The organism is Flocculibacter collagenilyticus (genome assembly GCF_016469335.1).
GTDB lineage: Bacteria > Pseudomonadota > Gammaproteobacteria > Enterobacterales > Alteromonadaceae > Flocculibacter > Flocculibacter collagenilyticus.
Genome location: NZ_CP059888.1, coordinates 1,729,929 through 1,960,614, shown reverse-complemented (window position 1 = coordinate 1,960,614; position 230,686 = coordinate 1,729,929). Strand labels below are relative to the sequence as shown.

Here is a 230,686-nt window from a genome sequence, read left to right as displayed (position 1 = left end):
TGGTTTCACCATGAGCCCGAACAGCGGTATCGTTTTTACACCGTTAGAAGACTTTAATAAACGTTCTGATCCAAGTCAGTCAGCAATGGCGATTGCAGGCGAACTAAACAAACGTTTTGCAGCTATTGACGAAGCGTTCGTCGCTGTATTTCCACCTCCACCGATTCAGGGGTTAGGTACAACGGGAGGCTTTAAATTACAACTTGAAGACAGAGCGAATTTAGGATTTGAAACTTTGTTTAATACACTTCAAGGCGTGATTGGCAAAGCGTATCAAGATCCTGCTTTAACGGGTATTTACTCAAGTTTTAGAATTCAAGTACCACAAATGGATATTGATATTGACCGTGAACAAGCGTTAATACAAGGCGTGCCCTTGTCAGAAGTATTTAATGCGTTACAAGTTTACTTAGGTTCGATGTATGTAAATGACTTCAATCTATTTGGCAGAACTTATCAAGTTAATGCGCAAGCAGATGCGGACTACCGTTTAGACCCGGCACAAATCCTTAACCTAAAAGTACGCAATCGCAACGGAGATATGGTGCCGTTAGGTGCAGTGCTTAAAGTAACACCAACTACAGGCCCCGATCGTGTGATGCACTATAACGGTTACCCAAGTGCAGAGCTTAATGGTGCTCCTGCCTTTGGTTATAGTTCAAGCCAAGCGCAAGTGGCTATCGAAAAAATCCTTGCTGATAATTTACCTAAAGGGATTGAGTACGAATGGACTGAAGTAACTTATCAGCAGCAGCTGGCAGGCAACACTATGGTTTATGTATTTCCATTAGTTGTATTGTTGGTTTTTCTAGTGCTTGCAGCGCAATATGAAAGCCTGCGTTTACCATTAGCGATTATTTTGATTGTGCCGATGACTATTTTCTCTGCTTTAGTGGGAGTGTGGCTAGTGGGTGGTGACAATAATATCTTTACGCAAATTGCGTTAATTGTATTAGTGGCCTTGGCGTCGAAAAATGCCATCTTAATGGTCGAATTTGCCAAAGAGCAGCATGAGCATGGCCTATCACAATTAGATGCCATTATTAAAGCATGCAGAATGCGTTTGCGCCCTATATTGATGACTTCAATTGCTTTTACTGCGGGTGTTGTGCCACTCGTATTAGCAAGTGGTGCCGGTGCAGAAACTCGCCATGCAATGGGGACCGCAGTATTTGCAGGCATGGTAGGCGTTACCGTATTTGGTTTGTTATTTACGCCTGTGTTTTACATGGCCGTTACGCGCGATAAACGGACTAAAGACGCTGATGTCGATGCGACGAGTGCAGCCAGTGAAGAGTTAAATAATGAAGCTATCGCTAGTAACATCAATAAGCAGTCAGCATAGGTGGTCGCAATGAAAACATTTTTTAGCTCTAAGACAAAAATTCAGGCAAAAAACTTCACGTTATTAGCTGCCACTATGATGGTTACGCTAACAGGTTGTGCTAGTAATAATGACTATTTAAAACAGTCTGACAATTTAAATACATATATAGCAAGCGCTACCATTGCAGATGAGCTTAAAGGCGTAAGTGAAGTAAATTGGTGGCAGCAATTAAATGACACCACATTAAATGCATTGGTTGAAGAGGCGCTTACTCAAAACAATGCGCTTATAGCCTCGGGCAAGCGCCTTCAAGCGGCATACCGACAATTAGGTTACGAGCAACATCAGTACTTACCACAAGGTGGCGCTTTAGTAGCTAGTACTAAAGAGTCTGTCGACAATGTTCAAACCGAGTCAGCAAAAGCTGGCTTGGGCTTGAGCTGGCAGTTAGACTTATTTGGTCGCATAGATGAGTTAATTAGCGCAGCTAACGCGAATGCATTAGCACAAGCAGAGCTGCAACGTTCGCTGTATGTTGAAATAGTCTCTGGTGTTGTACAAAGCTATTTAAACTGGCATGGCAGTAATGAAAAACATCGAATTATTGCTATGCAAATTAGCGCACTTGAAGAAAGTATTGAGGTATTAAAAATTCGGGTTGAAGAAGGGTATAGCTCTTCGTTAGATTTAAATCGTGCTTATGCTCAACTTAATCAACAACAAGCGTTGTTACCGTTAGTAGAGCAAGCTAGATTTAATAACCAAGCTGCGTTAGCGGTACTAACAGGACGCACAGCTAGCGATATAAATATTCCAGATACTAAAACAGTTGCAGATGAACTACGTACACTCAGCCAGTATGCTAAAAAACAATTTACCATTGATAAATTACGTGTTGAATTAGCAAGCCCTTCACTTGCTATTGCAAAGCGCCCAGACATTAGCCAAGCGCTCTACCAATTAGCTAAAGAGCAGGCGTTAAGTGATTCTGCGCGGGCCGCGCTTTTTCCCTCTATTAACTTAACTGCTTTTGCGGGCGTGCTAAGTGTTGATAGCGCTGGGCTAAGTAATACCGTTAATCATTGGCAAATTAAGCCGCAAGTTGAATGGTCTTTACTTAGCTATCCAGCATTAATGGCGCAATTAGACACGCAATTATTGTTTACTGAAGCGGCATATGCAGATTATAAGCAAGCGGTGTTAGAAGCGATTGCAGATAGTGAGCGATCATTAAATCGTTTACTTACGCAAACTCAACAACATCAATTTGCAACCAAAAGATTTGAATATGCAAATCGTGCATTTGAACAAGCAACAGCAATGTATGAGGAAGGACAAGTACCTTATCTAACGTTGCTTGATGCAAGACAGGATGTTTTAATAGCACAACAAAATGCGGTTGACTCTACGGTTGCGTCTTTAATTTCGCGTGTTGAGGCGTTTAAAGCCTTTAACGGTCAGTGGAGCCATGCGTTAACTCTATTACAATCAAATGGTGCATAAGGCGGTAATATGCAAACATACCTTGTCGATTCTGATATTCCAACCACCATGCGTGCTATTGGTATCACTGAGCCTAGTGCAGATATCGAATTAGTGGATCTTATCTTAGATGTACCTCCACTTAACGAAGGTGAGGTGTTAGTAAAAGTTGAGTCGGTTGGGCTAAGCCCAGTAGATGCAAAATTTGTTAAGTCTGGTTTTTGTCAGTGGCAATATCCACATGTTATTGGATTGGATGCTGTTGGTGTAGTGGTTAAGTCTGGCAAGGGTATGTTTCCAAGTTGCGGTCAGCGCGTGATGTGGCACGCCAATTTAGCAGGGCAAGGGGCGCTGTCGGAATATGCGGTGGTGCCAAATTATGCCGTGTCTCTGGTGCCTGATAATGTTACCTCGGATGCAGCTGCGTCATTACCTTGTGCAGGCATGCCAGCATTGATTGCACTTGAAAAACTGCAATTACAAGAAGGTGAATCAATTTTAATTGAAGCAGGCGCGGGTGCAATAGGGCAGTTAGCCATTCAGTTTGCCAAGCAACGGGGTGCAATTGTTTTTACTACCGCTTCAAAGTCCAATCATAAATATTTAAAACAGCTTGGTGCAGATGCCGTTTTTGATTATAACGATCCAAAGCTTGTAGATAACATTCGCAAAGAAGTTGGGCCACAAGGATTTGATACCATATTAGATTCAATTTGCGGTGAAACCACAAACCGTAACATAGCGCTATTACGATTTTGCGGCCGAATTGCATGTTTAAACCCATTACCTGCGTTGGATAATGATCTACTGTTTTGCAAAGCACCTAATTTAAGCATTGTATCTCTAGGTGGTGCATGGCTTGGTAATAGTTTATGTGCTCAACAAAAAATGAGTTTTATGGGCAACTTGCTTTTAGAAGGTGTGAGTAACGAAACGTTAAAGCTTCCTAAGCTATTTCCAGTTAGCTTTAATGCAGCGGCAGTGTCTAGTGCATTGCGCAACCAATTAGCGGGTGGAATTGTTGGTAAGCAAATAGTGAATGTTACTGCTTCAAGCCAATAAGGGTGTAGTTACCTTTAACGTTTAATGTAATATTTACGGGTTGTCTTGATGTGTTTTTCCAATACCAACCATGGGAGCCCGCGAAAGGTGCTGTAAAACTGCCTTTCATTTGATTTGAAGTAGTAATCGCGTAACTTTCAAAGTAGCCCGTTGTGTCACCTTCAGGCTCACCATGTAGATCAAAGTACAATGGTTCGCCATCCGTCACCCATTCATACTCCATTTTTTGATACTGTTTCATGTAAAACTTGTACTCTATTCCGCGGTCAGCGGGTACTTCTACGGTAATGGAATCGGTTAGCACAGTCGCATTTTCATTAATAGTATGCTCATTGTTATTTTGCACCGTATCACTTTTTGCCGGGGAGTGGGGTGTGTTTGCTAATGCTGTTAAACCCAACAGCTTGCCAATGCCTGTGGGATCAATATTGTATTCTGCTGGAAGAATAATAGTAACTAACGCACAGATGGCTATCACTAATGATATAACTGTAGACTTAATTAATGATGCAGTGGATAGGGTTTCTGGCATTGGTCACTCTCTAAAATAAATAATTAACTGAAAACGGATTAATATTGGCTAACAGTCTGATATTAACTAACAGCGTAACCTGTTAAGTGATAGCCCATTAACATAAACCCCGCGCTCATCAGCAATGTATTAGTGGTGGCAGAAAACTGCTTAAAGCTATGATGTTTTCGCCAAAAACTAATGAAAATTAAGATAAGTGCTAAGGCACTTAGTTGACCTATTTCAACCCCTACATTAAAGGCGATAAGGTTGGTTAGCAGCCCGTTTGAAGATAAGCCAAACTCTTGAATTTTAGTTGCAAGACCAAACCCGTGAAATAAGCCAAAAATAAGTACAGCTGCTTTTGGATTGGGTGAAAAGCCAATAGTGCGCTTAAAGCCACCAAGGTTGTCAAACCCTTTATATACAATTGATAATCCGATGATTGCATCAATTAAGTAAGCGTTTATTTGAATGTCATTTAGCACGCCATATAGTAGCGTTATGCTATGACCAATCGTAAACATGCTCACATAAAGAATAATTTCTCTACTTTTGTACAGGAAGAATATTACGCCTGCTATAAACAATAAATGATCATAACCTGTGATCATGTGTTTAGCGCCAATATATACAAAAGGCATGAATTGTACGCCCTGACTTTGTAGCAAAAAATGCCGTGTAGTTTCGTCTACGCCATGCGCAATTGCCTCAATAGATACCAAAGCAAACAAAAAGAAAATAAGTGGCAGTATAAAAAGGGGAATATACTTATTATTCAAACAGAAACTCAAGCTAATTAGTAAGTTATAACCACACGGTATCATGATGTTGGGTAATGCGGAATATCTTTTAGACAGGTTATTTAATAGCCAATATTAAAATGCGTGATTAAAGTAAACATAAAGCAGTGATTTTGACATGTTAGTGCTATGAGGCAAATGTGTAAGAAGAAGCTATTATTATAGTTTTTATAAGATCAAGGTATTGAACATGAAAATTGTCGCGTTTGCTGCTAGTAACCACACCAAATCTATCAATAAAATGTTGGTTAACTATGCGGCTCAATTGTTGAAAAACGCTGAAGTTGAAGTTTTAGATTTAAATGATTATGAATTGCCATTATTTAGCCAAGACAAAGAAGCTGAAATAGGGCATCCACAATTAGCGAAAGATTTTCTCGAAAAAATACGAAATAGTGACGGAATAATTATTTCTTTTGCTGAACATAATGGCTCATATACCGCGGCATACAAAAATTTATTTGATTGGTGCTCTAGAATAGAAACTAAAGTGTTTAATCATAAGCCAATGGTATTGTTCTCAAGTTCGCCAGGCCCAAGAGGGGGAAGTAGCGTACTCGCAAGTGCAGTTGAATCTGCGCCTTATTTTGATGGGGTAGTTAAGGCAAGTTTAGCAATACCTTGTTTTCATGATAATTTTGATGTTAAAAAGCGTGTAATTACGCATGAAGAGCTGAATGAGCAATTCAAAGACGCAGTAAGCCATTTGAATCATTTACGATGAGCTAAATATCAATAAATAAAATTAAGAAATAAGCGGGATATAAACAATAGAAATTGGTACGACCGAGTGGACTCGAACCACCGACCCCTACCATGTCAAGGTAGTGCTCTAACCAGCTGAGCTACGGTCGTACAAATGACAACAAGTTGTTGTCAGCGACGCGTATACTAATGGGGTTGAATTTCATATGCAAGATATTTTTTAAGTGCTTGCTGCGTTTGATTAATATGTAACCTATCGCAAACAACGTTACGTATAGTTATTGCAAGTTTTACGTAAGTTTACCCACCATTTCACATGGGCTTGTATTTCATTTTTTAGCTGACTTTGTAGGCTGTCTGGCTCACTAGTAAAATAATACTTAAGGTACTTTTCAAACTCAGCGTGTTGACTAGTCGACTGTGCTTTATTCACAGGCATAAACAAAGAAATAATCAGATTATCTATATTAAAGTGATAACGCTGTAATTTTGCTAAATATCCTTGTAGCCCTTCAATAAAATATTTTTGATTAATGTTGAACAGCACTTCAGCGTGCTTAAGTGACGCTTTATTAGCACATATACGGTTGTGACTTATTGTTGATAAATACTGATTAAGAGATTGTAACTTCGGTAATAATAGCAGTTCCGCTTTTAACAAGTTTGGCACGCTATTATTTCCGTAAAGTTCAGATAACAATGGCTCTAGTTGTGTTACGGCTGGCATTGAAGATTGCTCAATCTGCGCTCTTATATCTAATAAGTAATTCAGCACCTCAATTGCTTGGGTCAGTCCGGCATTACCTTCTTCTTCAAGTGCGTTTTTGCCCACACTAATTAAATGCCTTAACTCTTTATCATTTATAATAAAGTTATTAAATACGATAGGTAACGCTTGGCGTTTTTCTACAAGAATGGTTTTCAATTCTTCATCATTTTGTAGTTTCTCTTCAGCCAAGCAGATCTCAGCGATATCAATAAACGTGATCTCATACCTAAGTTTATGACTTGGAGGCATGAGTCTGCCTAAACCACTATTACGTTGCCCGATTAACTCTTGAAGTCCGCATCTGGCGTATTTAAAAGTGTTTACTAAGCCCATACTCATTTCCGGTATTGGCCTTTCAAGTAATTTAAATCGAGGCGCTGTAGGGCGATTGACAGACACTGATTCAAGTGAAGGAAGATTATTGCTGTTACTATTTGCTGACAATGCCTTAGTTAATGTTTTTTCTAGGCGCGCTTCATAGGTATCGAATATTGACAGTGGTGTTGGTGTACAACCTGCTAACGGTAAAAAAGCACAAAGTAAAATAAGCACTTTGTTTTTTTTGTTTTGGTATACATGCTTTGTATATATCACTGTGTGCTTTCCAGTTAGCTAGTAAAACTTAAGTTTGTTCAGTGCTAAGCACAAGAAAATTCTGGTCGCTTAAGCGTACTATGTAATTTAAACGCAAACATGATTGCGCCTACGGTAAGACCAACTACTATCCCTATCCAAAAGCCATGCGGTCCCATCGCAGGCACAATAAGATCGGTTTTACCAAGTATATACCCAATGCCAAACCCTATTGGCCAATAAGCAATAAAGGTAATATAAAAAAGTGGTTTGGTTAATTTGAAGCCTTTTAAGATACCAGCCGACACAACCTGAAAAGAATCAGATATTTGATACATCGCTGCAAGAATTAATAATGAATTTGCGATCAGAATAACTTCCGGGTCATTAGTATAAAATTGTGCAATATAGTTACGCGTAACCAATGTAAAGAGTGCCGTAGTAATACCTATCGCACCGGCCACTATCAAACTGGTTTTTACTGAGTCACGCATTTTGTCTATGGCTCCTCCGCCGTATAAATAGCCTATTCGAATAGTCACTGCCATTGAAAAACTAAGCGGAAGCATAAAGACCAGTGCACTAAAATTATTAGCAACTTGGTGGCTAGCAACATACACACTGCCCATAGATGCAATGAATAATGGAATGAATGCAAATAAACACGTTTCAAATAAGATTGAGAACGCAATTGGTAAGCCTAACCGTACAATGGTAACAATTTCAGCTATATCTGGAAGATGAAAACGGCTGAATATTTGAAACTGGTGCAACTTCTTAGATACGCGTATATAAATTAGCATTGAAAAAAGCATGGCCCAATTCACGATAGATGTTGCTAAACCACAGCCAGCACCACCCAAAGCAGGAGCACCCATCTCGCCATAAATAAAAATATAGTTGGCAGGAATGTTTATTACTATCCCAATAAGGCTAATAATAACAGCGGGTTTGGTATAGGAAACACCTTCAGAAAAATTGCGTAAAACAAAAAACAATAATGCTGGTGGCAAACCGATAACAACAAAATCTAAATAAGCAATGGTGAGGCGATATAGCTCTGCTTCTAAATTGAGCATTTGTAGCGGAACTTCTACAAATTGATATCCCACGAAACCGATAACGCATAATAACAACGCAATATAAACACCTTGGAAAACGGTTGAAGGGATATCACGAGATTGTTTAGCACCAAATTGGTGTGAAATAATAGGTGTTAGCGCTAAAAGAATACCTTGCATAGTAAAAAGCGCAGGATTCCATAAACCTTGCGAAACCGATACAGCTGCCATGTCAGTAGCACTAACACGGCCAGACATAACCGTATCAACAAAAAACATCATGACTTGGGTGACTTGGGCCAAGAATATAGGTACGGCAAGCTTAATTAGCTTATCCGCTTCAAATGCTGAAAAACGCAAGTTTTCCCTCGACTTAGTTATTTGGTATAAAGGCGCATTGTATTCTTTTTTAGTACAGCTTAACAAAGTAAAAATTTAAAAGTATAAAGGTGAAACGTGTTTACCGGAATTGTTCAAACTAAAGGCACAGTTATTTCTATAGCTGAAAAAGATAATTTTCTATCAATTGTAATCTCGGTTCCTGCTGAGCATATGCAACATTTAAATCACGGTGCCAGCATAGCGATTAACGGTGTGTGCCTAACCGTTGTAAAATACGAACTACACAATAGCGATGTTGTAGGCCAAGTGTATTTCGACGTAATCGATGAAACGCTAAAATTAACTAACTTATCGCAAATTAAACAAGGCGATAAAGTTAATGTAGAACGTTCTATGACATTTGGCACGGAATTAGGTGGTCATATTGTGTCTGGCCATATACAAACGCAAGCAAAAATTGTGTTGATAAATAAAACTCAATCTAATTGTGAGTTTATACTTGAAGTGCCTCAACAGTGGATGAAATATATCATCCATAAAGGATTTATTGCCATCGATGGCATTAGCCTAACAGTCGGCAAGGTAGAAAATAATCGATTTTCACTTCACCTAATTCCTGAAACATTAAATATAACGACCTTAGGAACTCGTCAAGAAGGTGACTTAGTTAATATTGAAGTTGACCAGCAAACCATGACGATTGTCACCACAATTGAACGGTATATGGCGCAAGCAAGACCTGCACTAGAAGCTTAATTGCTGTTTAATATTCGCACAGTAGCACTGGTAACGCGTTTAAAAATCAGTATAATGCGCCTTCAAATTTTAAGTGTTTAAGTACAGGGTCAACTGATCTTAAGCTTAAACACTATCTTTTAATTGCGCTAAATTTGCGATTTAGTGCTGCAATCTAAGAGAACAATTCATGAAATATGTTGTTGCTGCGTTATACCAATTTGTATCCCTGCCTGATTTTGAAGACATTCGCGAACCGTTATATCAACAAATGATCAGTAACGATGTTAAAGGTACGTTGTTACTCGCTCAAGAAGGGATTAATGGCACGATTAGTGGCCCACGTGAAGGTATTGACGCGGTTTTAAACTGGCTTAAATCAGACGAACGTTTTGCTAATATTTCTCATAAAGAATCGCTAGCAGACACGCAAACGTTTTACCGCACAAAAGTTAAACTGAAAAAAGAAATAGTAACAATGGGCGTTGAAGGAATCGATCCTAACCTTGTTGTTGGTACTTATGTTAAACCTGATGAATGGAACGACTTAATTTCAGATCCTGATGTAATAACGGTAGACACCCGTAACGACTACGAAATTGGCATTGGTACGTTTGAAGGTGCAATTAACCCTGACACCGAATCGTTCCGAGAATTTCCAGCTTGGGTTAAAGAAAACCTAGATCCTAATAAAAACAAAAAAGTCGCCATGTTTTGTACAGGCGGTATTCGTTGTGAAAAATCCACTGCATACTTGAAAGAGCAAGGCTTTGAAGAGGTTTATCACCTAGAGGGTGGTATTTTGAAGTATTTAGAAGAAGTACCAGAAGAAAACTCAAAGTGGGAAGGCGAATGCTTTGTTTTCGATCAACGTGTTGCCGTTAAGCATGGTTTAGAGCAAGGCAGCTACGACCAATGTTATGGTTGCAGAATGCCTATTACTGAAGAAGAAAAACAGTCTGAGAAATACGAAAAAGGCGTTTCGTGCTCGCATTGCTTCGACAAGTTAACTTCTGACCAACTACAACGCTTTAGAGAACGTGAAAAGCAGATTCAATTAGCAAAAACACGCGGTGAAGAGCATATTCATGATGGAAAAGCGTTAAAAGTTGAGTAAATTCAAGACTAATTTAAATTTATTCTAAGAAGTGCGCCTTTAGGCGCATTTTTTATATCTGTTTTTTGGCGAGTAGCCGACAACTCAACTAGAATTTAATTGTGCATACCGCACATGTAGTAGGTATTTACTAATAACTGATGTACACCAAGTTAGCCATCTCGAAATAAATTTATGTTTATGGAAATGTCTGTCGATATTATTATTACGAGATGATTTCGTTGAGGAGAACGAATCATGGTTACCAGTCGAGAGATCCTCTTTAAATCTGCCTTAGATAAACTCGAAATTGAAGAATTGAGCGTGTTAATCACGCCTTTTGCAGCTGTTGCTTTTGGCTTTAAAGGCGATCCGAGTTTAAGGTCTAGCGGAGTTTATAATGAACTCTATAGAGTCATGGAAAGTTATCGTCGCATTATTGATAACCAAGGCAAGCCGTTTAAATGGTTAGCTGCTGATGGCACAGAATATGATACATGCAGAAATTACCTATTCGCGCAATGGGGTGTAGGGTTACCTTATCCAGAAGGTCCATTTGAAGTGTGATTTTGTTTGTAGAGTAAAATTGTGAAATGAAAGAGTAGTAATGTTGCGGCAGTCTCAAATACAGAAAAATTTGACCCGAGTTAACGGGCCAAATTGTTATTTGCTATTCAATGAATATTAGCTAGTTGCTTTTTGTAACGCTAGCATTTCGTCATGGCATTGCTGCATTGAGTTTAATACGTTTGTCAGCGTTTTTTGGCACTCTAGCGGCTGATCTTTTTCCATCGCTGCTTTTATTTCTGCTAATGTTTTATCTTCAACTTCTTCAAGTTGATTGATAATTGTATGTTCTTCATTTGAAGAGAAGGCAGTTAGCATTTTTGTGTAATACTTACGAGCTTCAACCGCGAATGAAGAACCATCTTCACGCTCGCCTTCTTCAATAATTGCAAATGGTTGTAATTGCTCTTTTGCGATGGTTTTTACATTAACCATACGAGAGAAAACACCCGCTAGTGCGCTATCGTCAACTTTCTTTTGTGCCTCTGTGTAAAATTCAATACCACTGTTAAGAACTTGGATAATATCGGTAATATGCTCAACTTGGTTTGACATAGTGTGCTCCTTTCTTAGTGTTAACAATTTTTGTTGTGTACAGTTTAGATAGTGCAGGCTCTAGGCCAAGTTGTTTTAATAGCAGGAAAAAATCTAGAAAAACAAAAAACACCACATGTAAGTTGTTGATATCTAAAAAGTAAAATATTTTACGTATTTCTATAATTATTGTATAGCTGCGTGAATGGTTACCTAAAAAATGCAGCAGCCTTATGTAAAATGCTGAAAGATTAACAAGCGTAGTGTAATTTTTTCACGGATAGCGATAAACAAACTTACGTGTAGGCTAAATTTGGCTTTTTAAATCAATAAGGTATGTAGGTTTGAATTGGTAAAGTAAGAAAATAAAATGAAGTGGGTTTCATTCGACAATTATTTCAATGTCAGAAGTAGGCTGACTACAACACAGTAAAATTTCACCTTTTCTAACAAATGCCAATGGCTCAAGATTATAAACCACTTCTCCAGATACTAATTTACAACGGCATGCACCACAGAATCCTTCGCGGCAGTGATAATTGACTTCAATATTCTCGTTTTCTAACGCTATAAGCAGGTTAGGGTGGTTATCTGTATATTCAACTACAGCATCACCACCATTTAGTTTAATCTTCGGCACTTGAACCTAAATCTATTAAAGGTCAAAGTCACCAAAATCAGCAGCATCAACTTCTGCATCAATTTGGCCAACTAGGTAAGAACTTATTTCAGACTCTTGTGGGGCTACTTGTACATTGTCAGACACCAAGTATTTATTCATCCACGGCAGTGGGTTACTTTTTACCTCAAACGGTGGTGTATAACCAAGCGCACTCATACGGTGGTTTGCAATGTATTCCACATATTGACAAAGAATGTCTTCGTTAAGACCAATCATTGAGCCGTCTTTAAATAAATACTTAGCCCACGCCTTTTCTTGTTCAACTGCTTTCATAAAAATTTGGAAAGCTTGAGGCCCTAGTTCATCAGAAATTTCTTTCATTTCAGGGTCGTCTTCGCCCGACGCCCACAAGTTAAGAATATGCTGAGTAGATGTAAGATGAAGATTTTCATCACGCGCAATTAGCTTAATAATTTTAGAGTTGCCTTCCATCATTTCACGTTCTGCAAACGCAAATGTACAAGCAAAACTCACGTAGAAGCGAATCGCTTCAAGCGCATTGACGGAGTTTACACATAAAAAGAGTAATTCTTTTAGCTTACGCATAGTAACTTTATACTCTTTACCGCCAACGGTATGAGTACCTTCACCTTGTGTCTGCCAAAGCTGTGTATAGAAAATAAGCTCGTCGTAGAACTGAGAAATATCTGAAGCACGCTTTTGAATTTCTTCGTTTAATACAATGTCTTCAAATATTTCACTAGGATCAGTAAATAAGTTACGCAATATATGTGTGTAAGAACGGCTATGAATCGTTTCGCTAAACGCCCAAGTCTCTATCCATGTTTCAAGTTCTGGTGTAGATACAATAGGAAGTAGGGCAATATTAGGACTACGCCCCTGAATTGAATCAAGCAGTGTTTGATACTTTAAATTTGAAATAAAGATATGACGTTCGCTATTCGTCATCTGCTGAAAGTCGATACGATCTTTACTCACATCTACTTCTTCTGGACGCCAAAAGAACGATAATTGCTTTTCGATTAATTTTTCAAAAATAGCATGTTTTTGCTGATCATAACGCGAAACATTAACAGGGTTGCCGAAAAACATCGGCTCTAATAAAGGATTATTATTTGTTGGATTGAACGTAGTAAACTTCATTAATAAATGCCCTAAAGCCTTAAGTAAATAAGGCTGCCATCAGACAGCCTGTTATTCGTTATATTTTACAAGCACCGCCTGCGCAATCATCGTCTTCTTTTTCGACTTTTAATTCTTCTTGCTCATCAGATGCACCGTCACGGGTATTATGATAGTACAAGGTTTTTAAACCCATCTTGTAAGCGGTTAATAAGTCTTTGATTAACAGCTTCATAGGAACTTTGCCTTGATCAAATTTATTTGGATCATAATTAGTATTTGCTGAAATTGCTTGGTCAACAAACTTTTGCATTAACCCAACTAGTTGAATGTATCCATTATTATTTGGAATATCCCACAATAATTCATACGCATCTTTGAGTTTGTCATATTCCGGTACTACTTGTTTGAGTACACCGTCTTTACTAGATTTAACTGAAATATGACCGCGCGGTGGTTCAATACCGTTTGTAGCATTCGAAATTTGTGACGACGTTTCAGATGGCATTAACGCTGAAAGTGTTGAGTTTCTTAAACCGTGCTCAACAATATCTGTACGTAGTGTATTCCAGTCAAGATGAAGTGGCTCATCACAAATTTGGTCTAAATCTTTTTTATACGTATCAATTGGTAGCAAGCCTTTTGCATACGTTGTTTCATGAAATTTAGGGCAAGCACCTACTTCTTTGGCTAAATTATTAGATGCCTTTAATAGGTAATATTGAATCGCTTCAAAGGTTTTATGCGTTAAACCATTTGCACTGCCGTCAGAATATTTAACGCCATTTTTAGCTAAATAGTAGGCATAGTTGATAACACCAATACCTAATGTACGACGTGCCATCGAACCTTGACGAGCCGCTTCCATCGGATAATCTTGATAGTCCAACAAACTATCTAGCGCTCTGACTGCTAAATCAGCTAATTCTTCTAAATCATCAAGCGAGTTAATCGCGCCTAAGTTAAATGCAGAAAGTGTACAAAGTGCAATTTCACCATTTTCATCGTTAATGTTATTCAGCGGTTTAGTAGGTAAGGCAATTTCCAAACATAAGTTAGATTGTTTAACTGGCGCTACTTTAGAATCAAATGGGCTGTGCGTATTACAGTGGTCAACGTTTTGCAAATAAATGCGGCCAGTGCTGGCACGCTCTTGCATAAACAAAGAAAATAGCTCTAATGCTTTAATTCTTTTCTTGCGTATTGAAGAGTCGTTTTCGTATTTCACATACAACGCTTCAAATTTATCTTGGTCTTCAAAGAAGGCATCGTATAAACCTGGCACATCTGAAGGACTAAATAATGTAATGTAATCATCTTTAATCAAGCGCGAATACATCGTTTTATTAAACTGAACGCCGTAATCCATGTGACGCACACGGTTTTCTTCAACACCGCGGTTGTTTTTAAGTACTAATAACGATTCTACTTCTAAATGCCATAGTGGATAAAACAAAGTTGCAGCACCACCGCGCACACCACCTTGCGAACAGCTTTTAACCGCTGTTTGAAAATACTTATAAAACGGAATACAGCCTGTATGAAATGCTTCACCGTTACGAATAGTGCTACCTAATGCACGGATTCTACCTGCGTTAATGCCAATTCCTGCGCGTTGGCTTACGTATTTGACAATGGAGCTTGCTGTGGCATTAATTGAATCTAGGCTATCGTCGCATTCAATAAGTACACATGAACTAAATTGGCGGGTAGGTGTTCTTACGCCTGCCATAATTGGAGTTGGCAACGATATTTTGAACTGAGATGTTGCATCGTAAAAACGACGAATGTAATCCATACGATTAGACCTATCGTATTTAGAGAACAAACATGCCGCAACTAGGATATATAAGAACTGTGCACTTTCAAAAATATCGCCAGTAACACGATTCTGAACAAGGTATTTACCTTCAAGCTGTTTAACGGCTGCATAGCTAAAATTAAGATCGCGGCTGTGATCTAAAAAGCTATCCATTTCATCTAATTCAGCTTTTGAATAATCTGCAAGAATGTGAGAGTCGTAACGGTTTTTCTCTACCATCCCCACAACATGTTGGTATAGCGTTGGCGGCTCAAAACGCCCATACGCTTTTTTTCTTAGGTGGAAAATAGCTAATCTTGCTGCCAAATATTGGTAGTCAGGCGTTTCTTTAGAGATTAAGTCTGCCGCTGCTTTAATAATGGTTTCATGAATGTCTTCACTTTTAATGCCATCGTAAAACTGTATATGTGATTTTATTTCTACTTGAGAAACAGAAACATTACTTAAACCTTCAGCGGCCCAAGTGATAACACGGTGGATTTTATCAAGATCTAACGGTTCCTTATTACCATCACGTTTAGTAACGGACAAACTTTGATTCATGTTACCTGCCTACAATATCAATATGAGGTTTATTGGTTAATTTTTATTGTGTGATTTACGTACAAATTAGATTAAGTAATTGATTAACAACGACCTCAGCTCGCTAATTCCATGCAAGACAAAATTGCATTACTAAATTAGTGATGTGAGGCGTAAATAAAAACAAATATTAATCTTGATTCGTATTATTACCCTATACGTATTTATTATTTTATTAGCGCACAGCGTGTTGAAGAATTATGGATAGGTTAAAAACCTACCGATAATTGAATATACACTACATATAGGGGTAACTCGGTACGGAATCACAAGATAGAGTGGAAATTGGATTTTTTCAAGTTGCCTTGCTTGATGAAAAATAACCATGTTAGTAGCTACTAACCCATCAAATCAAGCGGACTTTTCTCAGGCGAAAATAGCAAGACCAATTAAAAAAAAACAAACTTTTTTTATGAAAAAAAAAGCTCGAATTTCATGAAAAAATTCAAGCCTTTTTTTTGACTAATTCTGTACTTTATGACCTAAAAAAAGTTGTAACGTAAGTCATCTTAAGATAGGTGAAAATCATTGCACAATAGTTGTAAGCTGAGAAATATCGCTCAATATATAATCTGCAGGCCAGCTATGTACTTCATCTTCACTAACATAGCCCCATAATGCTGCGCATGTATCCATGTTAGCGGCCTTACCGGCTTGCATGTCACGTAATGCGTCACCTACATATAAAGTAGCGTCAGTATTCATACTTAACTGCTGCGTTGCATGTAAAATGGGATCGGGATGAGGTTTTGCAACAGGTAACGTGTCTCCGCAAACCACAACGTTGGCTTTTTGTAAAAAGCTAATTTTTTCAATTAATAATTCTGTCAGATATGCTGGTTTATTAGTCACAATCCCCCAGCTAATATTATTAGCTTCTAAAAATTGAATGCATTGTTCGACGCCGTCATACAACCTTGAATGCGTCGCAATATTCGCTTCATATTCTGCTAGGAAAGTTTGTTTTAAAACATTGAAGTCATATTCTGCCAATTTATCGCCAAAACCTAACTTTAGTAGTCCTGCAGAACCGTTAGAAGCCTCAAGTCTATATTGTTTTGCTGGAACAGCGTTAAAACCATGTTTCGCTAGTACTATATTTAATGCACCACCTAAGTCATCAGCTGTGTCTAGTAATGTGCCGTCTAAATCGAATAACACACATTCATAAGATTTTGTGGTTTGGGTTATGTTGTTGCTTTTGGTCGTCATTATATTAGCTTCTCGCAATGCAAAATGTAGTTAACATCAACATCATTGCCTAATGAGTAAGTTTGATTCAACGGATTATAACTTAAGCCGGTGATCCCTTTGACTTTGAGTCCTGCTTGTTCTGCCCAGTTGATGAGTACTGACGGTTTAATAAACTTCTTATGGTCATGCGTGCCGTCTGGTACAAGCTTTAATACTTTTTCTGCACCGACAATTGCAAATAAATAAGATTTTAAGGTTTTATTTAATGTTGAAAAAAACACCTTTCCACCGGGTTTTACTAAACTTGCACACGACTGAATAATTTGTTCAGGGTAGGGGACGTGCTCAAGCATTTCCATACAGGTCACAACATCAAATTGCTCTGGATGCTCAATAGCAAATTCTTCAGCGGTTGTTTTTTCATAAGACACTTTAACATTAGCTTCTAATCCATGCAGGCGAGCAACCTGTAATGGCTCTTCACCCATATCGATGCCTGTAACATTAGCGCCAAGTTTAGCCATGCTTTCAGCTAAAATTCCGCCTCCACAGCCAACATCCAATATTGTTTTATCAAATAGGCCATTACAGTTGTCAGCGATAAAGTCTAACCTTAACGGGTTAATTTCATGTAGGGGCTTAAACTCACCGTCTAAATCCCACCAACGCGACGCGATACTTTCAAATTTTGCAATTTCGGTTAAATCTACATTTGGGTGGGTAAGTTTTTCTATTTGAGTCATGACATATACTGTAAAAATTAGAATTTTAGCTATCTTACTTTTTTTAGTGAATTAACTCATTAAAATTTTATATTTGCGCTTAAATTTCTAGCGCCTATAAAAGACTAGATCAGTAGTTATATTGTGTTAGAATTGCTGTCTTATTTAAAATAATAATTATCTTCTTATTAAGTGATGAGACTCCTTTTCATCGCTTGTATAGTAGTAAAATTGAGTATCAGGGAATATTCTTTATATGACAGATTTGGCAAAAGAAATTCTTCCGATCAACATTGAAGATGAGTTAAAAAACTCGTATCTAGATTATGCAATGAGCGTAATCGTTGGTCGTGCCTTACCAGACGTTAGAGATGGCTTAAAACCTGTCCATCGCCGCGTTCTATTTGCAATGAACGAATTAAGCAACGACTGGAACAAACCTTACAAAAAATCTGCACGTATTGTTGGTGACGTAATCGGTAAATATCACCCTCATGGTGATAGCGCAGTTTACGACACCATTGTTCGTATGGCTCAACCTTTCTCTCTTCGTTACATGTTAGTTGATGGTCAAGGTAACTTTGGTTCTGTTGATGGCGATGCCGCGGCAGCAATGCGTTATACCGAAATCAGAATGGCTAAAATTGCGCACGAACTATTAGCAGATTTAGGTAAAGAAACTGTCGACTTTGTTCCTAACTATGACGGAACTGAAAATATTCCTGCAGTGTTACCTACTAAGGTGCCAGCGTTATTAGTGAATGGCTCTTCTGGTATTGCTGTTGGTATGGCAACAAACATCCCACCTCATAATTTAAATGAAGTGATTAATGGCTGCCTTGCGTTAATTCAAAATCAAGACATCACAATTGATGAGTTGATGGAATATATTCCAGGTCCAGACTTCCCAACTGCTGCTATTATCAATGGTAAAAAAGGCATTGAAGACGCATATAAAACGGGTCGTGGTAAAGTTTATATGCGCGCCAGCGCTGAAATAGAAGTTAACGAAAAAACTAACCGCGAAACTATTGTTGTTAGTGAAATACCATATCAAGTTAACAAAGCGCGTCTAATCGAAAAAATTGCAGAATTAGTTAAAGATAAAAAGATTGAAGGCATCAGTGCATTACGTGATGAGTCTGATAAAGACGGAATGCGTATTGTTATTGAAGTGAAGCGCGGCGAAGTTGGCGAAGTTATTCTTAACAACTTATATGCGCAAACACAAATGCAAACTGTATTCGGCATGAACTTAGTTGCCTTAGCAGATGGCCAGCCTAAGCTATTCAATCTAAAAGAAATGCTTGAAGCATTTGTTACTCACCGCCGCGAAGTTGTTACACGTAGAACTGTATATGACCTAAGAAAAGCCCGCGACAGAGCACATATCTTAGAAGGTTTAGCGATCGCACTTGCTAATATCGATCCTATTATTGAGCTTATTAAAACATCACCAACACCGGCTGAAGCAAAAATTGCATTAACAGCTAAAGGTTGGGACTTAGGTGCTGTTCAAGCAATGATTGAGCGTGCGGGTGAAGATAATCCTTCACGTCCTGAGTGGTTAGAGCCAGAATTCGGTATTCGTGACGGGTTATATTTCTTAACTGAACAGCAAGCACAAGCCATTTTAGACTTACGTTTACATAAACTTACTGGTCTTGAACACGAAAAAATTATTGGCGAATACAAAGAGCTATTAGATTTAATTGCTGAGTTATTACACATTCTTGCTAGTCCAGACCGTTTAATGGAAGTTATTCGTGACGAACTAGTTGAAGTGAAAACAGTATATGGTGATGAGCGAAGAACAGATATTCAAGCTGCTTCACACGACATTAGTCTTGAAGACTTAATTTCTGAAGAAGATGTTGTCGTAACACTATCACATGAAGGTTACTGTAAGTACCAGCCATTATCTGACTATGAAGCTCAGCGTCGTGGTGGTAAAGGTAAGTCAGCAACTAAGATGAAAGACGAAGATTTCATCGAAAAACTATTGGTAGCTAATACGCATGACACCATCTTATGTTTCTCTAATGCTGGTAAATTATATTGGTTAAAAGTTTACCAATTACCGCTGGCAACGCGTACGGCAAGAGGCAAGCCTATCGTTAATTTATTGCCTTTAGATGAAGGCGAGAAAATTACCACGATTCTTCCTGTTAGAGAGTACGAAGAAAATAAATACATCTTAATGGCAACTGCGCAAGGTACCGTTAAGAAAACACCACTAACTGCATACTCTCGCCCAAGAGCGAACGGTATTATAGCTGTTAACCTTCGTGATGATGATCAACTTATTGGTGCAGATATCACAAATGGTGAAAACGACATCATGCTATTCTCTGCTTTTGGTAAAGTTGTTCGTTTTAACGAAAAAGTAAGAGATTCTGAAACAGGTGAAGTTAAAATCGACCCTGAAACAGGTGAAGAGATGCTTGCTCTGCGTCCAATGGGAAGAACAGCCGCAGGTGTAAGAGGTATTAAACTTAAAGAAGGTGATACGGTTAAGTCACTTATCATTCCAAATGATGAAGGACAAATTCTTACGGTAACTGAAAATGGTTACGGTAAGCGTACACCACTAGAAGAATACCCAGCCAAGAGCCGTGCAACTCAAGGCGTTGTTTCAATAAAAGTATCTGAAAGAAATGGTAACGTTGTAGGTGCTATTCAGGTTACAGATAATGATGAAATGATGTTAATTAGTGACCAAGGTACATTAGTACGTACACGTGTTCATGAAGTGTCAGTAGTAGGCAGAAACACACAAGGTGTGATTCTAATTCGAACTGCTGAAAACGAACATGTAGTTGGCTTACAAAGAATCGATGAGATGCAATGTTCTGATGAACAAATTGATGAAGATGATGAAAACGCAACTGAAGTAGGTAGCGAAGAAACATCAGCTCAGCAACAGCATCCAGAAAATGGACCTGAAGACGCTAATAACGTCGATGGTTCAAACGAAGAGTAGTTTATAAACTATTAAGAAAACGAGCGGCTTATCCCGCTCGTTTTTTGTTTTAATCAACCTAATTTTGAATATGCACGATAATTCAAAACATATCTTCATACATGCAATTCAATTTTGAGTATAAAATTTATTTGAGGAGTATTAATGTCAGTTTACAATTTCTGTGCGGGACCTGCGATGTTACCCGCTGCTGTTATGGAAAAAGCACAAAAAGAGTTTATTAATTGGCAAAACCTTGGCTGCTCAATTATGGAAGTTAGCCACCGTAGTCCTGCGTTTTTATCTGTGGCAGAGCGCGCAGAAGAAAACTTACGCAAATTGATGGGAATTAGTGATGAATACGCGGTGCTATTTATGCACGGTGGTGGTAGAGGTCAGTTCTCTGCCGTTCCGCTAAATTTAACGAGCGCGTCAGACCAAATTGGCAACTACATTGTGAGTGGCACCTGGTCTAAAACCGCAGAAATTGAAGCTCAGAAATTTTGTCAAACTCATGCCTGTAATGTTATTCAGCGAGTAGATGGTAAATTATCTACTACTCCAGTTTCACAGTGGGACCTAAACAATAACGCTAAGTTCATTCATTATTGTACTAATGAAACCGTAGATGGTATTGAGATAAATGAAGTACCTTCATTTAACGATCAACTGATCGTTGCTGACATGTCATCAAATATTTTGTCAAAAGAAATAGACGTGAATCAGTTTGATGTAATTTACGCAGGTGCTCAAAAAAATATAGGTCCTTCTGGCTTATCAATAGTTGTTATACGTAAAAGCATCATCGGCAATAAACAAACGGCTATCCCGTGTATTCAAGATTATCAATTAGCATACGAAAACAATAGCATGTTTAATACGCCCCCAACGTTTTCATGGTATTTAGCAGGCGTCGTGTTCGAATGGTTACTTGAACAAGGTGGCGTATCTGAAGTTGAGCAAGTTAACGCCGAAAAAGCACGTTTACTATACGACTATATTGATAATAGCAAACTGTACCGCAACGCAATTAGTGAACAGAATCGTTCAATAATGAATGTACCGTTTCAGCTTGCCGATGAAAGTTTAAATCAACAATTCCTTGCAGAGTCAGAGCAACAAGGCTTATTGGCATTAGAAGGCCATCGTTCTGTTGGTGGTATGCGTGCCAGTATATACAACGCGATGCCTTTAGAAGGCGTCAAAGCATTGGTTAAGTTTATGCACGAGTTTGAAGGCAAGGTACTATGAACCAACTAACTTTATCTCCCATTGCTCATGTAAGCGGTAACGTGCAATTACCCGGCTCTAAGAGTTTATCAAACCGAGCTCTACTATTGGCAGCGTTAGCGCATGGCACGACGACTATCACTAATTTATTAGACAGTGATGATATTAGCCACATGCTTAATGCGCTTTCTCAGTTAGGTGTTAGCTATCAATTAAGTGAAGATAAAACGCAATGTACGGTAGAGGGAAATGGTGGGCTATTTAACATACCTGAACCTTTGGAGCTGTATTTAGGTAATGCTGGTACCGCTATGCGACCTTTGTGCGCTGTATTAGCAGCCAGTCAAGGCAAGGTATTATTGACTGGCGAAGAAAGGATGAAAGAGCGTCCTATTAAGCATCAAGTTGACGCGTTAAATCAATTAGGCGCCAAAATTAACTATGTTGAAAGTGATGGTTATCCACCATTAGATATTACTGGTACTACATTAACAGGAAATACCATTACAGTTGACGGTTCTATTTCGAGTCAATTTTTAACCGCGTTATTAATGGTAGCGCCGTTACTTCAACATGAAACTAAAATTGAAATTAAAGGTGAGTTAGTTTCTAAGCCATACATTGATATAACAATCGACATTATGGAACGATTTGGTGCAGTTGTTCATAATGAAAATTATCAAGTATTTCGTATTCCAGGAGAGCAGCGTTACCTGTCTCCAAATGAATACATGGTTGAAGGTGATGCCTCTTCAGCGTCGTACTTCCTTGCAGCTGCTGCCATTAAAGGTGGCACAATTACGGTACATGGCGTAGGCAAAAAAAGCGTGCAAGGTGATAAGGCGTTTGCTGATGTGCTGGCTGAAATGGGTGCAAAGGTTGAATGGGATGACAATTCAATTTCGGTCACTGGACAACCACTTAATGCTGTTGATATGGATATGAACCATATTCCTGATGCAGCTATGACGATTGCAACAACGGCACTGTTTGCCAAAGGCACAACAACGATACGTAACATTTATAATTGGCGCGTAAAAGAAACGGATCGGTTAGCTGCTATGGCAACCGAGCTTAAAAAAGTTGGTGCCATTGTGGATGAAGGGCACGATTATATTTCAATAACTCCACCACAAAACTTAGCGCATGCCGAGATTGACACCTATAATGACCACCGTATAGCAATGTGTTTTTCATTGGTCGCGCTAAGTGATACTGCAGTAACAATTAATGAACCTGAATGTACCGCAAAGACATTTCCATCATATTTTGAAAAACTTAGTTCAGTGGCAAAATAAAAACTCGTTACATTAAAGATGTAATTTTATGGCGAAAGTTAAGCTAGTTTCACGTATAATGACCGCCGTTTTTATTTCAGGAGAAAGATGAATATGCAAAGCAGTGCTCCGGTAATCGCAATTGATGGTCCAAGTGGTGCAGGTAAAGGTACCGTATGTCGACTTTTAGCAGACAAATTAGGCTGGTCAATTCTTGATAGCGGCGCTATCTATCGAGTGCTTGCCCTCGCGGCAGTTCATCATAATGTAGAGCCAAGCAATGAAGAGGCACTTGTGCCAATTGCAGCTCATTTAGATGTTCAATTCACAACAGATGAAAAAACGGGTAACGCAAAGATTATACTAGAAGGTGAAGATGTAACTAATAGTATACGCACTGAAGAAGTTGGTGCGGTTGCTTCTAAAGTTGCTTCGTTACCTCGTGTTCGTGAAGCATTACTTAGACGTCAGCGTGCTTTCCAGCAATCGCCTGGATTAGTTGCTGATGGACGCGACATGGCAACCGTCGTTTTTCCTCATGCTGAAGTTAAAATATTCTTAACTGCATCGGCTGAAGAGCGCGCCAATCGTAGATATTTAGAGTTGAAAGAAAAGGGCCATGATGTTACACTCGGGCGCCTTTTAGAAGATATTCAACAAAGGGATGAAAGAGATATGAATCGTGAAGTTGCGCCATTAAAGCCAGCCGAAGATTCACTAGTGCTTGATTCTACTGAGTTAAGTATCGACGAAGTGTTGGATAATCTACTTGATGTAGTACACGAGAAGTTAAATCAAGTAGCTAATTAACCGGTCTCATTAGCAAGGATGTAATGAGTTTTTACTAAACCCACAATTGCTGGAACGCAATGGTGGCTAAATATAGAAATTACGAACAGAATGACTGAAAATTTTGCTCAACTTTTTGAAGAAAGTTTACAAACAATTGAAACTCGCCCTGGTGCTATCGTTAAAGGTACTATCGTTGCGATCGAGAACAGCGTAGTACTAGTAGATGCAGGTCTTAAATCAGAATCTGCAATTCCGGTAGAGCAGTTCAAAAACCACAATGGTGAAATCGAAGTAAACGTTGGCGACGAAATCGACGTTGCACTAGACGCAATCGAAGACGGCTTCGGCGAAACTATTCTTTCACGTGAAAAAGCTAAGCGCCATGAAGCATGGATTCGTTTAGAAAAAGCGTGTGAAGAACAAGAAACGGTTACTGGTATCATCAATGGTAAGGTTAAAGGCGGCTTCACAGTTGAAGTTGACAGCATTCGTGCGTTCCTACCTGGTTCATTGGTTGACGTACGTCCAATCCGTGACACAACTCACCTTGAAGGTAAAGAGTTAGAATTCAAAGTAATCAAACTTGATCAAAAGCGTAACAACGTTGTTGTTTCACGCCGTGCAGTTATCGAGTCTGAAAATAGCCAAGAACGCGAACAGCTTCTTGCTAATCTTGACGAAGGTCAAGAAGTTAAAGGTATCGTTAAGAACCTTACTGATTACGGTGCATTCGTTGATCTTGGCGGTGTTGACGGCCTTCTACATATCACTGATATGGCTTGGAAGCGCGTTAAGCATCCTTCTGAAATTGTTAATGTTGGTGATGAAATCAATGTTAAAGTTCTTAAGTTCGATAAAGAGAAGACTCGTGTTTCTCTTGGTCTTAAGCAACTTGGTCAAGATCCATGGGCTGCAATCGCAGGTCGTTACCCTGAAGGTTCAAAACTTACTGGTCGCGTAACTAACCTAACTGATTACGGTTGTTTCGTTGAAATCCAAGAAGGTGTTGAAGGTCTTGTACACGTTTCTGAAATGGATTGGACTAACAAAAACATCCACCCATCTAAAGTTGTTAACTTGGGTGACAGTGTTGAAGTTATGGTTCTTGAAATTGATGAAGAGCGTCGTCGTATTTCTCTTGGTCTTAAGCAATGTATTGCTAACCCATGGGAAGAGTTCGCTAAAGGCCACAACAAAGGTGACCGTGTTACTGGTAAGATCAAGTCAATCACTGACTTCGGTATCTTCATCGGTCTTGACGGTGGCATCGATGGTCTTGTTCACTTATCTGACATCTCTTGGAATGCTCCAGGTGAAGAAGCAGTACGTGAATACAAGAAAGGCGACGAGATTACTGCTGTAGTACTTCAAGTAGACCCTGAGCGCGAGCGCATTTCACTAGGTGTTAAACAAATTGACGAAGATCCGTTCAATTCTTACCTAGAAGAAAACAAAAAAGGTGCTATTGTTAAAGGTAAGATCACTGAAGTTGACGCTAAAGGCGCAACTGTTGAACTTATCGACGGTGTAGAAGGCTACATTCGTGTTGCAGATATTTCACGTGACCGTGTTGAAGATGCGACTACTGCACTTACTGCAGGCGAAGAAGTTGAAGCTAGACTAATGGGTGTAGATCGTAAGAACCGCACTATTAGCCTATCTATCAAAGCTAAATTCGAAGCTGAAGAGAAAGAAGCATTAGATAACCTTAAGAAAGAAGAGCCAGAGTTCGAAAACGCAATGGCAGCTGCTTTCAAAAACGCTCAAAAATCTTAATGCTTTAAAGGGAAGTTAATGCTTCCCTTACTCTTAGTTTTTTGTATTAGGATTGAAAGGGGGTCTAATGACCAAGTCAGAGTTAATTGAAAAGTTGTCTTTAGAGTATTCACATGTACCTGCTAAAGACGTCGAAGATGCAATTAAAGAAGTACTAGAACAAATGGCCAATACGTTAGCCAGCGGTGACCGTATTGAGATTCGAGGGTTTGGTAGTTTTTCATTACACTATCGGGCACCGAGAACAGGCCGTAACCCCAAAACAGGGGAAAGTGTTCAACTGACCGGTAAGTATGTGCCTCACTTCAAGCCTGGTAAAGAGCTTAGAGAACGCGTCAACGCAAGTTTAAACGCGTAAGCTGGAATTATAGAAACGGCATGCTAAAATAGCGTGCCGTTTTTTTATGGATAATTTTTATTTTAGGAGTCCACGTTGCGTAAGTTTCTTCTCGTTATTCTTTATTTATTCTTAATACTACTTGCCTTATCGTTCGGATTACTCAACAAAGAACAAATTTCAGTTAACTATTTAGTCGGTTCGGCTACATTAACTATATCTGAGTTAGTGAGTATCATTTTTTTCACAGGCCTTTTTGTTGGTTTAATAACTGCTAATTTCATGGTCGCAAAGCTTTCAATTAAGAAAAACAAAATTGAAAAAGAAAACAACAAATTAAAAGTAAAATTAGAAAAACTAGAATCATCAAATGACCATGAGTAATTCATCACATTATTTATCTAGCTACGAGAATTTTTATTAGATGTTAGAGTTATTATTTCTATTACTACCTGTAGCAGCTGGCTATGGGTGGATAATGGGTAGAAATAGTATACGCAATGACGACGTCGCTAATCAGCGAAAATTTTATAAGCAATACACACAAAGTTTAAATTTCTTACTCGACGGTCAAAAAGATGAGGCCATCGAACAACTCATCAACTTTCTAGAAGTTAACTCCTCCACTATAGAAACCCATCTTGTGTTAGCAAATTTGTTTAGACGAAGAGGGGAGTTTGATCGCGCGATTAAAATTCATTCATTTTTACTGCAACAAGTTTTGCCCGACGAACTTATTAATAAAGTTAAATTAGAGTTAGGGCGCGACTATGTAAAAGCTGGCATTTATGGGCATGCTGAATCTACATTTTTAGAAATATTGCCTAATAAAAATGAAGAAGTAGTACAAGAAATACTGAACTTATATCAAATTACAAAAGAGTGGAAAAAAGGCATTGACGTTATTCAAACGATTAAGTCAATTCACTCAACCGATTTAAAAAAATCTGCTGCTCACTTTTATTGTGAATATGCAGATTTGCTCAGCTCACAATATAAAACTGAAGCACAATTGCACACTGCATTAAAAATCGATCCACAGTGCACCAGAGCCTTACTTGCCTTAGCAGATTTCTCTATTAAAAACGCTGATTATAAAAGTGCGAAAAAACACCTGTTACAAATCTTAGAAGTAGATAAAGAGTTTTCAGCTGATATAGCTGATCAACTCGAGCACTGTTATATTAACTTGAATGAAGAATATGTTTTCTATGAGTTTTTAAAAAGCTATTCGCAGCCTAAATTATGCGTGGCCTTTGCAATTAAATACGCCAAGTACATTGAAAAGTTCGAAAGTACAGAAAATGCATTGCAGTACATGACGCAAATGCTGCAAGACACACCAAATATCAGAGCATTCATTAAGTTACTGGAACTTAGTAAAGACGCAGCACGCTCTAAAACCGAATTAGTTGAAACTATACGAGTGCTTGTTTCGAACTACTTAAAAACAAAAGCGCTTTATAATTGTAGAAATTGTGGATTTAATTCCAATCAGCGTTATTGGCAATGCCCTTCTTGTCATAAGTGGGAATGTGTAAAACCAAGCAAAGGCCTTGATGGTCGTTAATTTTTAATAGAGGCGTTTATGACTGCAGATCCAAAAATAATTGTCGCATTAGATTTTGATAATAAAAACAAAGCGATTGAGCTAGTTGAGCAGTTAGACTCATCAATGTGTCGATTAAAAGTTGGCAAAGAAATGTTTACTTTGTTCGGTCCTGAATTTGTAAAACAATTGCACCAACTTGGTTTTGAGGTTTTTCTAGATTTAAAGTTTCATGATATTCCAAATACCGTTGCTAAAGCAGTAAAAGCGGCGGCCGAATTAGGTGTGTGGATGGTGAACGTACATGCTTCTGGCGGTAAAAAGATGATGGAAGCTGCAAAAGATATTTTAAAACCTTACGCTGATAAAGCACCAAAACTTATTGCAGTTACAGTATTAACCAGCATGGATCAAGAACAACTAAATGGAATTGGGATTGATAAAGAACCTAAAGATCATGTAAGCCATCTTGCCAAACTCGCTCTAAATTCAGGCTTAGACGGGGTAGTTTGTTCGGCACAAGAATCAGCGATGTTAAAACAGGAATGTGGCAAAGAATTTCAGTTGATTACGCCCGGTATTAGACCAGCGGATGCCGCAGCTGGTGATCAAATTCGCATAATGACACCTGAAAAAGCGCTAGCAGCTGGCTCAGACTATTTAGTGATTGGAAGGCCAATTACTCAAGCTGATAATCCATTAGCCGCGTTAAAAAACATATATAAAAGTATTGCATAAGTATAGAGTATAGAGTATAGCCATCACCGCATTTATCATTACAGGGCATTCAATTTATGAAATTGATGACTTAATGCTAAATGCGGCATATGAGCTAGCGTATTTCACCTGACGTATAAATCGATAACGTAGATAAATCAGAGTGACCAGCGTTTTTCATTACTGTTTGCAATGGCTCATTATTAGCTATGGCATTTGAAATACCGGTATGTCGAATGGAATGAATACTAAACTTTCTTAACTCTTCCGCTTCGTATGGTTCAACGTTTTGCAAAATATCTGCAGTTACATTAAATATGTCTTTTACAATGCCACTAATAGCCTCGATACCTAATTGTGCATTTAAAATACCAGCCTCACGACCGTGTGTTCCTGCCTTATGCCTTACAAAAAGTGGTGTAGACTCATTTGGTACTGGTAAATCAGGCAACCCTAAAAATCTTCTATAACGTACTAAGCATTGTATTAGCGCTGATGAGCAAGGAATCGATCTGCTTTTACCTCCTTTACTTCTAGGTATTTTAAAAATCCACTTACCAGTTCGATGCTTTATAAAGCTACTCATTAATGGGGTGTAGCCCGGCCGAGCAGATATTTCAGATACTCGTGGATAGAGCATATAGAGTAGGGCAAACAATAATCTTGTACGTTCGTGTTTAGCAGGGTCGGCATCAGCAAGCCTGTTAACTTCTTGCCAAACATATTGCCATTGCATTGTACTTAAACTTTTATCTCCATCCTCAGACAAACTCACTCTAGTATTATTTACATTCAATCGACGTAGCAATACTGCGGCAGGGTTTTTATCACAATATTCTAAATCAGCTAAAAATAGAAAAAAGCTGCTTAACAATGACAGCTGTGCTTTAAGGGTAGTTGTCTTACGAATATATTCGCCATCACCTCGGTGGACAAATGGCTTCCATTTTGGGTTTATTTCAGGCTCTTTAGTTTCTTTGTTTACCACAAAGTAAGGGTAAGAAGTAGGAGCGATAAGTTGGGTAGGGGGCTGATTACAAAAATCGATAAACTTTCTTAGGGTAATACGATTAATGTCTTGCAGGCTAATACCTTCAACAAACCACATCCAATTATACAATAAATTAAGCTCACTTCGGATAGATTTAAAGTTATTGGCATTAAATCTGTTTTCAGCCAGGTATTCAATCGCTAACTCATAGGTATAGCTAGCGTCATGAATCGTTCTATCTAGCTCAGTAACGATCTTATTTATCGCATCATTACCTAACTCAAGCTGATCAGCATGCGGAAATAGAGGAAGAAACTCGCCCAAAAAACTCATAAAATACTTATCCGTATAATTAGCGTTATACGGAACATTTTACCTATGTAAATCATTGAATTGAATATAAATAATATTTATATGGTTCAATTAATTCACTTTACGCTTTTTGCCGCTTTCAGCGCGTAATTTATTATCTGTTTGTACATAAATAGTATCTGTAGTTGCCATACTTGCATGCCCTAAGTCTTCAGATACATCTTTCAACTCGCGTCCGCGCTCAATCTCCATACTGGCTCCAGTATGTCGTAGCCAATGTGTTGTTGCTTCTTTAAGTCTTAATGCCTTATTTTCACCTTCAGCGTTGCGCATTTTTTCGTACGCTTGATCAAAAACAGTTTGGACTAAACGCCTTAAGTGCCGAGAAGACATACCGCCTTGGCCACGTATTTTTTCAACTAACACAGAATTATCATTATGAGATGGTAAGCCTGATAAATCGCGCGAAAAACGATAACGCTGTAAGAAAGGTAAAAAATCTAGTGGCACGGTTACATCTCTTAATTTACGGCCTTTACCAAAGACTTTTAACCACCAGTTTTCATCGTCATCAAGCCAAAAATGTCCCATAACAGGTGACCAATTAGGACGCTCAGATAACTCAGAAATCCTTAAAAACAATGTTTTCAGAGCCGCAATTACAAACAAATTTCGCTCATATATAGGATCTTCATCAGCCATGTTCACAGCAACGTCTAATACATATTCCCATTGTGATGCATTAAGGCGATTCACTTCTTTAACTTGAGCGTCAATGATGAAATGACGGCAATCTTTTTTAGCAATCTGCGCAGGATTACCTAAACAAAGTTCCTCATTCATTAAGTAGTTATAAAAAACGACAATTGCCGTAAACATAGATTTTAAAGTTTGCTGTGACGGCCTGTATTTTTTCTTATTTAGTTCAGTTTGTTCTTTTTGGCCTTTAGGCACTTGAATTTTAAATGGTGCCCAGTGTTCGTTTGCTGTGAAGTAACCAGACAACATTTTAAAACGTTCTTGATTAGATGTACCAATCCAGCTTATTGGTGGTAGCCAACAGAAATCTGCATACTCAAGCAAATCAGATTTTCGGAGTTGATCAATAGGTTTTTGCTTTTCTAGAAATGACCATAGCAAAAAGCGTTCAACTTCATTTCTGAATCGGTCGTAAGTGTGCGGAGATTTATTTCGACCTATATATTCAAGATACTGTTTTCCCCAATTAAAATGTTCAAGCCACCAATCAGGCTGTGATCCGAATAACTGATTTAATTTTGGGTAGTCATCAAAATTAAATTCACATAACTCAGAATAAGTTGGATATAGAGGAAAAGGTTTAGTTAGTGCCATAATTTCAATGATTTAGTATAATTATACAGATGGCGCTAGTTTAAATGCTTTAATACACTATGTCCAATACTTAACTGTATCGGACATAGTAGATGATATTGGGACTACTGTACTGATGTTTAGTTTATTCCTATTTTAGCCAACGCTACGTAATCCCCTAGTAAATTTCCGTAGCGTTTAGGCCACCTGTTTATGTGCTTTGAACTTGCTCAATCAAGAAAATAGAAGTTCTATAATGATAAAACGTGATGATATTAGTTTATAGCACCTACTTCTTGCTTTCTTTCGCTAGTTTATACCGCTTCATCTTCCACTCTACCTTGAGCATTTATTTCTTCTAGCTTATCTGAGTAGACGCCATACCAGCCAAACACCGCACCCAATACGTACAACAGAGGTCCCCAAATGGCTTCAGACAATGGCGATATTTCAGTGATCACCATGCATCCAATAAATGCAATATCAACAATTCCTAAGATCACAAGACTTAATCGATAACTAAGCGATACATAACGTTCTTTCCACATTAAAAAACCTAGCCACATTCCAAGTAAACCAAATGCCATTAAGTTAATTAAAAAGTTTAATCCCAGATACGTAGCATTTGTGAAAGCTGCTTTCATAGCAGCTCCTTCATTTCCGACTGCATTTATCTTAAAAACATCGAGAACAACGTTGGTGCCTTCGAATGGATACAGTAGAGCCGGATAGCCCACAAGAAAATGCAGTAAGCCCCATAAAAAGAAGAAAAATGCACTTAATTTTATCGCTCTATTTTTAGTCATAATACCCTGCCTTATACATAGGTGATTAGAAAACGAATATGTTCTATATATTATGAAGTTAACTATCTCTGGAATTATTTAAAACCGCTTGATAATTTTCTTCACTGCTATAATTGACATATTAAACAACTCTTCATTTGATTTTATAAATCAACAAATGTTGAAATGAATTCAATAGACTCATTATAAGAGCTAAAGTTAGTTTTTTTATATGGCAAGAATAAGAATCAGAATCCCAATATATCGAGTAATTAATAATGGATCTGAATAATATTAAAGTATTCATAAGTGTTATTGAGACAGGTAATTTTTCTTCTGCAGGAGAATTGCTAGAAATGCCCTCTACTTCTGTAAGCCGAAAAGTGCAAAAACTTGAAGAGGCTTTAGGTTTAAGATTACTTAACAGATCGACAAGGAACGTTGCACCGACAGAAGAGGGAAAAGAATACTACTTACGATGCAAGCAACATCTTGCGGGCATAGAAGAAGCTAATCATATAGCGATGCAACTTCGAAATAGACCTAAAGGAAAGGTTAGGATTACGGCTCCTTTTGATTTTTCGATATACTATTTGCAGTCGTGGATTAACCAATTTCTCAACCAAGAACCAGACATTCAGATTGAGCTCTTAGCTGAAGACTCCTATATTGACCTTATTGAGAACAGGATAGACATAGCATTTCGTTCTGGAATACTCTCAGACTCTAATTTAATTGCGCGCTCAATTGGGCCAAAACACAGTGTTTGTTGCGCAAGCCCTGCATACCTTCAAAAGCACAAGACACCACGTCACCCAAATGAATTAATCAACCATCATTGCCTGATTCTAGGGAAAACGTTAGCTAACCAAACCTGGAAGTTTTCACATCAAGATGAAACCGTTAATACAACTATCAAGGGTCGATATGCAGCTAATAGTATGCATTTATTATGTCAAGCGGCAATACAAGATTTGGGGATCTTGTACTTACCGCTACCAATCGTGAAGCAGTTTATTGACTCGGGAGAGCTAGTTTGGATATTAGAAGAATATAAATCCCCTATTTCCAATATGCATATTGTTTATCAGTCAAATAAGCACTTAACTGCTCCGGTAAGAATGTTTATCGATTTCATTATCGAACAAACAAGGCCAACAGCTCCATGGGTTGATTAATCCTTATATTCTTGCAGGCAGATTTTTCATGGTTTCACATAATAGTTTCACATAAAAATCAATCGCTTAATAGGCATCAATGTAGCTTAGCTTATTAGCTTAACCAGTGCTTCTAACGGATGTACTGGCTTAACACCGTTTAAACGCTTAACTTGGCTGCGGCAAGAAAATCCCGTTGCGACCATTTTACTCGTATCAATTTTATCCATTTGTGGCTGCCAACTTAACGCGAATAATCCTTTTGAATTATCTTGGTTTTGAACCTCATGGCCATATGTGCCAGCCATGCCGCAACATCCTGTGCTAATTAAATTGAGCTTAATACCAAACTGCTTAAACACTGTCTGCCAATCATGAGCAGCTAACGGCAAATTGGTTTTTTCAGTACAGTGGCTGAATAAGTAGTACTCATCACCTTCGACTTTATTTTGTGGCGCTATATCAATGTTACTTAGCCATTCATTAACTAACAACACCTCAAACTCGCCACGTAAATCAGCTAATTCTTTTTTGTACTCATCACGGTAGCACAGTACAAGTGATGCATCGACTCCAATCATGGGGATACCTAATGTCGCAACCTTAGATAGTACTTTTGATGACTTTAGAGCGGTTTTTTTAAAGGTTTCTAGAAAGCCTTTTACGTGTTGGGCTTTGCCGTTTGGCGTAAATGGCAGCAAAACAGGCTTATAACCTAAATGATGAATAAGCGAAATACTCGATTGTAATAAGTCAGCTTCATAAAATGAGGTGAATGGATCTTGTACAATAATTACGTGTTTCTTCGCTTCTTCAGCAGACAATTTACTTAATGTTGCAAAGTTATACTCAACAACAGGTAATTGCCTTTTCGATAATGCAGGGCTGCTAAGTGCTGGCGCATCTACATAACCAATGGTTTTTTCGATTAATTTTTTAACCAGCGGGCTCTGTTGAATAGCATTCATCAGTTTCGGAAACTTTGCCATGACGGGAGCTAACGACTCAACATTTGCCACAAAATAATCTTTTAAAGGGCGTTGATAACGTGTGTAATAAGCTTGGTAAAATTTAGCTCTAAAGGTTGGTACATCAACTTCGATTGGGCAAGCTTTAGTACATGCTTTACATGCCAAACACTCTTCCATACTTTCCATTACTTCGTGCGAAAAGTCGGCGTCACCTTTGGCTTTTTTTCGATTGTTTGCAAGGCGTGTGAAAACGTTACTTGGTTGTTTAATCACGCTGTTTAGGTCTGCTGCCGAATCGTTATTAGTGGCTAATCGCAACCATTCACGCATCAGCCCTGCTCTGCCTTTAGGTGAATAACGTCGGTCGCCTGTAATTTTATACGATGGACACATTGGGCTATTTACATCGTAATTAAAGCATAAGCCATTACCGTTACAGTTTACGGTGGTGTTAAAATCCATTTTTACATCAACAGGTATTTGCCTATCGTATGTACCGCGCTTGATATCATCTACTGACACGAGTTGCTCTTTACTGGCTATTGGCGTACAAATTTTACCTGGATTAACACGGTTATTTGGGTCAAAGGCCGTTTTTATGTGTCTTAGCTCTGTAAATAAATGCTCACCGAAAAAGTCTGGTCCGTATTCACTACGATATCCTTTACCGTGCTCACCCCACATTAAACCGCCATACTTCGCTGTTAAGGCAACTACTTGGTCTGAGATTGAACGTAAAGTTTTTTCCTGTTCCGGATCGCACATGTCTAATGCTGGACGCACATGCAATACACCGGCATCAACGTGGCCAAACATGCCATAGTCTAATTTATACGAATCTAACAGCGCTCTAAATTCTAAAATAAAGTCAGCTAAGTTTTCTGGCGGCACAGCCGTATCTTCGGCAAAGGCAATAGGCTTTTTATTACCTTTTACATTACCTAACAAGCCAACCGCTTTTTTACGCATGGCATAAATTTTACCAATGGCAGCGTTGTCTTCTAATACTTGGTAGCCAATTACGCCAGCTTCGTTGTTATCAATTAACGAGTCGAGCATATTTTTTAAGTTAGCGATTTTACTTTCAATGTCTTCAGCTGATTCACTATTAAATTCAACCATATTAAGACCAAGCATTTCTTTATTTGGAACATCTTTAATATAGGTTGAAACGTCGTGCCAAATCACATCTTCTCGCGCTAAATTTAATACTTTGCTGTCTACTGTTTCAACAGATGTGGCATTTGCATTTAATAAAAATGGCGAATTGCGCAAGGCAGATTCAAACGAATCATATTTAACGTTTACCAACACTTTGTGGTTAGCAATAGGCGTTAAATTTAGCTTGGCTTCGGTTACAAACGCTAACGAGCCTTCTGAGCCAGTAATAATTCGAGATAAGTCGAATTCTGTCAGATCATCATTAAATACGTGTTCTAAATCATAGCCTGTCAAAAAGCGATTAAGGCGTGGAAAGGTATCTAAAATTTGCTGTCGATTGTTATAGCAAGTATCAAACACTTGCTTATAAATGCGGCCTTCTGCTGTTGTTTGTTGCGCAACTTGCTGAGCCTGTTCGACAGGCATGGGTGAGGTATCCAGAGTTGAACCGTCTACGAGTACACTTCTTAATCCTAAAACATGATCACTGGTTTTACCGTATACCAATGAGCCCTGACCCGATGCATCGGTATTGATCATACCGCCTACTGTTGCTCGGTTACTGGTTGATAAATCTGGGCTGAAGAAAAAACCGTAAGGACGTAGAAAGTCATTAAGCTGATCTTTTATCACACCAGCCTGCACACGCACCCATTTTTCTTCAACGTTAATCTCAATGATTTCTCGCATATATCGAGACATGTCAATCACAATGCCATGCGTTAATGACTGACCATTTGTGCCCGTTCCGCCACCACGAGGGCTAAATATGATATCTGTAAAAGGGGCTGTATTAGCTATTTTCAGTAATGTAACAATGTCTTGATGATGTTTTGGATAGACGATAGCTTGCGGAATATTTTGATAGATACTGTTGTCGGTAGCCATTACCAACCGGCTAGCGTAGCTACTTTCGATATCGCCAGAAAACGCGCTTGTTTGTACTTTTGCTAAATAATCTTGCGTTAAGGTGGTTTGCGTTTGTTCAGGTGTTATCTTAGGTATCATGTCTAACTTCTGGTTGGGTGGAAACTGCCTTAAATTATATCAGTGCTGCATATTCAAGGGGAACAACCTTACAAAAATAAATCTGGTTACAAACAATTACATAATCAACACAGTAAATGCGGAATGAATGGCGCATACTTAACCTACAAAAGAAGGACTAAAGAGTTAAATTAGATGCTGCACACTGTTAAACGATATTCATTATTGCTGGCCGGCGTTGTATTAGTCGCTATTGGATTGATATTTGTGATAATTCCAGGGCCATCACTGATTTTTATTGTGCTTGGTTTAACTTGCTTGAGTTTATTTTCACCTAAATGTCGAAGCCTTTTAAAATATGCTCAAACGCTTTCAAAAAAGTCTGCCGTGTGGATTGATAGGCAGTTATTACTTCGCCGACTGTCTAAATGAGTGAAGTAGGTTAGATAAGTAATCCACACCCAATTTATTCATTAGTGCGATGTTATTTTCTGGAATTTGTTCTGGGTGTTTGTAGGTTTTTAGTACGCGCTCAATGCCACTTTCTTTAATAATATGTAGCATGGGGTAAGGGGAACGATTAGTATAATTTGAAGCATCTTGCGCATCTTCACCCTCAAAAATATAATTTGGATGGAATGTGGCAAGCTGATAAATGCCTAAATACCCCATTTGCTCTAGTGTGACTTGTGCGGTATCGACTAAAAATAAATAGTCTTCAAAGTCGTCAAATCCATTTGGAAAAATCATTAAAGTAGTTTCAGGTCCCGCTTCTTGGTCTAATTCAGTAAAGCAATCCATCATATCGTTTAGTATGGTTGTACTTACCAGTGTTTGACTATTTTGTGTTTCAGCATCATCAGGTGATGAAATAAAGTAACGAATAGTATTTCGCTCAACTTCTTTTTTAGCGAATGGGCAAATATTAAGTTCAACAATAAATTGCTGAACCCACGCACGTGTGTTTTGAATAATAACGGTATTATTTTGCTTTAGATCTGACACTGATTTAGCTCTACTGCTGTGGATGAGTGTTAGGGCACGCATGCCCTAACCTAAAAATTATAATGCTCTTCTTAATATGCGCTCTGACATGGCTAAATCAACATTGCCATCTTCACCTAGCTCGGTCATGCCATGCTTTTCAAGCTGCTTTAAAATATTCGGAATTTCATCTTCAGAAATGTTTTCTTCACTTAATCGAGTCGACAGTTTCATTTCTTTAAAAAAGCTTTCTGTTTTTTCAATTGCAGCATTCACTTTTTCTTCATCACTGCCTTCTTGTATGTTCCAAACACGCTCAGCATATTGAATAAGTTTATCGTGTTTTTTCTCATGGCGTTCTTTCAACACCGCTGGCAACACAATCGCCAATGTTTGGGCATGATCCATACCAAATAACCCTGTTAATTCATGACCAATCATATGTGTGGCCCAATCTTGCGGTACGCCTTTACCAATTAACGTATTTAGCGCAAGTGTTGCAGACCACATGATGTTGGCGCGCAGGTCATAATCTTCAGGCGTTTTTAATATTTGAGGGCCAACTTCGGTAAGCGTTTGAAGTAAGCCTTCAGCAAATCGGTCTTGTACTCTTGCCTGAACTGGATGCGTTAAATATTGCTCCATTACATGAACAAACGCATCTACGACACCATTCGCTGTTTGTTTTTCTGGCAGGCTATACGTAACGGTAGGATCTAATATCGAAAATTGTGGGAAAACTAGCTGGCTTGAATAACCCATTTTTTCATTGCCACGGGTTACAACAAAATTGCCATTACTCTCGCTGCCTGTCGCAGGCAACGTTAAAATTGTGCCTAGTGGTAAAGCAGACTCGATTTTTTCTTGCTTTTCCATAATGTGCCAAGGCTCGTCACCTTCATAGTGCACAGCTGCTGAGATAAATTTACAACCATCAATCACCGAGCCACCGCCAACAGCTAGAATAAAATCTACATTTTCATTTTTAACTAGCTCGACAGCTTTCATCAGGGTGTCGTAATGCGGGTTTGGCTCTATTCCACTAAACTCTATCACTTTATGATCTTTTAATGCCGTCATTGCTTGATCATAAACACCATTTTTTTTGATACTACCACCGCCATAAGCTAGTAATACTTTCTTATCTTTAGGTATTTCATTAGCTAGCGTTTCGATTTTTCCTTCACCAAAAAGAATTTTGGTGGTGTTGTGAAATTCAAAATTTTGCATAGTAGTTCCTGTTCGATTTTGTGCTGGTAAGCCTCAGATATTGAGGATGTAGCTTAGGGTCAAATGCCCTAATAATTATTTCTTATTCTTCGCAATCAACTTTTTTACAACATGAGCCGCAACAAAAAAACCAAACGTTCCCGTTACCATTGTTGCTGCACCAAAGCCTAAATTACAATCTAGACGCATGGCACCGTCATTATTTGATTTTTGATGACACACCGCGCCGTCGGCAGATGGATAAACAAGCTGTTCGGTTGAATAAACGCAGTCGACACCAAACTTACGTTTCGGGTTTTTTGAAAAGCCATATTCACGTCGCAACGTATTACGTACTTTTTTCATTAGTGGATCTTGAATTGTACGCGCCACATCACCCATAGTAATTTGCGTGGGATCGGTTTGTCCGCCCGCACCACCAGTAGTAATAATTGGGATTTTATTGCGCTTACAATGGGCAATCATCGCAGCTTTTGCTTTCACGCCGTCTATGGCATCAACCATATAGTCAAATTCGGTTGTAATGATGTCTCGCAGATTTTCAACAGTAATAAAATCTTCAATGACGTTTACATCACACTCAGGGTTAATGGCATTTACCCGTTCAGCCATAACGTCTACTTTTGGCTGACCAACCGTCCCCGTCATTGCATGAATTTGGCGGTTTACATTTGTACTGCAAATATCATCTAAATCAATTAGTGTGATTTTGCCAATACCAGAACGTGCTAATGCTTCTACTATCCATGTGCCTACGCCACCAATTCCCGCAACCGCTACATGCGAGTTACGCAATACATCAGAGGCTTGAACACCATACAGCCTTTTTATTCCACCAAAACGAACATCATATTCTGATTGAGACATGAATATAGAACCTAACTAAAAAGTAAATCATAGAAATAATAAATGGGGCGTAATCTGCTAGATTACAACTCGGCCTAGTAATATATGTTTCGCAAACTGCTTAGCTATATTGCGGGCCAAGTAATTTGCCATGGCGATTGCCATTCTTTTATTGCTGATTGGGTAGCATCTAATAAATAATACATGCCTATATTTGGGGACTGCACAAACGCGAAAGTATTATCATTTAATTCAAACTTAACAGCATAAGCATGTAAGTAGCCACGTTTAGCCATTATCTTACTTGCGCTAGCAGAGGCGTACAGTTCATCACCTAAAATTGGCGCGCCTATACTGTTTAATGCTACGCGTATTTGATGTGTTTTTCCTGTATGTGGCTTCACTAGATAAAGTCGTAAACCATTACCAATACTGTGGCTAAAAAATTGGCTTATTGCAGGGTTATTATTCGTTCGCATTAGCTTCCAAGCACTGCGGCGCGACGGTTTCATATCCCCTTTGATTAGGCCTTGCTTCTTTTTTGGTTTTTGCTCAGAAATCGCTAGATAGAATTTCTCTATCTTTTTTGCTTCAAACAATTCACCAAATTTTGCCGCGATGTGTTTTGACTTGGCAAAAATAACTAAGCCCGAAGTCATTTTATCTAAACGGTGTACCGGGTAAAGTAAGTCGAATTGATAGCGTTGCTTCACCGCTTCAAATAAACCCAACTGTTCCTCCTCACAATGAAAAGAAACATCTGGGTGCTTATCTACTACAATAAAGTCGTTATTTTCAAAAACAAAATCAAACATAGTTTAATTTTTTAACCACTCACTAATGCCCTAACACGCTCTAAATCTTGTGGCGTGTCTACCCCAGCTGGCGGTACTTCTTCAGCAACATCAACATGAATTTTTTCACCGTGCCAGAGTACGCGTAACTGCTCTAACGACTCTATTTGTTCTAGTGGCGAAGCATCCCACGAGATATATTTGTTAATAAATCCTGCTCGGTAAGCGTAAATACCGATGTGTCTTAAGTAGTTTGGCAACACATTATGTAACGCGTTACTTTCTTCGCTGGTTATTGAGTCAATATTTTTTGGAAATAATGAACGGTCGTAAGGAATAGCCGCTCGGCTAAAATAAAGCGCATTATTGTGCTTATCTCTAACCAGTTTTACGGCGTTAGGATCAAAAATTTCTGATACGTCTTCAATTGCCACACCCAGTGTTGCCATACCAGCTGTTGAAGAGGCTAAGCCTGAAGCCACTTGCTGAATATTGGCAGGCGGGATTAATGGCTCATCACCTTGCACGTTAACCACAATGGTGTCGTCATCTAATTGATAATGATTAATTACTTCCGCAAGACGTTCAGTACCAGATTCATGATCTTTAGCCGTCATACACACTTCGCCACCAAACTCCCGAACAACAGCTTCAATGCGTTTATCATCGGTAGCAACGATGACTCTGGTTGCACCACTTTTAAGGGCTTGATTATGTACCCACTCGATCATTGGCTTTCCAGCAATGTCGGCAAGCGGTTTACCCGGCAAGCGCGTAGAGTCATAACGAGCAGGTATTACGACTACGAATTCCATGAGTTTTGAGCCTCTTTTTGTTCAATGTCATCTTGTGTTAGCGTAGTTGCTTCGTTTTCAAGCAACACGGGAATATCATCTTTTATCTGATAGGATAGCTTGTCTGCCCGACAAATTAATTCCATGTTTGGCTTATCTAAACGTAAACGCCCTTTGCAAACTGGGCATGCAATAATATCGAGTAGCTTAGTGTCAAAGGCCATATTCTTTTCCTACATTTATCACTTTTTTTAGTATTCTGTTTTTTAAATCTTCTGGCATTTCAACCGCAACTGGCAAATACCACCAATTAGGTTTTGCAAACGCTGCGCATTTAACGGCATCTTTTTCGGTCATTATGACTGGTTCATCACCAAATTTATCAAAGTCAGCCAAAGTATAATGATGATGATCACTAAATGCTGTGAAACTTAACGTATTAATGCGGTTTTGTTTTAACGTATTTGAGAAGCGCTGGGGATTACCGATGCCACAAATGGCATGAGCGTGTGGCATTGCAGCAAAATCCGTAGCCTGATTTGATTGTATGTTTATGGGCTGCTGAGCAATTAATTGATAGCTATCAACATCATGAGATGGGCTTAAGTCAGGCTGCCCGTTATAGATAACAAAGTCTGTACTTTTTAGGCGCGAGACTAACTCACGTAGTGGCCCTACTGGTAGCAACCAACGATTACCAAACATACGTTTAGCGTCCACAATAGCAACCTCAACATCACGTGCCATTGCATAATGCTGCATGCCGTCATCACTAATAATGTAATCTATATTATGTGCTTGATTCAGCATTTGAATGTTAGCGTTTCTATTGGGACCAACGACCACAGGACATTGAGTAATTTGCGAAATTAATTTTGGTTCATCTCCGCACAAACTTGCTGGCGTTTCTGCCGTTACAGAAAGAGGATAATTATCACATTCCCCGCCATATCCGCGTGATATAACGCCAACATTAAACCCCTGCTGCTTTAATTCGTGACATAACCATATAACAAATGGCGTTTTACCGTTACCGCCTACACTTATATTACCAACCACAATTAATGGCTGTGCATTTTTAGGTTGAACCCATTTGGTGTAATAAAATCTGCGACAAGTCGACACAGCATAAAATAGCAACGACAGCGGAGATAAAAGCAATAACACGGTACTTGCAATACGAGACTGCTTATACCATCCCTTTTCAATAAAACTCATTTATAAACTCGTTTCATTAGTTACGAACCAAACTGCATTTTATGAAGGGCGCTATAAATACCATCTTTTGCTAATAATTCGATGTGCGTGCCTTGTTCAGCAACTTGGCCTTGCTCAATCACTAAAATTTGGTCTGCTGACTCAATAGTAGATAAGCGATGTGCAATAACGATACAAGTTCGATCTTTCATTAACTCATTTAGTGCATCTTGAATGATACGCTCAGATTCAGTATCTAGTGCTGATGTTGCTTCATCTAAAATAAGAATAGGAGAATTTCTCAGCAATGCTCTGGCAATGGCTAAGCGCTGGCGTTGACCACCAGAAAGCATAACGCCATTTTCCCCTACTTCAGAGTTTAAACCTTCGGGCAACTGCTCTACAAACTCCATTACATGTGCTTTTGTTGCTGCGTCTACAACTTGCTCTCTACTTACTTCACCTTCCATTCCATAAGCAATGTTGTTCGCGATGGTGTCGTTAAATAACACAACTTGTTGTGATACCACCGCAATGTTTTTGCGCAATGAACTTAGCGTGTAGTGGTCAATAGGTTGATCGTTAATGGTGATCATACCTTGTTGAATGTCGTAGTAACGTGGTAATAAATTTGAAATCGTTGACTTACCTGATCCTGAGCGCCCAACAAGAGCCAATGTTTGCCCTTTTTTCAACGTTAAATTTAAGTTTTTAAGCACCGCAGTTTCACTTGTCGGGTAAGTGAAGCTGACATCTTTAAACTGAATGTCAGACTCAATAACAGCAAGTGCTTTTGTACCTGTGTCTTTTTCAATATCCTGAGACAATACTTCGAAAACACTTGTTGTTGCCGCCATGCCTTTTTGAAATTCACTATTAACGTTAGTGAGCTGCTTTAAAGGGCGCAACAACATCATCATTGCGCCAATGATCACCATAAACTTACCCGGTGTTAATGTATCTAGCATTGATGGAAAACTCGCAATATAAAGCACTGTTGCTAAAGCGAACGAAGCTATTATTTGAATGGCTGACACACTTAACGACGTGGTTGCTGCAAGTTTTATCTTTTGTTGGCGGTTACTGTTATTGATTTCGTAAAAGCGCTTAGATTCGAGTTCTTGCCCGCCAAAACCAAGTATGACCTTATGGCCAACCAGCATTTGTTCAGCGCCCTTGGTGACATTACCCATTGAATTTTGAATATTTCGACTGATTGACCTAAAACGTTTTGAAACGTAAGAAACGATAATGGCAATCAACGGAGTAATAATTAAAAATATTAACGATAGGCGCCAGCTTTCATAAAACATCAGCCCTAATAAGCCAATAACAAAAGCACCTTCACGCACCAATACTAATAAAGACTTACTGGTAGCCTGTTGAATTTGCTCGGTGTCGTAAGTGACTTTTGAAATTAAATCGCCAGTGCTGTTTTGATCGTGAAATGAAACTGGCAGATTGATCAGCTGATTAAATAACCGCTGTCTTATATCGCGCACCACATTAGAGCCAACCCAGCTCAGTGCATACATTGAAATAAAGTTAAATAAACCACGTAAAATAAAGATAGCGACAACAACAATAGGTGCCCACGTTAGAACGGTGGTGTCTTTGTTGGTAATTCCTTTATCGATAAAAGGCTTCAATTGCGAGATAAAAAAGGTGTCGATACCTGCGTAAAATAGCATGCTAATAACTGCAACAATAAATCCCAATTTATAATTTACTATGTACGGAAGTAGCTGTTTGAAAGGAGAGGTATTATTACTCATAGAAAACGCCTAATGAAATTCAGCGCGTATTGTATCCCGTATGTTTATATTCCTTCAACTTAAACATATTGTTACCCTTAGAAAGTTCACGCGATCTCATCTTAATGCTCTGTAGATATCGCTAATTCTTTATCACTAAAATGAGCCTGTATGTGTCCATGTTCAGCAGAGTTGAACTGCTTTACGTTGCGTAAATTATATCGTTTAATAACCTCCTTTGAGGGTAAACCATAATGATTATTGAACTTTACTGCGTGTACAACAAACGAAGGGCTTACCGCTCGAATGAATGGCAAAGAGGATGCTTTTTTACTGCCATGAGAAGGTGATATCAACAAATCTGCTCTCATATCAACACCTTGCTTAATTAGTACTAACTCTTCTGATTTATTGATGTCAGAAGCAAACATAACGCCTTGGTTTTGTTCATCAGTTACTTTAATAACACATACGGATACGTCACTGGTTATTTCATCGCTGTATTTCTGTAACCGATAAATAGGAAATAAAACGACTTTTAACCCTCTCCAATTTATTCGCTGATTTGTACACTTATGCGCATTTATGGTTGAATTTTCTGGAGCAACAATTAATTCTGGCTGGTATTTCTGAATAAAATTGTGATAGTCGCCCAGGTGAAATTGATCGTATTTGGTTAAAAATATACCTTCAATACGTACATCCTGTTGAGAAATAAATGTGTCTATATAAAATTTTGCTCGGTTGTTACCTAAATCTACCATCAAACCATGACCATTCTTGTGAATTAATGCAGCATTGCCATGACCAACATCGAACACCTCAACAAACCAACTTGTTTTATTTGTATTGGAAGTAAACCCAACAACCGCACTTAATAATGGCAATAACAGTAGAAACCTTAAGGGCGTTTGCTTAAGTAAATAAAACCCATAGGACAAGAAGCAAAAAGCGATAACTAACCAAAAACCGTTTGAGTGCGGTAGCGATAGAAAATGTGTAACCGGTTCACCATACTTCAATACTGAAAATACAAATTGCAAAATTGTGTCAGATAATTCAAAACAATATTGCGCGAAGGTATCGCAGTTGATGATTAATGCACCAAGGCCCACAATAATTGCAGGCATAACTAATAAACTTACTATTGGTACCGCAAATAAATTGGTAACTAGTGAAAAAACGCTGTATTTGCCAAAAAACAACACGCTAACAGGTAGCATGACAATCAACAAAATCACCTGCAATTTAAATAATTTAAACAGCGCATTTGTACGATTAACAGTTGGGAATAACCAAAAACTGAACAAGATAGTAAATACAGCAATGAATGACAGCCAAAAACTGTTTGAGTAAATACTAAATGGAAACACAATAATTATGATCAGAAAAATGCTGGTTAATGTGTCCCTAACCCCCAACCTCTTGCCAATTACCACAATTAAGCAATAGAGGCCCAGCGCACATATTGCTCTTATAGTGGGATAAGAAAAGCCTGATAGCCATGCAAATCCCACCGAGCACATGAATCCGCAAAACATAGGGATAAACCTGATTGTAGATTTGTACTTTACTGAAACGGGCAGAAAAAAATAAACAAAAGGAATCACGGTAAATTTTACCGTTAAACTAGCAAATAAAAACACTAAACCAATATGTAGGCCAGAAATAGCTAATAAATGGGCGAGCCCTGAATCGGCGATTAAGTTTTTAGTGTCGTCATTAATAAAATGCTTAACACCTAAACCAAGGGCAAGCAGAATACCTTGATTTTCTAACGCTGAAGTAGTCGCAATCGTTTTTTTCACTATCCGACTTCTAAGATTATCATTGGTGTGGTGGTGTAAAATGTTTTGCGGCTTAACAGTAGAAGTCAATAAAACATTTTGTGACTTAAAGTAAGTCATCCTAGAGTGTGAACGAGAAGACGGATCTGCAGCAAGCGATCGTAATTTTCCCCTGTACACCAATGTGTCGCCTAAATTTATGGCAAATGGTGCATTAAATACAGTAACTTTTACTTTAGGAAGGGTAATGCTAAATTGAGATGTGTTTTTTGGTGACTTTAACCCGCCAATAAAAGTTAACGTGCCCTTGTTATATTTTGGAATGCTCAAAACGCTAACAGTCATATTTTGAGCATGGTTATTTATATAGCTAGTTGCTGAATGTTGAACGAGATTAGTATTGAAAAAACACCATAGCAATCCTATAACTACATTAGTTATTAATGCTGCTGGTAAGCGGCATTTAAAATTTGCTTTAAACAGCACCGCATTAATCCCAAATATACCAATCAATAGCGTGATTAATTCAAAAAAAGGTGGCACATTGTTTAAAAATAGTGACAATATGCAACCTGTTACTAAAGCAGTTTGCCAAAATTTCATTACATACGCTTAATTTAGAAGTGAGTTATGCCAAAGAATTTGATTAAGAAGTACATGCCTGATCATGAAAGCATCAAGAAAAATAAAGCATTAAGCGTTTTTGGTGAATTGTTACATGATGCAAATTTATGGCATTTAAATAGGCGTTCAGCCCGTGGTGCATTTGCGGTAGGTTTGTTTTTTGCGTTCATCCCTGTTCCTTTTCAAATGGTATTAGCCGCTGCACTGGCCATTCCATTACGTGTCAATCTTCCATTATCTGTTGCATTGGTGTGGATCACTAACCCATTAACCATGCCACCTATTTTTTATGTTGCCTATAGAGTAGGCTCTTTTGTGCTAGACGAACCCTATCGACACTTTACCTTTGAACCCACATGGGAATGGGTGGTAAACAGTCTATCAACGATTGGCCCTTCATTTCTACTAGGATGTGTAGTTTGTGGCTTAATTTTTGGTGCCATTGGATTTTTTGGTATTAATTATTTATGGCGCTATTCAGTGGCTCAAGCTTGGAAAAAGCGTAAACAAGCAGCTTAATTGATGGGGCTGCTTTTTAGCAGCTTCTTTGTTTGCTTTAATATCTCTTAGTCAGCTTCATATTATCAACTCTCCATACCAATCTTAAACAAAGCCTAAACAAAGCTACTCCTTTCTTTTATCCCTTTTCTCAACGTAAAAATAAGCCAAGCTGATTATTACTTTGTACTAAGCAGGTTTTGCATTTTGGCACTCTTTTGAATTTCTTCGCACAACTGAGCGATCGCCATTTACACGCTTATTCATTTATAAACTACTGAACAACTTATAAACAAGCACAAAAAAGGAGAGCAATTGCTCTCCTTTAATATGAGGTGTCTGTATTTTTTAAATCGTTATGCAGAGCGACGTTGTAATAGTAACAAGCCTAAGCCAAGCATAATTAGTAACGCACTCATTGGTTCTGGAATGCTATTATTTGGAGAAGTATTAGTTGTAGAAGCCTTAAAGCCACTTAGCTTAAAGCCATCATTACCTGAACTCCAATTGTCGTTTCTGAATACATTATTATATGCGCCTACTAACCAGTATTGAGATTCAATACCAACCGTATCGTTTGCTATAGAATAATAGCTGTTAGTTAATTGATATGAACCAACTGAAGTCCACAGATTTGCTACGTCAGCCCATGTATCAGAGTTTGATGCAGAAAAGTTTGGCGTTCCACTATCTAAATATAGTACTGAAGCGTCTGAATCGTCCCATTTCCAACCAATATCAATATCAGTTAGTGAAACCGCTTCTGAGAAACTAAGTAGAACATAATCCCAGTCATTACAGTCTTTTCCGCCTTGATCACAAGAATACGTAGCGTTATCTACTGCATGGCCTGGATAATCGTTTCGGCCTTCATCGTACAGACCAACAACACCCCAACCATTATTACCCCATTTGTATAACTGGCCTTGTGCAATTCTACCGTCGTTTGGGTTAACAGTATCTGACCAACCAGTCATGGTCATTGTAATGCTATCAGCATTATTAGTGTCTACATATTGAACACTAGAATAGCCAACGCCACTACTTGTAGCATTGCCATTGGAATCACTTCCAAGTAAATCCCATTCCCATGTTTGCGTATCTGCTTGAACAGAAGGAATAGCTAATGCGGCTAACACCGCTAAAATCTTTTTCATAACAACACCCCATATCCTACTTACCACTTGAGAAAAACTATTTCTCAAACAACTAATTATGTACTTTCTATTATGACTTCCTGTCTTCAGCAATTTTTAAGCCAATACAATAAACTTTAAATTTATCATTAAATTAGCTTCAGTTTAAAACACATAAACTAAAACACTGTAAATTTAGCTGACACAGACTCGCTTATTATATTCCAAATTGCTTTATTTTTAAACACTTAATTATCATCAGAAAGACAGCAACTTTATATTGTGAGGTACTTTATTTATAAAGTCGTCGAAATCTTCGGCCAGCCTTTCACTTTCACTCAGAACTGTTCTCCAAAACTTAAGGCGGGTATTAGCATCAAGCGCAGTAAAGTCTTTACGATCAGGGATTTTGCTATACGGTAATGCACGAATAAACCCTTCGCTTGGAGCTAGCATAACTGTGTTGTTATAGTGGGCAATATCTGGTTTTCTTTTTAAATGTTTATCAAACCATCCCGCTTTGGGTTGATTATTAAAATGCGGATAAAGAATTAAGTCATTAGTACGTTTTTCAGCCGCACTATCCGACAATGAAAAATCAAAATGGTAATCAATAATGCCACCATCTCGATACATGCCTATTGGCGCATCTGGAATATTTGGCACGCCTTTCAATACCAAAGGAATCGATCCAGACGCCAGTAATGCCTGTTTTAAATTGGAGTTGGTTAAATTTATGTATGCAGTAGGTATTTGAGTATGGTCAAGCACGTTTACTTGGCTGCTTTGCTGTTTGAACACAACTCGTTCGTACTGCTTTGCTAATTTTCCCCGATTAATAGCGTTGTTGGCAAAGCTTTTAAATAAACCAAGGCTTTGCAATATTTTATTTTCAGAGGCAACAATACCCTTTGTGCGTGCAACAATAAAATGTGCTTTTACTCTGTCATTATTAACAATTTCGCTTACACCATTCGACCCCAACACAGCATCAAGGAGTTCAACAGCCATTCTCGTAATTTCTTCTGCTGTCGGCTTTGCAGAATAAACTGTTTCTGAATATAGTTTTGCTAATGTTTCGATTGCTTGAACAGGGTTATTTTGAGCAAAACAAGCGAAGCGAAAAGCACCGGCAGAAGAACCAATCGCATTAACGGTATGTGTACTACTTTTAAAAAATTCACCAAAAATGTATTTGTCTAGACCAAATAAAGTAAACCACTTTGGCCCGCCGCTTGCGCCTAGTAGATATTTAAACATAGAAGGTGAAAAGCCCTCTTCTTCAATAATTTTTTTAGCGGTTGGGCCTGCATAAATTTCTAAAGACTTCATGTATTTATTTTCATTGTTTTAGTAAAAGGGGAACGTGGCATGAACTGTGTTGGTTGAATATGGCAGTGTTCAAAATAGCGAGTGTCTTTATATGGCAATTTCATATAGCCAGAAACGCCCTCACCCTCTATTTGATGCACGCATTCAATAATTTTCTGTAAACATTGTTTAAACATTTCTTCCTGCTCCACATCAAGCAACTTATAGTAATTATGGATTTTTAAATGTTTAGGTAGCACTTCAAATATAATGCAGCCTGTATGGTGGATTGAGTTTAAGCGCTCAATTTGTTGCATAATAGAATAAGGTAAAATTAGCTTTTCGTCGGGGTCTTGTCCGTCTTCAAAATAGGAGTGAAGCTTTTCTTCTTCCTCAAGCACACTGCTTATAGGAGAAATATCGTACGGTATTTGTACATCTTCGGCAGGATGAAACCGTTCTAAATAGCTATCACGCTCAACGTGAATCGTATCTTTTACGTTAAATAAACAACACTTAAAAATACCAACCCGATGAATTGCCCGAGCAAGCATAATCACATTATTCACTGCATCACAAAACGCAGGTTTAACTGTTTCATCAAATAAATTCAAACTGGAATCAATAAAAACACCTTGTTTCTCCCATCTGACCACTATACCTCCGACTACAGGGTATTTTGCAAGACGGCTAATTGATGCAATAAACGCCTTTTCAGTGTCTCCCATGCCACTAAGGTAGTTTTTATAATAGCGATCAAGTTGGGCATCGTTAACAGATTGCAGGCTATCACCCTGCTCTTCTTCACGGAGAAAAGATTTACGCGAGCTATACACAACAGATTCAATGTCTTTATCAAAACTTGATGTCCAAATAGGAATATCGGCCTTCGTTGTTACCACTTTATTGCTAGGAAAAACATGATGTTTCATAAAGTGAATATTACGAATAAAGTAATCTCCAGCAGCTTTTTTTATCTTCCTGTCGGAACTCAACATACCATCAATCATTAACGCAAATTCTTTTGGTAGGCCCAGCGATGCTGCCGGAATAGCATATACACCGAAACGGCAAGACTGTGCAGAAGCTAATGCATATAGCGTACTCGCCACACCTTGCTCATCAAATCTTGGAGATGATAACTCACCACTTAGTTGTTCTTCGCCAATAAAGTACACATCTCCTAATCGTGCATTGGTTTGCTGTAGGTCGCTCGACATTAAGTCCATCACGTTATTAACAATATAATGCCCATTTTCATCTAGTTGAGCATATACAGAAGAACCCCAATCTATTAACGACAGTTTTCTAGTGTTATCATCATACGTTAAGTTTGAAGGTTTAATATCACCATGAACAATCGGACGTTTTATACCAAGCTCTTTCCTGCTCCTTAACTCCTTTAATATTTCTGCAAGTTGAATCGCAATATCAACTAACATCTTTATCGGCAGCTTACCTAACTTAAGTGACCATTGCTCCAAGTCAGCACCTAGTCCTCGCTCCATCACCAAAATACCCTGTTTTTTTCGCACAGAATATTCAATAAACCCAGGGACATTTGGGTGTTTAACCCGATCTAGCATCATTGCTTCTTCTTCAAGATGCTCACGAATGTGCAGTGGCAAAGTTATGCGTGAAAATTTAAATACAAATTCTTTATCGTCAGCAGTAAAACCAGAAAACGCAAAACCGTACGCCCCTTTTCCAAGCAAAGTAATATTGCTATACCCCAGTTTTTGAAGCTGTTTAATACATAGCTCAATCCACTTTTTATGCTTTTTAGCGTCATTCGCGCTTAGAAGATAAATGGATTGATCTTCTGAAATATAAAAATTTTTAATGCTATTAGTGGGCATAAATGAGTTCGTATTGAGCGTGAGCATGTTGATAAATAAGAAAGTGCTTAGTGTTATGACTTTATTGCAATAACACAAGTGCGAAAGTGATAATTTTAAGCCATTCGTCATAAAAAAGTGGGAATAGTTAAAATGTATAAAGCTCCTTTCGCTAACTTGTGTTCAATAAATATACTGAATATATTTTTAACATTTGATGCGGCCTGAATGTAACATGGAGGCAGAAAAGCAAGTCATGGATTGCATTTAATAGCGCGTTCGTTATACGTTGTTATCACTTACTCATGTAATACTTGCATTCTTAGATATGCGTTTTATTTTGAAGATAAACTCATGACTTTTTCAACTGAAACTTGTTCATCTGCGCCTATTATAAGCCTAAGAGTATTTTACAATTCATGTTCTTTTAGGTGTGCAATTAGAGCCTTTTCAGAAACCAACACCCTTTCAAACTCAATCTTATATATTTAGTTAAAAGCCACCGTATCGTTGGTAATAATATCCCGCACAGGCAGTCAAGATTTAAATTTCACATACTACCGAAAAACTATTCGTCGAAGTTCAAAGCCATAGTTAGAATTATGACCTTCAGCAATAACTTTCTGGTTGTTATAAATGGATGCAAAGTCGTCCTTATTTATTATTTTATGAGTACCCGAGCTGAACTCTTTAAACACAACATGCCCATAATACCTCTTTTATTGCTATTTTGACATTTCCTAATGTACCAGCCGAGTCACTATTTTCCCCAGCAAAAATTTTAAAAATAGTATCTAATTCAGTATTGACACTCTGTTCGTCAAATAACCCTTCACATGGGTCATTCAAATATTTTCTAGTAGAGGCCCAAAAGTAATTCTCAGAGAGTGTTTCTAAATCCCTCTCAAATTCAACAATAGCGAGTTATTAGACGCCCGACTGACCATCTCTTAACCTCTTTTCAAATTGGGCCTGGAGAGCTTTAACTTTCTCTGGTTCTGCCACTCTTGTACGTTCAAATAGAGGATCTATAAGGGGATTATTATTGGAAAACACATATTCACTTTGAATAAGTTTATCCATTTGCTTTATCGCCTCATCGTGCTCATCGCTTAGCGCACATGCAAGCGCGTAGTTGAGCCTGACAACCCCAGCCTCAGGATACCGTTCAAGTAGATCACGTAAAATAGGCAGAGCCTGATTTACTTTCTCGTCCAGCCGAGTGGTTATTAGCGCCAGAGCCTTAAGATTAAGTAATTCAAGATGATCTGGCCTTCTCTCAAGAAGTTCATCATATAACTTGACGGCTTGACTATAACGGCCAGCTCGAAGAAGTAAGTATGCGATATTTCGGAGCATTTCTTCGTTCCACCGTTCCCGCTCCACCTCTTCCGAGTATTTGAAAGCAAATGCAGCAAGCTTTTCAACCTGAGGTGCGGTAATAATGCTGGTAATCGCGTCGATGCGCTCGGTTCGAGAGAGCATATCTATTAGCGTTTCAGCTAACAAAATATATGACTGCAATGTCTCTTTTCTGTCTCTGAATTCGAAGCTTGAACCGGCGACTTTGAAGTTCGCAATTGACGCAATCAAACTCCCAAGTTCTTTGCGAAAAACGCCGACAACGCCAGCGATAACCAAGATCCAAAACACATTGCTTGTTAGTTGCATAAGAACCACGTCGTTCATTTATTCTCCTTTTGTCCGAGAGCGCCAACGCCCCAATAGCGGGCGACTTTTCGCTGGCTAAAATTAGTGACGCAGCCAACGAGTAAGCGTCCAGCGTGTTAATTGGTTTGTTAGCTTTCGATTTCCAAAAGCTTTAACTTGTCTGAGGGCTTTTGCACTTTATTATACCAATTGTGGATACCGAATATTGTAACTACTATTCCGACAAAAAAACCAATGAGTAATAAATAAAATGCTCTTTCCTTTCGTTTATTTAGCAAGTTCAGATATTCAGCTTCAACGACATGAGCAGATATCTTTTTGTGTAAGTCATCCGTTCGGCTGACAAAGTGATTAAACTTTTCTTTAAAAGGGTTTCGACTCTGTGCTTTAAGTAAAAGCTTCAATTTTCTAACAACGTATTCTATCTTTTCGAAGTTACGTTTTTCAGCAATCAACGCTTCATCGTATGCTGACTCCTTTGAGTCGTAGTAAGTCAGACTAGAGGCAATCAGAGACAAACCCAAAAGAGTACAAAATATATAAAAGTTACCTTGTGCAATACTTCCTACATTCAAATTAATCTCCCCAAAATAGCTAACGGCCGCATAAAATGCGGATAATGCTTGGCTATAATTAGCGAAAAATGGGCGTCAGCCAATGTAGCGCAACGAACATGTGGTAAAGTTTGCGCAGCAAACCGCATGCATGTGGAGCGTAATTGGCTCCCGTGAGCCGTTTTCTGATGCCTATATGTCAGCATCAGCTTCTCTCTCTTCTCTTTTGTTGTGCAATTCATTAACAAAAAGAACATTGCTGTATATTACGTAGAATATTGATTCCATCTGAAGAATGCTTAAAACAATGACTAAAGAAATTGCGCCTTGCTTGCAAAGAATGGCGAGATCAATGGGCAAATTAAAGCCGGAAAAAATAACCTTTACTAAAAACAATAGCATTACAGCAAGAACAACTAGTGCAGACCTCATAACGCTTCCAACTAGCCCTTCTAGTCGGCGGGTTTCTGCGAGCGTTTCAGTAAAATCTGCATGCTCGACTTTGTTTGGCTCAGCTATTCTTTGGAGAGCATTAGGATAAATGAACGCTATCCATATTCCCATGAGGGTAAAGACCATACTAGATATGGCTAAAAGGATGTTTAAATAATCTTTAAAATCAGAATATTCAAAATCAAACTTTAATATTTTAAACAAACCAAAGAGTAGGAAAAAGCCAAACACATAAGCTATCAGTCTATATTTCACATCATCCTCCAGTCGAGCTTTTTTCCGCTTCAATTCGATTCGCCCGACAAATAGGAAAAATGTATCGCTCCCTATTCTTTTCAATTTCTTTACAAAGAGATTCTCCGGTAAAAATACCTTCTGGCTTGTTAACTACAGCTATGGTGTCTTTCAATCTGTACCTGTCAACCCAAGTAATCCCACTATCCGTTGCAAAACCAACGTTATCCCAATCACTTGATTTCCTGTTTTCGATCGCATTTTTTTCAATTATATCTTTGATCTGTTTAACGTTTGGCTTCGCTTCGGCCTTGACTTCGACACGTCTTTTCTTTGCTTTTGGTTTAGGAGGAATTAATGGTATAAAATCGGAAAATATTTTGACCCACTCTTCTCGTTCATCTTTTGTGTCAACAAGGATTGTCTCTCGGCGAACAATATGTGTAACACTGTTTGCTAGTTTCTGAAGTTCTGAGTTTGATGTTTCCATGCTCTTGAGGCTCATGTTAAACCTATACATGAACATGTTACCCTTCTCATCCTTATGTGATATTCGTACGTATCCGTTTTCAGTATATTCTTTTTTTCTATCTTTATGTTTTACCCTATTATTTATGCACGCCCTTACATAATCTTCAAAGAGTTGCGCATCACATACCGAATGATCAAATTTTATTGAAATGATTGAATTATGCCTTGGTATTATCCAGTAATAGCATGGCCTACCCCAAACTACTTTCTTGCCCCTGTATTGATTTGTGTACTTAACAACCTCACCTTTTCCTGTGGCACTATCTTCTTGCGCGCCAAGCAATGTGCCTGCACTGTCTGTGTCAGACTTCCATAGAACTAAGAAGAAATCACCAGTATTTGTGTCTTTGTATATATCCTTGCAGTAGCACTTAGGCTTATTCCTGTTCTCTGCAGTCGAGTCCCAGGGAATGGTTAAAGCCAGTGGTCTGCCATCAACCCATTCTTTAATGAGATCGAATGTTTCGTTGAGTCCACATCCATTGATATCTTCTTTTCCCACTTTATAGAGTCCACATTGATCTACGTTAAAAAAATTCATGTGTCCTGTGTCTGGCATTTTTAATCCTTCTACTTTACTAATTTTAGTTTATCCATTACCAAGGGCATAAACATGGGATTACAATCGCGTAGTGACCCCATGTTTTTGTCCCGTTTAAATTTTTGTTATATCGCATTTATAGTGTTGGCCTAGCGAATTCAAGCGATTTACTTTCTTGAACACCCGACAACTGTGACCTTAGTTTTTCAGCAGTTTCTAAGGCATCTGAATAAACGTTTTTATCCACTCATCCAGCTCGTCGTATTTTTTGCAACCATGAAAATACTCATACCAACCTAAAGCTTTTACATCATCTTTATGCTTGTAAGCAGGATCTGAATAAGCAAACCCTAAATGCCTTGTAGCTTCAAAGTCTCTCTTTTTACTGCTTCATTCCAATTTTTCACGGCTAAATCTTTATTCTCCTTTACACCTAATCCTTGGTAATAAAGAAAAGTTAAGGTGCTTAGTGCTATTGCCTTTAACGAATCATCACCTTCAAACTGACTCTGCTTTAGTTGCGTATTCCCAATGCACAGCTGCATCAGAGTAGACCTGATTACGATAAGCTTGAGTTCCCATGTAGAACTGTCATTCAATATCCGTATATTCAAGTTCTTCCCAATACTTAATGTTGCACTTTTCAGCGAAAACAGAACTTGTCATTAGGAGAGTGAGAGATAGGACGATTAATTTACACATCTGAATTTCCATGCGATATGACAATTTATTGGATCCCATTTTAGTGTGTTTAAACACCCAAAAGTGGTAAATAATATTCAAATGCGTTTTTACCACGGCTATAGTCTATATGCAATAAGCGCTCTGGGGTTGTGTGTTTTTCACACGTTGAGAAAAGACATTTTGTCTTATATCTGCTGTTATTGGACAGTGCCTTAACATTGAGTATAAAAACAGATTTTTGATTCTTCAATTTAAAATTATTAAATCGTAGAACAGAATGGATGATAGAACGATTTTCAGCCTATAAACTGAATTATTTGAGATATTACAATCGTGGTGTAATCAGGAATGACGAAGCTGTAGATTGTGTGTATAAAAAAGGCAATGGTACACATTGCCTTTACAGAAGTATCAGTATGATGAGCTGAAAGCTACACCATAGCTACTAACATTGACGCAGGATCTTCTAGGTATGATTTCCATTCATTACAGAATCTTGCGATTGTACCGCCGTCAATAATACGGTGGTCACCAGACCAGCTTACTTGCATTATAAAGCGTGCTTCTACTTCGCCTTTGTCATTAAACCTTGGTAATTTTTGTAACTTACCTAACGCAACAATGGCGGATTCAGGTTTATTAATGATTGGCGTTGCAATTGTGCCGCCTAGTGCTCCAATGTTAGAGATACTAATGGTACCGCTTTTTAAATCATCAGGTGACACTCGGCCTTCACGCGCTGAGTTTGTTAAACGCGTTACGTCGTTAGCGATGTCTAGAATTGATTTATTCTGAACTTCTTTTACGTTTGGTACTAATAAACCTACTTTCGAGTCTACCGCCATACCAATATTATGATCGTCATAATACGTAATTTCTGTACAGTCTTCATTAACTTGGCTATTTACTACAGGATAAGATTTAAGCGCTAAACTCATGGCCTTCATAAAGAATGGCATCATGGTGAGTTTGATATCTTGTTTCGCGTACTTATCTTTAAGCTCACTTCGTAATGCGACTAAGTTGGTCATATCGATTTCATCACAATAAGTAAAGTGAGGAATTGTCGATACTGAAGCCATCATTTGTTTTGCCATGGCCGCTTTTACACCACGAATAGCTTCTGTGCGCACTGTTGAGGCTTTTGCATTTGGCTCTGTTTGCGAAGATGTTTGGCTAGTAGATGTTGAAGCCTGCGAACCGTTAATAAACGCGAGCACGTCTTCTTTATATACGCGACCGTTTTTACCCGTGCCATTTACCTGAGCTAAGTCGATATTGCGCTCGCGAGCTAAACGACGCACAGCAGGTGAAGCAACTGCTTTGCCTGTGCGAGCATTTGCTGAACTATCTACTGAATTATCTACTGAATTATCTACTGAATTATTTACTGAGCTGTTTGCTGCCGTGTTAGCAGCAGGCTTAGCTTCTGTGGTGTTGTTGCTTACTGCATGAGCTGCAGGTGCTTGTGCTGCATTGCCTGTTCCTGCGATTTCTATTGCAAATAGTGGCGAATGCACTTTAGCGATAGCACCTTTTGCATAGTGTAAGGCAACGACTTTACCAGAGTGCTTTGCTGGTATTTGTACTAGCGCTTTGTCGGTCATTACATCACAAACCGGTTGGTCTTCTTCGATGTCGTCACCTTCAGCCACTAACCAGTCAACAATTTCACACTCAACAATACCTTCGCCAATATCAGGCAAAATAAAATCTTCAACATGATTACTAGCCGCATTACTTGGCTGATGAGCAGCACTTGTAGCTGGATTTGGTGCCGATTCTGTTGGTGTATTAGCTGATGAGTTGCTTACTGCTGCGTCACTAGCTTGACCCGCTACTTCCATTTCAAACAGTGGCGCATGAACTTTAGCAATATCGCCTTTTTCGTAATAAAGCTTGGTTACTTTTCCTGAATACATTGCAGGTATTTGTACTAGTGCTTTATCGGTCATTACGTCTGCGACTGGTTGATCTTCTTCAATCACATCACCTTCGGCAATTAGCCATTCGACAACTTCACACTCAACAATGCCTTCACCAATATCTGGCAAAATAAAATCTTTAATCATGGCTGCGCTCCTAGAAATTTACAGAGCGAATAATCGCTTCATAGGTTTTAAGGTGATCAGGCATGTATTCTTTCTCGTGCGCTAATGGGAATGGTGTGTCTAAGCCACATACACGCGCAATAGGAGACTCTAAGTACAAGAAGCATTCTTCTTGAATCGTGGCGGCAATTTCACCACCAAAACCACTGGTTAATGGTGCTTCGTGGTTAATTAATAGTCTTCCTGTTTTAGTAACTGATTTAGCTACCGTTTCTACATCCCACGGTACAATTGAACGCAAATCAATTAGCTCACAGCTGATACCGTCTTTTTCGGCCATTTCAGCGGCTTTTTCAATTGCTTCAAACTGGGCACCCCATGCTAATAAAGTAATATCAGCGCCTTCTTTTACTACTTCTGCTTTTCCTAGCGGGATTTCGTAATCTTCTTCTGGTACTTCGCCAGTAGAGGCGCGGTATAGTTTTTTCGGTTCAAAAAATACAACCGGATCTTTACTACGAATTGACGCAAGTAATAAGCCTTTAGCTTGGTATGGGTTACGCGGAACCGCTATTTTTAAACCCGGCGTATGTGAAAAGTATGCTTCTGGCGATTGTGAATGATATAAACCGCCGGCAATACCACCACCGTATGGCGTACGGAATACTAAGTTACCTACATTAAATTCGTTACCTGAACGGTATCTAAATTTTGCTGTTTCGTTGACGATTTGGTCAAACGCGGGAAAAATATAATCAGCAAATTGAATTTCAGCAATAGGTATTGAACCTTGTGCCGCTAAGCCATTCGCAAAACCGGCAATACCTTGTTCCGTTAATGGCGTATTAAACACACGTTCTTTGCCATATTTTTCCTGAAGGTTACTGGTTGCACGGAAAACGCCACCAAAGAAACCTACATCTTCACCAAAAATACAGGTACTGTCATTTTCTGCCATTGCAATATCAAGCGCATTATTAATCGCTTGTAGCATATTCATGGTCGCCATTACGAAATTCTCCCTGCTGTTACTGGATATGCGTCTGGGTATTTTTTAATGTGCTGCTTTGTGTCTTCAAGCTGCTTAACAAGGTGCGGTGTTGGTTCTTCATATACGTCTGTGATTAACTCATCAATAGCGGGTTTATCAATCACTTCTGCTTTTTTAACCGCATCTAAAATATCACCACGAAGTTGTTCAATGCGTTTTGCATCTTCCTCTTCGTTTAACCATCCTTGCTTAACTAACCATAAACGATAACGTTCAACAGGGTCGTTACTGCGGAATTTTTCTTCTTCTTCTTTTGAGCGATAACCTGAAGGGTCGTCTGAAGTAGAGTGAGCGCCTAAGCGATAAGCGATTGCTTCAATAAGTACTGGTTCATGGTCTTCCACAGCAATTCTGCGTGCTTCTTTGGTTGCTGCGTAAACTGCTAATAGGTCTGCACCATCTACGCGAATCGTTTTCATACCATAACCTACGCCGCGTGTTGCTATACCATCACCTTTGAATTGTTCATCAGCTGGGGTTGAAATAGCATAACCGTTATTGCGGCAGAAAAAGATAACTGGCGCTTTATGTACAGCGGCCATGTTTAAACCTGCATGAAAGTCACCTTCTGATGCAGCACCTTCACCAAAATAACAAATAGTACACTTACCCTCGCCTTTTAGCTTTTGACCATAGGCATAGCCAGTAGCTTGAGGAATTTGTGTTCCTAACGGTGAAGAAATAGTCATATAGTTCAATTCATTTGAGCCATAATGGATAGGCATTTGACGGCCTTTTCCTAAATCTTTTTCGTTTGAAAACATTTGGTTCATGAATTGGTCTAACGTAAATCCACGATAGTGTATCGCTGCATGTTCGCGATACTGACCCATTATCATATCTTCAAAGTCTAGGGCACCTGCACTTCCTGTTACTGCGGCTTCTTCGCCTAAGCATTGCATGTAAAAGCTAATGCGACCTTGGCGTTGTGCAGCAACCATTCTTTCATCTAATACACGGATGAACGACATGGTGTCATACATTTTTAGTGCTGTTTCTTTATCTAAGTCAGGAAGGGATGCACCTTTATGTAGCGTGCCGTCTTCTTTTAAGATACGTAGTGTAGGGATCGCTAACGCATTACCACTTACAAATTCAACAGTATGGTTGTCTGTAAGGGTTACGTTATTTGGATTTGTCATAACGTTCTCTTCTTTTTAAGTATTGTTATTTAACCTGTAGATTTGGCGATTGATACAGCCAAAAATTAATTTTTCTAAATTAGGGTGAAAACCTTTGCAGTATGTTTTCGTAGCCATAAGTTATATTGCCAATGATTCGAGTGCTTACATTATCGTTTGCACAATCAAAGTTGCGTTGCTCAAATGACGTCAATTACATGTATTTTAAGTTGGTTACAGCGTTTTGATGTAGGTATGCAACCCCTTCACCTCTACTCTGGGTCTTTACCTTTAGTAATCCCACTTTAAATACCATTGCATCTAAACAAAACTCATACTGCAAAGGTCAACACGCTCAGTACAAAAAATCGTACAATAAATTTCGCGCAAACTTTACGTTAACGTAAACGGCATTTCAAGTTTTAACGAATAGATATCTAATTGGTTTGACCATTTATTCTTTACAGCTGTACCGTAGATTTTACTATTTCAAGCAAGGTTGTTTGTTTATCAACCAAAAGCAATATTAAAGTGGTAGTTGTGTTGGTTTAGAGTCGTACCACTTTAATCATCAAGCTGACTTGGTTGGTTTAAACAACTTGGCCATCAACGCTAGTAGGTATAACCGTAAGCATTGCACGTTGACCAATGGCAACATTCGCATTTGGAAAAATAATGGCTTCACCTTCTTTTTCTACTGCAATTTCTTTGTCGCCATCTTTCGCCAGTACAAAGCCTACTGGAAAATCAGTAAAGTTTAATACGTCATCGGCGAAATTAAGTTCAAAAGATTCTGTCTCTCTGTTGATAGTTCGATACACTTCAAAAAGGTCGAACTGGCTTTCATCAAAAGCAGGCACATTTAATTCTTGAGCAGTAAGTAAGCAGCGTAACGCATTGTCGATTTGTTCAAATCGTGTCATATCGTTTTGCCCGAACGGCTTTACTTGGCCTAGTTCAATGGTAAACGAGTGTGCATTAAATAAACTTGAAGAAAAGTAACTAAAAGTGGTTGCAGGTGCCTGCATCAGCAATACGGTATTAACACCAGACGCTAATAAGAAATTAAATTGCGATTTATGCCACGGTTTACCATGTAAGAAAGGATATACGGCAAATTTTTCATTCTTTGAGCCACGAATAGCGGTATGTAGATCATAATGACAGCGTGATACAGGGTTAGGATTACGAGTAAAGAAACGCTCTACGTATTGCTCTAGCTTTTTAGCACGCACTCGCTCATCAGATTTGGCAGGCTCAGGTTTAGAATGTTCACCACTGAATAAGCGGTTTAAATTTTCTTCTACGAAGCGCTTTTCAATATTTATTGATGCAGGATTTCCGAAAATGAACATCGCGCGCTGACTTAAAGCAAGTTCACCAGAAATAATGTCCTTTATCATTTGATCGCAAATTTCGATTGGGGCAGTTTCGTTTCCGTGAATTGCACTAGACAGAATAATATCTGTGCCTTCAGGTTTTTTAGGTGTGAATACAATCACGCCTGTGTCCCATACTTCCACTTGCGTTTTATTTTTCAACGTGAAGTCAAAAGGCATCAGAGTCCATTCATTTTCTCTGGTAAGCGAAAGAAAATCACCCGACTCCATCAACTGCTCTATTCTATCCTGACTCATTTCATCCCCAATATTTCTTCAAGTTATTTTTTCTATAACGTCTATGCTGTTAACGTTATGTATTTAATTAAATGTGTATATATTTTAGACATAAAAAAAGGTTCCGTGCTTGGAACCTATTTATTCTTATTTACGTTAATCAGCTGCATCAAATACGTTTTGAATTAGGCGTTTAGCTTCTTGTTCAATTAGGCCAAGATGCGCGTCACTAATAAACGATTCAAGGTATATTTTGTAAACATTTTCAGTGCCAGACGGCCTTGCCGCAAACCAACCATTTTCAGTCACAACTTTTAAGCCACCAATACTGGCACCATTGCCAGAAGCATGTGTTTCAATAGACAAAATAGGCTCGCCAGCAAGTTCTTTGGCAGCAACATGTTCTGTTGATAATTGTTTTAATAAACGACGCTGACTAGTATTACAAGGAACATCAAGCCTGCGATACTTTGGTTGACCAAAATTATCAACTAGGTGCAGATAGTACTGTCCTGGATCTTGATGAGTGACCGCTAATATTTCTGCTGCTAGTAACGCTAAAATAATGCCGTCTTTATCTGTGGTCCAAACCTTGCCATTTTTACGTAAAAAGCTGGCACCGGCACTTTCTTCGCCCCCAAAGCCCAATTCGCTTTTGGCTAATCCATCCACAAACCATTTAAAGCCTACCGGGACTTCAGTGATATTGCGATTTAAAGAAGTTGCCACTTTATCAATCATGGCACTGGATACCAGTGTTTTACCAATGTTTAGGTTTGTTGGCCAGTTTCTATTTCGGTATAAGTAATCAATTGCCACCGCCAAATAGTGATTAGGGTTTAACAAACCAGCTGTGCGAGTAACAATACCATGACGATCAAAGTCAGGATCATTTGCCACCGCAATATCAAAGTCATCTTTTAAAGTAAGTAAATTAGCCATTGCATAAGGTGACGAACAATCCATTCGGATTTTTCCGTCTTTATCTAATGGCATGAATGCAAATGTAGGGTCGACCTTATCATTCACAATCGTAATACTTAGGCTGTATTTTTTTTGAATTGCTTTCCAAACTTCAATACCACTGCCGCCCATTGGATCTACGCCAATTGATATGTTTGCTTGTTTAATGGCATCTATATTAATTATATTTGCAAGGTCATTAACGTAAGCATCTACATAATCAATGGTTTCAACAAAACCAGAACGAATAGCGGCACTAAACGGCATGATTTCTACTGCAACTAAATCTTCTGCTAATAATTGGTTTGCACGATTTTCAATCCAATTTGTGATGTTAGTATCTGCCGGACCACCATTAGTGGCGTTGTATTTAAAGCCCCCATCTTGTGGTGGGTTATGCGAAGGAGTAACCACAATGCCGTCGGCTAAATCACCATTTGTTTGGCATTCATCGCTTTGGTTATAACTCAATATGGCATGAGAGATAAGTGGCGTTGGTGTAAAGCCATTATTTTCCTGAATTTTTACTTCAACCTGATTAGCAACTAATACTTCTAAAGCAGAATTGAATGCAGGCTCTGATAAGGCATGAGTATCTTTGCCTAAAAATAGCGGGCCTGTAATGTTATTCAGTTTTCTGTAATCACAAATGGCTTGAGTGATTGCAAGAATATGCGACTCGTTAAACGACACCGTTAACGAACTACCACGATGCCCTGATGTACCAAACGCAACGCGTTCGTTTTCATTTGCTTCTAGATCAGGCTCTAATAAATAATAAGCAGAAATTAACTGAGGAACGTTAATTAAGGCTTGATGGTCTGATAATTTACCTGCATTTTGATGAACGGACATCTAAAGCATTTCTCTAATTTTTTCAGCTTGTTCTTCAGAATAACCTAAGTGCGTTGCCACTTCGGTTAAAATCATTTTCTTTCTAGTCGTATTTGAATTGGTTAATACCCAAAACGGTGAGTTTGGAATTTGCTTCGGATTGGTACTGCTACCTGATGAGTTTAACTCTTCTTCTGTTTCAGCAAAATACAAACGATTACGGCCTTTAATGTCTAGTACAACATTGAAGCTGTCTTTATGCGCTCTATTCAACAACGACAAAATAAATAGAAAGCGACTAACAACGTTTTTTTGCATGTTTAAGTCTTCTTTATTTAAGAAGTCGAACACGTTGCTGTTAGCTTTCTTTTTCTTTGCTTTATTTGTATTTGACTGAGTGTCATTTGTATTGGTTGTTGCAGGCGTTGTGTCTGCTTGGGCATGCTCAAGCGTAGCAGGATTATTGGAAATTTCGTTTAACTGTACGTTATTTGTTCCCGTTGTGTTGGTTTGAGCTTCTATCAGTAATCTACGTAAAATGTCTGACGCACTCTCACCAATTTGTTCTGTTTTACTTGCTATGTATTGATAAATGTCGTCATCTATTTCTATTGTTTTCATGATTACTCTCTATAACTATCCCCAACGATATTAGATGCTGATTATACTTATAAAAAACTGATAAACTAGATCGCATTAATGTTTTCGATTTACCTGATGTTTTCTTCACCAATAACATTAGCTAATAATTGCTCAGATTTGGATACACCTTCTGAGTAAAGATTAAAAAGAGAGTAATAAATACAATGGTATTAAATTACAAGTTAACTGGCACTGGCGAACCAGTGGTATTAATGCATGGCTTGTTTGGCAGCCTTGAAAATTTAAGCACAATTCAGCGCCACCTAGAAAAGCAATATCAAGTAATTAATATAGATTTAACTAATCACGGCAGTTCTCCTCATAGTGATGAATTTACTTATCAATCTATGGCTAACGACGTGATGGACACCATGAATCACATTGGTATCGATACGTTTAATTTACTAGGCCACTCTATGGGCGGAAAAGTGGCGATGACCCTTGCACTTTCAGCCCCTTCAAGTGTTAAAAAATTAATTTGTGCCGATATTGCTCCAGTGGTTTATAACGACCGCCATACTTACATTATCAATGCATTAAAATCAGTTGATTTGGCAAACTTAGCATCGCGCAATGATGCAGATAAGCAATTGTCTACATCAATTAATGAGCTAGGCGTAAGACAGTTTTTACTTAAAAGTCTGGTAAAAGATGAAGCAACTCAACAATTTCGTTGGCGTTTTAACTTGGCAGGGCTTGCCCAGAACTACTCGCACATTATCGGTTTTGATGAATCTGATGCTTATGAATATCGTCATTTCGACGCACCCGTACTTTTTATAAAGGGCCAGAATTCAGACTATATTACCGCTGAACATCGCGATGTTATCACTTCGCTTTTCCCTAATTCCCAAGCCAAAATTATTAGCAATGCAGGGCACTGGCTACATGCTGAAAAACCAGTAGCATTCAACCAAATTGTTGAACGTTTTTTACAATCTTAATTAAAATTAAATAAGGCAAATCAAACAGTGGCCTGATTGATCTAAATCAAAACTGAAAGAGTAAAGCTTTAGTGCCGCCATAAATTGTGGATAAATTGTGATTATTACTCAATATTCAGAATATTTTGTGCTATATTTCGCGGCCTAATTTTTACGAGGTACATAATGTTCGCTAAATACATCGACCAGATTGAAACCATAGGTCTAAACTTGTTTTTCGTTATCATTTTTTTCTTTATTGGGATGGCGATTCACGATGTATTAAAAAAAGGTGATGTGCCTCTATTTGGTAGAGCAATTGTGTGGTTAGTTCTATTCTTAGGATGTGCAGGTTTTGTTGCTAAAGGCATTATCCAGTTATCTATGGAAGGTTCTGGACTTTAATCTATGGCCAAATATGTTGAAGATCGCACAACTATCGATCTGTTTGAAAATGAAAAACGTCCTGGCAGACCAAAAACAAACCCTCTACCAAGAGAATTGCAGCTAAAGGTAAACAAGCGCAATCAGCTAAAACGAGATAAAGCAAAAGGATTAAAGCGCATCGAATTTAAAGTATCGGCTCATTTGTACGATGTGCTCAGTGAAGAAGCAGATAAGCAAAAAATGAGTAGAAGCGCGCTAATTGAAACAATTTTATTAGACAGATATACAACGTTTAAAGATTAGAAGGTATCAGCAAATGGCAAGTGTAGGCATTTTTTTTGGTAGCGACACAGGCAACACTGAACACGTAGCAAAGCTTATTCAAAAGCAGCTTGGCAAACAAATGGTGGCTGTGCACGACATTGCTAAAAGCAGCAAAGAAGACATTGCAGAATTTGATTTATTATTGTTCGGTATTCCTACTTGGTACTACGGCGAAGCACAATGTGACTGGGATGACTTTTTCCCAGAGTTAGAAGAAATTGACTTTGAAAACAAGCTTGTTGCTATTTTTGGTTGTGGTGATCAAGAAGACTATGCTGAATACTTCCTAGATGCTATGGGCATGGTAAGAGACATTGTAGAAGCCAAAGGTGCAATCTTAGTTGGTCAATGGTCAACTGAAGGCTATAACTTTGAAGCGTCAAAAGGCATGGCAGACGAAAATCACTTCGTAGGTTTAGGTATCGACGAAGACAGGCAGCCAGAGTTAACAGAAAAACGCATTAAACAGTGGTGCGCACAAATTCACGAAGAAATGTGTTTATCTGAACTCGCTTAATCACATAATACAACGCTAAAAAGTTGGTGACTCATTTTCTACTTTAGACTATGACGCCAACTTTTTTTGTGCCTGCAAAACGCTCAATATCTCCCCTATTCAACCTGTACTTACATATTTATAAAACTCTTTTATTTCAGTACTTTAATAAACTGACAAAACGTGTAAAGTAATAAAATGCCAGATTAAATTTTAATTTCTATTCGAATTAAAATTATTTGTGACTATATTCTTCAAATGTACGTATTACTCAAATGATGCAGTTGGGCATTCGTCCATTCATTTCAAAATAAATATAAATAGGATCTGAATATGAGCAACGCAAATAAGTGCCCCGTTATGCATGGAGGGAATACTCTAAATGAAAACTCTGTTACACGTTGGTGGCCAAAAACATTACAGCTAGACATCTTACATCAGCATGACACAAAAACGAGCCCGTATGGTGAAGACTTTAACTACCGTGATGAACTTAGCAAACTTGACATAGCAGCCCTAAAAAATGACATGCTTAACTTAGTAACAGATAGCCAAGAATGGTGGCCAGCAGATTGGGGCAGTTATTCTGGCCTATTTATTCGGATGGCATGGCATTCAGCAGGATCTTATCGCTTAGCTGACGGTCGTGGCGGTGCAGGTTCAGGTAATATTCGCTTCGCGCCTTTAAATTCATGGCCTGATAATGCAAATTTAGATAAAGCACGCCGCCTACTTTGGCCATTAAAACAAAAATACGGTAATAAAGTAAGTTGGGCCGATCTCATCATTTTAGCGGGTAATGCAGCGTACGAAGTGGCTGGATTGAAAACCTTTGGTTTTAGCTTTGGGCGAGAAGACATTTGGCACCCTGAAAAAGATGTATATTGGGGTACGGAAAACGAATGGCTTACCGATGAGCGTTACAAAGAAGAGGATGACCGTAGTTCACTTGAAAATCCGCTAGCTGCGGTAGTAATGGGATTAATTTACGTAAACCCGGAAGGCGTTGACGGCAAGCCAGATCCCAGTCTGACTGCAAAAGATGTGCGTGAAACATTTAAACGCATGGCCATGGATGACGAAGAAACAGCTGCGTTAACTGCTGGTGGCCATACCATTGGTAAATGCCATGGCGTTGGTGATCCTGAAGCACTTGGTGACGCCCCAGAAGGCGCAGATGTTGAACAAATGGGATTCGGTTGGCACAACCCGCATAAATCGGGTAAAGGGCGACATACTCTAACTGGCGGGCCTGAAGGCGCATGGACTAAAGATCCCACTAAGTGGGACGGTGGCTATTTTGAAATGTTACTTGATCATGAATGGGAAGTAACTAAAAGTCCTGCTGGTGCTTATCAATGGAAGCCCGTTGATATCAAAGAAGAAAATATGCCAGTTGACGTAGAAGATCCTTCTATTCCTACTATGCCGATGATGACCGATGCTGACATGGCAATGAAGGTAGACCCTATTTATCGTGAGTACATGGAAAAATTCCGTCATGACCACGAATATTTCTCAAAGGTGTTTGCTCGTGCTTGGTTTAAATTAACCCACCGTGATATGGGGCCTAAATCGAACTACTTTGGGCCAGACGTACCAGAAGAAGATTTGATTTGGCAAGATCCTATCCCTGTTGGAAATAAAAGCTATGACATTGATAGCGCTAAACGCATGATTGAACAAAGCGGACTATCAATTAATGAAATGGTGACTACAGCTTGGGATAGTGCAAGAACCTACCGCGGTTCTGACAAACGTGGTGGTGCCAATGGAGCACGCATTCGTCTCGCCCCACAAAAAGACTGGGAAGGCAATGAGCCACAACGTTTAGCCAAAGTGCTTAACGTGTTAGAAGAAATTGCTAATAACGTAGGTGCAAGTATCGCTGACATGATTGTACTAGCCGGTAATCTTGGCGTTGAGCAAGCTGCCAAAAATGCAGGCTTTGATGTGCAAGTCCCCTTCTCTTCTGGGCGTGGCGACGCTACAAGTGAAATGACGGATGAAGAGTCATTTGAGCCTATGGAACCAATTCATGACGGTTACCGTAACTGGCTGAAGAAAGATTACGCAGTAAGCGCAGAAGAATTGATGCTAGACCATACTCAATTACTTGGGTTAACAGCCCCTGAAATGACAACACTAATTGGCGGCATGCGTGTGATTGGTACAAACCACCATAATACGAGTCATGGCGTTTTTACCGACAATGTTGGCGCACTAACCACAGACTTTTTCGTTAACCTAACAGATATGAAATTCGAGTGGAAACCAGCAGGAAATGGCCTTTTCAACATTGTAGAGCGAAAAAGCGGCGAACAAAAATACACGGCCACACGCGTAGATTTAATATTCGGTTCAAACTCCATACTTCGCGCTTATGCTGAAGTTTACGCCCAAGACGACAACAAAGAAAAGTTTGTTCACGACTTTGTAGCAGCTTGGACTAAAGTAATGAATGCAGATCGTTTTGATATTAACTAATTGCTAGAAAGTTTTAGCTTGGTTAGATTTCAAATCTAGCCAAGCTAAAGGACTAATACCGTACTTATCTACTTTTTCTAGTAAACTGGAAAATCATTAATAGTGACAAGAAAAAAAGGATAACGGTTTGAGGTTCAGAGATACGAGCTATTTTTTCTTCATATACAAAGCCTATGCCCATACCTCCTTGATCTTTGTTAGTTATTGTCACACCTGCTATGCGATCCCCACTTTCAACTTTATACCCAAAAAGCGTGTAGTCAGATGCAGTTTGAGTGAAGCTACCTAATAATTTGGCACTATCATTATAAAAGTTGATAGAAAACTCGCCGAAATTTCCATCAAATAACATAAATTGGAATATATCAGTCGTATCGTTGAAAAGCATTGCAATGCTGCCAGTACCTGGCATATTATCGTTCCCTCCATAAACTCCAGCCTGTCCAGCGTTGTCTGTAAATACTACGGCTATATTATCTTTAGCTATATCATTTGTTTGAAGCTCTAATGAACTTGCATTAAGTGTTGAGAGTGACTCAAAAATACCATCATCACTTATAGTTTGACCTTTAAAACTTTCACCAAACGTTATCGTGTCATAACTTAACTCACCAATGAAATATCCTTCATTATCTTGAGCACTTGTAAGATACCTATCTTGTGGCCCTTCAAAATCATAACCAAACTCAAAAGTTGCTGTGTCATTAATAATAACGCCTGCATTAACATTTAATGAGGCAGTTACAAACAAAATCGTAGCTACGATATTGCAATACATCGTTTTCACTTAAATACTTCCTTAATACAACTTAGAATGCTCGAAAAAAGCTTCGGCAATAAATAAAGCCCGCGATTTTATTATCCATAAGTTAACCGTAGGTTCTCCAAATTTCTTCACTAAATCACGATGAGAATGTAAGAAATCTATGTTGGCTGGTAGATTTCCCTCAAACTGTGAGTAATCATCTACTCCACTGGAATAAATAAAAAGGCCACTAAAATAAAGTTCATTTGAAGCTTTAGCTCCTGTGAAAACTCTGCCATCTGTAAACGTTAATGCAAGACCATAATCTGGTCTCTCAACATAAACTCTGTATTCATTATCAGGAAGAATTAGTTCATTACTTATATCAACCTCTAATACACTTAAAGCATCACTCAACAAAGGGTCACTATAAGACTTCCCCAACGCTGTTATTAATTTATCAATCATTTTTACCTTACAATAATTTTAACAAGTATTGCTCATACTCAGAGTTAGAAATTTTGTTTATGGACTTTGAGGCTTCAGCCAAACTATTTAGATGTGCTGGAGATCGTTTTGATATTGTTTAATTAACTTGGTTATATGGGCTAGTTATTATCTAGCCCTACCACCTAAGTTTTTTACGCAGTATAAAGATCGCTTGGCTATGAGCCTGAGAAATTCGACCCAAACTTAAATTTAGCAATACAGCTATTTCTGTGAAGCTTTTATATTCAAGGTAATGTAATTTAATAACCTTTTTCAAGGTGTCAGGCAGACTATTTACTAACCCATAGATCCTGCTAGTCATTGTTTTTAGCTCTGGTGAAGTGAGATCAACACCACATAGCTCAGAACTATTATTTTCATCAACACTTTCTTCCAACAAAAAACCTACTGCTAGATCGAGTATTGTTTCTACGATCAGGGAAGTCGGCTCATTATGTTGTCTTGTCTGGTTTTCTGAAAGAGTAATACGTTCTTTGACCAACTTATTATAAATGTTATTTGCATACGCCTTTTCACTAAATCTAAGAATATTGTTTAAAATTTCACCTCTGAGACGTTTTATTGCATATAATTTAAACGGAACATTTATTGTCGAGTCATAATTATTGCATGATTCAAGTAAACCAATTAAAGCGTATTGAACGAAGTCTTCACTATCCACACCATCAACTTTATACATGGCAAACATATTATATGCTACAGACTTAGCCCACTGGTAATTCTGATTGAATAGCTCCTGTGGACTAGTTGATATCTGTTCACTGATAAGGATTGGTGACTCTGCTGGAGATTCAGCAGATATTAATACGGCATCCATACTTCAATAACCACTTTTAACTGAGAAAACTTCCCAGCAATGACTGAGTAACTAACGTCCAACCGTCAATCAATATGAATAACATTATTTTAATTGGTAACGCAATTGAGATTGGCGGTACCATTATCATTCCGAGAGCCATTAATGTACTTGCAACAATTAAGTCAATTAGCAGAAAAGGTATAAAAATTACAAAAGCAATTTGAAAAGCTGTTTTTAATTCACTTAATAAAAAAGCGGGAATTAGATGCTGTATTTCTATTTCATCAGCAGAATTTGGAACTGGATGTTTAGCCATATCCAAAACAGCTGCAAAGTCTTCTTCTTTAGTTTGGCTTATCATAAATTGACGAAACGGCTGTATCCCATTATCTAACGCTAATGAGGCAGAGATTTCTTCTTTTAAATAAGGTGTAATTGCATCATCTTTCACCTTATTAAATACTGGTTGCATGGCAAACCAGGTCAAAAAGAATGCTAATGTGATTATCACTACGTTTGGCGGTGTTTGCATTAAGCCTAGTGCTTGACGCAATAGGGATAACACAATGACTATGCGTGTGAATGCAGTCATTGCGATTAGTAATGCAGGAAGAATTGATAATGCTGTCAGAGTAAATAGAATTTTTAACTCTGGAGCTAAATCATTTATCCAAGAGCTATTTTCTAATAAAGTTACTATGCTTTCACTCCCAACTGCACTCGACGAAAACAGCGTCAGAGGCAAAATCAGCATAAGGGCTTGTTTAATCATTAGTTACTACTTTTTTGAATGATTACTTACTACGGTTACACCATCGCTACATCTAAATACTAAATACTCGTGATCTTCATCATCAAGCTTATAAAGAAAAGCATTGTTAGGTAATTTTTGGACCGTTACATTACATATTTGCTCTTTTCGAGAACTATTAAAAAATGATTTAAGTTCTGCCTTTCGTTTTTTAAATAAAAGGCTTAGAGCAAACAAAACACATATGAAAATAAATAAGAAAGCTAATTGTTCAAATGACACAATCGTTTCGCTTTTAAATTCAATATTGTCCACTGCTTTATTCCTGAACCTTTGCTATCTCAATACCAAAAAAACCGTCAATAGCAATAAGATTTCCTGTTGCCACAATTTTGTCGTTGAGTATTAGCTCAATAGGCTCATTCACTTCTTTGTCAAGTTTCAATACTTCACCTGCTCGCAATGAAAATAACTTTTCAATTGGTATCTCAAGCTCTCCAAGTTTTACTTCTACCGAAACAGGCATACTTTTAACTAAACTGAAATCTCTGTGAGTTAACAGTGCATCACCACCAACATGATTTGCATCTGCTTCTGATAACTCTATTCTTTGTGCAACATCTTTTTCTTTCATAACTAATATTCCTACTTACTAAAAAATAATGCTTTCATATTTGCATTCTTAACTAAAAAGGCATTTGTATTTACCGAGCCACTTGGGGCTTGGAGAATGACTGGAGCTTCAAGTGGATGATTTAATTTAATAAAATCACCAGATTTTAAATTTATTAGCTGCTCTAAAGTAATATCAACTGCCTTTAGCTTTGCTAGTAACCTCACTTTATTAAGCATGAGAGCATTTTCAATACTGACAATTTTAACGCTAGGGTCTACATGTGATTTCTTACTCATTAGCCCCATACTTACCAAAGTATTAATATCAAATTTTAATCTAAGCTCTTTTTCACCAACCAATATTGTTGCAGTTAAAGCTATGCTTAATTTTTTCGTATTTACCTTTTCTTTTACTTCACCTTTTAAACAATCATCTACGAAGCTAGTTTCAAAACTTCTTTTTAATTCTTCCCAGAATACAATATCTTTTTGTGCTTCAGCATATCCACTCATATTGAGAAGTGATTCAGAGAGGAAGCTCGAAGAAACATTTGAAAAGGCGATATGTCCATCAGCTACTCGCCATACCGTGTCTGTGTCATTGGCGAACTCAAAAGAAAAAAGTTTATCGTTAAATTCAAAGTTCACTTCAGGAGTTAATAGAAACCATTTCGATGCCCATGCATCTATCTTAGAAACTAAATGATTCTCAATTTCAGCGCGAGATGAACCATTAATTACTGAGAGAGAGTTAGAAGTCATCGATTAACCCCTAGTATTTTCGTACAACTGATCTAATAGCTCGTTTGAGACATTTAGAATTCTTGAACTTGCTTGGTAGCCACGCTGAATTATGATCATATCGGCAAACTCTCTTGATAGATCAACATTTGATAATTCGATACTTTCTGACATGATATTACCCATACCTGATTCACCAGGCTTGCCTAATACTCTACTGCTATCGCTACTCGAGCGGAATACACTACCTTCAACAACTTCAAGAGCCGATAAATTAGAAAAATTAGCAAGTCCTATTGATGGACCATCAATTATCTGCCCATTAGAGTAATTTAGTTTTAGCGTTCCATCTGAAGAAAAGTCGATTGTAGTCAAAGAGGCAATACCATAACCATCATCAACAGTTGCTTGAATTGTTGAACTATTACCTCCAGACACAGAAGTAGCATGAGAAAACTCATTGCTATTACCAAAGTTCATTGCAATTTCAGACTTGCCACCATTAGAATCTGTTGTTTCAAATTTCAATGTGTTATGAGGGGATAATGGAGTTCCGTTTGTATTAAATCTAATTTCACCCGAGTGAAGCTCAACACCATTGCTATCTTTTACTGTTACTAACCAACTACCACTTTCGACAGCTGTATTATTAGTAAATGAAACCGATAGCTCTTGCTCTTCACCTAAAGCATTAAATACTTTAATGCCAGAAACATCATGTGAAGTCATATCAGATGATAAGTTTCCTTTAAAGTTTATAGATGAAGTCGCTTGAGGAGCAAGCACTCTAGCGTTAGAGATATTAATCACTTCAAGCTGTCCACTTTCATTGACAGATGCAACTTCCCCACCAGACACAGAGTCTATAAGGATACCATCATCGTTAAACTTGAATTGACCTGCTCTAGTGTATTGAACTTCACCTTCATTCAATAAAATGAAGAAGCCTTCACCACCTATCGCTATATCGCCAGGGTTGCCTGTTTGTCTAACTTCACCAGTACTAAACCTTTGTGATTCGCCCGAAATTTGAGTTCCGAATGAGTTACTGCCAGAAGTTAAACTACTATAAAAGGTGTCACTACCTTTAAAGCCTGGGGTATTCATATTGGCAATGTTATTACTAACATTATCTAAATTTTTTGAAAATGAAAACATGCCTGAAAGGCCTGTAAAAAATGATTGAAACATTGATTTCCCTTACTCTCTAATCAAACTAATATCTGTTAGAGATACATCTGATAAAAATTGACCGTCACTACCCTTAATTGTCAAACTCACACCTTGTGGATTAAAGTGAACACCATCTACAGTGCCTTCAAAACTACCCACACCATTTCGAACGGATACATTCTTCCCAAGTAAATTCACTCCTTGATTTGAGGAATTCATAGCTAATAAATTAGTCATGTTATCGTTTAGTAAACGTGACTGCTCGAGGCTAGTAAACTGTGCCATTTGGGCTAAAAATTGGCTATTATCCACAGGCTCCATTGGGTCCTGATTTGTTAACTGAGCCAAAAAAAGTTTGATAAAATCTTCTTGGCCTATTGAAGAATTCTCAAGGTTTTGAGATTCGAGGGAAATATTCCCTCCTATTGCTTCAATCATTTCTGATACTCCTTTCTCTGCCACAGAAGTTCACCATTAATAAAAATTCTATTTATATGGTTTTCTTTGACATATTGGCTGTTAATAATATTTTCTTTAATACTTAGTTTTTGCTCAACATTTACACCATAATCTCTAAACCAAATTGTGCGACCAAGCTCATTATCAGTAATTAAAAGATTATTCTTTGTGTATTCTTTAGGTTGTACCGCTGAAATTAATTTCACATTTTCAGTGGTCAGTTGATTTTTTACACCATTCACCCTTAAAGAGGTATGGTTGAGGTTAATGTCGCCTACACTTTTAACGGCATGCCCCCTATCAAAAGAGTTATTTTGTAAATAGTTATTTTGCATTTCTGCAAAAGGAAGTGGCACATTTTTGATTTGCTTATGTGAATTGATAAATGCACTTATAGCCTTACTATTAGAATGAAAATACGACAAGTACCCATTCCCTATGGCTCCAAACTCCATTAAACGTACCGATAAAGAGTCAGTTTTAGAAGTAGATGTATTAATATTAATTGTAGAGATAACAGGTGTTAGGTAAGTGTACCCTTCGCTCAAAACAAAATTAGAATAAATTAAGGTTTGATTTTCTCTAAATTCCGGCGCAGCTGGAGAGTCACTTAATATTAATGTAGTGCTACCCAAAAGTCTGTTATTGATATTTTGACTCAACTCCACATGAGCAAAATAATTGCCTGGTAACTGCGCTAGCGCTTTATTTGAAGCAATTTCCACATCACTTTGATTAATTTCCAAGTTAACATCAACATCTCTATGATTGCTTTGAGAAAATATATCTTCAAAGCTTTGCTTAGTAGGCGTTAACTCAGTAACTCTGTGATCTACAAATGCAATTAGTTTCTCAGGAATTTCATTACTTATATCCATGGTGTCCCCTGTTACTCATAAATAGATCTAGCATGTATTGATCAGACTTTTTTTCTTTCTCAAAGCATAGCTTTTGAGTTTCTAGTAATTCCTTAGATGCCATAGCATTAGTTTGCGAAATTGAATTAAGTAACTTTTTTCTAATTGAGTCACACTCCACAAGTAGGGCCTTTTCTTGTTCGGAGAATACTTCATTTCTAGATTGATTCTGCTCTAATTCCTTGTGAATTCCTTTAATTCGATGAGGGCATACTATGCCCGAATTAAGATAGCGATTAGCTATATTTAGAATACTCTCACGATTACTTTCCAGCATTTTAATTTCAGCCTGAATAGGCTTTAAATCATCTAAAGTTTCAACTAACAATTTTTTTAGCGTTTCTGTTTCGTGTTCACTAAATTTTTTAAAAAAAGAAACCTGTTTAATTTTTTTAACTAATTGTTCTGACATATTACTCTTCCTTAAGCGCTAAGAGTTGTTGGCGAGTATCATTTAAGCTTAAGGATTCGTCGATCTCTTGCTTTAAGAACAACTCAAGTTTTTGCCAACTACTTGATAATTCGTCCCTTTTTGAAGAGTCTCCCGTATCGAATAAGTTTAATTCTAAAATATCCTTATTTTGCTGATAATCTATAAAGATCTTTTTTAATCGAGCTGCACTTGATATAACTTCTTTATTATTAATTTGATGGTAAAGTCGGCTAATACTTTTAGAGATGTCGATTGCTGGATAATGACTCTTTTCTGCTAACTCTCTAGTTAAAACTATATGCCCATCGAGAATAGCCCGCACACAGTCAACTACAGGATCATTAAAGTCATCTGATTCTACCAAAACTGTAAAAATTGCTGTTATTGAGCCAATATTTTTGAAGTTTCCACATCTTTCGATAAGGTCAGGTAAAATAGAAAACACGGATGGTGTATAACCTTTAACTGTTGGTGGTTCGCCTGCAGCTAACCCAACCTCACGCAAAGCTGTTGCTAATCGAGTAATAGAGTCCATCGTCAAAAAAACATTTTTACCTTTGGCGGCAAAATACTCTGATATTGCAATGGCACTATAGGCTGCCTGAATCCGGACTAAGGGTGAATCTTGAGCTGTTGCTGCGATAACTATAGAATTCTTCAGCCCTTCCTCACCAAGCGTTGTAGATACAAACTCTTCTACCTCTCTTCCTCGTTCGCCAATCAAAGCCACTACATTTATATCTGCATCAACTTGTTTACAGATAGAAGAAAGCAGAACACTTTTTCCAACCCCACTACCGGCCATTAGACCTAGTCGCTGACCCTTTCCGATAGTTACAAAACCATCAATAGCTTTAATACCAGTTGATATAGCTTCTACAATAGGCTCTCTCTTTAGTGGGTTTTGTACATCTTTGTGTAAAGGTATATCCACAAGGTTGTTAAGCTGTGGCGCAGTATCTAATGGGTTACCAAACGCATCAATTACCCTACCAATTAGAGAATCTGATACTTTAACCTTAGCCATTTTTCCTGTGGCCTTGACAGTATCACCTTGTGTGATTCTTTTTGAACCATAATAAGGCATTAACAAAATCGCTGAGCTATCAAATCCGATTACTTCTGCAAGAACAACCTTATTACTGCTGCTTGATAATGAGATTTCACATATTTCTCCAATACTAGCTAATCCGCATTTGGCCTTAACAATCAAACCAATACACTGAACTACCTTTCCAACTGAAGTTGTAGCATCTATGCTATCAATTAAGTTTTGATATACATCAGAAGAAATCATTCTAACTAATCTGCCATTGCCAATTTTAGTAAGCCAACTTTAAGTTCATTTAACGCATCATCCATCTTGTGCTCAATGCTCCCTACATCTAATTCAAGACGAAAGTTGCCTATACCAATAGAGTCATCAGCTACAACCTGTATTTCAGAAGATAAATCATTGAGTTTATCAAGACGCACTAACTGCTTATACTGCTCAGAACTTATTATGATTTTTTTAGGATCATGCATTGCGTGATTTCTTATCAGGCTTTTTATTAAGTTTTCTACATACTCATCATCTGTTATTTCTTTAATGAGCAGTTTAGTTACTGCTTGAAAAAGAATACTGTTAAATATTTTTTGATCTTTAATTATCCACTCATGATTTGATTGGAATTTACTTATCATGTTTGACCAATCATCTATATGTTGGTCTAACTCACAAAGGTGATCTGATAACTGAGATTGCATAGTGCTCTGAGCTAACTCTTGACCAGCATTAAAGCCCTCATTCTTAGCATTTGATTCTAACTGTGAAAGCTCAACACTAAATATCTCTTTTAACAGAGATTTTCTGTCAATTTCCGATAATTGATTAAGCAACACTTTAATGTCTATCTCTTGAGGTACTTCACTATAAGCTTCGTTAAATTCAGCAGAGTGAGCATTATTGCTTGCTGCTTTTTCCTCAGATAAAGGGATGTATGATTGCATACTGCCTATCACATCAATTTGTCTATTAATCTTCACCGCGCTCACCATTAATAATTTCTGTAACAATACTTAAAGCGTGGTTACTCACTAAATGAGAGTTGTTATTTAGAAAATTTATATGTTCCTTTAATTCTTGACTCACTTCTAGAGCTGCAGCTTTACCTTTCTGACTTGAAATATTTTTACTGTCTGGTTGTAAATGCTTCGCCAGTGTACGCTTATCAGCGCCCTTAAGGTTGGCTACTAACTTCATAAAACTTGTAATTTTCTTACGATTATTCTCAGGTATCTGACTTAATAGCCAAGCTTGATCTCGCTTAGTTAAAGTAGTTAATTTAAGTGAGAGCATTTTAACAGGATCAAAGTTTTCCATTTACTTGTTCCTCTTTGCTAAGCCAGCTTTGAAACTCTAATAATAAAGCTCGTCTTTCTTTTAACTGGGCGGAACGTTTATGTTTTATTATCCCCCCTACTGCCACAAGAATTGATAACAATAACAGCCAAAAAACAGGGTTATTAATAAATAAGTTATTAAACTGATCTTTCATCGAAGTATCAGAATCAATGTGTGAGCTATTCAGCGCTTGAGGTGTTGCTACTACACTTTCATTCTTAACATTTTTTAGGTCTGATACTGGCGGTAAATTCAATACTTCAAGTGCCAATCTATCTCCACGAGCAGTATTTATACCAAGACCCACACTAATAATTTCTCTGATTTTTAAGATTTGCTCTGAAGTGAGTGATTCTCTTATCGCAATACCAACATTAAGTTGCACAACTTCACCAGATGAATACACGGTTTCTTCCATTTCTTGACCGTGAGTAAATTCTTTTTCCATTTCTTTGGTAAATACTGGAGATGAGTTAATTTTTGCATCAACAGCTTGTTTTTCTGTATTTATTTCACGTTGACGAACAACTAATCCCTCACCATCGGCATTTGTAGCATACCCTTGTTTAGTTTTACGTCTTTGATCAAAGTTCATCTTAACGTCAACTGAAACAGCTATTTTTTCTGGTGATATAAACAGCGTTAATAATCGATAAGCTTTCTCCGTTAGATTCGCTTCAACTAAAGTTTTAGCCTCATATTTTTTATCAATCTGATTTGCTAAATTCAATTTATCCGATGCATCAAGCTCTGTACCGTCTTTATTAAATACCGATACATTTGATTCATCCAAGCTTTCAATTGCATTTGCCACAAGACGTTTAATACCACTAACCTGTGCTGGGTTGAGGGTTACTTCCTCATTTTGCTCAATAAAGATAGACGCTTTTGCTTTCTTCTTATCAGCATGAAACAATCTCTTAGGTGCAAAAGTTACGTGTACTCGGGTATTTTTTATACCAGGCATACTTGTAATAGTTCTTGCCAGCTCGCCTTGTATTGCACGTTTATATGTAACATCTTGAGAAAAGTCAGTCATACTGTAATCAGCATTATCAAATAACTCCAGCCCTTTTACTTCAGGCAACCCAAGGTCTGCCCCTAAAGTGACTTGCAGCTTCTCTACGTGCTCGCTAGGTACAAGTATGGTACTGCCAGTATCTGTATTTTTAACCTCATACGTTACTTTCTGTTCTTCTAAGTGCCCTATTATTTTAGCCGCAGACTCCTCGTCTACACCTTCAAATAAACTGTCATACTTCGGTAACATTAACCAAACTACACTGCAGATAAAGAACACTATCAATAGCGTAATCGAAGCATAAAAAGCCAGTCTGCGCTTTGGCTCTAAAGCATTTATTACATCAACCATTTTAAACTTGCATCCTCATGATTTCTTGATATCCTTCTAAAAGCTTATTTCTTACTTCTACAGCAAGTCGCAAATCCATCTTTGCTGATTCCATGATCAACATAACTTCATGAGCACTAACAGGCTTATTCATTGCCATATCCTGCAACACGGAGTCAGCTTTCAATAGATTCTCATTGAGACTTTCAATTCCATTTGAAAATAACTTTTCAAAATTTTGGCTTGGTGCTTTTTGTATATTGTTTAGATTTGGAAGACTTTCCAAACTTCCAATTTGGGCAATTGCTTCAATAGGCATAATTATTTTCCAATCTCTAATGCTTTTAACGACATATTCATTTGTGTATTAAAAGCTTTAATATTTGCTTCGTAGGCTCTTGTTGCTTGAGTTAGTGTCACCATTTGCTTTGCCATATCAACATTTGCAAAACGAACATAACCTTTACTATCTGCTGCAGGGTGATCAGGTTGAAATACAACTCTATCAGTAACCGCAACTTCTTTTAATTCAATAGAAGATTTATCAAACAAGGTTGATTCGAAGCTTTGATTAACTGTTACTTCTAAAGGCTTGAAGCCTTTACCATCAGATGGCTGAACTATATTCGCATTCGAGATATTTAACGTTGCTGCATCTATCCGCATTTTTTGATAATGCATACCATATTCACTAACATTTAAAATTTCTGTAACGGCCATTATTTACTTCCTCCCATTACCAATGCTTTCATACTAATTTTACGGTTTAATGCCTCAATCATTGCCTGATACTCAAGCATTGCTTTAGTAGAGTCTGCATGCTCAGACTCTATGCTTGTTAGCTCAGTGTTATCTGTCTGAATATATTTATTCAGATTCTCTGTATTCTCATTTAATACTTTTACATACTGACTTTTTTGTGACTCTGACATAGACTCAAGTTGTGTTATAAGATCTTCAAAATTAACAGTAATACGTGAATTAGAGTCAATGTTAGCAATATTCTTTGCTGCAACTGATTGTTTAATGGTTTGCATATTTAATGAAAGCTTCACTAAATCTAATGTTACTTCATTCATCATTTTCCCTTATTGAATAATTAGTTCAGCATGTAGTGCGCCAGCTTTTTTTATAGCTTGGAGCACTGATATTAAATCTCGGGTTGATAAGTTTAATGCTTTCAATGCATCAACTAACTCTCCAATACTTGCGCCAGGTAAAGCATGAATATTATTTTCCATGCCTTCTTCGACCGAAATCTCACTGTTTGACACCCGTAAAGATTCAATAGAATTAGGAGTTTCACTAAAAAAGCCTGAAGGTTGCGACGTACTATGCTTTGTAACTATTTTTAACTTTAATGCACCATGAGATATAACTACATCATCGATTCTGACTCTTGCACCTGCTACTACAGTGCCATTTCGCTCATTCACCACAACTCGAGCACGTGTATCTGGATCTACTTCTAAAGCCTCAATTTCAGCCATTACACTCATTAAAGGCTGTGGAGATGTTAGTGCTATATTAATTTTCCCTGGGTGATTAGAATGCACTTGGCTTTCAGGAAATTTATTTTTAAGAGAAGTAATAATTCGTTGAGCTGTTGTAAAGTCTGGCTGATGCAGAACAAGTGATAAGCCTTCACTTTCCATATCAAAATTATAATCAAGAGACTTTTCTACATTTGCACCGTTTGGCACCACCCCTACTGTAGGATGATTCTTTTGAATTTTGTTACCGTTATAATCAAATTGGTATCCACCAACAGAAATAGGCCCTTGCGCCAAACCAAATATTTGGTCATTTGCAGCTTTAAGTGGAGTCAATAATAATGTACCGCCTTGTAAACTTTTTGCGTCACCGATAGATGATACATTCACCTCCAACTTATCCCCTCTTTGAGCATAAGGAGGTAATGTAGCGGTCACCATAACCGCTGCAATATTACGGCTGCGAACTTGGTCATTACTGATTGTTATTGAAAAACTTTGCAAAGTATTAGCAAGTGTTTGAATCGTCGCCTTATTATTGCTTGAGTCACCAGTACCAGACAAGCCAATCACCAAGCCATAACCAACTAAAGGGTTATCTTGAACACCTTCAATTCTTGCAAGTTCTTTTAATCTAACGCCAGAGGCAAACACATTACTTATACAAATCAAAAGCAACATCACGAGAATAAATACATTACGCATGCTATAAACCTATCCAATTCACTAATCTTGAAAAGACATTACCATTTTTGCCTGAAGAAACTTCACCCTGTCCGTCAATAGCAATTTCTGCATTTTGTATACGATATGAGGCAATAGTATTTTGATTGCTAATATCTTCTGTTCTAATAGTTCCTTTAACTGCAATGATTTGCTCTTCATCATTTACCGTGATTTTTTGTGAGCCTTCAATGAATAACAGGCCATTATCACCTACATTTACAACCATTGCTGTTAACTGAGCACGTACGAAGCCGTTTCTGTTGGTTGCAGCATCACCTTTATTTGAAGATCCTAAATTCATACCTGCATTCCAATTTCTATCCTGCACCGTTGCTCCACCACTAAATTTGAAGTCGCCACTACTTCCTTCCCCTGCGCTCGATTTAGCTTGAACACTTTGATAAATTAAAACCGTAATACCGTCGCCCACTTTGAACGCTTTCTTATCCGCATGAAGCGACTTGAACGTTTTTTCATTGTAGAGAGATGTTGCACTAATATTCACGGATGCAAATAACAAAACACCAACAAGCAACACTTTAAACAGATACATTTACAGCTCCTTTTTCAATAACACTTGCATCTATTGCTTTATTACTATTACTTATTTTCACTTTTATCGTTTCTCCAATTCGCCCACTAGTAATGGCTTTACCACTTGTTTCAATAGCAATCGAGTTATGCATTAATCTAACTTTTATTTTATCTCCAGCATTTACTGCCAATGTTTCGGCTAGATCACTAATCTTTATTACTTCACCAGCAGTAACATTTCTCATTAAGTGCTTATTCCTAATATCAAATAGATCAGTAACTTCTTTACCAGTCCACCTAACATTAGTTAGATACATATTTAATGAACTTAAATCACTACCTTTATTACCACTACTTTTAAGCATATAAGCCTGTACACTTGCTTCAAAAGGCAAGTCAAATACATATGTTTCTTGTGCGTCGGTGCTCAATTTAGCTCTTATGATTTTATGGTTCAGCAATTGAGCACTAATCCATTCAGTATTTTTTGTAGGCGATTTACTGCACGGAATATCACTATTATTGATGCGCAATCCATTCAACAGTTTCAATTTTTTTTCTGCTAACAGTCGTTCTACTTCCATATTTAACTTTTTATTAGATTCTGATATATCTAATGGGTAACACCACTCTACCCAAGCCTTTTTAACTCCCTGCCATCGAGTCAAATCAATTTTTTTTGAATGCTTACCTATAATAGCTTTAACGTCATCACTAGAAACCCAGCCTTGCATGCTCGCAGGCCACAAAACACCATCTAACTTATTAATCTCATTGGTTTTAACAATATCTGATACATAGACTGGCGCAACTAATCTATTAATTGGCTTTTTAAAACTTAATGCATGCAGGCTCCAACTTGCCAACATACAAAAAGATATAAAGAATAATAACTTCATTATCTGCGTAAGTTATTGATCGTATCTAGAAGTTGATCTGAAACCTGAATAATACGGGCGTTTAATTGATAACCTCGTTGAGCGAGCATAAGGTTAACCATTTCTTCAGTCATAGATACGTTCGAAACCTCTGTCATGCCCTGTAATAATTCACCTAACCCCATTTCTCCAGGTAAACCATAAAGAACATTCCCTGACTTTTCGCTTCCGCTATAAAGATTACTACCTAACACTTTCAACCCTTCAGGGTTGGTAAAGTTAGTTAATTCTATTTGCCCAAGCTCAATACGCTCTCCTGTGCTACCTATTAGAGCAGTCACAACACCTCTATTTGAGATTGCCATATCTGATGCATCTGGAGGAAGCTGAATGCTTGCGCTGAGTACATAACCATGAGAAGAAACCAAATAACCATCACTATTTAGTCGCAATCTGCCAGCCCTAGTATAGGCCGTGTCTCCATTTTCCATTTGAACTTCTATAAAACCACTTCCTTGAATAGCTACGTCAAAAGGGTTACCTGTTTGCTTAAGCTCTCCTACTGAAAAGTCCTTAGTATCTGTGGATACTTTCACTCCAACGCCGTGGCTATTTGCTTGATTTATGGTTCCATCATTTGAATCAGCAATAACATCTTGTTGATAAACTAAGTCAACAAAGTTTAGCTGTGTTTTTTTGTAAGCAGTTGTGGATGAGTTCGCAATGTTATTTGAAATAACCTCAATAAGCTTTTGCTGAGATGACATGCCAGTTTCAGCAATATATAAAGACTCGATCATTTATTTTTTCCCTAACTCGTTAATACCAGCATTAGAAATTTGATCTAATGCATGTAATGCTTTTTGAAGACTTTGTGTATGCCTAGATAACTCAATAAGGCGAACCATATCTTGTGACACATCTACACTCGCAGAATTTATCGCCCCCTGTTGAAAGTCATTAATATGTGGAGATACTTTCCCATTCGGTGAATAAAGACCAGAACCGATAGAATTTAAAGTAGTACCTTCAGATGGTCTTACACTAACTAACTTGTCAAGGTACTCACCATTGACATAAATTTTTCCAGCGTTATTGATTTGTACATCACCTTCAGGCAATTGAATATGTCCTAATTCACCTATAACAAAAGCTCCTGAAGAGTGCTTAAGCTGGCCTGAACTATCAATGTGCAAGCGCCCATTTCTAGTCATAACCAACTGATTGTTATATTCAACTTGCAAGAAGTTTTGGTTAAGTAAAGCAATATCAAGCGACCTATTTGTATTAACAACACTAGAGCCAGCTTTATTCGTAACTGTATTAATCAACTTTGCTTTTCCTGAGCTGTTAAACTCTGAAAAGACCTGAGCTGCCTTAAAACCAGGTGTATTTGCATTAGCAACGTTATGGCTTAATACTTCAACCTGATTAATATTATTTTGAATACTATTTAAAATTATTTCTGCTGAGCTCATCTTAATCACTATGCTGCCGAGTTATTCGTACTTTCAGAGATCATTGCAAATGCTTTTACATTTACAGTGGTCGGAATCTCGTTAAGAGATAAAATATGTAATTGCGGGAGCGCTCTTTCACAAAATAGAAATAGTTGACGCCTTAAAATTGGAGTGCATAAAAGTATGGGTTTTAATCGCTTACCCATCATCAACTCGACATGCTGAGACAGACTTTTCAGGAGTATTTCTGTCAACTCTCCATCTAGAGATAAGGAAGTATTATTTTCATCATTCACTACACCAGCGACAAGTCGTTGTTCAAAACGTGGCTCAAAGGTCAATATATTCAATGAACCTTCTTGATCGACTAGCGCCTGGCATATTTGATTACGTAATTTTGTTCGAACTTTTTCTGCAAGGTACGCAATATTCTTATTCACTTTTGCGGCATCAACTAGCTCTTCAAGGATTAGTGGTAAGTTACGGATAGCCACCTTTTCTTGGAGTAACTGTTGAAGAACTTTTTGAACTTCAGAGTAAGAAAGTATGCTTGGAATTAACTCATCTAGTAATCCCGGCTGAGCTTCAGCGACTTTAGAAAGAAGCTTTTCAGTTTCAGCTCTTGTCAAAATTTCAGGCGAAAATTTCTTCAGTGTTTCCGTTAAATGAGTTAATAGTGTTGTTTCTGGATCTACAACTGTATAACCACTACTTCTCGCGGCTGTTGATAATTCTGAATCAATCCATAATGCAGGTAGGCCATAGGTTGGTTCTTTAGTATTAATACCCTTTAACTCATTTTTTTTACCTGTGGGATCAATAGCAAGATAGTGCTTAGCAAAAATTTCTCCTTTGGCAACTTGCGCACCATGAATCGAAAGAATGTATCCTTTTGTGTCAATACTATTATCATGGATAATTTTCTCTGTAGGTAACACCAAACCATATTCAAGCGCAAACTGCTTACGATAGTTTTGTAATCTATCTGTTAGTGTTTTGCCCTCATCTTCAAGAAAGTCACTGATGTCTGCACCTATTCTCAACTCTAATACTTCAACTTTTGTTAAATCATATAAATCATCATCATTAGCGCTGAACTGTTCATCTTCCATTCCAGAGTTGGAGTTGTTGTCTGCGTTGGTGAGTGTTGAATCATCTTGCTTTGCATGTGCAAAATATGCAATCGTCCCAAAAACAACAGCTAACAAAATTAAAGGCCAAGCAGGCAAACCAGGCATAAATAAAACCAAAGTAAGTGTTAAAGCAATAATTAAAAGAATTTTAGGATGAGATGTTATTTGCTTAGCCAGCTCTTTACCAAGTTGCGAATCAGAGGCCGCACGAGTGATTATAATACCCGTCGCAGTAGCAACAATAAGTGAAGGAATTTGTGTTACGATACCATCTCCAACAGTAAGTAACGTAAAAGTATGCAGCGCCTCTGACCACTCCATTCCATGTTGTGCTACACCAATTGAAAGACCACCAACAATATTAATTAATATAATAATGATGCCAGCAATTGCGTCACCTTTAACAAACTTAGTGGAACCATCCATCGCTCCGTAAAAATTTGCTTCTTTTTCAATTGCTAAACGTCTTTGTTTTGCTTCAACTTCATCGATAATGCCCATATTTAAATCAGCATCAATACTCATTTGTTTTCCTGGCATACTATCTAGCGTAAATCTAGCAGCAACCTCTGCAACACGCTGTGCACCACTTGTGACAACAACATATTGAACTACAATTAAAATTAGGAAAACTACTAAACCGATCACGTAATTTCCACCAACAACATATGAACCTATCGCACCAATTACTTGACCAGCTTCAGCATCATTTAAAATTAAGCGCGTAGAAGATACGTTTAAGCCTAATCTGAATAACGTTGCTATTAAAATTAAAGATGGGAATGTTGAAAAACTTAATGGCTTATCTGTATAAAAAGTAAGCAATAAAATTACTAAACCTAACGAAAAGTTGGTTAATAACAGAAGATCTAAAAATGAACCCGGAATTGGCACAAACAATAACATTAGAATAGCTACAACAGCCAATACTAAGGCAAGTTCACTTTTTCCTTGCTTAAACATGCTTATCATTACTTACTACTACCTTGAATGTTGTACTTATTCATATCTAAAACGGTTCTAAATATTGAAGCTACACCGTCATAACAATCTTCTGGAATAAATCCATCAATAATACTATTTTTGTATAATGCTCTTGCTAAAGGAATATTCCTTACAATAGGCACATTATGTGTTCTTGCAATTTTTCGTATAATAGCGGCGTTATTATCCTCCCCCATCGCTAAAATTTTAGGTGCAAGCATTTTCTTAGGCACGTACTTAATTGCCACCGCAATATGCTGTGGGTTAGTTATGATTACATCAGCGTCCTTTACACTTTTAAGTGATGCAGCTTTTTTTAATAACTCTTTTTGAATCTGTTTTTGCTTCTGCTTAACTTGCGGATCGCCTTCCCGTTTTTTATGCTCATCTTTAATGTCCTGCTTGCTCATACGCATCTTTTTTTCAAAATCCCAGGAGGAAAATGCATAATCTATTAAGGCAAATGGCAACATAATGCACACGAGCATCAAAATAACTTGTAATGAAAGTGCAGCCCAGTGGGCTAAAAATGACTGAGGTGACATTCCGTAACTGTCCATAATGTTACTTAACCAATTGTCAGCAAAAACTTTCCAGACAAACGCAATTACTACAACTTTAATTACCGCTTTAAATAAATCAAATAGTGCTTTAATTGATATTATTTTCTTCGCTCCTTGAATAGGATTTAACCTCTTAAAATCAGGTTTAATTGGATGACTAGAAAGAATAGGCCCTGTTTGAACAATATTAAAACCAATAGCACCAATCACTAGCACTGTTAGTAATGGAGTAAATAACTCAAATAGTTGCTTGCCTAGCTTGTTCCACAAATCCCATAGATTTCCTGTATTTACGGCCAACTCTCCAGATGTTGACAATAATGTAATCATAAGCTCAGACAGACCGCCCCAGATATTTTGTCCAACAATAAACATCGTCGCACTAAACGTAATCAGCATTAGTAAGCCTGTTACCTCGGGGCTTTTACTTACTTGACCTTTCTTTTTAGCCTCCTCCAGCTTAAATGGGGTTGGCTTTTCCGTTTTATTACTCTCGTCAGCCATTAGTTAATCCACCCAAGCTGAAACCAAGAAACAATAGTACTAAACATTTTTGCTATTAATGGTTTCATTTGAGAAACAGCCACAGAAAGTAGAAAAATACCAACACCAATTTTTAAGGGGAGCATCACGAAATACACATTCATTTGGGGCATAGTTTTCGCTATAAAACCGTTAAAAATATCTAAAAGCCATAACCCCATAATTACAGGACCCAGCAATAAAAGGCTCAATAAAAGCTGAGAAAAGAAAAAGCCCATAATGTGAGAAACATAAAACTCACCATTCCAACTCCCAGGTGGAATCAATTTAAATGTTTCAGTAAGAACAGCGAGAATCTCATGGTGAGTGTTCGTTAAAAATATAGCTAAAGTAACAAATAAGCTGAATATATAGCCCAATAGAGGATCATTATTGTTACTTGCTGGATCAACGACACCCGCTGCCGCAAATCCAATTTGCATATCTAATACTCTACCTAAAATTTGAATTGCAGTAATAGTTAACTGAAAGCTCAGTAGCATTAGCATGCCTAAACCTAACTCTAATCCTAAGTTAAATAGCCAACGCTCTTTAGACAATATGAGCCAATTTGTTACAGTTATTTCTGTTAAACAAATTGACAAAACAATCAACGAAACTAGTCTAACCATTCCAGGAAACTTAGCCAAAGGTGACATACTTGTTGCTAGAAAAAGCGGCGTTACCCTGCATAAAATCAATGTAAATGGTTGCACAATCATCAATAAGGCTTCCATTAGAATCCTGCAGCCATTGAAATTAGCTCACGAGTGTACGTCACTAATGTAGTAAGCATCCAATTACCTAAAAAATATAAAACAGCCACAGTAATAAATATTTTTGGCACAAATGTAAGAGTCATCTCTTGAATTTGAGTGACAACTTGAAAAATACTAATGATTATCCCAGCAAGTAAAGTAACGATTAATATTGGAGACGCTACTTTTAAGCCGACGCTAAACATCTGCCCCATAATGGACACTGCTACATCTAAATCCATGGAGATTAGTCTTTAATATTACTTTTTAAGGGACTGTAAAAGCTGTTGGTAACTGATACCTGAAATGTGCGAGTCTTGTTTTAATATAGACTCTATTATCGTTTGAGCTTCTTCTTTGTTATCTTGTAACTCTGCTAAAAGACTTTGGGCATATTTCGCAGACATACAATGAGGATCCAAACGTAGAGCTTTTTTCACTAACTCAGCTGCCTCGGCATGTTTACCTTGTGAGACAGAAACTACCGCTAAGCCTCCGTGAGATTCAGCAAAGTTGCGATTAAGGTCAAGTGCAGTTTTAAATGACTTATATGCATCATCAACACGATTAAGCGTTAATTCACACCAGCCTTTTACATGCCAAGTACCAATATGCTCCGGCATATGTACAGTGGCATTACATAAAGATAAATATGCTGAGTCAGCATCTTGTAATACTAATTGAGATTGGCCTAACACAGACCACATGCGTCCGCTTCGTGAGTAATATTTAACACCTAATGAGGCTATTTTGTTACACTCGCCAAAATTTTGTCTATATAATTCAGAAGATGCCAAAGCCAGCAGGCCATCATGATGTTTATCATCAATTGATAATGTTTGCTCAGCATATTTTTTAGATGCAGGAATATCCGTCAAATCCAATGCTAGCATAGCAAGCAAGCCGAATAACTCCGAAGAATTATCCATACCGCGATGTGATAAATTTAAAGCAATTTTTTGAGCTTCTTCTAACATCCCAAGATGGTATTTTACCTTAGCAAGCAGCAGAAAAATCTCATTAGCGATATTATCATTCTCACGTGGTGATACAATATTAAGCAATAATGCATGTGCATCTTCCACTTTTCCTTGAAGGAAATAGCATAAAGCAATTGCATACTCTTTAGAATGGTCTGATGTATCAGGAAGAGACTGAAAAGTAGTAATAGCTTTAGAAAATTCACCGCAATTGAGTAGACATTGTGCATACGTCCATTGCACATCATGATTTCTCATTAATGATTCAGGCAATTTCTGGTAAAACGCACTCAGGCCGACAATATCTTGAACTTGCGTATAACAAGTCAAAATATCTATAGTCAACTTTGTATTATTTTTGTCTCTATTCCAAAATGAAATAAGTTTAGACAATTTATCAGACTGGTTCATGAATTCCTTCCTACTACTTTACTGCTAATCCATGGGTTCTAATCAGAACCGTGTTTTACAGAAACAACAACCAACACTTATAATGAAAAATGCTTATTTTTGTTCCACGACTTCAAAACGGAGCAGGAGTTTAATATTACTCACATAAGATTGCAAAGATTTAACAGTTTCTCACTGTTACGTGTTGTGTTTTTCAAAAAAGTTAATAAAATCACGGTCTGTAGATAAATTGAACAGCATTTGCATTGCTACTAATATTAATGTTGTACGTATAGATACTTGCGTTAAAATACATTAAGTAATTAATACTAATAGAAAAATAAGTTAACAGTCACAATGAATACAACTTTAATAACTTTTACAACTAACTTATACCAAAATGGAATACATAGCTATGGAATGAGCTAACAACTTAAATAATCCCTTAACAATTCAATTGATTAGAAAGTAAAGACTTGAATATAGTAATAAAAGGTTTCAATAAGCAACAAATTATTGCAATTGAACAAATATCAGCAACAATCAATAAAATCCCAAAACATCATCTAATTGGTTTGGAATGCATCGTCTATGATCCTCAGCGCTTCTATCAAAGAAGCTATGTATCACCCAAAACCATTAACTATCGCGCTTCTGGCCAATATGATAATAGTCCAATTAATTACATCTCTATATACAAATTTAATAGTTTTGATGAATTTACGCACATCCTACACCACGAAATCGGTCACCATGTTTACACAAAGTTATTAAATAGCTTTGAGCGCAAGCAATGGGTAACCCAGATATCAAGTAAATATGCTTATATTTCAGATTATGCTAAAAAAAATGCAGCAGAAGACTTTGCAGAATGTTACGCTTATTTTCATTTAAAACCTGAACAACTCAAATCGTTGAGTACAAAATACGACTTCATCCGCAAATTCTGTAGTGAATTTTAATTAGTAGTTTTTCTTTATATTGTACTTTTGATTGCAGCGCTAAGAGAATGGCTCCTCTAGAGTTTAAAGATAGAATGGGAGCCAATGAATAGCTATAGGAATGTAATGAAGCCAAGAAAAATATTACCACATATAATATTGGTTGTTTTAGCCCCGTTAGGCCACACAATTGCAATACAGGTTTAACAGTGCAATCAATCAAAAAGTAAAAAAGCTCACCTTGACTCATTCAACATGTCGGAAGGCTCCTACGGCCTTTCCAACCTACAGCAAGTGTAGCGCAGCGCCACCCGATAAATTAATCCGACGTATGGGCATGCTTGGTCATATTCATGGCGTATGCTGTTTGCCCAGTTAATGCCACTCCATGCTTGGTTAGTTTTTCCTGCAATATCTGCAAACAGGTCAACCGTGGTATTCCTGCCATGTGTTGCATCTGGGTGAGTCGAATACGTTTGGCGCACCGTATCTAAATACCCTTGTGCAGTATAGCTAAGCTGCTGTGCCGTTAACCCTTTATTGTTGATAATAAAATTAGCACGCCCTACTGCGTCATACTCAAAGTATTGGCCGTGTTGGCTGATACCTATCGTGCCATTTTCTTCCCTATTGCCGCCGTCAATTACTCAGCCGTGAGCGATATTAATAACCGCTCACATTGTTGTGATTACATACGTAGTCATTCAACATGTCGGAAGGCGCCTACGGCTTTTCCAACCTACACCACATAAACGTTAAGCGTAGGTCGGTTAAGCGCAGCGCCACCCGACAAGTTAATCCGACGTAAGGCCGTAGAAAGATCAACACGATCAAATTCTTAGTTTAGCCAGCTTGGTAAAAAAAATAGGCAAACAAAACCTCCAAATACAAACATTATTGATACAAAATGACAGATCAATCGATTATATTTTATATTATAATCAGCTTGATTGACTTTAAGCATCAATAGCTCATCTGGGAAAAGTTTTTTTACATACCAAATTGGTGCGATAATAATGAAAAGCAAAGTGAAGAATAGAGTTAACATAAAAATCTCTTTGTTTCCTCCAAATAAGTTTTTCAATGGAAAGTTCCCAACAAGTAATAAATTTATAGCCCCTCCCATAAGGTACATGGAAATAGAAGACGCTAATCCAAGCCTAGCTCTTGCCGATTTATTCCTTTCACTTGAGCCTATTGCCCAATTTCTTCCAACAAGAATAATAAACAGAAATAATTTTTTCATAATATTTACCCTACCTTACAATACAATGGACAGGGTTAACTCCTTAATATTTTGGCCCGATATACCCATAGTTTAATTCTCTCTGATAATGGTTAATTTCACTGTTGAAGAAATCTTCCCTAAATGCCCAACCGATTGACAAAGCAGCTCCAGCTGGCCCTCCCCATACTCCCACTGCACCAAATGCAACATCTAGACTAGCATTAAGGCCAATATTAATAGTATTATCAGTAAGTTTATTATATTCATATATATCCATTATCGCATTCCAACCAGTATCAAATACACCAACAGCTGTCTGCCCAAAGAATATACCTTTACCCAATGTCTCAAGCCCTTGACTAACCCCCTTCCAGCTAATATTTGCTATACCACGGAAACTATCATCACCAACTCCTCCTATCCTATGTGCATTAGAGGAGAAATTAGCATCAAACAGCCAATTATTACCTTCCATTGTTTTCAAAATATTAGTTGCAGAAAAGCTTCCTCCAACCCCTGTGTAATTGGAAACTCCCATAATACGTTGATTAGTAAAACCATCTTGCCATGTGTTAAATTCAGTACCAAACTTAGTGCCACCATTTAATATTGCAGTAGTACCCTGTGACAGAGTTGCTCCTAAACCAAAATTACCAAGCATTGAATTTAAGTCGCCTGATGTTCTTGATATTGGCTTATCGATTTTATACTCATAACTGCCTGTACGAAGAGACTCTTTTAATATTGCTATATTCTTTGCTCTACTTATCGCAGGCTCGCGTTTATCCCAAGCTGATTTACTCATAGCATTAAGTTCAGACTCTGAGTAACCTAAATTCACAGTCGCACCTTGAGGTAAAGAAGCATTAAATGCAGCTCTAGCCTGTACATCACCCGCTTCCACTCTTGCTCTGTGAGCCGATGCATATTCTTTTGAACTTGCTATACGATCAGCTTGCTGTTGAGCCAGTGCCTGCGATTGTGCATTCAACCTCTGATTTTGCCCATTAGATGCAACAGCCAAACTATTCATTCGTGCTGCACGCATCGCGTCATTCGCTGCAAATGCAGTATCAACATCAATTTGCTGATTTCGCTCCATTGCTAATAAGATTTGGTCTGCTTGTCCGTTTGTGCCAGTGCTAACTTTATCAGCGATAGCTGCTACACGAGCATCTGATTGTGCTTGCGTTAAGCTTTCTGCTTTATGCTCCAATGCAGTATTAATATTTTCTTGCATTGCCTGCATTTGATTATGACTATTTATCGCCTTCGCTATCACACTATTGGCAACGGCGTTACCGAACGCATCTGCTGCTACATTCACAAAGTCAAACTTGCCTTTGCCACCCAGCACTTTTTGTATGCCGTGGCTAATGCCTGAGCGGGCAATGCCAGCTAAGGTATCAACCGCAATGCCTTTAGATGTACCCACCATGGCTTTATCTGCGCCCATTCCTAGCGCACTGCCAATGGCTGCGGTGCCTGCCGCTGCGGCCACGTTCGCCCAGCTAAACCCTGATGGATTACCCACCAGTTTGTTAGCAGCCGCATTGGCAACCGAGCCTGATGCAGCGGTAATGGCTTTCATTAAATGGGCGCCTTCATTTGCAGCACCAATTGCACCACCGACACCTGCGGTTGCCCATGCTGTGACACCAGAAACAAATGCTTCCTTAAGCGAGAAACCATCACGTACACCCAGTACATTCCCCACAAATTGCCCTGCAAGTGAACCTACTACTGCACCTGTTGCAGCCGCACCAGCACTCCCGCCTGCCATTGCGGTTGCCCCAGCCTGCATTGTGCTACCAAAACCTGCTGAGCTACCTGCTGCACCTGAAGCCGCCCCTGCGGTATACACTGTCACAATAATCACCACTATCACAATAATCACCGTTGCCAACGCATTACACGCAGCCTCTGGCGGTACGGGTGCGTATGGTAGGTTTGGTGTGGTATCGCCAATATGCTCAGCCACACTATACGCAGTTAACGTATCAAATCGATTCGCGGTGTTTTCTTGGCTTGGGATGATGATGGTTTGCCCTGCCGTTAAGGTGGCATCAGCATCATTGGTTAAGCCATTGGCATCTGCAATCACATACCAGTAGTCTGGGTTACCAAAGTAACTTGTTGCAATACTTTTTAACGTTTCACCTTGGTTAATTTGATGACGCTGCGTACTACTTGGCGTGCTAACGCTAACCCCTTCAAAGTGGGCACTTTTTACCGTTACTTCACCATTGCGTTTAAATTCACCACGGTATTGGCCACCTGCGTGCAGGTAGTGGCTCGTAGTAGAACGCTTCTCTGCCCCATTGCCGTCGTTATGTACACTTTTGTGCTCGCTAAAGCCGATGGTATGTGCCACGGTTTCTGGCTCTTTGGGTAGGTTAGGGCCTTGTGGTGGCTTCCAATCATGTGGGAAGTCTTTATTACCGCCTTCATCATCGCCCGGAATGGTTTCTTCTGGTGCAGTCGGTACCGCACCTACGTGCGTTTTGTTTTGTGTACCCGACACTTTTTTAATGAGCTTGCCATCCACTGACACATCAAAGTAACGAGCACTGATTTTACTGCCATCTACGCGATTACTTTCTTCTATTGCATAACGATTGCCGCTGGCATCATAAAAACTCTTTGTTGTTGCCGCTTGGTAGTCTTTGTTATGACTATAACCGCTTACACGGTTTTCTAAATAGCTTTCGCGTTTTTCATAACCATAGCTGTATGTATGAGTAAATCCTTGTCGATAACTTTGATACACCATTTTTGTTAAACGCGCACCTTTGTCGTATTCATAGGTGTTGGTGCTTTGCCCCGTACCTGTAGTACTCAGCTTACCGCTTAGATTTGCATAAACCTTATTGCCGGAACCTCTATGCTTTTCTAATATCTGACCGACTAACTCCTCTGTTAAGGCTGTTTCTGACCAGCCATATTGCGTGACCGTGTCTACTTTACCATCAGCGTTGTACGTATATACCTGACGCCCTTGCTCTTCGCCCGTTAACGTAAACTGAACTTTAAACGATGGGTCGTCGTTTGAGCTTTTAGGCGCTGGCGAACTCACCGTACGCGTTTCACCTGGCGTAAAGTGGTTCACTGTCAGTAACTTTTGTCCTGCTTGGTCATATTCATGGCGTATGCTGTTTGCCCAGTTAATGCCACTCCATGCTTGGTTAGTTCTTCCTGCAATATCTGCAAACAGGTCAACTGTGGTATTTCTGCCATGTGTTGCATCTGGGTGCGTCGAATACGTTTGGCGCACCGTATCTAAATACCCTTGTGCGGTATAGCTAAGCTGCTGTGCCGTTAACCCTTTATTGTTGATAATAAAATTAGCACGCCCTGCTGCGTCATACTCAAAGTATTGGCCGTGTTGGCTGATACCTATCGTGCCATCAGACTCCCTATTACCGCCGTCAATGACTACGCGGTTGGCGGCGTCATAGCTAAACCAGTAGGTGGTTTCTGTCGCGCGCTCATCCACCATGATTTCACCGTGTGATTCCAGCACGGTGTTTTCTTCTGTTTCCGCTAAAAAGGTCACGCGTAATCGGTCTAGGAAGTCTTCTGGTGGCTTACCACTTAATATGCCGGTTTCTGTGTTAAACGTTAACCAGTGTTTTAAACTCTCTGGTATCACTACTTCGGGGGCATCGTCAGCGGTACTAGTGCTAACTGATGGACTGCTCATCATTGTCATTGGCACTGCCGCCAGATTAATCTCAGCAGGTGAAGGTGAAGGCGCAGGTGTTGCTTCTTCAGTAGCTAAACTGACTCTCACACCATATTTGGCGTTGGCGTTTAGGCCACTGAAGTATTGGCGAACGTCGATGGATATCGGCTCGGCTTTAACGGTTTCAATGACGCCAGCATCTTTGGCTTGAGGGCCTGTTACTGTTAAGCGGAATTCACCTTGCTGCTGTTCGCCGCTACTATCAGTGGCAGTAATACGTACATAGTGTACGCCTACAGCTGCTTGAGGTGGTGCACTGTATAATTGACCATCTTGCCACTGTAACCAATCCTTGCTTGAAAGTGGCTGGTAGCTACCGTCTGCTTGTTGCAGTGATACATCATAGCTAAGTCTTTCACGCTGAATCCCATCAGGTTGAGTAAAGTGCGACGCTATTTCGATATGTTGAACACTGCCATAATGCATCTGTTGATGCGCCAGCGGCACGCTTGCAATTGTGCGCGCTTTGGCCGCTGCTATGGTCAATTGCACTGTGGCATTAGCTACTAACCCTGCTGGGTCTGTGGCGGTTAAGGTAATATTGTGCGTGCCCGCGGCATCCAGTGGCACCATGCCTGATAACGTTTGGTTATCTGCATCATGATGCAACCAAGCTGGTAACGTACTGTGTTGGTACGTTAATGTGTCGCCGTTTTTATCCGTAAAGGTCACCGGTACGCTAATAAATTCGCCAGCCGTGACCGTAACTTGTGATTCACCTTGGTACACTGGTGCAACATTTGCTTCGTTTACCGTCAGAGTAAAGCGCTGCATCGTCACTGCCTGTCCGTCATCGGCACTCACGGCTATCATATACGTGCCTGGTGCAGTCACTTGACCTTGGAAGGTGCCTCTCTCGGCATTAAAGCGTAATCCCTCTGGTAATGGTGCACCAGTCCAACCGGTTTCGTCACTACCTACCAGTACCTGTGCACTTAATGTAAGCGTATCACCATTCGCATCATCAAAATGCCCTGCCACTGGGTACACCATCACTTTATCGGTGGCGGTGACCATATCCGCTAACGGCCTTGCTGATGGCGCAAAGTTATCCGGCAAGGCGGTAAATAGATTAGTTAACTCTACACCTCGTACTCGACTGCCATCATCAAAGTATAAGAAGTCCATGCGGTGCTTCACATCCGCAAACCAGTCTTTTACTCGTATAGCGTTGTTGGTGGTGCGAATAAATACTTTACAGAAAAATCCGTTTCTTCTATTTAGCAACAGCGACTTCTAGCAAAATATCTAGATGACCTACATCAAATAAAGATTCACCTTTCAGTTCATCATAAACATAAAAAAGATGAAGCTCCCTTCCCACCCTGAACAATTGATAATCATCATTATTATTGACTAATATGCTTTCGTGATGGCTAGTGCCATCACCCAACAGCAATTCTACCGTATTTGCTCTTGAAGTTTCCTCCTGTCCAGATACATATAGTTTATTAATGATTCCAAATATATGCTTAGTTGGTAACTTTCCATCTTTAATACTTTCCCACCATTCATCAGAGCCATACAAACCACAAGCTCCTTTTAATCCAAATGGCTTAGAATTATCTTGTGTCAATTGTTGAGCCTTTATCATCGGCTCAGGATTGTCTCTTAGGTCCTCTTTAAGCTGGTACACCAGCTTTAGAGGAGTTTCACTTTTATTCAAAATTAAAAACATAAATAAAATCTTCCACTAGTTCAAAGGATCAAAACGAATTAAGTTACTATTAAATATATTAAGTGCCTCACCTTTACCTAAGCCTGTATTCAATACACCCAAACCATTATTAATATAAGGCTTATTCTTTGCCTCTAACTTGAATTGAGCATAGTCCACACTCCAGCCTTTTGGAGTTCTGGGCAGCTCAGGTAAAAGTTTCGCGGTACCGTGGTTGCCAGTACTTCCTATTCTAAACAACTCTTCCATAGTACCAGGCTTTACAGTAAGTCTAATAAGATTGCCATCATAACCCGCAGAGTATGCTTGAAGAGGAGAAATAAACGTTTCCCCTGTAGCAGGAATCTCTCCTGTTAACCTCATATGCCTATAGTCACTAGGAGACATAGAACGATAAAATATTTCATTACCATAACCATCAAAATCTAAAACAGGAGCTAAAGGATTTGTAGAATGAGATGTTGGTACACCAACCTGCTTACTTGATAATAAGCTCTTCACGCCATTTAAACCACTACTTGTAAGTGTCACAGATGATTTTACTAATTCAGGCAAAGCTCTAACACCTGCTGCAAACGAGCCAATATTACCTAACGTATAACCTAATCCTTCATTGGTTGTAGTAGGCGCCCCAAAGATTGAGTGGTAATTATCACCGAACGGATTATATTTAGCCATTTGGTTATAGCTTGCAGCATCACCGAAAGTAAATGCCTGTGCAGCACCATAAATCAGCGCGTTACCTACAAACTGAAAACCATGCAACGTATTGTCTACTAAAGACTTACTTGCACCTATTGCTATATCTAAGTAACTTCCCTCTGCTCTACCACCGTATTTTTCAAATGACTGCATATTAACAGCGTTTAACTGACTTGAAGTTTGAGCAAAGTGCTGTTGCTGGATTATTCTGTCTCGTGCGAGGAAAGTTGCGCTATTATAACCACGTGCCATCCCTGTTTGATATGCCGCTGATTCATGTATTGGTGTGTTTAATGTATTCTCCATCACCTTTCGTTGCGCTTTCATGAAACTTAAATTCAAATCGCGGCCAACTGCTGAGCCCGTCCATGCATCACCAAATGTGTCTGCTAAGCCTGTTCTTGCTGATACTAAGTCTTGGTAATTGGTTATTTGACCTAAATTAACCGTAGCCCGGTTATTACCATCCGTAACAAATAACTGTTGGCCTTCTTGTTCTACAGTCAGGTTAATCGCACTACTTGTATTTTTGCTAGCGGTAACTTCACGAATATATTGCTCAGCAAGCTCTGATGAAATTGGCTGTCCAGACCTTTGAGATTGTTCAACTTGTCGTCTTGTCTGCTCGCTAACGCCTTTAGTTGTAGACTCCGCACGATGACTATTTATCGCCTTCGCTATCACACTATTGGCAACGGCATTACCAAACGCATCTGCTGCTACATTCACAAAGTCAAACTTGCCTTTGCCGCCTAGCACTTTTTGTATGCCGTGGCTAATACCTGAGCGGGCAATGCCGGCTAAGGTATCAACCGCAATGCCTTTGGATGTACCCACCATGGCTTTATCTGCGCCGAGTCCCATGGCACTACCAATGGCAGCGGTGCCTGCCGCTGCGGCCACGTTCGCCCAGCTAAACCCTGACGGATTACCCACCAGTTTGTTAGCAGCCGCATTGGCAACCGAGCCTGATGCAGCGGTAATGGCTTTCATTAAATGGGCGCCTTCATTTGCAGCACCAATTGCACCACCGACACCTGCGGTTGCCCATGCTGTGACACCAGAAACAAATGCTTCTTTCAATGAAAAACCATCACGTACACCAAGTACGTTGCCCACAAATTGCCCTGCAAGTGAACCTACTATCGCGCCTGTTGCAGCCGCACCAGCACTCCCGCCTGCCAAAGCGGTTGCCCCTGCCTGCATCGTGGCACCAAAACCTGCTGAGCTACCTGCCCCCGCACCACCTGCTGCACCGCCTGCTGCACTTGAAGCCGCCCCTGCGGTATACACCGTCACAATAATCACCACTATCACAACAATAATCGTTGCCAACGCATTACACGCAGCCTCTGGCGGTACGGGTGCGTATGGTAGGTTTGGTGTGGTATCGCCAATATGCTCAGCCACACTATACGCAGTTAACGTATCAAATCGATTCGCGGTGTTTTCTTGGCTTGGGATGATGATGGTTTGCCCTGCCGTTAAGGTGGCATCAGCATCATTGGTTAAGCCATTGGCATCTGCAATCACATACCAGTAGTCTGGGTTACCAAAGTAACTCACGGCGATACTTTTTAACGTTTCACCTTGGTTAATTTGATGACGCTGCGTACTACTTGGCGTGCTAACGCTAACCCCTTCAAAGTGGGCACTTTTTACCGTTACTTCACCATTGCGTTTAAATTCGCCACGGTATTGACCACCTGCGTGCAGGTAGTGGCTCGTAGTAGAGCGCTTCTCTGCCCCATTGCCGTCGTTATGTACACTTTTGTGCTCGCTAAAGCCGATGGTATGTGCCACGGTTTCTGGCTCTTTGGGTAGGTTAGGGCCTTGTGGTGGCTTCCAATCATGTGGGAAGTCTTTATTACCGCCTTCATCATCGCCCGGAATGGTTTCTTCTGGTGCAGTCGGTACCGCACCTACGTGCGTTTTGTTTTGTGTACCCGACACTTTTTTAATGAGCTTGCCATCCGCTGACACATCAAAGTAACGAGCACTGATTTTACTGCCATCTACGCGATTACTTTCTTCTATTGCATAACGATTGCCGCTGGCATCATAAAAACTCTTTGTTGTTGCCGCTTGGTAGTCTTTGTTATGGCTATAACCGCTTACACGGTTTTCTAAATAGCTTTCGCGTTTTTCATAACCATAGCTGTAGCCATGAGTATACCCTAGTAAGTGGTTTTGGCTCTCCATTTTTGTTAAACGCGCACCTTTGTCGTATTCATAGGTGCTGCTGTTCAACTTTGCGCCTGCTGTACTTAGCTTACCGCTTAAATTTGCATACACTTTATAGTGGCTATATTGTTGGCTTTCATGTCTCGGTAGTATTTGGCTTTTTAACTCTTCAATTAATGCATCACCTGTCCAACCATACTGTGTGACTGTGTCTAGCTTACCATCAGCGTTGTACTCAAATACCTTACGACTTGACTCTTCACCTGTTAAGGTGAATTCAACGTCAAAAGATTCGTTATCCTTAAATGTTGAGTCACCTTTTGGATTTTTAGGCGCTGGCGAACTCACCGTACGCGTTTCACCTGGCGTAAAGTGGTTCACTGTCAGTAACTTTTGTCCTGCTTGGTCATATTCATGGCGTATGCTGTTTGCCCAGTTAATGCCACTCCATGCTTGGTTAGTTCTTCCTGCAATATCTGCAAACAGGTCAACCGTGGTATTTCTGCCATGTGTTGCATCTGGGTGAGTCGAATACGTTTGGCGCACTGTATCTAAATACCCTTGTGCGGTATAGCTAAGCTGCTGTGCCGTTAACCCTTTATTGTTGATAATAAAATTAGCACGCCCTACTGCGTCATACTCGAAGTATTGGCCGTGTTGGCTGATACCAATTGTGCCATCAGACTCCCTATTACCGCCGTCAATGACTACGCGGTTGGCGGCGTCATAGCTAAACCAGTAGGTGGTTTCTGTCGCGCGCTCATCCACCATGATTTCACCGTGTGATTCCAGCACGGTATTTTCTTCTGTTTCCGCTAAAAAGGTCACGCGTAATCGGTCTAGGAAGTCTTCTGGTGGCTTACCACTTAATATGCCGGTTTCTGTGTTAAACGTTAACCAGTGTTTTAAACTCTCTGGTATCACTACTTCGGGGGCATCGTCAGCGGTACTAGTGCTAACTGATGGACTGCTCATCATTGTCATTGGCGCTGGGCTGGCCATCATTGTCATTGGCACTGCCGCCAGATTAATCTCAGCAGGTGAAGGTGAAGGCGCAGGTGTTGCTTCTTCAGTAGCTAAACTGACTCTTACACCATATTTGGCGTTGGCGTTAAGGCCACTGAAGTATTGGCGAACGTCGATGGATATCGGCTCGGCTTTAACGGTTTCAATGACGCCAGCATCTTTGGCTTGAGGGCCTGTTACTGTTAAGCGGAATTCACCTTGCTGCTGTTCGCCGCTACTATCAGTGGCAGTAATACGTACATAGTGTACGCCTACAGCTGCTTGAGGTGGTGCACTGTATAATTGACCATCTTGCCACTGTAACCAATCCTTGCTTGAAAGTGGCTGGTAGCTACCGTCTGCTTGTTGCAGTGATACATCATAGCTAAGTCTTTCACGCTGAATCCCATCAGGTTGAGTAAAGTGCGACGCTATTTCGATATGTTGAACACTGCCATAATGCATCTGTTGATGCGCCAGCGGCACGCTTGCAATTGTGCGCGCTTTGGCCGCTGCTATGGTCAATTGCACTGTGGCATTAGCTACTAACCCTGCTGGGTCTGTGGCGGTTAAGGTAATATTGTGCGTGCCCGTGGCATCCAGTGGCACCATGCCTGATAACGTTTGGTTATCTGCATCATGATGCAACCAAGCTGGTAACGTACTGTGTTGGTACGTTAATGTGTCGCCGTTTTTATCCGTAAAGGTCACCGGTACGCTAATAAATTCGCCAGCCGTGACCGTAACTTGTGATTCACCTTGGTACACTGGTGCAACATTTGCTTCGTTTACCGTCAGAGTAAAGCGCTGCATCGTCACTGCCTGTCCGTCATCGGCACTCACGGCTATCATATACGTGCCTGGCGTCGTTACTTGCCCTTGGAAAGTACCTGTTTCAGCATTAAAGCTTAAACCATCCGGCAGCGGTGCGCCTGTCCAGCCCGTTTCATCACTGCCTACAAGCACTTGAGCGCTTAAGGTGAGTGCATCACCGTTGGCATCATCAAAATGCCCTGCAACAGGATACGACATTATTTTATCGGTCGCGGTCACCATATCAGCTAACGGGCGAGCCGATGGTGCAAAGTTGTCTGGTAAGGCAGTAAATGAGCTTGCTAAGTCTGCTCCTCGTACTCGGCTGCCATCAGCAAAATACAAGAAGTCCATGCGGTGTTTGTTATCCGCAAACCAGTCTTTTACTCGCATGGTGTTGTTGGTGGTGCGAATAAACAGCACTGCGTCGTTGCCATCTTGGTAATAAGCTAACTCATCTGCTTGTATGTCTTCAAAGTAAATCGCGTTGCCTGTACCGTGGTCTAAAATGGTGTCGTTGCCGTCCCATTTTGCATAGTAGTAACGGTCGGCGTAGTGGCCACCTTGAATGGTGTCGTTACCCAGTTTTCCTCGGTGCCCTAAGTAACTGTTTACAACACGGCCACCTTCACGCACATTCAACTCGTCATCACCGTCAGTCCCTTCAATTACAAAGTGTTGACCAATATCGTGACGACTCCACGTGGTGCCATCAGCAAATGCGAAGTTCTCAATACGAATTTCACTGTTGCCGTCTACAAACCAGTCTTGGATGGTAATAACGTGACCATTCGGTAATTCAACATACATGTCACCTGCCATACCGGATTTAGCATATACGCGTAGGCTATCTGGTGTAATACCTTTACCAAAGTGGATGGTGTCATAACCGTTGGTATCGTTAATAATGTCGTTGCCGTCACCAAGCTCATAGTAATAGCGGTCATCAAACATGCCGCCTGTTATGACGTCATCGCCTTTTCCACCACGGTGGCCAAGTTCGGTTTTGGCGTCACCGTAATGCCAATTATCGTTTTCGTCTGTGCCCACCCGTTGGAGTTGGCGCCCAATTGCGCGGTGATTCCAGTAGGTGCCATCACCAAATTGTAAACCTTCTAATGTAATGCGATTACCATCAAACCAGTTCTCAAAGGTTATCACTGCACCGTCTGGTAGCTGGATGTACAAATGCTCTGCATCCGCAGTTAAGCTCACATTATCAGGCAATATACCTTCACCCAAGTACAGCGTGTCGATACCACCTGCGTCGCGAATAATGTCGTTACCATCACCTAAATTGTAATAGTAACGGTCGTTAAATAATCCACCGCCTATCACATCATCACCTAAGCCGCCCTCATGGCCAAGCTCATTATATATGTTGTTATAAGACCAATTATCTGACTGCTCGGTACCTGTAACTTTTAAATTGCGGCCCAACTCGCGTCGATTCCAGTGAGAGCCATCATCAAACTTCACTGACTCTAGCGCAACATATTTATCATTAACCCAATTGGTAAAGGTCAAACGACCACCATCTGGCATGTTGAAGTGCAATCCTGCCTCATCCGCTACTACGGTAATGTTGTCTTCAGTGATACCCGGACCAAATGTGAGGGTGTCAGTGCCATCTTCATCATTTATCACAACATGGCCATCACCCAGCTGGTAGGTGTAATTATCTGTTGACGTACTACCTTGTATTACGGTTTCTGTAACAACAGGCGCACTCGCCATCATGCTCATTGCTGGGGCTTCAGAAAACATCATTGCTGACTTGAAGCGCCTATCTCTCGGAAAATCTCCACCCCCGCCACCGTAATTCGGGTCTTTTTTAAAGTTAAAGTAGAAAGTTAGCGATTGAGAATACTCACCATCGTCATCTTTAGCTTTAAATGTTGCATACAAGCTTTTACCCATTTCTAAAGTATTAATATATCTTGCTCTACCAGTATTGTTGTCAATATGTATAGGGGCATTTCCGTCTGTTTTTACGAAGGTTAATTTTCCTCTATCAGCTGAGTCATAATCATCAAAATACTCCGTTAAATTAATGCTACCGGCTGTTGAGTATGGCACCGTAATGACGCTAGGCGCTGACTTCTTAATATATGGAGCTCTATTCAAAGCAGGTACAGTGATAATCATTGATGCAGTCGGTCGCTCTGGATTAACCCCATCAGATGCAGTCATAGTTAATTTGTAAGATTTACCAGCATGCGTACTCTTAGGTTTAATAGTGATCGTATCTGAAGCTGCATTATAAATTACAAAACTCTTAGCTGAGCCTGACATCGTAAGGTTGATCACGCCTTTATCATCACTAAACATTGATTTCATGCTACCCACTGATTGTGAAGCACCAACTTTTACTGTCCTACTGCCATAATCTCCTTTCGTCCGAGGTGGATCATTTTTTACTGGAGGTTTAGGAGGTTTAGGTAACGCTGGCACAGTAATCGTCATGGATGCATTTGCAGTTTTCGAATTAACCCCATCAGATGCCGTCATTACTAACGTATAGGATTTACCTGCATGTTTGCTCTTAGGGCTAACAGTAATCGTATCTGAAGCTTTATTAAAGGTTACAAAACTCGTGGCTGAGCCTGACATCGTAAGGTTGATCACGCCCTTATCATCACTAAACATTGATTTCATGTTACCAAATGATGGTGAAGAGCCGACTTTAACTACCTTACTTCCATAGTTCCCTTTAGACTTTGGTGGTTCATTAACTGGTGGTGGTGGGGCTGGTAATGCTGGAACAGTAATTGTCATAGATGCATTTGCAGTTTTCGAATTAACCCCATCAGATGCAATCATTGTTAATGTATAAGATCTACCAGCATGCGCACTCTGAGGCTTAACAGTAATCGTATCTGAAGCTTTATTATAGGTTACAAAACTCGTGGCTGAGCCTGACATCGTAAGGTTGATCACGCCCTTATCATCACTAAACATTGATTTCATGCTACCAAATGATGGTGAAGAGCCGACTTTAACTACCTTACTTCCATAGTTCCCTTTAGACTTTGGTGGTTCATTAACTGGAACAGGCTTCGTTCTGTTATACACTTTAAAATGATCGTATTTATGTAACACCCCAGAACCATCATTTACAGAAACCTTAAGCCTGTAATCTCCCGCGTGACTATATCCTGTAGATATTGTTAGCATTCCTGACGAAGAAATAGAAACAGGAATATTCGTTTCAACCCAATCATAAATCGGCGGCCCGACTTCTGGCTCTACACGATTATTAGCCTTTCCATCTACTGTTTCAAAACCAACAATTCTATATTTCTGTACTTCTGCATCAGAAAATATTATGTCATCGCCATCCTTATCTGTCATTGTATGCGTGATATCAACTTTATAGTTGGATAAACCCTCGTTAATATCTGGCATCTTGATATCACCCTCAGGCTTATAATTTGCTGGTCGGGTAACCTCAATATTTACCCTCACAATATGTTTCACACCTTTTTCGTCAAGCACCCTAACATACATGAAGTTATGCTTTTGTGTAACGCCCTTTGTGTCATAGCGAATAAAGTCATCTGCATGATGTACTTCTATCCAGCTCGGTACGCTTGAAGACAAAGTATATTTTAGTTTTGAATCATCCCCATCAGGGTCAGTGAAAAATTGAGTGATCCCCAGACGCCCAACACTGCCTTCTTCAACTTTAAGGTATATCGCACCGTCTCTTACCTCTGCACCCTGACGACTAAATCCATCTGGACGTAAAATAGGCGCTGCATTTTTTTCTTGAATATTAAACTCTGTATGCCTAGTAATAGCTGGTGATTTGCCATCATCTATATCTACTGTTAACTTATATCTACCTGCACTATTATAGTTTGAATCAATGGTCAATTGACCATCTGTTGATAAGCTGTAGCTAATATTATCGGATAGAACTGGCACCCAGATTTTTCTCGAAGTATTACCATTATCTCCGCCATCTTCTGGGTGCAAGCCTTTTTCAACCTCACCATTTTGCCCGCCACCTTCAATGCCGCCAATCTCTATTTCCATTTCTAAAACAGCATTTTTATAAGTTAAACTATCACCATCCTTATCTGTCATTGTGTGAGTGATATCAAAGGTGTCATCTGTACCTTCATCAATGTCCTCCATCTTAATATCACCCTCAGGCTTATAATTTGCTGGTCGGGTAACCTCAATATTTACCCTCACAATATGTTTCACACCTTTTTCGTCAAGCACCCTAACATACATGAAGTTATGCTTTTGTGTAACGCCCTTTGTGTCATAGCGAATAAAGTCATCTGCATGATGTACTTCTATCCAGCTCGGTACGCTTGAAGACAAAGTATATTTTAGTTTTGAATCATCCCCATCAGGGTCAGTGAAAAATTGAGTGATCCCCAGACGCCCAACACTGCCTTCTTCAACTTTAAGGTATATCGCACCGCCTCTTACCTCTGCACCCTGACGACTAAATCCATCTGGACGTAAAATAGGCGCTGCATTTTTTTCTTGAATATTAAACTCTGTATGCCTAGTAATAGCTGGTGATTTGCCATCATCTATATCTACTGTTAACTTATATCTACCTGCACTATTATAGTTTGAATCAATGGTCAATTGACCATCTGTTGATAAGCTGTAGCTAATATTATCGGATAGAACTGGCACCCAGATTTTTCTCGAAGTATTACCATTATCTCCGCCATCTTCTGGGTGCAAGCCTTTTTCAACCTCACCATTTTGCCCGCCACCTTCAATGCCGCCAATCTCTATTTCCATTTCTAAAACAGCATTTTTATAAGTTAAACTATCACCATCCTTATCTGTCATTGTGTGAGTGATATCAAAGGTGCCATCTGTACCTTCATCAATGTCCTCCATCTTAATATCACCCTCAGGCTTATAATTTGCTGGTCGGGTAACCTCAATATTTACCCTCACAATATGTTTCACACCTTTTTCGTCAAGCACCCTAACATACATGAAGTTATGCTTTTGTGTAACGCCCTTTGTGTCATAGCGAATAAAGTCATCTGCATGATGTACTTCTATCCAGCTCGGTACGCTTGAAGACAAAGTATATTTTAGTTTTGAATCATCCCCATCAGGGTCAGTGAAAAATTGAGTGATCCCCAGACGCCCAACACTGCCTTCTTCAACTTTAAGGTATATCGCACCGTCTCTTACCTCTGCACCCTGACGACTAAATCCATCTGGACGTAAAATAGGCGCTGCATTTTTTTCTTGAATATTAAACTCTGTATGCCTAGTAATAGCTGGTGATTTGCCATCATCTATATCTACTGTTAACTTATATCTACCTGCACTATTATAGTTTGAATCAATGGTCAATTGACCATCTGTTGATAAGCTGTAGCTAATATTATCGGATAGAACTGGCACCCAGATTTTTCTCGAAGTATTACCATTATCTCCGCCATCTTCTGGGTGCAAGCCTTTTTCAACCTCACCATTTTGCCCGCCACCTTCAATGCCGCCAATCTCTATTTCCATTTCTAAAACAGCATTTTTATAAGTTAAACTATCACCATCCTTATCTGTCATTGTGTGAGTGATATCAAAGGTGCCATCTGTACCTTCATCAATGTCCTCCATCTTAATATCACCCTCAGGCTTATTATTTATTTTTTCATTGACAACGATATTGACTGATGTAGTGGTAATGTTAAATCCATCAGAGATTGTTACAAATTTTGTATAAGTTCTTGGGACTAAAGCGCTTGTATCACCAGATAAAGTTCCATCCGTTAAATTCGCTTTTAGCCAAAGAGAATCTGCTGAAACTGCAGCCAATTCTAATAAACTGTCCTCACCATCCAAATCCTCAAATAAAGTGAGTACATCAATATCTACTGAGTCACCCTTCGTAACTTCTTTAACAATAGTACCGTCTATAATTTCAATATCACCGTAAACACCATCAGCCTTAAGCATCGGAGGGGCGTTTTTATCCTCTACAATAAATTCAGCCTCTCTAGTTACAGTTAAGTCACCATCAGTTATATCAACCTTTATTTTATATTCGTCTGCACTTTCATAATTGGTTGTAATCGATAGCATTCCGTCCGCATTAAGAACACCAACTACTGGTGCTGGATCTTCTTGTGGTATCCACGTTTTTACCAATTTGTGTGCACCTGCCCCCCTGTCTGGTGTGTTCGAAACTGCACTAACAGCTCGATCTTCTATTGGTGGAGGTGTTGGAGAAATCGGTACTTTCTTATCAGGCCCTCGCTTATATATTCTAAGGTTCTCGAATGTTAATGCCTCATCATCAGACATTGTTCCTTTCAGGTTTATCTTTTTATTTTCAAGCCCTTCGTCAATCACTGAGTCCATGGAGATATCACCCCACGGCTCTCTATTATTTAAAACTTTGAGTTCAAACTCATACGACTCACTCTTATTGCCCTTGCTATCTATTGCAACTAACCTAAATGTCTCTGTTTCAGAGGTTGATTTCGGGGTTCCCGATAAAATGCCGTTAGAAAAGCTCAGCCAAGAGTGACTCCCAAAATCTTCAGTCCAGCCCGGTATATAAATTGGCTGCCTTTCACCTTCCCCGTTATCTGCTCCATTTCCTGGGTTTAAAGTGATCGGATCTCCACCCTGCCCACCAGTTATAGGCGATTCTTCGCCTTCTATTTCTATTTGACCAAAGTATGATAATTGATAGGTTACAGAGGTGCTGTCTTCTGCATCCACAAAAGTGTCTTGAGGAATTCTGAAGCTAAATTCTTGTGTTACATTTCTATATGCTTTAGGCCAAGTAAACGATTTATTAAAATACGGAGGGTGATCGGCATTTGACAGTGTAAAGCCAACATTTAACGCTTCACTTTGCATACTCGTATCATGCTTTTGCTTAGCAATAATTCGTATTTGCCCTTCGTTTAACGATAGCTGATTGGTGTTTTCATAAGTAACGGTGTACGTGTTATTGCTTGCATCGTAGGCGCCTACTGTGAACGTAAGTCCAGTATTCTCAGTTACCACCTGAATGTCATAAATCAGTGCATCACCATTTACGTCGCTAAATGCTGGCAGTGTGAAGCTACCTTTACCAACAGCTTTTATGCTTAAATTGGATAAATGCTTAGCTATTGCTGCTTCAGATGGCAGTTGTGGTTTAGCATCAATTGTAATTGTTAATGTTGACTCTGAAACTGCTTTAAGTTCGCCTAGCGCATTTTCTTGATAAACAGTAACTTTAACTCTTCGGTCAGTGTTTTCTATTACCTTTTCGCTATCAACTTTTAATATACTTGGAACTGGTTGGCCCGTTAAACTTAGTACTTCAGGTTTACCTGATAAATCTTCTATTTTGAATACTGCTTGTGCAGCATTGCCTTCAATATAGTCTTGAAGGTTAATGTCAAAATCTTCTCGTTGCTTTAACTCTAGTTTTTCAGGTAATGACACTTTGAATGCGGGTCCAGCTGCCGTGACATTAAATTTGTTGTGCATTACCCCATCTGACGCTACAAGTGTTAGCGAGATGCTCTTGCCTAAGAAAGACTCTGGCACGACTGCGTTATTCGTTGTAAATAAGCGAAGCTCGCCTGAGCCATGGTTTAAGCGGCTGTCGTCAATGCTAAATAGTGCGTTTAACTCTTCTTTTTCTGCTTCGCTGTAGCTGTCAGCCCAATCTACACTAAAGGTTAATGGCTTTCTTTCTGGATCAAATATTAGTTGACGTAAGTTGCTTAGTGTTTCGTTGTATTCACGGCCTAATACAAAGTCGTTAAACGCCAGTGTTTTACCATGCTGTAAATATGGCTTAGCATTATCTAGTACAGGCAGTAGAACAGGTAGTAATACAAATTGATCTGTATCCCCATCTTTTACCGACGCGCGAATACTAAATTGATATTGGCCTTCATTAGTTGTTACACGGTTTGAACGGATAACCAAACGCGGAGGTGTTTCGTTCAGTGCTTGTTTGTCTAGCGTTATCCAATTAGGTGCGGTATGTGTTTCACCAGTTACTGGATCAACATAGTCTACTATTTCGTAGGTTAGGGTTTCACCTTCTTCACCTTCGTAATAGAACACATCCTTTGCTAGCCCAATTTCATATTCATATGCCGTGCCTGCTAAGGCAGAACGGTATAAAAGCCCTTCAAATTCCGGATTAAGCCCCGGTCGGTTCGGTTCTTGAAGTTCTGCACTGCCCGTATAACCATTGATGACCTTCATGCTGCGGCGGTTACCCATTGCATCGTAGGTATAATCAATCGCTGATAGTACTTTGTTGCTAACACCTTGGGTAACAATAACACGGGTCACTCGACCGTTACTGTCATAAAAACTATGGGTTTTTTCATGTGTTTGGGCACTTAACGCATTAGTGGTAATGCGCTCTACCACACTTTCACGGCCATTTATATCATACTCAAAGTGTGTAGTGGCGCCACTATCGTCATCATGAATACTTTTTACTAGGCCATTGTCGTAGTAACTGTATGTTACCGTTTGGTCTACGGCTTGATTTGTTCTATTTAAGTCACGCTTAAGCGTCTCAACTTGGCCGTTGACATACTGATAGGTAGTTACATTGCCACCTAAATCATTTAGAGTTTGAAGCTGTCCGAAGTAGTTATATGTCCATACATTGCGGTGTGTATCACCATGAGAACTCGCTGCTAGTAAGTCATAGCTTTCTAGTACTCGGTTACCTTGTCTGTCATATTCATATGACATGGTAACCCCTTGAGTAGTACGAGAGTAGGTCATTTGCCCTTGCGTATCATAGCTATATAGGTATTCATGCCCTAGTGCATTGCGTTGTAACGTTTTGTGCCCTAAGTCGTTATACTCAAACTGTGATAAATGCTGATAATCTATTTGGCCTTGATCGTTTAAGCGTATATCACCCGTTTCAATAACGGCGCCGCGTTTATCTCGTTTTTGAGTAGTGATGTAACCTAGTGCATCTTTAGTAGCAACTTGTTCACCGAAGGCATTGTAGGCAAGTTCAGTAATATTCCCAACTTCATCTTTTATCTTGCTTTGTTTGCCAAGAGCATTGTACTCCATTAAACGGAAATTTAGCTCAGTATTGCCATAGATACTGTCCTTTCCTAGTGCTTTATGCCCATTAGCATCTAATCGGCCTATTAAGTTACCGCGTCTATCGTAATAATTGGTAAATGTTGGTCGTTCTAATCCGATTGTGCCGTCTTCATCCATCACTTGGACTAACGGACGTGTTTCTTTAACTAATCTGTCTGCGTGGTTGTATTCATAATGCGTGGTATTTAGCTGAGCATCAGTAAAGCGAATAGTGTTACCCCAGCGGTCAAACTGTTGTGTTATCACAGGGCGGCTCTCTATTCCTTTTACAAGGAAAGATGCCCCGTACTGCCCTAGTGCACGTCCTAATTTGTCGTACTCTGTTAGCGTATCCCCTTTGCCAGGGCGGTACTGATACACTAAATTGCCCGCTAGGTCATACAAGTACGTTTTCTCGACACCATCACCTGCATTGCTACTAATTAGTTGGCCTGCATTATTGTATCGATAACGCTCTTGTAGAGGTTGACTTTGGCTACTTACAAATAGCGGGTCATTTGGATCGCCCTTAAAGGCAATTTCACCAAATGCGTTATATTGCACTGCTTGATGGCGCTCTACGGTTTGTTTATTTTCACCTTCTTGTAAAATGTGCGTAGTAGCGACTTGTTGCCCTAAAGCATCGTATTGGTAGTTGGTAACCGCATGATGATTTTCTGACGTTGGAGGCGCAAATCGCCATACTCCATCAGGCACGATATTGATAGGTTTACCTTTTTCTACGTTCACTGCATAATCAGTGTCGTAAACCACTTCTTCGTGCTCGTTTGTAACTTTTAGTACTAAACGTAATAGTCCTGTTCTCGTTGGCGTACCTTGAAGATGACCAGTTTCTTTATTTAAGGTTAGCCACTGTGGAGCACTCCCCTCTACTTCAGTTTCGCGACCATTTCCATAGTCGTCTCCGTCTTTCCTTTCCTTAATCTCCTGTAATGAATATGTGTACGGACTAACCTGTCCTTCAAAGGCCGTTGACTGACTAATAATCTTTCCTGCATGATTATAGGTATAGGTTGTGGTTGCGCCTTCAGCATCTGTCGAGCTAACCATTAGGTCTCGAGCATTAAAACGCTGCTGAATAACACGGGTATCCCCCTGTGTTAACAGCTGTCCTTTAGCATCCACTGCAGTACCTGAAAGAATGCTAACGGCATTACCAAAAGCGTCATAATGATATTGTGTACGTAACGCTGTACGATTAGTGGCGTTGTCCCAACCTTGCTTTAAGTCTTCAACGTTTTTTACTACGTTGGTGCTTGGCTGTGTTACTTCACGTACACGGCCTAATGCATCATATTCTGTGTTAACTTCAACGTATTCATTCGCTATTGTTGCAGTTACATTGCCAACCTTGTCATAGCGTGTTTCTAGTGTAGCTTCTGTATATTCGGATTCCTTGATCCGTGTTGCTTTTTCAAAATCTGTATTGTCATGAATGAAAAACACTAGCGCATGCTGTGTTTCTTTTGTTTTACGCCCTAGGCCATCATATTCGTAGCTCCACACACGGTTCTTGCCATCTTTACTTGTTGGCTGCTCTGGCGTTGGTGCAATGTCTAAGTCAATGCTATCTACTGCTTTTGCATATTCTATGTAATCTGTTACTTGGCCTTGCGCATTGTATTGCCACTCACTAACGTATCCTTCTGCATTAACTTCATGGGTTTTTTGGCCCAATTTATCGTAGTAGTAATAGGTATGTGCGTGTGAATCATTCGATATACGTTCACTTTGCTTAGTGATATCACCGAATGCGTTATATGTGTAACTTGTTTCAGGTTGACCAGCGCTCTGTCGTACTTGGCCTGTTGTAGTTATCGTTGCATAAGTAATACTTGGTTGCTTTACGCTAACTTTTTGGTTCAAGGTGTTATACACCGTTGAAACTATACGACCTGAGGCGTTATTAAATTGCTCTATAACTTGACTAAGAGACAGCGCTTCCCCTGCTTCCCAGTTATCTAGTTCAGTTGTATCTAGCTTTTCTGCATAGCGCGTCAGTGCGATTACATTGCCGCGCGTGTCATATTGATAGCCTGTTACATAGCCTGCTGCGTCCACATCATAGGCCACTTTGCCAACCTCATTGAACACTTTATAGCTATAAATATTCTGTGCTTGCCCTTCATTATCTGTCGTTTTGATGTGGTTAACGACAGCTTGACCTAATGCGTTATAAGTTACTTCCACTTGGCTTGTAGCAGCATTATTGGCACTCGGCTCTATGATTTCAGTTTGTCGACCTAGCGCATCGTATTCAAACGAGCTTTCGCGTGTATTGAGTAATACTACCGATTTTATTTGTTCTGGCGTTAGCTTCTCATCAGCATTTGCGACTATGATGTGGCCTTGAAGGCGTGATTTCACATTCCCTAAGCCATCATATTTTATTTCTGTTACTTGACGGCCTAACACTTCGCTACCTTTCAATTCCTCGGTAGCATTCCAATACCCTTTAACAGCAGGTGTTACTTCACGGGTTAAGCGTCCTGCTTTATCATACACGTAGTACCATGTATCTTGATTTTGGTTTGTGTACGTTGCTTTTTGCCCATTCTGATAATAAGTCCAAGATTCAACGTGTTGTTCAGCATCTATTCGTGATGTAAGGCGTCCCGCCTTGTCGTATTCGTTGCGCGTTACACGGTCTGTGCCTTCACTAATTTGTGCAAATAAGCCAGATAGCATGCCATATGTTAGTGTCTCATTGCTAAATGCTTTAGATAAAGTAAAATCATTGTGCTCACGTAAGGACGTTGCATAAACAACTGTTTGCGCTTGACGGCCAACTGCGTCGTAAACTTGCTCGGTTACTCCACCTAAATCATCAACTGTAAAGCGTAAGCGTCCCGCTTTATCATAAAACAATTGGGTTCCACGGTTTTTAGCTTCATCATTTTCAACGTTGAGTGCTTGCTCGATAGAGACAAGATCATAATCTGCTTTATAATCAATAGTATGAGCATAAGCTTCTGTTTGTATTAATAACCCTGCTGCATCATATCGGCTCGACTTTACTTGCGCCTGCCCATTACTTAGCTTTTGTAAGCTGTATACAGCTTGGCCGTTATCATCATAAATAGACGCTGTAATTTGATCTGTTGTTACATCTAATTTAGGACGTAATGCAGCTAATGCCTTGTCATTCATACCACCAAGTAGCAAGGCAGATTGTTGCTCTTCAGTTAAGTCGATACGCTGCGCATAGCGTATTGACTCGATCACTTGCCCTTTTGCGTTATATACTTTTTCCAGTACGCTACCTTCGGCATCAATATCAAAGCGTGCTCGTCCAGCTTGGTCGTATACTGTATATGATGTGTGTGAGGTTCCTTTTTTCCACCCGTCAATCATATCTAGCGTGTAAGCACTTGTTGCTTTGTCGCCTGCTAATGTATCACTGATAGCATCTTGATATTGCGTGTAAGCAACCACTCTTCCAGCTGGATCATAGTGATTTTTTGTAAGGCTGTTATCTGCTGCTAATTGGTAAATTCTTTGGCCTTTACCATCATATATATATCGTGTAACTGCCCCCGATGCATCTGTGCTTCCTACCAATTGTCCTGCACCGTCATACATGTAATCTGTACGTAAGTTCAAGCCATTTTCATGTTTATCAACCACTTTTGATACAAGGCGTTGATTACCATCATATTCATAGGTTGTCGTGATTGGGTTATCACTTTGATATCCCTGAGTTTCAGTTACCTTATCGCCATTTTCGTTATACCCATAATGAATATGCGTTAAGGTATTAATTAATGCGTTATCTTTGACCTCACCTTTAACAATATCGGTTAATTGGCCGTGCACATTGTAGGTATATTGTGTGCCACCACCGTCAGCATTTAATACTAATTTTTGTCTCTCACTCTCGTCATAGTACGTAGAAGTTACAACGCCTAGTGCATCCGTAGTATTAATCACTCGGCCGAATACATCGACCTCCATGACCTCATTAACCGTACCATGTGTAGTTTCATAGTAAGTAATGGTTTTACCGACTTGATCTTGGTAGGTAATGGTGCGAGCATTCTCATTACCATCAATTGTTTTGATAATACGGCCAAAGGCATCGTATTCCATAGAGGTTTTAACCGCTTGGCCGTCACTATCAATCGTTGTATGCCTTTTCAAACCGCGGTTATCATAAGTAAAGCTGTCTAGTCGTACAGTATCATCTGTTAATGTCGTGGTAAGTGAGTCAACCTCACCATATGCATTATAATTCCGATCGGTATGGCCTCCGGCCAAATCACTTACTGTGTTAAGCAGGCCACGTTTAGTGTATGTACTTGTGATCTGACTGTCTTGTTGACTGGCAAGATTAGATAAGGTATCAGCTATATCTGCAATATCACCACCTGATAAGGTATCTAATGCATTAATAGGCGCAGCGTAACGGCGTACGCTCGTTTGCTCTCCGAACGTGTTATAGCCCATGCTTTGCACATTTCCAGCACCATCAATTGTTGCGGCAAGCTTACCTCGGACGGTGTAATAGTAAAAAGTACTATGGCCTTCCCTATCAGTGCTACTGATTAAACGGCCTGATGCATCATAGTTGTGTTGTATACCGTTCGTTTCTAGCGCTTTTGCGATTTTTTCTGCGCTAATCGTGACACCTTCACTTTCAATGCCATTCAAGGCACCTACTTCACGTCCTAATTCATCAAGACTTAACAACTGCGTTCGCGATATAGTTGTATCAGTATCTTCTACTTTTGTACCAATTAAACGCCCTTGAGCATCATAATAATAAGTGGTTAGCTTATTATTTGGCTGCTGTGTTTGCGTCTTAATTTGTCCGCGTTCGTTATAGGTATACGTGGTAATACTGTCATGTTGGCTTTCAACTGGTAATTGAACTCGCCCACCTATTCCAATATGAACTTCACGGTTAGCATATTCACGTACCGTCTCTACTTTACCTTCAGAGGTGTAATTGGTCTTTGTAACTTTGCCTTCAGGAGTCACCGACACAATTTGCTGTCCTCGACCATCGTAACGATACTGTGTTGTTCGATCTTCCTGAATATTTGCAACTGGTATAAGTAATACAAGAGGGCGAGTGATGATTTCTTGATTCGATAAATTTAACGCGCTTGCAAACTTTCGCTCAGCAATTAACTGTCCCGCACTATCGTAGTGATACTCTGTGACATAGCCTTCGCCATCAATACTGGCAATACGCTCACCGTCTTGATTGTAAAAATATCGGGCAACTCTGGCTGCACTTTTAGCTGCATTGGCATTGAATGTGGTCACGCCAGCATCCGCAAAAGAAATCGTATGGGTTAATCTTCCCGTGCCATCATATCGATACTCAGTGGCATAATTACTGGCGTCAATTTCTAGTGTTTTACGGCCAGCCGCATCATATTGGATTGAAGTGGAGCGATCCGCTGACTTATCACGTGATGCATTATTAACTAGCTTAGTTTCAATGTCTGAAAGTGCATTTAGCTTATCATTCGTTTTTTCTAAGGATGCAGACGCACTATCTAGCCATGCGGATGTGGAAATTAATTGACTATATTGATACGTGCCTACTAATCGGCTGGCTTTATCATAATGATATTCAGTTACAGCACCAGCACGGTCAACACTATACTGTAGTCGCCCAGCATCATCGTAGAGTTGATAGCTTATGGCACCATTTTGGTGGCGTTGTGCAACTTGTCGGCCATGAGCGTCATAATAATAAGCATGGTGTCCTAGTGCAGATGTATCAGTACTGTTGCCTTGAGAAGTTGAAATGACACGCCCAGCATTATCATAAAGCGTAGTCGTCACTAGACCTTCAGCATCCGTCACACTAATTTTTTGCTGGCTTGAATCATATTGGTGGCTGCTAATAATCGTACGTTGCTCAACGTTTGACATATCTACAGCCGATGTAACCTTGACAGTGTCATATTCGTGTACAACACGACCGAGTCCATCGTAACTATATGCTGTTTGTTGCAATTCAGGTGTAGTTTTAGCTAATAAACGACCTTGGGCATCGTACAAAAATGTGGTAGTTGTAGCGGTTTGTGTTTTACCGTTACCATTTGTATCTACACTTTCAAAATGAGTTTGATGTTGAAGCTGGCCTCTAAAATTATATTCATACTCTGTTAATAAAATGCCATTAGTATTAAAATTAGTGAGTGTCGCGAGCCAATCTGTTAATTGAGATTCCGTCAGTCTATCATCATAGCCAAGCGATAAAAGGTCATAGCCATTATCAACATAGATACGCTGTGATTCTCGTTGGCCTAGTGTATTGTAGCGGTACTCTGTCACATCACCTTGCGCTGAAACAATAAAGCGTAATCGCTGTTGATCATCATACACCATACGAGTAGATTGCGGATCTCTGGGTACATCAATGCCATCTCCATCAGGATCGGGCACATTAAAGACAGTCTCAATAATAACTTGATTATTATCGTTATATATTCGCTCAACACGATTTCCTTGCGCGTCTTGCTGACTTATTTGATTACCCATTGCGTCATAACCAAACGTTACCGTATTGTCCAGTCCGTCAGTAATAGTCTCTAGGTTATCACTCGCGTCATAGCTGTACTTTGTTGTAACTTCTTGTCCATTAACAGTTGCCGTACGTGAAAGCAGCTTTCCTTCATCATCGTAACCTAGTTTTATTTCTGTACCGTCAACAGTAATAGTAGAGCTATTATCAGAATAACGGTAAGTCGTTGTATGGTTCTCACCATCAGTCACTTTATGAATTTTACCGCTATTGTAGTATTGAAAGGTTAGCGTGGTACCATCTGACTGCGTTAAGGTTTGTAATTGGTCTGATGTGTTGCTGGTGTAGGTGTAGCTTGTAACATATTCTTTTTGGTCTGTTGCATTATCTGGTGTTAAGTCAACTCGTACATGCTCTAGGCGACCTTGTGTATCATATTCATACTTGTATACTGCCTGAGTCGTCGCATCATCACTATTAAGTGTTATCGATTCCAGCTGCTGTGCGGCATTATAATTAAACGTCGTGGTCGTTTGTCCGTTCGTATTATCTGTCAGTACTTTTGCTAGGCGACCATTGGCATACACAAAGTGTTGCCCTTTGCCATTTTTATCAACAATACTCTTAAGCTTGCCATCAGCGGCATATCGCATTGAGGCAAGACTTGTTCCTTCTGTGTATACCCAGTCTGCACCATCTCGTACCATTTTGTCGTGTGCACCACGACCATCGGTACTGATGTACGCGCCCTCAATGGCGTTATAAGTAAAGGTTTGCACCGCGCCGTCAGCCGTCACACGCTTTACTGAACTACCAGTGTAGTCAGTCACTGAACTTAAGAAACCAAGACGCCAGTTATCGTCACCATTGTTATCATTGATGCTACCCAAGCTATTGTATGTACGTAATACACCAAAGTCTGCACCTAATGCTGATAATTTATCATCTCGCCCTTGAACAATTAAGTTACCTGTCATGGCATTAATAAAGACTTGTTCATTGGCTTGACCAATGCCTGCTTGACCTACCGCCCCTTGTTGGCCGAGTGATGATATTGATGAATTAAATAGACCTGCTGCGTCACCTGAAACAATTGCAACCACGTTTCCGTTCCTTTTTCTTTAATATTTTTCTGTTGGCACCGTGCAATCGGTACCTACTGATACAGTTATCCTAATAAGTCCAAGAAATGAGAAAAATGTTTAGCGATTTTTTTTAATTTTTTTGAGTTTTCTGAAACTAATACTAAATCATTATTTTTATCAGTTACTTACAGATGGTATCTGTAATGGCTTCTTGCATGATTACAGTAAATAACCGTCACAAAATACAAAAAACATATAGGTAAAGATTGAGTCACACCATTAAATCTTTTACTCTTGCGGCTTAGATTTTTTGACCCATTTTTAAAAGCAGGATGTTATGACCATTGAGCACTACATTAGTCGCATTACCACACTGATGTCTCAGCAGGAATATTTGTTAGCACAACAAGAAGTGCAAACAGGGTTACAGAACTACCCAGAACACGGGCAGTTATATTTTTTAGACGCAGCCATTTTGGCGCAAACGGGTGAGTATGAAAGAGCCGTTACTAGCTACCAACAAGCAATTACCTATGCGCCAGAATTGTCTATCGCACGTTTTCAGTTGGGCCTTTTATTAGCCACTTTAGAAGAGTATGAAGCATCACGCCTTACGCTACAGCCACTCATCGCACATACACAAGGTTACTTAGCAGCATTTGCACAAGGACTATTACATATTTTTGAGAGCAATCTTACCGCAGCAACGACGAGTATTGAACAAGGAATAGCATTAAATCAAGATAATCCTAGCTTAAATAACGATATGCAATTAATGCTAACGCGCTTGTCTATACCGAGTGAGTCTGAGTCCACGAGTCAACAAAACGATAACACTGACGAGCAAGAAGCAACAGATAAAACGCATTTACTTGATATTTATCACAGTAAGCATTGATACTGTAGAGAGCGAAAGCAATGATAAATAAGAGCAGTCAGCTTCCCAGTGCATATACGAGTAAATCAAAACATCGCAGGACTAGCGAAAATACTGCCAATGTTTCAAACTCAATTCCAACAGATTCACCCAGCATAAAGAATACAACTGACATAGTGGAACAAATCACAACTTCCTTGAACTTAAAACATATAACTTCAGTTGATGATGCTCGCCAAGCTATTATTACTCAAACTCTAACCCACGCACTTGGCGAAAAAATTTCCAGCAGTGTCGTGTATAAAACCTTATTCAATAAAATAGAAGCTGCATTAAAAGATAGTCAGCATATTAATGAGCTTCTTGAGCGAGTTCAAAAATGATAGGTTGTATAGTAAATGCATTACAACGACTCAAGAAGCTTAGTGAGCCTAGCTTGCTCTTTTTCATTTTCAGCAACTTCTAACGCTTTATTCAACTCTACTTTTGCATCTTCAATACGGTTTAATTTCACTAATGTATATCCTAGATGATAAAGAATAGAGGCATTGGTTGAGTCCATTACACTGGCTTGCCTTAGCAACGTGAGTGCTTCTTCAAAGCGATTCAGTTTTGTGAGGATCCAGCCTTTTGTGTCTAAAATATGCGCGGTATTTGATTGTGATGGTGGAATTTTGTTAATGGTTTCAAGTGCAAGTTGCGGCTGTTTCTCTAGGTATAAATTCGCTAAGTTGTTGTATAGCATTGGATCGTTTTTAAACATTTCTGTTTTAGTTAACTGCTCATAATAAGGCAATGCTTTGTTAGGTTGATTAGCATTAATAAAGTGATCAGCCAGAACTCGCTTCAAAATTGAGTAATGTTGCTCAATTTTTTTATCGTTTATACGTGCTGGCTGCTGTTCAAGCATTTTTTTTACTAAATTAACAAACTCTTTTTCTTTAATGCCCTGCTTGGCAAGCTGGTATAACTTAATTGCTATCAAGGTAAACTGGCTATCTTCACTAAGCGCTTTAACGTACCAATCATGGGCTGTTGATAGCGCTTCATTTTTAACAGCGAGATCGCCTTTTAACATCATGACATTCGGGTCATTTTGATGAGAAATAGTTAACTTATCTAACTGAACACTAGCTTCATCTAGCTTATTTGTTTCAAGCAATAGCTTCACAAGCTCCAGCGGATAAATTAATGACTCCGGCTTTTCTTTTATCGCTTTATTAAGGCTGTCTTTGGCACCTTCAAAGTCACCTATTTGCTTTTGCTTTAGTGCTAGGCTTAGTAACTTTTCTGGTTGAGTTCGCCATAAAGGAAGCAAAATATTTAGTTGTTCTTTCGCTTTTAATATTTCACCTTGTTTAATAAGAATATTAGCGCGTTTAAAAATATAGTTTGGCTCTAAAAAGTTAAGTCGCTCTAGTTTGCTGATTGTTTTAAGCACGTCTTCATCACGCTTAACTTCTGTATAGTAGTTAACCAATTGCTCAAGTACTTTCAAATTTTTTGGCTGGGCAATATGTAAGCTTTCTAGATGGCTTATTGCGTCGTTGTAATTGTTAAGTCCGAACTCGGCAATGGCTAACATAAAGGTTGATTGGGTATGTTTTGCTCTTTCGTCAAGCAGTTTTTCTAAAACTTTCTTACCGTCAGCGTATTTCTGGCTCTTAATATATAGGTTTGCTTGATTGAATTGAGCCGCAAAATTATCAGGTTCTTGATTTAAAATTTTAGTGACCGCTTCTTGTGCTTCGCTATTTCTATTCAGCTTAATTAAGCTTGCAGCTTGTAAATTTAAAAAGTCTATTTGAGCGCTATCCACCGCCAGTAATTTTTCTGACAGTTGCAACGCTTGTTCGTATTTACCCGTTTCAACATAGATCATGCCTTTAACTAACATTAAGAAAGCATCGCTTTCACTGTTGCTAGACTGCTCTAATATTTGTATTGCTTTATTATACTGCTGGCCAGAGAAATATACTTTCGAAGCAAGGACTAACACTTCTTTGTTGTTTGGATTCGCGGCAAGCAAATCGTCAACAATGATGTTCGCACGATATTGCTTATTATTTTTAAGATATAAGTTAACTAACTTAGCTGATAAGCTTACGTCTTGTTTCACCACCGAAGCATATTTTTCAAGTAATTGAATGGCTTTTGCATCCTGCTCTTGAGCAATAAATACTGACGCAAGTAGTGAAACAGCATTTAAATCGTTTGGATTATTTTGTAGATAGTTGTTTAAGTCTGTTCTTGCCTTTTCAGTATTGTTATTTGCGAACGAAAGAATCGCACTTACTACTAGTAATTCATTGTTTTCTTGAAACTTTGCGTCTGAATAATTCGCCAGCTGAGTAGTTAGCTTTTCTTTAATTCTTGTTGCTTCATCTTGGTCATCAAGTTCAAGTGCAATTCTGCTGAGCAATAAAAGCGTATGCGGATCGTCAGGAGTTTGCGTTAAAATTGAGTCTGCAATTGTTTTAGCTTCTAGAAAGTTTCCATTTTCAAAATAGGTGTTTGCCAAAGACCTCATGATGACGGGATCTTTGCTATCTAGCTGATAAGCTTGTTTGAAATGTTTTAACGCTGTAGATGTATCTTTTTGATATTGCGCCAATTGCCCTTTCAAATGCCATGTTCTCGCATTGTTAGGCGTTTTTATTATTGCGTTTTCAATTAACGCATTAGCAAGGGGAATTTGTTTATTTGAAATATAAAACCATGCTAGCCCATTTAATGCGCGCACATTGTCAGGATACAATTTCAATGCTGCTTTAAATGATTGCTCAGCTTCATTTGTATTTTTTAATGCTGCATTTGCTTCTGCTTTTAGCATTAACAGCTCAAATTGATTTGACTTGGTTAAGTTGGCTGGGTTGTCTAACTGCAGTATTTCTTCAAATTTGCGCAGCAAAATTAAGGCATTACCTAACGGATGCAGCACTAAATTAATATCTGCGCCTTGCTTTAATGCTTCCTTAAATTCTTCTACCGCTTCTTCATAGTAGGCATTTTTCAGTAGTAGCCTGCCATACAACACCTTGGCAGGTAAATGTGATGGATTGTCTTTCAGTGCGTTTTTTAAGTGGATAAAAGACACATCATAGTCTTCTTTATTAAACGCACTTAATGCCTTTTCGTAGTGCTCGCTTGATATATTTGTTGTGGCTTGTGACGCTTGGGCATTAGCCACAGGAATCGATATAAGCGAGAAGCTAATCGTTGAGCAGAAACCTAACCAAAAACCTAACAGTGAAGAGCGAATAAAACGACGACTAAACATACTATTCCGAATGACATGCTGAGTAAAAACAAAAGTATAACCTTAAAAATTTACTATTTCATTAGCCATTCTTGAGTGCGACAAGCTTAGCTGATTTCAGTTATTTTCTTTAAAGTTTGATAATCGCCAACATGTCGTCATCATCTTCGTCCATGCCTACTTCAATAAAGCCAAAACTACCATAGAAGTCACCTGCAACTGGGTTATCTGGCTGATAACAAATTTCAATCTCTTTCAGTTTAGGTACTTGCTTAATTTCATCTAATGCAATAGTTAGCGCTTTTCTCCCAATCCCTTGATTCTGATGTTGACTGTCTACCATAAAGCGCCAAATTGAGATTTTTTCTATTGACTCTTTTACCCACATAAAGAACCCCACCACTTTATCGTCACGATAAATTGCTCGGGTTTCATAGCCTTCGTTAAATGTAGACTCCACAATAGACCACATATTTTCTGCTACATAGTCTTCTTGGTCTTTTGCGACTTCAAGGTCACAAACATCTTCATAATTTTTTTGCGACACTGGTTGCAGTGTTATTGTCATGTTCATCCTTAAATTAATGTTTTTTACTGCCCTAATACAGTGGCAGGATCTGCCTTGGTTGCGACTCTAGCGGGATATAAAGTTGCTAGCAACGCTAATACTAATGCGATAACGGGTACTATTAATACATCTGCTATTTGAAGTTCCACAGGAATGAAGTCAATAAAATACACATCCTGTTTCAAAAATGTCTCGCCTGAAAGCTGCTCTAACCATTTAAAAATATTCGTTAGATTTAGTGTGAGTAATATGCCAAATGCGATACCAATCACGATGCCCATTAACGCATTTATCATCCCCACAAACATAAATGCTAGTGTTATTTGAATATCTTTTATTCCCATTGTTTTAAGAATAGCGATTTCACTTTGCTTTTCTTTTACTGTCATCACTAACGTGGAGACAATGTTAAAACACGCAACAGCGATTACTAACGTCAGGGCAATATACATAATGGTCTTAACTAACATGATGTCTTGGTAAAGGTGCCCGTGGGTGCGCAGCCAATCCATAAGATACACGTAATGATTTAGATTTAACCCTATTTCGCGGGCAATAATAGGCGCGTTAAATACGTCATTAATTTTTAATCTGATCCCAGAAACAGCATCAGCTGGAATACCCACTAACGCTCTTGCTTGGTTTAAATTAATATAAGCTAAACCGCCATCTAACTGCCCGCCCAAACGAAATATTGCGCTTACTTTGAATCTTGCTAGCTTTGGCGATAACAGCTTTTTGGTACTCGATTTATTTGGTAAAAGCAGCTGAACTTCGTCACCCACATCAATGTTAAGCTCTTTTGCCAATAGCTGACCAATCACAATACCTGCGTTTTCGTCGCTATTATATTTGCTACTGATTGAAGAAAAATCACCACTAATTATATAAGGCTTAATTGAAGACACTCTTTGTTCGAATTCAGGCACAATTGCACGTATTTCTAGCGCTTTTAATTTTTCTCCCTTTTGCAACATACCCGTTAATTTTATTAATGGTGCCGCGGCTAATACTTGAGGGTGGTTTTCAATGATTGCTAACTTACTTTCCCAATTATCGATTGGCTGCTCGACGGCAATTAATTCAACATGTGGTACAAATGATAATAAGCGATTAACTAGTTCACGTTGAAAGCCATTCATTACCGACAAAGCAATAATTAATACTGCAACACCCAGTGCGATACCCAATGTTGACGACTTTGAAATAAAGCCGATAAATCCGTTCTCATGTTTACCGTTTATAAACTTTCTTGCTAGCAGAAAGGAAAAATTGATTTTCACTGTACCTTCCTACGCTTGAACGTTTGTAGCAGTCAAACTTTCTATTTGACCATTATGGAGAGTTAGTACTTGATCCATCTTGTTTGCTAACTCCATATCATGAGTTACCACAATAAACGTTGTATGCAGCTCTTTATTTAATGTACGTAGTAACTCGTAGATTTTAATTGCATTTTCTTGGTCTAAGTTTCCGGTGGGCTCGTCGGCTAAAATCAGCGCTGGCTGAGTCACTAATGCGCGCGCTATTGCAACGCGTTGCCTTTCTCCACCCGAAAGTTCGCTAGGTTTATGATTAACTCGGTGTGCTAAACCTACTTTGTCTAACATGGCGAGTGCCATTTCATTCGCCTTATTTACTGGCTCATTTCTTATCATCAATGGCATTGCCACATTTTCAAGGGCAGTAAAGTCCATTAACAGGTGATGAAATTGATAAATAAAGCCCAATTTTTGATTTCTAAACTCTGCTAGCTCATTCGCTTTTAACGTGGCAGTATTTACTCCATCAATGAAAACTGTGCCTTGTGTGGCTTTGTCGAGTGTTCCTAAAATATGCAACAACGTGCTTTTACCAGAGCCTGAACTACCCACAATCGCTACCTGTTGGCCTTTAGCAATATGCAGGCTTAACCCTTTTAATACCTGTGTATCTACTGAACCATCATGATAGGTTTTAATAACATTGTCGCAATTTACAAAATCTTGCATATAAATCTCTTTTCAAATTGGGTCTTAATTTGTTATTCGTATCTTAATACTGATGCAGGCTCTATTTTAGCTGCTTGATAAGCGGGATAGACAGTGGCCAATAAACTCAGTCCTAACGCGCCTACAAATATAATAAGCACATCACTCAATTGTAATAATATGGGCAATTCAATGTTTGGACCCAGCATCGACAATCCAAAAACGGCTGATATTTCGTTTATGTTAAGAGTGATAAGAACACCTAAAATGACCCCAAGAATGCTACCAATTACGCCATTATAAAGCCCTTGAATCACAAAAGTTTTATACAGCGTAATATTCTTAATGCCTTGGGTTTTTAAAATGGCTATTTCACTGGTTTTTTCAGTTACCATCATGACTAATGCCGATACAATATTAAACGATGCAACAGCAATCACTAAGGTCAGTAATATCCACATGATATTCTTTTCCATCTTCACGGCTTGGAATAATTTTCCGTGGGTACCCTCCCAACTGCTGTATATAATGCCCGCATTGTCTAGTTGCGATGTTACCTCTGAAAACTCGAACGCATCATGTAAATAAACACGCCAATGTTCTGCAGTTTTATTCTTTTTACGCAATAATTTTTGTAACGCGTCACCGGAAATAAGTACTATTTTGTCATCAATTTCTGACTCTGTATCAAAAATGCCTGTCACCGTAAAATTACGCTGACTTGGCATTCTTCCAAGCGGCGTATAAATACTTGCCTCGGTAACCATAAGCTTTACTTTATCGCCTATACGCACTTTAAGTTGTGACGCTAAATAACGACCAATAACAATTGAGTATTTTTGTGAAAAAAGTGATTCCCAGCTGCCGTTGACCATATTGGTTTTAATTATTTCAAACCCTTTTGTTTTATCAAATACCCCTTGAGTCATAACGCCTTTTAATTCATAAGGCGATTGAACAATTGATTCAGATTCTTGATAAGGCAAAATACTTGAAACGCTTGGCAATTGCTCCAATGTTGTTATTAGCTCTGCGGGTGGCGTGTTTTGTTCATCATGCTGATTAATAATTAAATGCGGTACTGCACCTAATATTCGGTCTTTTAACTGTTTTTCGAATCCATTCATAACAGAAACAACTACAATAAGAGACAATACACCAAGCAAAATACCCGACATTGAGAAAAAGGAAATAAACGAAAGAAAGCCAGCGCTTTTTTTCGAACGACTGTAACGCAAACCTAAAAATATACTTAATGGATGAAACATAGATAAAATTAATATCAAAGATGTTAATTGGGATAAAGTTACGGGATAATAAGGGCTTATTGCTTTTGACTCAAGAACATAAAAAATTAGGCACGCTTAATGACTGAAACAATAGAAGAAAAAATTGAGCAATTACATGAATATTTCATGATTGAGCACGTAACTAATGTCAACATCATCCCATTGGCTATGCATGAAGCTATGCCACATTACGATGACTTTATTGTTGAAATGCCTGACCCATTCAAGCTTGCAACGGAAATATCGACACTCGAAACATCTGCATTGCGCCCGTTGCGTCATTTAGGTGATCACGCTGAAGAGCTTGCTGAGTTCCTAAGAGCGCAGTCACGCAAAATTGACCTTATTATGAGTCATATTCTAACCATGCAAGACGAACCAGAACATCGGCACGCGACCCTTGCCTATGGCGGAGGTGGCCTTAGATTTACGTCTGAGTTAAATTTGCAACTAGGTCAAAAGTTGTTATTAAAGTTATTTTTATCACAGGAAGCCGCGGCTATATATTGCTATGGCGAAATAGTAAAAATTGAGGATAACGCCTATAGCGCGGTATTTTCGCTTATTCGTGAAGAAGACAGAGAAATTGTGGTTAAGGCTAGCTTGCACGAGCAGTCTAAACAGCTAAAACGTAAATCAGAATTAAAGAAACAAAATATCTAACATGCAATATCAATTATTACCTGAGTGGGCAGCGCAAGACGCAGTGATGTTAACGTGGCCACATAAAGACACTGACTGGGCACCAATATTAACCAGCGTAGAGCCCGTATATTTAAATATCGCTAAGCACATTCTCGAGCACGAAAATTTAGTTATTGTTGCGCATAGTGAAAAAGAAAAAGAACGAATTTCAGCGTTACTTAATCCCAGCCTTTCCAGTGAACAACTTGATAAAGTTTATTGGGTAATCACCAACACAAATGATACATGGGCACGCGACCACGGCCCTATTACTGTTTCAGACGGTTCAAAAATAAAAGTACTTAACTTTACTTTTAATGGTTGGGGAGAAAAATATGAACATCAGCTCGACAATGAAATAAATAACCACCTTTTCGCGAGCCATTTTTTTAACGATACCAACATTGAACATATTCCAATGGTATTAGAAGGTGGCGGTATTGAAATTAATGAACACGGTGTGCTGCTTACTACGTCAGAGTGTTTATTAAACAACAATAGAAATCCTGACCTATCTAAAGAAAACATTGAAGATACACTTAGAGAAAAGTTAGGCGTTAAACACTTTCTATGGCTAGATAATGGTTACTTAGCAGGCGATGATACCGACTCGCACATTGACACGCTGGCACGTTTTGCCCCAAATAACACCATTGTTTATATCGCCTGTCCAGATAAAGACGACGAACATTACGCAGCCCTGAAAAAGATGGAAACACAATTAGCTTCTTTTCGCACAGAAGCTGGCTCTGCTTATCGCTTGTTTCCCCTTCCGTGGCCAAGTAAAAAAATAAATAATGATGGCGAAAGGCTGCCAGCCACTTATGCCAATTATTTAATTATCAATAATTGCGTGCTAGTGCCAACTTATCAAGATGACAATGATCAAATCGCTTTAGATGTTATTGCCAAGGCATATCCAAATCATAATGTGATTGGTATTGATTGCTTACCTTTGGTGCATCAATTTGGTAGCTTGCACTGTATTACCATGCAATTACCGAAAGGTACTTTATCTTTGTAGCTGTAGGCTATATATCCTTTGAACAATAAACAACTTTCAACGTTACGATTAACGAGTTACAAGTTATGAAAAACAAAATTAAAGCAGCATTAATTCAACATGCAACCAGCAATAATGTTGATGCAAACTTTAAAAAAACCATGCAAGGCATAAGAGATGCCGCAGCCGAAGGCGCTGACTTAGTCGTATTACAAGAATTGCATCGCTCAGTGTATTTTTGTCAACATGAAGACGTTTCATTATTTGATTTAGCTGAGACAATTCCCGGCCCTTCAACCGCTGCGCTAGGCGAATTAGCAAAAGAACTTAACGTTGTCATCGTTGCATCCTTATTTGAAAAACGCGCAACGGGTCTCTATCACAACACCGCCGTAGTGATAGAGTCAGATGGTTCAATCGCTGGAAAATACCGTAAAATGCATATTCCAGATGATCCGGGCTTTTACGAAAAGTTTTATTTCACGCCTGGCGATATGGGTTTTGAACCAATTCAAACCAGTATAGGTAAATTAGGCGTATTAGTGTGTTGGGACCAGTGGTTCCCTGAAGGGGCAAGATTAATGGCAATGGCGGGTGCGGAAGTGTTAATTTATCCAACAGCCATTGGTTGGGATCCTCGGGACGATGATGAAGAAAAAGCGCGCCAGCTTGACGCATGGGTTATTGTACAGCGTGCGCATGCCGTAGCTAATGGTATTCCGGTAATTGCTTGTAACCGAGTGGGTCATGAATCAGACCCGTCTGGTCACAGTGACGGCATACAGTTTTGGGGTAATTCGTTTGTTGCAGGCCCGCAAGGCGAAGTGTTAGCACATGCTAATGAACAAGATGATGAAATTTTGTTTGCACTTTTAGACAAACATCGTAGTGAAGATGTAAGACGTATTTGGCCTTATTTACGAGATCGTAGAGTGGACCATTATCACGATCTCACAAAAATATACCGTGATTAATGGCAGCATTAGTCACATTGAACAATATCAATATCATTGAATAGCAGATTAAAGGTGTAATTTAAAACATGTCTACCACTAACTTATTAAATCTTCCTTTTGTAAAAAACAATAAAGATAAAATCCACTGGGGAAATTTAGTAGGTAGCGCCCTTTCGCTTGCAGTAAGCGAAGCGGTAGACAAAGCCGCTGGGCCAACATTACTTGTTGTGCCCGACACACCTACTGCACTTAAAATTGAACAAGAGCTCGCATTTTTTAAACAGCCCAATGATTATGACGTATTTGTATTCCCAGACTGGGAAACCTTACCATACGATAGTTTTAGCCCGCACCAAGATATAATCTCGCAACGCTTACAAACACTTTATAACTTACCAAAACTTAAAAGCGGTGTCGTTATTGTCCCTATTAGCACGGTTATCCAACGAATTGCTCCGAAAGCTTACATTAATGCTAATAGCTTAGTGGTTAAAAATGGTGACAAATTTGACCCATTCCAATTGCGCAATGACTTAGAATCAGCAGGTTATCACTCGGTTGATCAAGTGATGGAGCACGGTGAGTACTCATTACGAGGGTCAATTTTCGATATTTTCCCAATGGGTTCAACCACACCCATTCGATTAGATCTTTTCGATGATGAAGTTGATAGCATTCGTATTTTTGACATTGAAACGCAGCGCTCTGGCAATAAACTAGACAAAGTGGAGTTACTACCCGGTAGTGAATTTCCTACTGACGAAGATGCCATTGAACGTTTTAGAACAAAATATCGCGAGCTGTTTAAATTATCGAATGAAAAAGAAAGTATCTATCAGCAAGTAAGCAAAGGAAATATGCCTGCTGGTATTGAATACTATTTGCCACTATTTTTCGATAATGTTGCGACCATTTTTGATTACTTGCCTAATAACACATTGTTATTAACGCTTGGGGATCTTGAAGGTGCAACTGATCAAGCTTGGAAAGATATATCGTTTCGCTACGAAGACAGACGTTATGATGTAACACGGCCTTTATTAGAACCAACTAGTATATTCTTACCTAAAGAAGAATTATTTAGCCACTTCAAAACATACCCGCGTATTACGTTAAGTATTGCCGAGCTTACCAAAGCGGCGGGCAGAACAAATATTGATGCCGCGACCATTCCTGACATCGCCATCAATAATCAGTCAAAAACGCCATACAAAAGTTTACAAGACTTTATCGTAAGCATTAAAGAGCAGCGCGGCCGAGTGTTGTTTTCAGTTGAGTCGGCTGGCCGAAGAGAAACCGTTTCAGAATTGTTGGCAAAAGCTGATATACGGCCACAGGAATTTCAGCACTTGTCTGCATTTTTAGACGCACAAACAAGCGTTGGCTTAGTGGTTGGTACAGCTGAAAATAGTGTAATTTTTAATCCTCACCATAAAACACAACCGCCTGTAGTGCTTATTACTGAAACAGAATTGCTAGGTCATCGTGTCAGCCAGCGCAGGCGTCGCCGCAAACACGAAAAAGAAACCAGTGCCGATGCTATTGTTCGCAATTTAGCAGAGCTTAAAGTCGGACAGCCTATTGTGCACATTGATCACGGTGTCGGGCGTTATTTAGGCTTAGAAACCATTGATGCTGGCGGAACGCAAACCGAATTTTTATCGATTCAATATGCAAATGACGCAAAATTATTTGTACCAGTTTCATCGCTAGAGTTAATTAGCCGTTATTCAGGTGGCGAGCAAGAATCAGCCCCCCTTCATAAACTAGGTTCTGACGCTTGGGAAAAAGCAAAAAAACGTGCTGCTGAACGTGTAAGAGACGTAGCAGCTGAACTACTAGATATTTACGCCCAACGTGAAGCGAAGCCAGGTTACGCTTATAAAATTGATAAAGAACAATATGTGCAATTTGCAAATGGCTTCCCTTTTGAGGAAACCGTTGACCAAGTGGATGCAATAGAGTCTGTTATTCAAGACATGACAAAAGCAAATGCGATGGACAGATTGGTGTGTGGCGATGTGGGCTTTGGTAAAACAGAAGTAGCTATGCGCGCAGCTTTTGTGGCTGTTAATGACGGAAAACAAGTAGCGTGCTTAGTACCCACCACCCTGCTCGCACAACAACATTATGAAAACTTTAAAGACCGATTTGCCAATTGGCCAATTAAAGTAGAAGTGCTATCGCGCTTTAAAACACCTAAAGAGCAAAAAGCAGTACTAGAAGAATTAAATAACGGTCGTGTAGATATCGTGATTGGCACACATAAATTACTTCAAGAAGATATTAAGTTTGCCGATTTAGGCTTACTGATCGTTGATGAAGAGCACAGATTTGGTGTACGCCAGAAAGAAAAAATTAAAGCATTGCGTGCTGATGTAGACATTTTAACTTTGACTGCCACTCCAATTCCTCGAACACTCAATATGGCCATGAGCGGGATGCGCGATTTATCAATTATTGCGACTCCTCCGGCCAAGCGATTGTCGGTTAAAACATTTGTCAGACAAAAAGATAACGCACTTATACGCGAAGCTATTTTGCGCGAGATTAAACGTGGTGGCCAAGTCTATTTCTTGCACAATAATGTAGACACCATTGAAGAAACCGCCCAAGCAATAGCTACGTTAGTGCCTGAAGCGACGGTTACTACCGCACATGGTCAAATGCGAGAAAAAGAACTTGAACGCATCATGTCTGATTTTTATCACCAACGTTTTAACGTGATCGTGTGTACCACAATTATTGAAACAGGCATCGACGTTCCAACCGCCAATACTATTATTATGGACCGAGCCGACCATCTAGGTCTGGCGCAAATGCATCAATTAAGAGGCCGCGTTGGACGCTCGCACCACCAAGCATACGCCTATTTATTAACGCCACATGAAAAGCGCATGACAAAAGATGCCATTAAGCGTTTAGAAGCTATTGAGAACCTTGAAGACTTAGGGGCTGGCTTCGCACTGGCAACCCACGACTTGGAAATACGTGGTGCAGGTGAGTTATTAGGTGATGAACAAAGTGGCCAAATTGCATCTGTAGGTTATACCCTTTATATGGACATGCTGGAACAGGCCGTTCACGCGTTAAAAGAAGGTAAAGAACCAACGCTTGATCATCTAATTAGAAAGCAATCTGAAGTTGAACTAAGAATTCCAGCATTACTGCCAGATGACTACATTCATGACGTTAATATTCGCCTTTCGTTGTATAAAAAAATTGCAAGCTGTACATCCACCGAACAATTAGATGATGTACAAGTAGAATTAATCGACCGTTTCGGATTACTGCCTGATGCAGCCAAAAACCTGATCAAGATAACAGAATTTAAAATGATCACTGAAAAGTTAGGTATTAGTAAACTTGAAGCTGGACCAAAAGGCGGTGTGATTGAGTTTACTCAAAACACAAAAGTTGACCCAAGCTTCATTATTTCCTTGATCCAAACACAACCTCAGATATATCGTATGGAAGGACCTACCCGCTTAAAATTTAATATTGAAGCAAAAGATACCAAAGAGCGTGTGAAACTAATTAATGCAATTTTAAATGATTTACATGAAAGACAAGTTGCAGCCTAACCGTTACCAGTAATAAGAGTGGTATTTTTAAACATGATAAAGCACGTACGTGTTGTTTTAACGATTTTATTTGTTTCTGTTGTTACATTTTCGACTCAAGTTGAAGCGCAAACGCGTTCTGGCGGTGTTCGATGGTTTGAAATTGAAATCATCTTATTTACTAATAACAAAACAGATGCTGATGTCGCAGAAAAGTTTGAGGACAACGTCACGGCAATACCCTTAAAAAGAATAAGAGATTTACTGACGCCATATCATTACCCTGATATTAGTGGTGTAAAAAAAGGGTTATCGTCTTGCGAGTTTCCACAACAACCACTACTTCAAAGTGACATACCTGAAGAGGGCGTACTCCCGAATATACTCGAGCTTGATAAAGCAATTATTAACGCCGAACCTCATAAAGTATTGATGCAAAGTTACCAACAACAGCCTGCCTTTTTTGATAATACCAATGAAAACGAGTCGATAGACAATTTACTCAATGAGAGCATGCAACTTAACAACGAGAACGTTAATACAGAAGGTCATTCACCTACAACTTCGCAAACTGATGTTACATCACTTTTAGCCGACTCAACTGCGTTGACTGACGAGGCTGAATTAGCACTCGATACCTTTATTTATAATGCTTACATTCAGTTGTTTACGCATAACCAAGTGTTCACTATACAAACTGATTGTTTATTTCCTGCTGAAGTAACATTCATTCAATTACCTCATATTGAATATTTTAACGATATCAATTACAACGGCTTCGAACATGCTGTTTTAAAACGTCAAATTGACGCTATTGAGTGGGAAGAAGCTGGCGAGTTAGACAAAAGTCCATATGTACATTTAATTTCTAAAAACAGTCTCCAGTTAGATGACATTTATAATAACCTAAGAAAACAACCTGATTTAAAGCCCATTTTGCACTTAGGCTGGCGTCAGCCGGCGTTACCCAGAAAGCAAACCCGCAGAACTCGACTGTATGCAGGAAAGAATTTTACTAACCAATACGATTATTTTGGACAACCATTAAAGTTATTAACACCGCCAGAAACAGTAGCGGTAGACGCTAGTGCTGTTAGTGACAGCGATCTGGAAATGGAACAATCGGTTTCACAGGAAGAGTTGGTCTCAAAAAACATCAACGAGCTGCTTAATAAAATTGAGCAAGGTTATCAAATAAACTTTGAAACGCACGAAGTGATTACAGACGAGCCTTTAGAGCCAGTAAGCTATTTACCTGAAAAGGTATGGGAGCTAGACGGTTTATTTCGGGTTCACTTAAAGCATTACCTATTTGTAGAAGCCGAATTCAATGTAAGAAAGCCAGCACAAGTTCCACTGGCATTGCTAGACTTAAATGCTGATACAAACAACGCTGGTCATCTTGATGTTGCTTCAAACAAAAATGAAGTGGATGCATTAAACCCTCTTGCACACAGTACGATAATGGAAGCGAACAACACGGATAAAGAAACATCAGCTCCCAACCTTAAAACGTATTACTTTAAGCAAAATAAACGCGTCATCAGTGGCGAAATACACTACTTTGATCACCCTCATATGGGAATGATTATGCAAATAAGAAAATATAAACATTAAAGAGCATTAACATGAAGTACTTTAGTCGAACACTTTGCACTATCTCAGCTATTCTTTTAGTAGTTGGTTGCACAACAAAATTAACGCCTGAGAATTATGAAAAAATAAAATTAGGGATGAGCTTAAAACAAGTTTCAGAAATTATTGGCTCACCAACTAATTGCACCGACGTAATGGGCGCAAAAAATTGTATTTGGGGAAATACCAAGAAACACATTAAAGTCACTTTCATAGCAAATAATGTAACGCTTTATTCAAACACTGGTATAGATTAAGAATCTGATAATCAGGTTTATAAAGCCTAAATAGGAAAAACAGTTTAGTTATCAAGAGGCAGAGAATATTGAAGCACGCCACACTGGCTACACTTAGCACAGTCATATTGTTTGCCTCTGCCACATCTACATCATGTGCGGCGCCATTAGCATTAACCCCCGTTCAGCAAGTAAACTTTGGTAATGTCATTTTTACTTTAGGCACGTGTCAAATGGATGTAAATACTGGCGCGATTAGTAATGTAATGGGTGGAAGCTGCTTAGATGGTGCAGGCCAAAATGGGCGCTTTCAAATCACAGCGGATCCTGCCCGCACACTTTCAGTTACGTTACGTGAGTTTGACAGTAGTCAGTTTACTTATGCCCCAACAGGTGAACTAAACAACGGTGTAACCACCGTACCCATTAATTCAGGGCTACCCTCATTTATTAATACTAATCTTGGCACTGTAGACTTAGAAGTTGGCGGCAGACTCACCATTAAACAATCCTTGCTACCAAACACAACCTATTCACTTGATTACGACGTGGTGTTTGAACTTACGTTTTAAGCTCATATATCAGTTTTAACGCTCTTAAATCAAAATTATTTAAGAGCGTTATTTAAAGTTACTTAAACTTTTTCTTTTCTTGTGTATCTTATTAAAGACACAAATAACATAAAAAATACAAGAATATAAAGTGAGCCACCTTTACTAGCTGAACCGCTTTTTGCCCCATTATTTACAGGTTGCGTTTGCTGCTTTTCAGTAATGCTGATGTTTACTACCAGTGTTGCTTCTAAGCCTGCCGAGTCGCTTGCTGTAATACTAAAGCTATCATTACCTGCACTATCTGAAGAAGCTGTATAAGTTATCTCACCAGAATTAGTTACTTCTACACTTCCTTTTGAAGCTTCCGTTGAGACTGTAAAACTTAATTCGCTATCATCCACGTCTGTGAAAGTTGATGAGATTACTTTCGATGCACCTTGCTCAACTGAAATTGAAATTTCCTCCTCGCTTGATACAGGAGCATCATTAACTGGCTCAACTAATACACTAACTTTAAAGCTTGCAGTATTCCCATGTATATCGTTAATAGACATGGTAATTTCATCTTCACCATTAAAGTGTTGGTTAGGAATATACTGAATTTCACCAGAGTCTGTAACACTAGCAATACCATTAGTTGCTTGGTCTTTCACTGAATAACTCACTGCATCATTCTCAGGATCAATACCCAATAATGTCGCTGTTAATGTGGAGTCTTCTTCTGTGATTAAGTTTAAGTCATCATGCTCAGGACCAACATTAATATATGCTGTCACTATATGACCAGACGTATTTTTGGCAACAGAAATAAATTCGCCATTTACCATTGTTGAGATACCATTCGATAATATTTTTTTATTATAATCTAGTACTTTTGGCGAGGAAGGCTCACTAATATCAATCAAATGCGTACCTTCGCCTGAAGCTATTAAATATTCGCCATATACATGCAAACTTCTTACTTCACCACTTAGCACAACGCTAGTAATTTTTTTGATATCTTGCTCATCGCTAACATCATGAACACTGATAGCAGGAGAATTGCTCTCCCCCATAAGGTCTGGCAAAAAGAGGTAATTTCCTGAGCTGACTACATTACCCTGAAAAGAATAACTACTATCCTTATCAATTTCGCTCACCAATCTAACGTTATTTATATCTTCAGTATTATAAATCAGCACTTTCTTTGGATTAGAATTAACAGGTAAGTATAAGCGAGAATCTGTAACATGAGGGCGCTGCACATAGCCGGAATAACCCGTATCGTACGGAACATCAAAACTGCTACCTGCTTCATAAATAGATGTAAAAAAACTTAATCTTTTATAAGCTTTAACATAATAGCCATTTGCCAATGGCACAATCTGACTATCTCTTGCAGACCAATGAACAGTACCCAACTGAAGGGCATTATCTAACCCATTTTCAATATCACTCCATTGATGAAGTTCTAAGTTTCCATAACCAACTAACAAGATTTTTTCTTCATCTGCATACAAAGCGGTTATATCTGAGCCGTCTCTAACAAATTGTTGGTGATAGCGCCATTGATTATTCTCTTTTGTCCAAAAATTTAATGTAGTATCTAGTGCTGTAGTAACTAAACGATTCTTGGTATATGAAAAATCTGTTACCTCACCAGATTGCGAAAATTGACTAACCATAGAGAGCTTCCCTTCATCACTCTCTTCATACACACCTAGCCCCCCAGAACCTCCGGCAACATATAATTTTCCGCTGTCCCAAAAAGCGTCATGGTTAAATCCACCATGAGTTTTAACTATGTCAACGAGTGAGATATTATTTTTATCGCTAATATCAAAAATATCGATAGTGCCATAAATATCTGTTGCATATAGTTTATTTTCTTGAATAGCAAAGCTTTTATACGACACAACTTCTTCTTCATGTACATATACTTCAATTAGTTCATCATCAATTAACTCAGCAATATGGAACCCCCAACCTCTGAATGACATATACACGTATTTTCCATCAAAGTGTATGGCGCCGTAGGAAGGTTTCGCATTTGAGAAGGTAAGCTGTTTTGATTTAATAGGTAAACCATTTTCATCTGGTTCAATGAGGTAAATTTTAGCTGGATTATCAACTTGGTTGCTTACAGATATAATTTTGTTATTGGTGAAAGAAGAGCGAAGATAAATGTCATATGAGGGTCTGGTTGGACTAAGTTCCCCTACAAATTTTGTAGATATTCTAGACAGCTTACCATCACTTGCAAGGCTTAAGTGTTGAATTTGGACACCAGACATTGGTGAAGTTACATAAATATGATCTGACTCATTATCTACAAGTAGCTGAGCCTCAGCACTAACAAGATCAATTTCAGCCTCGCTAATAAAGTTCAAGTGCCCTTCTTCATCCACCGTAGCACTTATTACACGATCACCTACTGACGTATAAGCCAATATAAAAACATAATCTTCATTTGCCTTCATATCGATTACATCGACCATATAACTATCATCAACCATAAGTGGATAATCATAGTTAGAATATTGATTAACCAATTTTATGCTGCCATCTGCGTGCAGCAATATATCAATGGTAGAGCTAGCTCTATTTGTACCAACTTGTGACGTGCCCGATGTGAGAATATAGTCTTGATGTTTTACCACTAAACGGTATGGGTCTGAACCAAAAGTATCACCCTGCACTATTTTGACTGACTTTGCATTAACGGCTTGGTTCACAATAAATAAGAATGAAACAAGCAATGCTGAAAGTAAGGTTTTCCATTTAAGCATTCTTTTATCCTATAACCTTATGAAGCAAAAAAATTGGAAGGATAATGCTGTATAAACTTTTAGCTGTAAAGTGCTTTTTATTCACTCGTATCATATTTGTGAACAAATCCACCACGCTCATTTATTTGCTCTTTATTTTTGCTAAATATACTTCTTATTTGCTGCTCAGAATTAAGTTTTCCATACACAACTTTATAGAGCGTGCTTGTTCTGTTTGATACTTCTAAAACATGCTTGTCTAATCCTGCGAAGGTTTCAGGCTCACTCTCTGCTAAGCCTTTCTGAGTATATGCCGCCATTTGAACACCCCAATATGTCTGCTGAGAATTTTTACTCTGTTGATTAGTCGAGACTATTGAAGAATCTTGTATATTTTTTTTATTTGGTGTGCTTTTTTCGGGGGAAGGCTCTTTTGGCAAGCTATTATACTTTACGCGTTTAAACTGAATTGCATCCCCTTCTAGCACATATTCACCTAAGTCAACAAATCCACCTTGTTCACTTGCAATAAAGCGATGGGATAAACGGTTTAGTTGGCGTTCAAATTGATTAGAATTGTTATTTACGAATTGTATTCTATAGCGACTCGGGATGAGCTTTCCAAAAGCAAAATAACCTTCGCTGTCTGTTATCGTTTCAGCAACCAACTCATTTCGCATATTTTTAAGCTGCACAGTAATATTTGGTAAACCAACAATATTATCGTTGCGCTGAACCACTAATGTACCTTCAGCTTCAGTTGCATTGTAAAATGGCAGTACAATTCTATTCATTCCACCAGCATGGGTGAATACAGAAACTTCTTTTACATAAGGCGTAATATGTAACTCGTCGTTTTCTGAACCGTCGACAATGATTTTAGCCTCGCGCTGCGTAGGAACTCCGGGTAATACAACTCGACCCCGCTCGTTGGTGGCGAATCGATTCCAGTGTTTATAAGGATAAAATTTTATGTTACTTAGTGGCTTATCAAAATTATCCATTCGTAAGTTAGCGTTTTTATCCAAATAAGTAATCATGTCAATTGATGAGGAGGTTGGCTTAAGTTTCGACGCCAGAATTAGCGAGTTATCCTGATAGTCATAACCTAAATAAAATTTAATACCCACATTGATGGTGTATTCTTCATTGGAATCGATATTCGCTTGCCCGTTTAAAATTATAGAGTCGTTAATCCAAGAGAGGTTGTAACCCAGCTGCCATTTTGCATCTTCGTCTGGTCGGTAACTAATGTTCCCGCTTTGGTATACCTGCTGGTTTAAACGGTTACTCATTATCAATTCAGCGCTGGTAACATCAAAGTCATGCTGGTTTGAATAATTTAAGATTGACGAAATACGCGTGTCTTTAACTTTACCGGCTACTTTTAATGACCCACTAAAATATTGGTCAGACTCCCCTTGTTGCTCAACATTAAAATAGCTCAAACTATTAGTGACATTAATCAACCCAAACTGATTGGAAAACTTAACACCCAGTTCGCTAATCGTGTCTTGACCGTTATCTAAGTAGTTCACAAAAGTTGAATACTGCTGACGCGAATCACCTAAAAAGCCAGAAAGCACTGCGTTAATATCGAAATAAACTTCGTCTTCAAGTGTGGTGACATTTTGGCTTTCAAAGTTATCTGCGAATAAACCGGTGACATTCACATAATGATCGCCAATATTGCTTAACGCGTTAAAATTAATAGCCGTCCCTTTATCAACTTGTTTGGTTAATACGCCCTCTAAAAAAACATTTTCGATGGACGTTCTTATGGAAGTGGATAAATAGTCTTCTCGTTCACCATTTATACTGTGCGAATTTACAGCCGCACCTAAATTAAACCGTTCTGAAAAAGCATAATCTACACTTGATTGATAACTTAAATCGTCTGAATATCCCTCTGAGTCAGCTAACTTCCCTTCCAACACGGCATAATCTGGATTATAAAAACTGCCTGAGAATTGCCATTCACCTTCTGGCATCATGTCGTTGCCAATGACAATATTTCTCACTTCTGTACGCTCTTCACCATATCGACCGTATAATTTAATAATGTATTTATTTGCACCAAAGTACTTTTCTACGTTATTAAATATGTACCGACCATTAGCTTGCACCGTTGTAAAGTCCAATAACTGCCCGTTGCGGTACAGTTCTACCTCCCAACCAGCTGTGGCTTCCCCTTCAATACTAAATGCAGCTAAATCTTGTATTGTGTTATTTTTATTTCTAAGTAAACGAACTCCTAATCCAGTGTTGTTATTTAAAAATAGTGAGTTACTGGTATTTGAAATGTCGCCCACATTGTATTCAGTAAAATGATTAAAAATATACTTGTTGGGATGCGTGCGATAACGGCTGAAAGAAACTCGCGACACCCTATCTTTATTAGTGCCATCATTAAGCGTTACTGATGCAGCATGGTTGAGTAAGTCAAACCGTGAATTAAGGTAATAACTAGAAATTAGCTTATCATTTCTATTTGACGCGTAATTAGATCGCAATTCAAATTCTGTTTGAGGAAAGGTGAATAAGTGGTATTCGTCTTCTATTAACCAGCCAGCATCGCCATTAGACATATTCAAGGCGCCTGCTAGCTTCCTTTGCCTTGCTATACGTTCTTGTTCTTGTTGATACGGAAACACGGATTGATCAGTGTTTAATTCGATTTTGAGTTGGTCAAACTTCGGATTTATTTGAACAGGAAGTAATTCAGCCAGCGTTGCTGCTGAAATATACGTTTCAATGCCATCCGTTGCCCAGCACGCTACTTTCCCTTCCTCAGTAATGTTTTTCACAGAGGATGAATTGAATAAAATGTTATAGCCTTGCTCGTTTAGCGAAAAATCAATCGACTGCTTATCTTCGATTGTGAATTTAACTCCCAATGAACTAAATAATGCACCTACGGGGAGTAGAAATTGCTTGTTTATGTGCAGTACATCATAATTTTCTAAAATGATATTTTTGTTTAGGGAAAAATCTACAATCATCCAATATTCATCATAAACTTCACATTGATTCAATTGGATTTGACGTAATGCCGAGGGAGGCTCATCAGCGAAGCTAACGGCAGGTTTACCAGTAAACACGAATAAACAGACAACCAAAGAAACTTGGCTAACCAAGCGCCTTTTACAAACTGATGAAAGACTAATTCGCCCTTTAAATAAAAAGCCGAATAACGAAAAGTTATTTAGCCAATTTAAACGTTTTATTTGCTTCAAGACTACCGCCAAATTGTTTATTTTCTTTATATTCAATTCTAATTTTTTTACTGTTAAGCGGTTTAGTTAATGGAATATTCCATATCTTTTTTTGTGCTGGAGTATAAATTGAAGCACCGGTAAGAAAGCCAATAACCTCATCAGTTTTTTCTTCATATACTTTAATATCTCCGTAAAGTGAGCGATTACCTTTACGTGACTGCACTACTCTCAGTGTAGCTTGATTAGCGTGATTCACTAATTTTGCTGAAACGAGTGATGTTTCTGCATTGAACTTGCCTTTTCTTACAATCATAGGGATGTTATAGGCAACAGCGGCATTCAATTTAAATATGCCGGGTTTATTTTGACGCACACTTTTGCACAACATATTAAGATAGCTAACGTACTCACCTTCATTTACTCGACTCAATCCTCTTGCCACAATTTTTACTTTTTGTGAGGTATTAGGTCTAACGGTTACATTCCGAGGTGAGAATTTAATAATGTTATTCGCCGCATTAGGTACTTCATCAGCTGATTTAACTTTAACAAGCTCGCCTTGCTCATCAATATTGAAGTGATTAAGTGATAATTTACAATTCGCTGCTTCGTCACCATTGTTAAAAATAACAAATGCGTCTGATTTATTTTTTTCATTAAAAAAGAAGCGATATTGCGTAAAGTGAATGGAAGGAGCAGCTAACGCTGCTCCAGTTGTACACACAATTACCGTAAAAACGGTTAAGTATAGTGTTACCCGATTCAACATAGACTACCTTAATAAGTTGCGGTAATTACGAAGGTGTCATTATAAGGCGTGCTTGGTGTAAGATTTTGTACGATATTTAGTGTACCACCTAAATAAAGCGTAAAACTCCCACCAGCAGGCATAGTAACGGGGTTCACACCACCAGAATTAATTGTGGCTTCCCCACCAGGGTTAGTTGCTGTGTCAGTATCGGTCTCGCCAGTAAGTGATAATGTAAAGTCTGTACCAGACATACCACTTAAATCAAAAGACAAATTAACAACCTGACCAGCTTGGCCACCAATTGTGTACTCACCATATTGACCAGTACCAGTTAAACAGTCTCCAGAGAGTGCACCAGTTGCGGAGGCAGAACCTACAAAAGCGTCAAGTGTACAACTGTCTCCCGAAATACCAAACACTTGAGTACCAAAACTGATCTCAGTAACAGGCGTAATGGTAACATCGGCAATAGTTGTAAAGCCTACTTGTGCTGTATACGTTGCTGCAAATGACATAACAGGAAACAACGCTGCAGTGATTAATAATTTCGGATGAGAAATTTTCATACATACATTCCTTAATTTTTACTTCAGTCTAGTATCGGCAAAACAGCCGATAACTTTACCGAGTTATTAAAAGAATGAATCGGGTAACTATAAGTGTAGAATATATTTCAGTTTTCTGTAGTAGGCGTGGTATCTGGCCGCAAAGTTATTAGTTTTGACGGTTATTTTACTGGCGTGTTGTCAGTATGCTGGATGAGCAACGTTAATAGCATGTTACGATAAAGAAAATAGATTATTAAAACTAATGCAAGGGTATTAAAAGCTAAAGATTGGTGGGAGATTAATTAATGGTCGGCTTGGCGAGATTCGAACTCGCGACCCCTGACACCCCATGACAGTGCGCTACCTGGCTGCGCTACAAGCCGACTAAGGGGCATATAATAGCGAAAGATTTATTAATTACAATCCCTGTATTGTCTAGGTGACTGTCTTTTAATCAATTATTCCCTTAAATTAGGTTGTACCTTACGACTTCTGACATTATTTCTAAAGATGGCTGGAGTAATGTTGTAACCATTCTATATATTTATTAAGCGCAACAGGTTTACAGTACAAATAACCTTGACCAAATTTACAGCCGTATTCTTTAAGCACTGCTTCTGTGGCTTTTGTTTCAACGCCCAACGCAACCGCCGAGCTACCCAGTTGCTGTGCCATTGAAATAGTGTTTTTAACAATGACTTGTTTTCGTTCAGACTGTTCAATTTTTGAAATAAAAGTACGTGCGATCTTAAATGAATAAAATGGAATAATTGTTAAATTCTGCAACGACGCATGACCTGTACCGTAATCATCAATTGCAACCCTCACATTGTAGCGTTCTAACTTGTTCACCACAGATAAAATATTCTCATAATCATCAAGCATAATTGACTCTGTTAATTCCAACACTATCTTTCCAGGATCAATCTCATTTTTAGATAATTTATCAACAATATTTTGTACGAAGCCATCAGATGCTAAATCTTTGGCAGAAATATTAATAAACATCGTTTGATTAAAACCTTGCGCCCTTAATGCATCAAATTGAACAATGGCCTGATTAATAATCCAATTAGTTAACGCACTAATGACACCGGTATCTTCAGTTAATTGCACAATCTCAATTGGGTTAATATAACCCTGCGTTTTATGGTGCCACCTTAATAACACTTCAGACCCAACAACGCTGTAATCTTCGTAGCTGATCACAGGTTGATGATACAGTTCTAGTGTATTGTCTTTAATTGCGGCCATTAAGTCAGAAAGCATTTCTACCTGCATTTGGTAGTTGGTATGTTCCGAGTCGTTATACATTATAAATGGTATGTCATACTCTTTAGCATGATGTAGTGCTTGAAACGCCTTTTGATAAACATCTTCGAAGCTATCACTGTGGTGTGGATACCTACTTGCCCCTATATTCACATTCATGGTCATCTCAATGTTGCCCACTCTCGATTTAGTCGCAAATGCCTCTTTTATAATCAACGTCATAAAATCAGCCGTACTGTCGTCATACGTTTCCGTTAATATCAGGCCAAAGGTAGCATCGTCAGTTTTGCATATATGCTGCGCTACTGGCTTTTCTTCAAACTGATACATATTTACTGTGTTTTCAAGATATTTAGTCAGATGCTCTGTAAATTCAAGCATTAAGAGTTTGGTGCTCTCCATACCTAAGGTAATGCGAATCGTATTAATTTTTTCAGGCTCGAATAGTATTAGCGTGAAGCTTCGTTGGTCTTCTATTAGTGAATGAATACTTTTCTGAAGAAGTTTTAAGTTAGGTAGCCCCGTTACCTCATCATGAAAAGCCATATAGTCTTTTTCTTGTTCGTTGGCACGAAACCGATAAGCTAACGCAAATGAAATAAGTGATATTTCTAACATAGCACCAATAATAAATGACTGACGGACAGCAAATGAATAATCTAATAAGCCAACCAATAAAGCTGGACTTAGTGCCGCACCAATAAAAAATGGTATCCATGAAATAAGGTAAAAAATAGCCCAATTATAGCCTTCTCTAATGCGAATATAGCTCGCAGCAAAGCAATAAAAGTAAAGAAATAACTGTAGTGGCATAAAAATATTAGCAGCAATATCTTCTCGCAGCAAAATACTAGCAAATAGAAATATGCCTAAGATCCAAATAAATATTTGCCCAGTCTTATACAAAAAGGTTTCATTTTCACTTATTCGAAGAAACGCCATGGCAAACAGCATGGCCGTTAACGCAACAAACGTTTGTAGTGGAATAATTAACGCGTTAAGAGTAATTTGCAATTCTTCTGGGAAGAAAATAAAACCGAAACCATCAATGATTGAAGCAACCAAAATGACAAAAAATACATAGCCTACATAATAGAGATAAGCGATATCTTTAATGCTGAAATACAACACAAAGTTATACAGCATCATCACTAAGCATACCCCCAAGAATATTCCCCACAGCAAATAAACATCGTGTTGTTTATTCTGAAACGCTTCAGTTGTAAGTAACGATACTGCCGGACTTGGTGCTCCCGCTGTAACTACATTGATTAAAAAGCTTCTTTGCTCGTTAGGCGCTAGTGAGAATTGATAATAAGGAAAAGCATACATTTTCGTTGTTAAGTTAGATATGCTATCACCCAGCAGGTATGGAGGAAGATCTTGTTTCGCACTATCGTATACCAACAACTTATCAATCATTGGGTTATCAAAGTGAAGAACGAGTGTTTTTGTATTGATACCTCGGTTCATTACATCGAAAATTAACCAATAATCTGCATCTTCAATCGTGAAACGTAATGGATTAGACTCTAAGGTGGATAATTGTTCAGACGAAACGTTAAGTTCGTCTATTTCTTCAGAGGTTTTAAAGGAGCTGATATAAGGCGATAAATTTTCAAGTTTTGTGAAAGAGTCGTCAACTATTAATGTTGACGAATAACCAGTGCTATGAATCACCAGCATGATTATGAAAAGAAGAACATGAGTTATCGTATTCCGCATTGAGTTCTCTAATTTAATTATTATTGCTACATACTCTGATACAACATTACAACTAAATTCAGATACGTGAATGTTTAACTTTTCTTACTATATTCAACTCTTCGCTATTGCCAAATAATGCTTAAATATTGCATAATCATTCAGCTTCATTTTTGCTCATAAGCAATTTACCCTTATGCGTTATGCATAAGGGTTTTTTCATATTAAGCAGTGCAATTAGTCGTCACTAATTCGACTTGCCACAGCACTTGTTTGATCTTTATATTTTGCATCTAACCGCTTGTTATACGGGCGCATTGCTGAGCCAGACATCGTCTCAAAATTCAATGCTCCGATTTTCATTTCAGGACGAAGCGCCAACGGCAATTTACCACTATTATAGAATTCCAATACAATGTTGCCACTCCAACCTGGATCTATTCTGTGTGCAGTAACATGAACCATTAAACCTAAACGCGCCAAAGACGAGCGCCCATCAAGCCAGCCAACAATATTATCGGGCAATGTAACATGCTCAAGCGTCATGCCTAAAGCAAGCTCGCCTGGGTGTAAAAAAAACGCTTCACCGTTGTCGATATGTATCTCTTCACTCATAACAGATTCCAACGCTTGATTGACCTCTGCTTTTGGTCCGCTTAAATCGATAAACGGCGCAGCATGATGCTGAAACACTCTAAACTTATTTCCTAAACGGATATCTAATGTAACGCCAGATATGGCTTCTGGTGATGGTTCTGGTAAAACTTGTATTTCACGTTCTTCAAGTAAACGGATTATATCTCTGTCGCAAAGTCTCATTAATTTAATCTTTTGTAATTATTATTTCTGGTCTGGTAAACGTATTTGCTGAATTGTAATACAACTGGCTAGCAGTAAGTTTAGCTAATTCCTCGTATTTATTCGCAATTTTATTGTTTTTATCTAAAACAAATGGAATGCCTTCATCACTACGTTGGCGAATTTGTGCTAACAGTGGTAACTGCATTAGCACATTTGTCTGGTAAGTTTCGGCTAAACGCTTCGCGCCTAACTCACCAAAAATAGTATTTTTATGGTCACACTTTTCGCATTCGTAATACGCCATATTTTCAACTAAACCAATAACAGGAATATTCACTTTGTTAAACATCGCAATACCTTTACCGGCATCTGCCAGTGCAACATCTTGCGGCGTCGTTACAACAATCGCTCCCGAACAAGGTATTTTTTGCGACATCGTTAACTGAATATCGCCTGTTCCTGGTGGCATATCTACAATAAGATAATCCAGTGTTGGCCAGTTCGTTTCATTAATTAATTGCGAAAGTGCTTGGCTAGCCATCGGGCCACGCCACACAGTGGCATCGTCTTTAGGTACTAGCAAACCAATCGACATGACAAACACATTATGAATGTTCACAGGATCAATGGTTTTACCGTCAGCGCTGGTCACTTTTGTGTCTTCACACCCTGTCATAAGTGGGATTGAAGGCCCATAAATATCAGCGTCTAATAATCCTACTCTTGCACCTTGTTCAGCTAATCCAACGGCTAAATTAACCGCTGTAGTAGACTTACCTACACCACCTTTACCAGATGCAACTAAAATAATGTGATTTACTTTATGTTTGTTAGCTAAAGTGAGTGGTTCAGAGGTAAGCTTAGTTGTTAATCTAACGATGAACGTTTGCACACTTTCTACTTCATGCAATGCAGCATTAATTGAATTCGCTTCAGATTCACACGCAAAGGGTAAAGTAAATGTTAGCGCTATTCCCTTATCTGTTTTGGTTATTTCTAACGAATCCCAAAATGGTAAAATCCCATCAATTAATACATTAGAACGGTAAGCTTTAATACAGTCTAATACGTTATCAGGTACTGTAATTTGACCTGAAAAGAGGTTTTTTATGAAATTCATTTAACCTTTCAATGTTTTTGATGAAAACAGGGAGTGAATTATGTAACATCTAGCCTTTCATCACCAGTAATTTATCCCTAAGCAAATTAGGCTAGGTAGCAATGACAAAAAGAAAGATTCTCATTACAAGTGCATTACCTTATGCAAATGGCTCTATTCATTTAGGCCACCTTCTAGAGCATATTCAAACAGACATCTGGGCACGTTTTCAAAAACTACGTGGGCATGAATGTTATGCAGTATGTGCAGACGATGCTCACGGCACCCCTGTAATGCTAAAAGCGCAAGAATTAGGTATCACGCCTGAAGAGATGGTGGCACAAACCTGTGCTGAGCATAATCAAGACTTCATTGACTTTAACGTTAATTATGATCAATACCATGTAACACATTCTGAAGAGAATAAAGCCCTTTCTGAGTTAATTTATAACCGCCTTAACGATGCTGGTCATATTAAAAAGCGCACTATTACTCAGTTATTTGATCCTGAAAAAGAAATGTTCTTACCAGATCGCTTTGTAAAAGGCACTTGTCCAAAATGCGGTTCTGAAGATCAAAATGGTGATAATTGCGACTCATGTAGTGCAACTTACAGCCCTACCGACTTAAAAAATCCACGTTCTGTAGTGTCTGGTGCGACGCCAGTATTAAAAGATTCTGAGCACTACTTCTTCGACTTGCCAGCATTTGAAGGCATGTTAAAGGAATGGCTACAAAGCGACTCCATTCAGCCTGAAATTGCAAATAAATTACAGGAATGGTTTGAAAGTGGTTTACAGCAATGGGATATCAGCCGTGATGCTCCTTACTTTGGTTTTGAAATTCCAAATGCCCCAGGCAAATTCTTTTATGTATGGTTAGATGCACCAATCGGCTACATGGCAAGCTTTAAAAAGCTATGCGACCGTTTAGAGTTAGACTTTGATGAATATTGGAAGCCAGATTCCACAGCTGAGGTGTACCATAACATTGGTAAAGACATCACCTACTTCCACTGCTTATTCTGGCCTGCAATGCTTGAAGGTGCAAAATTCAGAAAGCCTAATAACGTATTCGTTCATGGTTTTGTGACTGTAAATGGCGCGAAAATGTCTAAGTCACGCGGCACATTTATAAAAGCGCGTACATATTTAGAGCATTTAAACCCTGAATATTTGCGCTACTACTTTGCCGCTAAATTATCTAGCGGTGTAACAGATATAGACTTAAATTTTGAAGACTTCATTCAACGTGTTAATTCAGACCTTGTTGGGAAAGTCGTCAATATTGCCAGTCGTTGTGCCAGCTTTATCACTAAAAAATTCGACGGAAAGTTATCGAGCAATATCTTAGAGCCTGAACTTATCAAAGCATTCCAAGATAAAGGCGAAGAAATTGCGCAGCACTACGAAGCAAGAGAATACAGTCGTGCAATTCGTGAAATAATGGCATTGGCTGATAAAGCCAACCAATATATTGATGCACAAGCTCCTTGGGTATTGATCAAAGACCAAGACAAGCAAGCGCTAACCCACGACGTTTGTACAATGGGTATTAACCTATTCAGAATATTGGTTTCTTACTTAAAGCCAGTCGTGCCAACCTTAGCAGAGCAATCTGAAGCGTTTTTCAATGACCAATTAACGTGGGATAGCTATAAAACGGTACTGACTGATCATTCAATAAATAAATTTAAAGCACTCCTGCAACGCGTAGATGCTGACAAGGTAAATGCAATGGTTGAAGCGTCTAAAGAAAGTCTAGCGCAAACAAATAAAGAAACGCCTGAAGCAAAAATTGATGAAAACAGTCCGTTAGCTAGCGATCCGATTTCAGAAACGATTTCATTCGATGATTTTGCAAAAATCGATTTACGTATCGCTAAAATTGCAAAAGCAGAACATGTTGAAGGTGCCGACAAGTTAATCAAACTTCAACTAGATTTAGGCGGCGAAACTAAGCAGGTATTTGCAGGCATTAAAGCTGCTTATCAGCCAGAAGATTTAGAAGGTAAATTAACAGTAATGGTAGCCAACTTGGCACCACGTAAAATGCGCTTTGGCCTCTCTGAGGGCATGGTATTAGCCGCAGGCCCTGGTGGCAGCGATTTATATATACTTAACCCTGAAGATGGTGCACAGCCAGGTATGCGAGTTAAGTAACCGATAATATAAAAGCCGTCTTGTTTAATCAGACAGGCGGCTTATTATAGCTAGATATCAAGGCACTACTTAGTAAGTAATGTATCTCACATCTAATCGTTAGTAAGTAGTATTACCAATTATACTTTCCGCGAAGTCTATTAGATTATCGAAATGATACAAGTTGAGATTACATTTTTTTTCTGTATCCCTGCGGAGCCTGTATCGTGCATCATTACTCTCTTCGTAGTCTTCACGTCGGCCAGCAACAACACAGTAATGAAATCGTGTTGAGTCATAAGTCAAGAACTCGGCAGGTAAAGTTTCATTAGGCTTGATGTATTTCTTAAAAGTACTATGGATCGAGTTATAGTTTTGCTCCAACCACTTCCTCCAATCATCTATTTGCTTAAGCCCTTTTCTATGTACGTCACCCAAATCATCACTCTTTGTAAATATTCTTCCAACCGGAGACTCAAGTTCAACAAAAAGGAACTGATACCCACCAGAATTTTTTCCGACTAATAAAAAATCCACCTTGTAAGAGTTCCCTAACTGAAACTCTGGAAAAATAAAGGCATCATGATGTCCAAAGTTTTTTTTGCTAATCAGTGCACCGAGTAAGTGATAAGCTCTATTATCTTTGATCCACTTTAAAATATCCCGCTCTTTAACTTTTTTGCTACTAATATACTCTTGAAATTCTTGGCACATACTCCTTATCTCATCCCCATCCTTAAGAAGGGTAGTGTCAAGCCAGTTATTTGGAAATAATGTACGATAATGACGAATTTCTTTGGGAAAATCAGAGCTGCTGTAACTGAATATTGGTAGTCCCCCTAACATCTTAGTCCTGCTATCTTCAATTCGCTTTTTTTCTGACTGTAACTCACTTGAAATAGTTAATACACATTTGTCAATTGTAATCATATAGCCCATCCAATATCACTAAGTTAATACACTTGTTTTGTATTAAGGCGGTATAGATTCCTTAAAATGATAAAATTATTTTTCCAATATTCTTATTACTTTCCATATAGGCGTGCGCTTCATTTGCTTGCTCAAATGGAAAAACAGAATCTATAACTGGAAACAGTTTGTTAGTCTCGAACGATTCCGCGCATCGTTTCCAAAACGATGACACTAATTCATTTTTGTCTTCAGCACTGCGATTGCGTAGCGTAGAGCCAACCAGCTTTACACGCTTGCCTAACATTAATGCGATATCCAGTTTTTCGGCGTATCTACCGCCCAGCATTGCCAATAAAACGATAGTTGCATCTTTATTCGCAACAGATAAATTCTTCTCAACATAAGTACCAGCGATAGGATCGATTATCACATCGATATGCGAGATATGTTCAGCAAAGTCTTCATTGTTATAGTTGAATACTTGTTTTGCCCCTAGCTCCAAACAGAACGCTTTTTTGGTTTCCGAGCCCACCGTTGCATAACAAGCGGCTTTAAAAAATTGGCACAACTGAATAGCTGCAGTGCCTACACCACTGGCGCCTGCATGGATAAGAGCTGATTGCCCTTGCTGAATGTCGCTAATTTTTACAAGAGCTTGATAGGCCGTTAAAAAGACCTCAGCAATACCAGCAGCTTCACAATCACTGATATTAAAAGGCGTTAGCATGGCTTGCCCTGCGTCCATTACCGCATACTCTGCGTATCCACCACCCTGTACCAAACCAAACACCCTTTGGCCTTTTGACAAATGGGTAACTGATTCACCAATGGCTTCTATTATGCCTGCCACTTCTAAGCCCAAAATATCACTATCGCCTTTTGGCGCAGGGTATTTTCCTTGTTTTTGTAATATATCTGCTCGATTTACACCCGAAGCACTTACTTTTATTAAAACTTGGTGAGGTAAAATACTTGGAATATCAGTTTCAGAAACAATTAATTGATTGCTTTTAGGGTGGGTATTTTCAGAAATGGAAATATATTTCATGCGATTCATTAGGCTGTTTTAAACTCTTCAAACTTTGTAACATCAATATCGGTAATATCAACTTCATCTACAATGGCATTTTCCGAGCCTTCATATAGATATAAAAGTAATTGCTCAACATCTTCTGGTGTACCTGTTGCCACAACTTCTACCGAACCGTCATCCAAATTTTTTGCATATCCAGTTAAATTAAGCTGCTGCGCTACCTTCTGAGTCGATACGCGAAACCACACTCCTTGTACTTTACCTTTAACAATTGCTTTTTTTGATATTAATGCCATGTTCATCCCCAGCTAGTTGTATTGAGACTATTGTTATAGAATACGCGCAAATATGAACTTTGGTAAATATAATGACCGCAAAATTAATTCTTAATTCGGGAAGAGACAAGTCTTTACGTAGAAAGCACCCTTGGATCTTTTCAAAAGCTGTAAAAACAGTAGTAGGTGATCCACAACTCGGTGAAACCATTGATGTTTTTGATCACAAAAATAACTTTATTGCAAAAGCGGCCTACTCTCCATCTTCACAAATTCGCGCCAGAGTTTGGGACTTTCATCAAGATACCATCATTGATGTGCCCTTTTTTATTAATAAGATACAGCGTGCTGAAAAAGTAAGACGCCCGCTTATTGAACGTGACGGGTTAACTGGCTATCGCCTAATTGCTGGCGAAGCTGATGGTCTACCCGGTGTGACAATTGATGTTTTTGCTAATGTCATTGTGTGCCAATTATTAAGTGCAGGTGCCGAAGTGCATCGTGAGACGATTTTAGATGCGATAATTGAGCTTTACCCGAACGCTATTGTTTACGAGCGTTCTGATGTATCTGTAAGAAAAAAAGAAGGATTAAAAGAGCGTAAAGGGCTACTACACGGCGACTTAACATCTTCAGAAGTCACGATAGAAGAAAACGGCATTAAATTACTGGTGGACGTTGTTAGGGGCCATAAAACCGGCTTTTATTTAGATCAGCGTAATAATCGTAAAATTGCAGGTGAATTAGCCAAAGACAAAACGGTTTTAAACTGTTTTTGTTACACAGGCACGTTTGCTACCTATGCCATTAAAGCAGGTGCAAAACATGTAACTAATGTTGATGTGTCTGATTACGCGTTAAACATGGGTAAGAAAAATTTAGAGATAAATGAATTAGACTTATCAAAAGCAGACTTTATTAATGCAGATGTATTTAAGCTTCTGCGCCAATATAAAGAAGAAGGTAAAACCTTCGACATGATTATTCTTGACCCACCTAAATTTGCAGATTCAAAGTCTCAATTACAAGGTGCTTGTCGCGGCTATAAAGATATAAATATGCTGGCAATGTCATTAATCAATGAAGGTGGATATTTACTGACATTCTCTTGCTCTGGCTTAATGGAGCCAAGCTTGTTCCAAAAAATTGTTGCTGACGCTGCGCTAGACGCGAATAAAGACGTGTATTTCACACAGAAACTGCAACAAGCAGAAGATCATCCTGTTTCTGGCGCATATCCAGAGAGCTTTTATCTTAAAGGTTTGGTTTGTCAGGTGTTTTCAAGCTAAGTTACACAGTTGTTATGTAGTATTAATGTGTAGTTTTATAGTAACGCGTGACCGCTGATTGTGGATTATTAGAAATTAACGTAGTTCATTTTAAGAAGTTAAGAGCAAAGAAACGTTTTTAGAATAAAATAATAAGGGAAAGGACTTCCCTATTTATGCTTACCTAACATCTACATACTAGCATCTACTTAATAGCGTCAGCGCTGATTCACAAACCGCTACTTTTACTGCTAATAGTGATGATGAAGTAGAACTCCAAGCAGCGTTAAGCTGGTTACTACAGCATATCTAAAATTTCTGCACCAATTAGAAACGAATTATTTGTCTCTTCAGAACACCTTACCACTTTTGCTTTAGCATCTAACGCTGGTAAATTTAAATTGGCAGCATCTAAATAAATAAATATCTCGGTGCCCATTTCAATTGGTTCATCTGTTGAAATAGAAATGCCCGTGGCGCTTAAGTCTCTACAAATGCCATCAATTTCTCTGCCTACTTCAGAATCCTGAATAACAACTTTAATGTCCGTATTAACCATCATTCGAAAAAAATTTCGTTTATCATCATAAATCATGCTTAAACCTCACCTATCACTACTGATACTAACGGCCTTTCTCGGACCTACGAATCCATCTATTTTTTCTATTAATTCCGTTATGGAGAATGGCTTTACAATATAATCGTCGCATCCTGCTGCGAAGCCTGCATCTTTTTCTTCATCTGACTCTAAGCCAGAGACCATTAGCACAGGTATTGCTTTAGTTTCAGGCGTATTTTTTATTAGACGACAAGTGTCATAACCATCTAATCCTGGCATACACACATCTAATAAAATCACATCAGGGCGACTCACAATCGCTTTTTGCAAACAATGTTGGCCTGAATCAGCGTACTCAAGCGAAAATCGTTTACTTAGCGCACTTTGTAGAATTTCAAAATTGAAGTATTCGTCATCTACTACAAGTACTTTTGTGAGCGAATGATGTAGATCAGACGAATTCTCATTTGATAACTTCATTCCCATTCCTTTATGTTTGCGATACCTGCAAACTCCATCCTGTTCATTTCCATACCTTATAGATTATTATCTAAACAATACGACAAAGCAATGATGCATACATGTATAAGTTATCACTCAAATCTGATTAATGGAAACATCATAAGTGATTAATTTACATTTTATTTATCTTTAACCCAATTTATTATAACTCGGCCATTTTATTTAAAATTCGCTTAGCCGATATAGGGTATGGTGTGCCCAGAGATTGTGCGAATAGAGACACTCTTAATTCTTCAATCATCCAGCGAACATCATTTAATTGATTACGCAGTTCAATATTTGATCCAACTTTACTAAACATGACTTCAAGCTGCTTACTCACTTTCTCTACTTCTTGGATACGAAGCTTGTCTTTGTGCGGATCTATCGCTAATTTTTCCATTCTATGATTAATTGCACTCACATAACGGGCAATATCATCTAATTTTTTAACACCATGCGCTTGAACAAAGCCGCTAAACACTAAATTATCGATTTGATCTTTAATGTCGTTAAAGGCATGAATAAACGCTAAGCCAATATTGCCTTTCATGCGCTTTTTAACTGCATGCGCTAACGATAAAATCTTTTCAACTTGTTGAGCGACAATAACCACATGATCACCCAGCTCGGCCCTAACAAGTTCTTTTAGTTTAGTGAATGACTCTTCATCTCTAGGCAGCGGGTGACTTTGTATAAGCGAATCAACCGATGCTGCAATACAGTCGTTGATTAAGTCTTTAATTTGGCCAAATGGATTAAAGTAAAGCCCTAATTTTGCTTTGTTTGGTAGCGATTCCTGTAGGTATTTGATAGGTGATGGCACATTCATCAAAATGAGTCGCCTAACACCAATCCAAGAAAGCTGTTCAGCTTCATACTGATTATCAATAAGCTTTATGCCAACTGTTTTACCTTCATCAATTAGTGCTGGGTAAGCTTTAATTTCAAAGTTTCCCTTTTTTTGCACGTATACTTCAGGCAGTGTATTTACACTCCAACTTTCCATACCAGCTTGTTCAATGTCTGGATCAGCAGCTTGCTTAAGAGATTCTTCTACAGCACCTTGTAGCTGCTGTTTTAATTTATCTAACGAATAACCACTAGCAAGCTTCTTATCTTTTTCATCTACCACAATAAAGTGCATTTTCAAAAAGCTAGGTAATTGCTCGTAATCCCAACTTTCTTCACTTACCTTCACGCCCGTCATGCGCAACAACTGTTTGGTTACTTGATCAATCAACTTGCCTTCTTTTTGTTGAAGGTTGCTTATTACAGCATCTGCATAATTTGGCGCAGGAACAAAGTTGCGTCTTAGCTGTTTTGGTAACGATTTAATTAATGCCACTATGAGGGTATGTTGTAGTCCTGGTACTAGCCAGTCAAAGCCTTCGTCTTCAACTTGATTCAATAGCGGTAAAGGGATCACGACTGAAATACCATCTACGTCACTTGCAGGATCAAAGTCATATTGAATGGAAAATGAAAGATTGCCCTGTGTCCAAGTGTCTGGATAATCTAGCGCACTAATATGTGCAGTATCACGCTGTAATAATTCATCTTCTGTTAAACATAATAAATGCTTGTTGTTTTTCTTGGCATGGTTATACCATTTCAAGAAACTGGCTTGGCAGGCAATGCCTTCAGGAATATTTTCATCAAAATATTCATACAGCCTTTGTTCATCAACTAGTAAGTCTCTGCGACGAACTTTATTTTCTAATGCTTCAATTGACTTTATTAAACTACGGTTATGCGACATAAAACGTAAATTAGTCGCAAAATTGTCGTTCACTAGTGCTTCGCGAATAAATATTTCTCGTGAAGTAACGGGGTCGATATTGGTGTAAGTCACCGAGCGTTTCGCAACAATTACTAAACCATAAAGCGCTTGTTGTTCATACGCAACTACACTACCTCTTTTACGATTCCAATGAGGTTCTGAATAACTACGTTTTACTAAATGTTGCGCCAGTGGCTCAATCCATTCTGACTGAATTTTTGCGGCAACTCGACCATACAAACGTGACGTTTCAACTAACTCTGCCGCCATTACCCACTTTGGTTGCTTTTTAAATAAGTTAGAGCCCGGAAATAAATAAAACTTGCTGTTTCGAGCGCCTTTATAATTTTGCTCTACATCTTTAAATCCAACATGACTTAACAGTCCTGAAAGTAAAGAGCGATGAATCGCTTCAAAATCTGCACCTTGAGTATTTATGGTAATATTTGCTTCTTTCACCGCTTGCTTAAGTTGCCAATACACATCTTGCCATTCGCGTACACGCATATAAGCTAACAGTTCTTTTTTACATAGCTTTCTAAATTGGCTACGTGACTGTTCTTCTTGCTGTTCTTGAAGGTATCCCCATAAATTTAGAAATGCGAGGAAGTCAGATTCTTTATCATAAAAGCGGCTATGTAATGTGTCAGCTTGTTGTTTGTATTCTGCGGGGCGTTCTCGTGGATCTTGAATTGAAAGCGCTGAAACAATAATCATTACCTCATCTACAGCACCGTATTGAGATGCCGTAAGCACCATTTTAGCTAATCGGGGATCAACAGGAAAACGGGCTAATTGCTTACCACTATTGGTGAGCTTATAAGTTTCATTTTTTCGGTTACTTATTACTGAAACTGCTTCGAGTTCTTCTAGTAGCCTTACGCCATCGGTAATATTGCGTCTGTCAGGTGCTTGTACGAATGGAAACTTTTCAATGTCGCCCAATCCTAACGAGAGCATTTGTAAAATAACCGAGGCAAGATTGGTTCGTAAAATTTCAGGATCAGTAAATTCTGGGCGCGCTAAAAAGTCATCTTCTGAATATAAACGAATACAGATACCATTCGATACACGACCACAACGTCCTTGCCTTTGATTTGCACTAGCCTGTGAAATAGGCTCTATTGGTAAGCGTTGTACTTTAGTTCGGTAACTGTATCGGCTAATTCTTGCTGTACCCGGATCAATTACATATTTTATGCCCGGCACAGTCAGTGATGTTTCTGCTACGTTTGTCGCTAATACAATTCGTCTAGCACTGTGCGGTTGAAATACTCTGTTCTGCTCTGCCACTGTTAATCGTGCATATAGCGGCACAATTTCGGTATCTCGCAATTTACGCTTTTCTAACGCATCAGCAGTGTCACGAATTTCTCGCTCACCATTCATAAAAATAAGTATGTCGCCCCTACTTTCATGGCTAAGCTCATCTACTGCATCAAATATCGCTTGAATTTGATCATTCTCAGTTTCTTTATCGTTATCAATTGGGCGATAACGCGTTTCAACGGGAAACGTTCTTCCCGACACTTCAATAATAGGTGCGTTATTAAAATGCTTAGAAAAGCGAGATTGGTCAATTGTCGCAGACGTAATAATAAGCTTTAAGTCAGGGCGTTTACTTAATAGCTGTTTCAGGTAGCCTAATAAAAAGTCAATGTTTAAACTACGTTCATGCGCTTCATCAATAATGATGGTGTCGTACTTATTTAGAAAACGATCGTGCTGAATTTCTGCCAGTAAAATACCGTCGGTCATCAACTTTATATAAGAGTCATCGCTCACTTGGTCGGTAAATCTAACCTTATAACCAACATAGCCACCTAACTCACTATCCAGCTCTTCCGCAATACGATTCGCCACACTTCGCGCAGCTATTCTTCGCGGCTGAGTATGACCAATTAATCCTGCAACACCACGACCAAGCTCTAAACATATTTTAGGTATTTGCGTTGTTTTACCAGAGCCCGTTTCGCCGGCAATTATCACTACCTGATGTTCAGCAATCGCTTTTGCAATACCCTCTTTCTTTTGCGAAACAGGTAAAGCCTCTGGGTACGTTACATTAGGCTTGTTATTCAGCTTGTGCGCGCGAATTGCTTCAGATTTTGCAACATCTGCTTTAATGGCTTCAAACTGGACACGCTGTTTTTCTTCGTCCGAAACTTTGCCTAACCCTTTGAGCCTGCGAATAAACACAAACTTGTCTTTTAGTAAGCAGTGGTTTAAATCAATATAAAAAGGATTAGTTTGATGATTACTTTTTGAAGCAGAAATAGTCGAATTCACGTTATGGTTCACTGAGGTAAAATTGAAATAGCGGTATTGATAATCGGTAATGCTATCAATCAGGTGACTTGATTACTAGGGTTAAGGTAAGTATTTGGTTAATTTCGTTCACTTTAAGGGTCGTTATGCTATAGCTAGCACCGCACTATCAAGGTACCTAAAATAGATATTAAAGTTAAGAGTGCGGTGAATTGGCGTTGAACATCTCTGTTTAAATTACTTACTCTAAAACTTAAACGAATCTGTGGCCTTGTTCGTATATTGAGTGCAAATGCATATCCAGCGCTTTCAACACATTAATGCGGGTAATAGTACCCAGTAAAATGCCATCTTCATTAACCACAGGATAAATTTTTGGTTTTAGCCCTGTCATGTCTTGTGCTAATTCAAATATACCTGAATGAGGGCTTACTGTTATTACGTCTTTGCGCATCACTTCATTTACCGTTGAATGAGACTCATTTTGATAAGTCGCATCAAGCATTTGCTTTAAACAATCTTGCTCTGACAAAAAGCCAATTACATGCTTTTTATCATCAATAACAGGCCCACCTATTTGATGTGTTTCTAATAATTTTTCAACAGCCGCCACTACCGTCATATCGGGTGTAAATGTTACGGGATGATGTTGCATATACTCAGAAACTTTAACCGACTCCATCGCCTTCCCCTATTAATTATTATTCATTACCTTTTGTATGCACATAATACTTCTATGGATGATGTTAGCGCTGCCATTATCCCAATAATTACAACAATGAGCATAGTTAAGGCTATTCACCATAAGCATAGTTCAATTTCCACCAATTCACTTAACATTCATTACTTTTAGCTATATTTTCAATTCTTTATCAGCCTTGAAAAAAATCCATTCTCGCGCCAACCAGCAAACAGTGCAAAAACCACGTTTTGTGCAATACTTAACCTAGTAATGGGTAGTTTCTTATCCGTATTAAGCTTGTTCATCAATCTACTGACACTCTAACTGAACAACTCTTGCATCAAATATCGCTATTTAATTACGTGAGGATTATCCAATTGACCATGAATGCTGAACAGTTAAAAAATGAGCTAACCACAAAACGCTCACAATTACAGACTCGCCTTGAAGCGATTAAAGCCGATTTTAGAAATGGCCGTGCTGCTGACTTTTCAGAGCAAGCTACAGAAAATGAAAATCATGATGTTCTACAACAGTTAAAAGGTGATTGCGAATACGAACTTCGGTTAATCGCTGAAGCGTTAGATAAAATTGAAGCGGGAGAATATGGTTATTGCAATAGTTGCGGAGAATCCATTTCAACTGCGCGCTTAGAAGCATTACCCTACGCTAATGAGTGTATAAAGTGTGCAAATTAGCACTTTTAAATAACCTACCGCACACAAAATTTAAGGCGAACACATAAATTTAGTTTAAGTTGGTGGCACGCTTAGTTATCATACGCACTCGCAAATTCTTACCCAATCTACCATTTTGTAGGTTGGGTCTAACCGACTTAGTAGAGTGTTCTTAATGGAAATAACCGCATGGCTATCGTTAGCCACCATTTGCATATTAGGTGCAATGTCCCCAGGCCCAAGTTTAGCTGTTATTTTAAAGCACAGTGTTAGTTCAATTTGGCATGGCTTAATTGCAGCCATTAGCCACGGCGCAGCGGTAGCACTTTACGCAGTTGCAACCATTGTAGGATTGTCTGCACTTGTTATTAAGTTCCCACTACTTTACAAAGTATTGGTGTACGGTGGCGCAGCTTACTTATTATGGATGGGTTATAAAGCCCTAACAGCAAAACCAGCCCCTCAAGCGGATAATATAGAAAATCAAGATAATGCGACTCAGCAACCTCAGGCGTCACAAACGACAATCGCGCAAGCTATAAAAGACTCAGCAGCCATTGCTATTTTAAATCCTAAACTTGCTATATTTTTCACTGCATTATTCAGCCAATTTATCACCCCTGAAACATCTAACATTGCAACTAGCAGTATTATGGTGGCAACTGTGGGCATTATTGACGCCCTCTGGTACTGCATCGTAGCATGCGCTGTCGCGTTAGCTAGCTCTCGTATTGCGTTTAATAAACACGCTACTACCATAGACAAAATTTCAGGTATCGTGTTTATAGGATTAGCAGTAAGAGTGGTAACACTTTAACATTACGAACAATATCCCCTAATTTAAATTACAAAAAGAATATTTGAAGTATGAATAATTCAACTAACACTATTTTTTGGCACGATTACGAAACGTGGGGAGCAGTTCCTAAAAAAGATCGGCCAGCGCAGTTTGCAGGTATTCGTACTGACTATGACCTAAATATTATTGAAGAGCCGTTTGAAGTTTATTGCCAGCTTGCTGATGATTATTTGCCACACCCGCAAGCGGCGTTAATTACTGGTATTACACCACAAACTGTAATGAAACGTGGTTACACCGAATATGACTTTATTACGCGAATAAACGAACAATTTTCTCGCCCTAACACAACGGTGGCTGGCTATAACAGTATTCGCTTTGACGATGAAGTAACGCGTTACACTCTTTACCGCAATTTCTATGACCCATACGCACGTGAATGGCAAAATGGTAACTCACGTTGGGATATTATCGATTTGGTCCGTGCATGTTATGCACTGCGCCCTGAAGGCATTAATTGGCCAACGCATGAAGATGGTAAACCATCATTCAAATTAGAAGATTTAACCAAAGCAAATGGTATTGGCCATGAAGCCGCGCATGACGCAGTTTCCGATGTGATAGCCACCATTGAAATGGCTAAGCTGATCAAGCAAAAGCAAGCCAAACTGTACGACTACATTTTTAATTTACGACTAAAAAAATCAGTTGCGCAGTTAATCGATGTGGCTGGAATGACGCCGCTTGTTCACGTGTCTGGTATGTTACCGTCGGAACAAGGTTGTACTACATGGGTTGTGCCAATTGGTTTCCATCCAGAAAATAAAAACGCAATTATTGTGTACAATTTGCAGTCTGATCCTGCACCTTTGCAACATTTAACCGCCCAAGAAATAAAAGAAAAGCTTTATACCGCTACCGCTGATCTCGACCCAAATGAAGAGCGAATAGGTTTAAAACTTGTTCACTTGAATAAATGCCCAATTCTGGCACCAGCGAAAACCCTTCTGCCAGAAAATGCTGAGCGCCTTAACATTGACAGAGAGCAATGCTTAAAGCACTTAGATATTTTGAAGAATATGCAAGGTCTACAACAAAAAGTTGAGGCAGTATTTGCACCTAATGAAGTAGATAGAAAAATAGAAACTAATCCTGATTATGCGTTATATCAAGGCGGATTTGTTAGTAATGGCGACAAGCAACGCTTTCAATTGATTCACAACACCAAACCAGAAAACCTAGCAGCGCTAGATTTAGCGTTTGACGACAAAAAGTTTTCAGAATTATTCTTCAGGTTTAGAGCCAGAAACTTTCCGCACACATTGGATAATAGTGAAATGATGCGCTGGCAGCATTATCGTAAAGACAAATTGATGTCCGGACATGATAATCCTAATTTAACTTCAGAAGACTTTATTATTGAATTGGAAAATTTAGCAATGGAGCATCAGGAAGACGAGCATAAAATGAATATTCTTAAAGCATTGTATGAGTATTCGACGCAGTTATAATGGCTACCGCCAGTTAATTTGACTCTAGACGTGTTGGCCTTTCGAGGGTTGTTTTTGCAGCAGTTTGTTTGCCACTTATACAAAACAGAGCACGTAAAGTGTTTAAAAAAGATCTTCACTCAATTGGTGCTGCTCAGTATTAGAAATAATGGATAATGATTTTTCTAAATTTTGAGTCTGAGCAATCAATAACGAATAATTAGAGGATGAGCCTTTAACACTAAACGGCAACTTGCGCCCAGCACGATCCAGAGAACGAAACCAATTCAAATCAACACTATCCCATTTGCCAGTAGCCCAAATACGTTGATTTAATGCACTCCAAGTATCTGCCAACAAAATTCCTTTTACCTGTTTAACGTTATTTATTGGCATACTATACACACCCTCTCTATTGAGCATTTTCTTTAGACAAAACGCAACTCTGTCAAGCTTTATTCTTTCAAGATCGTTACAGATCTTCTCAAAGAAAATTTTCGCAGGGTAATCTCTCTTTGCTTCAATTAAATATATTGTTTCTTCGAAATAAATAAAGCCATCTAAATGACTACTCCATGGCAATCCTTCCTTTAGTGAAAAAGGTAACTCAGCTGCACATATTGCATCAGGCGCTAGTTGTGAAAATGATTTAAGGAAGGTAAAAACGAGATTACTTTCTGACATCTCTCCACCTGGTTTACATGCTCTGAATTGAGACATCGTTCGCTCATATGAAGAGCATGTTTTTAAAAACGCTTCTATGATTACTTTATCAAGCATTTAGAAATCCCAGATAATATCGACTATTTCTTACTTTCCAGTCGAGCCAACAGGCTTGACGTATCCCAGCGATGGCCACCCATCGCTTGAACTTCTGAGTAAAATTGGTCAACCAATGCAGTTACAGGTAGATGGCTTTTATTTTCTCGCGCTTCGTTTAGCGCAAAACCTAAATCCTTGCGCATCCAGTCTACTGCAAAGCCATGATCGTACTCGCCTGCTAGCATTGTTTTATGTCGGTTTTCCATTTGCCAAGAACCAGCGGCGCCTTTTTCAATAGTTTCTATCACCGCTTCGGCGTCTAAACCCGCGTTTTGCGCAAAATGTAAGCCTTCCGATAAGCCTTGTACTACCCCTGCAATACATATTTGATTAACCATTTTTGCAAGCTGGCCGCTGCCAATGTCACCAATTCTTTTAGTGAATTTTGCATATGCGGCCATTATCGGCTCTGCTTCAGCAAAATCTATTTCATTTGCGCCGCACATAATCGTTAATGCGCCATTTTCTGCGCCTGCTTGTCCACCACTTACAGGTGCATCCATAAAGCGCTTATTTTGGTTTTGCGCTTGCTGCGCTAACTCTTTAGCAAGTTGTGCCGATGTCGTGGTGTGATCAACTAACAAGCCGCCATTTTTTAATCCAGCGTAAATACCTGTATCGCCTAACGTTACCGCGCGCATGTCATGATCGTTACCTACACAAGCAAAGACAATATCAGCATTTAAAGATGCTGCTTTTGGTGTTTCAGCCATCGTTCCATTATATTGCTCAACCCATTTTTTAGCTTTCTCAGTGGTGCGATTATACACACACACATCGCGACCATTCTGTTGTAAATGACCTGCCATTGGGTAACCCATTACCCCTAAACCGATAAATGCAACTTTCATAAATATTCCTATCTATTAATTTTCAATCATGAGAAGAGCAATCGCAGCATTTTGTTAAGCTGCGATTGTATAGGTAATGTTTTATTTGCTTTGCGCGCTAATGCTATGCACTAACAATGTTAAGAAATACAGCGGTTAGCATAATTGGGCAAACAAATTTGATGTAATAAGCTAACAGTTTGATGGTTTTAGTTTGGTTTTCAAATAACACATTACCGCGCTTCCATAACCAACCGACGACAATAAAATAAAAGAGTCCCATAATTGGCAGGTGATAATTTGTCACTACGTTAATGACAAAACCGAATAATGTGTTGAAGTTGAATATAATGGTCATTGATGCAACTAGTACGACTAACGATACTAATAGTGTTGCTTTGCGGCGATCCATAAACTTGCTTTCAACAATATATGCCACAGGTACTTCGGTAGAAGAGATAGTAGACGTTAATGCGGCAATACTAAGTAAAAAGAAAAAAGCAAAACCTACAAAAATGCCTATTTCACCCATTTGATTAAATAATTGCGGCAAAATACCAAAAATTAACTGCCCTTCTCCGATTAGCGCTCCGTTGTTATAAACTTCAATTCCTTGATGCTGTGCAACAAATAATGCAGGAATAATCAATAAGCCCGCTAATACAGCAATAACGGTATCTAATGCAGCTACTGAAATACTTAATTTAACTAAGTTTTCTTCTTTTTTAAGATAAGAGCCATACACCATCATGCCACCCACACCGATAGATAATGAGAAGAATGCTTGTCCCATGGCAGAGATAATCAGTTTAGGATCAGTAATATTAGAAAAGTCAGGAATTAAATAAGCGCGAATACCTTCTGCAGCACCTTCTTGCATCGCAATATAAATGATTAAAGAGATGAGCATTACTAATAGCAACGGCATTAATCTGCGTGACCATTTTTCAATGCCTTGGCTAACGCCTTTGATAATAATAGCCGCGGTTAATAATATGAATATGGGAGTGAAAAACAAGTTTCTATCTAGTGAATTTGTGTTCAACCATTGCTTTGCTTGCGTTTGCCCTGCTAATTCTGCCAATGGCGCTAAGCTATGAGACACCATCCAGCCTGCAACTATAGAATAAAAACTTAACATGCCGATTGCACCAAACAGTCCAATTATGCCTGCGGTTTTACCTAATAAGGCTGACTTTTCACCACATGCTTTTCCTAGTGCTTTAACTGGGTTAGCTTGTGCGGTATGGCCTATGTACATTTCTGTAAACATGGCAGGTAACGCAAGCAGAAAAAGCACTAATAAGTACACCATTAAAAAAGCACCGCCGCCGTGGTTAGCCGCTTGCGTTGGAAAGCCCCAAATATTACCAAGCCCTATTGCAGAACCTGCCGCAGCTAAAACAAACCCAATACGACTGTTAAAGCCATCCCTTGTGTTATTCATTATTGCCCTACTTCGTTACTGATATATGCGCGAAAGGGATTATTAAACCACACAATTTTATTGCTGTTAATGTAACTTTTTAATATTAAGTGCTTTTACGCCATAAACGCGTTATAAATCGACTTAAATGCCCTATTCAATATTAAAGTGAGCAAAACATCATCATACTGCTAAGCCTGTAGTCACTGCTGTGTCACCTTCAAAAAGATGCTGATGTAATTTACTAATAATAGAAACCGCCTCATTGTCTTTAACCAAAAAGCAAACATTATGCTGGCTAGCACCGTAGCATATCATCCGCATACTAATATTGTTTAGCGACTGAAATACGCTAGCCTCAATACCGTTATTGCCCATTATGCTCGCATTAGCATGGAGGTGATTACCAATCAGTGCGATAAGCGATAAATCACTTTCGACTTGAATTTCGCAAAAGGCTTGAAGCGCTTTCATGCAGTGCTTATAAAATTGTTGTTCTGCGTTCTGAACAGAATTGTCTAGTGTTATTGCAATGCTAATTTCAGAGGTGGTGATCAAATCTACCGAAATGTGGTGCTGACTCAAAATCCCAAACACTTTTGCCAAAAAGCCTGTTGCATGCAGCATGGCGGGGCTTTTAATAGTGATAAGTGTTTGATTTTTTCTTAGCGCAATGGCGCGATAGGTGGGTTTATTTTCAACTGACTTAACTATTTTGGTACCACCTTGAGTTGGCGCCAAACTTGAGCCAACATAAACAGGAATGTTCGCTCTCATCGCTGGTAAAAGTGTTGCTGGATGAAGCACTTTGGCACCAAAAGTGGCTAATTCAGCTGCTTCATCAAAGCTAATCTCACTAATAGGCTTTGCATTTGTAGTCAACCGTGGGTCTGTGGTGAAAATACCTTTAACGTCTGTCCAAATTTGTAATTCGGTCGCGTTTATTGCCTCAGCTAACAATGCAGCACTGAAATCTGAGCCACCTCGACCTAGTGTTGTTGTTTCGCCATGTTCCGTCGCACCAATAAACCCTTGGGTAACCATTACATGGCTATGCCCTTTATCTTCACTGCTAACCACATCCGAAAAATAATGAGTAGCAAGTTCACTTATTCTATTTATGTTTGGCACGGCATTACCAAACTGGTTATCTGTTTTTAATATTTTACGGACATCAAAACATTCCGCTTTATAAATTTGATTGCCTGCTAATTGGTTTAATACTTCTGTGAATAGTAAGGAAGATATTTGTTCACCGAAAGACAGAATTTCATCTTTAATATTCGGCTGAATAGATGCACTCTGTGCCAAATCCGCAAGTTTTAAATGCAGGTTTAGTAACTGTTGTTGCTGATGGTCTGACTGTTCGAGCTGATCTAGAATTGTCGAATGAATGGCTAAAATTTTGTTTAACAGCGCTTCGCGCTTAGCCGTTAATAAATCGGGCTTTGTAAGTTTAGTAAGCAAATTCGTAACGCCAGACGATGCGCTTACCACAACAACTTTAATAGTAGGACTGTTTAGCACAAGAGACGCGCACCTTTGCATTGCTGCAAAATCCGCAAGGCTAGTGCCACCAAATTTAGCTACAACTATATTATTTTTCATTAATGACTCTCATTATTTATATGAGAGCGCTAGGCAGGAATAGTGGATAAATACAATAATGGTACGTATTGTATTGAAATGCTATATCGCCTAGAAGCGCTCCACCCTATTGTTTTTAAAAACGTTCTAAAGGTGACAGTTATAAGGATTCAGCCTTATCAACCGAAAAGCAATAAAGATACTTAATGCTTTCCTCGGCAACGATTCCCTCACTTATTATCTTTGGAAGTATCCTTCCTCAAATAAGCTACCTAATCGTTGCACCTCTTCTAGTAATAAACACAGTGTTACTGTGTTTAGTCAGTTATAAATTTAATTGGATACTTAACGTGAAGTCAATCTTTTTTAGCGCCACTGAAAGTAAACATCATGCCTAAAAACGATGCTACTGCCAAATATACAAAAGTTCCTCTGGCACCACCATAAACCTGAATAAGACAAACTAAAGATACGATATTTAAAGCTGTACCAATACAAGCGCTTTTAACGTTGGGCCTGAATGCTCCTTGATTGTTGAATAAGCCCAGCCCATAAATACACGCAATAATTCCGCACAAGCCAATTAATACATTCATGCCGTTTCTCTTTGATATTCATCTATATGGCTTACAGACTGGTTAATAGCCTGCTTCGCTTTAACTTTCATCATTGCTAGAACGAGTAATACTCCTAAAACAAATGTCGTTAGATTAACGCCCATCGACACAAAGTGCTTCGTGTGTATTACATTGAAAATATGACTTCCACTAAGTATCGCGTCTAATGGCATTGTGATGAGTAAGCAACTTGCTATGCTATACCCCAATACATGCACAGCACACTTCTTTTTAACAACTAAACCCAATGTTATAGCAAACATCCAAACACTAAAGAAAATGAAGAATACGGCAGATGTATGATCATTCAATGCATAAAACTTGTTAAGGATGAGCTGTGCAGGAAAAAGTGCCACGGCTGCTAAAACAACGCCAGCGCATGATCCAATAAGCAGTCGATTAAACATTTCGTATGTATTGCGGCTATGTGCTGGATTAGCAGTATTCAGTCCTCGCTCTATCCATAGCATCAACCCGGTTATAGGCAATAGTGCAGTAGATATACCCAACACAGCCCACAAGGCTTTTATAAATATTCCGCCAAAATTACCGAAATGTAGCGGGAACATCGCATCTAGAATTTTGCCTGTAACACCTTCTAGTCGTCCAAAATTGGCTTGGTGGCGAACAAACTCCGCTGTTGCTCCGTTAAACACTAATGCCTGTCTGCCCAATTGCTCGTTACCCGCACCAAATACATACATTGCTGCATTTTTGTCGCCATAACCCATAATTGTAAAATTGGTGAATGTTAAATCTGGGTAGCTTTTTTTGCTGTTTTCTAAAATATGCGCAACTTTTGTTAGACTTTCGACATTCGCAACAACTGGTGCTTTCACCGCGGTAAATTTTTCAAGTAACGCTTCTTGGTCACCATTAAAGCTTACGTACGCAGCGGCAGGTACAAGTAATACCGTTGCTAAACCTAAAAATGCACCAGTAAAAGCAATAACTGAATGAAAAAGTACGCCCCACACGCTCATTGCTTTATGCCCATCATTTAGCAGTAACGAGAAATTTCGTTTAGGCCTAAAAGTAAAGAGTTGAGCCAGTATTTTTCTATGGATGATTAATCCCGTTACAATTGAGACCATTAAGGTAAGTCCCAACAAACCTGTTAAAATAAGTCCTACCGGTCTACCTAAGTGCAAGTCGGCATGAAAATGCGCCAAAAACATCGCCATGTCTAACTTAGGGTGATTGAAATACTCCTCCATGTCTGTTCTTGATACTTGCTCAAAAGTAATGGGGTGCAACTCAAAAACAACACCTTTGTGATCTTCTTTGCCATTTTCTTGTTCAAAGTGCCCTTCAAATATCAAACGAATATTGTCTGTTGAGCGAACTGCAGGAAACTGTATGTGTATTTCCTCTAGGTAGGCTGGGTCAACTTTTTGAGAATATTCTTCTACTATGGCTTCATATTTCTGTGGCGTGATATCTATCGGGCTTCGTATATGATCATTTGCCCAAATCATTAACTCTGAACGAGCAAAAACAGCCACTGCACCAGTAAATGCAATAACAAATAACAAAATACCCGTTATTAAGCCAACCCAAGAATGTAGCTTATATAGCTTTTTTATCGTGATACTTTTCATAATAACGTTATCCTGCCAAAGCAGTGTAAATACAAATTAAATGTATGGCTGTAAGTGTTAATAGCACGAACCACACTCGTTTAATTGAATTATCTAAAAAGCTATATATAAACAGAGCTGTCCAGATAAAAGGAAATAATAGAATGGGAATGCCTATTGAATCGGTAAGATTTAATGGGAGGTACGTTGTCATGCCGGGAATAATGGTCACTGACGTGAGCAATACAACGACAATACTAAGAAACATGCGATTTTTTAATGCACTAAAGGTTTTTTTTTCACTTATTTTGCTAGCCACTGGTATGACTCTTTTTAACGGCAACAGAAATGTATTAGTAAAATACAACAACATTCGTATAATTACAAATGATAACCGTTATCATACGCATTTAAATTCTAATTAGTGTGAACTGTGACCCATCTAATTAAAATTTAAAGAGATTCACAGAAAAGCGTGACTAAGTCATACGGCTGCCCATTAATTGCCTGCCCATTTTGGATGCGTTCGGCAAATTGAAATTGATTTTTTAACAATACAATTTGCGACCCTGGATTATTAACAGCCACTCGCGCAACGATACGGTTTAAGTGTAATTCTTCAAATGCATATTGCTTTACTAATTTAACCGCTGACGTTGTTACCCCTTTACCAGAATACTGTTGACTAATTCTGTAACCAATTTCGCCTTGATGAATTAATGTATTGGCTGACTTGTTTTGCCTATCGTTAAAAATGCTCGTATGTGTATCTCGAGTAATTTGGCGTAGGTTTATGCGTCCCATTAATTTATTATCAACACACATAAAGAATTTATATGCCTCGTCAGACTCCCACTCTTCAATACCTTTTTCGATTTCATTGTGAATATTGTGAAGCGTGTAAAAACCATCTTCTCTATCTTCAATCAACGACTTAAAATACGCACGGTTGTCTTTTTCAAACGCCAGTAGTGCATCAGCATAATCGTGATTAATAGGTACAATTGTTAACTTAGACAATATTCACTCCTGTCGAATTTTCCTGTCGAAATTTTAAGTTATAGGGTTATTCATTCTTTCTGAGTACAAGGTGGGTATAGCGGCCAATAGATGCAAATGGCTCTTGGCGGTTATGCGATAGCTCTATGTTGACTAATTCATCAAACCGCTCACTGGGCAAATTACGATCTCTTGTATAATCGTGAAAACAGCGCACACCGGTTTTAAATAAGCAGTTTAATGGGAGTTCTGATATCCACGCCATTAGCTCATTACTATTGATCGGATTTTGAGGATTTAAGAACACAGTATTTCTTGCTTTGTATTCAGCATTTACATATTCAAAGTTCCCGTACAAAATATTTGCTAACGCCTTACCTATTTGGTTGTAATACATTAATGATAAATGGCCATTATCGGTTAGTGTATCTACCAGTAGATTCAACGCTTTTTTTGGCTCATCAAGCCATTCAAAAACGGCATGGCAAAGAATAATATCAAATGCTTGATGGTCTTTTTGTAACTGGGGTAATATTGTTTGTAGTGAACCAGCAACAAAGCTACATGAGTTTAACAAGCCTTGTTCTGTGCATGTTCGATAGGCTTCTGTAAGCATGTCTTCTGAAACATCGCTAAATACAACTTCATGACCCAATGAGGCACACCACACCCCCAACTGCCCTTGCCCACAGCCAATATCCAAAATGCGCAAAGGCTTTGCGGCAAACTCTGGAATATCCATTAAATCTCGCTTAAGCACTGCTAAGCGCAGTTTACCTTTGGTTGTGCCATAAATGTTTTTTTTAAACTTTTTACTGCTTTGATCAAAGCTAGTATCGTTTGTTATTGTGTTGCCATGCTTAATGTTGCCGAGCTTTTTGCTGTCACTAGTCAAACTATATTTCTCATTGTTGCTTAATTAAACAGGGTTATTAATATCTATAAACTGTACATCAAGCTCGAAGGTTTCAGTTAAGTGCTCACCGAGTGATTTTGCACCATAACGTTCAGTAGCATGATGGCCAGCAGCGATAAAATGGATACGCTGTTCATTGGATGAATGAATCGTTTGCTCGGATGCTTCGCCGGTAATAAAACAGTCAATACCTTGTTGTGCTGCTAAATCGATATACGATTGACCACCGCCTGTGCACCAAGCTACGGTTTTTATATCAAAGTTTCCACCACTATTTACCAGTGGTTTTCTACTTAATGTACTCTCAATGCGTTGGGTTAATTCGTCTAATGAAATTGGGTTGGTAAATTCGCCTTTTAACGGAATACTTGGTCCAGGACCCTGCTCTAAACCTTCAATATTTTGAATATCTAATAACTTTGCTAATTGCACGTTATTTCCTAATTCAGGGTGAACGTCTAGTGGAAGGTGGTAAGCAAACAAATTTATGTCATTTTCAATTAGCTTTTTAATTCTGGTTTTCTTCATACCAGTAATAGGTTGATGTTCACCCTTCCAAAAATAACCATGGTGAACGAGTATCGCGTCAGCATTCATTTCTATTGCTTTATCTATTAGCGCTTCACTCGCTGTTACTCCAGTTATAATTTTACGAATACTGTCTGTACCCTCTACTTGCAAGCCGTTTGGACAAAAATCTTTAACTTCCCAAGGTTTTAATAAGTCAGTTAAATAACGTTGTAATTCATTGCGGTTAATGGTCATGCTTGCCCCCTTTGTAATAATGATGCTGATTGTCTAGATTTTTTAGTAAAAATGAAAGTTTTTGTCTTATTAATTGCGATAAAACCAATTTATTTCTATACCTAGTAAGGACTGTTGAACTTTTAAGATTGCATTTAGCTCAACCTCAAAAGTTCAACAGTACAAAGTCACAATAAGTTATTTTAGGGGTTACGATGACAAATCTAGATAAAGATGAAGTAATTGAAAAATTTACAACCGCTTATGTTGCAGCAAATGGCAAACAGCCAGATCTTGAAGTAAAAAGTGGGTGGTATAGTGTGGATGGTGGTAAAAACATGCGATTGGCTGACTTAAACGAATTAGCCGATGAGCTCAGTACAACCTATGCAGAAGATGTGACTGAACCTGTTGCTGATACTCGAACTAATATGGGTAAAAAAGCAAAACCTAAAAAAGCGACCAAGGCAAAATCTGCCGCTAAAACTAAGAAAAAATCTTCGAAAAGTGGCGGGCTAACCGCAGAAGCGCTTTGGCAAAAGCAACTAGAAGAAAAAGATCATCAATGCACGCTTCCTCGCGGCATTCGTTAACGAATAAATACACCAATTAACATGCCAGCATAAATAATAGGCTGTGAATTTCAGCCTATTATTACTTAATGCGATAAGCAGTTATATTTCTTAACAATTTCATTCCTAGCCCTTTCATTACAAAAGTGTTATAAAAATTAACGTATTCTTTGAATACCCTGAATTCTTATAAAAAATTAGAACAGGTATAACAAGATAAAAGGAAAGAAAGGATGAAATCTAAAAAAATGATTAAGCTTGCGTTAAGTGCAAGTGCCGTCAGTATTGCACTTCATGCCCCCTCCACGCTAGCACAAGAAAATGATTCTGATATTGAGCGCATTGAAGTCACGGGTTCTCATATTAAACGACAAGATATGGAAGGCCCATCCCCAGTAACCACGATAAATGAAGAAGACATAAACAAGGCTGGTGTAACAGACCTAATTGGTTTATTTACCAAAATGCCGATGTCTGGCCAAGGTACATTCTCAACACAAGGAAACAGCAGTGATGACACCGCTAACGGTGGCTCAAGTGTTTCTTTACGTGGACTGGGTGCCGACTCAACATTGATTCTTGTTAACGGTCGCCGTGTTTCTGTTTCTCCTTTCGCAAAAGGCATTGATACCGCATTCGTTGATATCAATAATATTCCATTATCAGCCATTAAACGTGTTGAAATCCTAAAAGATGGTGCTTCTGCTACTTACGGTTCAGATGCTATCGCAGGAGTAATCAATATTATCTTAAAAGATGACTTTGATGGCGTAGAAGTTTCAGGTAAAGCAGGCACAACTGCAGACGGCGGTGGTGACGAGCAAAACCTAAGCGTGGTTTGGGGAAGCACAAGTGACAAATCCAGCCATACATTTATTTTAGATTACTATAAGCGTGACGAAATACTTTACGCTGACAGAGACTACTCTAGTTCTGCAAACCAAGCTGCTCTAAGACCTAACGATTCTTCAGCAACAGACTTCAGAAGCTCTTCAGGCTTCCCTGGTACTATTGCATTAGCTTCAGATCCAACAAAACGCCATGCTGACGTATGGGGTAGCGACACCTGTCCAGCGGATATGATTACTAACGACAGAGACTCAGATGGAAACTTAACAGGCTATAGCTTATGCCGCTATGACTATGCCCCAGTAATGACTATGGTGCCTTCAGCAGAGCGCTTTAGTTTTAACTATATGGGTAAATTTGAGATTGGCAATGACATTTTGGCATTCACTGAATTTAATGGCCAAAATGCGCGCTCAACTATAAAGGGCGCTGGTAGCCCAAGCTTTAACGAGCTGTTCATGTCGGGCGATAACGTAAACCACCCGTTTGCAAATCAACCTGATCATGAATTTTACCAACAAGATTTAACCATGCGCCGCCGTACAGTAGATATCGGTAATCGTAAAAAAGAAGTGGACTCAGATTACTACCGTGCAATTGTTGGCTTAAAAGGTGAAATCAAAGAGTGGAACTGGGAAGTGGCGTATAGCTACATCAAAAACGAATCTACTGAACGTGGTGTAGATGGGTTCCCGAACTCTAGACGCATTCAAGAAGCCATTGACAGTGGCTTGTGGAACCCGTTTGAACCTTCTTCAAACTCACAAGAAGCCTTAGATTTTATTGAAACAACAACTACGCGAATTGGTAAATCAACTAACAAAACGCTTGATGCGAAAGTATCTGGCCCTGTTATGGATATGAGTCACGGACCTATGATGCTTGCACTAGGTGCTGAATACCGTGAAGAAGCAATTAGCGATAATCCGGATGACCAATTTTTACGTGGCGACATTTTTGGTACAGAGGCAACTCGCGCAAACGGCGAACGTGATAACACCGCCGTTTTTGCAGAGCTAGCAATTCCTGTATTTGAAAACTTTGAACTTCAATTAGCCGTTCGTCATGAAGATTACAGTGACTTCGGTACTACTACCGATCCTAAAGTTGCATTTAGATGGGCTGCGACAGATGAGCTTATATTCCGTGGCTCTTATGGTACAGCATTCAGAGCACCATCATTACACCAACTTGGTCTAGGTCAAACTGATGAATCACCAAACCTTGTAGATTCTGTCCGCTGTAGTGCTGTTGGCAACATCAATAAGGCATGTGAACCTCAAGAATACACAGCTGTGTTCGCGGGTAACCCTGATCTTTCAGAAGAAACATCAGAAAGTTATAACTTAGGAATGATATTTGAAGTAAACGAAAAATTAAGCTTCAGTTTAGATTATTATAATTATGAAATTGAAGATCTAATTGATTCAGATACTCAGTTTGTGTTTACCAACTTTGGCGCAGATCCGTCAGTTGTTGAACGTTTACCAAGTGATAACCCTAATGATCCAGGTGAAGTAGTTCGAATTTTTGACTCTTACCAAAATATCGGTGATTTAAACACGTCAGGATTAGATTTTGATATTCAATACGGTTTAGAAACTGATGTAGGTGATTTCGAATTCTCTTATGTTTTAAACTACGTATTAGAGTTTGAAGACATTCGTGGTACAGGTGCAGACAGACGTATCAACAAGCAAGAAGGCGACTTTGAGCAACCTGAAATGCGCTGGACGTTAGCTTCTAGCTGGTTGTTAGATGATATGGCTGCCAGTGTAGCAATAAACTACATTGATGAATTTAAAGGCGATGCTGATGCAGGTTTTGGTGACAAAACGGTCGATTCTATGACTACTGTTGATGCGTCATTTAGTTATTTAGGCTTCGAAAACACCACACTAACGATTGGTGCAACGAATCTATTTAATGAAGAACCTCCATTTAGCCATCACGACTTTATGGGATTTGTTAACACAACTCATAGTGGGCAAGGCCGCTTTGCATATGTAAAAGCGAGCTATAAGTTCTAATTTATCAATGATATACTTCTAAAAGGCGCAGTTTGCGCCTTTTTGCTGTTTATTTTCTAAGACTTTCTTTCATATCATTTGGCACCAAAATGAAAAGTTTATTTATAATAATAATAATGTTCTTCGCTCAGTATTCCGTTGCACAAACTGTTAAAGACTTTCCAAAAAGCAACTGTAACCCTAATGACATATTTATATCTGTTAGTAATGTAACCTATTGCGCTAGTCCGCACGTTTTAAGAAAAATCAGCATGTTAGGAACGTCTCAACAGAAAGCGTTTATAAAAACGGAAGATGTTGAATTGGTATTAGGCTCTAGCCCTTCTCATATCGCCATTTCTGATTTACATCGTAGATATAATTTAACGGTAACTGAGTTCTTTTTAGCACTGGCTAATAATGCATTACCACTGCAAGACAAAAGCCTAATTGAAGCAACATTCGATATCAGAAATGATGATCACATCTCTATTTATCAAAAGGATTACTATTTTGCTTTTTCAATTGTTGGTGCACATAAAAGGAATGATCGAATTTACTTAACGCAAAAAAATAGTAATGAGATTTATCTAATAAATGGTGAATTTGATCAGTTTGCCGCAGAAGAAATTTTGTCATCTCTCCAATTTTTAACTCACTAATCAAACAAGTGAGCCAAGATTATGATCGCATTTATCTAACTAATAAAAACAGTGACGTTATTTATCAAATTACGGGCGAGTTTGATCAACCTGCCGCCGAGGCGTTTTTAGGCGCTTGTTTCATTCTTTTCTAATATATCAGAAAGCTTATCTTGCTCTAACGGTCTTGAGAATAAGTAACCTTGAGCGAAATGACAGTTGAGGTCTATTAGCAAGCGCTGCTGCTTTTTTAGTTCTATTCCTTCTGCGATCACTTTTATTTTTAACGACTTCGCTAACGCTAAAATTGTAGTAACAATGGCATTCTCGCTCGACTTGTCTTGTAATGTTTGAATAAACGACTTGTCTATTTTTAGAGCATCTACTGAGAATTGATGCAAATAACTAAGTGAAGAATAGCCTGTACCAAAATCGTCGATAAATATTTTTACACCTGCAGAACGCAGATTTTTCATATTACTTTTCGCCGCTTTAATATTATTAATTAAGCCTCGCTCGGTAAGTTCAATGGCTAAATGTTTTGGTTTAATGTTCATTTCCTCGAGTTTTGATAAAACAACTTGATCAAAGCTATCACTCGAAAAAGTCTCGCCAGAAATATTAACGCTAACGTAACCATTGAACTTAAAACTGCGCTTTAATTTTTTTATTTGCCTGCAAACTTGTTCTAAAACGAACATGTCAATCAAGCCAATTAGGTGGTTTTCTTCAGCGTATGGCACAAAATCGTCGGGAGGGATCACACCTTTATCAGGATCATACCAGCGTACAAGAGACTCAAAGCCCGCCACTTTATTATTTTTCAAATTAATAATCGGCTGATAAGACATTCTTAGGTGCTCACGCTCCATTGCCCTTCTCATCTGTGCTTCAAATCTTGTCAAATACGACTCTCCGACACCATCTTGATATACTCGATAATTGTTACGTCCTGCCGCTTTTGCCGCATAAAGGGCGATGTCCGCTTTTTTAAGTATTTCATGACTATCAAAGGTTTCATCAGAGGGATAAGCAATACCTATACTAATAGACGTATTAATTTTATGATCGCCAACGTCTACAGGGTTATTAAACGCTTGAATAATTCTGGCCGAGACTTCTTCCGCTTCGTCTTTTAACTTAATGCCTTCAAGTAGAATTACAAATTCATCTCCACCTAACCGCGCGAGCGTGTCATTCTCGCGAATACACTCTTGTAATAGATTCGACGCCTCAATAAGAAATGCATCTCCTATCATATGTCCCAGCGTGTCATTGACCATTTTGAAGTGGTCGAGGTCTAAATATAAAACAGCAATCGCATCATGAGTGCGCTTAACGTTATCTAAAGCATGGCCGATACGATCTAATAACAAGAGTCTATTTGGTAGGCCGGTTAAACTGTCATGCAAAGCTAATTTTTGGAGATCTTTCTCTGCCATCAGTTTTTTTAGTACGTTACTAATATGATGGGATACAAATGTAAGTAACTCTTTGTCCGATTCATTGTAATGAATGTCGGCATTATAACTTTGGATACAAACAACGCCTTCTACAGAATCACCACTTTTAAAAGGCACCGCCAAATAAGATTCTGCTAACCCCCCAAACAGCTTACACTCGCCACTGTCAATCAACGCCTGTAATTGTGCTTTTGTGGCTAACAAAGGGGCTTTATCGCGAAAAACTTTGCCTGTTAAACTAAATTTTAAAACAGATTCAGAAAAGTATTCATCAGGTGAAATATCTGAATTCTCGTCTTGATAGTATGGGAAGTTTAATTTGTTTAGTGATTGATCAAACAGTGCAATATAAAAGTTGTCACTGTGCATCAGCCTACCAAGAATGTGATGGACTTTTTTGTAGACATCTCCTATGTCGGTAGCTGTATATGTAAGGGATGCAATTTCAAACAGTGCTTTTTGTACTGCTTCTGCCTTTTCTAAACGCACAACAGATTTTTTTAAATCTGCCAGTGCAAATGTTTTATGTAGCTTTGATGATAATACTGCACTGATTGTGGTGATAATATTGAGGTGGGTTTTGTCAAAAAATTCTGCACAAGCACTTTCACAATCGATTACCCCAAGTATTTTATCTTCAAATAAGATGGGTACTGAAAGCTCTGACAACGCCGGTAAATTATCTACTCGGTAGCGTTCATCTTTTCGCGTGTCGGAAACAAGTTGTGGTTTTCCCAGTTTGGCACAAGTTCCTACAATGCCCTCACCTACTTGTATTTCAGTTAAATGGCTTACATAAACTCCATCCACGGTTGAATGACCATAAGAGGCGAATTGCGTTAATACCTGCTGTTCGTCATTTAATAAATAAATCACACAATCTTCGTAACCCAAATGAGTAACTACCGCCTTAGCGATAAAGTTACATATTTCGTCCGTTTTATTTAATTCAAAAAGAGAGGTTGCGACGTAATTAATAAAATTAACAAAGTCTATCTGTTCATCAATATGATGTACGTTCGACTGCATAACAGTATTGCCTTGGTTATCTAACAAAGTAAAAGACGAGTTTTCACTGGAGACCGTTTAAGTTTAGTTGATATACATGATACTAGGGAGTTAACCACTTTCATAATTATCAAAACGTTTATGGAGTGATAATAATATGGCTTTTAATGTTAATTAAAAGATTGATTTTAAAATTAAACCAATGCAGTTAATTGATTGGTAAGTGCTTTTTAAATACAAAAGGCTACATAGGTAGCCTTTTCTCTTATAGTATATAACTTTTAAATAGTGTTTACTTTTTATCAGTACCCACTTCAACTCGTGCTTTTAGCTTCTGGCCTGGGCGAAAAGTCACAACTCGTCTTGCCGAAATTGGTATATCTTCGCCCGTCTTAGGATTACGCCCTGGGCGTTCCTTCTTGTCACGCGTTTCAAAGTTACCAAATCCCGAAAGCTTAACTTCTTCCCCTTCTTCTAAAGCTGAACGAATTTCTTCAAAAAAAGATTCTACTAGTTCTTTAGCATCACGCTTATTTAATCCCATTTTGGTAAATAAATGTTCTGCTATATCGGCCTTGGTAAGCGCCATAGTTAATCCCTCAGAGTCGCGTTAAATTCAGTTTGCAACGCCTCAATTACTTTCGTCATCGAGTCATTAATCTCGTTGTCTTCCAAAGTTTTGTGCTGATCTTGTAAAGTTATGCCAATCGCAAGACTCTTATAACCTTCCTCAACACCTTTACCTTGGTATACATCGAACAATTTTAGGTCAACTAGTTGATTTGCGCCAATATTTTTTATTAAAGAAAGTAAATTTCCTGCATTTACCTCTTCTTTAACCACTACAGCGATGTCTCTGCGGTTCGATGGATACTTTGAAACCTCCATCGCTTCTGGCACATTTCTATTGCTGATAGCGTTTAAATCTAGTTCAAAAACAAAGGTTTTGCCATTTAATCCTAATTTTTTCTCAAATTCTGGGTGAACCGCTCCGATCACACCTACTTCGTGCCCATCGACATATATGTTAGCCGTTTGTCCTGGATGCAGCGCTGAATGTTTTGCAGGTTTAAACTCTATTACAGAGGTTGTTCCCATCAGCGACAGAACCACTTCAACATCTCCTTTGAGATCAAAGAAATCAACAGTACGTGATTCTAAATTCCAATGTTCGCCAAATGCTGAGCCTGCAATTAAACCCGCAATGCGTGGTTGCTGACGTACACCATTTTCTGCGTTTTCATCAGGAATGAAAGATAAGCCTGTTTCGAATAAGCGAATTCGACTTTGTTGGCGATTCTGATTGTATACCGCAGTTTGAAGCAAACCCGTGAATAAACTTACGCGCATTGCCGACATTTCAATTGAAATAGGGTGTGGCAATATCATTGCTTCGCTTTCTGGGTGCAGCATGCTTTGTACTTTAGGATCAACAAAGCTGTATGTGATCGCTTCTTGATAACCTTTGTCAACCAGCATATCTCTGAATCGAGATAAGGCAATGTTAGACTCTTGATGCTTATTCATCACCAAGCTCGCTTTAGGCGAGATATTTTGAATATTGTTGTAACCGTAAATACGTGCAACTTCTTCAATTAAGTCTTCTTCAATAGTGATATCAAAACGGTAAGCAGGAACAACCACATCCCACTTTTCAGCTTCACTGCCTTCATCACTTAACTTAACGTCAAAACCTAAACGGGTAAGTGCTTCTGTTACCGTTTCTGTATTTATCGTCAGACCGAGTACTCGATCAAGTCTTGCACGGCGTAACGTTACTGGGCGGGCCTGAGGAATATGTTCATCACTTTTAGCTTCAACGATAGGGCCTACTTCACCACCAACAATTTCAACTAACAGCTGGGTAGCTCGCTCCATTGCTGTGCGCTGAAGCTCAGGGTCAACACCGCGTTCATAACGATGAGACGCATCAGTGTGTAAGCCAAATCCACGAGCTTTACCCATCATTTTTTCTGGACTAAAGAATGCACTTTCTAAAAAGATATTTGTGGTGTCTGAATTTACACCGCTGTGCTCTCCACCAAATACACCTGCAATTGCCAACGCTTTCTCGCTATCTGCAATAACCAGCGTATCTTTTTTAAGCTTCGCTTCGTTTCCATCTAACAAAACAAGTGTTTCATCTTGTTTTGCCAAACGAACATCAATATGACCTTCAATTTTGTCTAAATCGAAAGCGTGCATTGGGTGTCCCAACTCAAGTAATACATAGTTGGTTACGTCAACAACAGGGTCAATTGAACGAATACCACTACGGCGTAATTTTTCAATTAGCCAAAGTGGAGATGACGCACTAACATCAACATTTTTAATCACACGCCCTAAATAACGTGGACAATCTTCTGGTGAAGATAACGTGATATCCCTAGTGTCATCAATTGACGGGGTTACATTGTTGAACGTTAATTCATTTACATTTGCATTATTCAACACGCCTACTTCACGTGCTAAACCAATCATGCCTAAGCAGTCAGCGCGGTTAGGCGTTAAATCAACTTCAATGGCTGAATCGTCTAATGAAAGATACTCTCTAATACATTGACCAACTGGTGCATCTTCAGGCAACTCTAAAATGCCATCCGCTGACTCTGCCATACCTAATTCAGATTCTGAACACAACATACCAAATGAAGGTTGGCCACGTAGCTTTGCTTTTTTAATTTTAAAATCGCCTGGTAGCACTGCGCCTACTGTAGCCACAGCTACTTTTAAACCTAGACGACAATTTTTAGCACCACAAACGATATCAAGTAACTCATCTTCACCAATATCGATTTTAGTTACTTGTAATTTGTCTGCATCAGGGTGTTGCCCACATTCAACAACTTTACCAACCTTTACGCCTGTAAAATCACCAGCAACGGGTTCAACACCATCAACTTCTAAGCCAGCCATTGAAAGCTGTTCAGCTAGCTCATTAGTTGCAATTTGTGGATTAACCCATTCTCTTAACCACTTTTCACTGAATTTCATTGTTTATCCGTTGCTTATTTAAATTGTTTTAAAAGTCTTAAATCGTTTTCGAAGAATGAACGTAAGTCATTTACGCCGTAACGCAACATTGTTAAACGCTCTACACCCATACCAAAAGCAAAACCAGTGTACTCTTCTGGGTCTATGTTGACTGCTTTTAGTACATTTGGATGCACCATGCCACAGCCAAGAATTTCTAACCACTTACCGTTCTTACCTTTCACATCTACTTCAGCTGAAGGTTCGGTAAACGGGAAATATGAAGGGCGGAAGCGAACTTCTAACTCTTCTTCAAAGAAGTTATTTAAGAAATCGTTAATGATACCTTTTAGCTCAGCAAAGCTAACGTTCTTATCAACCATTAAACCTTCCACTTGGTGGAACATTGGCGTGTGTGTTTGGTCGTAATCATTACGGTATACGCGACCAGGGCTGATAATACGAAGTGGTGGTTGCTCTTGCTCCATTGTACGTATTTGAACGCCAGAAGTTTGCGTACGTAAAACCGTTTTAGGATTAAAATAGAAGGTATCGTGATCAGCACGAGCTGGATGATGCTCTGAAATATTTAACGCGTCGAAGTTATGGAAATCATCTTCCACTTCTGGACCCTGCTTAACTTCAAAACCAAGCTCACCAAAAAAAGACTCAATACGCTGAATTGTTCTTGTAACAGGATGAAGGCCACCCGTTTCAATGGTTCTTCCTGGTAATGTAACGTCAATGCTTTCTGACGCCAGTTTTGCTTCAAGTTGAGCGGCAGCTAATGCTTCTCTTTTTTCATTTAAAAGTAGCTGTACACTATGCTTCGCTTGGTTAATTTCTTGCCCTGCAGTTTTACGCTCTTCAGGTGCCATTTTACCTAGGGACTTTAAAAGTTCGGTTAACTTGCCTTTCTTTCCAAGAAATTCAACGCGGACATTATCTAAAGATACCGGATCATTGGCACTTTCAATGGCCGACTTTGCCAGCTCTACTAGTTCTGCTAAATTCATTATTTCCTCTGCCCTAATTTATCGGGTCCTGAGCATTGTTCAAATATTAAAGGGGGAATATGGTACAAAAATTGAGGTTTAGGAGCTATGTTTTTTGTGAATAAATAGCAAATTTTATAGTGAAAGTTCGTCTTTTATAAAAGGAATTGTCAGTTTTCGTTGTTTCTGCATTGAAATACGGTCTAGCTTGTCTAATGTTTCAATTAAACTGGTCATATTTCTATCAAGTCGATTAATTAAAAAAGCGGCAGACTCCTCTGATAATTCAAGCCCTCTTAATGAAGCGCGGTGCTGAATTGCTAATGCCTTTTGCTCGTCGCTTAATGGGTTAATCTGAAATGTTGTTCCCCATTTTAACCGCGACGTTAAATCTTTTAATTTAATATCTAAACTATCTACCGGTTTCGCTGATGCAATTAACAATGTTTTACTAGGATAATTTAAACTATTGAACAAGTTAAACATTGCTTGTTCCCAATGCTTGTTCCCTTCAATCAGTTCGAATTGTTCAATACACACTAAATCTAAGTTTTGTAGGCCAGCTAGCACATCCGTCGACATATTAATTAGTTGCGACATTGGCAACAACATATTTGAAAGGCCCTTTTCTTGTGCCTTTACGCAACTAGCGTAAAGTAAGTGTGATTTACCCACCGCGTGCGAACCATACAAATAAGTAAAACTAAAGGCATGTTGCTGGTTTAGGCTGTTTTTTAAGTGATCAACCACAACTTCATTACCAGCAGGCCAATAACTGGTAAACGTTTCATCATCTGGCAGCGTTACGGGTAACGCGATTTGTTGCGGCTGAGGCATTACTTCACCCACCGATATTCAATCAACTGCTGTTCTGACTGATCAGCCAATGGATCAAATATTTTTTCGAACTTGCTATCTAAATCCAACGCCTGAACAAAGTCCATTGGTAAACCAACCAAATCGATTTCAAATACCGCATGGTCTTGGTAACGTGATACCAGTTTTGTACGGCCAATAGAAGAAAAGCTATTTAAAATGCGTTCTGCATAAATCAAATCTGCAACCGAATGTAGATTATAAATTGTTACATTAACGACTCGGTCGCGATCATACGAGTCAGCTTTAATTGAATATTCTTGTGCGTAGTAATCTGCTAGTGCTTCTGGTAACTCATTTAACAAACTGAATCTGTCACCTTCAATAGTATTCGTTACACGCTTGTCTTGTTGGTAAATAGTCCATTCTAGCGTCCATTGACTGCCCCGGGCATTTTCATCTTTTGCCGGATACATTCTTGCACTAACTATCGATTCAGCACCATAACGCTCTGAAGCTTGCTGAAGCGGCTCATAAAAGCGCCCCCATATATCTGTAATGGTTACGGTACTTATATCGGTTAAATCCATAAGAGGAATGGTAACAGGCAAACCTCTTCGCTCTGCGCCACTTTTAAGCTGTTTTACTAATATGGGGAAACTATCTTCAGACACCGTTAAGCGCTGCTCACCCTCTTCAATCGCCAACCAAATAACAGCGAGTGGACGTCGAGTCCCCCACAGGTTTGCTCCGGCTTTTAGCAATAATCGATTGACTTTATCAACCTCAAACTCCGCATATAGCATTTGTTGATTATCGTCTTGCTTAAATTGAAATTTTAGTAGGTAATCTGTCACGTTTTTAATTTCAGATTTAATTTCAGGTAGCTCTAAAACGCTATAATCACCGCTTAGCTTAACCAGCACTTGTTTTAGCGCATCTTGATATGCCACTCTTCTTGCATCGCGCGCTTGACTTTTAATAGGTACTTTAGCGTCATACAACGCAGTTACCTCTACTGCATAAGCATGTTTAAAAAACAGACTTGTGCAAAAAATTAGTAGTAAAGCCACTCTGGTGAAGTGCAATGTTATATCTCACTGAAATCAAACTTATTCTCTTTATGATAAATGATTAGCGATAAAAGCAAAACGAACTTTTATTACAAGATGACAATTTTTTATTTTGCATACAATCTGCACACCGTATAATAAGCGACAATTAATAGCTTATGAGTAGTAAAAATGGAATGTCGATTAGGATGTGGCGCTTGCTGTATCGCACCTAGTATTAGCTCTTCGATTCCTGGTATGCCAAATGGTAAGAAAGCTGGAGAGCGCTGTGTTCAGCTTGATGAAAATAATTTATGTCTTTTATTTGGAAAAAAAGAAAGGCCTAAGGTTTGCGGTATGTTTAGCGCTTCATTAGACATATGTGGAACCACAAATGCTGAAGCGCTATACAATATTGAAGTGCTAGAGGCTATGACCTGAGTAACTATAACCTGAGCAACTAAGACCTGAGTAACTAAGCTTAGGCGGTCATCGCAAAATTAGCGTATCACTTTTATTTTACAGCTGCTTTAAATGCGTTATCTAAATCATTCATTAGATCTTGTGTATCTTCTACACCTACCGATAAGCGAATAAAGTTATCATGTATACCTAACTCTTGACGTTGAGCAGGAGGAATTGAAGCGTGCGTCATAATTGCAGGGTGTTCAATTAAACTTTCTACACCACCTAGGCTTTCTGCTAAGGCAAAAATTGACAAGTTTTCTAAAAACTTGCGTGCTACTTCAAGATCACCTTTTACAAAAAAGGAAATCATTCCACCAAAGCCCGTCATTTGTGTTTTAGCAAGTTCATGTTGTGGATGAGAAGCTAAACCAGGATAAATCACTTTTTCAACCGCGTCATGGCTTTCTAACCACTGAGCAATTTCCATTGCGCTTTGATTATGTTGTTTCATTCTAAGTGCTAACGTTTTAACACCACGTAATGCCAAGTAACTATCAAACGGCCCTGCAACTGCACCTATGGCATTTTGCAAGTAAGTCATTTGCTCTACTAGTTCATCGTTATCACCTACAACAACCATACCGCCAACCATATCTGAATGGCCATTAATGTACTTGGTTGCTGAGTGCATAATAATGTCTGCACCTTGGTTCAATGGTTTTTGGTTATAAGGCGTAGCAAATGTGTTATCTACTACAACAATCACACTTGGATTAATCTTTTTAGCTAGTGCACTTACGCGTTCAATGTCTACCATTTTTAACATTGGGTTTGATGGTGTTTCTAGCCAAACCATTTTAGTAGCAGGTGTCATTGCCGCTTCTAACGCATTCATATCAGTTAGATCAACGTAGGTAACGTCATGACCTGCCGTACGTTTTCTAACGTTTTCTAGCAAGCGGTAAGTACCGCCATACAAGTCATCCATCGCAATAATGTGCGAACCAGCATCTAGAATCTCTAAAATCGTTGACGTAGCCGCCATACCTGAACCAAATGCGTAACCTGCTTTACCTTCTTCAAGGTTAGCTATACATCTTTCGTACGCAAATCGAGTAGGATTATGTGAGCGAGAATATTCAAATCCTTGATGCTCGCCTGGGCTAGATTGAGCATATGTAGAACTTGTATAAATAGGAGGCATTACTGCGCCAGTCGTTGGGTCGACGCTTTGACCACCGTGAATCACGCGTGTTGAAAACGCTAAATTTTTATCATCACTCATATTATTTTTAATACCCTGTTGGAAATATTGCTGGGATTATAACGCGCGATCACGTAAAAATCGTTATTCCTAGATAAATTTATCGTTCTAACTAGTTCTGCAAAAATCTAAACTAATATCTATAGCGCGCAAAAAGGTGCTTACAAGCCAAGTCGTTATAACAAACGACTACCCAAAGTGAGTAGACTGCTGTAAATAGGGGTTAGTTTGCTTTTCGTGCCCTAATGTTGATTGCGGCCCGTGTCCCGGTAAAAATGTTACGTCGTCAGGCAAACTAAATAAATTGTTTTTAATTGATGCAATTAGTGTTGCGTGATCACCTTTCGGAAAGTCAGTACGCCCTATCGAACCTTTAAATAACACATCACCAACAATTAATAATTTGCTACTTGAGTGGTAAAACACAACATGGCCGGGTGTATGCCCCGGGCAATGAAGCACGTCTAACGTAACAGCTCCAAACGAAACCGTATCGTTATGGGCAAGCCACTTGTTTGGTTTAAAAACACTTGCAGGTGGAAAATTAAACATTTGTGCTTGCTGGGGCAGCATGTCTAACCAAAATTCGTCATCTTTATGCGGGCCGACTACGTCTACGTTAAATAACTTAGCAAGCTCAATGGTGCCACCAACATGATCAAGGTGCGCGTGTGTGAGTAATATTTTATCTAATGTAGCACCTTCATTACGTAGCTGAGCCGCAATCTTATCAATATCACCGCCGGGGTCGATAACTGCGGCTTTATTAGTTTGTTGGCAAATAAGAATGGTGCAATTTTGAGCAAAAGGTGTAACAGGTATAATAATAACTTTCATTTTAGTTTCGTACTTGTATTGGCTTACTTTACATCGCTTATTAAAAATTTGAAGGGTGCTACATTCTTATGTAAACACCCAAGGCACACAGTTTATTTATATTTCACTTTGTAAATCAAGCTATAAACCACTGGCATAAATATTAAGGTAAGCAACGTAGCAAAGCCTAAACCAAACATAATCACAACCGCCATACTTGCAAAAAAGTCGTCAAATAACAGCGGAATCATACCAAGAATGGTGGTAATTGCAGCCATGGAAACAGGTCTAACTCTACTTACCGCGGCATCATAAATGGCATCTGTCATGGCTTTATTTTCTTCAAGCTCAATATTAATTTGCTCGGCCAATACTATGCCATTTTTAAGCATCATTCCCGACAGACTCAAGAACCCGAGTAATGCCATAAAACCAAATGGCGCCCCCATCACTAATAAACCAATTGACACACCCACTATTGCCAGAGGCACTGTAGACCACACCGAAAGCGCTGTTTTTGCTGAATTAAATAATAAAACCGTTATAACAAACATCACCAAAAAGCCTAAAGGCAGTGGTCCAAAAATGGCCTTCTGCGCTTGTTGAGCCGCTTCAAATTCACCACCCCACTCTAGCATGTAGCCGGTTGGCAGCTCGATTGCTTCGATTTTTGGTTTAAGACGAGAAAGTAATTTTGCCGCAGTTTCCTCGCCTAATACGTCATGGTCTGCGTACACTGTGATTGTACGTTTTCTATCTCTGCGCTGAATTAAGGGGTTCTCCCATTCTACTTTAAAATCACTAACCACTTGAGTAATTGGAATAAATCGTTGTAAGGTCGGACTATAAATTTGCAAATCTTTTAGGCTTTCAATAGAAAGTCGCTCGGCACTTGGCGGACGAGATATTATCGGCAACATCGTGGTTCCATCTCGGTATATACCCACTTTTTTGCCGCTGAAGCTTGTCAATAATAAGTCATCTAAGTCTTGCTTCGTAATCCCTACTCTGCGTGCTGCAACTTCATTAAATACAGGACGAATAACTTTTGTTTGCTCTCGCCAATCGTCTCTAATATTTCTTGCGTTATTATCTTGCTTTAACACCGCCTGTGCTTCTTTAGATAGCTCTCTTAGTACTTTAGGATCAGGGCCACTAAACCTCGCTTCTATCTTGGCATCCGTTGACGGGCCAATTTCTAAGCGTTTAATTTTGAAGAACAGATCAGGATGGTACTCAGTTAAATAGTTACGAGTTTCTTTTATTAATGGAACTAAACTTTCTTTTTGATCTGCACGAACAATAACCTGCGCAAACGCTGGATAAGTTTTCTGTGCTTGATACGTCAACATAAACCGTGTTGCGCCACGACCAATCGTTGTAGATGCTTCTTCAACATTCTCTTTAGCAAGCAAAAATTGTTCAACAGATGCTACAATTTCTGCATTTTTTCTAATGTCTGTGCCTTCAGGTTGCCAAATATCCACTAAAAACATCGGCGTGTTAGAGGGTGGAAAGAATGCTTGTTTTACTTTACCAAACATTACAACTGCGAATATTAACAGCGCAATCATAAACACAACCGTAAGTGCGCGGTGGTGTAAAGACGTCGTTAGTATTTTTTTGTATGCAACAAAGATAATGCCTTTATAGGGATCGTCATTATCTGATTTATTGTCAGACTCTTTAATTAATACATCAGCTAGAAATGGTGTTAACGTGATTGCAGTAAACCAGCTTAACATCAATGAAATTAGCAGCACCCAAAATAAACTACCCGCAAATTCACCTGTTGCATCGCTCGACAAACCAATCGGCGCAAACGCGGTTACAGCAATTACGGTAGCGCCTAAAAGCGGCCACTTTGTTTGTTTAACAATAAGCGAAGCTGCGTCAATTTTTGACATGCCGCGCTTAATTCCAATAAGAATACCTTCGGTAATTACTATGGCATTATCAACCAACATTCCCAGCGCAATAATTAAGGCACCTAACGAAATACGCTGTAATTCAATATCCATTTGCTTCATAAAAATGAAGCTACCAACCACCGTAATAAAGAGGATTAACCCAATTAGCAACCCCGACTTTACACCCATGAAAACAAGTAACACGAGAATAACGATAACCACGGCTTCAAGTAAGTTAAGTACAAAACCTGATACCGAGTTTTCTACTTCTTTCGGCTGGTTGTAAACAATATCGATATTTATGCCAACAGGTAGAAGGGCTTCAAGTTCGTTTACACGTTTATTTATACGCGCACCAACATCAACAACATTCACGCCCGATGCGAACGACACCCCAAGAGACAGCGCTTTTTTCCCGTTATACCTTAAAATATGCTGAGGAATTTCCTGATAGTCTCTAAATATTTCAGCTACATCACCTAAATATATTAACTCTTCCGCGCCGGGATTACTTATTACTAAGCTTTTTAATTCTGCAACATTCTGAAACTCACCAGTAGGACGAAATCGAATCAATTCAGCGCCCAGTTTAATGTTACCTGCATTAGATACTGTATTTTGCGTGTCTAAAAGAGAATAAATACGTTGTGGCGAAATACCGAGCGAGGTGAGTTTAGCGCGTGAAATTTCGACAACGACTTGCTCTATTTGTTTTCCTTGTATATCAATTTTGCCTACACCTTCAACCAGTACAAGTTCACGGCGCATGTAATCCACTGAATCACTTATTTCCCTAAAATCGAAGCCATCGCCAGTGATCATCATCAAAATGCCAAATACGTCACCAAAGTCATCTTTCACCATTGGCGGTGAAGCACCAATAGGCAACCTTGGCGTTAAATCGTTAATTTTTCTACGAAGCTCATCCCAGATCTGACGTAAATCTTGTTTACGGTAATGGCTTTTCATTTCAACCATAACTTGTGAAAGCCCATTAGAAGAAACCGACTCTACATTATCTACATACGGTAAAGATTGAATGGCATTTTCAATTCGGTAGGTCACTTCCTCTTCTACCTGCATCGGTGACGCACCAGGGTATTCTGTGATAACAAGTGCTTGTTTTAATGTGAACTGAGGGTCTTCTAATCTGCCAAGTTCAAAATATGAAAACAAGCCACCAATTAGTAGAATTAGCGTAACTAGCCAACTCGTTGTTTTGTTTTTAATAAAGTAACGCGCTATATCCATGTTACAGACCTCGTTCCTTTACCCAAGCTCTTAGCTCCATTCCTTCTTCAATATTATTGACGCCTGCCGCAACCACTATATCTCCGCCCACTACGCCGGATAATATTTCTACGCCAGCATCGTGAAGTTCACCAATTTCAACTTGGCGCTTTTCCGCTTTACTTTGCTCGTTCACAACCCATAAATAATGTTTCTTATTCTCAGTATCAGTAAAAATCGCAGTACTCGGAACGATTACAAAGCGCTTTTCGGTGGTAACGACTTCCGACATGTTAGCTTTTAGGTTGGCGGTCATTCCCGGCAGGATATTCAAGTCTTGCGGACGTTTTAAACTAAACACAACTCGAAACGTGTTTGTAACAGGGTCTGACTTTGTATCCCACTCTTTTAATGTGCCTTTAAAGACTTTGTTAGGAAAGGAGTCAAAAATAATATTTGGCTGGTAACCTGTTCCTTTTTTAACATTTGCCATAATATTCTCTGGCACTTGTATTGCCACGTCTATTTGCTCAATTGTTTGTAAGTCTAATACCGTTTGTTTTGCGACCACATTTTCAAAGTTCTCAACGTAAGTACGTGCAATTTCACCATCAAATGGCGCTTTTAGCTCGGTGTATTGCAAATTCTTCTTTGCTGTATCTAATGTCGACTTGGCAACTTGCAATTGCGCTTGCGCTTCGTCGTACATTGACTGAGAAATTAGATTCTGCTTTAACAACTTTTCTGAACGCTTAAACTGCGAAGAAGCTAACTCAAAGTTTGCTGTCGCTTGTTCAACCTGAATCACAAAGTCTGTTGGATCGAGCTTAGCCAATAAGTCACCTTTTTTAACTTGTTGGCCCGCACGCACTGGTAATTCACTTAATACACCTGACACCCTAAACGCCAAAGTCGCGTTATCTGATGCCTCAACAATTGCTGGAAAATTATGAATTTCATCACTCTGGGTTGATGAAATTGTATAAAGCTTTGCAGGTTTGGCTTTTTGCTCTTGTTGAACAACTTCTGGGTCGCTGCAGCCAACAAGAAGTAACATTACAAACATACTGAACAGTTTTATCAAAGGCATAATAGTTCCGCTTACAAAATAAAGTGTGTGTAATATATAGAAGATACATATAAAATAATATTTATATATTTTTACTATCTACATAAATTATTTTCATATATGACTTTTGAGCAACTTAAAATATTAGATGCTATTGCCCAGTACCACAGTCTCCAGAAGGCTGCTGATGCACTTCATAAAACACAGCCAGCATTAAGTATAGCGATAAAAAAACTAGAGGAAGAGCTTCAGGTAAAAATAATAGACCGCTCTGGCTATCGTTTAGCCTTAACTAATTGCGGAAAACACCTTTATAATCAAGCTAAATTAATTTTAAGGCAGAAAGAAAAGCTACAGTCTATGGCGCAGCATTTCGCCAAAGGTAATGAAACCGTTCTGAATGTTAGCTTCTCAAAAGTAATTAATACCACAGCATTGTTTAAGTGTTTAAAAGAGACACAAAATCAGTTTCCAAGTGTTGATTATCATATTTTGAACGACTTTGGTGTAGGAAGTATAAAAGAGTTACAACAGCAGCGTTGCGATATTGCAATTTCCCCTTGGTTGCCAAGCTTCCAGTACATGGGGGACTTTGAAACTAAGCATTATGCAACGCTAAAGTTTAAGCCTGTAATTTCTTATGCGCTGTATCAAGAATTTGAAGAAATACCTAATTCCACTACAGACTTACTCAATATACCGCATATTATTCCAATTAATTTAGAAATGGACTTAGACTCGGACGTAGTACTTCGCCACGCTGGCGAAAAAGTGATTAAAGTAAATGACGTTACAATATTAAAAAATATGATTTTAGATGATATGGGATGGGCAATTTTACCTGAACACTTAATCAAAGAAGAACTCGCCAATAAACAGATGAAAATTCTAAATCTACAAGAAAACCAATCTGACGTGATTATTGAAGTGCGCGCTATTAAACTGGCAAATAAATCATTAGGCCCTGTCGCGCAGCATTTATGGGATGCACTTTAAATGCTTCCCTTATCAAATTTTAGGCTGGTTAAGCAAGCCAGCTCATAATATTGATTATTGTTGTATGTAAACTCTTGAATGACATCGAGCTTGGCTTTTTGCGTATGCGCTATGAATGAGCGTGAGTTCGTTTTGTTGATAAAGGTAACTAATATTGGGTAACGAGATGCCATTTGGCTTAATGAAAACGCGAAAATCCCTTCAAATACTCCGCAGCCTCTTACATGCTTATCGACACACACAGGCCCATATTGATATGAATTTTCAACACTAATCTGTTGGCCTTTATATTCCAAAGTAGACAAACCTTCCATCATATAAGCGAACATAGGCCAACGTGACCAAAATTGCCAAGATGCTGCCATTGCATAAGCTACAATGTGACCATTGAGTATTGCAATTGACAGTCCGGCCTCAGCAATCAACTCAACTAGCTGCTGTTGATTAAATGCAGTAGTAATAAACCCATCCTGCTTATCTCGTTCATCTATAGAATCTATTTGATAACGCAAATGAAGCTGTAGTATTTCGTCAATGTCATCTACATTTGCTAAGCGAAACTCTCTATCCATATCACTGTTGTTCTATACATCTACTGTTTAAGAGCTTAGTAAGGCATCGAGATATATTAAGCTAATGCTTCTTTACATAAATCGGTAATCTTTTGCCATTCACCCTGCTTAATCAATTCTTCAGGGGCTATCCACGAGCCTCCTACACAATCAACATTAGTTAATGCTAAATACTCTTTGTAGTTAGTTTCATTAATCCCGCCTGTTGGGCAAAACTTGATTGTTGGGAATGGTCCTGCAATAGACTTGATGGACTTAACTCCGCCTGATGCCTCTGCGGGAAAAAACTTAAACTCGTTATAGCCTAAGTCTTTGCCTTGCATAAGCTCTGAAATGGATGAAATTCCTGGAATCAGTGCAATGCTGCTTTCATTACCCGCCTCTAATAACTCGGTTGTTAAGCCCGGACTTATCGCAAACATGGCGCCAGCTGCTTCTACTTCTCTTAGCTGTTGCGGGTTTGTAACAGTACCAGCGCCTACAATAGCTTCGGGCACTTCATTGGCTATTTTTGTAATGGCTGCCAAAGCACACTCTGTTCTTAACGTAACTTCAAGTACCTTAACACCACCTGCCAATAATGCTTTTGCAAGTGGTACTGCATGCTCAATATCATGGATGACTAACACGGGTACAACAGGTCCTTGCTGTAACACATCTGCTGCACTAATTTTCCAACTACGCTGCTCCATAAACACCCTTAAAATCTAACTTATTTCAATGTTGAAAGCTTAAAATACTTATTAATTATCGAACAAACTGCATGCACCCTGCTCTGCGCCTGTTAACTTAGTTCGTACAGCACCAAATATATCGCGTCCCATTCCTACGTAGTTGCTAGCAAGATTTGGTAAGCTTACCGAGCGTTTGGCTAACTCTTGCTCATCCACTAATAGCGTTAACTCGCCTGACTCAGCATCTATTCGTAACAAATCACCATCTTTAATTTTCGCGATTAGTCCTCCGTCAAGCGCTTCGGGCGTTACATGAATAGCTGCAGGCACTTTACCCGATGCACCCGACATTCTTCCATCAGTTACAAGGGCGACATCGTAGCCCTTATCTTGTACCACACCAAGCGGAGGCGTTAATTTATGAAGCTCTGGCATACCGCACGCTTTCGGGCCCTGATAACGAACCACGGCTATTACATCACGATCTAAGCGGCCTGCTTCAAACGCTTGCTGCAATTCATGCTGACTTTCAAACACCATTGCATTGGCTTGTATTACTGACTTGCCCGGTCGCAGCGCCGACGTTTTAATAATGGCACGACCTAAATTGCCTTTTAATAATTTTGTCCCGCCATCACTTTTAAATGGTGCTTTTACTGTTGCAAGTACTTCATTGTCGCCTGATACAGCTGCACCTTCTTTCCATACAAGCTCGCCACCTTCTAGATAAGGTTCTTGCGTATAGCGCGCTAATCCCTTACCGCATATTGTGTTTACATCATCATGTAATAAACCTGCATGTAATAACTCTCTAATGAGATAAGCCATACCACCTGCAGCATGAAAGTGATTAATATCTGCATGGCCATTTGGATAGACTCTTGCAATCAATGGGACAGCGGCAGACAAGTCGTTAAAGTCATCCCAATTAATAATGATGCCAGCAGCTCGAGCAATCGCGACAAGGTGCATCGTATGGTTAGTTGAACCACCCGTCGCCAACAACGCAACAATCCCGTTTACAATTGATTTTTCGTCAACAATGTGAGCAATAGGCATATAATTGCCACTTAAATCGGTTAAACGTGTGACTTGTTTTGCAGCCGCTTTGGTTAATGCATCGCGGAGCTCTGTGCCTGGATTAACAAAGGATGCGCCCGGTAAGTGCAAACCCATTACTTCAACAATTAACTGATTACTATTTGCAGTACCATAAAATGTACAAGTACCTGCAGAATGATAGGACTTTGATTCAGCGTCCAATAACTCATCTCTACCAATTTTACCTTGTGCAAATAGTTGTCTGATTCGCGCTTTTTCTTTATTCGGCATACCACTAGGCATGGGGCCTGCCGGAATAAAAACGGTGGGTAGATGGCCAAAGGTGAGTGCCGCTAATAGTAAGCCTGGCACTATTTTGTCGCATATACCTAGCATTAATGCGCCGTCAAACATGTTATGGGATAAGCCCACCGCTGTAGACATGGCAATAACATCTCGGCTCATTAAGCTTAAATCCATTCCCGGTTGGCCTTGTGTCACACCATCACACATTGCAGGCACGCCGCCAGCAAATTGCGCAACACTGCCTACATCGGCAACGGCTTGCTTAATAATGTCAGGATACTGTTGGTAAGGCTGATGCGCACTTAACATGTCGTTATACGACGAGATAATGCCTACATTTGCTTTTGTAAGGCCAGTTAAGTCGGCTTTTTCATTATTACTACACGCTGCGAAACCATGTGCTAAATTTCCGCAAGACAATACACCACGGTGTGGCCCTTGTTTACGTGCATTTTCCATATTCGCCAAATAGGCCTTTCTGCTATCACGGCTTCTTTCAATGATTCGCTTTGTAATCGCATCTATTTTTGGGTCTATCGTAAAACTAGTATTCGATTGCATTATGTTCTCTATATAAAATCTACTTAGCTGCAAACATCACTTCAAAAGGTGTATCAGTTTGATGAATAAATGCTCGAATTGGCATTTCAAAGCTATTGTTATCGGCCATTGCTTGTTGCAACACCGAACGTTTATTTTCACCTACTATATGTAAGTATAGTTTTTGACTATTAATTAACGCAGCGAAGGTAAAAGAAATGCGCTGATGAGGCGCTGTTTTAGGCTCAACCGCTATCGTTAACGCATTATTCGTTGGGCTTAAGCCATCAATAATTTGTTCAGAACATGGAAAAAGTGACGCTGTGTGTCCGTCTTCACCCATGCCTAGAATAACTGCATCGAATGGAAGCGGTAATTCACCTACTTTTTGTTCTACAGCGGCTTGCCCATCAAAGGCTGACGAGTGCTGTAAGTAATTATCTGCAACTAACCCAACAAAATTAGCCGACGCCGCTTTATTTACTAGCAAATGAGCTTTAACAAGCTTTTCATTGCTTGCGTCTTCATCAGTATTAACCCAACGGTCATCAACTAATGTAACAGTGACTTTGTTCCACTCAAACGATTGCTGAGACAGTAACTTAAATAACCCCTTAGGTGTACCGCCACCAGACACTGCTAATACTGCATGGCCTTTTGTATCAATACCTTGCTGTAAGTCTGCTAATAACTTTTTAGCAAACGCATTATTTAATTGTTCAGCTGATTCAAATTCATTTATGTTCATTAACTTTAGTCCTACTCATCCCACGCGCGGTCATCTCTGGCAAGCAGCGCAATTGCAGCCACAGGCCCCCACGAACCTGCTTTATATGACTTAGGTTGCTCGTTGTTTGTTTTCCATGCATTAATGATCCCATCTACCCATTTCCACGCTTCTTCAACTTCATCTCGACGTACAAATAACGATTGATGACCTAGCATTGCTTCAAGTAATAAACGTTCGTATGCGTCTGCAATGCGTTCAACGTTAAAGGTTTCTGAAAAACTTAAATCCAGCTTAGTTTGCTGTAAATTCATCGACTCACCCAACCCAGGAACTTTATTCATCATTTGCACTTCTACCCCTTCGGCAGGTTGCAATCTAATTGTTAGCTGGTTAGACGGTAATGTTTTGTATTGGTCTTTAAAAATATTATGAGGCTGTGTTTTAAAGTGAATAGCAATTTCTGTGTACTTCTCAGGCAAGCGTTTACCAGTGCGCAGGTAAAAAGGAACACCTGCCCAGCGCCAGTTATCAATTTCAGCTTTTATCGACACAAAGGTTTCTGTCGTGCTTGAGGTGTTGGCACCTTCCTCTTCTAAATAACCCGGCACTGACTTATCTCGAATAAATCCAGCGGTGTATTGCCCTCGTACGGTTTTTTCTGCCACATTTTCAGTGGTAATGGGTCGTAAGGCTTTTAAAACTTTTAGCTTTTCATCTCGAATGCTGTCCGCGTCTAAATCAGCGGGTGGTTCCATCGCGATCAATGACAATATTTGAAGTAAGTGATTTTGTACCATGTCACGCATTTGACCGGCATCATCGTAATAACCCCAGCGTCCTTCTACACCAACTTCCTCAGCAACTGTGATCTGAACGTGATCGATACTGTTATGATCCCAGTTAGAAGCAAAAATTGCGTTAGCAAAACGCAGCACTAGCAGGTTAAGTACCGTTTCTTTACCAAGATAATGATCTATGCGATAGATTTGTTTTTCGGTGAAGTGTTCAGCAACTATATCATTAATAATTGTTGAAGAGGCTAAATCAATGCCTATGGGTTTTTCTAACACAACTCGCGTTTCATTATTAATTAATGATGCCGCACTTAGTCCATTACAGATATCGCCAAAAATACTAGGCGGAGTGGAAAAATAATTGACCAATACATGAGTGTCTAAATTAACCAGCTTACGAATTTTGTCGAAGCCTTCTGTTGTACTAAGTTCAATATCGCAATAATGTAACCGAGTCAGAAACTTATTCATTACGTCTTCATCAATGTCGTCTTTCACAAATTGTCGAAGACATTCAGTCACGTACTCTCGGTACTCTATTTCATTAATCACATCCCGAGCAACGCCAATAATATTAGAGTCTGGATGAAGTAGCCCTGCTTTCTCTAATTGATACAGTGCAGGCAGCAACTTTCTTTTAGCTAAATCGCCTTTAGTACCAAACAACACTAAGTTGCACGGCTTATGAACTCGGTGATTACTCATTAATAACTCCACATGGTAAACGTACCAATCTGCAAATCGTGAATTTACAATAATGCTGCCATGCTAGCCCAATCACTTGCATGAGTAAACCAGCTTTTGTAATAAAATTACATTTGTAGAAAATTTATAAATACTTGTAATTCTACAGACAACTTTTATGCATTTATTTGAAAATGTACTAACTTTACAACAGAATTTCTGATATAAACCCTACAAATTCTAATTATGTTTGTCGCAACTACCGAAAACATACAAATATCTTTCAATACCTGAAGTCATTGAAGTGAATACATGCTACTAACAACGCTACAACTTCAAGTATCTAAAGGCATTAACTAAGAAAGTATAGTGCTTGAATGGCTGTTTGTTATTGTTGAGTAGCTGGAGAATTATAGAAAATGAATGTGCTTGAAAAAATCACCCTGCAACTAAGTTCATTTAGCAAGTCTGAAAGAAAAGTTGCTGAAGTAATATTACAATCCCCCGACACTGCAATTCATTCAAGTATTGCAACATTGGCGAAGGTTGCCGATGTCAGTGAGCCGACCGTTAACCGTTTTTGCCGTCGCTTGGATACCAAAGGCTTTCCTGATTTTAAGCTTCACTTAGCGCAAAGCCTTGCCAATGGTACTCCGTATGTTAACCGCCATGTTGAAGAATCTGATACGACAGACTCGTATACCAGTAAAATTTTTGAATCCACCATGGCCAGCCTCGACAAAGCAAGAAAGAATATAGACATCAATGCGCTAAATCGCGCAGTGGATTTATTAACACAGGCAAAGAAAATCTCATTTTTTGGATTAGGCGCGTCGGCTTCAGTCGCGCAAGATGCGCAAAATAAGTTCTTCCGTTTTAACGTTCCTGTTATCTGCTTTGACGATATTGTTATGCAACGCATGAGCGCCATAAACAGCCGCGAAGGCGATGTAGTCGTACTCATTTCGCATACTGGTCGTACTAAAAACTTGGTAGATGTAGCCTCTTTGGCACGTGAAAACGACGCCACCGTAATTGGCATCACAACCGTTAACAGCCCGCTCGCCGAAGAGTGCAACTTAGTATTATCGTTAGACGTGCCAGAAGATACTGATATGTACATGCCAATGGCGTCGCGCATTGCACAATTGGTGCTAATAGACGTACTCGCAACAGGATTCACATTAAGACGTGGCGCTAAATTTAGGGATAATTTGAAGAAGGTAAAAGATAGCTTACGCTCGTCACGATTTGAGAAAAAAGGCGCACCACTTTAAATAACAGAAAAGTATAACAATAATCATAATCTTCACTATCTGAGAGTCAGTTCAGCGAAGAAAGCACTTATTCTGTAATAAATCTACAGTATTGTTACAAACAATATAGCAATTTGGGAAAACCTAATGACAAGAAGAACAAAAATTGTAGCTACACTCGGCCCGGCTACGGATAAAGATGATGCACTAGAAAACATCATCAAAGCAGGCGTCAACGTTGTACGTTTAAACTTTTCTCATGGCACAGCACAAGATCATATCGACAGAGCCAACAACGTTCGTGCAATAGCAAAAAAGCTAGATTTACACATTGCAATATTAGGTGACTTACAAGGTCCTAAAATCCGTGTTTCAACCTTTAAAAATAATAAAGTTGAGTTGAACGTAAATAACGACTTTATTCTTGATGCCGATTTAGATAAAGGCCAAGGTGATGAAACCCAAGTAGGTATTGATTACAAAGCACTCCCTAACGATGTTAAAAAGGACGATGTTTTATTGCTAGACGATGGTCGTGTTCAATTGATAGTAACTCGCGTTGAAGGCAATAAAGTTCATACCAAAGTCACGGTTGGCGGCCCACTATCCAATAACAAAGGCATTAACCGTCAGGGTGGTGGATTAACAGCACCCGCACTTACTGACAAAGACAAAGCTGACATTGTTACTGCCTCGCAAATCGGCGTAGACTTTTTAGCTGTGTCATTCCCCCGCTGTGGTGACGATTTACGCTACGCGCGTAAGTTAGCAGAAGACGCTGGGCTAAAAACTCGCATTGTAGCCAAAGTTGAGCGAGCTGAAGCCGTGTCTGATGACGACGTATTAGACGACCTAATTAGAGCCTCAGACGTTGTTATGGTCGCCCGTGGTGATTTAGGAGTAGAAATTGGTGATGCAGAATTAGTGGGAACGCAGAAAAAGCTTATTTCACGCTCTCGCCAATTAAATAAAGTTGTGATTACTGCCACGCAAATGATGGAATCAATGATCAGTAGCCCTATGCCTACTCGCGCCGAGGTGATGGATGTAGCAAACGCCGTATTAGATGGCACCGATGCCGTCATGCTGTCAGCAGAAACCGCCGCTGGCGACTATCCTGTTGAAACCGTAAAGGCAATGGCAAACGTATGTGTCGGAGCCGAAAAACATCCTAGCCTCACCATTTCAAAACATCGTTTAGACGTAACCTTTGCAGAAGTATCTGAAACCATTGCGTTAAGTGCCATGTATGCAGCAAACCATTTAGAAGGGATTAAAGCAATTATCGCCCTAACTGAATCAGGTTATACCGCAAAGCTAATGTCGCGCATCACGTCGCAGTTACCAATTTATGCATTATCTCGCCATGAAAACATTCTTAATAAAACCGCATTGTATCGTGGTGTTTATCCAGCTTACTTTGATGCGCCAGACGATGACTCTGAAAAGCTATCAATTGCTGCGGTAAACAGCGTACGAAAAGTCGCGAATCTTAAATCTGGTGATTTAGTTATTGTGACCCATGGCGATGCCATGGAAACAGTAGGTGCAACCAATACACTTAAAATAGTTACGGTTGCGTAGGAAGCATCTAAGCTTAACGTTTAGCCGAACATATTCATAAAGTTGTTCGGCTAACAGCTTCAAGCTTAGCTTTGCGCACCTCGTTGTTAGAACATATTTGCAAAAAATTGCTTAGTGGGTTTGAACAATAAATCTTGAGGCTTATCACCGCCAAAGGTAGCTATTCCACTTTTTCCTTCAATAATTCCCGATTTAATTATCGTCTGTGTTTTCACATCAACCACAGCAATTTTCACTTTAACTTTGTCGGGTTTTGATGACCACTCAGTGGCACGATCTTCCCAATGAAGTATCGTAGGGTAAACCAAATATTCAAACTCATTGAGAGCAGCAGAACTCAAAGCGGATTTATAGGTTTCTGGCTTTTGTGCAATAACTGCACGATTAAGTGTAACCATTAACTCAGCCTGTATAGTCTGACTTACCATGTAAGCAGAGCCCGTGTAATGGTGCTCTCCATATTGGCCATCAGTAGATAAAGCAATGTAAACTGTGCTTTCAGGCTCAAGACGAACATTGGAATCCGTACCCGACACCTTTACAGAATGAGTATCAGCGCATCCATAAATAAAAAGAAGAATAATTACAGTTGCTGTATTTAATTTTGCCATTTTCACACCTACCCATTTTTCTTAAAGCACTTCACATGATTAACTACTACATTTTGCCAACTGCTCAAATCGCGCTAAGGCAGATTTGATTTTACTATTTCCAATATACGAATATGCTTTGATATGTTTTTCTAATTCAGAATAAATAGGTTCAGGCACATCAACATTAAATGTTAGTGAAATATCACCTCCCCACTCCATAAAAATATTGAATTCATACCCGTTGAAGCATCCATCTACATTTAGTTCATCTGTCATTTTTACATAGTGAAAAGACTGAAATTCGATATTTTGATGAGACTCAATATACGCCATCAAATCTAAATCAGTCGGTTGCAGCATAGCCTTCCACCAACTGTCTGTTGCTTCTTGTATTAAGATATATTTAGTCATTATCTCTAATTTGTTTAAGCTCTGTACGTAGCTCATCTAGCTTTTTCGTAGCGCGTTTTTTCTGCTGAGGCGTTAAACTTTTCGACAGCTGAACAATATAACGTACCCATAATGCCCTATTTTGCTCTCTGATTGCTAAGTACTCGGCGGTTTTAAAAGTATCTAATTCTGTGATCAGCCGCTTGAATTCTTTACTAAAAATGGGTTGATTTTCTCTTCTCATTAACGTGTATTTCAAATGCGCTAACCATGCTTTTTTATAGGTTAAATGCCGCAATCTTGTTGGCGCTTTTTGTTCTGACCAAGCGATTAATAATGCTTTCTGCTCTGTAGTTAAGTTACCAATCCAATCAGATAAAAACTCAATGCTGTTATCGTAAAATTCGTCTTGTTGCTCTTCAACTGTGCCAATTTCACTTTCAGCTTCATTAATATCGTCTTCAATAGATGCCGTTAACGCCTTAATTTGCTGCGGGCTAAGCGACAATGCCAGTTTAGAAAGTGGCAGATAACCAGCTTCTGATAAGCGCAACCAAGCGTCACGCAAGTCATGAATAATACTACTCACCTGCTCTTCATTAACGCCAGCGTCGGCATTTAAATACCTTGATAGTTTATCGAGGAATGTAATATAACGAGGAATTTCTGTACTTTTATGCCACTGGATTAACTGGTCTAGCTCTGTTTCAAAAAGCACATCTTGCTGACTATTAAAAGTAATGTAGTCATCTACTCGCCATAAAATAAGCCAGTCTAAGTACTTGTATGTAAACGATACCGAGCAACCAGCTAACATTACAACTAAGCTGGTTGCTACTACAAGTTTGTGAATGTGGTTAAACAACGTCTTAATATAAATTAACTACTTACGGGAATAAAAATTAGCAAAAATATAGTCTCTATCTGCAACATTGTTATGGCAATTTGCACAAGTTTGCATAATCACTGGGTCGCTGGCTTTACCTGCAAGCATTATTTGCCCTTCTTTGCTGAACTGTACATATTCCCAGTCACCATATTCTGGCGAATAGCCCGGCTTATGTTTAATCATCATGGTAACAGAAATGGCATCGTTTGGAGTGCCAGACGCTGCACTAAAGTTTTCTTTTAGCACGATAGAACCCGGCTCATACTTCATGAATTTTGGCTTTTCCACGTCTTCTTCGTCTTCGTCCTCATCATAGTCTTGGTAAAACTGAAGATATTCCATGTAATTATTTTCGTAAGTTTTTGTACTGCCTTTCACGAATATAGTAATAAACTGCTGCCAGTGTAAGCCTGAATATTCGAAGCCAGACATTCGCTGCCAACTCGTGCGATAATCTTTTAACTGCTGCTCATATTCCTTAGGTATCTTAAAAGGGTATATTCCAAACGGGTTTGCTGCTGATATAAAGGTCATAGCAAATAAAACCACGATCACAACTAATATAAGTTTTCTCATAGTTAACTCTTTTATAAGTTTGCGCTTATTAAATGCAACAACAGCCGTTACAAGTGCTCAACGCAATAGTAAGTATTATTTTAACGCCAGTGTTAAAGAAGCCCTCTTTTTACCTTTTTTGGTTACATCTACGGTTTTTGACTCGCCAGCCGCTAGCGTCACCTCTAACGGATCATACTTTGGTAGCGACAACACAAAAGTAGTGCTTCCACCTACATCTAGGTTGATGTCGTAGCTTTTTTTGCCCTTTTCCAATGGCAGTATTAGATAATGTTCAGCATTAACGTTTGCTATATAGCTGCGCATTTTAGGATGGATTTTGCAGCCAATACGCGTAACTGTATTTTCTTGCCAATCAACTTTTACAATATTTGCTTGCCCTGGTTCCATTAACCCAATATCAAACTTCACATTGTTTTTTGGATCATTGGCAAAAATGTTGTGTTGAAACGTGTCAGAGTTTTTAAAATTTATCTTTCCATTTGGCCCTACAACCAGCATTTTTTTGTCGAACACTTTATTTGACTGATCCATTACATCACTTTTTGGCCCTGAACCCCCCTTTGCATATAGCAATCCTGTAAATGCAGGTTTCTTAGTAAACTCTAATGTTCCAGTCAACGTAGCGGCATTAACGGTGGCTGACATGGATACGGCAAATAATGTAGATGTAATTAGTGCAACCTTCTTTTTCATGCTTTATTACCCCTGTTGGTCAGTATGAAACAATGTTTATTTATTTTGGCAATGTTGGACGTTCAATAATTACTGGATCTGTTAATGCAGCCATAAATGCCACTAAGTCAGCTTTTTCTTGAGCGGTTAAACCTAACGGCTTAATCAACGGGCTAACATCTGCAATGCCCACAGCACCTTTGTTGTAATGCTCTATTACTTCTTCCAACGTACCTAACGAACCATCATGCATGTATGGCGCACTAAAAATAATATTTCTTAAGCCGGGCGTTTTAAATGCCCCTTTAAACTGTGGCTGCTTGTCAAATTCATAACGGCCAAGGTCGCCATTAGCAATCCCTATATTATGAAAACTGTCATCGGTAAAGTTCACACCATCATGACAACTCACACAATTTGCTTTCCCAACAAATAAATTAAGACCACGGGTGGCAGACGGTGATAACGCATCATCATTACCAGCTACAAATTTATCAAATGCCGAATCGTCTGAAATAAAGGTGCGCTCGAATGCTGCCATCGCTCTACCAATATTTTCAAAAGTAAGCCCGTCATCATAAATTGCTTTAAATTCTTTGTTATAAAATGGAATCGCTTTTAGCCTGTCGAGCGCGTCAACTGGTGTCATTTGCATTTCAACATCTGATACTAACGGGCCCAACGCTTGATCTTCCAATGTGCTTGATCGCCCATCCCAAAAGAATGTTGTACCCCATGCTAAATTATAAATATGAGGCGAATTGCGATGAAGTGTGTCGCCAGCTGTACCTATACCGTTTGCCAAGCCATCGCTAAAACCTAATTCTGGATTATGGCAAGTTGCACATGATTGGTTTTGATTTTTTGACAGCCGCGTTTCAAAAAACAGCATTTTACCCAGCTCTATTTCTCTTTCTTCGTGCGGCTCATCATCTGGGTATTCAATGTCTTCAACATCGGGTGTACCTAATGTGCCCAATTTTGAACGATCAAACTTGGCCGGCGTCGGTTGCGAACGGTCAGGTTTTGCACCACCATGAATTTGCGCTGATGCCACATAAGAAACCGATAAGCCAAATATTACCGCATGAACTAAATAATTTTTTTTCATGTCTCGTCTCTATCGTACAGGTCATATAATCATGCACACTTCTGTATGGATGCCTCAACAACACGGCAACAGCACCATGGTTACTCCACTCTTTTAAGAACGTGCACCTAAACTTATTTAATTATTATTTTTTGGCATTTAACAAATACCAATTTAAAAACAAACGCACGGTTAAGCGTTGTACATATATTGGGTTTTCGCAAATTTTTTAGAACAAAATTTAAACATTGCCCTATACTGTTTTAAAGCTTACTGATTGATAACTAAAGATTCTGTAGTACAAGCTTGTGGCATCATCATCGATTTCTAACAAATAACATCACAGTTATGTGTCTAATGGGCAGATATGACGTTTAAAATAAAACTCAGCAGTATTATTACTCAGTTACTTATCGCGTTTAGCCTTATCATATTGATAATTATTGCTAGTAACAGCTTTGTATACTGGATTAGCAACAAGATTAAAGCTGACTTTGGGCAATTAACCACAAACGCCATGCCTTTAATCAATTCTAGCGCCAATTTAAAAATAGGTATTTTAGAGTCTGTTAAATCGCTTGAAGAACAAATAATTACAGGTGATGAAAATGATGCACAGGTAAAAGCCGTACAAAGTCGCATTGAAGCTTGGGGCACCATTGACGACAGCTTTATGCAGCTGCAAGACATCGCTATTAAAACAGGTTTCCCCACAAGTAAACTAGATGAACTAAAGCAACTTTTAGAAGATATGCGTGCCGAGCAAATTGCAATATCAACTATCGCAAACACGGCAGACAACGAACCCGCTGTAAAACTGATCGTCAACCGTGCCATTCCTCTTGTAGAGTCTATGTCAGCTTTAATGAGTAAAATTATAGAGTTGGAATACGAACAAAATGGCGAAGATGAATATGATGAAGACAATTTTACTTTATTAAAATTATTAGGTGACTCAAAAAGTGACTTTGGCGTTGCAGTTTCTGAGCTTCGCTCTTTTTTACTCACCCGTAAACAGCAAAGTGTAGATAATTTTGATCAAGCTTGGCTTAGAAATACAGATGCTTATGTTGAGATTGAAGAAGATTATGCCGAGCTGTTTAGTGAAGAACAAGAAGCATTGTGGCAGTCGTATGCTGAGGATAGAGAAAAACTTGCTCCTATCACAATTCAAGCATTTGAACTGCAAAAAAGTAATGAAGCGAATTTTGCTAAATATCACCTAGCTACCTATGTAAAACCCCTCGCTGAGAAGATATTTTCTCAATTGGACACACTTAACAAACACGTAAAAAATGTTTCCGATGCTGTCACAAAAGATATGGATGACTCAATTGACAACATGCATTTATCATTAATACTGGCTTCCATTATTTCAATTCTTATTGCAAGCATAATCAGTATCACGTTTAGTAATAAACTGCATACACGTGTTGAAGCGTTATTAAGCCGAGCCAATAAACTGGCTGAAGGTAGTTTCGAACGTGATAAAGCAGGAAAACTAGACAAACCAAACTCTGGTGATGAGTTTGCGCGTCTTGCTCGCCGCTTTAATAAAATGACGAAGGCACTTTCTACCAGCATCTTGTCAGTAAAACAACAATCCAGAAAAGTAGGTCATTCTGCCCACCAAGTGGCAGCGCTAGCGTCAGACATTAGTGAAGCGGCAAAAGAAGAAAGCGCAAGTTATTCGCAAGTAATGCAAGTAACTGAAACATTTATGGATTTAATGTTAGAGCTAAACCAAACCGTAGAACAAAGTAATGCTGCTTTAGATCAAACCACCGACCAAGCAAACCAAGGTGTACAAACTGTATCCAGCAGCATTCAAGAAATGGACAATACCGTTACGGTGGTGCAAACAGCGTCTAAAGAAGTGCAAGACTTGCATCAAGCCAGCGAGCAAATTAGCAGTGTTACTTCCGCCATCTCTGATGTGGCAGACCAAACGGCATTAATCGCCCTCAATGCAGCAATTGAAGCTGCAAGAGCAGGCGAACAAGGCAAAGGCTTTGCGGTTGTTGCCGATGAAGTGCGCAATTTAGCGCAACGCACAGCAAATTCTACAGATGAAATTCGTGAAGTAATGAAAACGTTAATGCAGAAAGTCACCGATGTCATTAATTTGATGAACAACATCATCTCTCAAGTTGACGTAAATAAACAAAAAGCCGATGAAAGTGGCAATGCATTAAAAGCGATGATCGATACCATCAAACAGCTTTCACTCGCCAACGAAAGCATCACCAGCCGAGCAAGCCAACAAACCAACCAAATGATGGAGTTACAAGGCAAACTGCAACAGCTATTTACTTCACTTACACAAAATGCTGAAAAAGCGCAAATTGTGTCATTAATTGGCAGTGATTTATATCAAACCTCAGAACATGTAAATAACAAATTAGCTGGTTTTAAATTTGGCGCAATTAAAAGCACTATTAAAGAAGGGGATGACGATGCGCACCCTATTTCAGCAAGAGTTCGCGTTGGTATAAGGCAGGCAGGTAGCACTTATTACACAGTAACGCATGATATTAGTGCGTCTAGCGTTGGCATTATATTAAATAGTTCACTACATCAAACCTTAGCGGTTGGTGATGATGCAACGCTAGCCATATATTTACCTCAAGCCAGCTACCAGAAATATATAGACCAATCACCGCTAGAGATACCTGCAACAGTAACAGAAGAAAGTGAACAAGATATCGATCATACTTATTACAAGATTGACGTTAAACCTGATAGCCCGAGACAGAAAGAACAACTGAACAACTTATTAACTTTTTTTTCTGAGTAACGTAGCTCACTCAGAATTGATTAAATAACAAAGCAATAATAATCGAACTTAACATAACCAAGCCAAAAACGATCAATGAGTAAAGTGCAGCTTTTTTATTTGAATACCCATATATCTCTTTTATTAAAAAGAACGGGATGACCACGTAAAATAACTCTGAAAGACTAATTATATACTCAGGCATTTCTAATGCGGTGACAGCCATAGCAGTAAAAAAAATCACTATCGCAGGAGCCAATACCATGGCTAATGCGCCAAAACCATCTAAGCCGCCTTCAGGGTCTTTAATTTTAAAAAATAAAAAAACAAAAAATGTAGCTAATGCAATTTGTAGCATTTAAACCTCTATGTACTAGTTTTTAAGACCCAGAAATAAGCTCTAAATTTCTGAATGTGATTTGTCTATTATTGACAGTTAAAATATCCAGCTCCATTAAACCAGTCAACCACGAGTTATTTTCTCACTATAGTGTGTGGAAGCTTTCTTAGAAGGCATTACTCAATGTACAAATCATTATTGTTCAGAACTTCTCGTATTTGTGTTTGGTCTTGAAGTACAGTTTTGTAAATCCATTTATAAAAGTACTTACCGTTTTTCGCAACAACCATTTCAGCTTTTTCTTTACCTAATACATGTGTAAGGGCATCCAATTCCATTAAGCAAACAGCGAGATGCAAATAAGTGGAAAATTCGCTTCTTGCACCATTCGGAAAACCAACAGGCACAGATGGGTACATTTTTCGGAGTTCAGCAACAGTCTTTGCTACCTCTTCCTTTCGTGCATCCTCAAACCAATGAATTTGTTCGTGCAGAAGCTGAGACAAACCAGCAGGGTCGTTATTTGGTCTTGAAGCTTTAAGAGTTAGAATTGGATGGCTATAAGGGCTTCTTACCGATTCGTCTATAATAATATTGTTTGTAAACCACCACTTTTTGAGGTCATGTTGCTCAATCAGCCGTAAAACTTGTTTTCGCTTCATCTCTTCTTTTTCAGTGCCATTAGCAAGAGAAATACTCACCTCTGCAACTGCAAGCTGGGATACAAAAATAGTAGATATAACTAATTTTAAGGTTTTCATTAACATCGCCTTGTCTTATTAGGATTGCTGTAATCTTCACAAAATAGTTATACTAAATTATGGACTTAGAATACGCATTTTTTGATTGAAGCTGTTTTATAGCTCATTGTCTGATGAAGGATATATAATTGCTCTCAACGCTGGTCGTGCAATTGCCAAAAAATAAACTTGCAACACTAAAACGGTTAAAAGTCCTTTAATACAGAACTCAAACCACGGCATTTCCCATATAGGCCGTTTATTTAAGGCTATACTTTCCTGCATGTTAGGGACTGGGCTACCAGCCCAAATAAAATAAAGCCCTAAAGCAAGAACTAAAAGCGTTCCAATTACAAAAGCCTTAAACTCTCTTGATAAATTATTTTTTTTCAATTTATGTAACCACTATTTGTACAATATCGTCTCAAAAATCAGCGAGAACATAACCAAGCACTATTTGTCTCGTTGACTCGAGTTGTGAGGTTTTAACTTGCTGTAACACCAAAGTGTAACGAACGATATTAGCGTGAAGCATAATGAAGAAGCTATTGATATTTCGGTATGTATTATAAAAAAATTGATTAACTCATTGTTACTGCCCATTTTATTAGTAAAAAAAGCTTGAGCCACAAGCCAAAGCAGACCTATAACACAAAACGGAAAAACGACTACTGCTGGTAGAACGAAAAATCCTACAGGTACTGGCGAATACGAAAGACCAAAGCTTAATGCTCTATAGAGCAGCTTTAAATTTTCACTCTTGGCATAAGTAACTCTACCTTCCATGAAAAATAACACCAACATTTTGTGGCTAAGCCAGCCTAACCCAAACCACAAAAATAAAAGCAGAATAATCAAATTAATACCTAATGCCTAGCACAGCGGTGTATCAAACTGTCAGTTGTTAAATTCCTACTAGCTAAGTTGTCTATCATAGCTCTCTTGCTAATGCTCAAAATATTTGTCGAACTCTTCTGAACTTGGAAGTGCTCAGTAACCCCAATACTTACTTCCCCAACTTCCTAATATATGTCTTCAATCGTGATTGACTCAAAGCCCATTATTACGTTAAAACCGACGGCAGAAACATTTAAGTTTGAATAAATAAAACTCGAGTAATATTTCTTTGTTGGCATCAATTATCCATGAACCAAGCCCATTGGAGAATCCGCCCTTTCAAACGAGCAACAATCTATCACTGTATATTTGTCTCTTATCTCGAATTTCACTCGAATCTCTTGAAGCATTAACGCCCATATAGGGCAATAACATTGGAGCTAAAAATAAGCTACGCAGGAGCAAAAGCCAATTATTATTTTTCCTGCTTCAACAATTTACTCTGAATAATTTGACGTAGCTCTTTAATTTTACTTTTATCAGACTCCCAAATTTGGAATGAACCAGTACAAACAGAAATCAAATTCTCTATAGGACTCTCTTTCGGGATACTGACATAGTACTTTTTACCTGCCATTATAGGCATACCACAAGAACCAATTGACCTAATTATATTAATTGGCTTTTTGGAAGCTTTAAGAGTCTCTAATATTTTAAATTTGGCTTCAAGAAGTGTCATTTTCCCACCATAGCCATAACTATTAGCAGGGATATCTTTAACTTTAGTCTCAACAACATAAACAATAAGGATGGCTTTTGAAGAGTCTACCGCATCTTTTGGATTAAGCCCATCACACCTACAAGCAGAGGCTATTTGTGAACAAAACAAGATTAAAACAACTACCAGACATTTAATTTTTACCAAAATATTCCTTTGTACATAAATCTGACTTAGCGTCTGCTATTTGTGTACTAGCTTAACTCAAAGCCAAAGCCATAATTAATTTAAGATTCATATGTTTAAATTTGGTTGTGATAGTCATTGCACCACCATACTAAGAGGTAAAAAATAGTAGGCTAAAAGTGCTGCTGATGCAATTTGTAGCATTTAACACCCCACTTGAAAATACATGAGAGCGCGTAAGTTATTAGCCTCCACCTGCAGCCATTACAGTAGCTCCTATGAAAACCGCTGGAACAACTAAAACTGAGTCTTAAGATTAATAAAGATCAAACTGATAATATACTTTATTATTCGCGTTTCATTTTACGAATAACACCTTACTTGTGACTCAAAATACTTAGCTAATTAACGTTGTAAAACAAATTGAACCAAGTAATGACAGCATCCTGCATTTATCACTAAAAGATTCATATATAACATATTTAATATTTCACAAGCTTCAACTTTTTACTTATTGAATAAGGATGCCAAGCCTTATCTAAGCCCCGCCTCTTTTCGCAAGGTGCCGCGTACATTATATTCACAGCTAAAGAACCTACAATGTAGAACCAACTGGCAAACTTTACACCGTTATTTATGCTATCAATTCGGATGTTAGTATTGCCAGTTAACATTCCATTTGACATCCCAAACGAGATATACAAACTTGGATGAGCTTTGCCTTGCAAAATACACTTCTGAAATTGTGTTAAGTCTATAGCAATTTCAGACTCTTTTATCGAACATCCAAACAGCTTTGCAAAATACAAATGTACATTCAACATTTGAGACTTTATTTCACCTGGAAATACTCTATTTAGCTTAACCACGTGACTTGAATATGAAGCTATTTTATTTCTAAGATAGTTTGACAGCTTTTCCCACGCTCTATCATGAGGAGCAGTTCTAGCGTTATTACAGAAAGCACAAATAAGGGCTTTTGATTTAATTACACTTCCCCTTTTTATACTGTTTAGTCTTATATTTTTTTCATCTTTATTATGAATATACAAAGGCTTTTTTTGGGATACTGAGCCAAATACAGACTTTAAATCAGATGCCTTAACAAGGTGCTCTCCTGTTTTTGCTTCTGTACCACAAATCCAACAATTCACGAAAATCCCCCGTTAAACACAACAATATATTAATTTCCATTTTTTAGTAGTCAAACACTCCACAATGATAATTAAAATCTGATACATTTTTAGTACTGCTACAGGTTATATGCAACAAGCCACTCGGTAATACATACCTTTTAAAATTGATTGCAAATCATGTGCACCAAGAAACGTTGCTTACTCAATTTCAAGCAGCTGATACACACCCCGATCTGGCCCGCCGATGTATTCTGCTTTGGCGGTTATCATGTCATTTTTTTCTAGGGTTTTTGAGGAGTTATAAGTAAAGCATGATATAGCTTGGCCTTGTTCTGCAAAACATGGTCCGAAGAGGCTGTCTGCTTTTGTGACTTCTAATGTTACCGTCGTTTTATCATCTTCTGTTGATACTGATTTAATTTTTCCAGTTATCATAATCTCATTAGGTGCTGCACTGACATTCATATTGTTCACCTTCACGATTTTTGCTATTCAAACTGCTAACCATCAAGCAGCAGTGTTATTTGCATGTATTGATCTTAATAAGTTAGCGCTTAAATAAAAATATTGCATAAAATACTGAGTTATTTTTATGCAATATTTGTTTTTCAGCTTATTAGAGGTATACGCCTCTAAAGTATATTCATTTGCGAATATGGCTATGTTGCTTTCTTAGCTTTGCTCGTACTTGCTTTTTTAGCCGCTGGTTTCTTTTCTTCTAGCTCTTCAGGCTCTGGTTCACCGTCATCGCTTGATGTAGAGGCACTTTCTTCTTCATCTGATGCAGAAGGTGAAGGCTCTTCTTCAAAACCTCTGGCAGCTTCAAAACTGCCACTGTGCGGTGACGGAGTGCCACTATCGCTTTCAGCCATAGCGTTGTCGGCGTCAGCCATTGGGCTAGGAATACCTGTATCAGCATGCATGTCTTCATGACCACTAGATTCATGTCCTCCCGCTTCTGGGTGAGGCATATCATCGTGCGAACCTGCTGCGCTAAACACGTCGGCGGTATCTGGAGCTGGTGCTGAAAAGTCATTAGTATGACCTGATGAATATTGATCCATCGCCTCGCCTCCGCTTCCCGTCGATTCAGATATGTTGATATTAATTATTTGCGACATATCAAACTCCTAATTTAAATATAGAATCGTGATTTGATTTGTTGCGTCTTCAATCGTACCTGAGCAGGTTTTGCCGCTTGCTCTAGCTGCATTAAGGATAATAAACATGTTAGTTGAACCGTCGTTATTATCTGGCTTAATTTTTCTCCAGCCGATAGTGGCAATATAGCCCCAAACATTTTTAGAGTGAGGTGAAGCGTATGTGCGAGTGATTGCTTTGTTTGAAAAGTTCATGTTGAATCTCCTAATTCATATATGCGAGGTAGATTTTGCTACCGTCGATTTGCAATGTTGTTTTTCTGCCGTAAGCATGTGCGTAAACTAATAGAGCGAATACGTTGGTTACGCCGTCATTAGATACTTTGTCTACTTTTCTCCATCCTGTACCACTAATATATGCCCAACAATTTGAGGCATGATAGCTAGTGTAGGTACGAGTAATGGCAACATTGCTCTTCCATTGTTTTGCTGCTGCACCGCCAACATTAATATTTGCAGTTATGTTGTTTCCAGATTTGGCAATATTCGTCACTGCTACCTTGGAATCTGCGCCACCATAACTTTTACTGTTTGGAGTGCTTGCATTATTGAACGTGTTATTTCCACCGTGTGGAAAAGCATCACTTGCATTACCACTGTTGATATTTTTGTTTAGTTCTCGCAAACCGTCACATTGTTCAATATCAACTAAGTAGTGATTTTCATCAGTATTATTGGTTTTGTTATCATCGATATGCTCGATAATTAACCCTTCACCAGGAATATGCTGATCAAACTTCGTTTTTTTACGATTGCTCAGTAAAAAATACTCTTTGCTATTTGCAGGCCCTATCGGCAATTTATAGACTTGAGGGTTGTCTGCATAAGGCTTAATAGTAACCGCCTGTGCAGCATTATGAATTACAGTAGGTGTAATCCACCCTGCTTTTACTTTACACCACGCAGTTGGATGCGCAGGCGTATTACCACCATTATTCCAACTACCACCCGCCATAAGATCCCAACGGCCTGTGCCTCGGCTAGAGTAGTCAGTGTCATATAAGTCTGGTAAACCTAGCAGTAAATGGCCCAATTCATGAGACATTACACCTACTTTGCCATTTTCAGGTGCCATAAAGTATTTATCTACGGTTACGCCATCAACGGCCTTGGGTGCAATACTCCATTTATGTGACCAGAAGTCATTTTTATTTGACGATTGCTCTGCACCAATACCAGCGCAAATAATCATTAGCGCTTCAACTTTGCCATTGCCCGAGTTGTCGTAATTAGCAAAGTTAACGTGTGGTGCGGCAAGGTCAATCAGCTGTTCAACCAAGCGTTGTGCATTTTTAGGGTACGCGCCAAATCCATAATCATTATTTGTGTAATAACTTTTTGGGTGTGGTGCTCTGTACCAACCTGCGGTAGGCCCTGAACCAGCTACTTGTCCTTGTACATCTAATTTGTTGTACGACACTTCGCGGTAATAATCCCGCATGCTGTTGCTACCAACATCAAATAGCAGATCGTTGAAATGGCTTTTTGAAGTAGTCGCTTTCTTATCTGAAAAGTCGACTAATAACGCCAATGCTTTTCTTACACCTACAACTGGCGCTGCATCTAGCGAGTGGTTGTGCGCACGTGTTTTATCAGGTCTTCCTGTAATTAGGGTAAACGTTCGCATATCAAGTACGTCTACTTGATCGATGTCATCAAGTAAACTGCCTTCCTGAAATGCGCGCTTAGAATTATCTATTTTGTCGTGCAAATCCGGATGAGGAGGCATTATGCATAAATCTCTACACATAGTGTTATGTCCTTATAATTAAACTAAATAAAACCCCTACCCACTGGCAACACTTAGGGCTGCTGAGTAAGCCTTGGTTTTACATTTTCGTTAAAGCATTTTGGTATAGCGCGTGGCTATACATTCATCTAATGATGAGTGGTCGTTCGAAGTGGGGGCATGTAATAATCCTTATTAAGGTGACTTCCATAAGCTCAACCAATTCACGATAACCGTAAAGTTAGTAGGTATTAGTTGAACGCCAAGCGAGACTGCGTAAGAGAGAAATAAGGGAAGGAGGAAAATCTAACAGTTGCTACAATTATTACCTTGTAATATTCATTGCCGCAGCATAAGTCATTAGTAAAGCTAATAACCTCAAACACGAAAACAGATAATTGTGTCCTTACAACTTCTATTTACACTCAAGCTAAAATTTAGAACATAATGACCAAAGATCAAGGAAAAAAAGCGACTCCCAATTTTTTCTGAAAAGCTGATATTACATGGCTTGTAGGCTAATTTAAGCTTTTATAATCATCTGCTCGAAAGTGGGCTATTTTTATGTTATTTCATCAAAAAGTCATTAATGATTAGCCGATTAAACCTTACCCAGTCACTTTTTAGTGAAAGCAATTAGAGTCGTAATTAATAACTAGTTATACAAAAAGGTGGCTATCTGTAATAAAGGGGTCAGCTAGTGAATTTTGGGCAAGATATTGAGTGATACATTGTTTAATCAATAACCTAATTAAGGTATCAATTAATTTAATAGAAAAGTAAAAAATTTTATTTAAATATAAAAAAATCGCTTTTTAATTCTCTTAAAAAGCGATTTTAAGTAGGATGTTGTCTATTTAAAAACGAAGATTATTCAGAAAATTCCGCATTATGATAAATTTCTTGAACGTCATCACAATCGTTAAGCATGTTGATGAATTTATCAAAAACCGCTACATCATCACCTTCAATTAATGTTGTAGTTTGTGGAACAAATGTGATTTCTTCCATTTCAAACTCAATGTCACCAAATGCTTCTGTTAATGCTGTTTTGGCTTTGAAGAACTCAGTGTGTGGTGCAAATACGGTGATCATGCCTTCTTCACATTCAATATCTGTTACGTCAACATCTGCCATCATCAATGCTTCAAGCACTGCTTCTTCATCTTCACCTTTAAAAGAAAGAATAGCCTGATGATCAAATAAGTGCGCAACAGCACCCGGTGCGCCAATTTTAGAGTCCGTTTTTGTAAAACAGTTTCTAACGTCTTTAATTGTACGGTTTCCGTTATCTGTTAAACAGTCGACAATTACCATACAACCGCCCGGACCAAAACCTTCATAACGTGCACTTACAAAGTCTTCACCTGCTCCGCCTTTCGCTTTATCTAGCGCTTTTTCAATAACGTGTGCTGGCACTTGGTCTTTTTTGGCTTTATCTATCAATCTTCTTAATGCTAGGTTCGCGTCTGGATCAGTGCCGCCATTTTTACCGCAAACATAAATTTCTTTACCGTACTTTGAATATAATTTAGTTTTTGCACCCTGCGTTTTAGCCATAGATGCTTTTCTGTTTTCAAAACTTCTGCCCATTGCGATTCGCTCTCGTCACTGAAATTGTATTTATAATTTACATCGATTGTGCATTACTGAATCTGAACGCTGGATAATTATCATTCAGCAATATTACGTATAACTAAGATTCAGTTTATTAACTGGATAATCGATTGATGATGCCAGCGATTTTATCAGCAATACTAATGATTACAAGGCTGAAATTGGCTTTAACACAATCTGCATCCCAGCGATGAAATTGTGGGAAGGCGCTTTATGCTTTTCTAATCGGTTAGGATGTAAATGGTGAATTAGAAGTGGGTCGGATAAGCGCAGCGCTATCCGACACATTTACTGAACGTTTTATAGGCTTGCCGCCAGCTCTGCACCTTGTCTGATTGCTCTTTTTGCATCCAGCTCGGCCGCAACATCTGCGCCGCCAATAAGGTCAACAGGCATGCCGTTTTGTTCTAAACCATCATACAATTCACGTAGTGGCTCTTGTCCGGCACAAACGATAATATTATCAACTGCTAGTAATTGCTCTTGACCATCAATTTCAATGAGCAGACCTTCGTCTGTCACTTTCTTGTAGCTTACGCCTGCTAGCATTTTTACTTGCTTGTGTTTAAGTGTTGCACGGTGAATCCAACCTGTGGTTTTTCCTAAACCTTTGCCCACTTTAGTCGTTTTACGTTGTAGTAATGTAATTTCTCGTGCTGGCGCAGAATGATTTGGTTCAGTAATCGCGCCTGCATTGCTGTAGTTAACATCAATACCCCACTCTTTAAGCCAACGTTCTTTATCTAACGTTAATGACTTTTCTTCTACCAAGTATTCAGACACGTCAAAGCCGATACCACCAGCTCCAATTACCGCTACACGTTTACCAACAGGTTTGTGATCTCGTAATACATCAAGATACGTCATTACTTTATCGCTTTCGATACCTTCAATATTAACTTGGCGAGGTTTAATGCCTGTAGCCAATACAACGCGGTCAAATCCACCTGCCATTAAACTCTCTACTGTTTGAGTAGTATTCAGGTTTACGGTAATCAAGTTTTTATACTTTTCTAGTTGCGATTGGAAATATCTTAGCGTTTCGTAAAACTCTTCTTTACCGGGTATTTGTTTTGCGTAGTTAAACTGGCCGCCTATTTCACCTGCTTTATCAAATAGTGTAATGCTATGACCGCATTCAGCAGCGTATACCGAAAAGGCTAAACCGGCAGGGCCAGCACCAACAACTGCAATATTTTTCTTTTCTGGTTTTAATTCAAAATTAAGTTCAGTTTCATAGCACGCTCTTGGATTTACCAAGCAAGATGCACGTTTACGTTGAAACACATGATCCAAACATGCTTGGTTACATGCAATACAAGTATTTATTTCGTTGCTTTTACCTTGTGCTGCCTTTTCTACAAAATCAGGATCAGCTAAGAATGGTCTGGCCATTGATACCATATCTGCCTGACCAGATGAAATAATGTCTTCGGCAACTTGTGGGTCGTTAATGCGGTTTGTTGTAATTAAAGGAAGTGAAACTTCTTTTTTAAGTCGCTCTGTAATCCATGTAAATGCGGCTCTTGGAACACTGGTTGCTATTGTTGGCACACGAGATTCATGCCAGCCAATCCCTGTGTTGATTATTGTTGCTCCTGCCTCTTCAATTAATTTAGCAAGTGCAACAACTTCTTCCCATTTGCTGCCCTGCTCAACTAAATCTAGCATCGACAAGCGGTAAATAATGATGAAATCTTCACCCACTTTTTTACGGATTGCTTTCACAACTTCTACTGGAAATTTTGCTCGTTTTTCAAATGTACCGCCCCATTCATCGGTGCGTTGGTTTGTTCTTTCACAAACAAACTGGTTAATTAAATAACCTTCCGAACCCATCACTTCAACGCCATCGTAGCCTGCTTTCTTGCCTAGCGATGCTGACTTTGCAAAATCTCTGATGGTGCTCTTTATTTGTCTTGTGCTTAATTGTCTTGGTCGAAAAGGCGTAATCGGTGACTTAATGTCACTTGGTCCCACATTGAAAGGATGATAACCATAACGGCCTGCATGCAAAATTTGCATACAAATTTTACTTTCATGCTTATGTACGGCACTGGTAATTTTTTTGTGCTTATCAACATGCCACCAACGGCTCATTTGACTTGCAAAGGGTTCTAAACGACCTCTAAAATTAGGACTAATTCCACCTGTTACAATAATGGCGACTCCGCCTCTTGCACGCTCTTCGTAGAACGCAGCTAGTTTGTCGAAGCCATCTTTTTCTTCTTCTAGCCCAGTATGCATTGAACCCATCAATACACGGTTTTTTAATGTTGTAAAACCAAGGTCTAAAGGCGCTAACATTGAAGGATATGTTACGCCATCTGTTGAAGACTGTTGTGGTGTAGTTGTGTGCTCATTTACTACAGAAGAATCTATGTGTTGAGTCATAATTTTATTGACCGCCCTATCTGGTCTAACCTCTTAATGGCTGTATTTATACTTGTTTTTACAACTAGGCTCAAGGATTTAAAGACTGTGTGTGAGTATTACCACGAAAAAGCGCTAGGTTTTTAATTTTAGACGATAAATATGAACATACCGATTTTGTTACAATGTTACGGTTTGTAATGGCTTCAAAAAATAGACTTTGTCGTGAATTTCGTTAACATAGTAATGTTGTATCTTGAAATTATACGAAATGGAATAGTAAATGAGCGACCGCCCAAACATTGTAGTGCGCTTTTTTCAGCGCATTTGGAAAATATTAAATTTTTCACGTAGATTATTTTTTAACTTAATTGTTTTATTCATTTTTATTTTTATCATCACTTCTATTTTTAGTGATGGGGATAAAGAACCACTACTTGATAAGTCAGTACTCGTTTTAAATATCAATGGTGATATTGTTGAACAAGCCCGATTTGTTGACCCAATTGACGCTTTCATCAATGAAGCTGCGGGTCAAAAAGATCAAGAGCCTGAAATAGAACTACACGATCTTTTGTATGTTATTAAAAAAGCAAAAACCGACAAGCGTATAACCGCTCTTGTACTGCAACTACAGAACTTTCGCTACGCAGGTTTCAGTAAATTACAAACGGTAGGCGACGCCATCGTAGACTTTAAACAAAGTGGTAAAAAAGTTTATGCGGTTGGTGATGGATATCAGGAAAATCAATACTATTTAGCGGCACATGCCGATGAAGTCATTCTAAACCCTATGGGTTGGGTAATGATTGATGGTTTCTCACGCGACGGCTTATACTTTAAAGACGCGCTAGAAAAATTCAAAGTAACCCCGCATATTTTCCGCGTAGGTACGTATAAATCGGCTGTAGAACCATTTATCCGTAACGACATGTCTGAAGAAGCTAAAGAAGCTAATAGACAATGGCTAAATGGCTTATGGAATGAATACGTAACAGACGTAGCTACACTACGTGGTGTAGAACACGAAGCATATGATCAAACATTACCTGCATTTTTAGAAAAATTTGAAGCTGCAAATGGTGATATGGCTCAGTTTGCTTTAAACAGTGGCTGGGTTGACTCATTAAAAGACAGAGTAGCTGTTTCTGAGTATTTCATGGAGCTGTTTGGTAAAACTGAAGAAGGTGATACCTTCCCGCAAACCACTTATTACCAGTATGCTGATGATGTTCTTCCAAAGCATGTATTCCCTAACCCTATGACTGAAAAAGTAGCCGTTGTAATTGCAAAAGGCACAATTGTTGACGGTCATAAGAAAGCGGGTGAAATTGGTGGTGACAGCACCGCTGAGCTATTGCGTAAAGCACGTTTAGATGAAACCATTAAAGCAGTTGTATTACGTATTGACAGCCCGGGCGGTAGTGCATTTGCCTCTGAAGTCATTCGTAACGAAGTAATTGCATTAAAAGCGGCTGGCAAGCCGGTTGTCGCATCAATGAGTTCTGTGGCTGCTTCTGGCGGTTACTGGATTGCTTCATCTACAAACGAAATTTGGGCGTCTTCTACCACGATTACAGGTTCAATTGGTGTATTTGGTATGTTCATCACGCTTGAAAAAGCGATGGAGTATATCGGTGTAAACGTAGACGGTGTTCGTACTAACGAATTATCTGACTTTTCTTTACTTAAACCACTTAACCCGAAAATTGGTCAAATTGTTCAGCGCTCAATTGAACACACTTATAACGACTTTATTACTATGGTTGCTAAAGATAGAAATATGACTGTTGAAGCTGTAGACAAGGTTGCGCAAGGCCGAGTATGGACTGGTAAAAAAGCGCAGGAACTTGGCTTAGTAGATAAGCTAGGTGATTTGGATGATGCAGTTAAATCTGCTGCTGAGCTAGCAGGTTTAGAGCGATACGATACGTGGTTTGTAGAACAAGAACTTTCACCTAAAGAGCGTTTAATTAAAGAAATGCTTGGTGAAGCCAGTGCTTCATTTGGAAGTGGTTCTGCCCTTCAGCAATCATCTACGTTGCGTCAACTTGTTAAGCTGATTGATGATCAAACTCAACAGTTACAAAACTTTAATGACCCTAAAGGAAATTATATCTACTGTATTTTGTGTGAAGCAAAGTAATCGGTAGGAAATTATTTGTCTCGTAGTGCGAGATAAATTAGCTATAATAAGCCCGCTTTGAATTCTTCTCAAAACGGGCTTTTTTAATGACTAAAAAAAATATCTATATTTCTTACACGGGTGGCACAATTGGTATGCAAAAGTCAGATCAGGGTTATGTACCTATCTCTGGCTTTTTAACTGAACAAGTTAATAAGATGCCTGAGTTTCATCGTGAAGAAATGCCAAACTTCGTGATCCACGAATATAGCCCGTTGATAGACTCTTCAGATATGACACCTGACGACTGGCAACAAATTGCTAATGACATTATGGCAAATTACGATAAGTACGATGGCTTTATTGTGCTGCATGGCACAGACACCATGGCTTATACGGCTTCGGCGCTGTCGTTTATGTTTGAAAATTTAACCAAACCAATCATCATTACTGGCTCGCAAATTCCGCTATCAGCATTACGCTCTGATGGGCAGGTGAATTTATTAAATTCATTATATATTGCAGCAAATTACCCTATTCCTGAAGTCAGCTTGTTTTTTAATAATCAATTATTGCGCGGCAACCGTTCACTTAAAGCTCATGCTGATGGGTTTAACGCTTTTTCATCGCCAAACTTTCCTGCATTACTTGAAGCAGGTATTAACATCACTGTTAAGGCAGGCACCGTCGTTCCGTGCACTGACTCTACAACTATGCCAACTTTAACTCAGATAAAGCCTCAACCTATTGGCGTTGTTAGCTTGTATCCCGGCATATCAACTGATGTCATTGCCAATATCATTAAGCAGCCTGTTAAAGCACTTATCATTTTAAGTTACGGGGTTGGTAATGCCCCGCAAAATGCCGCTTTACTGGAAACATTACAAAAAGCCTCTGACAGCGGCATTGTAATTGTTAACTTAACGCAGTGCATTAAAGGTAAAGTTAATATGGAAGGTTATGCTACGGGTACGGCCTTAAAACGAGTGGGTGTGATCAGCGGACACGATATGACACTGGAAGCGGCGTTAACCAAGTTGCATTATCTTTTCAGTAAAGAATTAGCAGTTTGCGAAATAAGAACACTGATGGAGCAAAACCTGCGCGGTGAATTAAGTTAAATCCGATATAACAATACAGGCCCTTAACAAATACATTATCACAAATACAATGTTAGACGAGCAGCGCCCAACTGCTCGTCTATTTATTTCACCCTTCTGTTATCACTTAATCCAAATTCAAATAACGTTGATAGACACATGCTTTATCAGCAGTCCCTTTAGAGCCAATGTTCATTTGTGTAAAACCACACTTTTTTAATATGTGAATAGACGCTACATTTTCAGCGTCCACGCCAGCGTACAAAACATTGATATCCTTATTCTTTTTACAAAAGGCGATTAACCCCAACAGCATTTCACTAGCATAGCCATAGCCCCAATGTTTATCACCTAGTAAGTAGCCTATTTGCAAACTGCCATCTTGCAAAGCATCTTTGTTTTGATGCAGGAATAATAGCCCTATCACCTCACCAGTGTCCTTTCGTCTAATGCTAAGCATATAACCGTCTGCTATACGATGCTGTAACCAAGTGCAAACCTTTTGGTTGCTATCAATATGTTGCCAACTTTCTGGAAGATGCTTTGTTACCTTCTTCGACAATAGCGTTAACACACTATTCGAGAAATCTTCGTCATTATTTAAAACACGCTCTATACACCCTTCAATTGAAAGTCGCTCAGTTGAAAAGTCACTTTGACTATTGATGATCATCTGCGTTTTCCACTCCTTTACGAAATGCTTGTGTCATCTGATGCCCTTTTATTGCAGGCACCGCAATTGCGCTTAACAGCAGCTTACCTATCATTATTAATAATGCCGTAACTAACGCATCTAAGAACCAACCGATGGGAGAAGCAATTACACCCAGTCCCTCAGGCATCGCTGATAATCCACTAATTGTCATCATGCCTGTCAAAGCGTGTAACAACAGTGCAACCCAAAAACCAAAGCAAAACGGGCAATGCCACGCTTCATATAAATAGGCAAGCGGTTTAGGTAACCGATGGATTATCCAATTAAACCAATTTCCCCAATCAGGCAACTTTTCCCAAATCAAGATATATACTGCCAAGCCCATTAACGCCAATTCAATATTCATTTATTCACCTATAATTTAAAACACACAAAGCACCTAATCGGCCTTTTATCTTATTTAGGTTATTATTCGCCATTTATTAGTGAGTATGTATGGCTGCTTATATGTAATAATCGGCTTATTGTTTTATTTGAGAATATTTTGAATGCATTCATCACACGCAATAGATATTGGGCATGAGTATATAGACACAATGAAAGCAGAAGAGCATGGCTCACAAACGGAGTATATTCTTTCATTTGTAGTAAATGGATCGATTACCATGCGGCACAGGGAGCTTATTGAGCTAAAAAACAATATGTTCTCTTTGATACCCGCAGGCATGCCGCATTCTATTGTTAATGGTGAAAATGTAGAGGTGTGGTGGGTAAGTTTCTGCCCAAACTGTTTAAACCTTAATGAAGATGATTCAATTATGCAGCCATTTAGGCAGATAAGATTGGGTGCACTACCTGTATTAAAGTTACCTACCGAGCGGGTACACTACCTTCACTCCCTGTTTAACGAACTAAATACCATCATTAAGCACGAGCAACACTGTGATATTGAAGTACTTAAAAGCTTATTAGTGTTGATTTTATATGAAGTAAAAAAGTCGTCGCAAATTGAAAAGTCAATCGCTGCAACACACAGTAAAGTTGTGTCTGCATTAGATTATATCCAAAGGCATTTTCTTAACGCGATATCGTTAAAAGATGTTGCGAAAGCCATTCATACAAGTCCGTCTCATTTAGCCACGCTTGTTAAACAAGACACGGGGTTTTCAATTGGAGAGTGGATAACCAGGCATCGATTAACAGAAGCCTGCTCGCGCCTTATTCATACACAAGATCAGATTCAAGTTATTGTTGAAGAGTTGGGCTGGTCAGACACCACCCACTTTATTAGACAGTTTAAAAAAGCCTATGGCGAAACCCCAGCAGCTTGGAGAAAGCAACAAAAAGAAAAAGTGAAATAGCCTTCATCTAAATTACGATTACAATTTCCAAGATATTTCGTTTCTTAGCTTTTCAACTTGTTTCACATTGGAGCCAGCAACGGCGATGTATACAAACGACTTTTCTGCCAAGTCGACGCATTTTATCACGGCTCTATTACCATCAAAGTTGCCATAAATGTATTGGTTGTTCTGTATAACTGAATTAAAGCCTAGGCCTTTTAAAATTAATTGGCCATTAGATGCACATTTATTTGAAGGTATGTTTAGTAATTTATGGTCCGACCATAATTGAGGAACCTTGGAATTAGCGTGAATTCCTTCTGAAAATAAAACCGTTTCGTTTGGCGCTTTTACTGAATAAATATATTCCAGAATAACTGCACTAATAATTGCAATTAAAACACCTATGGCGACGGCCGAAAAAACCTCTTTACTGTGCTTGGCTACACGCTTGAACAATTGCTTATCTCCATTAGCATATTGAATTGCTATAAACACTGGGTAAGCGTTCATCTAGCCCAGTGTTTATATGTGAGGTAGTAACTAGCCTATTAGTACCTTTTCTAATCGTGATACTAACGACTGTTCATCCTTATTAGGCAAGCCGAAAGACAGCCACTCTAACAGTAGGTGTTCTATTTTATCGACCGAACCTGAGCTAAGCTTGCTTGAAAGCATATCAATTTGAATAGCCATGCGCGCTTGGTTGTCCTCTTCTGGAGAGTCCACACCAGCTGTAATTTCCATTTTAAGCATTGTGTGATGGCGGCTTTCTGCATTGTTACTAGTGCTAGATAACGCTTGCTGCCAATTGTTTGGCAATGTCGTCATCGCTTCATCACTGTCAACAACTTCGTCTTTGCGTAGCACATTAAAGAGTGCTGCGTATTGCTCTGTAGTCTTATGCTTGGCGATACTCTCAATTTTGCTGTTAGCCACAGAAATACTTGTTTCTGCACGCTTAGCAAGTTTCACAAACTCTGCTTTTGGTAACTCGTTGGTTGTAGATAAGAGTGACTTAATATCATCAATAAGTTTATTTAAGGTTGCTGCATTTTCTGCACTCTCAATGTCATTAGTCAGTGCTAGCAGGGCTTTATCAAATTCATTCACTACTTGAGCATTTTCATTTTTTTGAAGCTGATATTCACTTTTGCGTTTAGCAAAAAAACCATCATTTACTTCTCTAAATTCAGCCCAAAGTGGGCGATCTAATTTTCTTCCTGCAAACCCAATTTCTTTCCATTGCGCTTGTAGTTGCTTAAGTTCAGCTGCGGCATTGCTAAGATCGTCTTGCTCAGCCAATGTTATAGCTTGCTGCACTAGCGCCTGCTTCTTATCTGCATTGTTTTGGTAGTGGCTATTTAAAACAGCTCTTAGCGCATTTACTGAATCATAATAAGTTTGATTGATTTGCTTAACCTGATCCTTATCCACCAAGCCGATGCCTTTCCACTGCTGGCTAATACGTTTTAAGTCTGCATCTAATTGCTTGTAATCAATTTCTTGGTGTTTAGTTGATTCATTCATCAGGGCTAATTCTGCACAGATTGTTTGTTTTGCGATTAAATTTTCAGTGCGGATTTTTTCTTGTTCGGCATAATATGCACGACAAATTGCAAACGCATTCTCACAAGCTTGATCGAACGCGGCATTAAGTTCTTCGTTTAATTCTGGCGTTGCTTTTCCTAATGTGTTCCACACGCTACGCATATATTTAATGCGGCTAGCTTGTTCTTGCGGTGAAGAAAGAGGCTCAACGGCCAATTGCGCAACTTCCGCAACCATTTCCTGTTTTCTTGGCGTCGCTATGTATTCTTGCCAATCTTCCAGTTCATCAATCTTTTCTTTCACTAAAGTGTATTCACGCTCTAATTTGCTTTGCTGTTGCTCGTTCAGTTCGTTATACCAGCTAGCTACTTTTTTATATAAACCGAAGGCTGCACGATATTTACCAGCAAATATTAAACGCTTTAATTCAGATAGCTTTTTCTGAGTGTGATTAAAACGTTTAGTTTGTTCGGCTTTAAGTGGAGCTATAGCGTCATTCCACTCTTTTGTAAGCGTTTGGTGTGCTGACTTCAGTTCATCAGATAATTTGATATCAACTGATTTAAGGTTATTACGCCAGCTACGTTGCCACTCTTGATAAGTGTTTCCAAGCTCATTAAACGCTTCCATTGTAGTTGGCGGCGTTTTAGTAGAAAGCACTTCTAATAATAGCGCAGCCTGCTTCAGTGCATGTTTACATTCAGGTATGTGTGAAAGCTGCTTAGTAAGTATTTCAAGCTGTTTTAATGCTTTTAGCTTATCGTCTGCCATCAGTAACAAGGTTTCAGCGTTGCTCTGAATGTTCGCTAGTGTTGTGGCAACTGCTGCTAACTCTTCTTCGGTGTCATCGTCACGTTGTAAAAGGTTGGTAATGTCAATTTCAACAGCCGCGATTTCCGCTTCAATAACTTTTGCATTATTTAACTTAGTAATACGGTCTTGCTCAGCTTGTTGCTGCGCTTCCCACTTTGTTTTCAGCGGCGTTGTAATACGATCAAGGCTGGTAATAATACTATTGTATTTTGTTTGCAGCTCTTCTGCTTGAGTAGGTTCTAAGCATGTAAAATCAGCCGTTAATGCTTGCCATTGCTTAATTAGATCTGCGCGTTTTTGATCTATTTCGATGTATTCTGATTTATCTTTAAGCGCATTAAGCTTAGATAAGATTATTTTGGCACTTTTTTGCGCAGCTATTGGCTTTTGTTTAGCCTGTTCCATTGCATCTAAACGGTGCTGTGCTTTTTGCTGTACTTCACCAGTTAGCTTTTTAGCAATTTTGTTTAAATTGTCAGGCTCTTGAATCTTTTCAAGTAATAACAAGGCAGATTGGGTACTTAAGTTGCCAGCAATAAGTGCATTAATATACAAACTTTCTTTATTAAGTTTTGCAAGCACTGTTACTCTGATCTCTTCATCAGCGTCTTGAAGTGCTAATGTTTCAAGTAATGCGGATTTAGTGCACTCATTAACAAATTGCTTTTTTAATTGCGAGTCTATTTTGCAATCACTTTTACCCAGCAAAGTGTACTTGATTTTTTCGTCTGTAATACGAACTAAACGCTCGCTTTTCTCTTTTTTGTTAGCTTGCCACCATAATGAAAAGTCATTTAAATGTTCAAGTGCCGCTAGGCGTACCTTTTCATCCGCATCGTTAAATGCTAATTCATGTAAAACCGATTTGTCGTTTAGATTATCAACTACAAGTGTTTCAATAGCCTTAATACGAATGTCAGCGTTTTTATGCTTCCATTTTGGTTGAAATAAACTCTTAAATATCATCGTGATCAAACCTTGCTATTTGGTGCTCTGAATTGTGCTGTTCTGACTCTTTATCTGCGGCAAATTGTGCTTTAAGTTCTCTTTTAGGCTTGTTAATCAACTCACCTTTCTCACCTATCGTGAAATGTTCTTCTGATTTTAACACTAAAGATTGGTATGCCATTACCAATTGTAAACTGTTCTCTTTTTGCTCTTCATTGAGTAAGTCACCATTTGGCCACTTCCCTAGTTCTACAGCCGTTTTAAGATTGTTATAGACTTCTGGAGTCATGCTTTTAACGATACTGGAAAAATCCATACTTAACTCTTTTTCTTACTGATAATTAAACGAACACGATTGACTAAATACCAAATCACACCAATAGCAATAGCTGCTTGGCTGACATAAAGTTCAATAGACTCAGGCTCTGGTTCATGCCAATACATCCAGGTAAATCCGGCTGCAAACAAAATAATGGCTATAAATGACTGCGTAGTTAATCGCTGCATACGCTTAATTTTTTTTATGCGATTTAAACTTTCCAGTTTTTCTTCAGATACTTCGCCGATTGCAAAGTCACAGTGTGGGCATTGTTGTGTTTTATCAGATACTTTTTTATTGCATTCAGGACAATTTATTACAGCCATCGACAGCTCCGCTACTCAAGCACTCGTGTATAAAAAATTGCGTAGATTTTACATGAAAAAAGCGCCCTTAGGCGCTTTTTATTTGGTTATTTTTCGTTGGGGTGTTCTTTATCAAACTTAACCCAATAATCATCAACGGTTTCTTTCATTTCTTTACGTAGCAATAATAAACCGAATAAGTTTGGTAAGGTCATTATGACTATTGCAACCGCTGCAATTTTCCACACTAGCGCCGTATCTGCGTAAGACGCCCAGAAAAATCCAGCAACGTAAAATACTCGATATGGCATCACTGAACGCATACCAAATAAGTATATCATCGCCCTATCACCGTAATACGACCATGCAATTGCAGTCGAAAATGCAAATAATAGTAAACCAATGGAGACTATATATTTACCGTATTCTCCGGCAAACCCTTTAGAAAAGGCTTTTGCTGTTAAGCTCGCTGAGTGGATTAGGGACTTACCAATAATTAATACGTTACGATCTTTTACATTACCATTTTCAACAGGAATAGAGCCCGAGAAAAGGTGCCCGCCCGCAGTCGTTACTCTAATATCTTCAGCAACAGAACGCGCGTGCAACATAGTAAAGTCATTATTCATAATCTTACCATCAACAACGTTTAACTGACCGTTATACATTGTTAATGTCGACTCGCCACCGTTTAAATGATTCGCAAGTTCAACTTTATGCTCGTCATTTGTATCTAGGTAAACGCCTTCAATTACTGTTAGCTCGGTTTTTTGGAATGTATTTTCAAATTTTTCTGTCCAAACATTCGATGACAAAATAACCATACCGGTTAAAGTACAGATAATAATTGTATCGATGAAAGGTTCTAAAATTGAAACCACACCTTCAGACACTGGCTCGTCACCTCGAGCTGATGCGTGAGCAATTGGCGCAGAACCTTGACCCGCTTCATTAGAAAATAAACCACGGCCAACACCCTTCGTGAATGCATACGCAAATGATGCACCTAAGAAGCCACCAGCCGCTGCTGAGCCAGTAAACGCATTTTGGAAAACTGATAAGAAAGAAGGAACTAAGTTTTCAATGTTATAGAAAATAACTGACAGCGCACCAATAATGTAAATAGCCGCCATTGTAGGCACAATTCGAGAAGTGATTTTCGCAATACGCTTAATGCCACCAAGAATAACCAACGCTAATAAAATTGATAGCACGCCACCAGTTACCATTGGCTCAATGCCAAACGTGGCTTCCATACCTTGTGCAATGTTATTAATTTGCGGCAGGTTACCTGTACCGAATGAGCTGATTACGGTAGCAACCGCAAAGGCCACAGCTAACCATTTCATGTTTAAGCGGCGATCCATGTAGTACATTGGACCACCAGCCATGGTGCCATCTGCAGCTTTAACACGGTATTTGTGTGACAGTGTTACTTCTACAAATTTCGTTGTCATACCGAAAAATGCAGTCATCCACATCCAGAATAAGGCAGCGGGGCCACCAATCGAAATTGCCAGCGCAACACCACCAATATTACCCGTACCAACTGTACCCGATAATGCCGTTGTTAACGCTTGGAAATGTGAGGTATCCCCTTCGGCGTCTTTCTTTTCATATTTACCCGTCACTACTTTCCACGCATGTTTAAAGTAACGAATTTGCGGAAACTTAAGGTAAAAAGTAAAAAATATACCTACTCCTAGCAGCACATACGGAAACCAAAACGAGCTTCCTAACAAACCATCCAAGGTATCTAAAAATTGACTAAACGACTCCACAACTGAGCCCCTCCTTTATTATAATTATATTTGAGCAACAGTTATCGTAGCTTTGGTACAACCGCTAAAATAGCTGGTAACACATCTTTACCTAGCTTTATTGAACGGATATCCGACCAACCATAAAGTTCATCTGGCAGGTCTGCATTGTCTTTAAATGGCATTTCAATGGTGTAAGATAAACACTTAAATTGTTCACCTACCCAATTTGCTGCAACCGTTAAGTTAGCTTTGCCCGGCTCGTCTTTATCGTAACCAAATTCATCTTGGAACTCAGGCGTTGCCATCATATAAGCATGCTTAAATGCGTCTTCAAGTGCTTTATGGCGCTCGTCGTATGATGGATTACCTTCACAACCTGCCACAAAGTTGTATGGTAAGGCTTCGTCGCCATGTACATCTAGATACATGTCTACGCCTATTTCCAACATTTTTTCACGTACGTGATAAACTTCCGGAGACTTTTCTAAAGACGGCGTTTGCCATTCTCTATTTAAGTTAGAACCAACGGCATTAGTGCGTAAGTGACCGCGTGCAGAACCGTCTGGGTTCATGTTTGGCACTACATAAAACACGGCTTCTTCAAGTAGCTTTCTGGCTGTGCCGTCTTCTTCATCTAAAATACGCGATAAAAAGCCTTCAACAAACCATTCAGCCATTGTTTCACCAGGGTGTTGACGCGCAGTCATCCAGATTTTTTTCTTATTCTCGTCTGGTTCACCGATAATAAGTAATGACATATCACGGCCATCTAGCGTTTCGCCTAAGTCTTCTAATTGACAGAATGGTGAAATTTGCGATTGATGAATTAGATTGAGATGGCGCTCGTAGCTGTAAGGAGCAAAATAAGCATAAAATACTGATTCAAACTCAGGTGTATGCTCTATCACTAACGATTTTCCATCGTACTTAGTATCTACGCGGAACCAGTTTTCGCGATCATAAGATGCAACTGCATAATAATCTTCCCAGCCTTTAACATAAGCTGACTCGTGAGCATTGATGATGGCTAATTTATGAGAAGTTTGTGCGGTAGTTTGAAGTCTAAAATGGAACCATTGGAAGAAGTCAGATTGATTGTCTTTTATTATTTTTAGTTGTATATCATTAGGCTCTGCTAACGCAACAACTTCGATATTTCCACTATCGAAATTACTTGTTATTTTCATTATCCTGTTCCCGGGTAGGTTAATAAACCAGTTTTACTAATCAAAGACTGTTTAGTAAACATGGTTTTCAGTTAAGAATGACTATAATTTTTAGTGCCAGTAGCCTACCACAGTAACAGCAAATTACCATAGATTGATAAGCAACGAAGTGCTGAAAAAGTGTTGAAAATACGTAGCTATGCCGGAAATAATAATGGTTTGTTTATTTTTGCAACAAGATTGAGTTTTTGCTCTAGCTTGTATCAGTATCTACCTAAATTAGTGTACGTAACTTCATCCCTATCTCTGTGCTATACCCCATCGACTTACTAATGATTTTATGTTTTTTATCTAGTACATAGTAGGTAGGATAGCCCATGATTTTATAGTCTTGCTTAATGCCCGCATGCCCCAAAGCAATCGGCATTGTGAGGCCTAGCTGGCTAACAAATTGTTCAACCTCTTCGGTAGACGAATAATCCAAAGCAATGGCAATTACTTTAACATTCATCTCGTTAGACAATTGTTCTAAGTTGCCCATACTTGCTTTACAAACAGCGCACCACGGCGCAAAAAAGTAGATAATTGTTTTGTGACCGGTTACCTGATTCAGTGAAATAACTTCCCGCTCAAGCGTGGTTAATTCAAATGCAGGACTTTGCACTTCGCCATCAGCGCTAAGCAAAGATGTTTCTCTAATTGTACTAATTACCCAAAACGCAAGCATAACCAATGCAAGTTGGAACAACGCTGTTCTTACCACAAATGTACCTCTTTTTTGCTAATTACCCTATAGACCTTGGGCAGGTGAAAATAATTTCAGTTACCTATTCATTTTGTCTAAATGATATCAAACTAAAGAATCGCTTCTTCGGCTGAAGAGTATTAAGGGTGACTTATGATGAACATTACTTGATGCGTGGTGGGAGTGTTGAAAACAAAAGAGAAGGCGTAGCCTTCTCTTAATCTTAATATGATTGTACTGTTATCTAGGCAATGTAGGTTGTTTATGACCTGCCATTTCTTGCATCACACGAATTACTTGGCAGCTATAGCCAAATTCATTGTCGTACCATACGTAAAGTACTGCTCTATCGCCATCTACAATTGTTGCTTGCGAATCAACAACACCTGCATAACGCGAACCCACTAAGTCAGTTGATACAATTTCCGTAGACTGAGTAAAATCGATTTGATCTTGCAACTCAGAGTACAATGCTACTTTTAGTAGGTAGTCGTTTAATGCTTCTGTAGACGTTTCTTTGTCTAAGTTAA

Annotated in this window: 190 protein-coding genes, 2 tRNA genes and 1 riboswitch (2 of these 193 only partly in view); of the genes, 50 read left to right on the top strand and 142 right to left on the bottom strand. The window is 38.9% G+C overall.

What is annotated here, in order from left to right:
- The 3 genes in view from HUU81_RS08705 to HUU81_RS08695 are tightly spaced (at most 9 nt apart) and all read left to right on the top strand, a layout consistent with a single transcriptional unit that may run on beyond the window.
- Window positions 1-1,345, top strand: partial view of an efflux RND transporter permease subunit gene (locus tag HUU81_RS08705; protein WP_199611897.1) — the end only. 1,874 nt of this gene lie to the left of the window's left edge; the window shows 1,345 of its 3,219 coding nt (coding positions 1,875-3,219); its start codon lies off the left edge, out of view; it ends in the stop codon at window positions 1,343-1,345.
- 9 nt (window positions 1,346-1,354) lie between these two features.
- Window positions 1,355-2,830 carry a TolC family protein gene (locus HUU81_RS08700; RefSeq protein ID WP_199611896.1) on the top strand — a complete coding sequence of 492 codons (1,476 nt, stop codon included), beginning with the start codon at window positions 1,355-1,357 and terminating at the stop codon, window positions 2,828-2,830.
- A 9-nt stretch (window positions 2,831-2,839) separates the two neighbouring features.
- A complete protein-coding gene (locus HUU81_RS08695; RefSeq protein ID WP_199611895.1) occupies window positions 2,840-3,871 on the top strand; it encodes a zinc-binding dehydrogenase in 1,032 nt (343 codons plus the stop codon).
- Here the strand turns inward: HUU81_RS08695 and HUU81_RS08690 are convergent.
- Window positions 3,852-4,403: a hypothetical protein gene (locus HUU81_RS08690; protein ID WP_199611894.1), complete on the bottom strand. Its 552-nt coding sequence runs from the start codon at window positions 4,401-4,403 to the stop codon at window positions 3,852-3,854. The genes HUU81_RS08695 and HUU81_RS08690 overlap by 20 nt on opposite strands.
- A gap of 62 nt (window positions 4,404-4,465) precedes the next feature.
- Window positions 4,466-5,149 (bottom strand): HupE/UreJ family protein, encoded by a 684-nt coding sequence (locus HUU81_RS08685; RefSeq protein WP_407644849.1) that lies wholly within the window; start codon window positions 5,147-5,149, stop codon window positions 4,466-4,468.
- 226 nt (window positions 5,150-5,375) lie between these two features.
- Between HUU81_RS08685 and HUU81_RS08680 the strand changes: the two genes are divergently transcribed.
- Window positions 5,376-5,909, top strand: coding sequence for an NADPH-dependent FMN reductase (locus tag HUU81_RS08680; protein ID WP_199611890.1), 534 nt, complete (start codon window positions 5,376-5,378; stop codon window positions 5,907-5,909).
- Between the two features lie 54 nt (window positions 5,910-5,963).
- Here the strand turns inward: HUU81_RS08680 and HUU81_RS08675 are convergent.
- The 3 genes from HUU81_RS08675 to HUU81_RS08665 all read right to left on the bottom strand — a co-directional run bounded on the left by HUU81_RS08675 (window position 5,964) and on the right by HUU81_RS08665 (window position 8,653).
- Window positions 5,964-6,040 (bottom strand) — tRNA-Val (locus tag HUU81_RS08675).
- A gap of 118 nt (window positions 6,041-6,158) precedes the next feature.
- Window positions 6,159-7,253: a DUF3080 family protein gene (locus tag HUU81_RS08670; RefSeq protein ID WP_199611888.1), complete on the bottom strand. Its 1,095-nt coding sequence runs from the start codon at window positions 7,251-7,253 to the stop codon at window positions 6,159-6,161.
- A gap of 44 nt (window positions 7,254-7,297) precedes the next feature.
- Entirely contained in the window at window positions 7,298-8,653 is a 1,356-nt protein-coding gene (locus HUU81_RS08665) for an MATE family efflux transporter (protein ID WP_199611886.1), read from the bottom strand.
- Between the two features lie 96 nt (window positions 8,654-8,749).
- Here HUU81_RS08665 and HUU81_RS08660 point away from each other — a divergent pair, with 96 nt between their 5' ends.
- From HUU81_RS08660 to HUU81_RS08650, 3 genes are all read left to right on the top strand, one after another.
- Window positions 8,750-9,391, top strand: coding sequence for a riboflavin synthase subunit alpha (locus HUU81_RS08660; protein WP_199611884.1), 642 nt, complete (start codon window positions 8,750-8,752; stop codon window positions 9,389-9,391).
- Between the two features lie 169 nt (window positions 9,392-9,560).
- Window positions 9,561-10,487 carry an oxygen-dependent tRNA uridine(34) hydroxylase TrhO gene (trhO, locus tag HUU81_RS08655; RefSeq protein WP_199611882.1) on the top strand — a complete coding sequence of 309 codons (927 nt, stop codon included), beginning with the start codon at window positions 9,561-9,563 and terminating at the stop codon, window positions 10,485-10,487.
- 237 nt (window positions 10,488-10,724) lie between these two features.
- Complete coding sequence (locus HUU81_RS08650) at window positions 10,725-11,033, top strand: hypothetical protein (protein ID WP_199611880.1); 309 nt, start codon at window positions 10,725-10,727, stop codon at window positions 11,031-11,033.
- A 117-nt stretch (window positions 11,034-11,150) separates the two neighbouring features.
- Here HUU81_RS08650 and HUU81_RS08645 read toward each other — a convergent pair whose 3' ends face one another.
- The 6 genes from HUU81_RS08645 to ubiG form a co-directional block, all read right to left on the bottom strand.
- Entirely contained in the window at window positions 11,151-11,588 is a 438-nt protein-coding gene (locus HUU81_RS08645) for a ferritin-like domain-containing protein (protein ID WP_199611878.1), read from the bottom strand.
- A gap of 361 nt (window positions 11,589-11,949) precedes the next feature.
- Entirely contained in the window at window positions 11,950-12,207 is a 258-nt protein-coding gene (gene yfaE / locus HUU81_RS08640; protein WP_199611876.1) for a class I ribonucleotide reductase maintenance protein YfaE, read from the bottom strand.
- A 15-nt stretch (window positions 12,208-12,222) separates the two neighbouring features.
- On the bottom strand, window positions 12,223-13,353 hold the full coding sequence (gene nrdB, locus HUU81_RS08635; protein WP_199611874.1) for a class Ia ribonucleoside-diphosphate reductase subunit beta: 1,131 nt from the start codon (window positions 13,351-13,353) through the stop codon (window positions 12,223-12,225).
- 58 nt (window positions 13,354-13,411) lie between these two features.
- Entirely contained in the window at window positions 13,412-15,697 is a 2,286-nt protein-coding gene (gene nrdA / locus HUU81_RS08630; protein ID WP_199611869.1) for a class 1a ribonucleoside-diphosphate reductase subunit alpha, read from the bottom strand.
- A gap of 564 nt (window positions 15,698-16,261) precedes the next feature.
- Window positions 16,262-16,948: an HAD family hydrolase gene (locus HUU81_RS08625; protein WP_199611867.1), complete on the bottom strand. Its 687-nt coding sequence runs from the start codon at window positions 16,946-16,948 to the stop codon at window positions 16,262-16,264.
- Entirely contained in the window at window positions 16,948-17,673 is a 726-nt protein-coding gene (gene ubiG / locus HUU81_RS08620; protein WP_199611865.1) for a bifunctional 2-polyprenyl-6-hydroxyphenol methylase/3-demethylubiquinol 3-O-methyltransferase UbiG, read from the bottom strand. The genes HUU81_RS08625 and ubiG overlap by 1 nt, the downstream gene beginning before the upstream one ends.
- A 235-nt stretch (window positions 17,674-17,908) precedes the next feature.
- On the opposite strand from ubiG, the gene gyrA reads away from it, so the two are divergent.
- The 9 genes from gyrA to pyrF all read left to right on the top strand — a co-directional run bounded on the left by gyrA (window position 17,909) and on the right by pyrF (window position 28,313).
- Window positions 17,909-20,635: a DNA topoisomerase (ATP-hydrolyzing) subunit A gene (gene gyrA / locus HUU81_RS08615; RefSeq protein ID WP_199611863.1), complete on the top strand. Its 2,727-nt coding sequence runs from the start codon at window positions 17,909-17,911 to the stop codon at window positions 20,633-20,635.
- A gap of 144 nt (window positions 20,636-20,779) precedes the next feature.
- On the top strand, window positions 20,780-21,865 hold the full coding sequence (serC, locus tag HUU81_RS08610; protein ID WP_199611857.1) for a 3-phosphoserine/phosphohydroxythreonine transaminase: 1,086 nt from the start codon (window positions 20,780-20,782) through the stop codon (window positions 21,863-21,865).
- Entirely contained in the window at window positions 21,862-23,142 is a 1,281-nt protein-coding gene (gene aroA / locus HUU81_RS08605) for a 3-phosphoshikimate 1-carboxyvinyltransferase (RefSeq protein WP_199611855.1), read from the top strand. Before serC ends, aroA begins: the two co-directional genes overlap by 4 nt.
- 93 nt (window positions 23,143-23,235) lie before the next feature.
- Window positions 23,236-23,931, top strand: coding sequence for a (d)CMP kinase (gene cmk, locus HUU81_RS08600; RefSeq protein WP_199612002.1), 696 nt, complete (start codon window positions 23,236-23,238; stop codon window positions 23,929-23,931).
- A gap of 90 nt (window positions 23,932-24,021) precedes the next feature.
- Window positions 24,022-25,689, top strand: coding sequence for a 30S ribosomal protein S1 (rpsA, locus tag HUU81_RS08595; protein WP_199611854.1), 1,668 nt, complete (start codon window positions 24,022-24,024; stop codon window positions 25,687-25,689).
- A gap of 67 nt (window positions 25,690-25,756) precedes the next feature.
- Complete coding sequence (ihfB, locus tag HUU81_RS08590; RefSeq protein WP_199611852.1) at window positions 25,757-26,047, top strand: integration host factor subunit beta; 291 nt, start codon at window positions 25,757-25,759, stop codon at window positions 26,045-26,047.
- A 75-nt stretch (window positions 26,048-26,122) separates the two neighbouring features.
- A complete protein-coding gene (locus HUU81_RS08585) occupies window positions 26,123-26,410 on the top strand; it encodes a lipopolysaccharide assembly protein LapA domain-containing protein (protein ID WP_199611850.1) in 288 nt (95 codons plus the stop codon).
- A gap of 40 nt (window positions 26,411-26,450) precedes the next feature.
- The gene (gene lapB, locus HUU81_RS08580) at window positions 26,451-27,596 is read left to right on the top strand and encodes a lipopolysaccharide assembly protein LapB (RefSeq protein WP_199611848.1); all 1,146 of its coding nucleotides are present in this window, start codon (window positions 26,451-26,453) and stop codon (window positions 27,594-27,596) included.
- An 18-nt stretch (window positions 27,597-27,614) separates the two neighbouring features.
- Window positions 27,615-28,313 carry an orotidine-5'-phosphate decarboxylase gene (pyrF, locus tag HUU81_RS08575; protein WP_199611847.1) on the top strand — a complete coding sequence of 233 codons (699 nt, stop codon included), beginning with the start codon at window positions 27,615-27,617 and terminating at the stop codon, window positions 28,311-28,313.
- A 94-nt stretch (window positions 28,314-28,407) separates the two neighbouring features.
- Here pyrF and HUU81_RS08570 read toward each other — a convergent pair whose 3' ends face one another.
- From HUU81_RS08570 to HUU81_RS08560, 3 genes are all read right to left on the bottom strand, one after another.
- Window positions 28,408-29,616, bottom strand: coding sequence for a tyrosine-type recombinase/integrase (locus HUU81_RS08570; RefSeq protein ID WP_199611845.1), 1,209 nt, complete (start codon window positions 29,614-29,616; stop codon window positions 28,408-28,410).
- A 90-nt stretch (window positions 29,617-29,706) separates the two neighbouring features.
- Entirely contained in the window at window positions 29,707-30,948 is a 1,242-nt protein-coding gene (locus HUU81_RS08565) for a tyrosine-type recombinase/integrase (RefSeq protein ID WP_199611843.1), read from the bottom strand.
- A gap of 293 nt (window positions 30,949-31,241) precedes the next feature.
- Window positions 31,242-31,733 carry a hypothetical protein gene (locus HUU81_RS08560; RefSeq protein WP_199611835.1) on the bottom strand — a complete coding sequence of 164 codons (492 nt, stop codon included), beginning with the start codon at window positions 31,731-31,733 and terminating at the stop codon, window positions 31,242-31,244.
- Between the two features lie 257 nt (window positions 31,734-31,990).
- On the opposite strand from HUU81_RS08560, the gene HUU81_RS08555 reads away from it, so the two are divergent.
- The gene (locus HUU81_RS08555) at window positions 31,991-32,890 is read left to right on the top strand and encodes a LysR family transcriptional regulator (RefSeq protein WP_199611830.1); all 900 of its coding nucleotides are present in this window, start codon (window positions 31,991-31,993) and stop codon (window positions 32,888-32,890) included.
- A gap of 86 nt (window positions 32,891-32,976) precedes the next feature.
- Here the strand turns inward: HUU81_RS08555 and ydiJ are convergent, their stop codons facing one another.
- Window positions 32,977-36,009, bottom strand: a complete 3,033-nt coding sequence (gene ydiJ, locus HUU81_RS08550) for a D-2-hydroxyglutarate dehydrogenase YdiJ (RefSeq protein ID WP_199611829.1) — start codon at window positions 36,007-36,009, stop codon at window positions 32,977-32,979.
- Window positions 36,010-36,183: 174 nt separating this feature from the next.
- Between ydiJ and HUU81_RS08545 the strand changes: the two genes are divergently transcribed.
- The gene (locus tag HUU81_RS08545; RefSeq protein WP_199611827.1) at window positions 36,184-36,420 is read left to right on the top strand and encodes a PGPGW domain-containing protein; all 237 of its coding nucleotides are present in this window, start codon (window positions 36,184-36,186) and stop codon (window positions 36,418-36,420) included.
- On the opposite strand, the gene HUU81_RS08540 is transcribed toward HUU81_RS08545, so the two are convergent.
- The 9 genes from HUU81_RS08540 to HUU81_RS08500 form a co-directional block, all read right to left on the bottom strand.
- Window positions 36,397-37,035: a DUF1415 domain-containing protein gene (locus tag HUU81_RS08540; protein ID WP_199611825.1), complete on the bottom strand. Its 639-nt coding sequence runs from the start codon at window positions 37,033-37,035 to the stop codon at window positions 36,397-36,399. The genes HUU81_RS08545 and HUU81_RS08540 overlap by 24 nt on opposite strands.
- 15 nt (window positions 37,036-37,050) lie before the next feature.
- Window positions 37,051-38,202, bottom strand: a complete 1,152-nt coding sequence (locus HUU81_RS08535) for an iron-containing alcohol dehydrogenase (protein WP_199611824.1) — start codon at window positions 38,200-38,202, stop codon at window positions 37,051-37,053.
- Window positions 38,203-38,277: 75 nt separating this feature from the next.
- A complete protein-coding gene (tcdA, locus tag HUU81_RS08530) occupies window positions 38,278-39,069 on the bottom strand; it encodes a tRNA cyclic N6-threonylcarbamoyladenosine(37) synthase TcdA (RefSeq protein ID WP_199611823.1) in 792 nt (263 codons plus the stop codon).
- A 104-nt stretch (window positions 39,070-39,173) separates the two neighbouring features.
- Window positions 39,174-39,863 carry a TIGR01621 family pseudouridine synthase gene (locus HUU81_RS08525; protein ID WP_199611821.1) on the bottom strand — a complete coding sequence of 230 codons (690 nt, stop codon included), beginning with the start codon at window positions 39,861-39,863 and terminating at the stop codon, window positions 39,174-39,176.
- 11 nt (window positions 39,864-39,874) lie between these two features.
- Window positions 39,875-40,657, bottom strand: coding sequence for a 3-deoxy-manno-octulosonate cytidylyltransferase (gene kdsB / locus HUU81_RS08520; RefSeq protein WP_199611820.1), 783 nt, complete (start codon window positions 40,655-40,657; stop codon window positions 39,875-39,877).
- Complete coding sequence (locus tag HUU81_RS08515; RefSeq protein ID WP_199611818.1) at window positions 40,645-40,860, bottom strand: Trm112 family protein; 216 nt, start codon at window positions 40,858-40,860, stop codon at window positions 40,645-40,647. Before HUU81_RS08515 ends, kdsB begins: the two co-directional genes overlap by 13 nt.
- A complete protein-coding gene (lpxK, locus tag HUU81_RS08510) occupies window positions 40,850-41,854 on the bottom strand; it encodes a tetraacyldisaccharide 4'-kinase (RefSeq protein ID WP_199611816.1) in 1,005 nt (334 codons plus the stop codon). Before lpxK ends, HUU81_RS08515 begins: the two co-directional genes overlap by 11 nt.
- A gap of 20 nt (window positions 41,855-41,874) precedes the next feature.
- Window positions 41,875-43,608, bottom strand: coding sequence for a lipid A export permease/ATP-binding protein MsbA (gene msbA / locus HUU81_RS08505; protein ID WP_199611814.1), 1,734 nt, complete (start codon window positions 43,606-43,608; stop codon window positions 41,875-41,877).
- 101 nt (window positions 43,609-43,709) lie between these two features.
- Window positions 43,710-45,977: a DNA internalization-related competence protein ComEC/Rec2 gene (locus HUU81_RS08500; protein ID WP_199611809.1), complete on the bottom strand. Its 2,268-nt coding sequence runs from the start codon at window positions 45,975-45,977 to the stop codon at window positions 43,710-43,712.
- A gap of 27 nt (window positions 45,978-46,004) precedes the next feature.
- Between HUU81_RS08500 and HUU81_RS08495 the strand changes: the two genes are divergently transcribed.
- Window positions 46,005-46,517: a DUF2062 domain-containing protein gene (locus tag HUU81_RS08495; protein ID WP_199611807.1), complete on the top strand. Its 513-nt coding sequence runs from the start codon at window positions 46,005-46,007 to the stop codon at window positions 46,515-46,517.
- Between the two features lie 335 nt (window positions 46,518-46,852).
- Here HUU81_RS08495 and xdp1 read toward each other — a convergent pair whose 3' ends face one another.
- The 14 genes from xdp1 to seqA all read right to left on the bottom strand — a co-directional run bounded on the left by xdp1 (window position 46,853) and on the right by seqA (window position 63,706).
- Window positions 46,853-47,653: an exosortase-dependent surface protein XDP1 gene (gene xdp1, locus HUU81_RS08490; protein ID WP_199611806.1), complete on the bottom strand. Its 801-nt coding sequence runs from the start codon at window positions 47,651-47,653 to the stop codon at window positions 46,853-46,855.
- Window positions 47,654-47,890: 237 nt separating this feature from the next.
- The gene (locus HUU81_RS08485; protein WP_199611801.1) at window positions 47,891-48,964 is read right to left on the bottom strand and encodes a patatin-like phospholipase family protein; all 1,074 of its coding nucleotides are present in this window, start codon (window positions 48,962-48,964) and stop codon (window positions 47,891-47,893) included.
- Window positions 48,961-50,802 (bottom strand): protein kinase domain-containing protein, encoded by a 1,842-nt coding sequence (locus tag HUU81_RS08480; protein WP_199611798.1) that lies wholly within the window; start codon window positions 50,800-50,802, stop codon window positions 48,961-48,963. Before HUU81_RS08480 ends, HUU81_RS08485 begins: the two co-directional genes overlap by 4 nt.
- A gap of 906 nt (window positions 50,803-51,708) precedes the next feature.
- Entirely contained in the window at window positions 51,709-52,470 is a 762-nt protein-coding gene (locus tag HUU81_RS08475) for a tetratricopeptide repeat protein (protein WP_199611794.1), read from the bottom strand.
- A gap of 110 nt (window positions 52,471-52,580) precedes the next feature.
- Window positions 52,581-53,027: a hypothetical protein gene (locus tag HUU81_RS08470; protein WP_199611792.1), complete on the bottom strand. Its 447-nt coding sequence runs from the start codon at window positions 53,025-53,027 to the stop codon at window positions 52,581-52,583.
- Between the two features lie 171 nt (window positions 53,028-53,198).
- On the bottom strand, window positions 53,199-53,714 hold the full coding sequence (locus HUU81_RS08465; RefSeq protein ID WP_199611790.1) for a hypothetical protein: 516 nt from the start codon (window positions 53,712-53,714) through the stop codon (window positions 53,199-53,201).
- A gap of 1 nt (window position 53,715) precedes the next feature.
- Complete coding sequence (locus HUU81_RS08460) at window positions 53,716-54,783, bottom strand: hypothetical protein (RefSeq protein WP_199611788.1); 1,068 nt, start codon at window positions 54,781-54,783, stop codon at window positions 53,716-53,718.
- Between the two features lie 332 nt (window positions 54,784-55,115).
- Entirely contained in the window at window positions 55,116-55,310 is a 195-nt protein-coding gene (locus HUU81_RS08455) for a hypothetical protein (RefSeq protein WP_199611786.1), read from the bottom strand.
- Between the two features lie 570 nt (window positions 55,311-55,880).
- Entirely contained in the window at window positions 55,881-57,521 is a 1,641-nt protein-coding gene (locus HUU81_RS08450) for a dihydrolipoyllysine-residue acetyltransferase (protein ID WP_199611785.1), read from the bottom strand.
- Between the two features lie 10 nt (window positions 57,522-57,531).
- Window positions 57,532-58,509, bottom strand: a complete 978-nt coding sequence (locus HUU81_RS08445) for an alpha-ketoacid dehydrogenase subunit beta (protein WP_199611784.1) — start codon at window positions 58,507-58,509, stop codon at window positions 57,532-57,534.
- Window positions 58,509-59,693 carry a thiamine pyrophosphate-dependent dehydrogenase E1 component subunit alpha gene (locus HUU81_RS08440; RefSeq protein WP_199611778.1) on the bottom strand — a complete coding sequence of 395 codons (1,185 nt, stop codon included), beginning with the start codon at window positions 59,691-59,693 and terminating at the stop codon, window positions 58,509-58,511. Before HUU81_RS08440 ends, HUU81_RS08445 begins: the two co-directional genes overlap by 1 nt.
- 569 nt (window positions 59,694-60,262) lie before the next feature.
- Window positions 60,263-61,309, bottom strand: coding sequence for a succinylglutamate desuccinylase (gene astE / locus HUU81_RS08435; protein ID WP_199611777.1), 1,047 nt, complete (start codon window positions 61,307-61,309; stop codon window positions 60,263-60,265).
- A 135-nt stretch (window positions 61,310-61,444) separates the two neighbouring features.
- Window positions 61,445-63,106 (bottom strand): phosphoglucomutase (alpha-D-glucose-1,6-bisphosphate-dependent), encoded by a 1,662-nt coding sequence (gene pgm, locus HUU81_RS08430; protein WP_199611776.1) that lies wholly within the window; start codon window positions 63,104-63,106, stop codon window positions 61,445-61,447.
- Window positions 63,107-63,706 carry a replication initiation negative regulator SeqA gene (seqA, locus tag HUU81_RS08425; RefSeq protein ID WP_199611775.1) on the bottom strand — a complete coding sequence of 200 codons (600 nt, stop codon included), beginning with the start codon at window positions 63,704-63,706 and terminating at the stop codon, window positions 63,107-63,109. It abuts the gene before it with no gap.
- Between the two features lie 185 nt (window positions 63,707-63,891).
- Between seqA and HUU81_RS08420 the strand changes: the two genes are divergently transcribed.
- From HUU81_RS08420 to katG, 5 genes are all read left to right on the top strand, one after another.
- Window positions 63,892-64,671 (top strand): alpha/beta fold hydrolase, encoded by a 780-nt coding sequence (locus HUU81_RS08420; RefSeq protein ID WP_199611774.1) that lies wholly within the window; start codon window positions 63,892-63,894, stop codon window positions 64,669-64,671.
- Between the two features lie 165 nt (window positions 64,672-64,836).
- Window positions 64,837-65,055, top strand: coding sequence for a DUF2788 domain-containing protein (locus tag HUU81_RS08415; protein ID WP_199611773.1), 219 nt, complete (start codon window positions 64,837-64,839; stop codon window positions 65,053-65,055).
- Window positions 65,056-65,058: 3 nt separating this feature from the next.
- Entirely contained in the window at window positions 65,059-65,340 is a 282-nt protein-coding gene (gene ybfE / locus HUU81_RS08410; RefSeq protein WP_199611772.1) for a LexA regulated protein, read from the top strand.
- A gap of 13 nt (window positions 65,341-65,353) precedes the next feature.
- Entirely contained in the window at window positions 65,354-65,878 is a 525-nt protein-coding gene (gene fldA / locus HUU81_RS08405; protein ID WP_199611771.1) for a flavodoxin FldA, read from the top strand.
- A 312-nt stretch (window positions 65,879-66,190) separates the two neighbouring features.
- A complete protein-coding gene (gene katG, locus HUU81_RS08400) occupies window positions 66,191-68,344 on the top strand; it encodes a catalase/peroxidase HPI (protein WP_199611770.1) in 2,154 nt (717 codons plus the stop codon).
- A 64-nt stretch (window positions 68,345-68,408) separates the two neighbouring features.
- Here katG and HUU81_RS08395 read toward each other — a convergent pair whose 3' ends face one another.
- The 28 genes from HUU81_RS08395 to HUU81_RS08260 form a co-directional block, all read right to left on the bottom strand.
- The gene (locus tag HUU81_RS08395) at window positions 68,409-69,131 is read right to left on the bottom strand and encodes a hypothetical protein (protein ID WP_199611769.1); all 723 of its coding nucleotides are present in this window, start codon (window positions 69,129-69,131) and stop codon (window positions 68,409-68,411) included.
- 12 nt (window positions 69,132-69,143) lie between these two features.
- Complete coding sequence (locus HUU81_RS08390; protein WP_199611768.1) at window positions 69,144-69,557, bottom strand: hypothetical protein; 414 nt, start codon at window positions 69,555-69,557, stop codon at window positions 69,144-69,146.
- Between the two features lie 157 nt (window positions 69,558-69,714).
- Window positions 69,715-70,416, bottom strand: a complete 702-nt coding sequence (locus tag HUU81_RS08385) for a sigma-70 family RNA polymerase sigma factor (RefSeq protein WP_199611767.1) — start codon at window positions 70,414-70,416, stop codon at window positions 69,715-69,717.
- A gap of 16 nt (window positions 70,417-70,432) precedes the next feature.
- Complete coding sequence (fliP, locus tag HUU81_RS08380; protein ID WP_199611766.1) at window positions 70,433-71,170, bottom strand: flagellar type III secretion system pore protein FliP; 738 nt, start codon at window positions 71,168-71,170, stop codon at window positions 70,433-70,435.
- A 6-nt stretch (window positions 71,171-71,176) separates the two neighbouring features.
- The gene (locus HUU81_RS08375) at window positions 71,177-71,464 is read right to left on the bottom strand and encodes a hypothetical protein (protein ID WP_199611765.1); all 288 of its coding nucleotides are present in this window, start codon (window positions 71,462-71,464) and stop codon (window positions 71,177-71,179) included.
- Window positions 71,465-71,468: 4 nt separating this feature from the next.
- A complete protein-coding gene (locus HUU81_RS08370) occupies window positions 71,469-71,783 on the bottom strand; it encodes a FliM/FliN family flagellar motor switch protein (protein WP_199611764.1) in 315 nt (104 codons plus the stop codon).
- Window positions 71,784-71,794: 11 nt separating this feature from the next.
- Window positions 71,795-72,526 (bottom strand): FliM/FliN family flagellar motor switch protein, encoded by a 732-nt coding sequence (locus HUU81_RS08365; RefSeq protein ID WP_199611763.1) that lies wholly within the window; start codon window positions 72,524-72,526, stop codon window positions 71,795-71,797.
- Window positions 72,527-72,529: 3 nt separating this feature from the next.
- Window positions 72,530-73,696: a flagellar basal-body rod protein FlgF gene (gene flgF / locus HUU81_RS08360; protein ID WP_199611762.1), complete on the bottom strand. Its 1,167-nt coding sequence runs from the start codon at window positions 73,694-73,696 to the stop codon at window positions 72,530-72,532.
- 9 nt (window positions 73,697-73,705) lie between these two features.
- Window positions 73,706-74,116 (bottom strand): flagellar hook assembly protein FlgD, encoded by a 411-nt coding sequence (locus HUU81_RS08355; protein WP_199611761.1) that lies wholly within the window; start codon window positions 74,114-74,116, stop codon window positions 73,706-73,708.
- Window positions 74,113-75,015: a hypothetical protein gene (locus HUU81_RS08350; protein ID WP_199611760.1), complete on the bottom strand. Its 903-nt coding sequence runs from the start codon at window positions 75,013-75,015 to the stop codon at window positions 74,113-74,115. Before HUU81_RS08350 ends, HUU81_RS08355 begins: the two co-directional genes overlap by 4 nt.
- Window positions 75,002-75,466 carry a hypothetical protein gene (locus HUU81_RS08345; RefSeq protein ID WP_199611759.1) on the bottom strand — a complete coding sequence of 155 codons (465 nt, stop codon included), beginning with the start codon at window positions 75,464-75,466 and terminating at the stop codon, window positions 75,002-75,004. The genes HUU81_RS08350 and HUU81_RS08345 overlap by 14 nt, the downstream gene beginning before the upstream one ends.
- Before the next feature lies 1 nt (window position 75,467).
- Complete coding sequence (locus HUU81_RS08340; RefSeq protein WP_199611758.1) at window positions 75,468-76,784, bottom strand: FliI/YscN family ATPase; 1,317 nt, start codon at window positions 76,782-76,784, stop codon at window positions 75,468-75,470.
- Between the two features lie 5 nt (window positions 76,785-76,789).
- The gene (locus tag HUU81_RS08335) at window positions 76,790-77,515 is read right to left on the bottom strand and encodes a FliH/SctL family protein (RefSeq protein WP_199611757.1); all 726 of its coding nucleotides are present in this window, start codon (window positions 77,513-77,515) and stop codon (window positions 76,790-76,792) included.
- Entirely contained in the window at window positions 77,505-77,852 is a 348-nt protein-coding gene (locus tag HUU81_RS08330) for a hypothetical protein (protein WP_199611756.1), read from the bottom strand. The genes HUU81_RS08335 and HUU81_RS08330 overlap by 11 nt, the downstream gene beginning before the upstream one ends.
- Entirely contained in the window at window positions 77,839-79,245 is a 1,407-nt protein-coding gene (gene fliF, locus HUU81_RS08325; protein WP_199611755.1) for a flagellar basal-body MS-ring/collar protein FliF, read from the bottom strand. Before fliF ends, HUU81_RS08330 begins: the two co-directional genes overlap by 14 nt.
- Window position 79,246: 1 nt before the next feature.
- Window positions 79,247-79,543 (bottom strand): flagellar hook-basal body complex protein FliE, encoded by a 297-nt coding sequence (gene fliE, locus HUU81_RS08320; protein WP_199611754.1) that lies wholly within the window; start codon window positions 79,541-79,543, stop codon window positions 79,247-79,249.
- A 2-nt stretch (window positions 79,544-79,545) separates the two neighbouring features.
- The gene (flgC, locus tag HUU81_RS08315) at window positions 79,546-79,944 is read right to left on the bottom strand and encodes a flagellar basal body rod protein FlgC (protein WP_199611753.1); all 399 of its coding nucleotides are present in this window, start codon (window positions 79,942-79,944) and stop codon (window positions 79,546-79,548) included.
- Window positions 79,944-80,306, bottom strand: a complete 363-nt coding sequence (locus HUU81_RS08310) for a hypothetical protein (protein ID WP_199611752.1) — start codon at window positions 80,304-80,306, stop codon at window positions 79,944-79,946. Before HUU81_RS08310 ends, flgC begins: the two co-directional genes overlap by 1 nt.
- Window positions 80,307-80,312: 6 nt before the next feature.
- Window positions 80,313-81,422, bottom strand: a complete 1,110-nt coding sequence (locus HUU81_RS08305) for a flagellar basal body P-ring protein FlgI (protein ID WP_199611751.1) — start codon at window positions 81,420-81,422, stop codon at window positions 80,313-80,315.
- A 1-nt stretch (window position 81,423) separates the two neighbouring features.
- Complete coding sequence (locus HUU81_RS08300) at window positions 81,424-81,996, bottom strand: flagellar basal body L-ring protein FlgH (protein WP_199611750.1); 573 nt, start codon at window positions 81,994-81,996, stop codon at window positions 81,424-81,426.
- Window positions 81,983-82,876 carry a flagellar basal body P-ring formation chaperone FlgA gene (gene flgA / locus HUU81_RS08295; RefSeq protein WP_199611749.1) on the bottom strand — a complete coding sequence of 298 codons (894 nt, stop codon included), beginning with the start codon at window positions 82,874-82,876 and terminating at the stop codon, window positions 81,983-81,985. The genes HUU81_RS08300 and flgA overlap by 14 nt, the downstream gene beginning before the upstream one ends.
- Window positions 82,876-83,655: a flagellar basal-body rod protein FlgG gene (flgG, locus tag HUU81_RS08290; protein ID WP_199611748.1), complete on the bottom strand. Its 780-nt coding sequence runs from the start codon at window positions 83,653-83,655 to the stop codon at window positions 82,876-82,878. Before flgG ends, flgA begins: the two co-directional genes overlap by 1 nt.
- Window positions 83,656-84,333 (bottom strand): flagellar basal body rod C-terminal domain-containing protein, encoded by a 678-nt coding sequence (locus tag HUU81_RS08285; RefSeq protein WP_199611747.1) that lies wholly within the window; start codon window positions 84,331-84,333, stop codon window positions 83,656-83,658.
- Window positions 84,334-84,341: 8 nt separating this feature from the next.
- Window positions 84,342-86,420, bottom strand: a complete 2,079-nt coding sequence (locus tag HUU81_RS08280) for a flagellar biosynthesis protein FlhA (protein WP_199611746.1) — start codon at window positions 86,418-86,420, stop codon at window positions 84,342-84,344.
- Window positions 86,420-87,499: a flagellar biosynthesis protein FlhB gene (flhB, locus tag HUU81_RS08275; RefSeq protein ID WP_199611745.1), complete on the bottom strand. Its 1,080-nt coding sequence runs from the start codon at window positions 87,497-87,499 to the stop codon at window positions 86,420-86,422. Before flhB ends, HUU81_RS08280 begins: the two co-directional genes overlap by 1 nt.
- Window positions 87,499-88,254 carry a flagellar biosynthetic protein FliR gene (locus HUU81_RS08270; protein ID WP_199611744.1) on the bottom strand — a complete coding sequence of 252 codons (756 nt, stop codon included), beginning with the start codon at window positions 88,252-88,254 and terminating at the stop codon, window positions 87,499-87,501. Before HUU81_RS08270 ends, flhB begins: the two co-directional genes overlap by 1 nt.
- The gene (locus HUU81_RS08265; RefSeq protein WP_199611743.1) at window positions 88,254-88,517 is read right to left on the bottom strand and encodes a flagellar biosynthetic protein FliQ; all 264 of its coding nucleotides are present in this window, start codon (window positions 88,515-88,517) and stop codon (window positions 88,254-88,256) included. The genes HUU81_RS08270 and HUU81_RS08265 overlap by 1 nt, the downstream gene beginning before the upstream one ends.
- 18 nt (window positions 88,518-88,535) lie before the next feature.
- The gene (locus HUU81_RS08260) at window positions 88,536-89,666 is read right to left on the bottom strand and encodes a tetratricopeptide repeat protein (RefSeq protein WP_199611742.1); all 1,131 of its coding nucleotides are present in this window, start codon (window positions 89,664-89,666) and stop codon (window positions 88,536-88,538) included.
- A 455-nt stretch (window positions 89,667-90,121) separates the two neighbouring features.
- Here HUU81_RS08260 and HUU81_RS08255 point away from each other — a divergent pair, with 455 nt between their 5' ends.
- The gene (locus tag HUU81_RS08255; protein ID WP_199611741.1) at window positions 90,122-90,607 is read left to right on the top strand and encodes a hypothetical protein; all 486 of its coding nucleotides are present in this window, start codon (window positions 90,122-90,124) and stop codon (window positions 90,605-90,607) included.
- 248 nt (window positions 90,608-90,855) lie between these two features.
- On the opposite strand, the gene HUU81_RS08250 is transcribed toward HUU81_RS08255, so the two are convergent.
- The 5 genes from HUU81_RS08250 to HUU81_RS08230 form a co-directional block, all read right to left on the bottom strand.
- Window positions 90,856-91,071, bottom strand: a complete 216-nt coding sequence (locus HUU81_RS08250; protein ID WP_199611740.1) for a hypothetical protein — start codon at window positions 91,069-91,071, stop codon at window positions 90,856-90,858.
- Window positions 91,072-91,424: 353 nt separating this feature from the next.
- A complete protein-coding gene (locus tag HUU81_RS08245) occupies window positions 91,425-91,832 on the bottom strand; it encodes a hypothetical protein (protein WP_199611739.1) in 408 nt (135 codons plus the stop codon).
- Window positions 91,833-91,875: 43 nt separating this feature from the next.
- On the bottom strand, window positions 91,876-96,786 hold the full coding sequence (locus HUU81_RS08240; protein WP_199611738.1) for a putative Ig domain-containing protein: 4,911 nt from the start codon (window positions 96,784-96,786) through the stop codon (window positions 91,876-91,878).
- Window positions 96,776-97,237 carry a hypothetical protein gene (locus tag HUU81_RS08235; protein WP_199611737.1) on the bottom strand — a complete coding sequence of 154 codons (462 nt, stop codon included), beginning with the start codon at window positions 97,235-97,237 and terminating at the stop codon, window positions 96,776-96,778. The genes HUU81_RS08240 and HUU81_RS08235 overlap by 11 nt, the downstream gene beginning before the upstream one ends.
- 15 nt (window positions 97,238-97,252) lie before the next feature.
- Window positions 97,253-118,621: a putative Ig domain-containing protein gene (locus HUU81_RS08230; RefSeq protein ID WP_199611736.1), complete on the bottom strand. Its 21,369-nt coding sequence runs from the start codon at window positions 118,619-118,621 to the stop codon at window positions 97,253-97,255.
- Window positions 118,622-118,940: 319 nt separating this feature from the next.
- Between HUU81_RS08230 and HUU81_RS08225 the strand changes: the two genes are divergently transcribed.
- Together HUU81_RS08225 and HUU81_RS08220 are read left to right on the top strand one after the other, a co-directional pair.
- Window positions 118,941-119,501 carry a tetratricopeptide repeat protein gene (locus tag HUU81_RS08225; protein WP_199611735.1) on the top strand — a complete coding sequence of 187 codons (561 nt, stop codon included), beginning with the start codon at window positions 118,941-118,943 and terminating at the stop codon, window positions 119,499-119,501.
- Between the two features lie 20 nt (window positions 119,502-119,521).
- Window positions 119,522-119,863 carry a hypothetical protein gene (locus tag HUU81_RS08220; protein WP_199611734.1) on the top strand — a complete coding sequence of 114 codons (342 nt, stop codon included), beginning with the start codon at window positions 119,522-119,524 and terminating at the stop codon, window positions 119,861-119,863.
- Between the two features lie 20 nt (window positions 119,864-119,883).
- Here HUU81_RS08220 and prsT read toward each other — a convergent pair whose 3' ends face one another.
- The 5 genes from prsT to HUU81_RS08195 all read right to left on the bottom strand — a co-directional run bounded on the left by prsT (window position 119,884) and on the right by HUU81_RS08195 (window position 126,545).
- Window positions 119,884-122,760: an XrtA/PEP-CTERM system TPR-repeat protein PrsT gene (gene prsT, locus HUU81_RS08215; RefSeq protein WP_199611733.1), complete on the bottom strand. Its 2,877-nt coding sequence runs from the start codon at window positions 122,758-122,760 to the stop codon at window positions 119,884-119,886.
- Between the two features lie 109 nt (window positions 122,761-122,869).
- Window positions 122,870-123,307: a GNAT family N-acetyltransferase gene (locus HUU81_RS08210; RefSeq protein WP_199611732.1), complete on the bottom strand. Its 438-nt coding sequence runs from the start codon at window positions 123,305-123,307 to the stop codon at window positions 122,870-122,872.
- Window positions 123,308-123,330: 23 nt separating this feature from the next.
- Complete coding sequence (gene lolE / locus HUU81_RS08205) at window positions 123,331-124,590, bottom strand: lipoprotein-releasing ABC transporter permease subunit LolE (protein WP_199611731.1); 1,260 nt, start codon at window positions 124,588-124,590, stop codon at window positions 123,331-123,333.
- 9 nt (window positions 124,591-124,599) lie between these two features.
- On the bottom strand, window positions 124,600-125,298 hold the full coding sequence (lolD, locus tag HUU81_RS08200) for a lipoprotein-releasing ABC transporter ATP-binding protein LolD (RefSeq protein WP_199611730.1): 699 nt from the start codon (window positions 125,296-125,298) through the stop codon (window positions 124,600-124,602).
- A gap of 32 nt (window positions 125,299-125,330) precedes the next feature.
- Complete coding sequence (locus HUU81_RS08195; RefSeq protein ID WP_199611729.1) at window positions 125,331-126,545, bottom strand: lipoprotein-releasing ABC transporter permease subunit; 1,215 nt, start codon at window positions 126,543-126,545, stop codon at window positions 125,331-125,333.
- Window positions 126,546-126,644: 99 nt separating this feature from the next.
- Here HUU81_RS08195 and HUU81_RS08190 point away from each other — a divergent pair, with 99 nt between their 5' ends.
- The 7 genes from HUU81_RS08190 to HUU81_RS08160 all read left to right on the top strand — a co-directional run bounded on the left by HUU81_RS08190 (window position 126,645) and on the right by HUU81_RS08160 (window position 135,215).
- Window positions 126,645-127,229: a PilZ domain-containing protein gene (locus HUU81_RS08190; RefSeq protein WP_199611728.1), complete on the top strand. Its 585-nt coding sequence runs from the start codon at window positions 126,645-126,647 to the stop codon at window positions 127,227-127,229.
- A 1-nt stretch (window position 127,230) separates the two neighbouring features.
- Window positions 127,231-128,274, top strand: a complete 1,044-nt coding sequence (locus HUU81_RS08185) for an agmatine deiminase family protein (RefSeq protein WP_199611727.1) — start codon at window positions 127,231-127,233, stop codon at window positions 128,272-128,274.
- A gap of 65 nt (window positions 128,275-128,339) precedes the next feature.
- Window positions 128,340-129,227, top strand: a complete 888-nt coding sequence (locus HUU81_RS08180; RefSeq protein ID WP_199611726.1) for a carbon-nitrogen hydrolase — start codon at window positions 128,340-128,342, stop codon at window positions 129,225-129,227.
- Between the two features lie 68 nt (window positions 129,228-129,295).
- Complete coding sequence (gene mfd / locus HUU81_RS08175; RefSeq protein ID WP_199611725.1) at window positions 129,296-132,793, top strand: transcription-repair coupling factor; 3,498 nt, start codon at window positions 129,296-129,298, stop codon at window positions 132,791-132,793.
- A gap of 33 nt (window positions 132,794-132,826) precedes the next feature.
- On the top strand, window positions 132,827-134,389 hold the full coding sequence (locus HUU81_RS08170) for a CsiV family protein (protein ID WP_199611724.1): 1,563 nt from the start codon (window positions 132,827-132,829) through the stop codon (window positions 134,387-134,389).
- Window positions 134,390-134,400: 11 nt separating this feature from the next.
- The gene (locus HUU81_RS08165) at window positions 134,401-134,664 is read left to right on the top strand and encodes an outer membrane protein assembly factor BamE (RefSeq protein ID WP_199611723.1); all 264 of its coding nucleotides are present in this window, start codon (window positions 134,401-134,403) and stop codon (window positions 134,662-134,664) included.
- 68 nt (window positions 134,665-134,732) lie between these two features.
- On the top strand, window positions 134,733-135,215 hold the full coding sequence (locus HUU81_RS08160; RefSeq protein ID WP_199611722.1) for a DUF4402 domain-containing protein: 483 nt from the start codon (window positions 134,733-134,735) through the stop codon (window positions 135,213-135,215).
- A 62-nt stretch (window positions 135,216-135,277) separates the two neighbouring features.
- Here HUU81_RS08160 and HUU81_RS08155 read toward each other — a convergent pair whose 3' ends face one another.
- The 8 genes from HUU81_RS08155 to apbC all read right to left on the bottom strand — a co-directional run bounded on the left by HUU81_RS08155 (window position 135,278) and on the right by apbC (window position 147,358).
- Window positions 135,278-137,965 carry an Ig-like domain-containing protein gene (locus HUU81_RS08155; RefSeq protein ID WP_199611721.1) on the bottom strand — a complete coding sequence of 896 codons (2,688 nt, stop codon included), beginning with the start codon at window positions 137,963-137,965 and terminating at the stop codon, window positions 135,278-135,280.
- 77 nt (window positions 137,966-138,042) lie between these two features.
- The gene (locus tag HUU81_RS08150; protein WP_199611720.1) at window positions 138,043-141,180 is read right to left on the bottom strand and encodes an SdrD B-like domain-containing protein; all 3,138 of its coding nucleotides are present in this window, start codon (window positions 141,178-141,180) and stop codon (window positions 138,043-138,045) included.
- Window positions 141,146-141,931 carry a fimbrial biogenesis chaperone gene (locus HUU81_RS08145; RefSeq protein WP_199611719.1) on the bottom strand — a complete coding sequence of 262 codons (786 nt, stop codon included), beginning with the start codon at window positions 141,929-141,931 and terminating at the stop codon, window positions 141,146-141,148. The genes HUU81_RS08150 and HUU81_RS08145 overlap by 35 nt, the downstream gene beginning before the upstream one ends.
- A gap of 8 nt (window positions 141,932-141,939) precedes the next feature.
- Window positions 141,940-142,479 carry a DUF4402 domain-containing protein gene (locus tag HUU81_RS08140; RefSeq protein WP_199611718.1) on the bottom strand — a complete coding sequence of 180 codons (540 nt, stop codon included), beginning with the start codon at window positions 142,477-142,479 and terminating at the stop codon, window positions 141,940-141,942.
- A gap of 288 nt (window positions 142,480-142,767) precedes the next feature.
- Window positions 142,768-142,844 (bottom strand) — tRNA-Pro (locus tag HUU81_RS08135).
- Between the two features lie 121 nt (window positions 142,845-142,965).
- The gene (locus HUU81_RS08130) at window positions 142,966-145,458 is read right to left on the bottom strand and encodes an EAL domain-containing protein (protein WP_199611717.1); all 2,493 of its coding nucleotides are present in this window, start codon (window positions 145,456-145,458) and stop codon (window positions 142,966-142,968) included.
- 216 nt (window positions 145,459-145,674) lie between these two features.
- Window positions 145,675-146,256, bottom strand: a complete 582-nt coding sequence (gene dcd, locus HUU81_RS08125) for a dCTP deaminase (protein WP_199611716.1) — start codon at window positions 146,254-146,256, stop codon at window positions 145,675-145,677.
- 4 nt (window positions 146,257-146,260) lie between these two features.
- Complete coding sequence (gene apbC / locus HUU81_RS08120) at window positions 146,261-147,358, bottom strand: iron-sulfur cluster carrier protein ApbC (RefSeq protein WP_199611715.1); 1,098 nt, start codon at window positions 147,356-147,358, stop codon at window positions 146,261-146,263.
- 101 nt (window positions 147,359-147,459) lie between these two features.
- Between apbC and metG the strand changes: the two genes are divergently transcribed.
- Window positions 147,460-149,499 (top strand): methionine--tRNA ligase, encoded by a 2,040-nt coding sequence (metG, locus tag HUU81_RS08115; RefSeq protein ID WP_199611714.1) that lies wholly within the window; start codon window positions 147,460-147,462, stop codon window positions 149,497-149,499.
- 99 nt (window positions 149,500-149,598) lie between these two features.
- On the opposite strand, the gene HUU81_RS08110 is transcribed toward metG, so the two are convergent.
- The 3 genes from HUU81_RS08110 to yccX form a co-directional block, all read right to left on the bottom strand.
- A complete protein-coding gene (locus HUU81_RS08110; protein ID WP_199611713.1) occupies window positions 149,599-150,408 on the bottom strand; it encodes a Shedu anti-phage system protein SduA domain-containing protein in 810 nt (269 codons plus the stop codon).
- 61 nt (window positions 150,409-150,469) lie between these two features.
- A complete protein-coding gene (locus HUU81_RS08105) occupies window positions 150,470-151,438 on the bottom strand; it encodes an NAD(P)H-quinone oxidoreductase (protein WP_233520600.1) in 969 nt (322 codons plus the stop codon).
- An 8-nt stretch (window positions 151,439-151,446) separates the two neighbouring features.
- Window positions 151,447-151,719, bottom strand: coding sequence for an acylphosphatase (gene yccX, locus HUU81_RS08100; RefSeq protein ID WP_199611711.1), 273 nt, complete (start codon window positions 151,717-151,719; stop codon window positions 151,447-151,449).
- A 71-nt stretch (window positions 151,720-151,790) separates the two neighbouring features.
- Here yccX and HUU81_RS08095 point away from each other — a divergent pair, with 71 nt between their 5' ends.
- The gene (locus HUU81_RS08095; RefSeq protein WP_199611710.1) at window positions 151,791-152,987 is read left to right on the top strand and encodes a class I SAM-dependent methyltransferase; all 1,197 of its coding nucleotides are present in this window, start codon (window positions 151,791-151,793) and stop codon (window positions 152,985-152,987) included.
- A gap of 277 nt (window positions 152,988-153,264) precedes the next feature.
- Here the strand turns inward: HUU81_RS08095 and HUU81_RS08090 are convergent, their stop codons facing one another.
- The 4 genes from HUU81_RS08090 to HUU81_RS08075 form a co-directional block, all read right to left on the bottom strand.
- Complete coding sequence (locus HUU81_RS08090; protein WP_199611709.1) at window positions 153,265-153,561, bottom strand: PilZ domain-containing protein; 297 nt, start codon at window positions 153,559-153,561, stop codon at window positions 153,265-153,267.
- A gap of 9 nt (window positions 153,562-153,570) precedes the next feature.
- Entirely contained in the window at window positions 153,571-154,005 is a 435-nt protein-coding gene (locus tag HUU81_RS08085; protein ID WP_199611708.1) for a response regulator, read from the bottom strand.
- A 184-nt stretch (window positions 154,006-154,189) separates the two neighbouring features.
- Window positions 154,190-158,098, bottom strand: a complete 3,909-nt coding sequence (hrpA, locus tag HUU81_RS08080; RefSeq protein WP_233520598.1) for an ATP-dependent RNA helicase HrpA — start codon at window positions 158,096-158,098, stop codon at window positions 154,190-154,192.
- Between the two features lie 232 nt (window positions 158,099-158,330).
- Entirely contained in the window at window positions 158,331-158,759 is a 429-nt protein-coding gene (locus HUU81_RS08075) for a CBS domain-containing protein (RefSeq protein ID WP_199611707.1), read from the bottom strand.
- A 383-nt stretch (window positions 158,760-159,142) separates the two neighbouring features.
- Between HUU81_RS08075 and HUU81_RS08070 the strand changes: the two genes are divergently transcribed.
- The 3 genes from HUU81_RS08070 to sbcB all read left to right on the top strand — a co-directional run bounded on the left by HUU81_RS08070 (window position 159,143) and on the right by sbcB (window position 161,746).
- Entirely contained in the window at window positions 159,143-159,457 is a 315-nt protein-coding gene (locus tag HUU81_RS08070; protein ID WP_267983426.1) for a TraR/DksA family transcriptional regulator, read from the top strand.
- 154 nt (window positions 159,458-159,611) lie between these two features.
- Entirely contained in the window at window positions 159,612-160,253 is a 642-nt protein-coding gene (locus HUU81_RS08065; protein WP_199611705.1) for a LysE family translocator, read from the top strand.
- A 50-nt stretch (window positions 160,254-160,303) separates the two neighbouring features.
- On the top strand, window positions 160,304-161,746 hold the full coding sequence (gene sbcB, locus HUU81_RS08060; RefSeq protein ID WP_199611704.1) for an exodeoxyribonuclease I: 1,443 nt from the start codon (window positions 160,304-160,306) through the stop codon (window positions 161,744-161,746).
- Window positions 161,747-161,848: 102 nt separating this feature from the next.
- On the opposite strand, the gene HUU81_RS08055 is transcribed toward sbcB, so the two are convergent.
- The 9 genes from HUU81_RS08055 to HUU81_RS08015 all read right to left on the bottom strand — a co-directional run bounded on the left by HUU81_RS08055 (window position 161,849) and on the right by HUU81_RS08015 (window position 171,267).
- A complete protein-coding gene (locus HUU81_RS08055) occupies window positions 161,849-162,505 on the bottom strand; it encodes a hypothetical protein (protein ID WP_199611703.1) in 657 nt (218 codons plus the stop codon).
- Window positions 162,506-162,528: 23 nt separating this feature from the next.
- Window positions 162,529-163,398, bottom strand: coding sequence for an NAD(P)-dependent oxidoreductase (locus HUU81_RS08050; RefSeq protein ID WP_407644839.1), 870 nt, complete (start codon window positions 163,396-163,398; stop codon window positions 162,529-162,531).
- Between the two features lie 103 nt (window positions 163,399-163,501).
- Window positions 163,502-164,824, bottom strand: coding sequence for a sodium-dependent transporter (locus HUU81_RS08045; RefSeq protein ID WP_199611702.1), 1,323 nt, complete (start codon window positions 164,822-164,824; stop codon window positions 163,502-163,504).
- 162 nt (window positions 164,825-164,986) lie between these two features.
- Window positions 164,987-166,411 carry a lysine-sensitive aspartokinase 3 gene (gene lysC, locus HUU81_RS08040; protein WP_199611701.1) on the bottom strand — a complete coding sequence of 475 codons (1,425 nt, stop codon included), beginning with the start codon at window positions 166,409-166,411 and terminating at the stop codon, window positions 164,987-164,989.
- An 86-nt stretch (window positions 166,412-166,497) separates the two neighbouring features.
- Window positions 166,498-166,688: riboswitch (Lysine riboswitch) on the bottom strand.
- 58 nt (window positions 166,689-166,746) lie between these two features.
- The gene (locus HUU81_RS08035; protein WP_199611700.1) at window positions 166,747-166,986 is read right to left on the bottom strand and encodes a hypothetical protein; all 240 of its coding nucleotides are present in this window, start codon (window positions 166,984-166,986) and stop codon (window positions 166,747-166,749) included.
- Window positions 166,983-168,608, bottom strand: coding sequence for a PepSY-associated TM helix domain-containing protein (locus HUU81_RS08030; protein ID WP_199611699.1), 1,626 nt, complete (start codon window positions 168,606-168,608; stop codon window positions 166,983-166,985). Before HUU81_RS08030 ends, HUU81_RS08035 begins: the two co-directional genes overlap by 4 nt.
- Before the next feature lie 432 nt (window positions 168,609-169,040).
- Window positions 169,041-169,607: a GNAT family N-acetyltransferase gene (locus tag HUU81_RS08025; protein WP_199611698.1), complete on the bottom strand. Its 567-nt coding sequence runs from the start codon at window positions 169,605-169,607 to the stop codon at window positions 169,041-169,043.
- Window positions 169,608-169,653: 46 nt separating this feature from the next.
- Window positions 169,654-170,481, bottom strand: coding sequence for a methyltransferase domain-containing protein (locus HUU81_RS08020; RefSeq protein ID WP_233520597.1), 828 nt, complete (start codon window positions 170,479-170,481; stop codon window positions 169,654-169,656).
- 24 nt (window positions 170,482-170,505) lie between these two features.
- The gene (locus HUU81_RS08015; protein WP_199611697.1) at window positions 170,506-171,267 is read right to left on the bottom strand and encodes a Nif3-like dinuclear metal center hexameric protein; all 762 of its coding nucleotides are present in this window, start codon (window positions 171,265-171,267) and stop codon (window positions 170,506-170,508) included.
- Between the two features lie 194 nt (window positions 171,268-171,461).
- Here HUU81_RS08015 and HUU81_RS08010 point away from each other — a divergent pair, with 194 nt between their 5' ends.
- From HUU81_RS08010 to HUU81_RS08000, 3 genes are all read left to right on the top strand, one after another.
- Window positions 171,462-171,839 (top strand): hypothetical protein, encoded by a 378-nt coding sequence (locus tag HUU81_RS08010; RefSeq protein ID WP_199611696.1) that lies wholly within the window; start codon window positions 171,462-171,464, stop codon window positions 171,837-171,839.
- A gap of 212 nt (window positions 171,840-172,051) precedes the next feature.
- Complete coding sequence (locus HUU81_RS08005; protein WP_199611695.1) at window positions 172,052-174,697, top strand: TonB-dependent receptor plug domain-containing protein; 2,646 nt, start codon at window positions 172,052-172,054, stop codon at window positions 174,695-174,697.
- A gap of 251 nt (window positions 174,698-174,948) precedes the next feature.
- Window positions 174,949-175,338 (top strand): hypothetical protein, encoded by a 390-nt coding sequence (locus tag HUU81_RS08000; protein ID WP_199611694.1) that lies wholly within the window; start codon window positions 174,949-174,951, stop codon window positions 175,336-175,338.
- 107 nt (window positions 175,339-175,445) lie between these two features.
- Here HUU81_RS08000 and HUU81_RS07995 read toward each other — a convergent pair whose 3' ends face one another.
- From HUU81_RS07995 to HUU81_RS07970, 6 genes are all read right to left on the bottom strand, one after another.
- Window positions 175,446-177,809: a bifunctional diguanylate cyclase/phosphodiesterase gene (locus HUU81_RS07995; RefSeq protein WP_199611693.1), complete on the bottom strand. Its 2,364-nt coding sequence runs from the start codon at window positions 177,807-177,809 to the stop codon at window positions 175,446-175,448.
- A 271-nt stretch (window positions 177,810-178,080) separates the two neighbouring features.
- Complete coding sequence (gene ihfA / locus HUU81_RS07990; RefSeq protein WP_199611692.1) at window positions 178,081-178,377, bottom strand: integration host factor subunit alpha; 297 nt, start codon at window positions 178,375-178,377, stop codon at window positions 178,081-178,083.
- A gap of 2 nt (window positions 178,378-178,379) precedes the next feature.
- Window positions 178,380-180,782 carry a phenylalanine--tRNA ligase subunit beta gene (pheT, locus tag HUU81_RS07985; RefSeq protein WP_199611691.1) on the bottom strand — a complete coding sequence of 801 codons (2,403 nt, stop codon included), beginning with the start codon at window positions 180,780-180,782 and terminating at the stop codon, window positions 178,380-178,382.
- Window positions 180,783-180,796: 14 nt separating this feature from the next.
- On the bottom strand, window positions 180,797-181,777 hold the full coding sequence (gene pheS, locus HUU81_RS07980) for a phenylalanine--tRNA ligase subunit alpha (protein ID WP_407644838.1): 981 nt from the start codon (window positions 181,775-181,777) through the stop codon (window positions 180,797-180,799).
- 114 nt (window positions 181,778-181,891) lie between these two features.
- Window positions 181,892-182,593 carry a DnaA regulatory inactivator Hda gene (gene hda / locus HUU81_RS07975; RefSeq protein ID WP_199611690.1) on the bottom strand — a complete coding sequence of 234 codons (702 nt, stop codon included), beginning with the start codon at window positions 182,591-182,593 and terminating at the stop codon, window positions 181,892-181,894.
- On the bottom strand, window positions 182,593-183,645 hold the full coding sequence (locus HUU81_RS07970) for a DUF2066 domain-containing protein (protein WP_267983423.1): 1,053 nt from the start codon (window positions 183,643-183,645) through the stop codon (window positions 182,593-182,595). The genes hda and HUU81_RS07970 overlap by 1 nt, the downstream gene beginning before the upstream one ends.
- A 171-nt stretch (window positions 183,646-183,816) precedes the next feature.
- On the opposite strand from HUU81_RS07970, the gene HUU81_RS07965 reads away from it, so the two are divergent.
- Window positions 183,817-184,065, top strand: a complete 249-nt coding sequence (locus tag HUU81_RS07965; RefSeq protein ID WP_199611688.1) for a YkgJ family cysteine cluster protein — start codon at window positions 183,817-183,819, stop codon at window positions 184,063-184,065.
- A gap of 73 nt (window positions 184,066-184,138) precedes the next feature.
- On the opposite strand, the gene HUU81_RS07960 is transcribed toward HUU81_RS07965, so the two are convergent.
- The 4 genes from HUU81_RS07960 to HUU81_RS07945 all read right to left on the bottom strand — a co-directional run bounded on the left by HUU81_RS07960 (window position 184,139) and on the right by HUU81_RS07945 (window position 190,342).
- The gene (locus tag HUU81_RS07960; RefSeq protein WP_199611687.1) at window positions 184,139-185,317 is read right to left on the bottom strand and encodes a trans-sulfuration enzyme family protein; all 1,179 of its coding nucleotides are present in this window, start codon (window positions 185,315-185,317) and stop codon (window positions 184,139-184,141) included.
- Between the two features lie 168 nt (window positions 185,318-185,485).
- Entirely contained in the window at window positions 185,486-186,133 is a 648-nt protein-coding gene (locus tag HUU81_RS07955; RefSeq protein WP_199611686.1) for an MBL fold metallo-hydrolase, read from the bottom strand.
- A gap of 92 nt (window positions 186,134-186,225) precedes the next feature.
- Window positions 186,226-189,273 (bottom strand): efflux RND transporter permease subunit, encoded by a 3,048-nt coding sequence (locus HUU81_RS07950; protein WP_199611685.1) that lies wholly within the window; start codon window positions 189,271-189,273, stop codon window positions 186,226-186,228.
- A gap of 1 nt (window position 189,274) precedes the next feature.
- On the bottom strand, window positions 189,275-190,342 hold the full coding sequence (locus HUU81_RS07945) for an efflux RND transporter periplasmic adaptor subunit (protein WP_199611684.1): 1,068 nt from the start codon (window positions 190,340-190,342) through the stop codon (window positions 189,275-189,277).
- A 99-nt stretch (window positions 190,343-190,441) separates the two neighbouring features.
- On the opposite strand from HUU81_RS07945, the gene HUU81_RS07940 reads away from it, so the two are divergent.
- On the top strand, window positions 190,442-191,317 hold the full coding sequence (locus tag HUU81_RS07940) for a LysR family transcriptional regulator (RefSeq protein ID WP_199611683.1): 876 nt from the start codon (window positions 190,442-190,444) through the stop codon (window positions 191,315-191,317).
- On the opposite strand, the gene HUU81_RS07935 is transcribed toward HUU81_RS07940, so the two are convergent.
- From HUU81_RS07935 to zwf, 5 genes are read right to left on the bottom strand one after another with little or no spacing between them, the layout of a single operon-like run.
- Window positions 191,314-191,889 (bottom strand): GNAT family acetyltransferase, encoded by a 576-nt coding sequence (locus tag HUU81_RS07935; protein WP_199611682.1) that lies wholly within the window; start codon window positions 191,887-191,889, stop codon window positions 191,314-191,316. The genes HUU81_RS07940 and HUU81_RS07935 overlap by 4 nt on opposite strands.
- A gap of 56 nt (window positions 191,890-191,945) precedes the next feature.
- Window positions 191,946-192,581 (bottom strand): bifunctional 4-hydroxy-2-oxoglutarate aldolase/2-dehydro-3-deoxy-phosphogluconate aldolase, encoded by a 636-nt coding sequence (locus tag HUU81_RS07930; protein WP_199611681.1) that lies wholly within the window; start codon window positions 192,579-192,581, stop codon window positions 191,946-191,948.
- A 51-nt stretch (window positions 192,582-192,632) separates the two neighbouring features.
- Window positions 192,633-194,471 (bottom strand): phosphogluconate dehydratase, encoded by a 1,839-nt coding sequence (gene edd, locus HUU81_RS07925; RefSeq protein WP_407644837.1) that lies wholly within the window; start codon window positions 194,469-194,471, stop codon window positions 192,633-192,635.
- Between the two features lie 19 nt (window positions 194,472-194,490).
- The gene (gene pgl / locus HUU81_RS07920) at window positions 194,491-195,198 is read right to left on the bottom strand and encodes a 6-phosphogluconolactonase (RefSeq protein WP_199611680.1); all 708 of its coding nucleotides are present in this window, start codon (window positions 195,196-195,198) and stop codon (window positions 194,491-194,493) included.
- Window positions 195,199-195,209: 11 nt separating this feature from the next.
- Window positions 195,210-196,679 (bottom strand): glucose-6-phosphate dehydrogenase, encoded by a 1,470-nt coding sequence (gene zwf / locus HUU81_RS07915; RefSeq protein WP_199611679.1) that lies wholly within the window; start codon window positions 196,677-196,679, stop codon window positions 195,210-195,212.
- A 398-nt stretch (window positions 196,680-197,077) separates the two neighbouring features.
- On the opposite strand from zwf, the gene HUU81_RS07910 reads away from it, so the two are divergent.
- Window positions 197,078-197,935 carry a MurR/RpiR family transcriptional regulator gene (locus HUU81_RS07910; RefSeq protein ID WP_199611678.1) on the top strand — a complete coding sequence of 286 codons (858 nt, stop codon included), beginning with the start codon at window positions 197,078-197,080 and terminating at the stop codon, window positions 197,933-197,935.
- Window positions 197,936-198,061: 126 nt separating this feature from the next.
- Window positions 198,062-199,498 carry a pyruvate kinase gene (gene pyk / locus HUU81_RS07905; protein WP_199611677.1) on the top strand — a complete coding sequence of 479 codons (1,437 nt, stop codon included), beginning with the start codon at window positions 198,062-198,064 and terminating at the stop codon, window positions 199,496-199,498.
- 86 nt (window positions 199,499-199,584) lie between these two features.
- Here pyk and HUU81_RS07900 read toward each other — a convergent pair whose 3' ends face one another.
- From HUU81_RS07900 to HUU81_RS07875, 6 genes are all read right to left on the bottom strand, one after another.
- Window positions 199,585-200,109, bottom strand: a complete 525-nt coding sequence (locus HUU81_RS07900; protein ID WP_199611676.1) for a DUF4823 domain-containing protein — start codon at window positions 200,107-200,109, stop codon at window positions 199,585-199,587.
- A gap of 39 nt (window positions 200,110-200,148) precedes the next feature.
- Window positions 200,149-200,502: a hypothetical protein gene (locus tag HUU81_RS07895; protein ID WP_199611675.1), complete on the bottom strand. Its 354-nt coding sequence runs from the start codon at window positions 200,500-200,502 to the stop codon at window positions 200,149-200,151.
- The gene (locus tag HUU81_RS07890; protein ID WP_199611674.1) at window positions 200,495-201,346 is read right to left on the bottom strand and encodes a DUF6279 family lipoprotein; all 852 of its coding nucleotides are present in this window, start codon (window positions 201,344-201,346) and stop codon (window positions 200,495-200,497) included. Before HUU81_RS07890 ends, HUU81_RS07895 begins: the two co-directional genes overlap by 8 nt.
- An 18-nt stretch (window positions 201,347-201,364) precedes the next feature.
- Entirely contained in the window at window positions 201,365-201,946 is a 582-nt protein-coding gene (locus HUU81_RS07885) for a cytochrome P460 family protein (protein ID WP_199611673.1), read from the bottom strand.
- Window positions 201,947-202,021: 75 nt separating this feature from the next.
- The gene (locus HUU81_RS07880) at window positions 202,022-202,642 is read right to left on the bottom strand and encodes a cupredoxin domain-containing protein (protein WP_199611672.1); all 621 of its coding nucleotides are present in this window, start codon (window positions 202,640-202,642) and stop codon (window positions 202,022-202,024) included.
- 40 nt (window positions 202,643-202,682) lie between these two features.
- Entirely contained in the window at window positions 202,683-203,732 is a 1,050-nt protein-coding gene (locus HUU81_RS07875; RefSeq protein ID WP_199611671.1) for a cytochrome-c peroxidase, read from the bottom strand.
- Window positions 203,733-204,078: 346 nt separating this feature from the next.
- On the opposite strand from HUU81_RS07875, the gene HUU81_RS07870 reads away from it, so the two are divergent.
- Entirely contained in the window at window positions 204,079-206,508 is a 2,430-nt protein-coding gene (locus HUU81_RS07870; protein WP_199611670.1) for a methyl-accepting chemotaxis protein, read from the top strand.
- A 10-nt stretch (window positions 206,509-206,518) separates the two neighbouring features.
- Here HUU81_RS07870 and HUU81_RS07865 read toward each other — a convergent pair whose 3' ends face one another.
- The 11 genes from HUU81_RS07865 to HUU81_RS07815 form a co-directional block, all read right to left on the bottom strand.
- Window positions 206,519-206,845 (bottom strand): hypothetical protein, encoded by a 327-nt coding sequence (locus tag HUU81_RS07865; protein WP_199611669.1) that lies wholly within the window; start codon window positions 206,843-206,845, stop codon window positions 206,519-206,521.
- A 158-nt stretch (window positions 206,846-207,003) separates the two neighbouring features.
- Window positions 207,004-207,588, bottom strand: coding sequence for a hypothetical protein (locus tag HUU81_RS07860; RefSeq protein ID WP_199611668.1), 585 nt, complete (start codon window positions 207,586-207,588; stop codon window positions 207,004-207,006).
- A 96-nt stretch (window positions 207,589-207,684) separates the two neighbouring features.
- Window positions 207,685-207,960, bottom strand: a complete 276-nt coding sequence (locus HUU81_RS07855) for a hypothetical protein (protein ID WP_199611667.1) — start codon at window positions 207,958-207,960, stop codon at window positions 207,685-207,687.
- A gap of 919 nt (window positions 207,961-208,879) precedes the next feature.
- Window positions 208,880-209,329: a hypothetical protein gene (locus HUU81_RS07850; protein WP_199611666.1), complete on the bottom strand. Its 450-nt coding sequence runs from the start codon at window positions 209,327-209,329 to the stop codon at window positions 208,880-208,882.
- Window positions 209,330-209,790: 461 nt separating this feature from the next.
- Window positions 209,791-210,462 (bottom strand): hypothetical protein, encoded by a 672-nt coding sequence (locus tag HUU81_RS07845; RefSeq protein ID WP_199611665.1) that lies wholly within the window; start codon window positions 210,460-210,462, stop codon window positions 209,791-209,793.
- Window positions 210,463-210,642: 180 nt separating this feature from the next.
- A complete protein-coding gene (locus tag HUU81_RS07840; protein ID WP_199611664.1) occupies window positions 210,643-210,909 on the bottom strand; it encodes a hypothetical protein in 267 nt (88 codons plus the stop codon).
- 194 nt (window positions 210,910-211,103) lie between these two features.
- The gene (locus HUU81_RS07835) at window positions 211,104-211,565 is read right to left on the bottom strand and encodes a hypothetical protein (protein WP_199611663.1); all 462 of its coding nucleotides are present in this window, start codon (window positions 211,563-211,565) and stop codon (window positions 211,104-211,106) included.
- A gap of 9 nt (window positions 211,566-211,574) precedes the next feature.
- Window positions 211,575-211,799, bottom strand: a complete 225-nt coding sequence (locus HUU81_RS07830) for a hypothetical protein (RefSeq protein ID WP_199611662.1) — start codon at window positions 211,797-211,799, stop codon at window positions 211,575-211,577.
- A gap of 10 nt (window positions 211,800-211,809) precedes the next feature.
- On the bottom strand, window positions 211,810-213,354 hold the full coding sequence (locus HUU81_RS07825) for a M6 family metalloprotease domain-containing protein (protein ID WP_199611661.1): 1,545 nt from the start codon (window positions 213,352-213,354) through the stop codon (window positions 211,810-211,812).
- An 849-nt stretch (window positions 213,355-214,203) separates the two neighbouring features.
- The gene (locus HUU81_RS07820; protein ID WP_199611660.1) at window positions 214,204-214,926 is read right to left on the bottom strand and encodes a YebC/PmpR family DNA-binding transcriptional regulator; all 723 of its coding nucleotides are present in this window, start codon (window positions 214,924-214,926) and stop codon (window positions 214,204-214,206) included.
- 324 nt (window positions 214,927-215,250) lie between these two features.
- Window positions 215,251-217,257, bottom strand: coding sequence for an oxidoreductase (locus HUU81_RS07815; protein WP_233520613.1), 2,007 nt, complete (start codon window positions 217,255-217,257; stop codon window positions 215,251-215,253).
- A gap of 349 nt (window positions 217,258-217,606) precedes the next feature.
- Between HUU81_RS07815 and sppA the strand changes: the two genes are divergently transcribed.
- On the top strand, window positions 217,607-219,469 hold the full coding sequence (sppA, locus tag HUU81_RS07810; protein WP_233520596.1) for a signal peptide peptidase SppA: 1,863 nt from the start codon (window positions 217,607-217,609) through the stop codon (window positions 219,467-219,469).
- A gap of 86 nt (window positions 219,470-219,555) precedes the next feature.
- Window positions 219,556-220,569, top strand: coding sequence for an asparaginase (gene ansA, locus HUU81_RS07805; RefSeq protein ID WP_199611658.1), 1,014 nt, complete (start codon window positions 219,556-219,558; stop codon window positions 220,567-220,569).
- 106 nt (window positions 220,570-220,675) lie between these two features.
- On the opposite strand, the gene HUU81_RS07800 is transcribed toward ansA, so the two are convergent.
- Both HUU81_RS07800 and HUU81_RS07795 read right to left on the bottom strand, forming a co-directional pair.
- The gene (locus tag HUU81_RS07800) at window positions 220,676-221,221 is read right to left on the bottom strand and encodes a GNAT family N-acetyltransferase (protein WP_199611657.1); all 546 of its coding nucleotides are present in this window, start codon (window positions 221,219-221,221) and stop codon (window positions 220,676-220,678) included.
- Window positions 221,208-221,609 carry a hypothetical protein gene (locus HUU81_RS07795; RefSeq protein WP_199611656.1) on the bottom strand — a complete coding sequence of 134 codons (402 nt, stop codon included), beginning with the start codon at window positions 221,607-221,609 and terminating at the stop codon, window positions 221,208-221,210. The genes HUU81_RS07800 and HUU81_RS07795 overlap by 14 nt, the downstream gene beginning before the upstream one ends.
- Window positions 221,610-221,751: 142 nt before the next feature.
- Here HUU81_RS07795 and HUU81_RS07790 point away from each other — a divergent pair, with 142 nt between their 5' ends.
- Window positions 221,752-222,564, top strand: coding sequence for a helix-turn-helix domain-containing protein (locus HUU81_RS07790; RefSeq protein ID WP_199611655.1), 813 nt, complete (start codon window positions 221,752-221,754; stop codon window positions 222,562-222,564).
- An 18-nt stretch (window positions 222,565-222,582) separates the two neighbouring features.
- On the opposite strand, the gene HUU81_RS07785 is transcribed toward HUU81_RS07790, so the two are convergent.
- From HUU81_RS07785 to HUU81_RS07750, 8 genes are all read right to left on the bottom strand, one after another.
- On the bottom strand, window positions 222,583-223,005 hold the full coding sequence (locus HUU81_RS07785; RefSeq protein ID WP_199611654.1) for a hypothetical protein: 423 nt from the start codon (window positions 223,003-223,005) through the stop codon (window positions 222,583-222,585).
- 84 nt (window positions 223,006-223,089) lie between these two features.
- Complete coding sequence (locus HUU81_RS07780) at window positions 223,090-225,876, bottom strand: DUF349 domain-containing protein (RefSeq protein WP_199611653.1); 2,787 nt, start codon at window positions 225,874-225,876, stop codon at window positions 223,090-223,092.
- Window positions 225,866-226,174 carry a YeaC family protein gene (locus tag HUU81_RS07775; RefSeq protein ID WP_199611652.1) on the bottom strand — a complete coding sequence of 103 codons (309 nt, stop codon included), beginning with the start codon at window positions 226,172-226,174 and terminating at the stop codon, window positions 225,866-225,868. Before HUU81_RS07775 ends, HUU81_RS07780 begins: the two co-directional genes overlap by 11 nt.
- Before the next feature lie 2 nt (window positions 226,175-226,176).
- Window positions 226,177-226,503, bottom strand: a complete 327-nt coding sequence (locus HUU81_RS07770; protein ID WP_199611651.1) for a zinc ribbon domain-containing protein — start codon at window positions 226,501-226,503, stop codon at window positions 226,177-226,179.
- A gap of 86 nt (window positions 226,504-226,589) precedes the next feature.
- Complete coding sequence (locus tag HUU81_RS07765) at window positions 226,590-228,263, bottom strand: alanine/glycine:cation symporter family protein (RefSeq protein ID WP_199611650.1); 1,674 nt, start codon at window positions 228,261-228,263, stop codon at window positions 226,590-226,592.
- A gap of 41 nt (window positions 228,264-228,304) precedes the next feature.
- Window positions 228,305-229,432, bottom strand: a complete 1,128-nt coding sequence (locus tag HUU81_RS07760; protein ID WP_199611649.1) for a M14 family metallopeptidase — start codon at window positions 229,430-229,432, stop codon at window positions 228,305-228,307.
- Between the two features lie 253 nt (window positions 229,433-229,685).
- Complete coding sequence (locus HUU81_RS07755; RefSeq protein WP_233520595.1) at window positions 229,686-230,174, bottom strand: TlpA family protein disulfide reductase; 489 nt, start codon at window positions 230,172-230,174, stop codon at window positions 229,686-229,688.
- A gap of 222 nt (window positions 230,175-230,396) precedes the next feature.
- On the bottom strand, window positions 230,397-230,686 hold the 3' portion of the coding sequence (locus HUU81_RS07750; protein ID WP_199611648.1) for a glyceraldehyde-3-phosphate dehydrogenase. The gene runs 1,156 nt beyond the window's last position; only the last 290 of its 1,446 coding nucleotides appear in the window; the start codon falls outside the window, past its right edge; the stop codon is at window positions 230,397-230,399.

Coding starts and splice junctions, on each gene's coding strand:
- HUU81_RS08700 (WP_199611896.1), top strand. CDS start 1,355: ATGAAAACATTTTTTAGCTCTAAGACAAAAATTCAGGCAAAAAACTTC.
- HUU81_RS08695 (WP_199611895.1), top strand. CDS start 2,840: ATGCAAACATACCTTGTCGATTCTGATATTCCAACCACCATGCGTGCT.
- HUU81_RS08690 (WP_199611894.1), bottom strand. CDS start 4,403: ATGCCAGAAACCCTATCCACTGCATCATTAATTAAGTCTACAGTTATA.
- HUU81_RS08680 (WP_199611890.1), top strand. CDS start 5,376: ATGAAAATTGTCGCGTTTGCTGCTAGTAACCACACCAAATCTATCAAT.
- trhO (WP_199611882.1), top strand. CDS start 9,561: ATGAAATATGTTGTTGCTGCGTTATACCAATTTGTATCCCTGCCTGAT.
- HUU81_RS08650 (WP_199611880.1), top strand. CDS start 10,725: ATGGTTACCAGTCGAGAGATCCTCTTTAAATCTGCCTTAGATAAACTC.
- HUU81_RS08645 (WP_199611878.1), bottom strand. CDS start 11,588: ATGTCAAACCAAGTTGAGCATATTACCGATATTATCCAAGTTCTTAAC.
- nrdB (WP_199611874.1), bottom strand. CDS start 13,353: ATGAAGTTTACTACGTTCAATCCAACAAATAATAATCCTTTATTAGAG.
- nrdA (WP_199611869.1), bottom strand. CDS start 15,697: ATGAATCAAAGTTTGTCCGTTACTAAACGTGATGGTAATAAGGAACCG.
- HUU81_RS08625 (WP_199611867.1), bottom strand. CDS start 16,948: ATGACGACCAAAAGCAACAACATAACCCAAACCACAAAATCTTATGAA.
- ubiG (WP_199611865.1), bottom strand. CDS start 17,673: ATGACTCAAATAGAAAAACTTACCCACCCAAATGTAGATTTAACCGAA.
- gyrA (WP_199611863.1), top strand. CDS start 17,909: ATGACAGATTTGGCAAAAGAAATTCTTCCGATCAACATTGAAGATGAG.
- serC (WP_199611857.1), top strand. CDS start 20,780: ATGTCAGTTTACAATTTCTGTGCGGGACCTGCGATGTTACCCGCTGCT.
- aroA (WP_199611855.1), top strand. CDS start 21,862: ATGAACCAACTAACTTTATCTCCCATTGCTCATGTAAGCGGTAACGTG.
- cmk (WP_199612002.1), top strand. CDS start 23,236: ATGCAAAGCAGTGCTCCGGTAATCGCAATTGATGGTCCAAGTGGTGCA.
- rpsA (WP_199611854.1), top strand. CDS start 24,022: ATGACTGAAAATTTTGCTCAACTTTTTGAAGAAAGTTTACAAACAATT.
- ihfB (WP_199611852.1), top strand. CDS start 25,757: ATGACCAAGTCAGAGTTAATTGAAAAGTTGTCTTTAGAGTATTCACAT.
- lapB (WP_199611848.1), top strand. CDS start 26,451: ATGTTAGAGTTATTATTTCTATTACTACCTGTAGCAGCTGGCTATGGG.
- pyrF (WP_199611847.1), top strand. CDS start 27,615: ATGACTGCAGATCCAAAAATAATTGTCGCATTAGATTTTGATAATAAA.
- HUU81_RS08570 (WP_199611845.1), bottom strand. CDS start 29,616: ATGAGTTTTTTGGGCGAGTTTCTTCCTCTATTTCCGCATGCTGATCAG.
- HUU81_RS08565 (WP_199611843.1), bottom strand. CDS start 30,948: ATGGCACTAACTAAACCTTTTCCTCTATATCCAACTTATTCTGAGTTA.
- HUU81_RS08560 (WP_199611835.1), bottom strand. CDS start 31,733: ATGACTAAAAATAGAGCGATAAAATTAAGTGCATTTTTCTTCTTTTTA.
- HUU81_RS08555 (WP_199611830.1), top strand. CDS start 31,991: ATGGATCTGAATAATATTAAAGTATTCATAAGTGTTATTGAGACAGGT.
- ydiJ (WP_199611829.1), bottom strand. CDS start 36,009: ATGATACCTAAGATAACACCTGAACAAACGCAAACCACCTTAACGCAA.
- HUU81_RS08545 (WP_199611827.1), top strand. CDS start 36,184: ATGCTGCACACTGTTAAACGATATTCATTATTGCTGGCCGGCGTTGTA.
- HUU81_RS08540 (WP_199611825.1), bottom strand. CDS start 37,035: ATGCGTGCCCTAACACTCATCCACAGCAGTAGAGCTAAATCAGTGTCA.
- HUU81_RS08535 (WP_199611824.1), bottom strand. CDS start 38,202: ATGCAAAATTTTGAATTTCACAACACCACCAAAATTCTTTTTGGTGAA.
- tcdA (WP_199611823.1), bottom strand. CDS start 39,069: ATGTCTCAATCAGAATATGATGTTCGTTTTGGTGGAATAAAAAGGCTG.
- HUU81_RS08525 (WP_199611821.1), bottom strand. CDS start 39,863: ATGTTTGATTTTGTTTTTGAAAATAACGACTTTATTGTAGTAGATAAG.
- kdsB (WP_199611820.1), bottom strand. CDS start 40,657: ATGGAATTCGTAGTCGTAATACCTGCTCGTTATGACTCTACGCGCTTG.
- HUU81_RS08515 (WP_199611818.1), bottom strand. CDS start 40,860: ATGGCCTTTGACACTAAGCTACTCGATATTATTGCATGCCCAGTTTGC.
- lpxK (WP_199611816.1), bottom strand. CDS start 41,854: ATGAGTTTTATTGAAAAGGGATGGTATAAGCAGTCTCGTATTGCAAGT.
- msbA (WP_199611814.1), bottom strand. CDS start 43,608: ATGAGTAATAATACCTCTCCTTTCAAACAGCTACTTCCGTACATAGTA.
- HUU81_RS08500 (WP_199611809.1), bottom strand. CDS start 45,977: ATGAAATTTTGGCAAACTGCTTTAGTAACAGGTTGCATATTGTCACTA.
- HUU81_RS08495 (WP_199611807.1), top strand. CDS start 46,005: ATGCCAAAGAATTTGATTAAGAAGTACATGCCTGATCATGAAAGCATC.
- xdp1 (WP_199611806.1), bottom strand. CDS start 47,653: ATGAAAAAGATTTTAGCGGTGTTAGCCGCATTAGCTATTCCTTCTGTT.
- HUU81_RS08485 (WP_199611801.1), bottom strand. CDS start 48,964: ATGAAGTCTTTAGAAATTTATGCAGGCCCAACCGCTAAAAAAATTATT.
- HUU81_RS08480 (WP_199611798.1), bottom strand. CDS start 50,802: ATGCCCACTAATAGCATTAAAAATTTTTATATTTCAGAAGATCAATCC.
- HUU81_RS08475 (WP_199611794.1), bottom strand. CDS start 52,470: ATGAACGACGTGGTTCTTATGCAACTAACAAGCAATGTGTTTTGGATC.
- HUU81_RS08460 (WP_199611788.1), bottom strand. CDS start 54,783: ATGCCAGACACAGGACACATGAATTTTTTTAACGTAGATCAATGTGGA.
- HUU81_RS08455 (WP_199611786.1), bottom strand. CDS start 55,310: ATGCAGCTGTGCATTGGGAATACGCAACTAAAGCAGAGTCAGTTTGAA.
- HUU81_RS08450 (WP_199611785.1), bottom strand. CDS start 57,521: ATGATTAAAGATTTTATTTTGCCAGATATTGGTGAAGGCATTGTTGAG.
- HUU81_RS08445 (WP_199611784.1), bottom strand. CDS start 58,509: ATGGCGACCATGAATATGCTACAAGCGATTAATAATGCGCTTGATATT.
- HUU81_RS08440 (WP_199611778.1), bottom strand. CDS start 59,693: ATGACAAATCCAAATAACGTAACCCTTACAGACAACCATACTGTTGAA.
- astE (WP_199611777.1), bottom strand. CDS start 61,309: ATGAGTCAGGATAGAATAGAGCAGTTGATGGAGTCGGGTGATTTTCTT.
- pgm (WP_199611776.1), bottom strand. CDS start 63,106: ATGTCCGTTCATCAAAATGCAGGTAAATTATCAGACCATCAAGCCTTA.
- seqA (WP_199611775.1), bottom strand. CDS start 63,706: ATGAAAACAATAGAAATAGATGACGACATTTATCAATACATAGCAAGT.
- HUU81_RS08420 (WP_199611774.1), top strand. CDS start 63,892: ATGGTATTAAATTACAAGTTAACTGGCACTGGCGAACCAGTGGTATTA.
- HUU81_RS08415 (WP_199611773.1), top strand. CDS start 64,837: ATGTTCGCTAAATACATCGACCAGATTGAAACCATAGGTCTAAACTTG.
- ybfE (WP_199611772.1), top strand. CDS start 65,059: ATGGCCAAATATGTTGAAGATCGCACAACTATCGATCTGTTTGAAAAT.
- fldA (WP_199611771.1), top strand. CDS start 65,354: ATGGCAAGTGTAGGCATTTTTTTTGGTAGCGACACAGGCAACACTGAA.
- katG (WP_199611770.1), top strand. CDS start 66,191: ATGAGCAACGCAAATAAGTGCCCCGTTATGCATGGAGGGAATACTCTA.
- HUU81_RS08390 (WP_199611768.1), bottom strand. CDS start 69,557: ATGATTGATAAATTAATAACAGCGTTGGGGAAGTCTTATAGTGACCCT.
- HUU81_RS08385 (WP_199611767.1), bottom strand. CDS start 70,416: ATGGATGCCGTATTAATATCTGCTGAATCTCCAGCAGAGTCACCAATC.
- fliP (WP_199611766.1), bottom strand. CDS start 71,170: ATGATTAAACAAGCCCTTATGCTGATTTTGCCTCTGACGCTGTTTTCG.
- HUU81_RS08370 (WP_199611764.1), bottom strand. CDS start 71,783: ATGAAAGAAAAAGATGTTGCACAAAGAATAGAGTTATCAGAAGCAGAT.
- HUU81_RS08365 (WP_199611763.1), bottom strand. CDS start 72,526: ATGACTTCTAACTCTCTCTCAGTAATTAATGGTTCATCTCGCGCTGAA.
- flgF (WP_199611762.1), bottom strand. CDS start 73,696: ATGTTTCAATCATTTTTTACAGGCCTTTCAGGCATGTTTTCATTTTCA.
- HUU81_RS08355 (WP_199611761.1), bottom strand. CDS start 74,116: ATGATTGAAGCAATAGGAGGGAATATTTCCCTCGAATCTCAAAACCTT.
- HUU81_RS08350 (WP_199611760.1), bottom strand. CDS start 75,015: ATGGATATAAGTAATGAAATTCCTGAGAAACTAATTGCATTTGTAGAT.
- HUU81_RS08345 (WP_199611759.1), bottom strand. CDS start 75,466: ATGTCAGAACAATTAGTTAAAAAAATTAAACAGGTTTCTTTTTTTAAA.
- HUU81_RS08340 (WP_199611758.1), bottom strand. CDS start 76,784: ATGATTTCTTCTGATGTATATCAAAACTTAATTGATAGCATAGATGCT.
- HUU81_RS08330 (WP_199611756.1), bottom strand. CDS start 77,852: ATGGAAAACTTTGATCCTGTTAAAATGCTCTCACTTAAATTAACTACT.
- fliF (WP_199611755.1), bottom strand. CDS start 79,245: ATGGTTGATGTAATAAATGCTTTAGAGCCAAAGCGCAGACTGGCTTTT.
- fliE (WP_199611754.1), bottom strand. CDS start 79,543: ATGCCTATTGAAGCAATTGCCCAAATTGGAAGTTTGGAAAGTCTTCCA.
- flgC (WP_199611753.1), bottom strand. CDS start 79,944: ATGGCCGTTACAGAAATTTTAAATGTTAGTGAATATGGTATGCATTAT.
- HUU81_RS08310 (WP_199611752.1), bottom strand. CDS start 80,306: ATGATGAATGAAGTAACATTAGATTTAGTGAAGCTTTCATTAAATATG.
- HUU81_RS08305 (WP_199611751.1), bottom strand. CDS start 81,422: ATGCGTAATGTATTTATTCTCGTGATGTTGCTTTTGATTTGTATAAGT.
- HUU81_RS08300 (WP_199611750.1), bottom strand. CDS start 81,996: ATGTATCTGTTTAAAGTGTTGCTTGTTGGTGTTTTGTTATTTGCATCC.
- flgA (WP_199611749.1), bottom strand. CDS start 82,876: ATGAAGTTATTATTCTTTATATCTTTTTGTATGTTGGCAAGTTGGAGC.
- flgG (WP_199611748.1), bottom strand. CDS start 83,655: ATGATCGAGTCTTTATATATTGCTGAAACTGGCATGTCATCTCAGCAA.
- HUU81_RS08285 (WP_199611747.1), bottom strand. CDS start 84,333: ATGAGCTCAGCAGAAATAATTTTAAATAGTATTCAAAATAATATTAAT.
- HUU81_RS08280 (WP_199611746.1), bottom strand. CDS start 86,420: ATGATAAGCATGTTTAAGCAAGGAAAAAGTGAACTTGCCTTAGTATTG.
- flhB (WP_199611745.1), bottom strand. CDS start 87,499: ATGGCTGACGAGAGTAATAAAACGGAAAAGCCAACCCCATTTAAGCTG.
- HUU81_RS08270 (WP_199611744.1), bottom strand. CDS start 88,254: ATGGAAGCCTTATTGATGATTGTGCAACCATTTACATTGATTTTATGC.
- HUU81_RS08265 (WP_199611743.1), bottom strand. CDS start 88,517: ATGGATTTAGATGTAGCAGTGTCCATTATGGGGCAGATGTTTAGCGTC.
- HUU81_RS08260 (WP_199611742.1), bottom strand. CDS start 89,666: ATGAACCAGTCTGATAAATTGTCTAAACTTATTTCATTTTGGAATAGA.
- HUU81_RS08245 (WP_199611739.1), bottom strand. CDS start 91,832: ATGAAAAAATTATTTCTGTTTATTATTCTTGTTGGAAGAAATTGGGCA.
- HUU81_RS08235 (WP_199611737.1), bottom strand. CDS start 97,237: ATGTTTTTAATTTTGAATAAAAGTGAAACTCCTCTAAAGCTGGTGTAC.
- HUU81_RS08225 (WP_199611735.1), top strand. CDS start 118,941: ATGACCATTGAGCACTACATTAGTCGCATTACCACACTGATGTCTCAG.
- HUU81_RS08220 (WP_199611734.1), top strand. CDS start 119,522: ATGATAAATAAGAGCAGTCAGCTTCCCAGTGCATATACGAGTAAATCA.
- prsT (WP_199611733.1), bottom strand. CDS start 122,760: ATGTTTAGTCGTCGTTTTATTCGCTCTTCACTGTTAGGTTTTTGGTTA.
- HUU81_RS08210 (WP_199611732.1), bottom strand. CDS start 123,307: ATGACAATAACACTGCAACCAGTGTCGCAAAAAAATTATGAAGATGTT.
- lolD (WP_199611730.1), bottom strand. CDS start 125,298: ATGCAAGATTTTGTAAATTGCGACAATGTTATTAAAACCTATCATGAT.
- HUU81_RS08195 (WP_199611729.1), bottom strand. CDS start 126,545: ATGTTTCATCCATTAAGTATATTTTTAGGTTTGCGTTACAGTCGTTCG.
- HUU81_RS08190 (WP_199611728.1), top strand. CDS start 126,645: ATGACTGAAACAATAGAAGAAAAAATTGAGCAATTACATGAATATTTC.
- HUU81_RS08185 (WP_199611727.1), top strand. CDS start 127,231: ATGCAATATCAATTATTACCTGAGTGGGCAGCGCAAGACGCAGTGATG.
- HUU81_RS08180 (WP_199611726.1), top strand. CDS start 128,340: ATGAAAAACAAAATTAAAGCAGCATTAATTCAACATGCAACCAGCAAT.
- mfd (WP_199611725.1), top strand. CDS start 129,296: ATGTCTACCACTAACTTATTAAATCTTCCTTTTGTAAAAAACAATAAA.
- HUU81_RS08170 (WP_199611724.1), top strand. CDS start 132,827: ATGATAAAGCACGTACGTGTTGTTTTAACGATTTTATTTGTTTCTGTT.
- HUU81_RS08165 (WP_199611723.1), top strand. CDS start 134,401: ATGAAGTACTTTAGTCGAACACTTTGCACTATCTCAGCTATTCTTTTA.
- HUU81_RS08155 (WP_199611721.1), bottom strand. CDS start 137,965: ATGCTTAAATGGAAAACCTTACTTTCAGCATTGCTTGTTTCATTCTTA.
- HUU81_RS08145 (WP_199611719.1), bottom strand. CDS start 141,931: ATGTTGAATCGGGTAACACTATACTTAACCGTTTTTACGGTAATTGTG.
- HUU81_RS08140 (WP_199611718.1), bottom strand. CDS start 142,479: ATGAAAATTTCTCATCCGAAATTATTAATCACTGCAGCGTTGTTTCCT.
- HUU81_RS08130 (WP_199611717.1), bottom strand. CDS start 145,458: ATGCGGAATACGATAACTCATGTTCTTCTTTTCATAATCATGCTGGTG.
- dcd (WP_199611716.1), bottom strand. CDS start 146,256: ATGAGACTTTGCGACAGAGATATAATCCGTTTACTTGAAGAACGTGAA.
- apbC (WP_199611715.1), bottom strand. CDS start 147,358: ATGAATTTCATAAAAAACCTCTTTTCAGGTCAAATTACAGTACCTGAT.
- metG (WP_199611714.1), top strand. CDS start 147,460: ATGACAAAAAGAAAGATTCTCATTACAAGTGCATTACCTTATGCAAAT.
- HUU81_RS08110 (WP_199611713.1), bottom strand. CDS start 150,408: ATGATTACAATTGACAAATGTGTATTAACTATTTCAAGTGAGTTACAG.
- HUU81_RS08105 (WP_233520600.1), bottom strand. CDS start 151,438: ATGAAATATATTTCCATTTCTGAAAATACCCACCCTAAAAGCAATCAA.
- yccX (WP_199611711.1), bottom strand. CDS start 151,719: ATGGCATTAATATCAAAAAAAGCAATTGTTAAAGGTAAAGTACAAGGA.
- HUU81_RS08095 (WP_199611710.1), top strand. CDS start 151,791: ATGACCGCAAAATTAATTCTTAATTCGGGAAGAGACAAGTCTTTACGT.
- HUU81_RS08090 (WP_199611709.1), bottom strand. CDS start 153,561: ATGATTTATGATGATAAACGAAATTTTTTTCGAATGATGGTTAATACG.
- HUU81_RS08085 (WP_199611708.1), bottom strand. CDS start 154,005: ATGAAGTTATCAAATGAGAATTCGTCTGATCTACATCATTCGCTCACA.
- HUU81_RS08075 (WP_199611707.1), bottom strand. CDS start 158,759: ATGGAGTCGGTTAAAGTTTCTGAGTATATGCAACATCATCCCGTAACA.
- HUU81_RS08070 (WP_267983426.1), top strand. CDS start 159,143: ATGAATGCTGAACAGTTAAAAAATGAGCTAACCACAAAACGCTCACAA.
- HUU81_RS08065 (WP_199611705.1), top strand. CDS start 159,612: ATGGAAATAACCGCATGGCTATCGTTAGCCACCATTTGCATATTAGGT.
- sbcB (WP_199611704.1), top strand. CDS start 160,304: ATGAATAATTCAACTAACACTATTTTTTGGCACGATTACGAAACGTGG.
- HUU81_RS08055 (WP_199611703.1), bottom strand. CDS start 162,505: ATGCTTGATAAAGTAATCATAGAAGCGTTTTTAAAAACATGCTCTTCA.
- HUU81_RS08050 (WP_407644839.1), bottom strand. CDS start 163,398: ATGAAAGTTGCATTTATCGGTTTAGGGGTAATGGGTTACCCAATGGCA.
- HUU81_RS08045 (WP_199611702.1), bottom strand. CDS start 164,824: ATGAATAACACAAGGGATGGCTTTAACAGTCGTATTGGGTTTGTTTTA.
- lysC (WP_199611701.1), bottom strand. CDS start 166,411: ATGAAAAATAATATAGTTGTAGCTAAATTTGGTGGCACTAGCCTTGCG.
- HUU81_RS08035 (WP_199611700.1), bottom strand. CDS start 166,986: ATGAATGTATTAATTGGCTTGTGCGGAATTATTGCGTGTATTTATGGG.
- HUU81_RS08030 (WP_199611699.1), bottom strand. CDS start 168,608: ATGAAAAGTATCACGATAAAAAAGCTATATAAGCTACATTCTTGGGTT.
- HUU81_RS08015 (WP_199611697.1), bottom strand. CDS start 171,267: ATGACCATTAACCGCAATGAATTACAACGTTATTTAACTGACTTATTA.
- HUU81_RS08010 (WP_199611696.1), top strand. CDS start 171,462: ATGACAAATCTAGATAAAGATGAAGTAATTGAAAAATTTACAACCGCT.
- HUU81_RS08005 (WP_199611695.1), top strand. CDS start 172,052: ATGAAATCTAAAAAAATGATTAAGCTTGCGTTAAGTGCAAGTGCCGTC.
- HUU81_RS08000 (WP_199611694.1), top strand. CDS start 174,949: ATGTTAGGAACGTCTCAACAGAAAGCGTTTATAAAAACGGAAGATGTT.
- HUU81_RS07995 (WP_199611693.1), bottom strand. CDS start 177,809: ATGCAGTCGAACGTACATCATATTGATGAACAGATAGACTTTGTTAAT.
- ihfA (WP_199611692.1), bottom strand. CDS start 178,377: ATGGCGCTTACCAAGGCCGATATAGCAGAACATTTATTTACCAAAATG.
- pheT (WP_199611691.1), bottom strand. CDS start 180,782: ATGAAATTCAGTGAAAAGTGGTTAAGAGAATGGGTTAATCCACAAATT.
- pheS (WP_407644838.1), bottom strand. CDS start 181,777: ATGAATTTAGCAGAACTAGTAGAGCTGGCAAAGTCGGCCATTGAAAGT.
- hda (WP_199611690.1), bottom strand. CDS start 182,593: ATGCCTCAGCCGCAACAAATCGCGTTACCCGTAACGCTGCCAGATGAT.
- HUU81_RS07965 (WP_199611688.1), top strand. CDS start 183,817: ATGGAATGTCGATTAGGATGTGGCGCTTGCTGTATCGCACCTAGTATT.
- HUU81_RS07960 (WP_199611687.1), bottom strand. CDS start 185,317: ATGAGTGATGATAAAAATTTAGCGTTTTCAACACGCGTGATTCACGGT.
- HUU81_RS07955 (WP_199611686.1), bottom strand. CDS start 186,133: ATGAAAGTTATTATTATACCTGTTACACCTTTTGCTCAAAATTGCACC.
- HUU81_RS07950 (WP_199611685.1), bottom strand. CDS start 189,273: ATGGATATAGCGCGTTACTTTATTAAAAACAAAACAACGAGTTGGCTA.
- HUU81_RS07945 (WP_199611684.1), bottom strand. CDS start 190,342: ATGCCTTTGATAAAACTGTTCAGTATGTTTGTAATGTTACTTCTTGTT.
- HUU81_RS07940 (WP_199611683.1), top strand. CDS start 190,442: ATGACTTTTGAGCAACTTAAAATATTAGATGCTATTGCCCAGTACCAC.
- HUU81_RS07935 (WP_199611682.1), bottom strand. CDS start 191,889: ATGGATAGAGAGTTTCGCTTAGCAAATGTAGATGACATTGACGAAATA.
- HUU81_RS07930 (WP_199611681.1), bottom strand. CDS start 192,581: ATGGAGCAGCGTAGTTGGAAAATTAGTGCAGCAGATGTGTTACAGCAA.
- edd (WP_407644837.1), bottom strand. CDS start 194,471: ATGCAATCGAATACTAGTTTTACGATAGACCCAAAAATAGATGCGATT.
- pgl (WP_199611680.1), bottom strand. CDS start 195,198: ATGAACATAAATGAATTTGAATCAGCTGAACAATTAAATAATGCGTTT.
- zwf (WP_199611679.1), bottom strand. CDS start 196,679: ATGAGTAATCACCGAGTTCATAAGCCGTGCAACTTAGTGTTGTTTGGT.
- HUU81_RS07910 (WP_199611678.1), top strand. CDS start 197,078: ATGAATGTGCTTGAAAAAATCACCCTGCAACTAAGTTCATTTAGCAAG.
- pyk (WP_199611677.1), top strand. CDS start 198,062: ATGACAAGAAGAACAAAAATTGTAGCTACACTCGGCCCGGCTACGGAT.
- HUU81_RS07900 (WP_199611676.1), bottom strand. CDS start 200,109: ATGGCAAAATTAAATACAGCAACTGTAATTATTCTTCTTTTTATTTAT.
- HUU81_RS07895 (WP_199611675.1), bottom strand. CDS start 200,502: ATGACTAAATATATCTTAATACAAGAAGCAACAGACAGTTGGTGGAAG.
- HUU81_RS07885 (WP_199611673.1), bottom strand. CDS start 201,946: ATGAGAAAACTTATATTAGTTGTGATCGTGGTTTTATTTGCTATGACC.
- HUU81_RS07880 (WP_199611672.1), bottom strand. CDS start 202,642: ATGAAAAAGAAGGTTGCACTAATTACATCTACATTATTTGCCGTATCC.
- HUU81_RS07875 (WP_199611671.1), bottom strand. CDS start 203,732: ATGAAAAAAAATTATTTAGTTCATGCGGTAATATTTGGCTTATCGGTT.
- HUU81_RS07870 (WP_199611670.1), top strand. CDS start 204,079: ATGACGTTTAAAATAAAACTCAGCAGTATTATTACTCAGTTACTTATC.
- HUU81_RS07865 (WP_199611669.1), bottom strand. CDS start 206,845: ATGCTACAAATTGCATTAGCTACATTTTTTGTTTTTTTATTTTTTAAA.
- HUU81_RS07860 (WP_199611668.1), bottom strand. CDS start 207,588: ATGAAAACCTTAAAATTAGTTATATCTACTATTTTTGTATCCCAGCTT.
- HUU81_RS07840 (WP_199611664.1), bottom strand. CDS start 210,909: ATGAATGTCAGTGCAGCACCTAATGAGATTATGATAACTGGAAAAATT.
- HUU81_RS07835 (WP_199611663.1), bottom strand. CDS start 211,565: ATGTCGCAAATAATTAATATCAACATATCTGAATCGACGGGAAGCGGA.
- HUU81_RS07830 (WP_199611662.1), bottom strand. CDS start 211,799: ATGAACTTTTCAAACAAAGCAATCACTCGCACATACGCTTCACCTCAC.
- HUU81_RS07825 (WP_199611661.1), bottom strand. CDS start 213,354: ATGTGTAGAGATTTATGCATAATGCCTCCTCATCCGGATTTGCACGAC.
- HUU81_RS07820 (WP_199611660.1), bottom strand. CDS start 214,926: ATGGGCAGAAGTTTTGAAAACAGAAAAGCATCTATGGCTAAAACGCAG.
- HUU81_RS07815 (WP_233520613.1), bottom strand. CDS start 217,257: ATGTTAGCGCCTTTAGACCTTGGTTTTACAACATTAAAAAACCGTGTA.
- sppA (WP_233520596.1), top strand. CDS start 217,607: ATGAGCGACCGCCCAAACATTGTAGTGCGCTTTTTTCAGCGCATTTGG.
- ansA (WP_199611658.1), top strand. CDS start 219,556: ATGACTAAAAAAAATATCTATATTTCTTACACGGGTGGCACAATTGGT.
- HUU81_RS07800 (WP_199611657.1), bottom strand. CDS start 221,221: ATGATCATCAATAGTCAAAGTGACTTTTCAACTGAGCGACTTTCAATT.
- HUU81_RS07795 (WP_199611656.1), bottom strand. CDS start 221,609: ATGAATATTGAATTGGCGTTAATGGGCTTGGCAGTATATATCTTGATT.
- HUU81_RS07790 (WP_199611655.1), top strand. CDS start 221,752: ATGCATTCATCACACGCAATAGATATTGGGCATGAGTATATAGACACA.
- HUU81_RS07780 (WP_199611653.1), bottom strand. CDS start 225,876: ATGATATTTAAGAGTTTATTTCAACCAAAATGGAAGCATAAAAACGCT.
- HUU81_RS07775 (WP_199611652.1), bottom strand. CDS start 226,174: ATGGATTTTTCCAGTATCGTTAAAAGCATGACTCCAGAAGTCTATAAC.
- HUU81_RS07770 (WP_199611651.1), bottom strand. CDS start 226,503: ATGGCTGTAATAAATTGTCCTGAATGCAATAAAAAAGTATCTGATAAA.
- HUU81_RS07760 (WP_199611649.1), bottom strand. CDS start 229,432: ATGAAAATAACAAGTAATTTCGATAGTGGAAATATCGAAGTTGTTGCG.